The 230,686-nt window shown below is 61.3% G+C and carries 193 protein-coding genes (2 of these 193 running past the window's edge); 108 read left to right on the top strand and 85 right to left on the bottom strand.

Annotation, left to right across the window (positions count from 1 at the left end):
• On the top strand, nucleotides 1–416 hold the end of the coding sequence (locus NBH21_RS20510) for a glycerate kinase type-2 family protein (protein WP_250914476.1). The gene continues 847 nt to the left of window position 1, outside the view; the window shows 416 of its 1,263 coding nt (coding positions 848–1,263); the start codon falls outside the window, past its left edge; its stop codon occupies nucleotides 414–416.
• Nucleotides 417–476: 60 nt separating this feature from the next.
• Here NBH21_RS20510 and NBH21_RS20505 read toward each other — a convergent pair whose 3' ends face one another.
• From NBH21_RS20505 to NBH21_RS20495, 3 genes are all read right to left on the bottom strand, one after another.
• A complete protein-coding gene (locus NBH21_RS20505; protein ID WP_250914477.1) occupies nucleotides 477–3,686 on the bottom strand; it encodes an efflux RND transporter permease subunit in 3,210 nt (1,069 codons plus the stop codon).
• Nucleotides 3,687–3,800: 114 nt separating this feature from the next.
• A complete protein-coding gene (locus NBH21_RS20500) occupies nucleotides 3,801–4,988 on the bottom strand; it encodes an efflux RND transporter periplasmic adaptor subunit (RefSeq protein ID WP_250914478.1) in 1,188 nt (395 codons plus the stop codon).
• A 54-nt stretch (nucleotides 4,989–5,042) separates the two neighbouring features.
• Nucleotides 5,043–5,840: an alpha/beta hydrolase gene (locus NBH21_RS20495; RefSeq protein WP_250914479.1), complete on the bottom strand. Its 798-nt coding sequence runs from the start codon at nucleotides 5,838–5,840 to the stop codon at nucleotides 5,043–5,045.
• Between the two features lie 155 nt (nucleotides 5,841–5,995).
• Here NBH21_RS20495 and NBH21_RS20490 point away from each other — a divergent pair, with 155 nt between their 5' ends.
• Entirely contained in the window at nucleotides 5,996–6,955 is a 960-nt protein-coding gene (locus NBH21_RS20490; protein ID WP_250914480.1) for a LysR family transcriptional regulator, read from the top strand.
• Here NBH21_RS20490 and NBH21_RS20485 read toward each other — a convergent pair.
• The 4 genes from NBH21_RS20485 to NBH21_RS20470 form a co-directional block, all read right to left on the bottom strand.
• The gene (locus tag NBH21_RS20485; protein ID WP_250914481.1) at nucleotides 6,945–9,221 is read right to left on the bottom strand and encodes a copper-transporting P-type ATPase; all 2,277 of its coding nucleotides are present in this window, start codon (nucleotides 9,219–9,221) and stop codon (nucleotides 6,945–6,947) included. The two genes, NBH21_RS20490 and NBH21_RS20485, sit on opposite strands and share 11 nt — an antisense overlap.
• A gap of 44 nt (nucleotides 9,222–9,265) precedes the next feature.
• The gene (locus tag NBH21_RS20480) at nucleotides 9,266–10,738 is read right to left on the bottom strand and encodes a multicopper oxidase family protein (protein WP_250914482.1); all 1,473 of its coding nucleotides are present in this window, start codon (nucleotides 10,736–10,738) and stop codon (nucleotides 9,266–9,268) included.
• 90 nt (nucleotides 10,739–10,828) lie between these two features.
• Complete coding sequence (locus NBH21_RS20475) at nucleotides 10,829–11,185, bottom strand: hypothetical protein (protein ID WP_250914483.1); 357 nt, start codon at nucleotides 11,183–11,185, stop codon at nucleotides 10,829–10,831.
• Nucleotides 11,186–11,288: 103 nt separating this feature from the next.
• Nucleotides 11,289–12,551, bottom strand: a complete 1,263-nt coding sequence (locus NBH21_RS20470; protein ID WP_250914484.1) for a D-amino acid dehydrogenase — start codon at nucleotides 12,549–12,551, stop codon at nucleotides 11,289–11,291.
• Nucleotides 12,552–12,662: 111 nt separating this feature from the next.
• Here NBH21_RS20470 and NBH21_RS20465 point away from each other — a divergent pair, with 111 nt between their 5' ends.
• Complete coding sequence (locus NBH21_RS20465) at nucleotides 12,663–13,556, top strand: LysR family transcriptional regulator (RefSeq protein ID WP_250914485.1); 894 nt, start codon at nucleotides 12,663–12,665, stop codon at nucleotides 13,554–13,556.
• On the opposite strand, the gene NBH21_RS20460 is transcribed toward NBH21_RS20465, so the two are convergent.
• Entirely contained in the window at nucleotides 13,544–14,449 is a 906-nt protein-coding gene (locus tag NBH21_RS20460) for a LysR family transcriptional regulator (RefSeq protein WP_250914486.1), read from the bottom strand. The genes NBH21_RS20465 and NBH21_RS20460 overlap by 13 nt on opposite strands.
• 138 nt (nucleotides 14,450–14,587) lie before the next feature.
• Between NBH21_RS20460 and NBH21_RS20455 the strand changes: the two genes are divergently transcribed.
• The 6 genes from NBH21_RS20455 (at nucleotide 14,588) to NBH21_RS20430 (ending at nucleotide 21,991) form a co-directional block, all read left to right on the top strand.
• Nucleotides 14,588–15,514 (top strand): serine hydrolase, encoded by a 927-nt coding sequence (locus tag NBH21_RS20455; protein ID WP_250914487.1) that lies wholly within the window; start codon nucleotides 14,588–14,590, stop codon nucleotides 15,512–15,514.
• Nucleotides 15,511–16,479, top strand: a complete 969-nt coding sequence (gene pip, locus NBH21_RS20450) for a prolyl aminopeptidase (RefSeq protein WP_250914488.1) — start codon at nucleotides 15,511–15,513, stop codon at nucleotides 16,477–16,479. Before NBH21_RS20455 ends, pip begins: the two co-directional genes overlap by 4 nt.
• Nucleotides 16,480–16,640: 161 nt before the next feature.
• On the top strand, nucleotides 16,641–18,239 hold the full coding sequence (locus NBH21_RS20445; RefSeq protein ID WP_250914489.1) for a peptide ABC transporter substrate-binding protein: 1,599 nt from the start codon (nucleotides 16,641–16,643) through the stop codon (nucleotides 18,237–18,239).
• Nucleotides 18,240–18,350: 111 nt separating this feature from the next.
• The gene (locus NBH21_RS20440) at nucleotides 18,351–19,274 is read left to right on the top strand and encodes an ABC transporter permease subunit (RefSeq protein ID WP_250914490.1); all 924 of its coding nucleotides are present in this window, start codon (nucleotides 18,351–18,353) and stop codon (nucleotides 19,272–19,274) included.
• Nucleotides 19,267–20,391 (top strand): ABC transporter permease subunit, encoded by a 1,125-nt coding sequence (locus tag NBH21_RS20435; protein WP_250914491.1) that lies wholly within the window; start codon nucleotides 19,267–19,269, stop codon nucleotides 20,389–20,391. The genes NBH21_RS20440 and NBH21_RS20435 overlap by 8 nt, the downstream gene beginning before the upstream one ends.
• Before the next feature lies 1 nt (nucleotide 20,392).
• Nucleotides 20,393–21,991, top strand: coding sequence for an ABC transporter ATP-binding protein (locus NBH21_RS20430; RefSeq protein ID WP_250914492.1), 1,599 nt, complete (start codon nucleotides 20,393–20,395; stop codon nucleotides 21,989–21,991).
• Between the two features lie 58 nt (nucleotides 21,992–22,049).
• Here NBH21_RS20430 and NBH21_RS20425 read toward each other — a convergent pair whose 3' ends face one another.
• Together NBH21_RS20425 and NBH21_RS20420 are read right to left on the bottom strand one after the other, a co-directional pair.
• A complete protein-coding gene (locus NBH21_RS20425) occupies nucleotides 22,050–23,096 on the bottom strand; it encodes an NAD(P)-dependent alcohol dehydrogenase (RefSeq protein ID WP_250914493.1) in 1,047 nt (348 codons plus the stop codon).
• Nucleotides 23,097–23,130: 34 nt separating this feature from the next.
• A complete protein-coding gene (locus NBH21_RS20420; protein WP_250914494.1) occupies nucleotides 23,131–23,529 on the bottom strand; it encodes a (R)-mandelonitrile lyase in 399 nt (132 codons plus the stop codon).
• Between the two features lie 128 nt (nucleotides 23,530–23,657).
• Here NBH21_RS20420 and NBH21_RS20415 point away from each other — a divergent pair, with 128 nt between their 5' ends.
• The 4 genes from NBH21_RS20415 to repC all read left to right on the top strand — a co-directional run bounded on the left by NBH21_RS20415 (nucleotide 23,658) and on the right by repC (nucleotide 27,731).
• Complete coding sequence (locus NBH21_RS20415) at nucleotides 23,658–23,849, top strand: hypothetical protein (RefSeq protein ID WP_250914495.1); 192 nt, start codon at nucleotides 23,658–23,660, stop codon at nucleotides 23,847–23,849.
• A gap of 255 nt (nucleotides 23,850–24,104) precedes the next feature.
• A complete protein-coding gene (repA, locus tag NBH21_RS20410) occupies nucleotides 24,105–25,325 on the top strand; it encodes a plasmid partitioning protein RepA (RefSeq protein ID WP_250914496.1) in 1,221 nt (406 codons plus the stop codon).
• 56 nt (nucleotides 25,326–25,381) lie between these two features.
• Nucleotides 25,382–26,362: a plasmid partitioning protein RepB gene (gene repB, locus NBH21_RS20405; protein ID WP_250946269.1), complete on the top strand. Its 981-nt coding sequence runs from the start codon at nucleotides 25,382–25,384 to the stop codon at nucleotides 26,360–26,362.
• A 154-nt stretch (nucleotides 26,363–26,516) separates the two neighbouring features.
• Nucleotides 26,517–27,731 (top strand): plasmid replication protein RepC, encoded by a 1,215-nt coding sequence (gene repC / locus NBH21_RS20400; protein WP_250914267.1) that lies wholly within the window; start codon nucleotides 26,517–26,519, stop codon nucleotides 27,729–27,731.
• A 121-nt stretch (nucleotides 27,732–27,852) separates the two neighbouring features.
• Here the strand turns inward: repC and NBH21_RS20395 are convergent, their stop codons facing one another.
• Both NBH21_RS20395 and NBH21_RS20390 read right to left on the bottom strand, forming a co-directional pair.
• The gene (locus NBH21_RS20395) at nucleotides 27,853–28,956 is read right to left on the bottom strand and encodes a site-specific integrase (protein WP_425340455.1); all 1,104 of its coding nucleotides are present in this window, start codon (nucleotides 28,954–28,956) and stop codon (nucleotides 27,853–27,855) included.
• A gap of 195 nt (nucleotides 28,957–29,151) precedes the next feature.
• The gene (locus NBH21_RS20390) at nucleotides 29,152–29,943 is read right to left on the bottom strand and encodes a sterol desaturase family protein (RefSeq protein ID WP_250914269.1); all 792 of its coding nucleotides are present in this window, start codon (nucleotides 29,941–29,943) and stop codon (nucleotides 29,152–29,154) included.
• 368 nt (nucleotides 29,944–30,311) lie between these two features.
• On the opposite strand from NBH21_RS20390, the gene NBH21_RS20385 reads away from it, so the two are divergent.
• The 7 genes from NBH21_RS20385 to NBH21_RS20355 all read left to right on the top strand — a co-directional run bounded on the left by NBH21_RS20385 (nucleotide 30,312) and on the right by NBH21_RS20355 (nucleotide 39,426).
• Nucleotides 30,312–31,265, top strand: a complete 954-nt coding sequence (locus tag NBH21_RS20385) for a DUF1403 family protein (RefSeq protein WP_250914270.1) — start codon at nucleotides 30,312–30,314, stop codon at nucleotides 31,263–31,265.
• A 2-nt stretch (nucleotides 31,266–31,267) separates the two neighbouring features.
• Nucleotides 31,268–31,984 (top strand): SMC-Scp complex subunit ScpB, encoded by a 717-nt coding sequence (scpB, locus tag NBH21_RS20380; RefSeq protein ID WP_250914271.1) that lies wholly within the window; start codon nucleotides 31,268–31,270, stop codon nucleotides 31,982–31,984.
• A 598-nt stretch (nucleotides 31,985–32,582) separates the two neighbouring features.
• Nucleotides 32,583–33,734: an efflux RND transporter periplasmic adaptor subunit gene (locus tag NBH21_RS20375; protein WP_250914272.1), complete on the top strand. Its 1,152-nt coding sequence runs from the start codon at nucleotides 32,583–32,585 to the stop codon at nucleotides 33,732–33,734.
• A 2-nt stretch (nucleotides 33,735–33,736) separates the two neighbouring features.
• Complete coding sequence (locus NBH21_RS20370) at nucleotides 33,737–36,877, top strand: efflux RND transporter permease subunit (protein WP_250914273.1); 3,141 nt, start codon at nucleotides 33,737–33,739, stop codon at nucleotides 36,875–36,877.
• A 423-nt stretch (nucleotides 36,878–37,300) separates the two neighbouring features.
• Nucleotides 37,301–37,906 carry a TetR/AcrR family transcriptional regulator gene (locus NBH21_RS20365; protein ID WP_250914274.1) on the top strand — a complete coding sequence of 202 codons (606 nt, stop codon included), beginning with the start codon at nucleotides 37,301–37,303 and terminating at the stop codon, nucleotides 37,904–37,906.
• Between the two features lie 513 nt (nucleotides 37,907–38,419).
• A complete protein-coding gene (locus NBH21_RS20360) occupies nucleotides 38,420–39,082 on the top strand; it encodes a hypothetical protein (protein WP_250914275.1) in 663 nt (220 codons plus the stop codon).
• 71 nt (nucleotides 39,083–39,153) lie between these two features.
• Entirely contained in the window at nucleotides 39,154–39,426 is a 273-nt protein-coding gene (locus NBH21_RS20355) for a PLDc N-terminal domain-containing protein (RefSeq protein WP_250914276.1), read from the top strand.
• Between the two features lie 20 nt (nucleotides 39,427–39,446).
• Here NBH21_RS20355 and NBH21_RS20350 read toward each other — a convergent pair whose 3' ends face one another.
• From NBH21_RS20350 to NBH21_RS20340, 3 genes are read right to left on the bottom strand one after another with little or no spacing between them, the layout of a single operon-like run.
• Nucleotides 39,447–40,928, bottom strand: a complete 1,482-nt coding sequence (locus tag NBH21_RS20350; protein WP_250914277.1) for an aldehyde dehydrogenase family protein — start codon at nucleotides 40,926–40,928, stop codon at nucleotides 39,447–39,449.
• Nucleotides 40,929–40,947: 19 nt separating this feature from the next.
• Nucleotides 40,948–42,246 carry a glycosyltransferase gene (locus tag NBH21_RS20345; protein WP_250914278.1) on the bottom strand — a complete coding sequence of 433 codons (1,299 nt, stop codon included), beginning with the start codon at nucleotides 42,244–42,246 and terminating at the stop codon, nucleotides 40,948–40,950.
• Between the two features lie 6 nt (nucleotides 42,247–42,252).
• Entirely contained in the window at nucleotides 42,253–43,185 is a 933-nt protein-coding gene (locus NBH21_RS20340) for a GntR family transcriptional regulator (RefSeq protein WP_250914279.1), read from the bottom strand.
• Between the two features lie 214 nt (nucleotides 43,186–43,399).
• Here NBH21_RS20340 and NBH21_RS20335 point away from each other — a divergent pair, with 214 nt between their 5' ends.
• The 9 genes from NBH21_RS20335 to NBH21_RS20295 all read left to right on the top strand — a co-directional run bounded on the left by NBH21_RS20335 (nucleotide 43,400) and on the right by NBH21_RS20295 (nucleotide 52,184).
• On the top strand, nucleotides 43,400–44,458 hold the full coding sequence (locus tag NBH21_RS20335; RefSeq protein WP_250914280.1) for a polyamine ABC transporter substrate-binding protein: 1,059 nt from the start codon (nucleotides 43,400–43,402) through the stop codon (nucleotides 44,456–44,458).
• A 103-nt stretch (nucleotides 44,459–44,561) separates the two neighbouring features.
• A complete protein-coding gene (locus NBH21_RS20330; protein WP_099061130.1) occupies nucleotides 44,562–45,434 on the top strand; it encodes an ABC transporter permease in 873 nt (290 codons plus the stop codon).
• Complete coding sequence (locus tag NBH21_RS20325) at nucleotides 45,431–46,222, top strand: ABC transporter permease (RefSeq protein ID WP_250914281.1); 792 nt, start codon at nucleotides 45,431–45,433, stop codon at nucleotides 46,220–46,222. Before NBH21_RS20330 ends, NBH21_RS20325 begins: the two co-directional genes overlap by 4 nt.
• Nucleotides 46,192–47,262 (top strand): ABC transporter ATP-binding protein, encoded by a 1,071-nt coding sequence (locus NBH21_RS20320; protein WP_425340454.1) that lies wholly within the window; start codon nucleotides 46,192–46,194, stop codon nucleotides 47,260–47,262. Before NBH21_RS20325 ends, NBH21_RS20320 begins: the two co-directional genes overlap by 31 nt.
• A gap of 19 nt (nucleotides 47,263–47,281) precedes the next feature.
• A complete protein-coding gene (locus NBH21_RS20315; protein WP_250914283.1) occupies nucleotides 47,282–48,574 on the top strand; it encodes a nucleotide disphospho-sugar-binding domain-containing protein in 1,293 nt (430 codons plus the stop codon).
• Complete coding sequence (locus NBH21_RS20310; protein WP_112829621.1) at nucleotides 48,567–48,929, top strand: cupin domain-containing protein; 363 nt, start codon at nucleotides 48,567–48,569, stop codon at nucleotides 48,927–48,929. The genes NBH21_RS20315 and NBH21_RS20310 overlap by 8 nt, the downstream gene beginning before the upstream one ends.
• Nucleotides 48,930–48,958: 29 nt before the next feature.
• Entirely contained in the window at nucleotides 48,959–49,306 is a 348-nt protein-coding gene (locus tag NBH21_RS20305) for a cupin domain-containing protein (protein WP_064333342.1), read from the top strand.
• Between the two features lie 151 nt (nucleotides 49,307–49,457).
• A complete protein-coding gene (locus tag NBH21_RS20300; protein WP_250914284.1) occupies nucleotides 49,458–50,972 on the top strand; it encodes an aldehyde dehydrogenase family protein in 1,515 nt (504 codons plus the stop codon).
• Nucleotides 50,973–50,996: 24 nt separating this feature from the next.
• A complete protein-coding gene (locus NBH21_RS20295) occupies nucleotides 50,997–52,184 on the top strand; it encodes a saccharopine dehydrogenase family protein (RefSeq protein ID WP_250914285.1) in 1,188 nt (395 codons plus the stop codon).
• 145 nt (nucleotides 52,185–52,329) lie between these two features.
• Here the strand turns inward: NBH21_RS20295 and NBH21_RS20290 are convergent, their stop codons facing one another.
• The 5 genes from NBH21_RS20290 to NBH21_RS20270 form a co-directional block, all read right to left on the bottom strand.
• Nucleotides 52,330–53,778, bottom strand: a complete 1,449-nt coding sequence (locus tag NBH21_RS20290) for an aldehyde dehydrogenase family protein (protein ID WP_250914286.1) — start codon at nucleotides 53,776–53,778, stop codon at nucleotides 52,330–52,332.
• A 47-nt stretch (nucleotides 53,779–53,825) separates the two neighbouring features.
• A complete protein-coding gene (locus NBH21_RS20285; protein WP_250914287.1) occupies nucleotides 53,826–54,779 on the bottom strand; it encodes an ornithine cyclodeaminase family protein in 954 nt (317 codons plus the stop codon).
• A gap of 38 nt (nucleotides 54,780–54,817) precedes the next feature.
• Entirely contained in the window at nucleotides 54,818–56,869 is a 2,052-nt protein-coding gene (locus tag NBH21_RS20280; RefSeq protein ID WP_250914288.1) for an NADH:flavin oxidoreductase, read from the bottom strand.
• Nucleotides 56,870–57,007: 138 nt separating this feature from the next.
• The gene (locus tag NBH21_RS20275; RefSeq protein WP_250914289.1) at nucleotides 57,008–58,411 is read right to left on the bottom strand and encodes an aminotransferase; all 1,404 of its coding nucleotides are present in this window, start codon (nucleotides 58,409–58,411) and stop codon (nucleotides 57,008–57,010) included.
• A gap of 55 nt (nucleotides 58,412–58,466) precedes the next feature.
• Nucleotides 58,467–59,108, bottom strand: a complete 642-nt coding sequence (locus NBH21_RS20270) for a TetR family transcriptional regulator C-terminal domain-containing protein (protein ID WP_250914290.1) — start codon at nucleotides 59,106–59,108, stop codon at nucleotides 58,467–58,469.
• A 298-nt stretch (nucleotides 59,109–59,406) separates the two neighbouring features.
• Here NBH21_RS20270 and NBH21_RS20265 point away from each other — a divergent pair, with 298 nt between their 5' ends.
• The 13 genes from NBH21_RS20265 (at nucleotide 59,407) to NBH21_RS20205 (ending at nucleotide 75,309) form a co-directional block, all read left to right on the top strand.
• Nucleotides 59,407–61,005, top strand: coding sequence for an ABC transporter substrate-binding protein (locus NBH21_RS20265; protein ID WP_250914291.1), 1,599 nt, complete (start codon nucleotides 59,407–59,409; stop codon nucleotides 61,003–61,005).
• 59 nt (nucleotides 61,006–61,064) lie between these two features.
• A complete protein-coding gene (locus NBH21_RS20260; RefSeq protein ID WP_250914292.1) occupies nucleotides 61,065–62,054 on the top strand; it encodes an ABC transporter permease in 990 nt (329 codons plus the stop codon).
• A gap of 6 nt (nucleotides 62,055–62,060) precedes the next feature.
• Nucleotides 62,061–62,942, top strand: coding sequence for an ABC transporter permease (locus tag NBH21_RS20255; RefSeq protein WP_250914293.1), 882 nt, complete (start codon nucleotides 62,061–62,063; stop codon nucleotides 62,940–62,942).
• Entirely contained in the window at nucleotides 62,932–64,602 is a 1,671-nt protein-coding gene (locus tag NBH21_RS20250; RefSeq protein WP_250914294.1) for an ABC transporter ATP-binding protein, read from the top strand. The genes NBH21_RS20255 and NBH21_RS20250 overlap by 11 nt, the downstream gene beginning before the upstream one ends.
• Nucleotides 64,603–64,644: 42 nt before the next feature.
• On the top strand, nucleotides 64,645–65,430 hold the full coding sequence (locus NBH21_RS20245; RefSeq protein WP_250914295.1) for a transporter substrate-binding domain-containing protein: 786 nt from the start codon (nucleotides 64,645–64,647) through the stop codon (nucleotides 65,428–65,430).
• Between the two features lie 545 nt (nucleotides 65,431–65,975).
• Nucleotides 65,976–67,682 carry a glycerol-3-phosphate dehydrogenase/oxidase gene (locus NBH21_RS20240; RefSeq protein ID WP_250914296.1) on the top strand — a complete coding sequence of 569 codons (1,707 nt, stop codon included), beginning with the start codon at nucleotides 65,976–65,978 and terminating at the stop codon, nucleotides 67,680–67,682.
• Nucleotides 67,675–69,144, top strand: coding sequence for an FGGY-family carbohydrate kinase (locus tag NBH21_RS20235; RefSeq protein ID WP_250914297.1), 1,470 nt, complete (start codon nucleotides 67,675–67,677; stop codon nucleotides 69,142–69,144). The genes NBH21_RS20240 and NBH21_RS20235 overlap by 8 nt, the downstream gene beginning before the upstream one ends.
• Before the next feature lie 43 nt (nucleotides 69,145–69,187).
• Nucleotides 69,188–70,465 carry an ABC transporter substrate-binding protein gene (locus tag NBH21_RS20230; RefSeq protein ID WP_250914298.1) on the top strand — a complete coding sequence of 426 codons (1,278 nt, stop codon included), beginning with the start codon at nucleotides 69,188–69,190 and terminating at the stop codon, nucleotides 70,463–70,465.
• Nucleotides 70,466–70,530: 65 nt separating this feature from the next.
• The gene (locus NBH21_RS20225) at nucleotides 70,531–71,403 is read left to right on the top strand and encodes a carbohydrate ABC transporter permease (RefSeq protein ID WP_250914299.1); all 873 of its coding nucleotides are present in this window, start codon (nucleotides 70,531–70,533) and stop codon (nucleotides 71,401–71,403) included.
• The gene (locus tag NBH21_RS20220) at nucleotides 71,391–72,206 is read left to right on the top strand and encodes a carbohydrate ABC transporter permease (protein ID WP_250914300.1); all 816 of its coding nucleotides are present in this window, start codon (nucleotides 71,391–71,393) and stop codon (nucleotides 72,204–72,206) included. The genes NBH21_RS20225 and NBH21_RS20220 overlap by 13 nt, the downstream gene beginning before the upstream one ends.
• 11 nt (nucleotides 72,207–72,217) lie before the next feature.
• Nucleotides 72,218–73,312 carry an ABC transporter ATP-binding protein gene (locus NBH21_RS20215; protein WP_250914301.1) on the top strand — a complete coding sequence of 365 codons (1,095 nt, stop codon included), beginning with the start codon at nucleotides 72,218–72,220 and terminating at the stop codon, nucleotides 73,310–73,312.
• A 30-nt stretch (nucleotides 73,313–73,342) separates the two neighbouring features.
• Nucleotides 73,343–74,341 carry a hypothetical protein gene (locus tag NBH21_RS20210; protein WP_250914302.1) on the top strand — a complete coding sequence of 333 codons (999 nt, stop codon included), beginning with the start codon at nucleotides 73,343–73,345 and terminating at the stop codon, nucleotides 74,339–74,341.
• 20 nt (nucleotides 74,342–74,361) lie between these two features.
• Nucleotides 74,362–75,309 (top strand): sugar-binding transcriptional regulator, encoded by a 948-nt coding sequence (locus NBH21_RS20205; protein WP_250914303.1) that lies wholly within the window; start codon nucleotides 74,362–74,364, stop codon nucleotides 75,307–75,309.
• A 27-nt stretch (nucleotides 75,310–75,336) separates the two neighbouring features.
• Here the strand turns inward: NBH21_RS20205 and NBH21_RS20200 are convergent, their stop codons facing one another.
• The 9 genes from NBH21_RS20200 to NBH21_RS20160 form a co-directional block, all read right to left on the bottom strand.
• On the bottom strand, nucleotides 75,337–76,158 hold the full coding sequence (locus tag NBH21_RS20200) for a DeoR/GlpR family DNA-binding transcription regulator (RefSeq protein WP_250914304.1): 822 nt from the start codon (nucleotides 76,156–76,158) through the stop codon (nucleotides 75,337–75,339).
• A 137-nt stretch (nucleotides 76,159–76,295) separates the two neighbouring features.
• Entirely contained in the window at nucleotides 76,296–76,721 is a 426-nt protein-coding gene (locus tag NBH21_RS20195) for a RidA family protein (RefSeq protein WP_250914305.1), read from the bottom strand.
• A 48-nt stretch (nucleotides 76,722–76,769) separates the two neighbouring features.
• Nucleotides 76,770–78,086, bottom strand: coding sequence for an NAD(P)/FAD-dependent oxidoreductase (locus NBH21_RS20190; protein WP_250914306.1), 1,317 nt, complete (start codon nucleotides 78,084–78,086; stop codon nucleotides 76,770–76,772).
• Between the two features lie 184 nt (nucleotides 78,087–78,270).
• A complete protein-coding gene (locus NBH21_RS20185) occupies nucleotides 78,271–79,719 on the bottom strand; it encodes an aspartate ammonia-lyase (protein WP_250914307.1) in 1,449 nt (482 codons plus the stop codon).
• A gap of 1 nt (nucleotide 79,720) precedes the next feature.
• Nucleotides 79,721–81,037, bottom strand: a complete 1,317-nt coding sequence (locus NBH21_RS20180) for an NAD(P)/FAD-dependent oxidoreductase (RefSeq protein WP_250914308.1) — start codon at nucleotides 81,035–81,037, stop codon at nucleotides 79,721–79,723.
• Nucleotides 81,038–81,163: 126 nt separating this feature from the next.
• Nucleotides 81,164–81,910, bottom strand: a complete 747-nt coding sequence (locus NBH21_RS20175; RefSeq protein ID WP_250914309.1) for an amino acid ABC transporter ATP-binding protein — start codon at nucleotides 81,908–81,910, stop codon at nucleotides 81,164–81,166.
• On the bottom strand, nucleotides 81,907–82,719 hold the full coding sequence (locus NBH21_RS20170) for an amino acid ABC transporter permease (protein WP_250914310.1): 813 nt from the start codon (nucleotides 82,717–82,719) through the stop codon (nucleotides 81,907–81,909). The genes NBH21_RS20175 and NBH21_RS20170 overlap by 4 nt, the downstream gene beginning before the upstream one ends.
• 2 nt (nucleotides 82,720–82,721) lie before the next feature.
• Nucleotides 82,722–83,438, bottom strand: a complete 717-nt coding sequence (locus NBH21_RS20165; protein WP_099061166.1) for an amino acid ABC transporter permease — start codon at nucleotides 83,436–83,438, stop codon at nucleotides 82,722–82,724.
• 17 nt (nucleotides 83,439–83,455) lie between these two features.
• On the bottom strand, nucleotides 83,456–84,283 hold the full coding sequence (locus NBH21_RS20160) for a transporter substrate-binding domain-containing protein (RefSeq protein ID WP_250914311.1): 828 nt from the start codon (nucleotides 84,281–84,283) through the stop codon (nucleotides 83,456–83,458).
• A gap of 201 nt (nucleotides 84,284–84,484) precedes the next feature.
• Here NBH21_RS20160 and NBH21_RS20155 point away from each other — a divergent pair, with 201 nt between their 5' ends.
• Nucleotides 84,485–85,255 carry an IclR family transcriptional regulator gene (locus NBH21_RS20155; RefSeq protein ID WP_250914312.1) on the top strand — a complete coding sequence of 257 codons (771 nt, stop codon included), beginning with the start codon at nucleotides 84,485–84,487 and terminating at the stop codon, nucleotides 85,253–85,255.
• Between the two features lie 57 nt (nucleotides 85,256–85,312).
• Here the strand turns inward: NBH21_RS20155 and NBH21_RS20150 are convergent, their stop codons facing one another.
• From NBH21_RS20150 to NBH21_RS20100, 11 genes are all read right to left on the bottom strand, one after another.
• Nucleotides 85,313–85,660 (bottom strand): cupin domain-containing protein, encoded by a 348-nt coding sequence (locus NBH21_RS20150; RefSeq protein ID WP_250914313.1) that lies wholly within the window; start codon nucleotides 85,658–85,660, stop codon nucleotides 85,313–85,315.
• An 82-nt stretch (nucleotides 85,661–85,742) separates the two neighbouring features.
• Nucleotides 85,743–87,068, bottom strand: a complete 1,326-nt coding sequence (locus tag NBH21_RS20145; protein WP_250914314.1) for an NAD(P)/FAD-dependent oxidoreductase — start codon at nucleotides 87,066–87,068, stop codon at nucleotides 85,743–85,745.
• 9 nt (nucleotides 87,069–87,077) lie between these two features.
• On the bottom strand, nucleotides 87,078–87,968 hold the full coding sequence (locus NBH21_RS20140) for an ABC transporter permease (RefSeq protein ID WP_250914315.1): 891 nt from the start codon (nucleotides 87,966–87,968) through the stop codon (nucleotides 87,078–87,080).
• A gap of 10 nt (nucleotides 87,969–87,978) precedes the next feature.
• The gene (locus NBH21_RS20135; RefSeq protein WP_250914316.1) at nucleotides 87,979–88,929 is read right to left on the bottom strand and encodes an ABC transporter permease; all 951 of its coding nucleotides are present in this window, start codon (nucleotides 88,927–88,929) and stop codon (nucleotides 87,979–87,981) included.
• Between the two features lie 108 nt (nucleotides 88,930–89,037).
• Nucleotides 89,038–90,702, bottom strand: coding sequence for a peptide ABC transporter substrate-binding protein (locus NBH21_RS20130; RefSeq protein WP_250914317.1), 1,665 nt, complete (start codon nucleotides 90,700–90,702; stop codon nucleotides 89,038–89,040).
• A 145-nt stretch (nucleotides 90,703–90,847) separates the two neighbouring features.
• Nucleotides 90,848–92,179 carry an NAD(P)/FAD-dependent oxidoreductase gene (locus tag NBH21_RS20125; protein ID WP_250914318.1) on the bottom strand — a complete coding sequence of 444 codons (1,332 nt, stop codon included), beginning with the start codon at nucleotides 92,177–92,179 and terminating at the stop codon, nucleotides 90,848–90,850.
• Nucleotide 92,180: 1 nt separating this feature from the next.
• Nucleotides 92,181–92,900: an SDR family NAD(P)-dependent oxidoreductase gene (locus NBH21_RS20120; protein WP_250914319.1), complete on the bottom strand. Its 720-nt coding sequence runs from the start codon at nucleotides 92,898–92,900 to the stop codon at nucleotides 92,181–92,183.
• Nucleotides 92,897–93,385, bottom strand: coding sequence for a MarR family winged helix-turn-helix transcriptional regulator (locus NBH21_RS20115; RefSeq protein ID WP_250914320.1), 489 nt, complete (start codon nucleotides 93,383–93,385; stop codon nucleotides 92,897–92,899). The genes NBH21_RS20120 and NBH21_RS20115 overlap by 4 nt, the downstream gene beginning before the upstream one ends.
• A gap of 326 nt (nucleotides 93,386–93,711) precedes the next feature.
• On the bottom strand, nucleotides 93,712–95,358 hold the full coding sequence (locus tag NBH21_RS20110; RefSeq protein ID WP_250914321.1) for an ABC transporter ATP-binding protein: 1,647 nt from the start codon (nucleotides 95,356–95,358) through the stop codon (nucleotides 93,712–93,714).
• 254 nt (nucleotides 95,359–95,612) lie between these two features.
• The gene (gene rhaI / locus NBH21_RS20105; protein WP_250914322.1) at nucleotides 95,613–96,905 is read right to left on the bottom strand and encodes an L-rhamnose catabolism isomerase; all 1,293 of its coding nucleotides are present in this window, start codon (nucleotides 96,903–96,905) and stop codon (nucleotides 95,613–95,615) included.
• A gap of 119 nt (nucleotides 96,906–97,024) precedes the next feature.
• The gene (locus NBH21_RS20100; RefSeq protein WP_250914323.1) at nucleotides 97,025–99,121 is read right to left on the bottom strand and encodes a bifunctional rhamnulose-1-phosphate aldolase/short-chain dehydrogenase; all 2,097 of its coding nucleotides are present in this window, start codon (nucleotides 99,119–99,121) and stop codon (nucleotides 97,025–97,027) included.
• Nucleotides 99,122–99,325: 204 nt separating this feature from the next.
• Between NBH21_RS20100 and NBH21_RS20095 the strand changes: the two genes are divergently transcribed.
• The 7 genes from NBH21_RS20095 (at nucleotide 99,326) to NBH21_RS20065 (ending at nucleotide 106,512) form a co-directional block, all read left to right on the top strand.
• Complete coding sequence (locus NBH21_RS20095; protein WP_250914324.1) at nucleotides 99,326–100,138, top strand: DeoR/GlpR family DNA-binding transcription regulator; 813 nt, start codon at nucleotides 99,326–99,328, stop codon at nucleotides 100,136–100,138.
• Nucleotides 100,139–100,193: 55 nt separating this feature from the next.
• Nucleotides 100,194–101,189, top strand: a complete 996-nt coding sequence (gene rhaS, locus NBH21_RS20090) for a rhamnose ABC transporter substrate-binding protein (RefSeq protein ID WP_112826960.1) — start codon at nucleotides 100,194–100,196, stop codon at nucleotides 101,187–101,189.
• A 66-nt stretch (nucleotides 101,190–101,255) separates the two neighbouring features.
• Nucleotides 101,256–102,791, top strand: coding sequence for a sugar ABC transporter ATP-binding protein (locus NBH21_RS20085; protein ID WP_250914325.1), 1,536 nt, complete (start codon nucleotides 101,256–101,258; stop codon nucleotides 102,789–102,791).
• A 10-nt stretch (nucleotides 102,792–102,801) separates the two neighbouring features.
• On the top strand, nucleotides 102,802–103,800 hold the full coding sequence (locus NBH21_RS20080; protein WP_250914326.1) for an ABC transporter permease: 999 nt from the start codon (nucleotides 102,802–102,804) through the stop codon (nucleotides 103,798–103,800).
• The gene (locus tag NBH21_RS20075) at nucleotides 103,797–104,813 is read left to right on the top strand and encodes an ABC transporter permease (RefSeq protein ID WP_250914327.1); all 1,017 of its coding nucleotides are present in this window, start codon (nucleotides 103,797–103,799) and stop codon (nucleotides 104,811–104,813) included. The genes NBH21_RS20080 and NBH21_RS20075 overlap by 4 nt, the downstream gene beginning before the upstream one ends.
• Nucleotides 104,813–105,136 carry an L-rhamnose mutarotase gene (gene rhaM / locus NBH21_RS20070; RefSeq protein WP_163898396.1) on the top strand — a complete coding sequence of 108 codons (324 nt, stop codon included), beginning with the start codon at nucleotides 104,813–104,815 and terminating at the stop codon, nucleotides 105,134–105,136. The genes NBH21_RS20075 and rhaM overlap by 1 nt, the downstream gene beginning before the upstream one ends.
• Nucleotides 105,133–106,512: an FGGY-family carbohydrate kinase gene (locus NBH21_RS20065; protein ID WP_250914328.1), complete on the top strand. Its 1,380-nt coding sequence runs from the start codon at nucleotides 105,133–105,135 to the stop codon at nucleotides 106,510–106,512. The genes rhaM and NBH21_RS20065 overlap by 4 nt, the downstream gene beginning before the upstream one ends.
• A gap of 120 nt (nucleotides 106,513–106,632) precedes the next feature.
• On the opposite strand, the gene aptA is transcribed toward NBH21_RS20065, so the two are convergent.
• Complete coding sequence (gene aptA, locus NBH21_RS20060; protein WP_250914329.1) at nucleotides 106,633–107,967, bottom strand: omega-aminotransferase AptA; 1,335 nt, start codon at nucleotides 107,965–107,967, stop codon at nucleotides 106,633–106,635.
• 144 nt (nucleotides 107,968–108,111) lie between these two features.
• On the opposite strand from aptA, the gene NBH21_RS20055 reads away from it, so the two are divergent.
• Nucleotides 108,112–108,660 (top strand): cupin domain-containing protein, encoded by a 549-nt coding sequence (locus NBH21_RS20055; RefSeq protein WP_099061186.1) that lies wholly within the window; start codon nucleotides 108,112–108,114, stop codon nucleotides 108,658–108,660.
• Between the two features lie 22 nt (nucleotides 108,661–108,682).
• Here the strand turns inward: NBH21_RS20055 and NBH21_RS20050 are convergent, their stop codons facing one another.
• Complete coding sequence (locus NBH21_RS20050) at nucleotides 108,683–109,678, bottom strand: LacI family DNA-binding transcriptional regulator (protein ID WP_250914330.1); 996 nt, start codon at nucleotides 109,676–109,678, stop codon at nucleotides 108,683–108,685.
• A 181-nt stretch (nucleotides 109,679–109,859) separates the two neighbouring features.
• On the opposite strand from NBH21_RS20050, the gene NBH21_RS20045 reads away from it, so the two are divergent.
• The 5 genes from NBH21_RS20045 to NBH21_RS20025 all read left to right on the top strand — a co-directional run bounded on the left by NBH21_RS20045 (nucleotide 109,860) and on the right by NBH21_RS20025 (nucleotide 116,102).
• Nucleotides 109,860–111,104 carry an ABC transporter substrate-binding protein gene (locus NBH21_RS20045; RefSeq protein WP_250914331.1) on the top strand — a complete coding sequence of 415 codons (1,245 nt, stop codon included), beginning with the start codon at nucleotides 109,860–109,862 and terminating at the stop codon, nucleotides 111,102–111,104.
• Nucleotides 111,105–111,224: 120 nt separating this feature from the next.
• Entirely contained in the window at nucleotides 111,225–112,157 is a 933-nt protein-coding gene (locus NBH21_RS20040; protein ID WP_425340453.1) for a carbohydrate ABC transporter permease, read from the top strand.
• Entirely contained in the window at nucleotides 112,154–113,020 is an 867-nt protein-coding gene (locus NBH21_RS20035; protein WP_250914333.1) for a carbohydrate ABC transporter permease, read from the top strand. Before NBH21_RS20040 ends, NBH21_RS20035 begins: the two co-directional genes overlap by 4 nt.
• A gap of 28 nt (nucleotides 113,021–113,048) precedes the next feature.
• Nucleotides 113,049–114,995, top strand: a complete 1,947-nt coding sequence (locus NBH21_RS20030; RefSeq protein WP_250914334.1) for a glycoside hydrolase family 127 protein — start codon at nucleotides 113,049–113,051, stop codon at nucleotides 114,993–114,995.
• Nucleotides 114,996–115,004: 9 nt separating this feature from the next.
• Nucleotides 115,005–116,102, top strand: a complete 1,098-nt coding sequence (locus NBH21_RS20025; protein ID WP_250914335.1) for an ABC transporter ATP-binding protein — start codon at nucleotides 115,005–115,007, stop codon at nucleotides 116,100–116,102.
• A gap of 115 nt (nucleotides 116,103–116,217) precedes the next feature.
• Here NBH21_RS20025 and NBH21_RS20020 read toward each other — a convergent pair whose 3' ends face one another.
• The 6 genes from NBH21_RS20020 to NBH21_RS19995 form a co-directional block, all read right to left on the bottom strand.
• Entirely contained in the window at nucleotides 116,218–117,138 is a 921-nt protein-coding gene (locus tag NBH21_RS20020) for a sugar kinase (RefSeq protein ID WP_250914336.1), read from the bottom strand.
• 169 nt (nucleotides 117,139–117,307) lie between these two features.
• The gene (locus NBH21_RS20015) at nucleotides 117,308–117,817 is read right to left on the bottom strand and encodes an RES family NAD+ phosphorylase (RefSeq protein WP_250914337.1); all 510 of its coding nucleotides are present in this window, start codon (nucleotides 117,815–117,817) and stop codon (nucleotides 117,308–117,310) included.
• A 2-nt stretch (nucleotides 117,818–117,819) separates the two neighbouring features.
• Nucleotides 117,820–118,170: an MbcA/ParS/Xre antitoxin family protein gene (locus NBH21_RS20010; RefSeq protein WP_163898366.1), complete on the bottom strand. Its 351-nt coding sequence runs from the start codon at nucleotides 118,168–118,170 to the stop codon at nucleotides 117,820–117,822.
• Nucleotides 118,171–118,276: 106 nt separating this feature from the next.
• Nucleotides 118,277–119,020 carry a fumarylacetoacetate hydrolase family protein gene (locus NBH21_RS20005; RefSeq protein WP_250914338.1) on the bottom strand — a complete coding sequence of 248 codons (744 nt, stop codon included), beginning with the start codon at nucleotides 119,018–119,020 and terminating at the stop codon, nucleotides 118,277–118,279.
• Nucleotides 119,021–119,173: 153 nt separating this feature from the next.
• Nucleotides 119,174–126,085: a hypothetical protein gene (locus tag NBH21_RS20000; RefSeq protein ID WP_250914339.1), complete on the bottom strand. Its 6,912-nt coding sequence runs from the start codon at nucleotides 126,083–126,085 to the stop codon at nucleotides 119,174–119,176.
• Between the two features lie 248 nt (nucleotides 126,086–126,333).
• Entirely contained in the window at nucleotides 126,334–128,373 is a 2,040-nt protein-coding gene (locus NBH21_RS19995; RefSeq protein WP_250914340.1) for an O-linked N-acetylglucosamine transferase, SPINDLY family protein, read from the bottom strand.
• 216 nt (nucleotides 128,374–128,589) lie between these two features.
• On the opposite strand from NBH21_RS19995, the gene NBH21_RS19990 reads away from it, so the two are divergent.
• The 6 genes from NBH21_RS19990 (at nucleotide 128,590) to NBH21_RS19965 (ending at nucleotide 136,287) form a co-directional block, all read left to right on the top strand.
• On the top strand, nucleotides 128,590–129,444 hold the full coding sequence (locus NBH21_RS19990) for a phosphate/phosphite/phosphonate ABC transporter substrate-binding protein (RefSeq protein ID WP_280924952.1): 855 nt from the start codon (nucleotides 128,590–128,592) through the stop codon (nucleotides 129,442–129,444).
• A gap of 90 nt (nucleotides 129,445–129,534) precedes the next feature.
• Nucleotides 129,535–130,461, top strand: coding sequence for a fatty acid desaturase (locus NBH21_RS19985; protein ID WP_250914341.1), 927 nt, complete (start codon nucleotides 129,535–129,537; stop codon nucleotides 130,459–130,461).
• Between the two features lie 71 nt (nucleotides 130,462–130,532).
• Nucleotides 130,533–132,029 carry an HAL/PAL/TAL family ammonia-lyase gene (locus NBH21_RS19980; RefSeq protein ID WP_250914342.1) on the top strand — a complete coding sequence of 499 codons (1,497 nt, stop codon included), beginning with the start codon at nucleotides 130,533–130,535 and terminating at the stop codon, nucleotides 132,027–132,029.
• 161 nt (nucleotides 132,030–132,190) lie between these two features.
• Nucleotides 132,191–133,489 (top strand): c-type cytochrome, encoded by a 1,299-nt coding sequence (locus tag NBH21_RS19975; protein ID WP_250914343.1) that lies wholly within the window; start codon nucleotides 132,191–132,193, stop codon nucleotides 133,487–133,489.
• A gap of 13 nt (nucleotides 133,490–133,502) precedes the next feature.
• Nucleotides 133,503–133,976: a (2Fe-2S)-binding protein gene (locus NBH21_RS19970; RefSeq protein ID WP_250914344.1), complete on the top strand. Its 474-nt coding sequence runs from the start codon at nucleotides 133,503–133,505 to the stop codon at nucleotides 133,974–133,976.
• Complete coding sequence (locus tag NBH21_RS19965) at nucleotides 133,969–136,287, top strand: xanthine dehydrogenase family protein molybdopterin-binding subunit (protein WP_250914345.1); 2,319 nt, start codon at nucleotides 133,969–133,971, stop codon at nucleotides 136,285–136,287. The genes NBH21_RS19970 and NBH21_RS19965 overlap by 8 nt, the downstream gene beginning before the upstream one ends.
• A 61-nt stretch (nucleotides 136,288–136,348) precedes the next feature.
• On the opposite strand, the gene NBH21_RS19960 is transcribed toward NBH21_RS19965, so the two are convergent.
• Genes NBH21_RS19960 through NBH21_RS19950 form a run of 3 tightly spaced genes read right to left on the bottom strand, consistent with a single transcriptional unit; the run spans nucleotide 136,349 to nucleotide 139,733 of the window.
• On the bottom strand, nucleotides 136,349–137,266 hold the full coding sequence (locus tag NBH21_RS19960) for an N-carbamoyl-D-amino-acid hydrolase (RefSeq protein ID WP_250914346.1): 918 nt from the start codon (nucleotides 137,264–137,266) through the stop codon (nucleotides 136,349–136,351).
• Nucleotides 137,266–138,516: a Zn-dependent hydrolase gene (locus NBH21_RS19955; protein ID WP_250914347.1), complete on the bottom strand. Its 1,251-nt coding sequence runs from the start codon at nucleotides 138,514–138,516 to the stop codon at nucleotides 137,266–137,268. The genes NBH21_RS19960 and NBH21_RS19955 overlap by 1 nt, the downstream gene beginning before the upstream one ends.
• Complete coding sequence (locus NBH21_RS19950) at nucleotides 138,513–139,733, bottom strand: diaminopropionate ammonia-lyase (RefSeq protein WP_250914348.1); 1,221 nt, start codon at nucleotides 139,731–139,733, stop codon at nucleotides 138,513–138,515. Before NBH21_RS19950 ends, NBH21_RS19955 begins: the two co-directional genes overlap by 4 nt.
• A 118-nt stretch (nucleotides 139,734–139,851) precedes the next feature.
• On the opposite strand from NBH21_RS19950, the gene NBH21_RS19945 reads away from it, so the two are divergent.
• The 10 genes from NBH21_RS19945 to NBH21_RS19900 all read left to right on the top strand — a co-directional run bounded on the left by NBH21_RS19945 (nucleotide 139,852) and on the right by NBH21_RS19900 (nucleotide 150,946).
• Complete coding sequence (locus tag NBH21_RS19945) at nucleotides 139,852–140,745, top strand: MurR/RpiR family transcriptional regulator (protein WP_250914349.1); 894 nt, start codon at nucleotides 139,852–139,854, stop codon at nucleotides 140,743–140,745.
• Between the two features lie 136 nt (nucleotides 140,746–140,881).
• Entirely contained in the window at nucleotides 140,882–141,961 is a 1,080-nt protein-coding gene (locus NBH21_RS19940) for an extracellular solute-binding protein (protein WP_250914350.1), read from the top strand.
• A gap of 2 nt (nucleotides 141,962–141,963) precedes the next feature.
• Nucleotides 141,964–143,067 carry an ABC transporter ATP-binding protein gene (locus NBH21_RS19935; protein ID WP_250914351.1) on the top strand — a complete coding sequence of 368 codons (1,104 nt, stop codon included), beginning with the start codon at nucleotides 141,964–141,966 and terminating at the stop codon, nucleotides 143,065–143,067.
• Nucleotides 143,068–143,071: 4 nt separating this feature from the next.
• Nucleotides 143,072–143,941, top strand: coding sequence for an ABC transporter permease (locus tag NBH21_RS19930; protein WP_250914352.1), 870 nt, complete (start codon nucleotides 143,072–143,074; stop codon nucleotides 143,939–143,941).
• Entirely contained in the window at nucleotides 143,938–144,717 is a 780-nt protein-coding gene (locus NBH21_RS19925) for an ABC transporter permease (protein ID WP_250914353.1), read from the top strand. The genes NBH21_RS19930 and NBH21_RS19925 overlap by 4 nt, the downstream gene beginning before the upstream one ends.
• A gap of 11 nt (nucleotides 144,718–144,728) precedes the next feature.
• Entirely contained in the window at nucleotides 144,729–146,135 is a 1,407-nt protein-coding gene (gene hydA / locus NBH21_RS19920) for a dihydropyrimidinase (protein WP_250914354.1), read from the top strand.
• Between the two features lie 325 nt (nucleotides 146,136–146,460).
• Nucleotides 146,461–147,390, top strand: a complete 930-nt coding sequence (locus tag NBH21_RS19915) for a sugar ABC transporter substrate-binding protein (RefSeq protein WP_250914499.1) — start codon at nucleotides 146,461–146,463, stop codon at nucleotides 147,388–147,390.
• Nucleotides 147,391–147,470: 80 nt separating this feature from the next.
• Nucleotides 147,471–149,009 carry a sugar ABC transporter ATP-binding protein gene (locus tag NBH21_RS19910; protein ID WP_250914355.1) on the top strand — a complete coding sequence of 513 codons (1,539 nt, stop codon included), beginning with the start codon at nucleotides 147,471–147,473 and terminating at the stop codon, nucleotides 149,007–149,009.
• Between the two features lie 31 nt (nucleotides 149,010–149,040).
• On the top strand, nucleotides 149,041–150,072 hold the full coding sequence (locus tag NBH21_RS19905; protein ID WP_250914356.1) for an ABC transporter permease: 1,032 nt from the start codon (nucleotides 149,041–149,043) through the stop codon (nucleotides 150,070–150,072).
• 61 nt (nucleotides 150,073–150,133) lie between these two features.
• The gene (locus NBH21_RS19900; RefSeq protein WP_250914357.1) at nucleotides 150,134–150,946 is read left to right on the top strand and encodes a TIM barrel protein; all 813 of its coding nucleotides are present in this window, start codon (nucleotides 150,134–150,136) and stop codon (nucleotides 150,944–150,946) included.
• A gap of 6 nt (nucleotides 150,947–150,952) precedes the next feature.
• On the opposite strand, the gene NBH21_RS19895 is transcribed toward NBH21_RS19900, so the two are convergent.
• The 8 genes from NBH21_RS19895 to NBH21_RS19860 form a co-directional block, all read right to left on the bottom strand.
• On the bottom strand, nucleotides 150,953–151,240 hold the full coding sequence (locus NBH21_RS19895) for a type II toxin-antitoxin system RelE/ParE family toxin (RefSeq protein ID WP_250914358.1): 288 nt from the start codon (nucleotides 151,238–151,240) through the stop codon (nucleotides 150,953–150,955).
• Nucleotides 151,227–151,523 (bottom strand): type II toxin-antitoxin system RelB/DinJ family antitoxin, encoded by a 297-nt coding sequence (locus tag NBH21_RS19890; RefSeq protein ID WP_280924953.1) that lies wholly within the window; start codon nucleotides 151,521–151,523, stop codon nucleotides 151,227–151,229. The genes NBH21_RS19895 and NBH21_RS19890 overlap by 14 nt, the downstream gene beginning before the upstream one ends.
• Before the next feature lie 95 nt (nucleotides 151,524–151,618).
• Complete coding sequence (locus NBH21_RS19885; protein WP_250914359.1) at nucleotides 151,619–152,740, bottom strand: Gfo/Idh/MocA family protein; 1,122 nt, start codon at nucleotides 152,738–152,740, stop codon at nucleotides 151,619–151,621.
• Between the two features lie 49 nt (nucleotides 152,741–152,789).
• Nucleotides 152,790–153,599 carry a 5-deoxy-glucuronate isomerase gene (gene iolB / locus NBH21_RS19880; RefSeq protein WP_250914360.1) on the bottom strand — a complete coding sequence of 270 codons (810 nt, stop codon included), beginning with the start codon at nucleotides 153,597–153,599 and terminating at the stop codon, nucleotides 152,790–152,792.
• Between the two features lie 71 nt (nucleotides 153,600–153,670).
• Nucleotides 153,671–154,579 carry a myo-inosose-2 dehydratase gene (iolE, locus tag NBH21_RS19875; protein ID WP_250914361.1) on the bottom strand — a complete coding sequence of 303 codons (909 nt, stop codon included), beginning with the start codon at nucleotides 154,577–154,579 and terminating at the stop codon, nucleotides 153,671–153,673.
• 2 nt (nucleotides 154,580–154,581) lie between these two features.
• On the bottom strand, nucleotides 154,582–156,402 hold the full coding sequence (iolD, locus tag NBH21_RS19870; protein ID WP_250914362.1) for a 3D-(3,5/4)-trihydroxycyclohexane-1,2-dione acylhydrolase (decyclizing): 1,821 nt from the start codon (nucleotides 156,400–156,402) through the stop codon (nucleotides 154,582–154,584).
• Between the two features lie 50 nt (nucleotides 156,403–156,452).
• Nucleotides 156,453–158,405, bottom strand: coding sequence for a bifunctional 5-dehydro-2-deoxygluconokinase/5-dehydro-2-deoxyphosphogluconate aldolase (locus tag NBH21_RS19865; RefSeq protein ID WP_425340452.1), 1,953 nt, complete (start codon nucleotides 158,403–158,405; stop codon nucleotides 156,453–156,455).
• A gap of 190 nt (nucleotides 158,406–158,595) precedes the next feature.
• A complete protein-coding gene (locus NBH21_RS19860; RefSeq protein ID WP_113337938.1) occupies nucleotides 158,596–159,408 on the bottom strand; it encodes a MurR/RpiR family transcriptional regulator in 813 nt (270 codons plus the stop codon).
• Between the two features lie 156 nt (nucleotides 159,409–159,564).
• Here NBH21_RS19860 and iolG point away from each other — a divergent pair, with 156 nt between their 5' ends.
• Nucleotides 159,565–160,557 (top strand): inositol 2-dehydrogenase, encoded by a 993-nt coding sequence (gene iolG, locus NBH21_RS19855; protein WP_250914364.1) that lies wholly within the window; start codon nucleotides 159,565–159,567, stop codon nucleotides 160,555–160,557.
• Between the two features lie 46 nt (nucleotides 160,558–160,603).
• Entirely contained in the window at nucleotides 160,604–161,362 is a 759-nt protein-coding gene (locus NBH21_RS19850) for a sulfite exporter TauE/SafE family protein (RefSeq protein WP_250914365.1), read from the top strand.
• A 31-nt stretch (nucleotides 161,363–161,393) separates the two neighbouring features.
• On the opposite strand, the gene NBH21_RS19845 is transcribed toward NBH21_RS19850, so the two are convergent.
• From NBH21_RS19845 to NBH21_RS19820, 6 genes are all read right to left on the bottom strand, one after another.
• Nucleotides 161,394–161,960 (bottom strand): NADPH-dependent FMN reductase, encoded by a 567-nt coding sequence (locus tag NBH21_RS19845; protein ID WP_250914366.1) that lies wholly within the window; start codon nucleotides 161,958–161,960, stop codon nucleotides 161,394–161,396.
• Between the two features lie 207 nt (nucleotides 161,961–162,167).
• Nucleotides 162,168–163,796: an ABC transporter ATP-binding protein gene (locus NBH21_RS19840; RefSeq protein WP_250914367.1), complete on the bottom strand. Its 1,629-nt coding sequence runs from the start codon at nucleotides 163,794–163,796 to the stop codon at nucleotides 162,168–162,170.
• Nucleotides 163,789–164,703 (bottom strand): ABC transporter permease, encoded by a 915-nt coding sequence (locus NBH21_RS19835; protein ID WP_250914368.1) that lies wholly within the window; start codon nucleotides 164,701–164,703, stop codon nucleotides 163,789–163,791. The genes NBH21_RS19840 and NBH21_RS19835 overlap by 8 nt, the downstream gene beginning before the upstream one ends.
• 7 nt (nucleotides 164,704–164,710) lie before the next feature.
• Nucleotides 164,711–165,625 carry an ABC transporter permease gene (locus tag NBH21_RS19830; RefSeq protein WP_099061219.1) on the bottom strand — a complete coding sequence of 305 codons (915 nt, stop codon included), beginning with the start codon at nucleotides 165,623–165,625 and terminating at the stop codon, nucleotides 164,711–164,713.
• Between the two features lie 59 nt (nucleotides 165,626–165,684).
• A complete protein-coding gene (locus NBH21_RS19825; RefSeq protein WP_280924954.1) occupies nucleotides 165,685–167,187 on the bottom strand; it encodes an ABC transporter substrate-binding protein in 1,503 nt (500 codons plus the stop codon).
• A 32-nt stretch (nucleotides 167,188–167,219) separates the two neighbouring features.
• Nucleotides 167,220–168,101 (bottom strand): DMT family transporter, encoded by an 882-nt coding sequence (locus tag NBH21_RS19820; protein ID WP_250914369.1) that lies wholly within the window; start codon nucleotides 168,099–168,101, stop codon nucleotides 167,220–167,222.
• A 240-nt stretch (nucleotides 168,102–168,341) separates the two neighbouring features.
• Between NBH21_RS19820 and NBH21_RS19815 the strand changes: the two genes are divergently transcribed.
• Genes NBH21_RS19815 through NBH21_RS19800 form a run of 4 tightly spaced genes read left to right on the top strand, consistent with a single transcriptional unit; the run spans nucleotide 168,342 to nucleotide 172,529 of the window.
• Nucleotides 168,342–169,535: a sialidase family protein gene (locus NBH21_RS19815; RefSeq protein ID WP_250914370.1), complete on the top strand. Its 1,194-nt coding sequence runs from the start codon at nucleotides 168,342–168,344 to the stop codon at nucleotides 169,533–169,535.
• 2 nt (nucleotides 169,536–169,537) lie between these two features.
• Entirely contained in the window at nucleotides 169,538–170,488 is a 951-nt protein-coding gene (gene pdxA / locus NBH21_RS19810; protein ID WP_250914371.1) for a 4-hydroxythreonine-4-phosphate dehydrogenase PdxA, read from the top strand.
• Complete coding sequence (locus NBH21_RS19805) at nucleotides 170,485–171,393, top strand: dihydrodipicolinate synthase family protein (RefSeq protein ID WP_250914372.1); 909 nt, start codon at nucleotides 170,485–170,487, stop codon at nucleotides 171,391–171,393. The genes pdxA and NBH21_RS19805 overlap by 4 nt, the downstream gene beginning before the upstream one ends.
• Nucleotides 171,394–171,407: 14 nt before the next feature.
• Nucleotides 171,408–172,529: an iron-containing alcohol dehydrogenase gene (locus NBH21_RS19800; protein WP_250914373.1), complete on the top strand. Its 1,122-nt coding sequence runs from the start codon at nucleotides 171,408–171,410 to the stop codon at nucleotides 172,527–172,529.
• Between the two features lie 80 nt (nucleotides 172,530–172,609).
• On the opposite strand, the gene NBH21_RS19795 is transcribed toward NBH21_RS19800, so the two are convergent.
• The 3 genes from NBH21_RS19795 to NBH21_RS19785 all read right to left on the bottom strand — a co-directional run bounded on the left by NBH21_RS19795 (nucleotide 172,610) and on the right by NBH21_RS19785 (nucleotide 176,613).
• On the bottom strand, nucleotides 172,610–173,326 hold the full coding sequence (locus tag NBH21_RS19795) for a FadR/GntR family transcriptional regulator (protein WP_250914374.1): 717 nt from the start codon (nucleotides 173,324–173,326) through the stop codon (nucleotides 172,610–172,612).
• 9 nt (nucleotides 173,327–173,335) lie between these two features.
• Nucleotides 173,336–174,382 carry a four-carbon acid sugar kinase family protein gene (locus NBH21_RS19790; RefSeq protein WP_250914375.1) on the bottom strand — a complete coding sequence of 349 codons (1,047 nt, stop codon included), beginning with the start codon at nucleotides 174,380–174,382 and terminating at the stop codon, nucleotides 173,336–173,338.
• A gap of 275 nt (nucleotides 174,383–174,657) precedes the next feature.
• Complete coding sequence (locus tag NBH21_RS19785) at nucleotides 174,658–176,613, bottom strand: PAS domain-containing sensor histidine kinase (protein WP_250914376.1); 1,956 nt, start codon at nucleotides 176,611–176,613, stop codon at nucleotides 174,658–174,660.
• Between the two features lie 351 nt (nucleotides 176,614–176,964).
• Here NBH21_RS19785 and NBH21_RS19780 point away from each other — a divergent pair, with 351 nt between their 5' ends.
• Both NBH21_RS19780 and NBH21_RS19775 read left to right on the top strand, forming a co-directional pair.
• A complete protein-coding gene (locus tag NBH21_RS19780) occupies nucleotides 176,965–177,873 on the top strand; it encodes a helix-turn-helix domain-containing protein (RefSeq protein ID WP_250914377.1) in 909 nt (302 codons plus the stop codon).
• Between the two features lie 92 nt (nucleotides 177,874–177,965).
• Nucleotides 177,966–178,871: a helix-turn-helix domain-containing protein gene (locus NBH21_RS19775; RefSeq protein ID WP_250914378.1), complete on the top strand. Its 906-nt coding sequence runs from the start codon at nucleotides 177,966–177,968 to the stop codon at nucleotides 178,869–178,871.
• Nucleotides 178,872–178,880: 9 nt separating this feature from the next.
• Here NBH21_RS19775 and NBH21_RS19770 read toward each other — a convergent pair whose 3' ends face one another.
• Nucleotides 178,881–179,801 carry a helix-turn-helix domain-containing protein gene (locus NBH21_RS19770; protein WP_250914379.1) on the bottom strand — a complete coding sequence of 307 codons (921 nt, stop codon included), beginning with the start codon at nucleotides 179,799–179,801 and terminating at the stop codon, nucleotides 178,881–178,883.
• A 236-nt stretch (nucleotides 179,802–180,037) separates the two neighbouring features.
• Between NBH21_RS19770 and NBH21_RS19765 the strand changes: the two genes are divergently transcribed.
• From NBH21_RS19765 to NBH21_RS19735, 7 genes are all read left to right on the top strand, one after another.
• Nucleotides 180,038–180,688 carry a hydrolase gene (locus tag NBH21_RS19765; RefSeq protein ID WP_250914502.1) on the top strand — a complete coding sequence of 217 codons (651 nt, stop codon included), beginning with the start codon at nucleotides 180,038–180,040 and terminating at the stop codon, nucleotides 180,686–180,688.
• Nucleotides 180,689–180,825: 137 nt separating this feature from the next.
• Nucleotides 180,826–181,533, top strand: coding sequence for an alpha/beta fold hydrolase (locus NBH21_RS19760; RefSeq protein WP_250914380.1), 708 nt, complete (start codon nucleotides 180,826–180,828; stop codon nucleotides 181,531–181,533).
• 31 nt (nucleotides 181,534–181,564) lie between these two features.
• Complete coding sequence (locus NBH21_RS19755; protein ID WP_250914381.1) at nucleotides 181,565–181,825, top strand: XapX domain-containing protein; 261 nt, start codon at nucleotides 181,565–181,567, stop codon at nucleotides 181,823–181,825.
• Between the two features lie 98 nt (nucleotides 181,826–181,923).
• Nucleotides 181,924–183,801, top strand: coding sequence for an amidohydrolase (locus NBH21_RS19750; protein ID WP_425340451.1), 1,878 nt, complete (start codon nucleotides 181,924–181,926; stop codon nucleotides 183,799–183,801).
• 14 nt (nucleotides 183,802–183,815) lie between these two features.
• Nucleotides 183,816–184,250 (top strand): DoxX family protein, encoded by a 435-nt coding sequence (locus NBH21_RS19745; RefSeq protein WP_250914383.1) that lies wholly within the window; start codon nucleotides 183,816–183,818, stop codon nucleotides 184,248–184,250.
• 39 nt (nucleotides 184,251–184,289) lie between these two features.
• On the top strand, nucleotides 184,290–185,117 hold the full coding sequence (locus NBH21_RS19740; protein WP_250914384.1) for an alpha/beta fold hydrolase: 828 nt from the start codon (nucleotides 184,290–184,292) through the stop codon (nucleotides 185,115–185,117).
• A gap of 20 nt (nucleotides 185,118–185,137) precedes the next feature.
• Nucleotides 185,138–186,784 (top strand): MFS transporter, encoded by a 1,647-nt coding sequence (locus NBH21_RS19735; protein ID WP_250914385.1) that lies wholly within the window; start codon nucleotides 185,138–185,140, stop codon nucleotides 186,782–186,784.
• A gap of 27 nt (nucleotides 186,785–186,811) precedes the next feature.
• Here the strand turns inward: NBH21_RS19735 and NBH21_RS19730 are convergent, their stop codons facing one another.
• On the bottom strand, nucleotides 186,812–187,726 hold the full coding sequence (locus tag NBH21_RS19730) for an AraC family transcriptional regulator (protein ID WP_250914386.1): 915 nt from the start codon (nucleotides 187,724–187,726) through the stop codon (nucleotides 186,812–186,814).
• A gap of 127 nt (nucleotides 187,727–187,853) precedes the next feature.
• Entirely contained in the window at nucleotides 187,854–188,489 is a 636-nt protein-coding gene (locus NBH21_RS19725) for a response regulator transcription factor (RefSeq protein ID WP_250914387.1), read from the bottom strand.
• A 242-nt stretch (nucleotides 188,490–188,731) separates the two neighbouring features.
• Between NBH21_RS19725 and NBH21_RS19720 the strand changes: the two genes are divergently transcribed.
• Nucleotides 188,732–189,307, top strand: a complete 576-nt coding sequence (locus NBH21_RS19720) for a helix-turn-helix domain-containing protein (protein ID WP_250914388.1) — start codon at nucleotides 188,732–188,734, stop codon at nucleotides 189,305–189,307.
• Between the two features lie 24 nt (nucleotides 189,308–189,331).
• Here NBH21_RS19720 and NBH21_RS19715 read toward each other — a convergent pair whose 3' ends face one another.
• Both NBH21_RS19715 and NBH21_RS19710 read right to left on the bottom strand, forming a co-directional pair.
• Nucleotides 189,332–189,811 (bottom strand): class I SAM-dependent methyltransferase, encoded by a 480-nt coding sequence (locus tag NBH21_RS19715; protein ID WP_250914389.1) that lies wholly within the window; start codon nucleotides 189,809–189,811, stop codon nucleotides 189,332–189,334.
• Nucleotides 189,812–189,813: 2 nt separating this feature from the next.
• Nucleotides 189,814–191,154 carry a nucleotide sugar dehydrogenase gene (locus tag NBH21_RS19710; RefSeq protein WP_250914390.1) on the bottom strand — a complete coding sequence of 447 codons (1,341 nt, stop codon included), beginning with the start codon at nucleotides 191,152–191,154 and terminating at the stop codon, nucleotides 189,814–189,816.
• Nucleotides 191,155–191,338: 184 nt separating this feature from the next.
• On the opposite strand from NBH21_RS19710, the gene NBH21_RS19705 reads away from it, so the two are divergent.
• Both NBH21_RS19705 and NBH21_RS19700 read left to right on the top strand, forming a co-directional pair.
• Complete coding sequence (locus NBH21_RS19705; RefSeq protein ID WP_250914503.1) at nucleotides 191,339–192,430, top strand: glycosyltransferase family 4 protein; 1,092 nt, start codon at nucleotides 191,339–191,341, stop codon at nucleotides 192,428–192,430.
• Complete coding sequence (locus NBH21_RS19700) at nucleotides 192,427–193,155, top strand: polysaccharide deacetylase family protein (RefSeq protein WP_250914391.1); 729 nt, start codon at nucleotides 192,427–192,429, stop codon at nucleotides 193,153–193,155. The genes NBH21_RS19705 and NBH21_RS19700 overlap by 4 nt, the downstream gene beginning before the upstream one ends.
• Nucleotides 193,156–193,158: 3 nt before the next feature.
• On the opposite strand, the gene NBH21_RS19695 is transcribed toward NBH21_RS19700, so the two are convergent.
• A complete protein-coding gene (locus tag NBH21_RS19695; RefSeq protein ID WP_250914392.1) occupies nucleotides 193,159–194,142 on the bottom strand; it encodes a glycosyltransferase family 32 protein in 984 nt (327 codons plus the stop codon).
• Nucleotides 194,143–194,334: 192 nt separating this feature from the next.
• Between NBH21_RS19695 and NBH21_RS19690 the strand changes: the two genes are divergently transcribed.
• The 7 genes from NBH21_RS19690 (at nucleotide 194,335) to NBH21_RS19660 (ending at nucleotide 203,983) form a co-directional block, all read left to right on the top strand.
• A complete protein-coding gene (locus tag NBH21_RS19690) occupies nucleotides 194,335–196,224 on the top strand; it encodes an ABC transporter ATP-binding protein (protein WP_250914504.1) in 1,890 nt (629 codons plus the stop codon).
• Nucleotides 196,221–198,128 carry an ABC transporter substrate-binding protein gene (locus tag NBH21_RS19685; protein WP_250914393.1) on the top strand — a complete coding sequence of 636 codons (1,908 nt, stop codon included), beginning with the start codon at nucleotides 196,221–196,223 and terminating at the stop codon, nucleotides 198,126–198,128. Before NBH21_RS19690 ends, NBH21_RS19685 begins: the two co-directional genes overlap by 4 nt.
• Nucleotide 198,129: 1 nt before the next feature.
• The gene (locus tag NBH21_RS19680) at nucleotides 198,130–199,128 is read left to right on the top strand and encodes an ABC transporter permease (protein ID WP_250914394.1); all 999 of its coding nucleotides are present in this window, start codon (nucleotides 198,130–198,132) and stop codon (nucleotides 199,126–199,128) included.
• A complete protein-coding gene (locus tag NBH21_RS19675; RefSeq protein ID WP_250914395.1) occupies nucleotides 199,125–200,291 on the top strand; it encodes an ABC transporter permease in 1,167 nt (388 codons plus the stop codon). Before NBH21_RS19680 ends, NBH21_RS19675 begins: the two co-directional genes overlap by 4 nt.
• A gap of 69 nt (nucleotides 200,292–200,360) precedes the next feature.
• A complete protein-coding gene (locus NBH21_RS19670; protein ID WP_250914396.1) occupies nucleotides 200,361–201,560 on the top strand; it encodes a glycosyltransferase family protein in 1,200 nt (399 codons plus the stop codon).
• A 3-nt stretch (nucleotides 201,561–201,563) separates the two neighbouring features.
• Nucleotides 201,564–202,814: a glycosyltransferase family 4 protein gene (locus NBH21_RS19665; RefSeq protein ID WP_250914397.1), complete on the top strand. Its 1,251-nt coding sequence runs from the start codon at nucleotides 201,564–201,566 to the stop codon at nucleotides 202,812–202,814.
• Nucleotides 202,811–203,983: a glycosyltransferase family protein gene (locus tag NBH21_RS19660; protein ID WP_250914398.1), complete on the top strand. Its 1,173-nt coding sequence runs from the start codon at nucleotides 202,811–202,813 to the stop codon at nucleotides 203,981–203,983. The genes NBH21_RS19665 and NBH21_RS19660 overlap by 4 nt, the downstream gene beginning before the upstream one ends.
• A 14-nt stretch (nucleotides 203,984–203,997) precedes the next feature.
• On the opposite strand, the gene NBH21_RS19655 is transcribed toward NBH21_RS19660, so the two are convergent.
• The 7 genes from NBH21_RS19655 to pdxR form a co-directional block, all read right to left on the bottom strand.
• Entirely contained in the window at nucleotides 203,998–204,966 is a 969-nt protein-coding gene (locus tag NBH21_RS19655; RefSeq protein ID WP_425340450.1) for a polysaccharide lyase family 20 protein, read from the bottom strand.
• 141 nt (nucleotides 204,967–205,107) lie between these two features.
• Nucleotides 205,108–206,808, bottom strand: coding sequence for an adenylate/guanylate cyclase domain-containing protein (locus tag NBH21_RS19650; protein WP_250914399.1), 1,701 nt, complete (start codon nucleotides 206,806–206,808; stop codon nucleotides 205,108–205,110).
• A 92-nt stretch (nucleotides 206,809–206,900) separates the two neighbouring features.
• Nucleotides 206,901–207,770: an MBL fold metallo-hydrolase gene (locus NBH21_RS19645; protein WP_342452021.1), complete on the bottom strand. Its 870-nt coding sequence runs from the start codon at nucleotides 207,768–207,770 to the stop codon at nucleotides 206,901–206,903.
• A gap of 51 nt (nucleotides 207,771–207,821) precedes the next feature.
• The gene (locus tag NBH21_RS19640; protein WP_250914400.1) at nucleotides 207,822–208,283 is read right to left on the bottom strand and encodes a cyclic nucleotide-binding domain-containing protein; all 462 of its coding nucleotides are present in this window, start codon (nucleotides 208,281–208,283) and stop codon (nucleotides 207,822–207,824) included.
• Nucleotides 208,284–208,324: 41 nt separating this feature from the next.
• Complete coding sequence (locus NBH21_RS19635; protein ID WP_250914401.1) at nucleotides 208,325–211,048, bottom strand: ABC transporter transmembrane domain-containing protein; 2,724 nt, start codon at nucleotides 211,046–211,048, stop codon at nucleotides 208,325–208,327.
• 105 nt (nucleotides 211,049–211,153) lie between these two features.
• Nucleotides 211,154–212,200, bottom strand: a complete 1,047-nt coding sequence (locus tag NBH21_RS19630) for an NAD-dependent epimerase (RefSeq protein ID WP_250914402.1) — start codon at nucleotides 212,198–212,200, stop codon at nucleotides 211,154–211,156.
• 217 nt (nucleotides 212,201–212,417) lie between these two features.
• Nucleotides 212,418–213,926 carry a MocR-like pyridoxine biosynthesis transcription factor PdxR gene (gene pdxR, locus NBH21_RS19625; RefSeq protein ID WP_250914403.1) on the bottom strand — a complete coding sequence of 503 codons (1,509 nt, stop codon included), beginning with the start codon at nucleotides 213,924–213,926 and terminating at the stop codon, nucleotides 212,418–212,420.
• Between the two features lie 284 nt (nucleotides 213,927–214,210).
• On the opposite strand from pdxR, the gene NBH21_RS19620 reads away from it, so the two are divergent.
• The 10 genes from NBH21_RS19620 to glyA all read left to right on the top strand — a co-directional run bounded on the left by NBH21_RS19620 (nucleotide 214,211) and on the right by glyA (nucleotide 225,346).
• Nucleotides 214,211–215,779, top strand: coding sequence for an extracellular solute-binding protein (locus tag NBH21_RS19620; RefSeq protein ID WP_250914404.1), 1,569 nt, complete (start codon nucleotides 214,211–214,213; stop codon nucleotides 215,777–215,779).
• Between the two features lie 112 nt (nucleotides 215,780–215,891).
• A complete protein-coding gene (locus NBH21_RS19615) occupies nucleotides 215,892–216,875 on the top strand; it encodes a carbohydrate ABC transporter permease (protein ID WP_250914405.1) in 984 nt (327 codons plus the stop codon).
• Complete coding sequence (locus NBH21_RS19610) at nucleotides 216,875–217,735, top strand: carbohydrate ABC transporter permease (RefSeq protein ID WP_250914406.1); 861 nt, start codon at nucleotides 216,875–216,877, stop codon at nucleotides 217,733–217,735. The genes NBH21_RS19615 and NBH21_RS19610 overlap by 1 nt, the downstream gene beginning before the upstream one ends.
• A complete protein-coding gene (locus NBH21_RS19605) occupies nucleotides 217,732–218,847 on the top strand; it encodes an ABC transporter ATP-binding protein (RefSeq protein WP_250914407.1) in 1,116 nt (371 codons plus the stop codon). The genes NBH21_RS19610 and NBH21_RS19605 overlap by 4 nt, the downstream gene beginning before the upstream one ends.
• Nucleotides 218,844–219,965, top strand: a complete 1,122-nt coding sequence (locus NBH21_RS19600; RefSeq protein WP_250914408.1) for an ABC transporter ATP-binding protein — start codon at nucleotides 218,844–218,846, stop codon at nucleotides 219,963–219,965. Before NBH21_RS19605 ends, NBH21_RS19600 begins: the two co-directional genes overlap by 4 nt.
• Before the next feature lie 69 nt (nucleotides 219,966–220,034).
• Complete coding sequence (locus NBH21_RS19595; protein WP_250914409.1) at nucleotides 220,035–220,772, top strand: type 1 glutamine amidotransferase; 738 nt, start codon at nucleotides 220,035–220,037, stop codon at nucleotides 220,770–220,772.
• A gap of 34 nt (nucleotides 220,773–220,806) precedes the next feature.
• On the top strand, nucleotides 220,807–222,192 hold the full coding sequence (locus NBH21_RS19590) for a glutamine synthetase family protein (protein ID WP_250914410.1): 1,386 nt from the start codon (nucleotides 220,807–220,809) through the stop codon (nucleotides 222,190–222,192).
• Complete coding sequence (locus NBH21_RS19585; RefSeq protein ID WP_250914411.1) at nucleotides 222,170–223,630, top strand: amidase family protein; 1,461 nt, start codon at nucleotides 222,170–222,172, stop codon at nucleotides 223,628–223,630. The genes NBH21_RS19590 and NBH21_RS19585 overlap by 23 nt, the downstream gene beginning before the upstream one ends.
• Before the next feature lie 90 nt (nucleotides 223,631–223,720).
• The gene (locus NBH21_RS19580) at nucleotides 223,721–224,029 is read left to right on the top strand and encodes a 2Fe-2S iron-sulfur cluster-binding protein (RefSeq protein WP_250914412.1); all 309 of its coding nucleotides are present in this window, start codon (nucleotides 223,721–223,723) and stop codon (nucleotides 224,027–224,029) included.
• Nucleotides 224,030–224,062: 33 nt separating this feature from the next.
• Nucleotides 224,063–225,346: a serine hydroxymethyltransferase gene (gene glyA / locus NBH21_RS19575; RefSeq protein WP_250914413.1), complete on the top strand. Its 1,284-nt coding sequence runs from the start codon at nucleotides 224,063–224,065 to the stop codon at nucleotides 225,344–225,346.
• A gap of 65 nt (nucleotides 225,347–225,411) precedes the next feature.
• Here glyA and NBH21_RS19570 read toward each other — a convergent pair whose 3' ends face one another.
• The 3 genes from NBH21_RS19570 to NBH21_RS19560 form a co-directional block, all read right to left on the bottom strand.
• On the bottom strand, nucleotides 225,412–226,185 hold the full coding sequence (locus NBH21_RS19570; protein WP_250914414.1) for a ferredoxin--NADP reductase: 774 nt from the start codon (nucleotides 226,183–226,185) through the stop codon (nucleotides 225,412–225,414).
• A 178-nt stretch (nucleotides 226,186–226,363) separates the two neighbouring features.
• Nucleotides 226,364–227,047 (bottom strand): pyridoxamine 5'-phosphate oxidase family protein, encoded by a 684-nt coding sequence (locus NBH21_RS19565; RefSeq protein WP_250914415.1) that lies wholly within the window; start codon nucleotides 227,045–227,047, stop codon nucleotides 226,364–226,366.
• A 131-nt stretch (nucleotides 227,048–227,178) separates the two neighbouring features.
• Entirely contained in the window at nucleotides 227,179–228,825 is a 1,647-nt protein-coding gene (locus NBH21_RS19560) for an isovaleryl-CoA dehydrogenase (RefSeq protein ID WP_250914416.1), read from the bottom strand.
• Nucleotides 228,826–228,906: 81 nt separating this feature from the next.
• On the opposite strand from NBH21_RS19560, the gene NBH21_RS19555 reads away from it, so the two are divergent.
• Nucleotides 228,907–229,692 carry a PaaX family transcriptional regulator C-terminal domain-containing protein gene (locus tag NBH21_RS19555; protein WP_250914417.1) on the top strand — a complete coding sequence of 262 codons (786 nt, stop codon included), beginning with the start codon at nucleotides 228,907–228,909 and terminating at the stop codon, nucleotides 229,690–229,692.
• Here the strand turns inward: NBH21_RS19555 and NBH21_RS19550 are convergent.
• Nucleotides 229,673–230,686: the 3' portion of an MFS transporter gene (locus NBH21_RS19550; RefSeq protein ID WP_250914418.1), read on the bottom strand. Its footprint extends 276 nt past the window's final position; the window shows 1,014 of its 1,290 coding nt (coding positions 277–1,290); its start codon lies beyond the right edge, outside the window; its stop codon occupies nucleotides 229,673–229,675. The genes NBH21_RS19555 and NBH21_RS19550 overlap by 20 nt on opposite strands.

Genomic DNA, 230,686 nt, shown 5'->3' with positions numbered 1-230,686 from the left:
ACATTGGGCGCATGCATGCCGCGCTGGCGCGGGAGTTCGCGGCCAATGCTCAAGGCCTGTCCAAACCGATGGTCCTCCTGTCCGGCGGTGAGACGACGGTGACGATTGGCGGCGGAAAGTATGGCAAAGGGGGCCGGAATTCGGAGCTGCTGCTATCGGCCGCCATCGATCTGCAGGGAGCAGAAGGAATTACGGCGCTTGCGGCCGATACAGACGGGATTGACGGTTCGGAAGACAATGCGGGTGCGTTCTGTGACGGGGGAACGGTATCAAGGATCAGGGCCGGTGGTGGTGATGCGCGAACCTATCTTGCCGGTCACGACGCATGGTCGGCCTTCGATCTCGCCGGAGACCTGTTCGTTCCCGGTCCGACGGGAACCAATGTGAATGATCTCAGGGCGTTCCTGATCGTCTGACAGAGCGAAGCTCAAAGAGAAAGGGCGGGATCCGAAGATCCCGCCCTTTTTGCTGTCCGATTATTCGGCTGCGATCTGGTGGGTATCGCCACCGGCGGCCTGACTGTTTGCGGCCTCCTGCCGTTCGTGGTGAATGAGCGGCCTGTTGCCCGTCAGCAGGCGCACCAGCACGTAGAAGACCGGTGTCATGAAGATGCCGAAGAATGTCACCCCGATCATGCCGGAGAACACCGCGACACCCATGGCGGCACGCATTTCCGCACCGGCGCCGGTGGAGACGACCAGCGGCACGACACCCATGATGAAGGCCATGGAGGTCATCAGGATCGGGCGCAGGCGAAGGCGACTTGCCTCGATTGCGGCCTGCACCGGCGTTCGTCCTTCGAACTCCAGCTCCCGCGCAAACTCGACGATCAGGATCGCGTTTTTCGCCGATAGTCCCACAAGCACCACGAGACCGATCTGGGTGAAGATGTTGTTGTCACCACCCGTGAGCCAGACCCCGGTCAAGGCGGCCAGCACACCCATCGGCACGATCATGATGATCGCAATCGGCAGGGTGAGGCTTTCATACTGCGCTGCAAGCACCAGATAGACGAGCAGCAGGGCGAGCGGGAAGACGACAATGCTCGAATTGCCGGCAAGGATCTGCTGGTAGGTCAGGTCGGTCCACTCGAAGTCGATGCCGGGGGGCAGTGTCTCGTTGAGGATCTTCTCGATCGCTGCCTGTGCCTGACCGGATGAAAATCCCGGTGCGGGTCCGCCGTTGATATCCGCAGCGAGGAAGCCGTTATAACGCGTGGTGCGTTCCGGTCCCGTCGTTGCATCCACCTTCAAGAGAGCCGAGAGCGGGATCATCTGGCCGGATTGCGAGCGAACTTTCAACTGGCCGATATCCTCGGCCTTGGCGCGGAACTGGGCGTCGGCCTGGACCCGGACGCTGTATGTGCGCCCGAATGCGTTGAAGTCGTTCACATAGAGCGAACCGAGATAGATCTGCAGCGTTTCGAAGACGTCGGTCACCGAGACGCCGAGCTGTTCGGCCTTGGCGCGGTCGAGATCGGCGTATAGCTGTGGCACGTTGATCTGGAAGCTCGAGAAGATGCCGGCAAGTTCGGGCGTTTGGTAGGCCTTTGCGATCACCGCCTTGGTGGCTTCGTCAAGGACCTTGTTGCCAAGGCCGGCGCGATCCTCGATCTGCAGCTTAAAGCCTCCCGTCGTGCCGAGACCGTTGACTGGCGGCGGCGGGAACATCGCGATGAACGCATCCTGAATGCCCGCATATTTCTGGTTCAGCGCCATGGCAATGGCGCCGCCCGAAAGTTCGGGCGACTTGCGGTTCTCGAAGTCGTCGAGAACGGCGAAGACGATGCCGGCATTCGAGCCGATGGTGAAACCGTTGATCGACAGGCCCGGGAAGGCGATCGCATGGCTGACGCCAGGATGTGCCAGGGCTATGTCGCTCATCTGCTTGATGACGCTTTCCGTGCGGTCGAGGGTCGCGCCGTCCGGAAGCTGGGCAAAGCCGATCAGGTACTGTTTGTCCTGCGCCGGCACGAAACCGCCCGGCACGGTACTGAACATGCTATAGGTGGCCCCGACCAGTGCGAGGTAGATGACCATCACAAGGCTCTTGCGCGACAGGAGTCCGCCTACCGTGCGGCCATAGCCGTTGGAGGCGGCCCCGAAGACGCGGTTGAAGCCGCGGAAGAACCAGCCGAAGATGGCATCCATGAAGCGCGTCAACCAGTCCTTCGGCGCATGGTGGTCCTTCAGCAGAAGTGCCGCAAGTGCCGGTGAAAGCGTCAGGGAGTTGATCGCCGAAATGACGGTCGAGATTGCGATCGTCAGCGCGAACTGACGATAGAACTGGCCTGAAAGACCGGTGATGAAGGCAAGCGGCACGAAAACCGCGACCAGAACAAGTGCGATGGCGATGATCGGGCCGGAAACTTCCCGCATGGCGCGATAGGTCGCATCGCGTGGACTTAAGCCGTTCTCGATATTGCGCTCGACGTTTTCCACCACGACGATCGCGTCATCGACCACGATGCCGATGGCGAGCACAAGCCCGAATAGCGTCAGCGCGTTGATCGAGAACCCGAACGCATACATCACCGCAAACGTACCGATGATCGAGACGGGAACCGCGATCAGTGGAATGATCGAGGCGCGCCACGTCTGCAGGAACAGGATGACGACGAGCACGACGAGCGCGATGGCCTCGAGCAGGGTATCGACAACCTTCTCGATCGACGAACGCACGAACTTGGTGGTGTCATAGGCGATTTCGAACTTCACGCCGGTCGGCATGGCGAGCTGCAGCTCGTCCATGGTCGCGCGGACATTGTCGGAAATCTCGATGGCGTTCGAACCCGGAGCCTGAAGGACGGCGACGGCGACGGCCGGCTTGCCGTCGAGCAGCGACCGAAGCGTGTAGTCGGCAGCGCCGAGTTCGATGCGGGCGACATCGCGCAGGCGCGTGATCTCGCCGTCTTCGCCGGTCTTGACGATGATGTTGCCGAATTCCTCGGGAGTCTGGAGACGGCCCTGGGCGTTGACGTTGAGCTGCAGGTTGACGCCTGGCAGGCTGGGCGATGCGCCGATAATACCGGCCGCGGCCTGGACGTTTTGTGAGCGGATGGCATTGGTGACATCGCTTGCCGCCAGTGAATGTTCGGCCGTCTTCTGCGGATCGATCCAGATGCGCATGGAATAGTCGCCGGCGCCGAAGACCTGAACCTGACCGACGCCCTCAATGCGGGCAAGACGGTCCTTGATATTGAGCGTCGCGTAGTTGCGCAGATAGGTGATGTCGTAGTCATCGACGGTCGAGACCAGATTCACCACCATGATGAAGTCCGGCGAGCTCTTGACCGTGGTGATACCCAGCGCGCGCACTTCGGATGGAAGGCGAGGCTCGGCCTGTGAAACGCGGTTCTGCACCAGCTGCTGTGCCTTGTCGGGGTCGGTGCCGAGCTTGAAGGTCACGGTGAGGGTCAGGACGCCGTCGGACGTCGCCTGACTGGACATATAGAGCATGTCCTCGACGCCATTGATCTGTTCTTCCAGCGGCGTTGCCACCGTCTCGGCGATAACCGTGGGATTGGCGCCCGGATAGCTGGCACGCACGACGACAGACGGCGGCACCACTTCGGGATATTCGGAAATCGGCAGCGAGCGCATGCCGATCAGGCCCGCCACCACGATGAGGATCGACAGCACGGCCGCGAAGACGGGTCTGTCGACGAAAAATCTGGAGATGTTCATGTCAAAGCCCTCTCCGGGTTGAACATAGGCAAAACGACCCCGCCGCCTGCGATCGGGTGATCACAAGCTTCAAAGCGGGTTGGAATGGGTGGCCGGCAAATAGCGCCGGCCGTATTACTGCTGGGCGATCGTGGCTTCCGCTTGAGGATCGACCACGGCACCGGGCCGGATGCGCTGCAGGCCATTGACGACGATCCTGTCGCCGGCATTCAGGCCTTCTTCCACGATCCGCTGGCCATCGACGCTGCTACCGAGCCTGACCTGGCGGATTGCGACCGTGTTGGATGTATCCACCACAAAGACGAACTTCTTGTCCTGATCCGTGCCGATCGCCCGTTCGCTAACGAGAAGATGCTCTTCAGCCTTGGGCTGGCCCATGCGAACTCGCACGAACTGGCCGGGGATCAGCCGTCCTTCCGGATTGTCGAAGATTGCCCGGACGCGGATGGTGCCGCTCGAAGCGTTCACCTCGTTGTCGATGAGCTGGAGCTTGCCGCGGATCGGGGTGCCGTTGTCGGAAAGCGTGCCGACCTCGACGGGGACCTGTTCGATTGCCGGAAGACCGTTTGCGGCGGGCAGTTCGGCAAGCGTGCGGGCCACCAGCTCTTCGCTGGCGTCGAAGCTCGCATAGATCGGATCGGTGGAAACCAGCGTCGTCAGCGGCGTCGAGGAGGAGCCGGCAGCAACGAGGTTCCCGACGGTGACTTCGATCCTGCCGACCCGGCCGGCGATCGGCGCGTGGATCTGGGTGTAATCCAGATCGAGTTGGGCCGATTTCAGGGCCGCCTTGGCGGACTGGAGGTTCGCCAGCGCCTCATTGCGGGCGCTCTGACGCTGGGTAAGATCGCTCTGGGAGATGGTGTTCTTGGATGCAAGGTTCTTGCCGCGTTCGAACTCCGTAGACGCCAGTTCGACGCGCGCCTGCGCCGAGGCGACCTGGCCTTCGGCCTGAGCGACTGCCGCCTGATAGGGTTCGGGATCGATCGTGACGAGCAGGTCGCCGGCCTTCACCAGACCGCCTTCGCGGAAATGGACCGACTGCACCATGCCTGCGACGCGCGGACGAACCTGCACCCGATCGACCGCTTCCAGTCGACCGGAGAATTCCTGCCATGTGCTGATACTGCGCGGCTCGACGGTCGCGACAGTCACGGGGATGGCCGGGGCGGGTGCGGCAGCAGCGGTTTCAGAGGCTGCATTGGCTCCTCTCGGCAGGTCCAGATACATTGTCGCACCTGCGATGGACGCAACGGTCCCTATACCGGCACCCCACAGGGCCCAGCGCTTGTTTTTCGCTGTCATGATATCTCCTTGCGGCCCGAAACCGGCCGCTTTCAGTTCTGAAATACTGTCCTGCTAAGCACTTAATTCCTGAACGAAACCGGTGAATTCGGCACCGAGCGCCTTCATCCATTCACCGCCATCGTCCCTGTAGATCCCGGTCCAGCCGCTGCCGGCCGGGAAAACATGTTGGCGCACCCTGACGCCGGAACCACGAAGCCTGTCACCGTAGCCGCGAACCTCGTCACGCAGCGGATCGTCTTCCGCTGTCACGATCAGAGCCGGTGCCAGACCGTTCAGCCGCGAACAAAGACATGGCGCCGCATAAGGGTGCTGCGAACCGAAATGCGAGCCGAGATAATGGCTCCACCCATCCGACCAGCGTTCCCTCATTCCGATCTTGTCAGCCTCCCGGAAGGATGCCGATGCCATCATCGGATCGATCATGGGCGACAGCAAAATCTGTCCGTCCAGTTCACCCTGCATCTGGTCGCGCGCCTTCAGCGCCACCCCGGCGGCGACGTTGCCCCCGGCTTCATCTCCGGCCACCAGCAGCAGCGACTTCGCAGTTCCGAATTGTTTCCGGCGACTGTTCAGACACAGCAAGGCAGCGAATGCGCATTCCATCGCCTGTGGAAACAGGTTATTCGAAACGCTGCTGTAGTCCGCTTCCAGAACCACGGCGCCTGCATCCGCAAGCGCTCGTGCGACCGGTTGCTCTTCCTCTTCGCGGTCATCGGCCAGAAAGGCTCCGCCGCGAAGATAAAGCACCAGGGGGGGCGTCTTGCACTTGCCCTTCCCTTCGTAGAGACGCATGGGAACCGGTGGCTTGGCCGACCTGTCGAAAGGTATGTTTCCCCACTGCGCTGTCATTGAAAAATCCTCGATCGATCCCAATTCAGGGATCTATATCCGCTGCCGGACACGCAGTAGATATTATTGTTCTTGTCGAATTGCGCAAGCTTGCTAAATTCGACTACACTATTCCAAATTTCGGGATAATGGCGCAACGCAACAAAGGCTGATGTATGGATCAGATTTCCGCAATGCGCGTTTTCGTGCGGGTGGTGGAGACCGGGAACTTCACCCGCGCTGCCAAGAGCCTCAACATGCCGAAGACATCTGTCACCAATCTGGTGCAGGGGCTGGAAGCTCACCTTAGCACGACGCTTCTCAATCGCACCACCCGCCGTGTCATGGTTACCACCGACGGTGCTCTTTATTACGAGCGGGCAACGGAAATTCTCTCGGAACTGGATGAACTCGACGGCAGCTTTTCAAATTCCCAGGCACTGCCCTCCGGCCGCCTGCGTGTTGAAATGGCGAGTATTTTCGCCGATTCCGTCGTGATCCCGGCGCTTTGCGATTTCTACATGCGCTATCCGCAGATCCAGCTCGATATCGGGGTTGGCGACCGGCTGGTCGATTATATCGCCGAAAACGTCGACTGCGCACTGCGAGCGGGCACATTGTCCGATCAGTCGCTGGTTGCCCGCAAGATCGGCGAACTGAACATGCAGACCTATGCTGCGCCGTTCTACATCGAAAATTTCGGCATGCCAGAGCATCCGACAGATCTGGAAGGCGACCATTTCTGCGTGGGCTACATGAAGGCTCAGGCCGGTCGAGTGCTGCCGATGGAGTTCCGCAGAGGCGACGAGTTTATCGAGGTGTCGCCCCGCTTCATACTGTCGGTGAATGACAGCCGGTCTTATCTTCGGGCTGCTGTTTCCGGTCTCGGGATCGTCATGTCTCCGTTGTTCGTAGTCAAGGAAGCGGTGGAGAAGGGAGAACTGGTGCCTGTGCTTCCTGAGTGGAACCGGGATCCGGTGCCCCTCTATGTCGTCTATCCCCAGACCCGGCACCTGAGTAACAGGGTGCGCGTGTTCGTGGACTGGCTGGCCAAGCAACTTCAGGTGATCACACGCGATCCGGCCGCCCGCACCGGCAGGGCGAAGACGGCCGAACTTGCCGCGGTCAGATCCTGATCTGCCGCAGGCGCAGCGAGTTGCCGATTACGCTGACGGATGAAAGCGCCATCGCCGCCGCCGCGATGATCGGCGAAAGCAGGATGCCGAAGCTCGGATAAAGTAGGCCTGCCGCCACCGGGACTCCTGCCGCATTGTAGATGAAGGCGAAGAACAGGTTCTGGCGAATGTTCTGCATGGTCGCGTGGCTGAGTTGCCTTGCCCGCACGATGCCCTGCAGGTCGCCCTTGAGAAGGGTGACGCCGGCGCTCTCGATGGCAACATCGGTTCCCGTTCCCATGGCGATGCCAACGTCCGCTGCCGCAAGCGCGGGTGCATCGTTGACGCCGTCGCCGGCCATGCCGACGATGCGGCCTTCGCCGCGCAGCCGGGTGACGATCTTGCTCTTGTCCTCGGGCAGAACCTCCGCTTCGACTTCGGAGATGCCGAGGCGTCTGCCGACCGCCTCCGCGGTCGTGCGGTTGTCGCCTGTCAGCATGACGACGCGGACCCCGGCATCGACAAGGCTCTTCAATGCGACCGGTGTCGTCATCTTGATCGGATCGGCGATGGCGAAAAGGCCGGCAACGGCGCCGTCAGCGGCCAGGAAGATGACGGTGGCACCGTCATTGCGAAGCTCTTCGGCTTTTGCCGTCATGGCGGATAGGTCGATGCTTGTTTCCTCCATGATGCGATGGCTGCCGATCACAAGGCGCTTTCCGTCGACCACGCCCGTCACCCCCTTGCCGACAGGGCTGTCGAATTCGGTCGCATCCGCGAGCGACAGACCGCGTTCCTCTGCGGCCGCCACGATGGCGATGGCAAGCGGATGTTCGCTGGAGCGTTCAAGCGTAGCGGCGAGGCGCAGCAGTTCCTGTTCATCCAGGCCTTGTACGGGAACGATGGCCGTGACCCTGGGCTTGCCCTCCGTCAGCGTACCGGTCTTGTCGACCACCAGCGTATCGACCTTTTCGAACCGTTCGAGCGCTTCGGCGTTCTTGATGAGAACGCCTAGATGGGCACCCCGCCCGACCCCCACCATGATCGACATCGGAGTGGCGAGGCCGAGTGCGCAAGGGCAGGCGATAATCAGCACGGCGACGGCTGCGACCAGTCCGTGCGCGAAACGCGGTTCAGGCCCGACCGTCATCCAGATGGCGAAGGCAATGGCTGCGATAGCAAGAACGATGGGTACGAACCATCCCGACACCTCGTCGGCAAGGCGCTGGATCGGGGCGCGGGAGCGTTGCGCCTCCGCCACCATATGAACGATGCGCGACAGCATGGTATCGCGACCGACCTTGGCGGCCTCCATGACGAAGCCGCCGGTCTGGTTCATGGTGCCGCCGATGAGCCTGGCTCCCGTCTCTTTGGTGACGGGCATGGACTCACCGGTGATCATCGATTCATCGACCGAGCTTCGTCCTTCGATCAGAACGCCATCGACCGGCACCTTCTCGCCGGGACGGACCCGAAGCTTGTCTCCGACAACGACCGCTTCCAGCGCGATGTCCTCGTCCGTACCGTCTTCGCGGACGCGTCGCGCCATCTTCGGGGCGAGATCTAGAAGCGCACGGATAGCGCCACCGGTCTGTTCCCTCGCGCGCAGTTCGAGAACCTGACCGAGCAGGACCAGAACCGTGATTACCGCTGCCGCCTCGAAATAGACGGCGACCGTTCCTTCGGCCTCGCGCAGGCTTGGCGGGAAAAGGCCCGGCGCGACCGTTGCGACGATGCTGAAGAGCCATGATGCCCCGGTGCCGATGGCGATCAGCGTGAACATGTTCAGGTGTCGGGTGACGATGGACTTCCAGCCGCGCTCGAAGAAGGGCCATCCGGCCCAGAGCACGACAGGCGTGGCGAGGATCAACTGGATCCAGTTGGACGCCTGAGCACCGATCAGCATGTGCAAATCAATGAGGTGTCCGCCCATTTCGAGGATCACGACCGGTATAGCCAGTGCGAGGCCGATCCAGAAGCGGCGCTTCATGTCGATCAGTTCGGGACTGGGGCCCGTGTCGGCGGTTGCCACTTCGGGCTCGAGTGTCATGCCGCATATGGGGCAGTTTCCGGGCTGTGTCTGCCGTATCTGGGGATGCATCGGGCAGGTGTAGATAGTCCCTTCCGGTGCCGGAGTTGCGCCCTTTGGTTTCTGGTCGGCGGGGTGGTCGTGGTGATGAGCATGATCGTGATGGGAGTGATCATGGTGCTCCTGCCCCTGACCTTTCTCCTGACTGTGCTCATGGCCGGCATGGTCGTTGTTTTCAGTATGATGTTCGTGCGTCATTGGGGTCTCCCTGAACGCGAAAATTGCTGCAATATGACCTTTGCTCAGCCGGCCTCGTCGTAAGACACGAAGGACATCATGCCGCTGGCCATGTGATACAGATGGTGGCAATGGAACGGCCACCGACCGGGATTGCTGGCATCGAACTCTAGCACGGCCTCTGCCATCGGCGGCAAGAGAACCGTGTCCCGGACTGCACCTGCGAAATCCCTGCCGTTCAGTCCGACGATCTGGAAATGATGACCATGCAGATGCATGGGATGCGCCATCATCGACATGTTGCGGATGACGAACCGGATCCGGTCGCCGGTCTTGACGTCGAGATGTTCACCGCCTTCGATCTGCCAGGTGTAGCCGGACATGTTGCCGCTCAGGACCATTTCGAATGTCCTGGCGGGCTCGGCATCCTTGAGAGGCTTGAGTGCACGAAGCCGTTGCTCGAGTTTGAGATCGAGAACCGGGCCGGTTTCGATCCCTTCGGTGGCGAACTTCTGAATGCTTGCCCCTGCAGTCGCGAGAACAATCCCGGTGCGATGCGGGGAACCTTCGCGCAGCGCGAATACAGGGAACGCTCCGCCTTCACCGGGTATGTCGAGCAGGATATCGACACGCTGGCCCATTGAGACGGGAACGCGTTGAACGGTAAGCGGCTGGACGGGAATGCCATCGACCGCGACGAGGATGCCTTTCAGCGCGCCGGTGTCGATGGTGAAGGCGGTTGCCGTGGCACCGTTGATGATCCTGAGTCTGACACGACCACCCTTCTCGACGGGGAAGGTTTCCGGATCATCAAGGGTGCGGTCGTTTGCCAGATAGGCATCATATTCGATGTCGTTCAGGTCCATGGACGGCATCCCTGCCATATCGGGCATGTTCATCCCCGGCATGGCCATGCCGTGGCCACCCATGTTGCCCGACATGTCATGCATCATGCTGCCGTGGTTCATGCCCATCGACATTCCGTGACCGCCGGCGCCCTTGAGTTCGGCAAGGAGTTCTTCCGGCGTCCTGAAGGAGAAATCGTGGAGCAGGACGACCACCTCCTGCACGTCGCTGTTTCGCTCCTCCACTGTGCGGACGATGAGAGGTGCGGCCAACAGGTTCTGTTCCTGCAAGGTGTGGGCGTGCATCCAATGGGTCCCGCCGGCACCGACCGGAAAATTGTAACGGCGCTCTTCGCCCGGCTGCAATAGGGCGGCCGGATTGTCCGGCACGCCATCCATGTTCCATGGCGGCGTCAGTCCGTGCCAGTGGATGAGCGTGCTTTCCCCGGTCTGGTTGGTGAGTTGGACATCGAATTGCGTTCCGGCGTCCAGTGTCAGTCCCGGCTTTCCATCAGGCTGAACAAGGCCGAAAACCCTGGCCGCCTTTCCGTTCACTTCGATTGTCCGGGTGGTGACGGCAAGGTTGAGCGACGACGGTGTCGTGGCGGCCCGGACGCTCCATGGCAGGCTTGCGCCCGATCCGATGGCTGCTGCGCCGAGCGCAAGATTCTGGAGGAATTGACGGCGATTCATGATCTTTCTCTCGATCCATAGGTCGGCAATGCCGACGGCTGCTGCGAATGATGTGTGTTGAGGTGCGGCCGGACTGGCGGCGCACTAGCATCAGGCAGCGTTGCGGGGAGGACCGAGAACAGGAGGCGTGCTGCGTCCCGTGGGAAATGAGGTTATGTCGATAAAACGGATATCGACGAACCTCGCCGGCATCGTCTCGAACTTGTCCGCGGCTTCGACCACACTGCAAAGCATGCAGACGGAACTGCAGCAGAGCATCTTGTTGCTTGCGGGTGACTTGCCGGGATGGCTGTGGGAGCCGGTGTCGGTGTGCATGGAAGTCTGCACCTGCTGCGACTGGCAGGGATGATCCGCCGCCATTGCCGCCGACGAACCCATCACCCCGGCAATGACTGCCGTGGCCAGAAAGGTCCGAATGACCAGCATGATGTAGCGCATCAGTTCCATCGGTCGCCTACGACATCCTGCAAAGTACTCTATAGCAGAAGTTGGGGGCGTCGTTGACCTTTGTCAAATGATTGTGCGCCGGAAGAGATGTCCCAAATTGTCCTCATTGAACAGCCCCGAGAGCAAAGGGCGTCGCATCCAGCGCGGCCGGCTTTTCATCGATGAAATCGCGGATCAGTCTGGCGCTGCCGCAGGCCAGCGTGAAGCCCAGCGCGCCATGACCGACATTGAGAGACAGGTTGCGATAGGGCGTCTTGCCGATGATCGGCTTTCCTTGCGCCGTGGCAGGACGAAGGCCCGCCCAGGATTGAGCGTTGTCGAGGTCAGCCAGCTTCGGAAACGTTGAGCGGACCTGCCTTTTCAGTGTGTCGAGCCGGCGCGGATTGACGGCGGCGTCAGACGTACCGATGTCGACCATGGCGGCAATGCGCAGGCTGTCGCCCAGTCTCGCATAGACGATCTTGTTCTGGCTGTCGGTGACGCTGATCTTCGGCGCGGCTGTTTCTGTGGCCTCCGGAACCGCGACCGTCAGGCTGTAGCCCTTGAGCGCGCAGAGCGGCAACGATACGCCGAGCGGGCGCATCAGTTCCCGGCTCGTCAATCCCGCCGTCATGACGAAATGGTCGGCTTCTACATCGCCGCGATCGGTGGAAACGGCGCGCACCCGCCCCTGATCGGCGCGCAGAGCGCCGATCTTGTGGTGGTAAAGCCTCGTTACCCCATACTGTTCCCCGAGCACCTTATCGAGGGCTTCGCAGAACTTGCGGCAGTCCCCTGCTTCCTCGGATGGGGTGAAGACCCCGCCGCTGAATTGGCCCTTGAGACTTGCAAGAGAGGGCTCAAGCGCAATGCAGGCCTCGTCGTCGAGTACGTCCTGCTCTGCTCCGAGTTCCTTTTGATAGGCCGCGAGGGCGACCGCGTTTTCGAAACTCTTCCGATCCCGATGGATGACCAGTTTACCGAAGCGGTTGAAGTCGAAGTCCAGTGATTCGGCCTGCATGAGATCGTGCATCGCCGTGCGACTGAAATCCGCAAGCATGGCGAGTTCAGCGGTGTGCTTCTGAAAGGTGCCGGGGCTGCACGCCCGAAGGAAATTCAGGAGCCAGCGCCATTGGCTCGGATCGGCGCGAAGCTGGAAACCGAGCGGCGACTGCCGGTCCAGAAGATATTTCGGAAGGCTTGGAAAGATCGAAGGTGCAGCAAGCGGCGCGACGTAGGAATAGCTGAGCTGGCCGCCATTGGCGAAGCTGGTTTCCTGCGCCGGCAGTCCGTTTCGGTCAACGATTGAGATCTCGTGACCGCTGCGCGCCAGAAAATAGGCGGTGGTCAGCCCGACGACACCCGCGCCCAGAATGCAAATCTTCATGGTGAAAATCCCTTGCCCGATGACGGGACTATGGCCAGAAGCCACGGCTTGAGCAATTTCCTTTGTTTCGTATATATATAAACAAAAGTTATGAGCTGATCGCGAGCCACCGTGCTTCAACTGCGTCACATAGAAGCCTGCCATGCCGTCTTCCAGACAGGCGCAATCACCCGTGCCGCAGGGCTTCTGGGCATCAGCCAGCCTGCCGTCAGCAAGCTGATCAAGCATGCCGAGCAGCAGCTCGGGTTCCGGCTTTTCGAGCGCATCAAGGGACGGCTGGTCCCCACCCGCGAGGCCGAGATGATGGCGCCGGAAATCGCCAAGGTCTTCGACCAACTGGGGCACTTGCGCCGGCTCGGACAGAATCTTGCGCCCCATGGACAGGGGCGCATCCGGGTCGGCTGCATTCCGAGCCTCGGCATGAGCGTCGTGCCGGACGCCATACAGCGCTTCCAGAAGGCGCATCCCGAAATTTCCTACGAAATTCGCACCCAGCATACGGCGCAGCTCATCCAGAGCCTTATGGCGCAGGATCTCGACATTGCCGTTACCTTCGATCCCGAGCCGCATGTCGGTATCAGGGCGGAAAAGCTCGGGCACTCCAATCTGCTGTATGTCGGACCTGCGGGTGACCGGAATGCGCAGAGGAAGGAGATCCGGCTCGCTGAAATCGATCCGCAACGATTGATCGGTCTGATGGACAGCGATCCCGTCGGTCGGTTGATCGATCGGGAAATGCGGTCGGCCGGCATGGCTGCTGCTCCCGCGATCCAGGTGCAGACCCATTCCATCGCCTGCAAGCTTGCGGAAAAGGGGTGTGGCGCGACGATTGTCGATGCCTACTCCGCTTCCTCGTTCAAAGACCGCGCTGTCGAGATATTGCGAATGAAGCCGGCCATCGGACTGAACACGGTCGTGCTTCACAGCGACCTCAGGGTGCTTTCACGCCACAGTGCGAGTTTCATTCGCTATCTGAAACAGGCCTGCAGCGCCTATTCCGAGTGAGCGCTCTTTTCCTTCCCTTTGCTTGCCGGGGGTGTCTTCAGAAGGGTCAGCAGCGAGAGAACTGCGCTGCGCAGGGGCTCTTTACGGCGGTGGAAAACGATCAGGGGAACAGTCGGGACATTCCCGAGCGGTTTCCAGACGAGGGCGGGACTCGTCAGCCGGCCGGCAGTCAGTGCATCGATGACACCCACCCCGCCGCACGCTTCCACCAGATGGCAGACAGTCGAGCAGAACGGCGCTTCGCAGGACAGATTGTATTTCAGTCCCTTGGCTCGAAAGGCCTGCTGGATGACTGCGCCCATGGGCGACCATGCCGGATCGTAGGAGACCAGCGGCTCGGCGGCGATATCCGTGATGCTCAGGCGATCTTTCGACGCCAGCGGATGATCGCGGCGCATCACGGCGCCGAGCGCCACCTCCATCAGCGTTTCCGCGTGGAAGTCCGCCTTGGCCGGTACCGCCATCTGCAGGCCGATATCGGCCCGGCCGCTTCTCACGTCCGTCTCAGGCTCTGTCACCCACAGGCGGAGATGTTTCCGCCAGTTGTCATAACCGGCGGTCGCCAGCCGCTCGGCAAGGAAGCCTTCGACGATTGCCGGCGTGGCGGAGATCGTCACCGGCGCGCGGGCAGCGCTCGCCAGCTCCTCGATCCGGGACCGGATTTCCGCCTGGGTGGTGAAGATCGGCGCGGCCTGCGCGAACAGGGCGTGCGCCTCGGCGGTTGGCTCCAGCCGGTTGCCGACGCGCTGAAACAAGGTGAGCCGCAGCCGGGCCTCGATGCGCTTGATCTGGGCGCTGACGCCTGGCTGCGAAATTCCAAGGACCGCTGCCGTTTCGATCGTGGTCCCGACCCGCATCAGCGTGCCGAAAAGCTCGAGTTCCCGGAGATTCATGAGGATCCTTTCCGTGGGAAGACTATTAGCTGGGTAATAGAAGATGCAGTTTTAATTATTTTACACAATCTCCGATGCGGGGCTAGCTTTGTCCTCAGACGCCCATGGCGAAATGAGAATGCAGACAAGGAAATGCCCATGTTCTTCACCCAGACCCCGGAATGGCAGCAGCGCGGAGACAGGCTTGTTGCGAAGCTGCTGGAGCAGCTTTCTTCCCGGGGATTGCGCGAGGAACGGTTGGGCCTCGTGATCGTGACGCCGGAAAATAGCCGCCCCGTCGGATATTCGTGGCGTGGAGACTGGGTGTGCTATCCGTGCAGCCTCGTGAAGGCGTTCCATCTGGTTCATGCGCTGGATTTGCTGGATCAGGGTGTTCTGACGCCGCATGAGGATCTCGACCGCGCCATGCGCGACATGATCCTGTGGTCCTCGAACACCGCGACCAACTACGTCATCGATCTGATTACCGGTACGACCGGCGACACGCTGCTATCCGGCTCTGAATTCGTCGAATGGCGTGAGCGCAGGGAGATGCTGAACCGCTATTTCCTGAGCCTCGGATGGAGCGAATTTGCCGGCTGCAACATCACCCAGAAGCTGATGGACGACACGCGTTACGGACGCGAGGCGCAATATGCGGGGCGCGACCGGTCCTATCTCAATGCGCTCACGCCGCTTTCGGCCGCGCGCCTGATGTGGGAACTGTTCGAAGGTGAGCTGCCGCTCTCCGATGCCTCGCGCGCGCGCGCGCAAAAGGAGCTGCGCCGGGATCTGGCAGGCCCCGAAGCCGGTAATTCCGGCTATCAGGTGACAGAGTTTCTCGGCGGCGGCCTGCCGACCCACCTGCCCTACTGGAGCAAGGCCGGCCACAACACCTGGACCGGCGATCCCCGCGCCTCCTATTTCAAGCACGACATGATCCGCTTCCAGCCTGACCAGCGGCCGGCGGTGATCGCCGTGGTGATGACGCAGGGCAAGGAACTCAGCGTCGATCACCCGCAGGCCTTCCATGATATCGGCCGCATTTTGGCTGAACATCTGGCCGAGGCGGAGGTTGCCGCATGACGGAAACAGCGGATACGACACGCCGCAGCCTGTATCCCGTCATCGAGCCTTATGACACTGGCTTTCTTCAAGTCAGCCCGGTGCACCGTATCTATTACGAGCAGTGCGGCAATCCGGATGGAAAACCGGCGCTCGTGCTGCATGGAGGCCCCGGGGGCGGGATATCACCGTTCCTGCGGCGCGGGCACGATCCGAAGCGCTATCGCATCATTCTCTTCGATCAGCGTGGCTGTGGCCAATCCACGCCCTATGCCGAACTGGCCGAAAATACCACCTGGGACCTAGTGGCCGACATCGAGACGCTGAGGCAGCATCTCGGCATCGATCGCTGGCAGGTCGTCGGGGGATCATGGGGCTCGACGCTGGCCCTTGCCTATGCCATCACCCATCGCTTGCACGTGACCGAACTGATCGTGCGGGGCATCTTCGCCGTGCGTACTGCGGAGGTGCGCTGGTTCTATCAATCCGGCGCAAGCTTTCTCTATCCCGATGCCTTTGACCGGTATCTGGCGCCAATTCCCGAAACCGAGCGCGACGACCTGCTCGCCGCTTATTACCAGCGGCTGACGAATGGCGATGCGGCGAACCAATTGGAGGCCGCCAAGGCTTGGAGCGCCTGGGAGGGCGCGGCGCTGAGCCTGATACCGGACCCGGAGCGCGAGGCGTCCTTCGCCGAGGAGGAAACCGCTGTCGCGCTTGCCCGGCTCGAATGCCATTATTTCATGAATGGCGGCTTCTTCGCCCATGACGGATGGCTGCTCGATCAGGCGGCCGCGCTCAAGGGCGTGCCGGGCGAGATCATCCAGGGCCGCTATGATCTGGTGACGCCGATGCAGACCGCCCATGACCTGGCGAAACGCTGGCCGGACGCGACTTTCACCATCGTTCCCGATGCCGGTCATTCCGGCGTGGAGCCCGGCATCGCCGATGCCACGGTTCGCGCAACCGACCGCTTCGCCTCATGAACACACGTCGCTGGAAAACCGAAGCGACGACCCGCCCTTGCGGTTACCGCAGTCCGACCAGACTGCTGGACCGCCAGCCGAACGCCGGTATTGCCGGCGCTGCCTCCCCTGCCGATCCGGAAAGATCAGCCACAAATATCACTAACAATGAGGGATCCTGCATGACATCACATCATAAATTCTCGTTGCGATCGCTGCTTCTCGGTTCGGCGCTGGCCTTGCTGCCGATAGCATTCGCACCGGCTGCGCTCGCCGAAACAGTTCTGGACCGCGGCAATGTCGACGATCCGGAATCCATGGACCCGCATCGCACCTCGACGATGGCCGAAGGCAATCTTATGCGGGATCTGTTTCTGGGACTGACCGCCCATGATGCCGCCGCTCGCACCATTCCGGGCGCTGCGGAAAGCTGGGAAGTTTCCGAAGACGGCAAGACCTACACCTTCCATCTGCGCGCCGACGGCCGCTGGTCCGATGGCAGCCCGGTGACGGCCGAGGACTTCGTCTATTCCTGGCGCCGTGTGGTCACGCCTGAAACGGCTGCCGAATACGCCTACATGCTGGCCCCGGTGGTCAACGCGGAAGACATTACCGCCGGCAAGAAGAAGCCTGAAGAACTTGGCATTTCGGCGAAGGATAAGCTGACTCTGGTCGTGACGCTGAATGCGCCCACGCCCTATTTCCTCGATATGCTGAGCCACCAGTCGACCTATCCGGTCAAGCGAGAGAATGTCGAAGCCTTCGGCGCCGATTTCACCAAGCCCGGTCATCTCGTTTCGAACGGCGCTTACAAGCTTGCCGGCTTCGTGCCGAACGATCACATCACACTTGAGAAGAATCCCGAGTTCTACGACGTCGCCAATGTCGCCATCGACAAGGTGAACTACTATCCGACGGCCGATAACGCCGCGGCCGTGAAGCGTTTCGAAGCGGGTGAACTCGACGTCAACCGTGACTTCCCAACCGAACAGACCGCTGACCTGAAGGCCAAGTTCGGCGATGAGGTGCGCGTCGGGCCGATCCTCGCTACCTACTACTACGGCTTCAAGACCGACAAGGCTCCGTGGGATAATCCGCGTCTGCGGCAGGCGATCTCGATGCTGATCGACCGCGACTTCCTCGCCAAGAAGGTCTGGCAGGACACGATGCTGCCCGCCTACTCTTTCGTGCCGCCGGGCATTGAGGGTTACACGGCTCGCGCCCCGGAATATGCCGAAAAAGCCCAGATCGACCGTGAAGATGAAGCCGAGAAGATCCTGACCGAGCTGGGCTATGGTCCGTCCTCGCCGTTGAAGATGGAAATCCGCTTCAACACCTCCGACAACAACTCGAACACTGCTGTCGCCATTCAAGAGATGTTGCGTCCGTTCGGGATCGAGGTTTCGCTGGTCAATGCCGACACCAAGTCGCATTACGGTCTGCTCGAAGCCAAGGGCAATTACGATGTGGCGCGCGCCGCATGGTATGCCGACTATGTCGACCCGGAAAACTTCCTGGCGCTTTGCAAGACCGGTACCGGCAACAACTACACGCAGTATTCCAATTCGGAGTATGACGGCCTGCTCTCCAAGGCCGCTGCTGTCGAACCTGCCGAACGCCTGAAGATCTTGTCGGATGCCGAGGAAATCGGCGTCGCGCGCGATCTCTGCGTCATGCCGCTGATGTATTACAGCTACCACAACCTCGTTTCTGCGAAGGTCGGCGGCTGGCAGGAAAACGTGATGGATATCCATCCCTCGCGCTTCCTGACGCTGAAATAACAAAAAACGAAGGGCTTGCCTCCGTCTGTTTGCGGGGGCAAGCATCCCGGCCTGTCGTCGCGGCCATCGCCGTGCTGATGACGTCCGCCTGTCTCCTCATGTGAGCCCACCATGATCCGTTATGTCCTGCGGCGGCTGCTGACCGCCATTCCGACGATCTTCGTGATCATCACGCTGTCGTTCTTCATGATGCGCGTCGCTCCGGGCGGGCCGTTCAATCAGGAACGAGGCCTGGATCCGGTGATCCGCGCCAATCTGGAACGCGCCTATCACCTCGACCTGCCGCTATGGCACCAATATCTCATCTATCTCGGCAATCTCGTGCGTGGTGATCTGGGACCGAGCTTCACCATGCCGGAATTCACTGTCGCCGAATTGTTCATGGCCGGGCTGCCGGTCTCCGTGCAGCTCGGTGGTCTCGCGCTCATTATTGCGCTCATCCTTGGCGGCGCGCTTGGCATTGTCGCGGCGTTGCGGCAGAACCGGGCTCCCGATGTTGCGGTGATTGCGGTTGCGACCGCCGGAAGCACGATCCCGACTTTCGTTATCGCGCCGCTCTTCCAGCTTTTCTTTGCGTTGACGCTGAAATGGCTACCGGTCGGCGGCTGGGGCGATGGTGCCCTCGTCAACAAGATCGGGCCTGTGGTGACGCTGATGCTGCCGCAGCTTGCCATCGTCGCGCGGTTGATGCGGGGGGCGATGATCGAGTCCCTTCATGCCCATCACATCCGCACCGCCCGCGCGATGGGTCTCTCGGATTTCTCCATCGTGCTGCGCCATGCCCTGCGCTCGGCATTGCTGCCGGTCGTTTCCTATGCGGGGCCTGCCGCTGCGGCTCTGCTCACCGGGTCGGTGGTGGTCGAGACGATCTTCTCCATCCCCGGCATTGGCCGCTATTTCGTCGATGCAGCACTCAACCGCGACTACACCGTCGTCATGGGCGGGGTCGTCATCGTCGCGGTCTTCACCATCCTCTTCAACCTCATCGTCGACATCCTCTATGCGGTGATCGATCCGAGGGTTCGCTATGAATGAGAATACCGCTTTGACGGGCGAGAGCCCTGCGGTCGTCGGCCGTTCGCTTTGGGGCTACGCTCGTTCGCGTTTCGCGCGCAATCGCGCGGCCATGGCAAGCGCCGTCTACCTGTTGCTGATGGCGGTCGTCTGTGTCTTCGGCCCGATGCTCCTGCCGAACAGCTACGAAGCCATCTACCAGAACTACACACGGGTGCCGCCAAGCCTTGCCCCCTACCCTACCGCCGACATGATCGGTCCGGCCATTGAGGAAGCAGTCGCCCGCGCTCGGTTGACTCTCGATGGGTGGGAGGAAAAGGACGAGCGCGTCGAGATACGTCTCTCTTCCAAGGGCGATATCGATCCGCGCGTGACCCGCTATATCGACCGTTCGGACCTTCTGGAGGACGCACAGGTAAAGACGAGCGCGTCCGGCTCCATGACGATCTCAGCCGCCCTTGAAAAGCGCTATTTTTTCTTCGGCACCGACAGCACCGGTCGCGATCTTCTGGCACGGACCCTGATGGCGGGTCGCGTGTCGTTGTCCATCGGGCTGCTCGCAGGCCTGATCGCGGTGGTGATCGGGGTCTTCTATGGTTCTACGGCCGGGTTCATCGGCGGCAGAACCGACCAGGTGATGATGCGCATCGTCGATGTCCTCTATTCGCTACCCTTCATATTCTTCGTCATCATGCTGGTCGTCTTTTTCGGGCGGAATTTCCTGCTGATGTTCGTGGCCGTCGGAGCGGTGCTGTGGCTGGACATGGCGCGCATCGTGCGCGGCCAGACACTCTCCCTGCGCCGTCAGGAGTTCGTGGAGGCCGCAGAGGCGCTGGGTGTTTCCCGCGCCCGTATCCTGCTGCGCCATATCGTGCCCAATCTGCTCGGTCCCGTGGTGATCTACATGACCCTGCTCGTGCCGCAGGTCATCATTCTCGAAAGCTTCCTCTCCTATCTGGGCTTCGGAGTGCAGGAACCGATGTCGAGTTGGGGCGTGCTGATCGCACAGGGCGCCCGTTCGATGCCATCGGCCAACTGGCTGCTGGTCTTCCCGTCGGTTTTCCTCATCACCACGCTCTTTGCGCTGAATTTCATCGGCGACGGCTTGCGCGATGCTCTCGATCCCAAGGACCACTGACATGACCCCTGACGCCAATGACAAGCCCGTCCTTCTCGCGGTCGAGGATCTGCGGGTCGGGTTCCAGACCGACGAAGGTTCGGTGGAAGCCGTTCATGGCATCTCTCTCCATGTTCGTTCCGGAGAGACCATTGCCATCGTCGGCGAGAGCGGATCGGGCAAGAGCCAGTCGATGATGGCCGCAATGGGCCTGTTGCCGAAGAATGGACGCGCGACAGGTCGCATTCTGTTCCACGGCGAGAACCTCGTCGGGATGAACAAGACGGCGCTGAACCGCATCCGTGGCGACCGGATCGGCATGGTTTTCCAGGAGCCGATGACTTCGCTCGACCCACTCTATACGATCGGCAGTCAGCTCGTTGAGCCAATCATGCGCCATCAGCGCATCGGCAGGAAGACTGCCAGGGAGCGGGCGCTGGAGATGCTTCGCCTTGTCCGCATCCCGGATCCGGAGAGACGGATGGATGCCTATCCGAACGAGATGTCGGGCGGGCAGCGTCAGCGCGTGATGATTGCCATGGCGCTTGCCAACAATCCGGAACTCCTGATCGCCGACGAGCCGACGACGGCTCTCGACGTGACCATTCAGGCGGAGATTCTCGACCTGATCGCCGACCTGCAGGCGCGGCTCGGCATGGGGGTGATCTTCATCTCGCATGACCTTGGCGTGGTGCGGCGCATCGCGCAGAGGGTCTATGTGATGTGCCGGGGCGATGTCGTCGAATCCGGGCCGACGGCGGAGGTGTTCGACAATCCGCAGCATGACTATACCCGTGCGCTGATAGCGGCGGGGCCTTCGGGATTGAAGCAGCCTCCTGTCCCGGATGCGCCCGAGGTCATGTCGGCTTCAAATCTCGATGTGTTCTATGGACGCGGAGCCTATCGGCGGCAGGCAGTCTCGGACGCGGGGCTGACCCTGCATCAGGGCGAGACCATCGGCATCGTCGGTGAAAGCGGTTCGGGCAAGTCGACGCTGGCAAGAGCTTTGCTGAGGCTGTTGCCCTCGTCCGGCCGGATACGCCTCGACGATAGGGATATCTCGGGCTATGACCGAGCGCAAATGCGTCCGCTGCGCCGGCAGTTGCAGGTGGTGTTTCAGGATCCCTTCGGATCGCTCAGTCCCCGAATGACCGTCGGGCAGATCGTCACAGAGGGGCTGACCGTTCACGAACCGGGCCTCAGCGCCCGTGAGCGGGACATGCGCGCCATCAGGGCATTGGAGGAAGTTCACCTCGACCCGGTGATGCGCAACCGCTATCCGCACGAGTTTTCCGGCGGGCAACGCCAGCGGATCGCCATCGCCCGAGCGATCATCCTGAAACCCCGTGTCCTGCTGCTCGACGAGCCGACTTCGGCGCTGGACCGGCAGGTGCAGAAACAAATCGTCGATCTGCTGCGCGACCTGCAGGCCGCACATGCGCTTTCCTATCTCTTCATCAGTCATGATCTTGCCGTGGTTCGCGCCATGGCGGACAGAATTCTGGTGATGAAGAACGGTCGGGTCATCGAGGATGGCCCTGCCCTGTCGGTCCTCGACAGCCCGCGGGAGGATTATACCCGGACGCTGATCGCTGCCGCCTTTCCCGCAGACGGAGCATAGGCAATTTCACAGACACTGGATCACGGCCCCGATATCAAGGCCGTGATCGCTCGGAAACTTAAAGCGTCGCGTTGTCTATGACGAAGCGATATTTGACATCGCTCTTCTGCATGCGGTCGTAGGCCTCATCGATCTTTTGGATCGGGATCATTTCGATGTCCGAAACAATGCCCTTCTCGGCGCAGAAATCCAGCATCTCCTGTGTCTCCGCAATGCCGCCGATAAGCGATCCCGCGATCGAGCGTCGCTTGAAGATCAGCGGGAAGATGTTCGGCGACGGATGCGGATGTTCCGGAACGCCGACCAGCGTTAGGGTCCCATCCCTCTTCAGGAGATTGGTGAAGGCATCGAGATTGTGGCTGGCGGCAACAGTGTTCAGGATGAAATCGAAGCTGGTGGCGTGCTTCGCCATTTCGTCCGTATCCTTTGAGATCACGACCTCGTCTGCGCCGAGATCATGCGCTGCCTGTCGTTTGCTTTCCGATGTTGTGAAGGCGACCGTATGCGCGCCCATGGCATGGGCAAGCTTGATGCCCATGTGTCCGAGACCACCGATGCCAACGATGCCGACTTTCTGGCCCGGTCCCACCTTCCAGTGCCTGAGCGGCGAGTAGGTGGTGATGCCGGCGCAGAGGAGTGGTGCGACGGCTGCAAGCTGATCCTCCGGATGGCGGATCTTCAGGATGAATTTGTCCTTGACCACTATGGTGTCGGAATAGCCGCCAAGGGTGTGCCCCGGCTCGTCACTGGTCGCGCCATTATAGGTGCCGGTGAAGCCGTGTTCGCAATATTGCTCGAGACCGTCGTCGCAGGCATAGCAGTGCTGGCAGCTATCGACCATGCAGCCGACCCCGACCGTCTCTCCGACCTTGAATTTCGTGACGTTGCTGCCAATGGCGGTTACGTGCCCGACGATTTCATGGCCGGGCACGCATGGGTAGATCGTGCCTCCCCACTCCGAGCGGACTGTGTGCAGGTCGGAATGGCAGACGCCGCAGTAGGCGATCTTGATCTGCACGTCGCTTGGACCAGGCTCGCGCCGGAAGATGTTCATGGCCTCGAGCGGTTTGTTGGCTGCATAGGCGCCGAATGCTTTCGTATGCATGGGTAGGCTCCTGTCGTTGGGATTGTCAGTTTGATCAGCGAGCGGCGTATTGTTCGTCGCTGACATGCTCCATCCAGTCCACGACCTTGCCGTCCAGGGCCTCCTGAATGGCGATATGGGTCATCGCAACGGTCGCAGACGCTCCGTGCCAATGCTTTTCCCCGGGCGGAAACCAGATAACGTCGCCCGGCCGGATTTCCTCGACCGCTCCCCCTTCCCGCTGCACAAGTCCAAGCCCGGAAACGACGATCAAGGTCTGACCGAGCGGGTGCGTGTGCCAGGCGGTTCTGGCGCCGGGTTCGAATGTCACCGATGCCCCGGCAACGCGAGCGGGTTCCTGCGCCTGGAACAGCGGGTCTATCCGTACCGTGCCGGTAAACCAGTCGGCGGGTCCCTTGCCCGAAGGCCGCGTTCCAACTCTCATGATATCCATCAGACCACTCCTGCAGGGTCGGTTGCCACACGGAATGCCGAAAACGGCGTCACCGGAGGACTATAGGACCCGATCTCTGTTTCGATTAGTCAACGCACCGAGATTGGGCTTATATCGGAGTTCAATAAATGCGCGACGTGCAACCCGACGATGCGCCGGTCCCGATAACGGTAATGGATGAGGCGAGTTTTACCAAGGGTCGTGACAGACCTTCTGGCGGGCTTTCATCAGCGAGACGACTCGATGTGTTTTGCTTGCAAGACGGTGAGTCGCGCGATTTTATGTTTCTCGATCGATTTTCAGGTGAGGAACAGGCGTGATTAGTTGTCAAAAGGCGGTCTCGGCCTGTGGCTGTTTCCGGTAAAATCCGTCCGCGAGGTCGCGCATGCGACTCAGCTTAACATTCTGAATCTCAATCAGAATATCGAGCGCGGCGTGCGGCCCGCAGCGACCACCGTGGGACTTTGTTAGGAATGTATTAACTCTATTTCCCTTGTTTGGGTTCGAGAATCGCAGATAATAACGATTAACTGCGGGCATAGGCCTGAATATCGTTATTTGAGAGCGACCACCCCATGAACGCGAAACCGTCAATGGCTGCGAGCCAGCCTGCTCACTTTGAAGATGAGATCCTCGAACAGGGCGATCTGATTTCAAAGAAGCTGCATCTGCTCAGCATGCAGCGCTTTCCGCCGAACGCGAAGAAGACCCTTCGCCAGTTCACCATGGCGGAGGTGGCGAATTATATCGGGGTTTCCCAGAGCACGCTCAAGAAGCTTCATCTTGAGGGCAAAGGGCCTCTCCCCGACACGTCGTCGTCGGGCCGGCGGTTCTACACGGCCGACCAGATGCTTGAGCTTCGGCGTTATCTCGATGAGCACGGCCGTTCGGAAAGCCGCAACTATGTTCCCCATCGGCGAGCGAACGAGAAACTGCAGGTCATCGCGGTCGTGAACTTCAAGGGCGGCTCCGGCAAGACGACCACGGCTGCCCATCTTGCCCAGTACCTCGCGCTGACGGGGCACCGCGTGCTGGCGGTCGATCTCGACCCGCAGGCCTCCCTGTCTTCGCTGCATGGGTTCCAGCCGGAGCTGGACCAGACGCCGTCGCTCTACGAAGCAATCCGCTACGACGATGGAAAACGTTCGATCCGGGACATCATTCAGCCGACGAATTTCCCCGGGCTCGATATCGTGCCGGCCAATCTCGAGCTTCAGGAGTTCGAATACGATACGCCGCTCGCGATGTCGAATAAGTCGACCAATGAGGGCAAGACCTTCTTCACGCGCATTTCACGGGCACTGGCCGATGTTGATGATCGGTACGATGTCGTCGTGATCGACTGCCCTCCACAACTCGGCTACCTCACCATCACCGCGCTCACGGCTGCGACCAGCGTGCTAATTACAATCCATCCGCAGATGCTGGATGTGATGTCGATGGGTCAGTTCCTGCTCATGCTCGGCGGGATCCTGAAGCCGATCCGGGAGGCTGGCGCTGAGGTCAATCTCTCCTGGTATCGCTACCTGATTACCCGGTACGAGCCGACGGATGTGCCGCAGGCGCAAATGGTGGGCTTTATGCAGACGCTCTTCCATCAATACGTTTTGAAGAACCCGATGCTGAAGTCGACGGCGATATCGGACGCAGGAATTACCAAGCAGACCCTTTACGAGGTCGACAAGAGCCAGATGACCCGCTCGACCTATGACCGGGCGCTGGAGTCTTTGGATTCCGTCAATGAGGAAATCGCCCAACTCATACATGCGGCCTGGGGAAGGCCGGTTGTCGGCTGACAAAAACGGAGATTTCGCTTTTGTTTTCAGTTATCTACCTTGAATTGGAGTAGTGGATGGCGCGTAAAAACCTCTTGGCGGGCCTGACCGACGCCGACGAGCCGGAAGCTTCGCCGGCCGCTGGCAATTATCCGATGCGCGGCGCATCCAAGAATATGATCCGTTCGTTGGATGAACTGGCCAAGCAGGCCGAGAAATTCCTGGAAGGCGATGCTGTCGTCGAACTCGACCCGGAAACCGTGGATGGGTCCTTCGTGTCTGATCGGTTGGAGGATGGCAGCGAACAGTTCGAAGAACTGAAAGCGGCGATCGAAGAGCGGGGGCAGGACACACCGATCCTGGTGCGCCCTCACCCGACAGCGACAGGCCGTTACCAGGTGGTTTTCGGCCACCGGCGTCTTCGTGTCGCCCGCGAGTTAGGCCGCAAGGTCAAGGCCGTCGTCAAGCCGCTGGATGACCGCACGCATGTCATCGCTCAGGGGCAGGAAAACTCGGCACGTGCCAATCTCTCCTTCATCGAGCGGGCTGCATTTGCGCGACGCCTTATCGAGCTTGGATATGACCGTGCGGTGATTTCGTCGGCACTCGCCGCGAATGCTGCTGCCGTCTCGAAGATGGCGTCGGTCACCGAGCGCATTCCGGAAAGCTTGATCGTCCATATCGGAGCTGCTCCGTCCATTGGACGCGAGCGTTGGGTGGAATTGTCTTTACTGATCGGCAAGGCCGGTGCCCAGGAGAAGATAGATGGTCTGGTCGAGAGTGAGGACTTTGCCGCACTCGGATCCGATGACCGCTTCAATGCGCTTGTCGCAACCCTGAACAAGGCCGGAAAACCGGTGAAGAAGGTTGTGCCAGCCCTCAAGCAGTCGTGGCAGGCGAAGGACCAGCGGCTCTCGGCCGAGATTATCAATACCGGGAGAACATGCACCGTGTCGCTCAAGGCAAAAGCTGCGGGAGATTTCGGGCGGTTTCTCTCGAATAATCTGGATCGGCTTTATGCCGAATTCCAGGAGCAGAGCTTCCACGAAGGAGATTGACCAGCAAAAGAAAAAAGGCCCCCGAACGTTGCCGTAGCGGAAGCCCTTCTCTTGTGTAGCAACCTGAGAATCTCATTTCCGCGAATCATAGTCAAGAGTCTTGGCGCCGTTCAGGTGAACTAATTTCTTTTGCCTGCAAGAAGGTGAAGAGAAGATGCCAGGTCAGACTATAACGACGCCGTTTGGGCGGCGAACTATGACGCTTGCCTTGATCAAGGGGCAGTTGGAAAGTGCAGATGTACCCGCGGGAAAGACCGTCGATAAATGGCGCGTCTATCGCGATGCATGCGATGCCCGTACCCTGCTCGGTCTCAGGGACCGTGCGCTTGCAGTACTTAACGCGCTCCTTTCGTTCTATCCGGAGGGCCATCTGTCTGCGGATGATAATCTCATCGTCTTTCCATCGAATGCGCAGTTGACTGCTCGTGCAAACGGAATTGCCGGCACAACGCTCAGGGAAAATCTGGCTCTGCTCGTCAAGGCGGGTCTCGTTCATCGTAAGGATAGCCCGAACGGTAAGCGTTATGCGCGCAAGTCCGATGGCGGAGCGATCGAGGACGCCTATGGCTTCAGCTTGGCGCCGCTACTGGCTCGTTCCGAAGAACTGGCGCTGCTCGCCCAGCAGGTTGTCGCCGAACGGCGCAGCATTCAACGGCATAGGGAAAAGATCACGATTTTGCGGCGGGATATCCGCAAGCTGATCACGGTAGCGATGGAAGAAGGGGCTGCGGGGGATTGGGCGATGGTTGAAGCCCGATACATAGGGATGGTCGGAGGCATAGGTAGGGCGAAGAACCTCGAGGAACTGGCTGCCATAAGGGAAGATTTGGAACTCCTGCACCAGGAAGTCGTCAACATTCTGGAAACGCAGCTTAAAACACAAAAAAACGTCGCCAATGGTGACGAATATCGTCAGCACATACAGAATTCAAACACCGAATCCATCCATGAACTTGAACCTCGCTCAGACAATGAGCAGGACGAGCCGCCGGCGGAAAAACCGGTACGTTTGCGCGAGCCGGTAAAGGCATTTCCCTTGGGCATGGTGCTTAGGGCATGCCCTGAAGCTGTTGCCTATGGTCCAGGCGGCGGGGTGACGAACTGGCGCGACCTGATGTCGGCGGCGGTCGTGGTTCGATCCATGCTCGGGGTAAGCCCGTCGGCCTTTCAGGAAGCCTGCGAGGTCATGGGGCCTGAAAACGCTGCCGTCGCCGTGGCCTGCATTCTGGAAAGGGCGGGGCATATCAATTCCCCGGGCGGCTATTTGCGGGATCTGACTCGAAAGGCCGCGCGCGGCGAGTTTTCTCTGGGACCGATGATCATGGCGCTCGCCAGAGCAAATCCGGCCCCGGCGACAAGGGCTTCCTAGGCATGGGAAGACATATCGCGTCGCGTGGAGCCAAGCCGTTGATCTGCGTGACATGCGTTCGCAGGGGGGCTGAGATATAGCGATGCGCCAGGAACGCCTGCGAGAAAGCCGCCGAAGCGGATCAGAGCCCCGCGGCTTTCGTGAGGTTGATGCGGAAGCGATCACGGCGACGCTGATAGCGCCGGGTCATTTCCGCGGAAGCATGGCCGAGCTGTTTCTGGACGTAGCGCTCATCGACTTCCGCAGAGGAGGCGAGACCGGCACGGAGGGAATGGCCGGCAAACTTCTGCTGGCGTTCGGCCTCGGAAAGATCGCCGCGGACGCCGGCGGCCATAGCCGTTCTCTTCACCAGCCGGGCAACTTCCTGATCGTTGAGGCGATCGGCACCAACGGATTTTCCCTGTCCGGTTACCCGACGGAAGAGGGGGCCTTTTGCCAGCCGCGCAAACTTGACCCAGGTCTCTATCGCCGCGATGGGGCAGGTGGTATCTGCGGATCCTCGGCCGACTTCGACCTCCCGCCAGCCGGTCTTGCCGCGCAGGGTGACGAGCATGCCCTTGTCGAGAATTTCGATCCAGCCCTTGCCGTCTTCCGTCTGGTCGCGGCCGAGATCGAGGCCGACAATTTCGGAACGGCGCAAGCCGCCGGCAAAGCCAAGCAGCAGCATGGCGCGGTCGCGCAAGCCTCTCAGGGTACCGCGGTCGAGGGTCTCCAGCATGGCGATGATGTCCTCTGGCAGGATCGCTTCCTTCTGCCGTGGTGGAGCCGCGTGGGTGTTGCGGATACCGGCGAGAACCGTGGCGATGTGTCGGTCTCTGCGGTCGAGAGAGAGACCACGCTGCGCGTAGTTCCAGGAAAGGGAGGAAAGCCGTCTTTCGATCGTCGAGACAGAATTGGGCTTTACCCCGCGTTCGACCGTACCGGATGCACAGGCGGTGATGTAGAGACCCACGACCTGAGGACTGGGCGGCAGAAGAGCGAGCCCTTGCCTTCGGCACCATGCCGAAAAATGCTTCCAGTCCGAGGCATAGGCGCGGCGGGTATTCGCTGAACTCGCCGCATCGACATAGGTGCGGGCGCGTTCCGTCAACTGCTCAAGGTGCGATGAGAGAACGACCGGCGGGGTCACCTCTTCCGCCGCGGGCTGCTCCTGAGCGGACACTGCTTCAGCTCCTGCCAATGGAGCCGGGGAGGGGAGGAGATGGTCTTTGTTCGAGTTTTCCATTCGGACCATTTTGTATGGGTTGCTGCGCGTCTCAAAACCGCGGACGCTTATGCCCTGCGTGTTGGCAGGTGATTTGCTCCAGATTAAGGGTTGACGGAGAGAGTGACAAGTTGATTGGCGCTCGGGTTATATTGTCCGACGCGATGACGACTGATGAACCAGAATGGCAAGCCGGATTAGCGCAGTTCGTTGGTATCACTTGGTCGCGGGGAGGACCTTGGTGCCTGGTTCGAAACTGGCGAGTGTTTCGTCATATGTCGGATGGATTGTTCCGATCAATCGGTCCCACCATGAGAAGGTGAAGCCATAATTGTATCTGAAATGTCGGTGGTGCCGATTGTGGAACACTTTGCTCGCTAGAGGAAAAGGCGAACGCCCGGCTAGGGAGGCGAAATGATCGAACCCGGCGTGGCCGAGCATGCCGCTAACCTGATCATAAAGCTTCTGTACCAACATTATCTGCCAGGGAATTGGAGGGATGAACGGAACGATGATGTAGAAGGCCTGATTCAGGAACGCCTCAGTGAGCGATTCATAATGATTGGTCCACACTGAAGGGGCGACGCTTTTGTGGTTCAGCGCGTGAAAACGATACATCGGCCGCCAATGCAGAAGCCTGTGGATCCGATAAAACCACGCATCATAAAGAACGATCGAAATTCCGGGTGACAGCGGCACGCTCCAACAGCTCAACGTCAAAGGCGTGATCGTCCATCCCTGCAACTGGGCGAAAATACCTCGGGAGACGCAGAACGCGATAACGGCGATCGGCCCCGGAGCATGGGTCAGTTCTTTCCATTTGCGACGGTTGCGGCGGTCCTTCTGTATCCAGCGTTCAGGACGGCGGCTGTTCATTATTTCGAAAAACAGCCCGACAATCACAAGTACAATGATTAGGACGGTGACAACTGCGCCGTAGATCAATGCAAACGCAGTGATACTAGCCTTCCAGCCCTCAGCTTCAGAGAGCGAAGTCAGAATATCCATCGAAGTCCCTAATCCGCTGGTCTCATCCACACTACAAGCGTGTAGTGAGCTCTATGTAATGGTTCCGTCGAGGCGGCGTCAGATAAACGAGGCGTGAGCAAGTTTGAGGACGGATGTCGAGGCCTGGATTTGGAAAACTGCTCGATGACGTGACTGCTTGTCCTCGTATGCGTCTATGCCGGGAATTGAAGCAAGAGACGTCTGGGAGCGATTTTCGCCCTTCTGCTCGATGATCCGGGCGTTTCCCTATATAAAGAGGACGAGGATCGATAATGCAACATTATCGATCATTATGCGATGAGTACAAACTGTGCGGTTTTGTCTGAAAACATTGGTATTAACCGCGCGTTCGGTGTAGCCTCTCCGACATGGATTCGTTGCCGGCTTTACCCAGTTCTGTCCCCTCCCTGTCATTCCATCTTCCTGGGTGGGGGGGCTCGCGCGGGCGTGAAACGATTGAAGCGGATGCGGCGTTTTCGGCTGGTATCGCCTTGAAAACAATTGATGATCTCGTTCGGTCAGAACCTGCATGGGCGGGGTGCTGGCGTAGCCGTCAGGCGCTGGCTTGTGCAGCGGAAGCGGTAAGGCTGATGGGTCGCAGGGAGGCTGAAAGTGAACTGCGCGATGCAGTGCTGCTGACTTCAGCAGGCGACGATCCGGGGCCGGCGGGAAAGGTGTTTCTCGCCTTCAAAAGGTTGGCCGGACAGAAAGGCATGGTCTCATCGAAGGTTATTGCCGAAATTGTGGGACAGCTTGGTCTTTCCGTGGATGAGCGGCTGATCCGTTGTGTCGACCATCTCGATGATGGGCTGCAATCCGGCCGGGCCGTTCCCTTCGCCGTGGCCGAGCTGGTGACGGCAATCTGCGCTGAACGTCCTGATGCGGAAACACTCGCCTGGTGGCTGGCGGACTGGCTGTTGGCGGCAAGATTGAAATGGGAGCGTCCCGTGCCTTTGTTGATGGCCGAGCGTTATGGTCCGGCTTTCCGGACGATAGGGGGCAGGGGGCGTGTTCGTCCTGGTGAGGACGCTTTTGGTCGTGCGGTCTGCCTTGCTCTTGTCGAAGGCGTGGGCAGGTCTTTGAGGACTGCGGGCGACATCGCCCGCCGAGCCGAACGGCTTCTTGCTGTTGCCGCGAAAGTTCGGACAAAAGGCGGTGACGCCGTCATCAGGAAGTTGCTCGAGGAGGACGCTGTTGCCGCTTCCTCGTCCGGTACGAACCTGTCGCGCTGGGCGAGTACCAGACTGTTCGAACGCCTTGAGAGTTTCGAGGCCGTTCGAGAGCTCTCAGGTCGATCCTCATTTCGTATTTACGGGTTGTGACCATGGCTGGATCGAACCTAGCCAAGTCCGCGCAGGGGCGGGGCAGGCCGAAGGCAAGGGACGAGGTGCTGCTCGACCGGGAGCTGGAGGATCTTCCGCCGGATCTACGCTGGCGCGAATGGATGTTGCGAATCGAGGCGGTTATTTTCGCATCCGCCGAACCGGTGACGCGCGAGACGCTGGCAAGAGTGGTGGGGAGAGATTGCAGTATCGATCTTCTAATCGACGACTTGCAGGAGGAGTTGCGCAGCCGTCCTTACGAACTCGTCGCTGTTGCGGGCGGCTGGCAGCATCGCACGCGGTCGCGCTATGCCGATTCAATTCGCGCTTCGTCGGTACCTGCCCGGTCGGGCACCCCAACGCTTTCGGAATTCGAGGCGATGGTGTTGATGGCGGTTGGCTATTTCCAGCCGGTCACGCGCGCGGAACTCGGCAAGATTTTCGGCAAGGAAATCTCACGCGACACGATCGGTGCCTTGCGTGCCGCCGGCTTCGTCGCTTCCGGACCGCGTAGCCCGGCACCGGGTGCACCCTATACTTATGTTACCACCAAGCACTTTCTCTCCGCCTATGGTTTCGAGACCCTTCGTGACCTGCCGGATATCGAGGCGCTCGAGGATGCGGGCTTGCTTAGTCGGCGTGTTGATGATGTGGACGATGAGCCCGAAGAGCAGGCTGAAGAGCCGCAGGATGAACAGATTGAGCCGGACATCACCTGACCTACCCTATGAAGAAGGGAATATCGCGCTGTCAGCGAAGTAGCGGTGCTGTCTCTGCAGATCGCGCAATCGTGAGAAAAATCCACCTTTACAGACGCTACGTATGTATACTATTAAGTTCGATACCGGACATAAGCGGGAGTCTGTGAACGATTGCCGTTTATGTCCGGTGCTTGTTATTGCGCCGCTCCATTCGCATCCGGGCATCCCTTGGCAGGGACGCCCGCCAGACTTCGGGGGTGGAAAAGGATGTCTCGATGGCGAAGCACTTCGATGGTGAAAGCGAGTTCTCGCCATGCGCAGCGTGGCCGCCGTCGAGGCTTGCCCGAGAGCAGTTCCCCTGGGGGAGGATCTCTCTTCCGGAGAGGCGAGCCGGTCGGAGAAATCCGGGTGGGGACGGTTCGTCTGTGCGCTCTCGCCTGATTACACGGAAATGCCTGCCCATGGCCGCGCCGACACGCAGCCCTTTTACATGCAGGATCATCTATGTCGGGGTGAACCAGACTTTGCCGAAAAGGTGTTCATGACTGGCCGGTCAAGAGACGAGCCCAGGATGCAACGCCACCCCGCGAATAAATTCCCTACAGAAAGGTTAGATATGTCTAGCAATGCCATATGGACGATCGGACGATGCGTCACGCTTGCTGCTCTGATCGGCACTCTTCCTGTTGCCGGCCACGCCCAGCAGCAGCCCTTGCCTTCGGTCACGGTCGAAAAGGTGAAGGTTGAGGATTTCACGCTGACTGCCCGCTTGCCCGGACGCGTCAAGGCTTCCACGGTCGCCGAGGTTCGACCGCAGGTTTCGGGCATCATCCGTGACCGGCAGTTCGAGGAAGGCGTCCGTGTCGAGGCAGGCGAGCCGCTTTACAAGATCGAAGACGAGACCTATGTCGCCGCCGTCGCATCGGCCAAGGCGGCAGTAGCGCAGGCGCAGGCAAACTATGATCTCGCCGTGATCGAGGCCCGCCGCGCGGAAGAGCTTTTCGCCAACAAGAGTGGTACCGCATCGAACCGTGACACCAAGGTTGCGGAGCGAAGCAAGGCCGATGCGGCGCTTCAGGTCGCGCGCGCGGAACTCACGACGGCGGAAATCGATCTCGACCGGACCATCGTCCGCGCTCCGATCACCGGGGCGATCGGCTTCTCCCAGACGACGCCCGGTGCGCTGGTCGCTGCTCAGCAGACAACGGCACTGACCACGATCCGCGCGCTCGACCCGATCTATGTCGACGTCACGCAGTCGGCGACCGACCTCCTGCGCTGGAACTCCCTGAACAAGTCCGGCTCCGCACGCGCTTCCGGCGTCGCCACGATGATCCTTCCGAACGGAGAGGCCTATCCGCTGAAGGGTGATCTCAAGGCCGCCGAACCGCAGGTCGAGCCGACCACCGGCATGGTCACGCTGCGCATCACCTTCGCCAATCCCGACCAGTTGTTGCTGCCTGGCCTCTATGTCGAGGTCGAACTGCCGCAGGATACCGCAAAGGATGCCGTGCTGGTTCCGCAAAGCGCGGTGATGCGCAACGCCAAGGGCGAGGCCTTCGCCTGGATCGTCGAAGACGGCAAGGTTGCGGTGCGACCGCTGACCATTCTGACCGGATCCGGCAATTTCTGGGTAACCAGCAGCGGACTGAAGGCAGGTGATGCGCTGATCACCTCGGGTTTCCAGAAGATCGCACCCGGTGCAACGGTTCAGATAGCCGCTGAGCCTGCGGGCAAGCCGCAGGCTGCTGCAAGCGGGAGCAACTGAGCATGGCGCGCTTCTTCATCGACCGCCCGATCTTTGCCTGGGTGATCGCAATCATCATCATGGGCCTCGGGATACTTTCCATCCTTCGGCTGCCCATCTCGCAGTATCCCTCGATTGCCGGACCATCCATCGTCATCGGCGCGACCTATCCCGGAGCCTCGGCAGAGACCGTAGCCGATACCGTCGTTCAGATCATCGAAAAGGACATGACCGGCCTCGACGGACTGCGCTACATCAACTCCTCGACCACATCGACTGGCCGGGCGACGATCACACTGACCTTTACGCTGGGGACCGATCCCGACATCGCCCAGGTGCAGGTGCAGAACAAGCTTAGCCAGGCCGAGGCAAACCTGCCGGAAGCGGTTACCCGCCAGGGCGTCACCGTCGAAAAATCGGCAACCGGCTATCTCATGGTTGTCGGCCTGATTTCGGAAGATGGTTCGCGCACTGCAATCGATCTGGCGGACTATCTGAACTCCTATATGGTAGAACCCATCTCGCGCCTGTCGGGCGTGGGCAAGGTCGAGGTGTTCGGTTCCGAATATGCGATGCGGATCTGGCTCGACCCGCAGAAGCTGAAATATTACGACCTGTCCCCCGATACGGTCGTCTCGGCGATCAGCGCCCAGAACGCGCAGATTTCCGCAGGCAGTTTCGGTGCAATGCCCGCGCCGGAAGGTCAGCAGCTGAATGCGACCGTAACCGCCCAGTCGCTGCTCAAGACGCCGGAGGATTTCGAGCGGATCGTGCTGCGCGCCGACACGGACGGCGGGCTTGTCCTGCTGCGGGACGTCGCCCGTGCCGAGCTTGGCTCCGAGAACTATGAAATTTCCAGCTTCTATAACGGCAAGCCCGCGGCGGGCATGGCGATCCAGCTCGCTTCGGGCGCGAACGCGCTCGAAACGGCCGAACTCATCAAGGCAAAGGTGGCGGATCTCGCCGAATTCCTGCCGGCCGGCGTCAGCTATGTCATCCCCTATGACACGACGCCCTTCGTTTCCCTCTCCATCGAAGCGGTGATCCACACGCTCATCGAGGCGATCGTCCTTGTCGTCCTGGTGATGCTGCTGTTCCTGCATAACTTCCGGGCGACGCTCATTCCGACGCTCGCGGTTCCGGTGGTTCTTCTCGGAACCTTCGGTATCATGGCGGCGCTTGGTTTCACCATCAACACGCTGACCATGCTTGCCATGGTGCTCGCGATCGGGCTTCTGGTCGATGACGCCATCGTGGTGGTGGAAAACGTCGAACGCATCATGCGTGACGAACATCTCGATCCCGTCGCCGCGACGAAGAAGTCGATGGGCGAGATTTCGGGAGCGCTCGTCGGTATCGCCATGGTCGTTTCCGCGGTTTTCGTGCCGATGGCCTTCTTCGGCGGCTCGACGGGGGAAATGTACAAGCAGTTCTCCGTCACCATCGTTTCGGCAATGGCGCTCTCGGTTCTCGTCGCGCTGATCTTCACTCCGGCGCTCTGCGCAACCCTGCTCAAGGCGCATTCGCATGACAGCAGCAAGGGGCTGGGAAAACGGTTTGGCAATTGGTTCGAGCGCTATTTCTCCCGACTGACGGCGATTTATGGCAGCATCGTTGGGGTCACGGCCCGGCGTCCGCTGCGGATGTTCGTCGTCTACCTGGTTCTGGTGGCGGGAATGGTCGGCCTCTACCTGCGCACGCCGACCTCGTTCCTTCCGGATGAAGATCAGGGCACGCTGTTTACGATCGTCCAGGCCCCCTCCGGTGGCACGGCGGAGAATACAGAGAAACTCCTGCGTCAGGTCGAAGGCTACTTCATGAATGCCGAAGGCAAGAATGTGGATGCCGTCTTCTCCGTAAACGGCTTCTCCTTCGCCGGTCAGGGCCAGAACATGGGCATGATGTTCATCAAGCTGAAGGATTGGGAAGAGCGCAAGGGGCCGGAAAACTCGGCTCAGGCCATCGCAGGCCGTGCTTTCGGTCCGCTGATGGGCGGCATCCGCGAAGCAATTGTCGTGCCGATCGTACCGCCGGCGGTAATGGAACTCGGCACGTCCAACGGCTTCTCGGGCTACATTCAGGCACGCTCCGGCCAAAGTCATGAAGAGCTGCTGGAGGCACGCAACGCCTTGCTCGGCATGGCGGCGCAAAGCAACAAGCTGATGGCTGTCCGTCCGAACGGGGTTGAGGACGCATCGCAGTTCGAACTCAACATCGACTGGGGCAAGGCAGGCGCTGTGGGCTTGAGTGCGTCGGATGTCGGTTCATTTCTCACCACGATATGGTCGAGTTCCTACGTCAACGACTTCCTCTATGAAGGCCGTATGAAGCGGGTTTACGTTCAGGGCGAGCCCTGGGCTCGTACGGGACCGGAAGATCTGGCGCTCTGGCGCGTGCCGAACTCGAACGGGGATTTCGTCGACTTCTCCACGTTCGCCACGCAGGACTGGGTCTTCGGCCCGCAGCAGGTCAGCCGTTACGACGCCTTGCCGGCGATGCAGATCGACGGCTCGTCGGCGCCGGGCTTTTCTTCCGGTGATGCGCTTGTCGAGATGGAAAGTCTCGCTGCCAAGCTCCCGCCGGGCTTCAGCCTGCAGTGGACGGGCCTTTCGCTGGAGGAAAAGGATGCCGGAGCGGGAGCGCTTCCGCTCTACGCTCTCGCGCTGGCGACCATGTTCCTGTGCCTTGCCGCACTTTATGAAAGCTGGACGATCCCGATCGCCGTGCTGCTTGCGATGCCGGTCGGTATCCTGGGTGCGCTGATCGGTGCTCAGATCGGCGGACAGTCGAACGGCGTGTACTTCCAGGTTGGCTTGCTGACCGTGGTCGGCCTTACCGGCAAGAACGGAATCATGATCGTGGAGTTCGCTCGCGAGCGGATGTTGCAGCTCGGAGAGTCGGCGTTCGAAGCGGTTTGCGAGGCGGCGAAGCTTCGCTTCCGTCCAATCCTGATGACGTCGCTTGCCTTTGGTCTCGGCGTCGTTCCGCTGGTTCTCTCAAGTGGCGCAGGTGCCGGCGCGCGTCAGGCGATCGGGTTTGCCACGTTCTTCGGTACGGTTACCGGAACGCTGCTCGCCATCGTCTTCGTGCCGGTATTCTTCGTGCTGGTGAATCGGCTTTTCACCCGAAGCAAGCCGACGAAGACGGAAGAGGCGACGGCCTGAGATCTTTGCCAATCGCAGCCCCGGACACGTTTTCGTCCGGGGTTGCTATAACCGCCCACTTCGTCATCGATGAGTGGATCCGGTTTTCAGTCCCGATGGACCAGATCGGGGACGGACGCTTCCATCAGCCGCAATCAGAAACGGGAAGCCTGCATTTGCGCTCAAGCCACTGCTTCGGGCATGGGGCACTTTTAAACACGGCAGAAACATTCTCAGTGAGGTGATGTGTTTCGATTTCGGGCACTACCCGGATTTGGATTGCAAGATTGGCAAAGCTTGACAGCATGTTCGGGAAAGGTATGCCGCACTGGCGTTTCGTCAATGATAACTGCGGTCTATCTGCTATCGATGGGACGTATTGGTCCGGTCCCCGATATCCGGCCTTCCTCTTGCTGAATAATAAAACGAGAATGGAGAAACACCGTGAGGAGAACGAAAGAGCAGGCAGCGGAGACAGGTCGGCAGATATTGCAGGCGGCCGAGGATCTTTTTCTCGAAAAGGGCTACGAGGACGTAACGCTAGAGGAGATCGCCGCGCTCGCCGGAGTGACACGCGGGGCGGTGCATTGGCACTTCAAGAACAAGCAGGGTCTTCTGCTCGCATTGCGCGATGCCGCGCAGGAGCCGTTTCGTATACTGGCTGACGAACTTGCGCCGAATAACGGTGCGGCTTCCTTGAAGAAGCTCGGAGATATTATCGCCGATCTGTTCGACCAGATGGAGAACGACCCGCGTCAGCAGGGACTGCTCCGGGGCATGATACGGTTGGACATCGCACTTTCCGAAAAGGACGAACCCGGCGGGTCCACGTTTCGCGAGGAGATCAACAGCATCTTCGTCCGGATCTTTCAGGCGGTGGAGCGCGACACCGGTATGCCGCCGCCATGGACGCCCCAGAAGGCGGCTTCTATGGTCAGTGCGACCATCAGCGGCCTCGTCATCGAATGGGCCTTGGGGAAGGGCGGCTTCAACATTTCCCCGGATGGTAGCCTGTATATCAGGACGATCCTCGCCAGCCTGACGAAATGAACTGACAGCGCCGCGCTGGTAAAGGCGATCCTGCACTTCAGCCCCTGAAGCAGGTCACTGTGTTCCTTCCTGAACGTGGAACGGGCGAGTTTTCAAAATCCAGCCTGCCGGTCTCCATCTCTTTCCTGTTTCCAGCCCTTCGTTCCCAAGGGTCTCCGCACCCGCTTGAGCCGTTTTCACAAGGCGACACGCGCACTGTCGTGTGGAAAATTTGCGTTCTGCAAATTTACAAACGTTTCGTTTGTATATATAAAGGTGATGTTGGCAAATGATCTGGTCTCTGGCGGCTGCCAGCCGGTTCCGTTCCAGCGCCATCGGATGGGGGAGCCAGATTGAAATGGTGGAGTGGAGTAAGGCCGGTGATGATGATTTGACCGCCGCGATGGCTGGTCCTCGACGTCGATACGCTGCTCGCAGCGCCGCTCACGACGAACTGAAAATGGGGAGAGGCCGCACTCCAGGAGTTCTTCGTATACCGACTCTCGTTCGGAGCCCCGCGGTCGAGGGTTGGTGATGTCCGTAAGATTCCCCTATCTCGGACATCAACCGGGACGCGCGCTATCCGCCGCGCGCGTCCCGGCTGTTTTCGATGTGATCCATCAGGCGGTATCGAGCAGGCGCAGGATCATCGTCAATCGCTTCCGGCAGCCCTCGGATTGGATACGGATTGTTGCATTGGGGATTCTTCTCGTCGATCTCGCGGTGCTGTCCTTCATGAACACGCTGACCCGTTGGGGCATGAACGGCTATTGGCCGGGCATGGGGGCCATGTTCGGGGGATTGCTCACCGGGATCATCATCATCCGCCTGTCGCGGCCGGAACTCTATCTGGACTGGATTGCCGCTGGCATTCTGCAGATCAGTTTGGGGCTCATGCTTTCAAGGGATGCGCAACTGGTGGCCCCATCGGAGTTCGCGCTTTTCTGTCTCGTCTTCGTTGCACTTGGAACGTTGAGGCTATGGATTGGAGCGACCCTCGAACCCGGCAAGGGAACCGCCTCTCTAATGGCGGGCGGGCTGACCAGCCTTTTCTGCGTCGGCTGGGCTATTCTCGAGCGGTTCGCGGCAATCGGAGTGGCGTGGGATGTAATTGTCGCGACCGACCTTCTGCTCACCGGGTCTTCCATCGTCGGTTTCGGCCTCGCCCTGCGGCATCCGCCCTCGACGATGCTTTGATGATCTGCGCCGGGGCAATCACATGAATGGTTTATCGCCCTTCATTCCGGGCAATTGTAAAGGATAAGATCATGCTCACGAAGGATATGGAGAACAGCGCCATATACGTTTTCGCGGCTCTCGCTCTGGTGGCCTGCCTTGTCATCGTGGTGGTTGCCATCAGGGATCTGGCGCGTGACAGGCAATTGAGCGGGCGAGCGAAAGTCATATGGTACCTGTCGCTGGTATTCGTTCCGGTCCTGAGTGCGCTGGTCTATATCGTCGTGCGCAGCGACAGCATGGTGGAACGGATCGCTGAACAAACCGCGCGAAAAAGGGACCTGACGGACGAATGGCTGCGGTAGATCGCGTCTGGCGCCCACTCTTACGCGGGCTTGATGTACCAGCCCCACGGTTCCTCGCTGTTGAATGAGGTGATCTGCTTGGTCTCCAGATAATTCGAGAGACCCCAGCGGCCGAGTTCGCGGCCGATGCCTGACTGCTTGTAGCCGCCCCACGGCGCTTCGGTGAAGGTGGGCTGCGAGCAGTTGATCCATACGATCCCGGCGCGGAAGGCCCTGGCGACCCGTTCGCAGCGGGCCTTGTCCTTCGACATGACGGCTGCGGCGAGGCCGAAGCGGCTGTCGTTCGCCATGCGGATCGCATCCGCTTCGTCCCTGAACGGTCTGACGCAGACGACGGGGCCAAAGATTTCCTCGGTCCAGACGAAACTGTCCTCTGCCATGTCGGTGAGGATGGTCGGCTCGAGGAAATACCCCTTGTCGAGACCGGCGGGCCGCTTGCCGCCGCCGGCGACGACAGCACCTTCGGCCTTGCCGCGCTCGATGGCGGCCAGAACCTTGTCATACTGACCCTTCGAGACGAGCGGGCCGAGCAGCGTTCCATCCTCAAGCCCGTTGCCGATGCGGATTTTCGCGGATTCGGCGACAAGCCGCTCCATGAGAGCTGGATAAAGGCTGTCCTCCACCAGAACCCGCGAGGTTGCCGAGCAGACCTGCCCCTGGTTCCAGAAGATGCCGAACATGATCCATTCGACAGCCTTTTCGATGTCGCTGTCGGCGAAGACGACGAAAGGCGACTTGCCGCCGAGTTCCAGGCTGACATTCTTGATGTCGCGCGCTGCCGCCGCCATGATCTTCGCACCCGTGGGAACCGAGCCGGTGAAGGCGAGCTTGTCGACACCGGGATGTTCCGAAAGCGGTTGACCGGCATCTGCGCCGAGGCCTGTCACGATGTTCAGCACGCCGGCCGGGAGCCCTGCTTCCTCCACGATCGCACCCAGTTCCAGCGCGGTGAGCGGCGTCAGTTCGGAAGGTTTCAGCACCATGGTGCAGCCGGCGGCAAGTGCCGGTGCCACCTTCCATGATGCCATCAGCAGCGGATAGTTCCAGGGGATGATCGCGCCGGCGACGCCGATCGGTTCCCGTACGACCTTCGAGGAGAAACGGGGCTCTGCGAGCGTGATCGCTTCTTCCGGGTTGTCGTCCATCTCTTCGGCGAGGCCGGCATAGAAGGCGAAGCAGCCTGCCGTATCTTCCATGTCCCAGACGGCTTCCGGCATGGGCTTGCCGTTGTCGATCACTTCGAGCCGGGCAAGATCATGCTTGCGGGCGAGGATGATCTCCGAAATGCGACGCAGGACCGCCCCGCGCTCCTTGCCGGAAAGTCTCGGCCACGGTCCCTGGTCGAAGGCAAGGCGCGCGGCTTTCACGGCAGCGTCGATATCTTCCTTCGTGCCTGCGGGCGCCCGATGCACCACCTCTTCGGTTGCCGGATCGATGACCGGGAAGGTGCCGCCCTTCGCCGGGGCCTGCCACTTGCCGTCGATGAAGAGCCTGTCACGCATTCGATGTCTCCCGCTAGGTTTAGATGGAAGCCCGCGCGGCGCTCTTGGCGCCCGTCGCGACCCTGACGATTTCTTCCGCTGCCCGCGTCACGCCGGCCGCCTTGCGCATGCCTGCCGCATTGGCCTTCAGCCGCGCATGCATGTCCCTGTCGCCGAGTAGTTCCTTGATCGCTCTGGCGAGCTCCGCCTCGCTCCAGCCGTAGCGGTCGAGTTTTCGGCCGACGCCAGTTTCGGCGGCGCGCGTCGCATTGTCGTGGCCGTCCCAGCAATAGGGCATGACGAGCGATGGAACACCGTAATAGAGCGCCTCGCAGAAGGAATTATTGCCACCGTGATGGATGAAGAGGCTTGCCTGTTCGACTACGGAGGGCTGTGGGAACCAGCTGTCGATGAAGACATTGTCCGGCACCTCGCGATATTCCTCCCGCCAGTTGCCCGCATTGACGAGGAAGCGGAATGGCAGGGTGGCAAAGACGGAAATCATCCGCTTCGTCATGTCCACGTCCATGGCCCCGAGCGAGCCGAAGCTCGTCAGCACCAGCGGTGCTTCGTTGTGGCTCGCAAAACGCGGCGGGGTGTAGGGCGCTTCATGGCGAACGCAGCCATCGAGAAAGATGAACTGCGCGGGATCGAGAGGCTCGCGGCGGCGATGTCGGATGATCTCGGGCGCAAGCAGCAGGTTCAACCAGGGCGAGGCATCGAGAAAAATCGGCGCCGACGGAGCTTTCAACCCGCAATCCGCGAGAAAGGCGGAAAAACGCTTGTGCGCGGGAGCGACGGTTCTCTCGTAGCGCTCGGAATAAACCGCCCATGCGGCGCGGTCATCTTCCCCGCAGCCGGAGAGATGGGGCGGCATGTCCTCGTCCGGTATCTCCGTTTCGGCGCAGGAGACGACGCGAATCCATGGTACACCCGCATTCGCGATTGCCGGAAACATGACGACGTTGTCGAGCACGATCGCATCCGGTTTCAGCCGCCCGAGAAGCTGGCGCAGCGGCTCCTCGACCCGCATGGCCGTGTCGACGATCGCATCCCAGGTCGGGCCGACATAGCTTTCGACCTGTTCCAGCGGCGTTTGCCGGAAGGCATCCTGATGACGCTCGATGAAGTCGTTCCAGTCAGTCTGAGTTCCGGCTTCGGCCTCGGCGAGTTGATATTCCGGGAAACCGTATTCCGCGAAAACGCCGCTGAAACCGGGATGACAGAGAAAGACCGGGCGATGACCCATGCGCCGCAGTTCCTGGGCGATGCCGACGCAGTTCAGCGCCGCGCCGTAGCTCGCTTCAGGAAAGAGGGCGATGGTTTTGACTGGCGCCATGGAGGATTAACGCGCGACGAGCTTGAAGGCGGGAGGGACGCCGCGTCCGGCAAGCCGGGGACGCTGGGTCTGGGAAAGCTGTATATGCACACGCATGAGATCGGCGGCAAGCTCCATCTGGCCACGCTCGATCTGCTCGAGGATCTGGATGTGTTCGAGGTTGGACTGCATGAGGCGGAAGGCGTTGACGTGCGCGGCTGGAGGCGTCGCGCGCCGGCGCCGGTGGTGATTGGTCAGCGCTTCCGCCATGAAGGGGTTGCCGCAGGAGCGGGCGATCAATAGATGGAAATCGAAATCCGTGCGGTCGAAGAGTTTCCGGTCGAAGGTCGTCTCGTTCATGCCGCGCAGGATCAGCATGGACTGGCGAAGCGCCGTCATGGCTGGGATATCGCGCTTGAAGTCGGGCAGCGTCAGCGCCAGCGGTTCGGTCGCCAGACGGAACTCATAGCTCTTGGCGGTGGCATCGCCGCTGATGGCGAATTGCTTCAGCACCCATTGTTGGCCGGAACCACGCTCCGCGAGGCTTTCCTCTGCCAGTTTCATCAGCGCATTTTGTACCGTCTGCCGGGAGACTTCATAGCGGCGCTGCAGGGCGGCAATCGTCTGGCTTTCGCCGATGCGACCAGCTGAAAGATCACGCAGGATCGCGGCGTAGATTTCGTTTTCACCTTCGCCTTCCGACGTATCCTCAAGACGCCCCGTGGCGACGGGATCGACCGCCAGGAAATAGCCGCCATCGGTGTCCGCCGCCACCAGTTCGCGCTCGGCAAGTATCTGCAAAGCCTTGCGTATCGGGGTTCTAGACACATTGCAAAGGGAGGCCAGTGCCTGTTCGGCAAGCCGTTCGCCGGGAAGCATTCCGCGCTCGCCGGCGACATCCAGTATTTTTTGCGCCAGTTCGACATGGCGGAAATTGGTACGTTTCGGTTCCTGGCTCATCGGCGGCAACTACTCTCCATGACCGTGCATGCTGCCCTTTGCGTCGCAGTTTAGCAAGTGCGTCAAAACCGGTTTTCGTTTCCGCACACAAAAATGCACGACCCCTATTGACGTATTTTTTTTCTAAATAATACTGCAACTCGACTGGGAATGAGACCGGAGAACCGGCGTGCCCATCAAAGAGGCTGGAACAATCGAAACAAGGGAGTCTTCCGTGAAAGCGAAGAACGGACTGACTGCGACCTCTGCGGCCGCGGTGCTTCTTGCTGCAAGCCTTGCGGCTGGCGCGGCATCCGCCGCCGATCTCGTCATCTCGAACTGGGATGGCTACATGGCTCCGGATATCGCCGATGCCTTCAAGGCCGCGACCGGGCTGGAGATCGAGGTGGTCAACCACGCCACCAATGAAGAGATCATGGGCAAGCTGATGGCGAGCGGCGGCAAGGGTTATGACGTCGTCTTCGTCTCCTCGCCTTTTGCAGAAATCCTGAACGGGCAGGGGCTGGCGGAGCCGATCGACAAGGCGGCTGTGCCGAACCTTGCCAATCTCTATCCGGAAGCGACCACGCTCGCCTATGATCCGGGCAACGCCTTCTCCGTTCCCTATACCTGGGGCACGACCGGTCTCTGCTACCGGTCCGACCTCGTTCAGGGCACGCCGGACAGCTGGCTGAACCTGCTCCAGCCGACAGACGCCCTGAAGGGCAAGACCACGATGCTCGCGACCGACCGCTGGCTGATGGCGGCGGGCGAACTCGCCAAGGGATATTCCGTCAACGAAAAGGACCCGGCCAAGCTGGAGGAGGTGAAGAACCTCCTGATCGAGGCGAAGAAGACGCTTCTCGCCTATGACGACACGACCTTCTATTCGAAGCTCGTGTCCGGCGAGGCTTCGCTCGTGCATGCCTGGGACGGCTGGTGCAATTACGGCATCACCGAGAACAAGGAGATTAAGTTCGTCGTGCCGAAGGAAGGCTCCGACCTCTGGATCGACACCATCGTCGTGATGAAGAGTTCCGAGCACAAGGATGCCGCGATGAAGTTCATCAACTTCATCCTCGACGCCAAGAACCACGCCTGGGCTGCTCAGAACATCCTCTACAAGGTGCCGAACAAGGCTGCCATGGAAAGCCTCGACAAGGCGCTTGCCGAGCAATATTCGAACATGGCCATGGCGCCTGCCGATCTCGTCAAATACGAGCTTCTTCGCGATCTCGGTTCCGCGCAGAAGGACTATTCCCGCATCGTGAGCGAGATCAAGGCCGCGAACTGACCGGTTGATCCTTCCATGGCGGCGGATGGTTTCCGGCCGCCATGGGCGGTCATTCATTCATGAACCATCGATGAGCGAAAGCCGGGCCTGGCTTCGCCGGAGTATGCCTTTGTCTTTCAACGCCGCCAGACCGAACCTGCTCGCCGCGCCCGGCGTCGCCTGGCTCGTCGCCTTCATGGTGGTGCCATGCGTGCTCGTCCTGAGCTATGCCTTCTTCGAACGCGGCGTCTGGGGTGGCGTGGAATACACGTTCACGCTGGAGAATTTCGCCCGCGTCGTCGATCCGCTCTACGCGAAGATCTTTCTCAATTCCGCCCGCATCGCCCTGACGGCGACGGTCGTTGCGATTCTCATTGCCTATCCAGCGGCGTATGCGATCAGCCGCGCACCGCGCATGACCCAGCCGATCCTGCTGTTCTTCGCGGTGCTGCCCTTCTGGAGCAATTACCTGATCCGCACCTATGCCTGGATCGTGCTGCTCAACCGCGAGGGCCTCATCAACAATCTGCTGCGTTCGCTCGGTTATACCGGGGAGCCGTTGTCGATGCTTTATACGGAAGCCGCCGTCATCACCGGTCTCGTCTACAACTACCTGCCCTTCGTCATCCTCGCGATCTATTCGACGCTGTCGCGGCTGAACCCGGAGCTGATGGAGGCCTCGCGCGATCTCGGGGCCGGGCCGGTACGCACCTTCCTGCGCGTGACCCTGCCTTTGACCATGCCGGGTGTCGCGGCCGGCGGTGTCTTCGTCTTCGTGCTGTCGATCGGCAATTTCGTCACGCCGGCGCTTCTCGGCGGCGGCCGTTTCCAGATGGTCGGCAATCTCGTTTACGACCAGTTCCTGACGGCCAATGACTGGCCCTTCGGCGCGGCTCTCGGTGCGGCCCTGATCGCCACGATGATCGTGCTGCTGCTGGTTCAGGCGCGTGCCACCGCTCACGCTTCGGGTGAGCGGAGAGGGGAGGCGGCGCAATGAACGCCACATTTTCCGGTAAGCTGCCGGGCCGCATCGTCCTGTTGCTGGTGTTCGGCTTCCTCTATCTGCCGATTGCTGTTCTGGTGCTGCTCTCCTTCAACGACAGCGGCCTGCCGACGTCCTGGTCCGGTTTTTCGACCCGCTGGTACGGGGCGCTTCTTTCCAACACCGATATTCTGCGCGCCGCCTGGAATACGTTGATCGTCGCCGTCTTCGCCACAGTGGTCTCGACGGTGCTCGGCACCCTGCTGGCGCTTGGCATGGAAACGCGGCGGCGCAAGAGCAGCGGGCTGGAGGCGCTCGCGTTTGCGCCGATGGTCATCCCCGATATCGTGCTTGCCGTGGCTCTTCTCACATTCTTCTCCCGGCTTGGCCTGACGATGGGCCTGCACACCATCGTCATCAGCCATGTGATCTTCGACCTTGCCTTCGTCTGCTCGGTCGTGCGCGCCCGGCTCAAGCATTTCGATTTTTCCATCGTCGAGGCATCGCGCGATCTCGGCGCTTCCGGCTGGACGACCTTCTGGCGCGTGACCTTTCCGGTTCTCCTGCCCTCGATCGTCGCCGGCGCGCTGCTCGCTTTCACGCTTTCGGTCGATGAGTTCATCATCGCCTTCTTCACGGCGGGCGCCGGCCGCTCGTCCATCACCCTCCCCATGCAGATCTATTCGATGATCCGTTTCGGCATCACGCCGGAGGTCAACGCGCTCGCCACCATCGTCATGGCGGTCAGCGCGACGGTTCTCCTGATCTCGCAATGGCTGAACAGAGAACAGCAGGTCCCATGAGCAGTTCACCGATCCTGCGCATCGAGAGTGTCGCCAAGACCTTCGGGCCGATCACCGCCGTCGACAGCATTTCGCTCGATATCCGCGAGAATGAATTCTTCGCGCTGCTCGGTCCCTCGGGCTGCGGCAAGACCACGCTCCTGCGCATGCTCGCCGGCTTCGAGACGCCGAGTGCGGGCCGCATCCTACTCGATGGCAAGGACATCTCGCCGCTGCCGCCGGAGAAGCGGCCGCTCAACCTGATGTTCCAGTCCTATGCGCTTTTCCCCCACATGACGGTGCGGCAGAACCTTTCCTACGGGCTCGAAATGGAGCGGCTGGACAAGGCTGAGATCCGCCGGCGGGTCGACGAGACACTGGCGATGACGGACCTGACGCAGTTTTCCGAGCGCAAGCCGGAACAGCTTTCCGGCGGCCAGAAGCAGCGCGTGGCGCTCGCCCGCGCCCTGGTGAAGCGGCCCAAGGTGCTGCTTCTCGACGAACCGCTCGGCGCGCTCGACAAGAAGCTTCGGGAAAAGATGCAGCTCGAATTGAAGCGCATGCAGCATGAGGCCGGCATCACCTTCATCATCGTGACCCACGATCAGGAAGAGGCGCTGGTCATGGCCGACCGTATGGTGATCCTGAAGGATGGCCGCCTTCTGCAGGTCGGGGCACCGGAAGAAGTCTACGAGCGGCCGGCCGACCGCTTCGTCGCAAACTTCATCGGCGTGATGAATTTCATCGACGGCAAGGTCGGCACGGATGGCCTCTTCGAGGCCGATGGCCTGCGGCTTGCGATGGCTGATGCCGGGCCCGGTGCGGCGACGCTTGCCGTCCGGCCCGAGAATATCGCGGTTGCGGCCTCCGGCAGCCTGCCGGTCGCCGGCGTAATCGCGGAGATCGCCTATCACGGCCTCGACCGCGTGCTGCACGTCAAGACCGCCGCCGCGGAGACACCGCTTCAGGTTCGCGTGCCGGCCAGCGGCGCGGGTGCCTGGCGGATCGGCGACACGCTGAGCCTCGGCATCGACCCGGTGAAATGCCGGCTCTTCCAATAAACGAGAACAGGGGAACACCATGTCCAAGACAATTGCATTCTTTCCGGAGGCGGCCTTCGGCCCGGCGCTGAACTCGGTCGGCATTGCCCAGGCGGTCGAGGCGCTCGGCCACAAGGCCGTCTTCCTCTCCGATCCCGGTTTCGTCTCGGTCTATGAGGGATACGGCTTCGAGGCCCATCCGGTGAACCTTTCCGAGCCGATGCCGCCCGAGCAGATGGCGAAGTTCTGGGAGGACTTCATCAATGGCCACATCCCGAATTTCCGCAAATCCCCCTACGACCAGATCGACAACTACGTGAAGGATTGCTGGACGGCGATCGTCGATAGCGCCAAATGGGCGCAGAAGGACCTGCCGGGCGTGCTGGCGAAGATCAAGCCGGACCTCATCTGCGTCGACAACGTCATTCTCTTCCCCGCGATCAAGCAGTTCGGCAAGCCCTGGGTACGCATCATCTCCTGCTCGGAAAACGAGATCGAGGACCCGAAGATCCCGCCCCATCTTTCCGGCTGCGGCGAGAAGGACTTTGCCTGCCATGCGGCCTATCGCGATCATTTCAACGCGGTCATCAAGCCGATCCACGACGACTTCAACGGCTTCCTTGCCGAGAGCGGAGAGGCGGCCTATCCGATCGGCCAGTTCTTCGAGGCCTCGCCCTTCATGAACCTCTTGCTCTACCCTGAGTCGGTGAAATTCGACCGCGAGCATCCGCTCGATCCGAACCGGTTCCAGTATCTCGAGGGCTGTGTCCGCAAGGAAAAATCCTACGAGGTTCCGACATTCGCTGAAAACAACGACAAGCCGCTCCTCTATATTTCCTTCGGCTCGCTCGGTGCCGGCGATACGGACCTCCTGAAACGCCTGATCGCGACCATCGGCAAGCTGCCCTACCGGGCGCTCGTCAATGTCGGCGATTACAAGGACCAGTATGACAATCTGCCGGGCAATGTCGTCGTCGACAGCTGGTTTCCGCAGCCCTCCGTCATTCCGCAGGTCGACGCCGTCATCCATCACGGCGGCAACAACTCCTTCACCGAATGCCTTTATTTCGGCAAGCCGGCGATCATCATGCCCTATGTATGGGACGGCCACGACAACGCCACGCGCGTCGACGAGACCGGCCACGGTTTCAAGATGCCGCGTTACGACTGGACGGATGCGGATCTCGCGGAAAAGCTCGATGCCTGCATCAACAGCCCTGCGATGAAGGCGAAGCTTGCGGCGACCAGCGCCCACATGCAGGCATGGAACGGCCCGCAGAAGGCGGCCGGCATCCTCGATGAACTCGTGAAGACCGGTGCCTATAATGGTTGATACCACCCAATCCTCGGCGCCGCATATCCATAACGCGACGACCTTTTCCGATCTCGTGGACTGGGGCGACCAGCCGGACAGCCTGGAGGGTCGGTCTCATTCCTCCGGCCGGCTGGTGTTCAAGGGGCCGAACAACCAGCCGGAGTCCGGCATCTGGGTCTGCACGCCGGGCCGCTGGCGGCTTTCCATTCCGCGTGACGAGTTCTGCCATTTCGTCGCGGGCCGCGCGGTCTACCGCTCGGATGCCGGCGAGGTGATCGAGGTGGAGCCGGGCACCGTCGTCATGTTCCCCGGCGGCTGGACGGGCGAATGCACCGTGATCGAGACCATGCGCAACATCTACATGCTGGTCTGACCGACCGATAAAACGAAAGGAAACATCCCATGACTGCGACACCCCTGATGCGCAAGCCGCTCGAGGAAACCGACCTCAAGGACTGGGGCGTGATCCCCACCATGATCGAGGGCGAAAGCCGCACCTCCGGCAAGGTCATCTACAAGGGACCGAACGGAGAATCCGAAAGTGGGCTATGGATCTGTACGCCCGGCAAGTGGTTCTGCCATGTCACGAGCGACGAGTTCTGCCACTTCCTCGAGGGTCGCTGCACCTATGTGCATGAGAGCGGTGAGGTGATCGAGATCACGCCCGATACCGCAGCCTTCTTCCCGAAGGACTGGAAGGGCGAATGCACCGTCCATGAGACGGTGAAGAAGGTCTACATGATCCGCTAAACGAGAATTGGCCCCTCACCCTGCCCTCTCCCCGCAGACGGGGAGAGCGGGATGAAATGCTGCGGCTTTGTTCCTGCGCCCCGCTTGCGGGGAGAAGGTGCCGGCAGGCGGATGAGGGGCAAAACAAGCTTGTTCGCAGAATGCCAAGGAAATGACTGATATGTTCAATCCAGCCGAACCCGTTTTCTACCGGCACCCCGCCTATGTTCAGAGCGAGGGCGAGCGCCATGTGGTGATCGACCCGGCGACGCTTGCGACCGTCGGCAGCTTTGCCGAGACGACGGCCGCCGAGATGGAAACCGTGCTTGCCGCCGCAACGGCGGCGCAGCGTGACTGGAAGCGACTAGACGCGAAGACGCGAGCCACCATCCTTCACCGCATTGCTAACCGCATCGAGGCAACCGACATGCGGCGTTGCGCGGAGTTGATGTCGCGCGAGATGGGCAAGCCCTATCCCGAGGCGATCGGCGAGGTGGCGAATTGTGCCGGCGCTTTCCGTTATTTCGCCGAGATGGCGCGTGATGAGGCGGGCAAGGTTGCGGGCACGACGCAGGCGGGGTCGTTCCAGCATGCGCGCTACGAGGCGCTCGGCGTCAGCGTGCATATCATGCCGTTCAACTTCCCGATCCTGCTGATGTGCTGGACGGTTGCGGCCTCGCTTGCCTCGGGTAATGCCTGCATCATCAAGCCTGCTCCCGCAACGACGCTTTCCACGCTCGAATTCATGACCGTGTTCGAAGCTTTGCCGGAGGGGCTGATCGCCTGCCTTCCGGGAGGCGCCGAGCTTGCCGCCGCGCTGATCGCTTCGCCGAAAACCCATGCCGTCGCCTTCACGGGTTCGGTTGCAGCCGGTAAGGCGGTGGCCATGGCCGCGGCAGCCCAGATGAAGCCGGCGGTGATCGAGGCGGGTGGTTCCGACCCGATGATCATCACCGCGAACGCGCCGCTTGATGTCGCCGCGCCCGGTGCCGTCACTGCCGCCTTTCATATGTCCGGGCAGGTCTGCACGTCGGCCGAACGCTTTTTCGTCGTCGATGCCGTGCATGACGAATTCGTCGGGAAATTCGTCGCCGAGACGAAGCGGCTGCGGATCGGCAACGGGCTCACCCGCGCCGAGATTGGCCCGCTGGTGAGCGAGGCGGCGCGGGCCAAGGTCATCCGGCTGGTGGAAGACGCCAGGGCCAAGGGGGCCAAGGTTGCGATCGGCGGGAAGATTCCCGAGAGCGAACCGACCGGCTGGTTCTATGAGCCGACCATTCTCACCGGGTGCACGCCCGATATGGCGATCATGCGGGAGGAGTGCTTCGGTCCCGTTGCCGCCGTCATGCGGGTCAGGGATTTCGACGAGGCGATCGAACGCGCCAATCACAGCGAGTTCGGCCTCGGGGCTTCCGTCTTCACCACCTCGCTGGAGGAGGCCATGGAGGCTGCCGACCGGCTGGAGGCGGGCATGGTCTGGGTCAACAATCCGTTGATCGACAACGACGCCCTGCCTTTCGGCGGCTGGAAGAAATCCGGCCTCGGGCGGGAGCTGTCGAAGCTTGGCCTCGATGCCTTCAGGCGCTCCAAGATGGTCATCATCGACCACAAGCCGGCGGTACAGGGCTGGTGGTATCCCTATCCGGACGACTGGTTCTACGAAGAGGGCGGGCGCAAGCACGTCTGAAACATGCATGCAAAGGAAAGATCAATGATTATCACCCTTCTCGGCGGCGCAGGCTTCATGGGCGCAGGCATCGTGCGCGACCTCGTTTCGGACCGCACCATCATCGACATCGGGACTATCCACCTCTGCGACGCCTCGCGGGAGAAGATGGAAGCGCTGGCGAACGATCTCGGCGACCCGCGCATCGCGCTGGTCGATCTCGACGTGACCGATGCCGAAGCGTTGAAAGCGGCGATTGCCGGTGCCGATCTCTGCATCAACTGCGTGCCGACCCTGCTCGGTTTCCAGATGACGATTTTCGAGGCGGCCCTCGCACTCAAGGTTCCCTACATGGACCTTGGCGGTCTCGGAACCTACACCGTCAAACAGCTTGCCGAAGACGATCGCTTCAAGGCGGCCGGCGTGCCCGCCGTCATCGGCTGCGGTGCCGATCCCGGCATGTCGAACGTCATCTGCCGGGCCGTGGCCGATGAACTGGACGAGATCGACCGGATCAACCTCTATTGGGCCGCAGAACTGGTCGGCGACGAGAACCCCGTGCTGGTGCCGCCTTACAGTGTCTCGACGGTGCTGGCCGAATACGCCCATCCGAGCACCCAGTTCTACGACGGAAAGCATGTGGAATGCCCGCCGATGAGCGGCAGCGAATTCCTCGATCTGCCGGAGCCGTGGGGACGTTGCGAATTCATGCATTCGCCCCACTCCGAACAGCTTACCGTTCCGCTCGCCGACGGCATCCGGGAAAAAGGCATCCGGGAATTTTCCTGGAAGCTGCATCTGCCGCATCGGGAGCACGAGGCCTGGGTCGGGCTGGTCAAGGCGGGCTTCGGCGATTTCGACGAACCGGTCGAGATCGGCGGCGTCAAGGTGAAGCCGCTCGACGTTCTCAACAAGGTGATCGAACGCAATATCCGGAAGAACGCCGGCAAGATCCCGGCGCAGGACAGCCACGAAATCCATTTCGCCATCGGCCGGGGCCGCAAGGGCGGCGTCGAACGCACCGTTCGCGTCGAAGTCACGGTTTCGCCCGATGACATGTATGGTCCCTATGTCGACGCCTGCACCTCGATGAATGGCTCGATCGCGGCGCAGCTCATCCTTGCCTTGCCGAAAAAGCCGGGGGTTCATGCGCCGGAAAGCTATTTCGACGTGGCCACCTATTTCCCCGAGCTGGAAAAGCGGAAGTTTCGCATCGCCAAATTCGTGGAATGACGAGGCAGGACTGACAGCAGGCCCGTGACGTGAAGGTCCGATCTACTTCGGCCAAGGAGCAATAAAAAAGACCCGGGCTTCATGCCCGGGTCTATATGTTTTATCGCTGACGCAGCGATCTTTGGACCGCTGCCGGATGCTGGCCTCAGCCGGCGATCAGCTTGACTTCCATGAAGTCTTCGAGACCCCACTTGCCGCCCTCACGACCGATGCCCGACTGCTTGTAGCCGCCGAAAGGCATGCCCGGAGCGCGCGAGGTTCCGTTGATCTGCACCATTCCGGCGCGCAGCTTGCGGGCGACGCGCTGGGCGCGTTCCGGCGAACCGGTCTGGATGTAGGCGGCAAGACCATATTCGGTGTCGTTGGCGATGTGGATCGCATCTTCTTCCGTGTCGAAGGGGATCATGACCAGTACCGGTCCGAAAACCTCCTCGCGGGCAATCGCCATGTCGTTGTTGACGCCGGCGAAGATTGTCGGGCGGACGAAATAGCCACGGTTGAAGCCTTCGGGACGACCGAGGCCGCCGAGTACCGGCTTTGCGCCTTCGGCAATGCCCTTTTCGATCATGCCCTGTACCTTCTCGAACTGCGCGCCGGAAGAAAGCGGGCCGATGTGATCGCCGTCCTTGGCCGGATCGTCGACGACGACCTTTGCACCTGCCTTGGCGGCAATCTCGACCGCCGCGTCATAGACGGACCGCTCGATCAGCATGCGGGTCGGCGCGTTGCAGGACTGCCCGGTGTTTTCGAAGCAATGCTTGACGCCGCGCTCGATGGCTGCGGCGAGGTCAACGTCGGCGAAGACGATGTTTGGCGACTTGCCGCCGAGTTCGAGCGATACCCGCTTCACGGTGGATGCGGAAGCACGGGAGACGGCAGCACCAGCGCGGGTGGAGCCGGTGAACGACATCATGTCCACGTCCGGATGGTTGGAGAGGGCTTCACCGACGACGGCACCCTCACCGTTGACGAGGTTGAAGACACCAGCGGGGAACCCGGCTTCGTCCATGAACTCGGCAAACAGCATCGCGGACATTGGAGCGATCTCGGACGGCTTCAGGATCACGGTGCAGCCGACGGCAATTGCCGGGATGACCTTCAGCGCAATCTGGTTCATCGGCCAGTTCCACGGCGTGATCAGGCCGCAGACGCCGATGGCTTCATGCACGATCCGCTGGTTCGGGCGGGTTTCGTCCGGCAGGTATTCCCATTCATAGGACTTGAATGCTTTGATGAAGGCCTTCAGGTGGGAAACGCCGGAGACCGCCTGGGACTCGCGGGAAAGCTTGATCGGCGCGCCCATTTCGGCGGTAATTGCCTCTGCCATGTCCTCCATGCGGCGCTCATAGATGGTCACGAGCTTTTCCAGGTAGGCGAGCCGTTCGTCGCGGCTCGTGGTGCTCCAGCTGTCGAATGCCTTGCGTGCGGCTGCAACTGCCCGGTCGATATCGCCTGCGGTGCCGCCGGAAATGACGGCATAGGCTTCTTCGTTCGCCGGATTGATGACGTCGATCCGCGTTCCTCCAGCCGGAGCGACCCAAGCGCCATCGATATAGAAGTTGAGCTTTTCGATCAGTGTCTTGTTCTGCAGCATGGGGGCATCCTGACTGGTGGTAGATTGGAAAGGTGGGTGGGCATTCCTTACAGGCCCGCGGAGTGTCGGGCCAGCAATTCTTGCGCCGTGAAGAGATCGAGATGCGCGCCGCCGGCATTCTTGAACAGCGTTACGCCATCTCCGGATAAATAGGATGTCGCATCGCCTCTGCAAAGGTCGAAAAGATCCGCCTTTATGTCGTCCCAGGACATCAGCCCTTTCTCGATCGACTGGAAGAACTCCCCGCAATCCCTGCAGGCCTCCCGGCTGTCGGTGTAGAGTTCAGCCCGGCGGATGGTGTCGTCGTCGCATTCGCGCATGTCTGGCCGCCAACTGCCGATCAGGTTGACGTGGCTGCCCGGTTTCAACAGCGCGCCGCGAACAAGCGGTTCAGTCGCCATGGTGGCGCTGACGACGATATCGGCGATTGGCAGTGCATCGGCCAGGTCGGCGGCGGCGGTGATGGACACACCATCGAATGTGAGCGATGCGGCGAGCCTTTCGGCTTTTTCCAGGGTGCGGTTCCAGATCTGTACCCGCACAAGACCGGGGCGGACCGCAAGTGCAGCCTCGATCACATGCGGCGCAAGAGCGCCGGCACCCAGTACGAGAAGCGTGCGTGCGTCCGGCGATGCGAGGAAGTCGATGCCGAGTGCGGTATCCGCGGCCGTCTTGCGCAGCGTCAGCGCAGTACCGTCAGCGACCAGCGTCGGCGTCCCGTTGGTGGGGTCGAAACAGACGTAGAGCCCCTGATTGGCGGGGCGGGCGGAATGTTCCGAGGGGTTTCCCGGAAAGACGGTGACCAGCTTCACGCCGATCAGCCCGTCCTTCTGCCAGGCGGGCAGGGTAATGAAGGCGCGTTCCGGATCGCCGTCGGCAGGCTCGGAAAGGATGGCCTCTCCGGCGGAATAGACCGGGTTCCGGTGTGCCGTCTTCAAGGCGGCGACCAGCGAGGGATAGCCGAGCAGGCGATGGACGTCTTCGCCGGAAATCATCTGCATGTTCGCGCTCCCATGTTTTCCGGATCAGGTCCCTGATGTCAGAATGCGATGCAGAGGCGGAAGGCCTCGAACATGGCCGCGTGCACGTTGCGGCTCGCGACGGCATCGCCTATCCGGTAGAGTTCGTAACCGGAACCGGCAGCATCGTATGGCTGGCGTTTTGCCGCCATCAGCGCCGCGTTATCCGTTACGCCGGAATTGCGTGAACCTTCGACAAGAGCCTGGAACACTTCGTCGAGCGGCGCGGTACCGTGATCCACCACCACGGCGGCGGCCTCGATTTCCAGCGGTTCATCCGTCAACTCGTGATGGAAGAGCGCTCTCAGCCGGTTGTTGCCGCCGCGGGTGACGGCGACGAGACGGTGGTCGAAGGTGATGTCTATCCCGGCCTGTTTGAACTGCTTGCGATAGACGGCGCGTGTCGAATATTCGACCTCCTGCGCCAGCACTTCATCCACGGTCACGTACCGCACCGCCGCGCCGTTCTCCGAAAGCTGCAGTGCCGTTGCAGCGCTTTCGTGGCGGCCGGTGCCGTCGTAGAAAAGCACGTCGCCGGTCATCGGGGTCGAGCTGCCGAGCACGTCCCAGACGTTCAGACAGTGTTCGCCGCCATCGAGCCAGTCGAGATCGGGCAGTCCGCCGGTTGCCACCAGAACGATATCGGGGTTTTCCGCCTCGACCTCTTCGGCCCCGGCATAGACGTTGAAGCGGACGTCTACGCCGAGACGGGCAAGCTCCTGCTCGCGCCAGCCGACGATGGCCAGAAGATCGCGGCGCCAGATGGCACGGGCTGCCAGCAGCAGCTGCCCGCCAAGCTGGCCGGACGCTTCGAACAGCACGACCGAATGGCCTCGTTCTGCGCAGATCCGTGCAGCTTCGAGACCGGCCGGCCCGCCGCCGACGATGACGACCTTCTTTTTTTCACCTGTGGTCGGCTCGATGACCTGCGGTAGCAGCGTCTCGCGGCCCGAAGCCGGGTTGTGGATGCAGTTCGCCTTTTTGTGCATGCAATAGGACGCGCCGACGCAAGGCCGGATGCGGTCTTCTTCTCCCCGCATCAGCTTGTTGACGATCTGCGGATCGGCCATATGCGCCCGCGTCATCGCCACCATGTCAACAAGGCCTTCGCGGACGGCATGGCGGGCGGTCGCGAGATCAGCGATGCGTGCGGCATGGAACACCGGCAGCTTGGTCTGCCGGCGGAAGGCGCCGACCCGTTCGAGGAACGGTCCGAGCGGAACCGACATGCCGGGCATGTTCTGTTCCGCGAGCGCGATCACCGTATCCATGCGTCCGAAGATGCAGTTGAAGTAATCGACGAGGCCTTCCCGTTCGAAGATTTCCGCGATCCGCAGGCAGTCCTCGAAATTCAGCCCGTCCTCGATGTCTTCGTCGATGACGAAGCGGATGCCGAGCAACATGTGATCAGGCAGGTTGCGGCGGATTTCCTCATGCACCATGAGGCCGAAGCGAACCCGGTTTTCCAGCGAGCCGCCGAAACGATCGCTGCGGAAATTGGTGCGGGGCGAGAAAAACTGGCCGATCAGATGGCCGCCGGTCAGGGTTTCCAGGCCGTCGAGACCACCTTCGCGACAACGCCGGGCAGCCTCGCCATAGGCCTTCACCACGCGGGCGATATCGTGTTCGTCCATTTCGCGGGAAAACGCCCGGTGCTGGGTTTCGCGCGATCGGGAGGGCGCCATTGCCGGAAGCCAGTTGAGCACGGTCGCATCGGCGCGGCGGCCGAGATGCGAGATCTGGCACATGATCGCGGCGCCCTGCGCATGGATGCGCTCGGAAAACTGCTGCAGATGGGGAATGATGTCGTCGGTCGCCATGTTGAGCTGTCCGGCGCCGCCCCAGCTCGAGTCATTGTCGACCATGGAGGAGCCGCCGAACATGGTCAGCGCCAGTCCGCCCTTTGCCTTTTCCTCATGGTAGCGCTGGTAGCGTTCCAGCGGCATGCCGCCCTCTTCCAGAAACGGCGCATGGCTGGTGCTCATGACGCGGTTCTTCAGAACCAGCGACTTGATGGTTAGCGGCTGCAGCAGGGGATCGAGGCGGCGGCCTTCGGTGATGGTTCTGGACATTGCGGCATCGGCATTCATGGCTTGCGAACCTCACCGTTTGACCTTGCTTGCTGCTCCGCGGGCATTTTATGCACTGCGGCAGCCTTGAAAGCGGGAAAGGCGCGGGACATTGATGCCCGCGCCTTTCTCATTGTGGTGTCAGCCCCATAGGCCCTCGGCCTTCAGCTCGTTCTGTACCTTGACGATGCTGTCGCGCAGGATGCGGACCATCTCGTCGATCTGCTCCTTGGTGATGATCAGCGCCGGCGAGAGAACGCACATGCTGCCGATCGGACGCACGATCAGGCCGCCTTCGTAGCAGTAGCGGTCGACGCGGAGCGCGACCTGCTTGTCGAAATCCGAGGCTTCCGTGTCTTCCGGATTGGTGACACATTCGACGCAACCGAGAAGGCCGGTGCCGCGTACGTCGCCGACCAGCGGAAGCGCCGTCAGTTCCTGCAGCTTTTCCTGGAAATAGGGGGCGATATCGCGAACGTGCTCGAGGATGTTGTCCTTCTCGAACACCTCGATATTGGCGAGTGCCGCGGCGCAGCTTACCGGGTGACCGCTATAGGTGTAGCCGTTGGTGTAGTAGCTGCCCTTGGCGTTCTCGCCGCTGACGCGAGACAGGACCTTGTCGGAAATCACGAAGCCGCCGAGCGGAACGTAGCCTGACGTCACGCCCTTGGCGAAGGTGATGATGTCGGGAACGATATCGAAGACTTCCTCCGACGCGAACCAGTGACCGCAGCGGCCGAAGCCGGTCACGACCTCGTCGGAAATGTAGAGGATGTCGTGCTTGCGGCAGATTTCCAGAATGCGAGCGTGATAGCCCTTCGGCGGAATGAGAATGCCGCCGGAAGCAAGCAGCGGTTCGGCAAGGAATGCGCCGACATTGTCCGGGCCGAGCGTGTTCACCCGTTCCTCGAATTCGGCGATCAGGTGATCGAGGAACTGGGCCTCCGTCATGCCCTTCGGACGACGGAAGACGTTCGGAGCGGAGATGAAGGATACATTCTCAAGCGCCAGATCGAAATTCGGACGGTTGCCCGCGCGACCGGAGCAGGCGGCCGTCAGGTGCGTGCTGCCATGATAGCCGTCGATGCGGCAGATGATGGCCTTCTTGGTCGGACGGCCAAGGACGTTGTTGTAGAACTGCACGAAGCGCAGGGCGGAATCGACGGCAGACGAGCCGCCGGTGGTGAAGAACACGTGATTGAGATCGCCCGGCGCGAAATCGGAGATGTGCTTGGAAAGCTCGGCCGCCGGTCCGCTGAGCGAATACCAGGGTGAGTTGTAGCAGAGGCGCAATGCCTGTGCGGAAATGGCGTCGGCGATCGGCTTCGAATTGTAACCGACCTGGGTGCACCACATGCCGCCCGGGCCGTCCAGCAGCTTGTGGCCGCGATTGTCCCAGATGTAGACGCCATCAGCGGAGGCGAACATCGGCCGTCCGCCGGATGTTCCGAGCTTCGCCATTTCTTCGGCGGGGCTGATCAGGTGTTCATGCGCGGCAGTCTCAAGTTCGGCAGCGTTCCACTGCGATCCCTTTTCGATATACATTCCCTGTCTCCAGATCGTTGGCGGCCGGCCGGGCAGGGCGTGCCCGGAAGGCGCTTCAGGCTTTCTGCTCCTCCACGGAAAAATCCGAGGGGAAATAGGATGCGAGGTAGGCAAGGCAGACGCGACGGGAATTCTCCCGGTCGTTAGGCCCGTTCTGTCCCGTGACGTGGCTGAATACCCAGCGCCCGTCGGTGATGGCGTAGAGCCCCTGCGCTACCAGATCGGGGTCGAGTTTCACCGCGCGCAACGCGGCAAGTTCGGCCACCAGTTCGGTTATGACTGCGAGCGAACGCAGCTTGAGTTCGTTGCAGCGCTTGCGGTAGGCGGGCACCCGGCTCGCCTCGGCCCAGAAGGCCATCCACACGGCCAGGTATTTCGATTTCGCGACGCGGGCGTCGAAGTCCAGATCGACCAGCTTGCGCAGCTGTTCCGCCGGCGAGCTGACCGAGGCGCTGATCGTGCTGCGCCAGATTTCCTCATAGCTTTCGGCCAGGAAATCGAGCACGGCGAGCAGCATCTTTTCTTTCGTCTTGAAGTGAAAAGCGATGACGCCATAGCTGCAGCCGGCCTCATCGGCGATGTCGTTGATCGTGATTCCGGACAGTCCCCGGCGCGCCACGACATCCAGCGCGGCCTTCAGCAATTGCTGCTGCCGCGCCGCACTTTGGCTTGAAATCTTTTTATTTTTTTCCGTCATATAAAAACGATATCCACGTAACTCATTGGTGTCAATTATCTTTTTTTATAAGAATTTTGATCAATCAATCAGATTCTTATTGACGGATCAATTAAACTGAATTGTTATCTGCCCCATCGGCAGCGATCCCGAAGATAACGGAGACGCTGCAGGCTCCTCGTGTGAGCGAACCCGGGACGGCGTGGCCGCCCGGCAAGCGAGCACTCGACATCGGCGGCTGGGAGGGTCGCGGATGCTGCATGCCAGCGCGTGCCTGCCGGACGGCGGGACGCTTAAAGAGAACAAGGGGAACGAATTCATGAGTGACAATGAAAACAACACGACGACGGATCGCCGCATCGCGGTTCTGTCGGCCTCCAGGCGAGCCTTCCTCTCGGGCGCTGCAACCGCCGCTGTCGGGCTTGCGATCCTGCCGTCGTTCCCGTCAATGGTTTTCGCCGAAGCCAAGTCCGGCGGTCATGCCCGTTTTGCCATCAATGATGGCGCCCAGACGGACTCCCTCGATCCCGCGACCTGGCAGAGTTCGTTCACGCAGGTCGTCTTCGGCGGAACGCTCTGCAATGCGCTGACCGAACTCGGCGTCGATGGCTCGGCCGAGCCGGATCTGGCCGAGAGCTTCTCCAGCTCCGACGACATGAAGACCTGGACCTTCAAGCTCAGGAGCGGTCTCAAGTTCCACGATGGCAGGGACGTGACCTCGGCTGACGTCGTCGCCTCGTTCAAGCATCACATGGGTTCGGAATCGAGCTCTGCCGCCAAGGCGATCGTCGATGCCATCACGGACATCAAGGCGACCGATGATCTGACCGTCGTTTTCACGCTTGCCGGCGGCAATGCCGACTTCCCCTATATCGTCTCGGATTGCCATCTCGCCGTCTTCCCGGCCAAGCCGGACGGCACGATCGAATGGGGCAAGGGTATCGCGACCGGTCCCTACATCATCGACGACCTGCAGCCGGGCGTTTCGGTGAAGATGAAAAAGAACCCCGCCTATCACAAGCCGGGCAAGCCCTATTTCGACAGCGTCGAATTCGTCAACATTATCGATGTCGCTGCCCGCACCAACGCATTGATGACCGGCGAGATCGACTACATGGTCGATGCCGACATCAAGACGCTGACGCTGCTGGAGCGCAATCCGGAGGTCGAAATCTCCAAGGTCGCAGGCCTTCGTCACTTCACCTTCAGCATGAACACCGAAGTGGCGCCGTTCAACGATCCGAACGTGCGGCAGGCGCTGAAATACGCCATCGACCGCGAGGACGTCGTCGCCAAGGCCTTCCTCGGCAATGCCAAGGCTGCTAACGACAACCCGATTGCCCAGCAGATCGCCTTCGCCACCAATCCGGAGCCGGTGCACAGCTATAACATCGAGAAGGCCAAGGAATATCTGGCAAAGGCTGGCCTCGAAAGCCTGAAGGTCGATCTCTCCGTCGCCGAAACCGCTTTCCCGAACGCCATCGACGCCGCTCTTCTCTTCAAGGAACACGCCGCCAAGGCGGGCATCGAGATCAACGTGGTTCGCGAGCCCGATGACGGCTACTGGGACAATGTCTGGATGCAGAAGCCCTTCGTCGGCGTCGACTGGCTCGGCAAGCCGACCTGCGACAGCCTGTTCACCACGGTCTATGCCAGCGATGGCCCGTGGAACGATACTCACTGGAAGAATGCGCGTTTCGACGAGCTGCTGATTGCCGGCCGCGCCGAGGCCGATCCGGCCAAGCGCAAGGAGATCTATGCGGAGATGCAGCAGTTGCTGCATGACGACGGTGGTGCGCTGGTCATTGCCTATGCCCTCTTCATCGATGCCATGTCGAAGAAGATCGGCCACGGCCCGATCGGCAATATGCTCCAGTGCGATAACTTCCGTATGGCCGAACGTTGGTGGATGGCCTGAAGCCAGCCGCTTGAAAGCCGGCCGGACTCTTCCGGCCGGCCGAAACACAGGAAACAGCCGTGTTCGTTCGCCTCGTGCCCAACATCATTGCCCGGACCGTCATCGTTCGCCTTCTCCTTGGATTGGCGACGCTCTTCGGTGTGTCCATCATCATTTTCGCGGCGATTGCCGTTCTTCCCGGCGATTTCGCCAAGGTCGCCCTCGGTCGCTCGGCCACGCCGGAAACGGTCGCGAATTTCCGCCATCTGCTCGGCCTCGATCAACCCGCGTTACTGCGCTACCTGCACTGGATCGGAGGCGTCGCCCGTGGCGATTTCGGCCTGTCCTTTTCCTCCGGGACCGGCACGCCGCGAACCGTGGCGAGCATCATCGGCCCTCGCATCGCCAATACCCTGACGCTGGCAGCCGTCACGGCCTGCGTTGCGGTTCCGCTGGCGCTGGGGCTTGGCCTTCTGGCCGCGATGTACCGCAACAGCCTGCTCGACAGGGTTCTCAACACGGCGACGCTCATCTGCATCTCCTTCCCGGAATTCTTCGTCGCCTATGTGCTGATGCTGTTTTTTGCCGTGAAGATCCCGCTGTTCTACTCGCTGGCGCGCATCAGCCCGGACATGAGTTCGATGGAAATGCTCGCACGCATGGCCCTGCCGATCGTGACGCTCTGTTTCGGCATCGTGGCGCATATGATGCGCATGACCCGGGCGACGATCATCGGCCTGATGGCCAGCCCCTACATCGAGATGGCGCGCCTCAAGGGTGTCGCTCCCTGGAAAATCATCCTCCGGCACGCCCTGCCCAATGCCTGGGCGCCCATCGTCGCCGTCATCGCCTTCAACCTCGCCTATCTCATCGTCGGCGTCGTGGTGGTGGAAGTGGTGTTCGTCTATCCGGGCATCGGCCAGTCGATGGTGGACGCGGTGAAATCGCGCGACATTCCCGTCGTGCAGGCCTGCGCCCTGATCTTCGCCGCCACCTTCGTCATTCTCAATCTCCTGGCGGATGTGCTCGCAGTCGCCTCCAATCCGCGCCTGCGGCAACCGGCTTCGTGAGGTTCCATGACCGTGTTTGACACCGACCCCTCCGATCTCATCCCCGCGCGAAGGCATCTGGTGATCGCAAGGCTCCGCCGGATCCCCGGCGTGACGGCGTTGGCGCTCCTCATCATCCTCGTCTATGCGGCCGTTGCCCTGCTTGCGCCCTTTCTTGCCCCGCATGGTGAGGCGGAAGTCGTCTCGGCACAGCCTTTCCTCCCCTGGAGCGCCGAATTTCCCTTCGGAACGGATCAGCTCGGTCGCGACGTGCTGAGCCGGTTGCTCTATGGCGCGCGCAACTCGACCGGCATCGCCTTCATTACCACGGCGCTTGCCTTCGTCACGGGGGCGAGCCTCGGCCTCGTCTCGGCAATCGCCCCGCGCTGGGTCGACCACACGCTTTCGACCGTGGCCGACATGCTGATGTCGATACCGCAGCTCATTTTCGCGCTGATCCTGCTGGCCCTGTTCGGCTCCTCGATCCCGAGCATCATCCTGATCATCGCCTTGCTCAACGCCACCCAGATCTACCGTCTCTCGCGCTCTTCCGCGCGAAACACGGCGGCGCTGGATTTCGTGGAATTCGCGCGGCTGCGTGGTGAGGGCATAGGCTGGATCGCCTCGCGGGAGATCCTGCCCAACGTGTTGCCGACCCTGATTGCGGAATTTGGCCTGCGTTTCTGCTTCGTCTTCCTGACGATCTCGGCCCTGTCGTTCCTTGGCCTCGGCATCCAGCCGCCGTCCGCAGACTGGGGCACGATGGTCCGCGAAGGCGCGACCTTCATCAGCTATGGCGACATCACGCCCCTGGTGCCGGCAGCCGCCATCGCAGTGCTGACCGTCAGCGTCAATTTCGTCGTGGACTGGTTCCTCGACATAGCAAGCGGGCTGAAAGATGAACGATAGGACCGGTTCGAACGCGATGTCTTCTCCCGAGACAAACCTTCTCGAGATCCGCAATCTGAGGATGGAGGCCCGCACGCTGCACGGCTGGCATGGCATCGTGCATGATGTCAGCCTTTCCGTGAAGCGTGGCGAGGTCGTCGGACTGATCGGCGAATCCGGAGCGGGAAAATCGACCATCGGTCTTTCCGCGCTCGGTTTTGCGCGCGGCGGCTGCCGTTTCGCCGGCGGCGAGGTGGTCTTTGACGGCACTGACCTTCTGCGACAGCCGGAGCGCAAACTCCGCGCCCTTCGCGGCAAGCGCATTGCCTATGTGGCTCAGAGTGCTGCTGCGAGCTTCAATCCGGCCCGCAAGCTGATCGACCAGACAGTGGAATGCGCCCTGCAAAGGGGCGACATTTCCCGAGAAGAGGCCGTTGCCGAGGCAAAGGCGCTTTACCGCGAGTTGATGCTGCCGAACCCCGAGACCATCGGTGACCGTTATCCCCATCAGGTATCCGGTGGTCAGCTTCAGCGGGTGATGACGGCGATGGCGATGATCTGCCGTCCCGATCTCATTGTGTTCGACGAGCCGACCACGGCGCTCGACGTCACCACCCAGGTCGAGGTGCTGGCTGCGATCCGCCGCGCGGTCGAGGAACACGATACTGCAGCGCTCTATGTCAGCCACGACCTCGCGGTGGTGGCGCAGATGGCCCATCGTATCGTTGTGCTGAAGCATGGCCGGGTGGTGGAGGAAGCCGAGACGGCAACCATGCTGACGGCGCCGAAGGAGGCTTACACCCGTTCGCTCTGGGCCGTGCGCGACATGGCCAAGGATGAGAAGGCGCCGGCCGCTTCCATCCTCAGGGTTGCCGATGTCGATGCCTATTACGGCACGTTCAAGGTGCTCGACGGCATCAATCTCGATGTGCCGCTCGGCGGCACGGTGGCGATCGTCGGCGAGTCCGGTTCCGGCAAGTCCACGCTTTCGCGGGTGATCGCCGGTCTCCTGCCGGCAGCGAGAGGCTCCGTATCGCTTGCCGGTCGGGAACTTGCCTCCAATTCGGATGCGCGCAGCCGTGACGAATTGCGGCGCATTCAGCTGATCTATCAGTCCGCCGATACGGCGCTCAATCCGCGCCAGACGGTGGCGGAACTGATCGGCCGGCCGTTGTCGTTCTATTTCGGCATCGACGGTCGCGAGCGGACGAGGCGGGTTGTGGAACTGCTCGATCTCGTGGAAATGGGCGGTCAGTTCGCCTCGCGGCTGCCCTCGGAACTATCCGGCGGGCAAAAGCAGCGCGTCGCCATTGCCCGTGCCATGGCAGCCGATCCCGACATTTTCATCTGCGACGAGATAACCTCGGCGCTCGACCGGCTGGTTCAGGAGCAGATCCTGAAACTGCTGCTCGATCTGCAGACAAGGATGGGAAAGACCTATCTTTTCATCACCCACGACATCGCGACCGTCAACGCCATGGCGGACAAGGTCGTGGTTATGCAGCGCGGGCGTCTGGTCGAGGAGGGAACCCGCCGGGCGGTGATCGAGGAGGCGCAACATCCCTATACGCAATTGCTGCTGGCATCGGTGCCGCAGATGGATTCCGGCTGGCTCGACGATGCTGTCGCCCGTAATCGCCGGCTGAGACAGGGGCTTGAAACCATGAACGTCGCGTCGTGATGCCCCTGCGGCTACGGACGTTCGACAAAAAAAGGGTGAACCATGACGACAACTGGAAAGAAACTGGGACTGGCCCTTGCGGCAGGGATCTTCTCGCTTTGCGCTGCCGCCGCGGCACACGCAGCCGGACCGGAGTGGAACGAGATCGTGATCGGGACGGAAGGCGCCTATCCACCGTTCAACTTCGTCGATAGCGCCGGCATCGTCGGCGGTCTCGACGTGGATATCGCCAAGGCTCTCTGCGACGAGATGAAGGCGAAGTGCACCTTCGTAACCCAGGAATGGGATGGGATCATTCCCGCCCTGCAGGGCGGGAAGTTCGATGCCATCGTCGCGTCCATGTCTATCACGCCGGAGCGCGAGCAGCAGATCGCCTTCTCCGATCCGTATTACACCTCGCGCCTTGCCTTCGTCGGCCGCAAGGACGGCGCGCCTGCCAGCATCAAGGCGGAAGATCTCGCCGGCAAGACGCTCGGCGCACAGTCCTCCACGCCGCAAGCCGATTTCCTGAACGACCTTTACGGCGCCCATGGCGCGACGGTGAAGCTTTATCCGACGCAGGACGAGGCCGACATGGACCTCGCCAACGGTCGTCTGGATGGTGTCGTTGCCGACAAGTTCTATCTGGATTCCTGGCTCAAGGAAGCCGGCAAGGATTGCTGCAAGCTGATCGGCGACCTGACGGAAGGCGAAACCAAGATCGCCATCGGCCTGCGCAAGGACGATACGGCGCTGAAGGACAAGCTCAACGCCGCCATGAAGGCGATCGTTGCCAACGGCACCTACAAGACCGTCGTTTCGAAGTATTTCGACTTTGACATCTATTGATGCAATCAAGGGCGTCCGGCAAATGCGGGCGCCCTGTTCTTTCCTGGGAGGCCTTTTCTTTCCGGGAAGGAATGCCTCAGGGCTTCCAGCGGCGGGCGGCGTTTGCCGGATCGAATAGATATCGTCGCCGTATTTTTCCTTGACCATCTCGATGCCAAGCGCCGGCGTCTGTGCGCTATCCGTTCCCCTTTGCAGGCTGCCATCCACAAGATCGCGCGCGAGGCCGTAACGACTTTTATCGCGTCTGGCAGAGCATCGATCGTTACCGGCAGTCTACCTCGTGCCCTTCGCTGTTGTTGGAAACGACAATACGGGAAACGCCTCAGGTTTTCCGAGCATTGTGTCTCACGGTTGAGACACCGATGCTGCCCCTATGGCTGCCCGATTTTTCAAAAACATCATATTTTCAATCGGTTGATATTTATGCGACGCTAATGTTTACAAACATAAAGGTTGATTGACTTTTATAAAATATACTGCGAAGTTTCGCTTGCCTCATCGAACGGGAGCTGGCGGAGGCCACCTGAGGGGCACTGGGAGAGAGAATGAATATCCGGGAGGAAAGCCTGGCGCGCGTCGCGTCCGGCGCGGGCTTTGACGTGCTTGTTATCGGAGGCGGCGTGAACGGCGTCGCCGTTCTGCGCGAACTGGCCCTGAATGGCGTTTCGGCGCTTCTCATCGACCGCGCGGATTTCTGCAAGGGTGCAACGAGTGCTTCCTCGCGCATGGCCCATGGCGGTCTTCGTTATCTGGAGAACCGCGAATTCAAGCTGGTTGCCGAATCCGCCCGCGAACGCAATCTCCTCCTCAAATACGCCCCTCACTTCACCTTGCCGCTGGAAGTGGTTGTGCCGCTTTCCCATTATCTGCGCGGATTGGCGGGTTCGATCCTGCGCTTTCTCGGTCTGAGTAGCCGCAGCGGTCCGCTGAGCACGGCAGGCCTCAAGGGCGCGCTTTATCTCTACGAATTCCTGGGACGTGTGGACAAGGTTCTGCCGTCCCATCGCACGGCGCTGCGCCGTGCATCCTTTCCGAAAGCCCTCTCGTCGCGCTACCGCGCCGTCATCAGTTATTTCGACGCCCGCATCCGCAATCCGGAGGCGCTGGTCATGGAAATGATCGAGGACGCGTTGCAGGCAAGCGAAAACGTCGCCTGCCTCAACCATGTCGACTGGAAGCAGGACGGCAATGGTGTCGTGATCTCGGACCGTATCTCCGGCCAGACGGTACACCTGCGTCCGAAACTCGTCGTCAATGCCGCAGGCGCCTGGGTGGATCGGGTGAACGGGGTGCTCGGCCTGAAGACGAGCTATATCCGGCCGGTCAAGGGCGCGCATGTGCTCCTGCGGCACGACGAATTGCAGAAACGCATGGACGGCCGCGCTTTCTACTTCGACGATGGCACGGGCCGCATGGTGATCTGTTATCCGCTCGATCACACCATTCTGCTGGGCACCACGGAAATTCAGGTCGACAGTCCTGACGACGATACGGTGGCCGCTTCCGAAATCAAATATCTCACGGGCGCTCTCTCAAGTCTCTTCGACGACATCGACGTTACCGAGCGCAATATCGTGGCGGTGACGACCGGCATTCGTCCGCTGCAGGCTGGCGGTGGCGCAAGCGTCAACCGGGCGAACCGCGACCATCTGATCGCCGAGGACCGGCTCGGTTCCGGCCAGCCGCTTCTCTCGCTGGTCGGGGGCAAGTGGACCACCTTCCGGGCCTTCGGCGAGCAGGCATCTGACCGCATTTTTCAGCTCCTTTCCGTCAAGCGCAGGGTGGACACCCGCCGGCGGCAATACCGGGGCGCGGTGGGCATGGGACCGGGCGGCAGAGGGCTGCAGGAACTGGTGAGCCGGCTTTGCAGCGGACTTTCGCTTGCCCCGACAAGGGCGTCCGATCTGGTTTTCCGGTATGGTGCGGTGGCGCAGGAGGTGGCGACCTTCTGCAACGCGTCTGCCGATACGCCGATTGCCAGCCTTCCGGATTTCACCGAACGGGAACTGCGCTGGCTGATCGAGAAGCGGGCGGCTGTTTTCCTCGATGACCTGCTCTTGCGGCGCACGCAGATCGTTCTCGACGGTCGCTGTACCGAGGCCGTCGTGCGTGATTTTGGACTGCACCTGGCGAAGGTACGTGGGCTCGATGCCGCATGGGCCGAGAAGGAAATCGCCCGCTGCCTCGCCATGCCGACCGTTCTGCCGCAGGGTGCTGCTCGGGCCGAAACGCTGGAGGTTCGCCATGGGTGACCTGTTTCTGGCAATCGACGCCGGCGGCACGGCGGTCAAGGCCGCGATATTCGATGGAAACGGCCGGCTGGTGACATCGCGCGCCGTTGACGTTTCCACGATCCACCGCGACAACGGCTGGGTGGAGCGCGAGCCGGAAGCTTTCTGGCGCAACACGGCGCTCGCCATTCGCGAACTGACGTCCACGCAGGTCGATCCCGGTCGCATCGCCGCCATCGCCTGCACGGGCTTCGGCAATGGCGTATTTCTGGTCGATGAGAACGGTCGCGGTACGCGCGACGGTATCGTCTCCGTCGATCACCGGGCGCAGTCGATCGTCGAGGAGTTTCATCGCGACGGCACGGCCGAGGTGATGGAGGAACTGTCCGGCCACAGGATCTGGGGTGGCCAGACCATCATGCAGTTAATCTGGCTGGCACGGAACGAACCCGACGTGGTCGCGAAAACCCGCTGGGCGCTGGCGTGCAAAGATTATATCCGCATGCGGCTGACAGGCGTTGCTGCGTCGGATCCGACCGATGCAAGCGGCGGTGGCCTGCTGGATCTGGAGCGCGGCGACTACGATGCCGCCTATTTCGATCGGCTGGGTATCGGCACTTTCGTAAGCCGCATGCCGCCACTCGTGGAAAACACCGGCATCGCCGGGCGGATCTCACAGGCCGCGGCCGAGGAGACCGGCCTGCTTGTGGGGACACCAGTCGTCGCGGCGATGATGGATGTGAGTGCCTGCGTCACCGGTTCCGGTGTTATCGGCGGCGATGCGCTGACCATGATTGCCGGAACGTGGTCGATCAATGCGATCGAGACGGACAGGAAGGTGCGCAAGCAGCCGCCTATTCTCAACATGCTGCACCGGGATCGTGCCTGCCGTCTTCTGGCGGAAGGAAGCCCGACATCGGCGGCCAATCTCAACTGGTATCTCGCCCGTGCCGCCGGTGGCCAGATCGACGTGGCGACGGCCAATGAACTGGTTGCCGCAAGCCCGGTTTCTGGTCGGCGCTGCCACTTCATGCCCTTCGTCAATGGCCCGGCACCGAGGCGTGGTGCCTTCGTCGGCATCGTCAATTCCGACGACCGCGGCTCGATGCTGCGCGCCCTCTACGAAGGAGTTGCCTTTCAGCATCGCTGGCATGGCGAGAGTGTCGCGGAATATGTCGCGCCGCTCAGGCCTTCGACCGTCCGCCTCGCAGGCGGTGCGTCCAAGAGCGAGGTCTGGTCGCAGATCTTCGCCGATATCTGCGGCCTGCCGGTCGAGGTTTCCGAGGGCGAGGAACTTGGCGCGCTCGGTGCCGCGATGTGCGCGGCTGTTGCAACAGGCCATTACAGCGATCTTGCGGCGGCGTCGCGCGGCATGTGCCGCGTGACCCGGACGGCCCTGCCCAATGCGGCGGTGCGCCAGTTCTATGAGGAACGCTATCAGCAATTTCTGACACTCGATCAGAAACTCGCCGATCTCTTCTAGCGATCGGCACCCCGAAAATCAGTTCTTTGGAGGAGGAATGATGATGAAATTGAAGACAGCCTTTTTATGCTCCGTATGCATGCTGGCGGTGCCGGCTGCCGTCCGGGCGCAGGAAGATGCCTGCGTCGGCAAGGTGCCGACGCTGAACGTGATCGGCCAGGGCATGCCGTCCGTCACCGAACTCGACAAGTATGTCGGCGAGTTCAACAAGAAGTGGCAGACGACCGTGAAGATCAATCTTCTCGGCGAAAACGAGCGCCGCGCCAAGGCGCGCCTCGATGCCTCCACCGGCGCCGGTGCCTATCAGGTTCTTTATGTCGACGAGGCGAACACGCCCGAATATGCGACGGCCGGATGGATCTATCCACTGGCTGATGTTCTACCTGCCGAATACGACATTGCCGACTTCCGCGTCGACCTCGCCAATGTCGCAAGCTATCAGGGCAAGCAGTATTTCGCGCCCTTCGTCGGCGGCGGTGATATCCTGATCTACCGCAAGGATGTACTTGAAAAGGCTGGCCTTGCCGTGCCGAAGACGCTGGACGAGATGGTCGCCGGCATCAAGGCGGTCAACGATCCCGCCAACAAGCTCTACGGATGGGCGGCCCGCGGCCAGCGCGGTTCCGGCATGAACGTATGGCGCTGGACGCCGTTCTTCCGCGGTCTTGGCGGCGAATGGATGAATGGCGACCAGCCGGCCTTCAACTCCGACAAGGGCGTTCAGGCGACCGAACTCTATATCGACCTGATGAAATACGCGCCGCCCGGCGTCGGCACGTTCAACTGGTCGGACTCGGTTGAAGCCTTCCGGGGTGGCCAGGTCGCTTACCTGATCGAGTCCGATGTGTTCGGTCCGTGGATGGAAGATCCGGAAAAGTCGGTGGTCCAGGGCAAGGTCGGTTATGCCCCGCCGCCCGAGCCGCTCGGCTCTGCCGGCTGGGCACATGGCTTCGCCGTCTCGACGGTCGGCGCCAAGGACGAGTGCACGAAGAAGGTTGCCGGCGATTTCGTCGGCTGGGCAACCTCCAAGGAGATGGAAGCCCATCGTCTTGCCGATGGCATCGCTTCGGATATCGGCCGCCAGTCCACGCTGAAGAGCGAGGCCTTCGCCAAGGCCGTGCCGGCCGAATATATCCAGGCACTGTTGGCGACCGGTTCGCGCACGCAGCTTCTGATCATGGCAAGCCCCGTGTGGCCGGAGATCGGCGACAATCTCGGCCTTGCACTGGAAGAACTCTTCACCGGTACGAAGACGGATATTCAGGCAACACTCGACGAGGCAGCCTTCGCCGCCGAGGACACGCTTCGGCACGCAAAATAACGGCAGAGGCCGCGGCCGGGCGAACATGCGCCCGGCCAGGCCCGCAACTTTCAAAGAGCAACGGAATGCAAAAACAGAGATTCGTCTTCTGGACGCTTGCGCCCGCCTTTACCATTCTCGCGATCCTGGCATTGGTTTCCGTTGCCGGAGCGCTGTACTTCTCGGTGATGGACCGGTCGTTGCGCTATCCCGATTATGATTTTGTCGGGTTGTACAACTACCAGCGTCTTCTCGGCGACCGCCGCTTCCTCAATGCCCTCAAGATTTCCGCGATCTGGGAAGTGGTGACCGTTGCGGGATCGCTGCTGGTGGCAATGTTCCTGTCGGTCTATATTTTCGAGAACACCCGCTCGGCTCGCGCACGCAACCTGATCTGCCTGGCTTTCCTCGCGCCGGTCCTGCTTCCCCGCGTCGCGGCCGCCTTCATCTGGCGCTTCCTGTATTCGCCGTCGCTTGGCCTCATCAACTACCTTACAGGCCTGTTTGGTTTCGGTCCGATCGAGTTTCTGGCCAACCCCAAGCTCGCGCTGTTTTCGGTCGCGGTCGTCGACATCTGGCAGTGGGGCCTGTTCTTCACCGTCATCATGCTGAAGCTGCTGGAAACCCTGCCCAAGGATCCCATCGAAGCCGCCCAGCTCGACAATGCCAAGACCTGGGAAATCCATGCCTATGTGACCATGCCGATGCTGAAGGCGCCAATCATCAGCCTTGCCCTCGTCAAGGCGGTGGAATCGCTGCGGTCCTTCGATCTGATCTTCGTCATGACCGGCGGTGGACCGGGAACGGCGACCGAGACACTCGATCTCTATGCCTATCAGGCCGGCATCAATCTCGGCGGTCGCGTTTCCTATGCCTCCGCCATGTCCATTCTCCTTCTTCTCATAACCACGGTCGTCTTTACGCTCGTCTGGCGAGGTATCCGCAAATGGTCAGCCTGATCCGCCGCACCTTTTCCCGGGGCTTCCTGGCCCTCATGATCCTGATCGCGCTGTTGCCGATCGTCTGGACCATCCTCGGTTCGTTCAAGAAGCTGAAGGATATCGTGACGCCGGTCCCGACGCTCATCTTCACGCCGACGCTGGAGAATTTCGCGACCATCCTGCAGAACCCGTCCATCCGCGATGGTCTCGGCAATTCGATGGTGGTCGTGGGTGTCTCGGTCCTGCTCGGAGCGCTGTTCGGCATTCCCGCCGCCTACAGCCTCGCGCGGCATGTGGAGAAGAAGAAGGACGACCTGCAGTTCTTCGTTCTTTCCCTGCGCTTCATGCCGCCGGTGGCAATCGCGATCCCGTTCATCATCATCTATCTCGACAGCGGCATCTACGACACGCTGACCGGCCTGATCCTGGTCTACCTCATTTCCACCATCTCGACGGTCATCTGGCTTTCCGTGCCGGCCTTCGAGCGGGTACCGAAGGAGATCGAGGAAGCGGCGGCGATGGAAGGCTGCTCACAGACCGAGATCTTCCTCAAGTTTGCACTTCCTATCGCCGCACCCTCGCTGTTCGGCTCCCTCGTCTTCACCTTCGTGCTGGTCTGGAACGAACTGCTGCTGGCGCTCACGCTCGCTGCCGAAAACTCTACGCTACCCGTCGTGGCCGCCTCCATCACGTCGCTCGGCAAGGAAGTTCCATGGGGCGTCATCAATGCCTCGACCGTCATCCTCGTACTGCCGCCGCTGGTCTTCATCGGTCTTCTGATGAGCTTCATCAACCGCATGGTCGCCACGGGCCGCAAATAGGAAAAATCGACATGGCCAACATCAAATGCACCAAGATCCGCAAGTCCTATGGCAGCCATACGGTCATCTCGGATCTCAACCTCGACATCGCCGACCATGAATTCGTGGTCTTTCTCGGACCTTCCGGCTGCGGCAAGTCCACCATGCTGCGCATGATCGCCGGTCTCGAGGAGATTTCGGACGGCACGGTCAGCATCGGCGGCCGCGACGTGACGCATCTGCCGCCGGGCGAGCGCGGCGTGGCGATGGTCTTTCAGTCCTACGCGCTCTATCCGCATATGTCCGTGTTCGACAACATCGCCTTCGGCCTGCGCCGGCAAAAGGTGCCGGCCGAGGAAATCCGCCGGCGCGTCGAGCATGTGTCGAATATGCTCGGTCTCGCCCAGTTTCTGGAGCGCAAGCCGAAGAACCTTTCGGGCGGCCAGCAGCAGCGCGTTGCCATGGCCCGCGCCATGATCAAGACGCCGAAGCTCTTCCTGTTCGACGAACCCCTGTCGAACCTGGACGCCAAGCTGCGCGAGAAGCTGCGGACCGAAATCCGCCGCATGCATCTCGATCTGAAGACCACCACCATTTTCGTCACGCACGACCAGCTCGAAGCGATGACGATTGCCGACCGCATCGTGCTGATGCGGGCAGGCGCGATCGAACAGCAGGGCACGCCGTCGGAAATCTTCGACCGGCCGGCCACCCGCTTCGTCGCCGACTTCATCGGCTCGCCGGCGATGAATTTCCGCGATTGCAGTGTCGCTATCGACGGCGAACAGGCGGAGCTGACCTCGGGGTCGATCCGGCTGAAGGTGCTGGCGAAGGATTATCGGGACCTCGGTCAGGGGGCGAAGGTCGAAGTGGGCCTGCGTCCTTCCAAGATGGACATTGCCGCAGAGGGTGATGTCAACGTCATCAGCGGAACGGTGGTGCTCGTCGAAAACATGGGCAGCGAGGGACAGGTGATCGTCGATGTCGATGGCCGGGAGATGTCCTTCGTCACCAAGGCATTCCGGACACTCGAGGCCGGACAGCGGATCGATTTCTCCATCGACCCGGACAGCATTCACATTTTCTCGAAGGAAGACGGCCGCTCGCTCCTGCGCGCCGCGGCTTGAGGCATCTTCGACAGCACGATGGATCATGACATGACGAAAACCCGTTACGAAGAAAAGATGGAACGTATCCGTACCGGCCGGTACGCGAAGGGAGATTTCATCATCGCCGATGCCAAGGACGCCGATCTCTCGGGCGGCATCCTCACTGTTGGCCGCCGCAGGGATGCCGGGGGTCGGGTGACCGGCAACCGCACCCGCGCCGAATTTCTCGCCGAGATCGAGGCACTGGTGAAGCAGGATGTCGTCGACATCATGCTGGCCTCCACGTCCAACATCGAGAACCTGCAGTCGCGCGGCGTCTTCTCCGGCTCGCGCATCATGCCGGCCTTCCGCGCTAACGACACGACGGATGTCTGGGGTGTCATTCGCGGCGGCAACTACCGCGCGACGCAGTCGCTGCCCTATAGCGGCACGGACCTGACGCGCGCGCAGGCGGAGCTTTGCCTCTATTCGATGACCTTCAACAACAACACCGAGGCCGATACCGCGACGCTTGAAGCCTATCGCGACTTCCGTCCGAAGGCGCGGGCTGCCGACAAGCGGCATTTCCTTGAAGTGTTCAATCCCAACATGCCGACCGGCTTTAGCGCTGCGGAAACGGGCATGTATGTCAACGATTGCATCGCCCGCGCGCTTGCGAGCCTGACGGTGGAAGAGCGTCCGGAGTTCCTGAAGGTCGCCTATAACGGTCCCGCTGCCCTTGAGGAGCTCGTGGCCCACGACAGTTCCGTCGTGATCGGCGTGCTTGGCGGTGGCACCGGCACGCATCGCGACACTTTCGAACTCGTCTGGCAGGCGGAAAAGTTCGGCGCCCGTCTTGCGCTTTTCGGCCGCAAGATCAACATGGCGGAGCATCAGCCTACCTTCATCAAATGGATGCGCGCCGTGGCGGATGGCGACGCCACGCCCGTTCAGGCCACTCGCGGCTATCATGGCGACCTCGGCAATCTCGACCTTGCGGCGGACCGCTCTGTTGACGACGATCTGCTGATCACCGAAGAGGTGCTGATGGCCGCCGCAGAGCGGTGAAAGGGAATCGGGAAACATTCATGTACCGACCGCAACATCCGTCCAACAAGATCGTCGCCGAGGTGGCGTGGATGTACTACGTCAAGAACCTCAATCAGGGAGAGATTGCCGACGCGCTCTCCCTGTCGAGGCCGACCGTCATCAGCTATCTGAAGCTGGCCAAGGAGCGGAACATCGTCTGCATCCAGGTCGCGCCGGAGCATTACCGCGTCAATGCCATGGCGGATGCGCTGACCGAGAAATACGGCCTGAAGAGCGTGCATGTCGTTCCCGATGACGGGATGCAGGGCGAAATGCTGACGCGGGCGGTCTGTGAGGTGGCAGCGCACCACCTGCCGAACTTCCTCCAGAAGGGCGATGTGCTTGGCGTTTCCTGGGGGCAGACAGTGTCCTTTGTTTCGGAATATGTGCCACACTGGCCGATCGAGGAGCTGACGGTACGCCAGCTTCTCGGGTCCATCGCCAATCCGCTGCTCAGCACATCGGAGAGCTGTACCACCGAAATCGCCCGGCGCCTTGATGCCTACTGCATCAATTTCAATGCGCCGGCCGTTTGTTCCAGCGCAGCACTGGCAACAGCGCTGAAGGCGGAGCCGATCATCCGGGAGCAGCTAGAAAACCTGTACAAGTGCAACAAGTCGATCTTTTCGCTCAGCCCCTGCACGCCGGATACCCATGTGGTGCAGTTCAAGATCGCGACCGTCGAGGAAATCGATGAATACCGGAACCGGGGCGCAGTCGGTATCATCGCCGGCCGGTTCATCGACGAGGCGGGGCAGGCGGTTCTCGGTGATCTCGACAAGCGCATCATCGGCGCCGACCACGATCTCTTGCGCAAGATGGAAGGGCTGCTCGTGGTGAGCGGGGTCTTCAAGCTCGATGCGGCAAGGGCCGCGCTCCGTGGCGGTTTCGTCGATCATCTGGTCACGGATACGAAGATGGCGGAACTCCTCGCGTCTTCCGATTAGTCGCCTGATGCTTGTCCCCTGAGAGGGTCAGGCTTCCTGCGATGAAACCGGCACGATGACCAGATTGGCGCCGCTGTCATGGAAGCGCTGGCGCTCCTCCATGTCCAGCCCGTCATCCGTGAGGATGGTTCCGACGCGGTCCATCGCGGTGATGCGGTAGAGGGCGCGAGCGCCGAACCGGCTGGAATCGGCCATCAGCACCGTCGATGCCGCAGCATCCATCATGGCGCGTTTCGCCTGCACCAGATCCCATGAGGTATCGGAGGCGCATTCGCTGTCGATGGCCTGCGAGCAGAGGAAGAGCCGGTCGCAGCGCAGGTCGCGAAGGAAGGAAAGTCCCGGTTCTCCAAGCAGGGTAAAGGCGCCGGGGCGGCAATGGCCCCCGGGCACGATCAGCCGGATGTGGTTCTTGTTGGCGAGCGTGCCGGCGACGAAGAGATCGCTGGTGACGACGGTCAGCGGTATGGAGAGGCCGGCGACGACCTGCGCGAATTGGTGCAGGGTGGAACCGGTGTCGATGAGGATGCTCATATCCGGTTCGAGAAGACCGGCCGCCGCTTCCGCAATCGCGCGCTTTTCCTCGACCGCGGTCTGGCGGGCCTGATCGGTGGTCGGTTCGAAGGCCGCATTACGGCGGATGCGGACCGCGCCGCCATGGGTGCGCCGGACAAGTCCCTGGTTGTCGAGCTGGTCGAGATCGCGGCGGATGGTCGAGACGGAAGCGCCCACCAGTTTGGCAAGCTCCTGATTGCTTGCGGCCACGTTGTGTTCGAACCAGTCGAGAATCTTCTGCCGCCGCTCGGCGGGCAGCATGTCTTCAGCGCTCTGGAATTCGGCCTCGTCAGTCATGGCATGTCTCCCCGCTGCGGTCATGCCACCGTCCGGTGCGGATAGCAATGCGCCTGAAAAAGGGAAACGGGCGAAGCCTCGGCTTCGCCCGTTTGATATGGCCCGGAGAATTGGGGGAACCGGGCCATTGATTGCGATCAGATGTCGATCTTGACGTATTTCGCCTGGGCCTTGCCGACGCCGCGATAGGCCGTGACTTCGATTTCGACGCGATATTCGCCGGCGAGCGGCGTTGCGGTGATCGTCGATGCCGGGTCGATGCCGCGGAACTTCTCACCGAGAACGGCCATGACGGCTTCCTTGTCTTCCGCATGGGGGATGGCGACGCGCGAACGCACGACATCGGCAAGGCTTGCATCGACGGAAGCGAGTGCGGCTTCGATGTTCTTGAAGCACTGCAGGGTCTGCTCGCGGGCATCGGAGGACATGACGCGGGTCTTGTAGTCGATGCCGGCGGTGTTGGCCACGAAGATCATGTCCCCGACCATGGTGATGCGGGAGTAGCTGGCCTTCTCCTCGTAAAGGCTGCTGGTCTTGATCTTGACGACCTCGAGTTCACTCATGCTCATTCCTCTTGTTTGCCGGCCTGTTGTCTTGTCGGGTAGTGAAAGTCAGGCGGCCTTGCGCAGGCGCTTGAAGCGCTCCATGCGGAAGGGTGCGGGATCGACACAGGGCTTGGCGCCGGTCACGATGTCGGCCATCAGCGCGCCGGCACCCGGGCCGATGCCGAAGCCGTGGCCGGAAAAACCGCTCGCGAGATAGAAACCGGGAACGGAACCGACCGGCGCGATGACCGGGACGGCGTCCGGGGTGACGTCCATGAGGCCGGCCCACATCTGCATGATCTTGGCGCCGCGGAAGGCGGGGAAGGCATCGCGCAAATGATTGACGCCGCCGTTGACGAACCGCATCGACGGGTCCGGATCGAGAATGCGGACCTGTTCGAAAGGCGTTACCTCGTCGCTTTTCCAGCTGCGGGCCATCGTCGCCTCGCGGATGAACTGGCCGCCGACGCGAAGCGTCAGCTCCCTCCACGTCTTGATGAGGCTCGGAATGTAATCACAGAACAGGCGGAAGCTGTCCGGCGTCAGCGGGGCAATGTTTGCGTTGCGCTGGGCAACCGTGAAACCGCCATCCATCCGCTTGCGGAAGGAGAAATTGGCAGCACCCACGGGCATGTCCGAAACACCTTCAATGGAGGAGACACGCGCCACGCTACCGAGGATCTTCAGGACCGGAAGGTCGATGCCCATGTTGCCGGCAAAGAGTCGCGACCATGCGCCGCCCGCCAGGACGACAGATGAACAGCGGATCTCGCCGCGTTCGGTCACGACGCCGCTGACCCGGCCGGCCGACCGCTCGATGGAGCGAACGGCGCAGTTGGTGAGGATGTGCGCGCCCTTGGCTGCGGCTCCCCGCGCCATGGCCGGCACGGCGATGAATGGTTCCGCCTTGGCGTCGCTCGGGGTGTGAAGTGCTGCGCGGAATGGCTTCGCCATGCCGGGGATCAGCGTCTTCAGCGCCTCGCCGGTCACAAGCCGGGAATCGAGGCCAAGAGGCGTTGCGTGCTTCAGCCAGTCTTCATAGGCTGCGACATCGGCGTCCGTATCACAGAGATAGGCGATGCCTTGCTGACGGAAGCCGGTTTCGCCGCCCACGCGTTCGTTCATGCCGCGCCAAAGGCGCAGGCTTTCGATGGCGAGCGGCAGTTCCGCCGGGTCACGGCCCATCTGGCGTACCCAGCCCCAGTTGCGCGAGGACTGCTCGGCCCCGATCAGCCCTTTTTCGCAAAGGGCGACGCTGACGCCTCGCTCGACCAGCGAAAGCGCCGTCGCAACACCGATGATGCCGCCGCCGATAACCACGACATCCACCTGCGCAGGCAGTTCCTGCGGTGTGACAACAACATCGGGAATAATTCTGGACACGTCGTGCTCCTGAAATCAAGCGCGTGGGAGTTTTACGCGTTGTTGGGATTTTATGGTCGTTTATGATGCTAATTGCAAGTCAATAAGTGATTATATGGCATCATTTGGAATATTTTGAACTCTAATTGATTTTTTTCGTAGCAGAAACGATCAGGCGCCGGACTTGATGCCGGCGCCCGACCGGTCAGGAGCGCCGCATCTCCCGGAAACGTGCAATCAGCTGTTCGGTCCGCTTCGGATCGGTGAACGCCGAGATATCGCCGAACAGAAGGTCTGCCTCCTCGGCATTCATCAGTCCGTGCGCCACCGAAGCGTCCCGGATGGAAAGACCGTGGGCCGCCGCATGCTTGGCGACCGCGGACGCTGTCGGGTAATCGTAGATCGATGCCAGCGCGGTGGAGAGTGCCAACGAGCCGGAGGCATCGGTCAGGCAGCGAGCGACATTGACTTCGATGCCCGCCAGGCAGCCCTGGACGAAGAGCGGAATGGCGCGGCGCATCAGGCGGATGGATTCGCTCACTGCCTCGAGAATGATCGATTCCCAGACGTTGAGGTCCAGTTCGCCTTCCGCTGCCCGTGTTACCGTCGCGTCGTTACCGATTACACGGAATGCGACCTGTATCATCATTTCCGGCATGACCGGATTGACCTTGCCGGGCATGATCGAGGATCCGGGCTGCACGGCCGGGAGCACGATCTCGGCAAAGCCGGCCCGTGGGCCGGAAGACATCAGGCGCAGGTCGGCGGAAAATTTCGACAGCGTGACGGCGGTGGCCTTCAGCGCGGAGGAAACGTGGATCCAGTGATCGGCGTTCTGCAGCGCGTCGAAAAGGTTGTGCTCGGCGCGATAGGACTTGCCGGTCACACCCGAGAGTTCCTGGAAGACGGCCGTGCGATATTCCGCCGAAGCTCCGAAACAGGTTCCGACGGCCGTCGCTCCAAGCGGCAGGGCAAGGCAGGATTCTTCCAGCATGCGGATGTCGGCGATCTGGCGTTCGAAGGCCGCGCTGTATCCGGAAAACTGCTGGCCGAGCGTGATCGGCAGGGCATCCTGCAAACAGGTGCGCGCCAGCTTGACGATGTTGGAGAAGGCTTTTTCCTTGACGAGCAGGGCGTCGACCAAGCCATTCATCTCGGCCCTAAGCGCTGCAAGCTGGCCACCGACCGCCATCTTCATGGCGGAGGGGATCACGTCATTGGTGGACTGTCCCATGTTCACATGGGTGTTGGGGTGAACAGGATCGGCGCCCTTGCGGCCGGTGAGGATCTCGCTTGCCCGGTTTGCCAGCACTTCGTTGACGTTCATGTTGGCGGCGGTGCCGCCGCCGCCGTGGTAGATATCGACTGGGAAATCCGCACGGCGGATTTTTGCCGAATACTCCGCTGCTGCCTTTTCGATCGCTTCGGCAATCGCAGGTTCCAGCCCGCCTGTGCGCAGATTGGCGCGCGCCGCCGCCTGCTTGATGGTGACGATCGCCGGGACGAAGCCCTCGATGTCTGCGATGGTTCGCCCTGAAATCGAGAAATTGTCGACGGCGCGCGCCGTCTGGATCCCATAGGCGAGGTTATCGGGAAGAAGGCGCGTGCCGAGCGAGTCTTCTTCCATGCGGGGGGCGATGGCGGGCCGGTCCATGTCAGCGGCCCGGACGGTCGATGAAGTCGCGCAGACGATACCAGCCGGTAAAGACCGGCAGGAACCACGGCTTGCCCGAATAGAAGGGAATGGGCGTGAACTTCTTGCGGTCGAAGGCCGACGGCATGTTCTGCTCGCCGAGGATCTTGCGGGCGGTCTGATAGCCGAGATAGGTCATCAGGGCGACGCCGTTGCCGTTGCAGCCCACCGCGAAATCCGTGCCGTCACGCTCGCCGATATGGGCAAGCTTGTCGACGGTCATGGCGACGCTGCCGACCCATGCGTGGGTGACCTTGACGCCGGCAAGCTGTGGCCAGATCGTCAGCATGCGGGCGTAAAGACGCTTTGCGGCCTGCTTTTCCGACATTTCGAAAACACCCGGGCGCGAGCCGAACAGTAGGCGCGTGCCGTCCGGGGAGGGACGGGTGTAGATGAGGTCGCGGCGGGTATCGGAAACCATGCGCGCCTGCGGGATCAACTCGGCCAGAAGATCGGCGGGAAGCGGTTCGGTCGCGATCTGGTAGCTCTTCACGGGAACGAGCCTCCGGGCGAGTTCCGGCGAAGCGTCGGCGGAGGTGTAGCCGTTGGTGGCGACGATCACGTTGGTCGCACGAATGGTTCCGCGCGCCGTCGGCACGATCTTCTCGCCGTTGGAGCCGTCCTTCACGATACCGGCGCGGGCATGCGAACGCAGTTGAACACCGGCGGCTTTTGCCCGTTCGCGCAGCGACTGGTGATAGAGGCCGGGATGCAGCCCGCCGTAATCGTCGATCACCATGCCGCCGTGATAATAGTCGGAGCCGATGGCGGCGCGCTGATGCTCACGATCATAGAAGTGCACCTTGACGCCGGTCTTTTCGGCAAGAAGCGCACCGTGGCGCTGCAACGTTTCGTAATCCTTGGCGGCATGAGCGCCGAAGAACCGGCCGGTGAGCTTCAGCCCGGCATCCAGCTTCTCCGTCTCGACCAGCATTTTCAGGTATTCGAAGCTTTCATTGCTCTCGCCGATGAGGCGGGAGACGAGTGCGGGATCGATGCCCTTGATGGCACCGCCGACCACGAGTTTCTGTCCGCTCGAAACCATGCCGCCTGAGCGCGTCGAGCAGCCGGAGCCGATGCGGTCGCTATCCAGAACGACGACGGAGCGACCGGCGCGTGCCATGTGGGTCGCGGCGTTCATTCCGGCGTAACCGGATCCGATCACCACGACGTCTGCGCGTTCGGGCAGCGGATCGAGATTGGTCTCCGGCTCAGCGCCTTCCCACCAGTAGGGCGCTTCCTTGAAGTCCTCTGCATAGATATTGTCAAAACGGGACATGATGCATCGAGCCGGAAGGCTCGCCTTTCATAGAACGCGGGAAGACTTGCGCCGCGCAGCGCACGGACCGCCCCTTAAAGTCGAATGCGCCGGGCCGATGCTTTAAGCGCCGGCCCGGTGGCGCGATCAGAGAACCTGGCCGAGGAATTCGCGGGTGCGCGGATCCTGAGGATTGTCGAAGAGTTCGGCCGGCGGCGCGCTTTCAACGATCAGGCCGTGATCGGTGAAGCAGACACGGTGCGAAACCTCGCGGGCGAACTTCATCTCGTGGGTCACGAGAATGCAGGTGAGACCGTCGTCCACCAGTTCGCGGATGGTGAAAAGCACTTCCTTGACCGTTTCCGGATCGAGCGCCGCCGTCACCTCGTCGAAGAGAATGACTTCGGGCTGCATGGCGAGCGCGCGGGCGATCGCCACGCGCTGCTGCTGGCCGCCGGAAAGCTGGCCCGGATAGTTGTTCGCCTTTTCGGAGAGGCGAACCTTCTTAAGGAGCTTGCGGGCGCGGTCTTCCACTTCGGCGCGGTCATGGCCGAGCACCTGGATCGGCGCCATCATGATGTTTTCAAGCGCGGTGCGGTGCGGGAAGAGATTGTACTGCTGGAAAACCATCGCCACCTGGTGGCGCAGCGGCCGCATGGCCTTTTCCGTCTTCATCTCGTGGACGCGGTGCTCGCCCACGCGGATGAAGCCTTCGTCGACGGGGATCAGCCCGTTGATGCAGCGCAGGATGGTCGACTTGCCGGAGCCGGAGGGGCCGATGATGCACACGGCCTCGCCCTTCTGCACGGTCAGCGAGATGCCCTTCAGAACCTGAAAGTCGCCGAAGGATTTGCGGATGTTGTCGATCTCGATCAGAGCGCCGGAACGGTTCATAGATTGTCTCCTTTGACTGCACGTTCCAGCCGGCGCGCGAAGACTGCGATCGGGTAGCAGTAGGCGAAGAACAGGAAGAGGATGGTGAGGTAGAAGTAGACGATGACCCGTTCGCTCTCCATGGCGAGTGACGTGCTCAGGATGGTCAGTACATCCTGGATACCGGTTACCGTTGCGAGCGCGGTTGCGATCATCAGAAGTGCGTAAAGGTTCATCCAGCCGGGGATCATGCGGCGCAGTGCCTGCGGCATGATCACGTAGCGATAGATCTGGCCGGTGGTATAGCCGAGCGAACGCGCCGCCTCCCACTGGCCGCTATGGATGGACTGCACCGCGCCGCGGATGACTTCCGAGAGGTTTGCGCCCGTCGGCAGTGCCAGACCGATCACGGCCTTGATGAAAGGCGGGAAGGGGATGGACAAGCCGAAAATGCGCATCTCGAAGGGCAGGATGTAAAGCATCGCGAACAGCAGCACGAGCCAGGGCGAGTTACGCAGGAAGTTCATCACTGCGAGCGCCGGAAGCCGAATGATCGCAGACCGGGCAAGCGTCGAAAGACCGAGGATCAGGCCGATGAGCGTCGCCAGAGCCATGGAGGCAATGGACAAGAGGATGTTGAGCGCGAAGCCGCCCTCGACCGGCCAACCCGAACCGGAGCCGGTGAGCAGCAGCGGAAGACGGGCGATTACCCGTTGCCAGTGCTCGGCGCCGCCGGACGCCGCGTCAATGCCGACCCAGGCCACGACTACAGCGACGATCACCAGCAGGACCGCGCGTTTCTTGTCTTCGTAGGAAAGCGAGAAGCTCATGTTCAATGCCCCTTTCCGTAGCCGGGGAAGGCCATGAAGGCTTCGAGCCTTGCCATCGCGAAGGTGATGATGGACACCAGCACCACGTAGATGAAGAGCAGGAGGATCATCATCTCAAGCGTGCGGAAGGTGTCGTTGTAGATCTGTCCGGCGTAGTACATCAGTTCCGGTACGGTGATGACGGATGCCTGTGACGTCGTCTTGAACAGGTTCGTCAGGATGTTTGTCAGGCCGGGCAGGCAGATGCGGGTGGCGATTGGAGCTTCGATACGCCAGAACCGGGCCCAGCGGCCATAGCCGAGGGACCGGGCCGCCTCGATGATCGACCGGGGCATGCTTTCGATGCCCGAGCGGAAGGTTTCGATGGCCAGCGCTCCGCCAAACAGGCTGAGCGAGATCGAGGCGCAGGCGAAAGCACTGAGCAACGGAACCGACAGACCCGTCGACGGATCGGTTACCTTGAGGCCGAGCGTCGAGAGGGTGAAGTAGGCAAACAGCATTTGCAGAAGCGGCGGGGTGTTACGAAACACCTCGACGAAGAGCTCGATCAATGCGTCGAGCCAGAAGATCCGCAGCGTCAGGCCAAGGGCGCCGAGCAAGCCGATCAGGATCGCGGCGCTCGATGAGAGCGCCGCCAGTTTCAGTGTGTTGATGACACCGGTAAGCAGCCATTGCTGGTAGGCTGGGTCCGCGAGCCAGGAATAATCGAGACCAAACAAGGGCCGCTCCGTGTCCGTCAGTTCTTCTTTGCCGCGGCGGCCTTGGCGCGCTCGGCAATATAGTCGGAGTGCGGCATGCCGAATTCGGTTTCCCACTCGATGAGCTTGCCTTCGCCTTCGGCCTTTTCGATAGCCTTGTTGACGGCAGCCTGAAATTCGGCGTCGCCTTCGCGGATGCCGCCGGCCATCGGCAGGAATTCATAGGGAGCAACGGCGATCTTGTAGTTCGACCAGTCGGCTTCCTTGAGCTTCTGCTGGAGGGTCATGTCGTCGAAGACGAAACCGATGCAGCGGTTGTCCTTCAACGCGCGATAGGCTTCCGGCTGACCCTTGAAGGCGACGAGGTTGATGCCGAATTCCTCGGTCATCTTCTTGTTGTAGTAGGAACCCTGGATGCCACAGACCGGCTTACCCTTGAGTTCTTCCCACTTGGAAATCGTGGCTTCCTTGGCCATCAGGACCGAGGGGCCGGCAGCGGATACGTATTCCGTCGTGAAGTCGATGACCTTGTCGCGGTCGGCGGTCACGCCGAGGGTGGCGAAGATGGCGTCGACGCGGCCGGCAGTCAGGAATTCGATGCGGTTGGCGGCGACGACCGGGACGAGTTCGATCTTGTCCTCGGAACCGAGCAGTTCCTTGGCGACATACTTGGCAAGGGAAACTTCGAAGCCGACGATCTCGCCCTTGTCGTTGAGGAAGCCGTAGGGCGGATAGTCGTTCTTCACACCGACGATCAGCTTGTCGCGGGACTTCACATCCTCAAGCGTGCCGGCGACGGCAGCGCCGCTGGCGAACATGGCGGCGAGCGCCACAGCCGAAACAGTCAGTTTCTTGATTTTTGTCATTTAGTTCCCCTGGATAAATATGCGCCTTCCGGCGCTGTTGCTAGAAGCAGCGCCGCTTCAGCCCTCGGCTTTCGCGGATGCGGAGATTGGGTCGCCTAGAAATTGTGCATTTCCATGTAGCGATCCAATTTTCATCATTGAAGACGTATTTTTCTCATTATACAAGTTATCCATTATTCTTTTTTCATAATGTGAGATTTCATGTCCGAGATCGTCGTATCCCCCACAGGAGGAGCCCAGCTGCTCGACCGTGCCGTTATCCTCCTCGATCTCGTCGCCGACGGCGGTGTCGAGGGCATATCCCTGAAGGAACTGACAGCCCGTTCCGGGCTCAATACGGCGACCTGTCACCGTATCCTTAACACATTGGTCGGACACAAACTTTTGGCGCGGGACGACAAGAAGCGGCGCTATCGATTAGGCGCCCGAATGGCCATTTACGGGGTGCGCGCAGCCCGCGGTCCGGGCATCATCAGCCGGTGCGAAGTGGCGTTGTCGAGACTGCGCCGTCGCACCGGTGATACCACTCACCTGATGGCCCGATTCAACCACGATCTGGTCTGTCTGGACAGGCGCGATGGGGAATGCATCGTGCCGACTCTGACGGGTTCCATCGGTGGTTTCGTGCCGCTCGGGGCCGGGCCGGGCTCGATTTCGATGCTCGCCTTCCTTGATGAAGACGAGCAGGATTATATCATCCGCGCCAATATCGAGCGTTACGGAGCCTATCGCAACCTGACGGAAGAGAAGGTTCGCCAGCTGATCGCCGATACACGTACGCGCGGATATGCGGTGGATATCGGTGAACTCATCCCCGGAATCGCCGGGGTGGCGATGCCGATCATGCTTCCAGGAGAAAAACCGGGTGCGGCTCTCAGCTTTACGCTGCTCTGTGCAAAGTTGACGCCGGGCGTGATCGAGCACTATGCCGCTCTCCTCAAGGAGGAAATCGACGCGATCGTCGGTCAGTAGAAGCGGGGGAGTTCGGCCTGACCGGTGCTAAAAAGTCCGGTCAGGCTGTGTTGCCCGTCAGGGCTTGGGCACGACGGTCGCGAGCTTGCGGAAGGTCGAGAGGATCTCCAGCCGGCTCGCAACACCCTTGGCGACGCGCACGATGGAGCCGGGTCCGATCTTCACCGGTTCCGAGCCTTCCTGTGAATAGAACGCCTCGCCTTCCACAACGACGAAGGTCTCCTCAAGGTCACGGCCCGGATAGCTGTAAGTCCCGGGTGCTGCCTTCCAGACGGCGACGATGGTGCCGTTTTCGACGTCATCCTGCCAGATGGAACGCCTGTAGGAACCGCCGTCACGGCCATCTGCCGGCAGTCCGGGCGTCAGGTCTATGTCGTCGGAAATGTTGAAAATCTGCATGGTCATTGCGGGTTTCCTATTTCGGTGCAATCGGTATAGCAAGCGGAAGTTGAGCTCCCGCCGCCATGGCGCATGGTGATGAAAACGCTCAGGCGTGTGGCGGTAGCGGTGCGCCGGAAAGCTTCGCTGCGATATTGTCCCTGATCCGGTAGTAGCGCAGCGTCATGGCCGGGCCGAAGCTCATGTAGAAGGGCGCTTCCGTCAGTGGTTCGAGTTTCAGGGCCAGTTCGTTTTCCGGCTTGCCGAGCGCCCATTCCGACAGGATGGAGCCGAGCATGGAGCCGGTCGGAACCCCGCGTCCAGACAGACCCGTCAGCGCCACCACGCCAGGGGCGAGGGAATAGAAGCGCGGGACCGTGCGGTACTGCATGTCGAGTTCGCCGAACCAGAAGTAGTCCCAGCGGATCTCTCCCCTGATTTGCGGATGCAGCCATTTCAGTCGGTCGCTCATGACCTGCCGCGTATAGGCCATGTCTCGTCCGCGCCGACCCATCGGGAACATCGAGGCGACGATACGTCCCTCGGCATTGTACTTGTAGACGTAGATGTCGCCGCGTCCGTCGTGGATCGTGGTGTTTTTCGGCAGCACTGATTTGCGTGTCTCCTCGTCCAGCGGCTGGGTCGCCGCGACGAAGACCTTCTGGATCTTGAAAGTGCGGTCGAGCTTCTGCCATCCGCCCACGGTGTAGGCGCCGGTGGAGAAGATCACCTTGTCAGCAATCACCTCACCCCTGTCCGTCTTCACGGACCAGCCGCCCGTCGGACTACGGTCGCAGGCGATGACCGCAGAGCCGGTGTGGATGACGCCGCCTTCCTGCATGACGGCGCGTGCGAGGCCGCGCGCATAGCCGAGCGGATTGAGATGCCCGCCTTCTTCGTGCAGCCAGCCTCCATAAAATCGCGGACTGCCGGTCATGGCTTCGACCTCGTCCCGGTCGAGGACCCGGGTGCGGGCACCGACGGCATTGTAGGTCTCGACCTTCTTGTCGAGGCCGGCAAGCGCTCCCTTGTAGGGCGCGCCCATGACATAGCCGTTCTGCACCCATTCGCAGTCGATCTGGTAGTCGCGGATCATGCTGGAAACGCGGTCGTTTGCCCGCGTCTGGCGCTCGATCAGACGTTCCGCCCAGGGTTCGCCCAGCATGGTGCGCAATTCCGGCAGGCTGTAATGGGTGAAGGTGGGGGTGCAGTGGCCGGCATTGCGGCCGGAACCGCCGAAGCCAGCTTCCGCGCGCTCCAGCAGCACGACCCTGACGCCGGCCCGGGCGAGCTCAAGAGCGGTCGTCAGGCCGGTATAGCCGGCTCCGACGATGCAGACATCTGCCTGCACGCGGCCTTCCAGCGGTTCGGTTTTTGGTGCGGCGGCAGCCGTTGCATACCACAGCGTCACGTCGAAGGGAGAAAACGTGGTCATCGGAACCCCTCAGTTCAGGTCGCTGCGGGCGTCGAGGGCATCGCGCAGCCCGTCGCCGATGAAGTTGAAACTGGTCACCGCAAGCGTGATTGCGATGCCGGGAACGATGGCGAGCCAAGGGGCGCTGTCGAGATATTGCTGGGCGCCATTCAGCATGTTGCCCCAGCTTGGCAGAGGCGGCTGAATGCCGTAGCCGAGGAAGCTGACATAGGCTTCGAGCAGGATGGCGCGGGCGACGGTCAGCGTCGCGGCAACGATGATCGGGCCTATGGCGTTGGGCAGCAGTTCGCGGAACATGATCCAGGTGTTGGAAAGGCCGAGCATGCGGGCGGCGAGCACGAAGTCGCGTTCGCGCAGCGAGCGGACCTCCGCTTCCACCAGACGGGCAATTTCCATCCAGCTTGTCACCGCGATGATGACGGTGATCATGAAGGGGCTCGGCTTGATGAAGGCCGCAAGCGCGAGCAGCAGGAAGATGCTGGGGAAGGAGAGGAAGGCATCGACGAGGCGCATCAGTATCGCGCCGAGACGGCCGCCATAATATCCCGCGATGATGCCGATCACGGTTCCCAGCGCCGTGGACAGCACCATGGCGAAGAAGCCGACCAGCAGCGAGATGCGACCGGCGTTGAAGAGCCTTGCTGCGAGGTCGCGGCCGAGAGGATCGGTGCCGAAGATGTGGTAGCCGGTGAACGGTGGCGCAAAACGGGCTCTGAGGTCGATATAGAGTTCGTCATAGGGCAGGAGGTAAGGCCCGGCCACGCAGGCGATGATGAGCACCGTGATCATCAAGAGGCCGATGACGGCCAGTCTGTGGCGGGCGAAACGGCGGACGGTGCGGTTGTTCCACCAGCGGGAACGCGGCGCGAGGTCCGGGGAGGGAAGCGTCGTAGCGGACATGGTGCGTCTCCTATCCGAGGCGGATGCGCGGATCGACAAAGGCGACCAGCAGGTCGGCGATCAGGCTGCCGAGCAGAACGAGAATGGCGGAAAACATCAGGAGCCCCATCACGACCGGGTAGTCGTGGTACCCGAGGCTGTCGAGGAACAGGCGCCCCATGCCGGGCCAGGTGAACACCGTTTCGGTGACCAGCGCGCCGCCGAGGATGGTCGGAAGCTGCAGGCCGGCGAGGGTGATCATCGGAAGCAGGGCGTTGCCCACCACATGCTTCATCAGCACCCTGTTGGGTTTCAGCCCCTTGGCGCGGGCCGTCCGCACGAAGTCCTGGTTGATGACGTCCAGGGTGGCCGTTCGCATGTAGCGGCTCCACACCGCGATGTTGACCAGCGCCAGCACCAGGCTCGGCATCACGAGATGGATCGCGTAGTCATAGAACGAGCCGTTGCCGATCGTGTACATGTTGCCGGCGGGCAGCCATCTCAGCTTCAGCGAGAAGACGTATATGGCGACGAGGCCGAACCAGAAGGTCGGGATCGAAAGGGCGATCATCGCGCCGACGGTCGCCGCATAATCGAAGATCGAATAGCGACTGGTTGCGCCCTTTATGCCGATCCATGTTCCGATCAGGATCGAGATCACCGTCGAGGAGACCATCAGCAGCAGGGTGGCGAACAGGTGGCCGGAGATGATCTCCAGAACCGGTCTCTGGTCGCGATAGGATTTGCCCCAGTCGCCCTGCAGCAGCCTCCAGATCCAGTCGAGGTACTGTATGGGCAAGGGACGGTCGAGGCCCATCTGGTGGGCGATGCGGTCGAGCGCCTCGCGGGTCATGCCGGGGGTCAGCGCATATTGCGACAACGGCCCGCCGGGTGCGAGGTTGAGGATGGCAAATCCGATGACCGAGACGAGCAGCAAGAGCACAAAGCTCTGCCACAGCCGGTGAAGAAGGTAGGACAGCATGTGCGGGCTCCGGGTCACGCCGAGGGACACGTCAGGCCGGCCGCGTGTCGTGCGGCCGGTCGATGTTCCGTGGCCGGTGCCAATGCGGCGCCGGCCGTGTCTTCAGCCTCAGGCCCAGCGCCAGGTCGCGACGTTCCAGGTGTCGATGCGAACGTTGACGTTGGGGACGACGTTCTCGACGCCCTGCTTGTGGCCGCGAACGGTCGCATACTGGAAGAGCGGCAGGAACGGCAGTTCCTTGCGCATGATTTCCTGGATCTTCAGATAGACCGCCTTGCGTTCCTCCGGCACGAAGATCTCTCCGCCCTTGGTCAGCAGGTCGTCCACTTCCGTATTGGCAAACTGCCACGTGTTCTGGCCGGCGCCGCCCTTGGCAGGGCTTGAATTGGAGCGGAAGTAATCGGAGGTATCCGGGTCCGATCCGGTCAGGAAGTCGAGGCCGACGATGACGGTGTCGAATTTCGACAACATCCAGTAATCGCCCCACATGACGGCCGGCGGCAGGTTGGAGATGGTCATCTCGACGCCGAGGTCCTTGAACGACTGCTGCATGTATTGCTGCACCTGTTCGCGGATATGGTTGCCGGCGGTCGTGGAGCAGGTGAAGGAAAGCTTCACGCCGTCCTTTGCGCGGATGCCGTCGGCGCCAGGAGCCCAGCCGGCATCATCGAGAAGCTTCTTGGCCTTCTCGATATCGTATTCGTGTTTCGGCAGGTCCGGATTGAAGTAGAAGGACTGCTGCGGCACGTAGCTTTCGGTCGGCGAGGGCAGGCCATAATAGAGCGCGTCGATGATCGATTGCTTGTCGATGGCGTGGTAGAGCGCCTCGCGCACGGCCGGATCCTTGAACTGCGGGCGTTCCATGTTGAAGGTGAAGGATTCGATCGTCGAGCCCGGCACGACGTTGACCGCTTTCCCTTCGAGCGCCTTCGCCTCGTCGTAATGATCAGGCGTGATCCACTGCAGGCCGACGACGTCGATATCGCCGGTCTTGAACTGGGTGTACATGACGTTGAGGTCGGGGACGTATTTGTAGATCAGCTTTTCGACATAGGGGCCATCGCCGAAATAGTCGGCATTGGCTTCAAGCAGGATATGGTCGCCGGCAACGCGCTCGGACCATTTGAACGGACCGGTGCCGACGGGGGCGTTGTTGAAGGCGGCCGTGTTCTTGTCGGCTTCCGCGCCAAGAATGTGCTTTGGTGTGATGAAGGTCGAGGCGAGAATGGACGGATAGGGCGCGAAGGGCTTTTCCATGCGCCAGGTGATCTCGGTCGGCGACACGACGGTCAGGTCGCGCACCAGTTCGTGGCCGGTCTTGCGCCAGCTGCGGAAATTGGGATCGACCAAGAGCTCGATGGTGAACTTGACGTCCTCGGCCGTAAACGGCTTGCCGTCGTGCCATTTGACGTCGTCGCGCAGCTTGACCTTCCAGCTCAGGCCGTCGGCGGAAATTCCACCATTCTCGACGGTTGGCACCTCGGCCGCCAGGGCGGCGACAAATTTGCCCTCGGGATCGACGGAAAACAGCGTGTCGAAAATGCTGAAATGGATGCCCTCATCCACCTCGATATGCGGCATATGCGGGTTGAAGACGGTCGGTTCCTGCGAGAAGCCGACGGTAAGCTGGCCCTTGATGGTTTTCGGCTGGGCGGCGAGAGCCTTGCCCATGCCGGGCATGCCGGAAAGAACGAGCCCCGAGGCTCCCAGAGCCATCAGGCCAAGCGCCTGCCGGCGGGTCGGTTTCATGAATGGGTTGTTTTGGTCAGACATGTCAGTTCCCCTTGTTCTTGGATTGGATGAAACGTCAGTTTGCATTTCTGCGCTGCCTCTCCGGGCAGTTTTCGCAGCAAGGCGGTGAACCCTCTTCACCGCCTGTTCCGGTGCCGGCGACATCGATGCCGCCGGCCAAAACCTGTCAGAAGCCGCTGATCAGCTCGATCTTCGATCCGTCCGAAAACCGCTTGAAGCGGAAGTTTTCACGTTCGACGAGCGGCGGACGTCCGGTCACGATGTCTGCCATCAATCGACCGGCCGCCGGGCCGATGCCGAAACCGTGACCGGAAAAGCCGGTAGCGACATGGAAACCGGGAATGGCGTCGATAGCGTCGATCACCGGGATCGCATCCGGTGTGACATCGATCATGCCCGCCCAGCGCTGCGCGATCTCCGCCTTTTCGAATACAGGGAAGGCCTTCGCCAGCTTGGCGAGCGCGCTGTCGGTCATTGCCTTCGAGGGGATCGGATCGAGAACGCGATTGTATTCGAAGGGGGAGGGCTCATCGAGAGCCCAATGGCGGGGCATGCGGAACTCGTCATAGAACCTTCCACCGAAACGGAAGCGGAGCGAACGCCATTCATGTCCCAGTGCGGGCAGGAATTTCGTGGCATAGCGGAAGGAGGCGGGCACGATGTCAACGATGTTCTGGAAGCCGTCGGCGATGGTGTAGCCGCCGTCCAGCCGCTTGCGGATGGCAAATCCGTTCGACCAGAGCGCTTCCTCCGGTCCGCCCTCCAGCGGTTTAGTCCTGAGCACCGAGTTCATCACCTTGAGCTGCGGTAGGTCGAGGCCGTTATTGCCGAGGAAGAGGCTGGACCATGCGCCGCCGGCGAGAACCACGGCCTTGCAGGCGATTTCCCCGCGTTCGGTCACGACACCGGAGACCCGGCCTGCGGAAAGCTGCAGGCCGCGCACTGCGCATTCGGTGAGGATATGGGCACCTCTGTCGCGGGCTGCCTCGGCAATCGCCGGTGCCGCCCGCTGCGGCTCGGCGCGGCAGTCGCCGGCGGTATAGAGAGCGCCGGCAATGTTCATGTTGGAGTCTGGATACTTTGCCTTGAACTCCGCAGCACTCAGCATGCGGGATTCGATCTGGTAACCCTCCAGATTGCGGTTCCAGCTGGCATGCTCCTCGAACTGCTTTTCGTCGGCGCAGGTGAAGACGATGCCGGATCGCTTGAAGCCTGTTTCGCGGCCGGTGCGGCGATTGAGATCGGCCCAGATCCTGAGCGATTCCGCCATCAGCGGCACTTCGCGCGGGTCACGGCGGGAAATACGCACCCAGCCCCAGTTGCGACTCGACTGCTCGTGGCCGATGCCGCCCTTTTCGCAGAGCGCGACGCGCAGACCGCTATCGACCAGTTCCAGCGCCGTCGACGTTCCGATGATCCCGCCGCCGATCACGACGACATCCACCTCCTTCGGCAGTTCATCATCGCCATGGACGGGAACGACATAGGGACCGGGCATCTCAGAAAGACTCCTCAAGCTGGCAGTTTATGGCGAATTCGGCGACCGAGGCCTCGTTCGGAAGGGAGACGAGCAGGGCGATGATGCGGGCGAGATCGGCAGGCTGCGTCAGCAGTTCGGCCGGGCGGGCGGTCAGCCCAGCCGCCATGTCGGTGGCTACGAAGCCGGGGCAGACCGCAGTGGCGCGCACGCCCTTTTCAAAACCGGCCTGACGGATCGCATGGGAAAGCGCCACGGCTGCGAACTTGGAGACGGCGTAGCTGCCCGACCCCGCCGACTTGACGCGCTTGCCGGAAAGCGATGCGAGGATGATGACACGTCCCTGACCGCTTTCGCAGAGCGGCTCCCAGGCGGCCTTTGCAAGACGCCGCGGCGCCTTGACGTTGACGGCGAGCATCGCATCGATGTCCTCGTCTTCCGCCTCGATCACCGTCTTGGGGATCATGATGCCGGCATTGGCGATGATCGCATCGACCCGATCGAAGCACTGCATTGCGTCTTCGACCCAGCGGGCTTCCGCCCCGGTGTCGTTGGCGTCGTATTCCGCAAGATGCACGAAATCTGCCGCATCGCCGGAACCGGCCCAGGCTGGCATGGCGGGGTTGCGCATGCCGAGCGATACCGCCCATCCCTGCCGGAACAGTTCGGCTGCCACATGGTCGCCGATGCCCCTGCTGGCGCCCGATATCAGCGCGACGCGCCTTTCGATCTTGTTTGTCATTCGCTAAGCCCCACTATGCGGCGGTAGGCGCGCCGCAATATGTCCATAAGTTGCTGTTGTTCGTTTTCCGGGATGAAGTCGAAGAACTCGCGCGACTGTTTCGGAACGAGTTCGCGGATCTTCACGGCGAGTGCTGCACCGGTCTCGGTGATGTAGAGTTCCTGGGCACGGTTGTCCTCGGAGGACGTTTCGCGTCGGAGAAGATGATGGGCTTCCATTTGATCGATGATCCGCCCCATTGCCGACCGGTCCTTCATGGTGAGGTGGGCGATTACGGAGGGCCTGATGCCCGGATGGCTGTCGACGAGAAGGAGCGTTGTGATCTTCCCCGTGCCCTTGGCCACGTCGAGACCGTTCAGACATTCGTCGAGATCCCGGGAAACTGCCAGACTGAGCGCTCGGATGTAGAAGCTCAGCGTATCTCCTAGGACATCGAGATCGATCTCCTTGACGGTGGTTGGCGGCTTTACAGGTGGTTTCGGCATTATGTTCCTGTTTTCTCATGAACGAGAAAACCCATCGGCAACCCGTGTTTACGTCGGGTTGCCGGGGAAATCCGTCCGGCCATGTCATGTGTCACTGTGATGAATAGGAAAGGGCAAATAGTGGATGAATGCAACTATATTATTCCGACTGACAGGAAATTTTTTCACCTGTTTGGAAAGTCTTGAATGCAACCGCTAACCCGCCGGATTCCTTGATGATCCAGCCGGTTCTTTCGCGTTTTTCTATCGTGGCCAAGGCTAAACCGCTTCCCTTGCTGAGAGCGGAAACGGTGTGTCTCGGGTGAATGCCCTTGGGGATCAACCCGTCAGGCTTCGGCCATCTTCGCGGCCGGTTCCCAGTCTGCTCCTGGGATGGCTGAAACCAGCCGCTGCGTATACTCGTGCTCGGGTGCCCGGAATATCTTCGAGGGCGGGCCGTGCTCCACCACGCTTCCCTTGTACATCACGATCACGTTGTCGCAGATCTGGCTTGCCACGCGCAGGTCGTGGGTAATGAAGATCATCGCGACCTTCATTTCCTTCTGCACGCGGGCCAGCAATTCGAGGATCTGGGCCTGGATGGACACGTCGAGCGCCGAGACGGCTTCATCCGCGACAAGCAGGACAGGATCGAACATCAACGCGCGTGCGATGCCTATCCTCTGGCGCTGGCCGCCGGAGAATTCGTGCGGAAAACGGTCGAAGGCCGCTTCGTCGAGACCGACCAGCTTCAGCAGGCGGAAGGCTTTGGTCTTCGCTTCGTGGACGGCGAGGCCATGGGCAATCGGTCCGACCGTCAGTATACGTCCGATCGTGTGACGCGGGTTGAGCGACGCGAAGGGGTCCTGAAAGATCATCTGGATATAGGGCCTGAGAAGCCGGAAGCTCTCTTCCGGCATGCTCGCGACATCGCGTCCGTCGAAGAGGATACGCCCGGCGTCCGGTTCCAGCAGCTTGAGCAGGACGCGTCCGAGGGACGACTTGCCCGAGCCGCTTTCGCCGACCACGCCGAGCGTCTGGCCCTTGTGAATGACGAAGCTCACGTCATTGACGGCTTTCACGGTGCGGCCCTTGCTGAGGAACGTTCCGGTGGTGCGGTATTCCTTCTTCAGGTTTTCCACCTGCAGCACGACAGGCGCTTCCTCTGCGATGGAGCGGTCATCGCTACGCATGCGCGGAACCGCGGCCACGAGGCGCTGGGTATAGGGATGCGACGGGCGGGTCAGCACGTCGTCGGCCTTGCCCTGTTCGACCAGTATCCCCTTTTCCATCACCACCACGCGGTCGGCGATCTCCGCCACCACTCCGAAATCATGGGTGATGAACATCACGCTCATGTTCTTGCGCTGCTGGATCTTGCGGATGAGCTCCAGAATCTGCGCCTGCGTTGTGACGTCGAGTGCGGTTGTCGGTTCGTCGGCGATCAGGACATCGGGATCGAGCGCCAGTGCCATGGCGATCATCACGCGCTGCCGCTGGCCGCCGGAAAGACGGAAGGGATATTGCAGGCGCATCAGCGCCGGATCGGGAAGGCCGACCTCTTCGAGCAATTCAAGCACCCGGGCGGTACGTGTTTCGGGCGTGCCGACGCCATGGGCCTGCATCACCTCGGCGATCTGGTCGCCGATGGTCATCAGCGGGTTGAGGGCGGAGAGAGGGTCCTGGAAGATGATGGACACGGCCTGTCCGCGCAAGGGGCGGATCTTTTCTTCGGGCGTGGCGATGATATCCATGCCCTTGAACAGGATTTGCCCGCCGGTCACTTTGATGGAGGGCGCGAGCAGGCCCATGATGGCATTGGCGGTAACTGACTTGCCTGAGCCGGATTCACCGATGATGCAGAGGATTTCACCGGCATTGAGATCGAAGGAAATATCGTGGACTGCGTGGGCGCGTTCCATCTTGGGAGGCAGACTGACCGTCAGATGACGCACCGATAGCACCACGTTGGGAGGCATAGAGGCTTGCGACATAGGTTCCCCTTGTTTTCTGGTATCGTCGCTATCTGCCGCGCGGCCTTTTGACCGTCGCCGGCACCAAGATAGTGGATGACATCCACTATCTTGTCCAGAGACCAATGCGGCTTCTGTCACAGAAGAGTAACACTTTCGCAGCCGCCTGCAGGAACCCATGAGAAAGCCCCTAAACGCAAGACGCCGGCAACAGGGCTACCGGCGTCTGTTCTTGCTTGCCTGCGCAGGCAGATCTTCGGGAGATGAGAAAAGCCTCAGACGATGCCGCCCGAACCACCCTTGACCGCCGGCCGTTCCGCGGCGACCTGCGCGCGGTAGCCGCTGGCGCGATAGGTGGCGACCGGATCGATGGCGCCGCCGGCGCGGCGACGAGCTTCGGCCAGGATCGCCTCGACATCCGTGCGATAGGCGCGCTTCAGCGTTTCCGTCGCCATCAGCGCATCGTTATCGCTCTGGAAGCCCTCCAGTGCCGTTCGGTCGACCAGAAGCGCCTGGGCATAGGCGCGGCGGATCTCGTTGGCGCTGGAAATAAGGCTCTCGATCGGATCCGTGACATTGTGGCTCTGGTCGATCATGTGGGCCGGGTGGAAGCCCTTGACGCCACGATGCTCGGCATCAACGAGTTCGTTGAAGACGAGGAAGAGGCGGTAAGGTTCGACCGAGCCGGCGTCGAGGTCGTCATCACCGTATTTCGAATCGTTGAAATGGAAGCCGCCGAGCTTGCCGAACTGGATCAGGCGGGCGACGATCATCTCGATATTGGTGTTCGGGGCGTGATGACCGAGGTCTACGAGGCAGAAGGCTTTCGGGCCGAGCGTCTGGGCGATCAGGAAGTTGGTGCCCCAGTCCTGCACGACCGTCGAATAGAAGGCCGGTTCGTACATCTTGTGCTCGGAGAACAGCCGCCAGTCTTCCGGCAGAGCCTTGTAGATGTCGGCCATGGAGGCGAGGTAGCGCTCGAACTGTCGGGTGAAGTTCGACTGCCCCGGGAAGTTCGAACCATCGCCGATCCAGACGGTGAGCGCCTTCGAGCCGATGGCATTGCCAAGCTCGATGCATTCGATGTTGTGCTCGACGGCCTGCGCGCGGGTTGCCGCATCCACATGGCTGAGTGAGCCATACTTGTAGGAATGAGTCTGATCCGGCGCGTCGGAGAAGGTGTTGGAGTTCATGGCGTCGAAGCTTAAGCCGAGCGCATCGCCCTTTGCCTTCAGGTCCTTCGGGTCCGCTTTGTCCCACGGAATATGCAGCGAAACCGTCGGCGTGGCGCGGGTCAGTTCGTTGATAACCGAGCAGTCTTCGAGCTTGTCGAAGATATTGCACGGCTCGCCGAGGCCGGGAAAACGGGCAAAGCGCGTACCGCCGGTGCCCACACCCCAGGAGGGAACGGCGACGAAGAACTCGGCGACCTGCTTCGTGACGGCGTCGATGTCGATATTGTTGCGGGCGAGCTTTTCGCCAAGGGCTGCATAGTCGGACTTGAGCGCGCCGGCGCGCTTTTCGTTCTCGGCCGAAATCACGTCGGCGGCGATCTTCTGTTCTGTCATATCATCCTCCCTGCAACGTCGCGCAACCATGAGGCGGCGTCAAAGACGTTGCAACTCTCCAAACCGCGAGGGGCCCGCCGCCGGCCTTGGGAGCGCCGGCAGCAGGCAATGGCTGTCGATCAGCGCGTAAAGCTCTGGGCGTTACCGGCATCGACGTTGATGATGTTGCCGGTCGACTTGGCCGAGAGATCGGACGCGAGGAAGTAGATCGCTTCCGCAATGTCTTCCGGGAAGACATTGAGCTTCAGCATCGAACGCTTGCGGTAGTGCTCCTCGAGATCGGTGACCTCGATCTTCGAGGAAGCCGCACGCTGTTCGCGCCACTCGCCGTTCCAGATCTTGGAGCCGCGCAGGACGGCGTCAGGATTGACGGTGTTGACGCGGATACCGGCGTCTGCCCCTTCCAGCGCAAGGCAACGGGCGAGATGGATCTCGGCCGCCTTGGCGGTGCAATAGGCCGAGGCGTTCGGCGAGGAGGCGAGGCCGTTCTTCGAAGCGACGAAGACGATATTGCCGCCGATCGCCTGACGGCGGAACAGGCGGAACGCTTCGCGGGAGACGAGGAAGTAACCGGTCGCCAGAATGTCGATATTCTTGTTCCACATCGCGAGCGTGGTGTCCTCGACCGGTGCCGAGGAGGCAATTCCGGCATTCGAAACGAGGATGTCGACACCGCCGAATTCGACGCAGGCTTCAGCGAAGGTCGAAGCGACGGCCTCTTCCTTCGTCACGTCGAGAGTGACGGAGCGAACGGCATCCGCGCCGTAGCGCTTGGAGAAATCGGCAAGCGTGTCGGACAGTGCGTTGGCGTCGATGTCGGCGAGCACCACGCAGGCGCCCTCGGACATCAGCCGTTCAGCCGTTGCCCGGCCGATGCCGCCGGCGCCGCCGGTGACGAAGGCTACGCGGCCGGCAAGCGACTTCGGCTTCGGCATGCGCTGGAGCTTGGCTTCCTCAAGCAACCAGTATTCGATGTCGAAGGCTTCCTGTTCCGGCAGGCCCTGATACTCGGAGACCGTCGAGGCGCCACGCATCACGTTGATGGCGTTGACATAGAATTCGCCGGCGATGCGGGCGGTCGCCTTGTCCTTGGCGAAGGACAGCATGCCGACGCCCGGAACCAGGAAGATGACCGGGTTCGGATCGCGCATGGCAGGCGAATTGTCGTGTTTGCAGGTCTCGTAATAGCGCGTGTAGTCGGCGCGGTAATCTTCGAGAGCCTTGTCGAGCCCGGCGATGATGGCATCGACATCCGGCTTGGCCGGGTCGAAATCGACGATCAGCGGGCGGATCTTGGTGCGCAGGAAGTGGTCGGGGCAGGATGTGCCGAGGCTGCCCAGCGGCTTCAGGTCCTTCGAATTGACGAATTCGAGAACCGCCGGCTGGTCGTCGAAATGACCGAGCTTGCGCTCAGCTTTGCCGATGCGGCCGCGGATTTCCGGCATCAGCCGTGCACCGATGGCGCGACGTTCTGCTTCCGGCAGGCTCTTGGCGACTGCGCCGCCGAAGATCGTCTTGCCGTCCGTCTCCCTGGCGAACCATTCGATCGCCTTGTTGATAATTTCGAGCGTCAGCAGGTAGCATTCCTTGGCGTCGTTCGCCCAGGTAAACAGGCCGTGGCTTTCGAGCACAACGCCCTTTGCCTTCGGATTGGCTTTGACGAAGGCTTCGAGGTCGAGACCGAGTTGGAAGCCCGGGCGGCGCCAGGGCAGCCAGCCGATTTCCTCACCGAAGATCTTTTGGGTCAGTTCCTTCGAGTTTTTCGAAGCGGCGATCGCGATGATCGCGTCCGGATGCATGTGGTCGACATGCGTGAACGGCACGAAACCGTGCAGCGGCGTGTCGATCGAGGCTGCGCGTGGGTTGAGGTTGAAGGTGCAATGGGGCAGGAAGCCCACCATGCGGTCTTCGTCGTGAACGCCCTTGTAGATGCTCTTCAGCGCTTCGAGCTTTTCCATGTAGAGGGTGGCAAAGCCGTCGAGTTTGATGGTGCCGACGTCGCCGCCGGAGCCCTTCACCCACATGACGCTGACCTGATTGCCCGTGAGCGGATCGGTTTCGAGCACCTTCGCGGAGGTGTTGCCGCCGCCGTAATTGGTGATGCGCTTGTCTGCGCCAAGCAGATTGGAGCGATAGAGCAGCTTGCCCGGTTCATCGAGCTTTGCAGCGTGAGCGTCGTCCCAACGGTTTTCGAGAAGGCGGGTTTGGCCCGTCATTGCTTCCTCCCTTGCGTGTCGATTCATGGACCGCTTCACTGAGCGGCCCATCTCCTTCTGGTCGACGGTATCGCGCATCGATCCGATAGTTGTCAATCAATTTCGATCATAAATGTTCATTGTGCGGTGCAATATTATCTTTTTTGATCGTTTTTGATTGACAACATAAAAGCAATGCGAATAAATTAAGCTCAGGAGGAGCCCATGCACGAACGCGAACGACATCGTATTATCTTAAGCGCGATCCAGGAAAAGCCGGTCATCACCGTGCAGGATATCGCTGAGCTGACGGAGGCTTCCGAGGCCACGATCCGTAGGGATATCGCGTCGCTTCATGTGCAGGGCAAGCTGCGCCGGGTGCGCGGTGGCGCCGAGGCGGTGCATCCTCCGCAGCTTGGAAATCTCGCGGCGCGGCCGTTCAGGGTGTCGGAATCAGTCAACATCGATAAGAAACGCGCAATTGCGCGCGCAGCCGTCGATCTCTGCGAAGAAGGCGATTCGATCATCATCAATGGTGGCACGACCACCTTCCAGATGGTGCACTTCATGTCTGCCCGCCGTCTGCAGGTCATGACCAATTCGTTCGCCATCGCCGAGCATCTGGTGAAAAATTCGAAATGCACGGTTTCGGTTCCCGGCGGCGCGATCTATCGCGACCAGAGTCTGATCCTTTCGCCTTTCGACAACGACGCGATCCGCAATTTCTACGCTCGCCGCATATTCATCGGCGCGCAGGGCATCAACGCGCTCGGCGTTATGGAATCGGATGCGCTGGTGATCCAGAGCGAGCAGAAGCTGGTCCGGCAGGCCGAAGAGCTGATCGTCATGGTCGATTCCAGCAAGTTTTCACGGCGTTCAAGCCTGATCCTGTGTTCGCTCGAGAATGTCTCGACGATCATCACGGATGACAAGATTCCGGAGGAGGCGGCCGCGATGGTCACCAATTCAGGCATAAAGCTCATAACGGTCAAGCCGATGGCCTCGACCGAGAAGGAGGATACCACGTCGGTCGCATGAGAGGCGCGGCTGCGTGGGGAGTTCAAGCAGTCCATCAACCTGGGAGGAATATCAAATGAAACTAGCCAAGACACTGCTCGCAGGCGTCGCCCTTGCCGCCATGGCCATGGGTTCAGCCGCAAGTGCCGCCGATATGAAGATCGCGCTCGTGGTCAAGTCGCTCGGCAACGGCTTCTTCGAGGCGGCCAACAAGGGTGCGCAGGAAGCCGCCAAGGAACTCGGCGGCGTCGAGATCATCTATACCGGCCCGACGTCCACGACTGCCGAAGGCCAGATCGAAGTCATCAACTCGCTGATCGCGCAGGGCGTTGATGCCATCGCGATTTCCGCCAACGACCCGGATGCGGTCGTTCCGGCGCTGAAGAAGGCTGCCCAGCGCGGCATCAAGGTCATCTCGTGGGACTCCGGCGTTGCTCCGGAAGGCCGCATCATGCACCTGAACCCGTCTTCCAACGAGCTGATCGGCAAGATGTGCCTCAAGCTTGCCGCCGACCACCTGCCGGAAGGCAAGGGTGACTTCGCCATTCTGTCGGCCACCACGACCTCGACCAACCAGAACATCTGGATCGAGGAAATGAAGAAGCAGCTGAAGGACTTCCCCGGCCTCAACTTGGTGACCACGGTCTACGGCGATGACCTCGCCGACAAGAGCTACCGCGAAGCCAACGGCCTGCTGTCGTCCTCGCCGAACGTGAAGGTCATCGTTGCTCCGACCACCGTCGGCGTTCTCGCGGCCTCCCAGGCTGTAAAGGATGCGGGCAAGATCGGTGACGTCTACGTGACGGGCCTCGGCCTTCCCTCGGAAATGGCCGGCGCCATCAAGTCCGGCGCGACCAAGGAATTCGCCATCTGGAACCCGATCGACCTCGGTTATTCGGCAACCCAGATCGCCTATCACCTGGTCAAGGGCGACACCGACGGTGCTCCGGGTTCGGAAATCGAAGCCGGCCGCATGGGCAAGATCAAGATCGGCGATACCGGGGAAGCCGCAATGGCGGATCCCTTCGTCTACGACGCATCGAACATCGATCAGTTCTCGAAGATCTTCTGATCCTCGGACACCAAAACACCCGGCGGCATTGGCCGCCGGGCCCTTTTCCATTTTCGGATGCACGGGATGATGACCGTTCAAGCTTCAAAAATCGGCGCGGGCGCTGAACCCGCTGACACGCCCATCCTCGAGATGCGTGGCATTTCCCAGATCTTTCCCGGAGTGAAGGCGCTCGATGGCGTGAACATCGCGCTCTATCCCGGCAAGGTGACGGCGTTGATCGGCGAGAACGGCGCGGGTAAGTCGACACTCGTGAAGATCCTGACCGGTATCTATCGCCCGAACGAGGGCGAAATCCTGATCGATGGTCAGGCGATGACCTTTGCCAGCGCGCAGGCCGCGATCGATGCAGGTGTCACCGCGATCCATCAGGAGACCGTGCTTTTCGACGAGCTGACGGTCGGCGAGAACATTTTCCTCGGCCATGCGCCCCGCACGCGTTTCGGCCTGATCGACTGGAAAACCATCAACCAGCGTGCGCGCGAGCTTATGGCGGAGCTTGAAAGCAATATCGATCCGACGATCCGTCTGAAGGATCTTTCGATCGCGCAGCGCCATCTTGTGGCGATCGCCCGCGCTCTTTCGGTCGAAGCGCGCATCGTCATCATGGACGAGCCGACCGCCGCTCTTTCACGCAAGGAAATCGATGATCTCTTCCGCATCGTCGAAGGCCTGAAACGTCAGGGCAAGGCGATCCTGTTCATCAGCCACAAGTTCGACGAGGTCTACGAGATTGCCGAGAACTATGCCGTTTTCCGCGACGGCAAGATGGTCGGCGCCGGCGTTCTGAAGGACACGCCGCAGGATGAAATCGTCCGCCTGATGGTCGGTCGCGACGTGCATGACGTTTTCCCCAAGGTGGAGGTCGCCATCGGCGGCACGGTGCTTGCCGTCGAGCGCTACTGCCATGAAACGGAATTCCGCGACATTTCCTTCGAGCTGAAGAAGGGCGAAATCCTCGGCGTCTACGGCCTGATCGGCGCTGGCCGCTCGGAGCTTTGTCAGTCGTTGTTCGGCATCACCGTGCCGGCGTCCGGGGCGTTGAAACTCGAGGGACGAGACGTGGTGATCCGCTCCCCTGCGGACGCCATTGCCGCCGGCATCGTCTATGTGCCGGAAGAGCGTGGCCGCCATGGTCTGGCGCTCGAAATGCCGATCTACCAGAACATGTCGCTGCCGTCGCTGGCCCGCACGTCGGCAAGAGGCTTCCTGAAGGCGATCAACGAGTTCTCGCTCGCCCGCAAATATGCCGAACGGCTGGATCTTCGCGCCGCAGCCCTTTCCGTGCCGGTCGGAACGCTTTCGGGCGGCAACCAGCAGAAGGTGGTCATCGGCAAGTGGCTCGCCACCCAGCCGAAGGTCATCATCCTCGACGAGCCGACCAAGGGCATTGACATCGGCTCCAAGGCCGCCGTCCACGGCTTCATCTCCGAACTCGCGAACGAAGGCCTCTCGATCATCATGATCTCCTCCGAACTGCCCGAGATCCTCGGCATGTCGGACCGCGTCATGGTGATGCGCGAAGGTCTTCAGGCCGGCATCTACCCGCGTCAGGGCCTCACCGCCGAGACGCTGGTGCGCGCCGCGACCGGCAATGCGTAAGGACATTTCAATGCAACGTCTCCTGAAAAACCGCGAATTGTTGCTCGGGCTGATCATCATCGTGATGATCGCCGGCTTCTCGACCCGGGCATCCAATTTCGCCACGCCCGGAAACCTCGCCAACATCTTCAACGACACGTCGATCCTGATCATTCTGGCGCTTGGCCAGATGACGGTCATCCTGACCAAGTCGATCGACCTCTCGGTTGCCGCCAATCTCGCGTTTACCGGCATGGCGGTCGCGATGCTCGACGCGGCCTATCCGGGCCTGCCGCTGGCGCTGCTGATCGTTCTCGCCGTCGTGATCGGTGCAGCCCTTGGCGCAATCAACGGCTTTCTCGTCTGGCTCCTGCAGATCCCGCCGATCGTGGTGACGCTCGGCACGCTGACGATCTATCGCGGCATGGCCTTCGTGCTTTCCGGTGGCAGCTGGGTCAATGCGCACCAGATGACCCCGGATTTCCTCAATCTGCCGCGTCTCGTGGTGCTCGGGATGCCGATCCTGTCCTGGGTGGCAATCGCTATTGTTTTCCTGATCTGGTTCGTCCTGACCCGCACGCCCTTCGGTCGCTCGACCTATGCCGCCGGCGGCAACCCGACGGCTGCCGTCTATGCCGGCATCGATATCGGCCGGGCGCGCTTTCTCGCTTTCGTGGTGTCGGGTGCGCTTGCGGGGCTTGCCGGCTATCTCTGGGTTTCCCGCTATGCGGTTGCCTATGTCGATATCGCAGCCGGTTTCGAACTCGATAGCGTCGCGGCCAATGTGATCGGCGGCGTATCGATTGCCGGTGGTATCGGGACCGTTGTCGGAACCGTTCTCGGCGCGCTTTTCCTCGGCGTCATCAAGAATGCGCTGCCGGTAATCGGTATCTCGCCGTTTGCCCAGATGGCCATTTCCGGCATCGTCATCGTGCTGGCCGTCGTCTTCAATGCCCGCGCCGAGCGCAAGAAGGGCCGCATCATCCTGCGCGACCGCGCAGCCAAGGATACCCATGAGGTGACCGCATGACCGTTGCAGCTTCGGAAAACGTCGTGACACGCCGCCAGATTCCGGATCGGCTGGGCACACCCTTCAAGCGGTTGATGGGAAGCTGGGAGGTGCTGCTGTTCGGCGTCGCCGTGGTGATCTTCATCGCCAATTCGCTGGCTTCGCCCTACTTCCTCGATGCCTGGAACCTGTCGGACGCGACCTTCAACTTCACTGAGAAGGCGATGATCGCCTTCGCCATGGCGCTGCTGATCATCGCCGGTGAGATCGATCTTTCGGTCGCCGCCATCATCGCGCTTGCATCGACAGCCATGGGCGCCGCCGTTCAGATGGGTGTCGGCACGCCCGGCCTCGTCGCCATCGGCATCGGCGTCGGTCTTGCCTGTGGCGCGTTCAACGGGCTGATGGTTGCTGGGCTGAAACTGCCGTCCATCGTCGTCACCATCGGCACGATGAGCCTCTTCCGCGGCATTTCCTATATCGTGCTCGGCGATCAGGCTTATGGCAAGTATCCTGCAGATTTCGGCTATTTCGGCCAGGGCTATGTCTTATGGGTCTTCTCCTTCGAATTTGTGCTCTTCCTCGTTCTCGCCGGTGTCTTCGCCGTTCTTCTGCACGCGACAAATTTCGGGCGGCAGGTCTATGTGATCGGCAACAATCCGCTTGCGGCACGTTTCTCCGGCATTCCGGTCGAGCGGGTGAAGTTCATCCTGTTTGTGCTCACCGGCCTGATGAGCGGTATCGCGGCCGTCTGCCTCACCTCTCGCCTCGGCTCAACCCGTCCTTCGATCGCTCAAGGCTGGGAGCTTGAGGTCGTGACCATGGTGGTTCTCGGCGGGGTCTCGATCCTCGGCGGTGCAGGCACCATCGCGGGCGTCGTCATCGCCGCCTTCGTCATGGGCCTCGTCACCTTCGGCCTCGGCCTTCTCAACGTTCCGGGCATCGTCATGTCGATCTTCATCGGCCTGCTTCTGATCGTCACCATCGCACTGCCCATCATCGGCCGCCGCATTCGCAACGCGAGGAAGAGCTGATGTCCGAGCTGGAAAAGCACGCCTTCAAGATGAAGCTCAATCCCGGCATGGAGGCCGAATACAGGAAACGTCATGACGAGATCTGGCCGGATCTCGTCGACCTCCTGCATGAGGCCGGCGTCAGCGATTATTCGATCCATCTGGACCGCGAGACCAACACGTTGTTCGGTGTCCTGACGCGCCCGAAGACCCATGGCATGGCGAGCCTTCCTGAACATCCGGTGATGAAGCGTTGGTGGGCTCACATGGCCGATATCATGGCAAGCAATCCGGACAATTCGCCGGTTGCTACCGATCTCGTCACGGTGTTCCACTTGCCATGACGGATACGAAATACGAGCGGGTCGCCGTCATCGATATCGGCAAGACCAATGCCAAGGTGGTCTTGCTGGATGGGAAAAGCGGCGCCGAAATCGCTGTGCGCAAGACGCCCAACACCGTCATCGCCGCGCCGCCCTATCCGCATTATGACATAGAGGCACTCTGGTCCTTCATCCAGGCAACGCTTGCGGAGTTCGCCCGGGCTCCGGGTTTCGATGTGATTTCCATCACCACCCACGGTGCGAGCGCGGTGCTGCTGGGCAAGGACGGAGAACTGGCGCTGCCGGTGCTGGATTACGAGTTCGAATACCCGCAGGCGATCCGCGATGCCTATGCAAAGCTCCGGCCGGAATTCTCCGAGACATGCTCGCCCGCCCTTTCCTCGGGCCTTAATCTCGGTGCCCAACTGCATTTCCAGAAGAGCGCCTTTCCGGAGGCGTTCGAACGCGTCTGGGCCATTCTCACCTACCCGCAATACTGGGCGTGGCGGCTGAGCGGGGTGGTGGCCAACGAGGCGACGTCGCTCGGCTGTCACACGGATCTCTGGAACCCCGCGAAGGGCGAGTTCTCATCACTGGTGGACCGTCTCGGCATCCGAGACCGCTTGGCTCCGATCCGTTCGGCCTTCGATGCTCTGGGACCTGTACGGCCCGAGCTTTGCGCGGCACTGGGGCTGGAACGTCCGGTACCTGTCTATTGTGGCATCCACGATTCCAACGCGTCGCTGCTGCCGCATCTTGTTTCCTGCGAGACGCCCTTCTCCGTGGTCTCGACGGGAACCTGGGTGGTGTGTTTCGCGACGCCGGGTAATCTCGATGCGTTGACGCCGGAACGGGATAGCCTCGCCAACGTCAATGCCTTCGGCAAGGCCACGCCTTCGGCACGCTTCATGGGTGGCCGTGAGTTCGAGGTTCTGACGCAGGGCCTCACCGTGTCGGACGGCGATCTGGATGAGGTTGTCGATACGGTCATCGGCAAGTCGCTGATGATCCTACCGAATGTCGTCGAGGGTTCCGGGCCCTTTCAGGGGCGCAGAATGCAATGGATCGGCTCGCCGGCTTCTGACGCTGAAAAGGTCGTTGCGGCCTCGCTCTACATGGCGCTGATGACGGAAGTCTGCCTCGATCTAATCGGCGCTGAAGGACAGATCGTCGTCGAGGGGCCGATGAGCCGGAACGCGGTCTATCTGAAGGCGCTGGCGTCTGCGACGGGCAGGGAGGTCGCCATACAGGCCGGCGATTCACTGAGCGGTACGGCGCTCGGGGCGGCCATGCTGACCGGAATGAGGCCGGAGGTCTCTGGAGCGATACGGCACAAGCCGTCACTTGACCTTGGTGGCTATCGGGAGCAGTGGCGCCGGGCGGTGGAGATCGGCTGAGTTTCGTTTGAGGAACTCAGAGGCCTAATGATCTCTGCCCATCGGCTCGAAGACCCGCTGGAAACAATATGTGGTTTTAAACAGCCAGCCCGAAGAACCGGGCTGGCTGTTTCCTTGTTATCAGGCCGCGCGCTTCAGGGCGTCGGCAATCGTCGAAACGATCGTGTCGATCTGTTCTTTCTCGACGATGAGCGGCGGGGAAAGCGCGATGATGTCGCCGGTAACGCGGATCAGGGTGCCCTTCTTGAAGCAATCGACGAAGACATCATAGGCGCGGGTGCCCGGAGCGCCGTCGCGCGGCGCGAGTTCGATTGCGCCGACGAGACCAATGTTGCGGATGTCGATGATGTGCGGCTGGCCCTTCAGCGAGTGCAGGGCTTCCTGCCAGTATTCCTCGAGACTGGCGGCGCGCGTCAGCAGGCCTTCTTCCTCGTAGATTTCCATGGTGGCGAGACCGGCTGCGCAAGCGACCGGATGGCCGGAATAGGTGTAGCCATGGAACAGTTCGATGGCATTTTCCGGACCGACCATCAAGCCGTCATAGACCTTGCGGCTGGCGAAGACGGCGCCCATCGGGATCGTACCGTTGGTGATGCCCTTCGCCGTGGTGACGAGATCCGGCGTTACGCCGAAGTAATCAGCAGCGAACGGCGTGCCGAGGCGACCGAAGCCGGTGATGACTTCGTCGAAGATTACCAGGATGCCGTATTTGTCGGCAATGGCGCGGATGCGCTCCAGATAGCCCTTCGGCGGCAGGATGACGCCGGCCGAGCCGGACATCGGCTCGACGATGACGGCAGCGATCGTTTCGGCGCCGTGAAGCGCGACCAGCCGTTCCAGATCTTCCGCCAGTTCGATGCCGTGCTGCGGCAGGCCCTTGGAGAAGGCGTTGCGCTCGAGGTCCAGCGTATGGCGCATGTGGTCGGCAGGGATCTGCGGGAACATGCGACGGTTGTTGACGAGGCCGCCGACGGAAATACCGCCGAAGCCTACGCCATGATAGCCCTTTTCACGGCCGATGATGCGGGTGCGGGTGCCCTGGCCGATTGCACGCTGGTAAGCGATGGCGATCTTGAGGGCGGTATCGACGGATTCGGAGCCGGAGCCGGTGAAGAACACGCGGTCGAGCTGGGCGGCAGCGCCGCCCGGTGCATGGGCTGCGAGCTTGGCGGCGAAATCGAAAGCGGCCGGATGGCCCATCTGGAAGGTCGGGGCGAAATCCAGCGTGCGGATCTGGCGCTCCACGGCCTCTACGATCTTCTTGCGGCCATGGCCGGCGTTGCAACACCACAGGCCGGCGGTGCCGTCGAGCACCTTGTTGCCGTCGATGTCGGTGTAATACATGCCCTCCGCTTCAGCCAGCAACCGCGGCGTGGCCTTGAACTGCCGGTTTGCGGTGAAAGGCATCCAGAAATTGTCGAGGACGGGGGCGTTGGCTTTGCTGCGGTGGTCCATGCGGGTCTCCTTTAAGATGCGTTGAGTTCAGCGATTTTTGACCACCGAACAAGTCCTTTTCTCGGCTTTTTTAAGTTGTTGATATTTAACATTTCGGTATCGTGTGTTTCGATATTTCGAACACCTTGAACACCAGAGTGCCCCATGACGGTCGATATCGGCAACAGGCTTCGCCATTTGCGCATGGCGCATAATCTCTCGCAGCGCGAACTTGCCAAGCGGGCAGGGGTGACCAACTCGACGATTTCACTGATCGAGTCGAATGCGTCTAACCCTTCCGTCGGCGCATTAAAGCGTATTCTGGACGGTATTCCGATCGGTCTTGCGGAGTTTTTCGCTTTCGAGCCGGAAAAGCCGCGCAAGGCATTTTATGCGGCAGAGGAACTGGTGGAGATCGGCAAGGGCGCGATTTCCTATCGCCAGATCGGCGAGAGCCTTTTCGGTCGAAGCCTTCAGATCCTGAAGGAGTGCTATCAGCCGGGCGCCGATACCGGCAAGGTGCCGCTGGTGCATGAGGGGGAAGAGGGCGGCATCGTGCTCTCCGGTCGGCTGGAAGTGACCGTGGACGACGAGCGGCGCATTCTCGGCGCGGGTGACGCCTATTACTTCGAAAGCCGCCGGCCGCATCGGTTCCGCTGTGTCGGACCGGTTCCCTGTGAGGTCATCAGCGCCTGCACGCCGCCGACCTTCTGAGTAGAGGACTCCGCGCCTTGGCCTAGCTCGATTGGCGCACCACGAGGCTGCAAGGCAGCTTGCGCGTACCGCCGCTCATGGACTGCCCCTTGGAAAGGGTAAGCACGGCGAGCCCTGCCTGACGTCCCAGTTCCTTCATCCCCATGTCGATCGTCGTCAATGACGGTCGGGTTTGTTCGGCGACGATCTCCCAGTTGTCGAAGCCGACGACGGAAACATCTTCGGGAATTGCGATGTTGCGATCGCGTAGCGCATCGATCGCGCCGCGCGCGATCTGGTCGTTGCCGCAGAAGAGGGCGTCCGGCGGTGCCTGGTCGCGCGACCATAGAAGGTCCACGGCCTGATGGCCCCAGCTTTCCTCCCATTCCCCGAACAGGACCGGTTCGTCTCCGCCGCAGAGATCGCGATAGGCCTCTGCGCGCACCCTGACGGCGCGGTAATCGTCGGGTCCAGTGATATGGGCGATCCGCTTGCGGCCCTTGTCGATCAGATGCTGAACGGCAATTCGCGCGCCCTGATAGTCGTCGGGGATGATGACCACGCTGCCGGGCGGTCCCTCCGCAAAGACATAGACCACCGGGATCGGCAGGCTCGACAGATCCATGTGGGGGCGTCGGTCGAGGCGCGTCGCTGAAAAGACGATACCATCGACCTGCTTGTCGAGCAGGGCCTCGATGTGCAGGTGCGTCAGGGCCGGGTCGTCATTCGTGGCGCACAGGAAGACGGAAACGCCGTGGTCTACAAGGGCTTCCGAAACACCGGCCATCATCGGCAACGAGAAACGGCCATAGGTGTCGTTGGTGAGAAGGCCGACGGTGAAGCTACGCTTGCTGAGCAGGCCGCGCGCCAGCGCATTCGGCCGGAAACCCAGTTCGGCCGCCGCACGCTTGATGCGATCCCGGGTTTCCGGCTGCATCCTGCCGTTGTTGTTTAGCGCCTTCGAGACGGTGGCGATGCTGACGCCGGCGGCTTTCGCCACGTCATGGATGGTCGTTCGCCGCGGCTGCTCGTTTTTCATGCACTTACGCTCCGAAATTTTGAGAAAACCTTTTATCAAATGATTTCAATAAAGAGAAAAGCTTTTCTCAATTTTCCCAGTTTTCTCTGCCCACACACTGTCGACAATGGATTTTTTCTCGCCTACCGTAATTTTCAGGTCGCCCGTATTGCCGAGTGACTGCAATCAAAAGGGGAATTCGATGTACAAGGCGAAAATCATCCTCGCTACCCTGGCTCTTGCAGGGTCGACGTCCATTGCTAATGCCGAGGAGGTCAATCTCTGGGTCCGCACGTCTTCCGGCGCCGTTCTTCAGGCACTTGCGGAACAATACAATGCCAAGCACGAGGACAAGGTCACAGTCACCCAGATCACGGCCGAGCAGATGGTTCCGAAGCTCGGCGCGGCGATTGCCGGCGGCTCCCCGCCGGAAGGTGCGGTTCTCGACCTGATCTATCTTCCGACCTTCGCTGCCAATGACAGCCTGGAAGACATTACCGATTTTGTGAAGGGACTGCCCTACACTGATGCGCTGAGCCCGTCGCATATCCGTCTCGCCACCTATGACGGCAAAATCTATGGCGTGCCCGCCCTGCCGGATGCCTCGATCATCGCCTACAACACCGACCTCTTCGAAAAGGCCGGCCTCGATCCGAAGAAGGCTCCGGCCTCGCTGGAGGAAATCGCCGAGGACGCCAAGAAGATCCATGCGCTCGGTGACGACACCTACGGCTTCTATTTCGTCGCCAATTCGGGAAGCTGGCTGATCTACGACTTCCTGCCGCACATCTGGGCCGCCGGCGCCGACATCCTCAGCGAGGATGGCCGTGAGGCAACCGTGGATACCCCGGCGCTGAAGGATACCTTCGCGGCCTATCGTGACATGTGGTCCGCCGGTGCGATCCATCCGACCTCGCGTTCGGGCAACGGCAACAATGCCGTCGAAGCCTTCGCCTCGGGCAAGGTCGGCGTGTTGATGACCGGCTCCTACATCGTCAATCTTCTGACCAGCAAATATCCGGACGTAAAATTCGACGTTGCCCCGATCCCGGGTCCGAAGGGCGGTGCATCCAGCTTCGCCGGCGGTGACTCGCTTGCCCTGATCAAGGGCGTCAGCGAAGAGAAGAAGAAGGTCCTTCTCGACTTCGTAGACTTCTACATGCAACCGGAACAGCAGGTGTTCATCACCAAGGAATCCGGCATGCCGTCGCGCACCGACCTTGCCGATCAGGCCTATGCCCAGTTCGACAAGCGCAACCTCGTTGCCTACGACATCCTTGCCAAGGCGCGCACGCCCTACACCTTCTCCTCCGATGAGCTGTTCGTCAGCCGCACCGGTCCGTTCCTGAACCTCATCCAGGGCGCGATCTTCGGTGACGACGTCGATGGTGCTGTTAAGAAGGCGCAGGACGAGTTCACCAAGATCCTCGACCGTACCAACCCTTGAGTTTGTCCCGAGGGGCGGCATGTGCTGCCCCTCGGTCACACTGCCTGACGCGGTCTTGCCGCAAGGGCTGAAGGAATGCCGCAAGGCGGCCGATGTTCACACTGAAAGAAGGACTGTACTTTGGTGTCCACACCCAAGACAGGAGAGGTGCGCGAAGCCTCCGCCCCTGCCACGGCCCGAGAGCCGCATGGCTGGCTCGGCCTCGCCTTCATCGCGCCGAGCATGGTTTTCATCATCGGATTGTTCGTCATTCCGCTGGCGATGACCATCTGGATGAGTTTCTATCACTGGCCACTGCTTGGTCGCAGGAAGTTCATCGGTCTCGAGAACTACGTAGAACTGCTGGGCGACACCCAGCTCTGGCATTCGCTCGGTTTTACGCTGCTCTATACGGTGCTGGTAACGGCCGCCATTCTTGCCGTCGCGTTTCCGCTGGCGCTTCTCGTAGACCGTCCCTTGAAAAGCGCCGGTTTCTTCCGCACCGTTTTTTTCATGCCGGTGGTGATCGGTTTCGGCGCGGCGTCCACGCTGTGGATGTGGCTGCTCAATCCCGATAGCGGTGTTTTCTCCCGGCTGCTGCAGGGCCTTGGCCTCGTCGATGCCGCTCCCCGGCCGCTTGAAAGCTTCTGGCCGGCGCTCGCCGTCATCATCCTGATGGTGGTCTGGAAGACGGCCGGATTTACCATGGTGATCCTGCTCACCGGCTTGCAGAGCATCCCCGCGGAAGTCGTGGAAGCCGCAAAGATCGACGGTGCCGGTGTCTTCTCCCGCTTCCGCCGCATCACCCTGCCGTTGATGCGCAATTCGCTGCTGCTGGCGATGGTTCTCAACATCACCTCGTCGATGCTCGCCTTCGACCAGTTCTTCATCATCACCCAGGGCGGACCGGAAAACAGCACGATCTCGGCGGTGTTCTCCATCTATCTCGCCTCCTTCTCGTCCTATCGCCTGGGCTATGGCTCCGCGCTTTCCTTCGCCCTCCTGGTCGTGCTGGTCGCCATCAGCTCCATCCAGCTCAGCTTCATGCGCGAACGTCCGGAGGAAGGTCGATGAGCAGTTTCAATCAAACATCTGAACGGACTGCCGGAGAGCGGCTCGGCCACACTACCTTCATTCTGGTGTCGTTGCTCTTCGCTATCTTCTTCCTGATGCCGATCGTCTGGTCGGTCGCCAATTCCTTCAAGCCGGCGGCCGAGGCGCTTGCCAATCCGGTTGCCCTGTTCTCCAAGGCGTTTTCACTGGAAAACTACCGGCGGCTGGAGGATGTCGGTGCCGGCTGGTACGTCTATGCCTCGAACTCGGTGCTGATCGCGCTCGGTACCATTGCCATTACGGTTCTGGTTTCGGTGCCGGCAGGCTATGGTTTCTCCAAGTTCCGCTTCCCCGGTCAATCGCTGATCTTCGTGATCGTCATGGCGACGATGATGATCCCGTTCCAGTCGATCCTGACGCCGCTTTTCCTGATCCTGAAGTTCCTCGGGCTGCAGAACAACCTGTTCGGGCTGGTGCTGGTCTACACGACCTTCCAGCTTCCCTTCTCGATATTCATGATGCGCAACGCCTTCGACGCCATCCCCGGCGCGCTGATCGAGGCTGCCCGCATCGACGGGGCCTCGCAGTGGACGCTGATGCGACGCATCATGATGCCGCTGGCGCTGCCCGGTGTGGCGACGGTCGCGATGTTCGCCTTCCTCAATTCCTGGAACGAGTTCCTGGCCGCGCTGATTTTCCTGTCGGACCAGAACAAGTTCACGCTTCCGATCATGCTGGTGAACGTGTCCTCGGGCATCTACGGCATCATCGACTGGGGCGCTCTCCAGGCCGGGATCACGGTCACCATGGTGCCCTGCATCCTGCTTTTCCTTGCTCTTCAACGCTATTACGTGCGCGGCCTCACCGCCGGCGCCGTGAAATGACCCGCAGACATCTGCAGAAGGAGTTTTCATGTCTTCGTCCCTGAAGAAGGCGGCCGGCAGCGCGCCGCGTCTTTTCGAACGCTACGTTCCCGCCGACCACACCCGCGTTTCCTTCGATGCCGGCTTCTGGAAGAGCTGGTCGGACACCGTGCGTGACGTCACCATTCCGACCCAGCACATGCGTCTCGACGAGGAAGGCTTCCTCGAAGTGCTCGACTTCAACAAGCCGGCCGGCCCGCTGGCGCGGCCGATCCAGCCGAGTGGCCTGTCGATGCAGCATTTCTTCGATTCCGACTTCGGCAAGTGGATCGAGGCTGCCAGCTATACGCTGAAGAACAATCCCAATCCGGATATCGAGGCGAAGATCGACGCGATTGTCGAAAAACTCGAGCACGGGCAGATGGAGGACGGCTACCTCCACAGCTGGTTCATCCGTCGCGAGCCGGAAAAGCGCTGGACCAACCTGCGCGACCTGCACGAGATGTACTCCATGGGCCATCTATTGGAAGGCGCCATTGCCTATTATCAGGCTACCGGCAAGCGCCGTTTCCTCGATGTAATGATCCGTGCCATCGACCATATCATCGACACCTTCGGTACCGAGCCAGGCAAACTGCGCGGCTACGACGCCCATGAGGAGATCGAACTCGCTCTCGTGAAACTCTACCGCGTTACCGGCGATCCGCGTCACCTGAAGCTCGCCACCTATTTTGTCGATGAGCGCGGCCGCATGCCGTCCTACTTTGATGAGGAAGCCCGCCGTCGCGGCGAGGATCCGGCCGACTATGTCTACAAGACCTATGCCTACAGCCAGGCGCACGTGCCGGTGCGGGAGCAGACGCAGGTGGTCGGCCATGCCGTCCGCGCCATGTATCTCTTCTCGGCCATGGCCGACCTCGCCTATGAGAACGACGATCCGACGCTGAAATCGGCCTGCGACCAGCTGTTCGACAATCTTACCGGTCGCCAGCTTTATGTGACCGGCGGTCTTGGTCCCTCTGCTTCCAACGAAGGCTTCACCCGCGAATTCGACCTGCCGAACGAGACGGCCTATGCAGAGACCTGCGCCGCCGTTGCGCTCGGGTTCTGGAGCCATCGCATGGCCCAGATCGACCTCGACGGCAAGTTCACCGATGCACTGGAAACCGTTCTGTTCAACGGCGCTCTCTCGGGCATTTCCCGCGACGGGGAGCACTATTTCTATGAAAACGTGCTCGAAAGCCACGGCCAGAACCGCCGCTGGAAGTGGCATTACTGCCCCTGCTGCCCGACCAACATTGCCCGCTTCATTACCTCGCTCGGCCAGTACTTCTACTCGGTGAAGGATGGTGAGGTCGCAGTGCACCTCTATGGCGCCAACACGGCCGAACTCGACGTTGACGGCACGTTCTTACGTTTGAAGCAGGATACCGCCTATCCGTGGGATGGCGATGTCCGGCTTGCCGTCGGTCTCTCCGCTCCGGCCTCGCTGACCTTCCGGCTGCATATTCCCGGCTGGTGCGGCAAGGCGCGGATCTCGGTGAATGGTCAGGAGATCGATTTCGCCGCTTCCATGGAAAAGGGCTACGCCGCCATCACGCGGGACTGGAAGGATGGCGACGAGATCCGCCTCTCCTTCGACATGCCGGTGGAGCGCGTCTACGCCCATCCCGCGGTAGGCGAGGATGCCAATCGCGTTGCCTTCAAGCGCGGGCCGGTGGTCTATTGCGTCGAGCAGGCGGATATCGGCACGGAGCCGCAGCGTCTGCGCATCATCCGTGATGCGGCGCTCAAGCCGCGTTTCGATGCGGACCTGCTTGGCGGCGCTGTGGTGTTGGAAGGCGATGCGCTGGAAGCTGTCGCCGACGATTGGACCGGCAAGCTCTACCGCACGTCGCCGCCCTCGCTGAAGCCCAAGGCCTTCAAGGCCATTCCTTATCACCTCTGGGCCAATCGCGACGAAGGCGCGATGCAGGTCTGGCTGACGGAAGAATAGGAGGCGGGCATGGCTCGACTGGAACTCAGGAATGTCGTCAAGTCCTACGGTATCTATGAGGCCGTGCGCGGTGTCAGTCTCGATATCGAGGACAAGGAGTTCGTCGTCTTCGTTGGCCCTTCGGGCTGCGGCAAGTCGACAACGCTCCGGATGATCGCCGGCCTTGAGCATATCTCTGGCGGCGAGATCATTATCGGCGATCAGGTGGTCAACCGTCTCGGTCCCGGCAAACGTGATATCGCCATGGTGTTCCAGAACTATGCGCTTTATCCGCATATGACGGTACGCGAGAACATCGCCTTCTGCCTCGAGCAGCAAAGCCTGCCGAAGGCGGAGATCGACAAGCGGATATCAACGGCCGCGGAAACGCTGCACATCACCGAGCTGCTGGACCGTCGTCCGGGTCAGCTTTCCGGCGGCCAGCGCCAGCGTGTCGCGATGGGGCGCGCGATCGTCCGCAATCCGAAGGTCTTCCTCTTCGACGAGCCACTGTCGAACCTCGACGCCAAGCTGCGCGTGAAGATGCGGACCGAAATCAAGCGTCTTCATCAGTTGCTGCCGACGACGACGGTCTACGTCACGCACGATCAGGTGGAAGCCATGACCATGGCGGATCGGGTGGTGGTGATGAACCAGGGCATCGTTGAGCAGATGGGCGAACCGCAGGAACTTTACCTCAATCCCGCAAGCAAGTTCGTCGCGGGCTTCATCGGCTCCCCGTCGATGAATTTCCTGCCGGCGCGGCTGGAGGCGGAAGGCGACGGTCTTGCCGTCGTTCTCGAGGATGGCGTGCGTCTTGCGGTACCGTCGGAAAAGGCGGATGTCTTCCGCAGCCACGCGGGCAAGGCTGTCACTTTCGGCATTCGCCCGGAGTCGATTTCCGCCCGGCAGGAACGTCAGGGCTGGGTTCCCTTCGACGCTCCGGTCGATCTGGTGGAGCCACTCGGCGCGACCACGATGATCTATTTTAACATCGCGGGCACCGGTATCTGCGCCAGTATCGAGCCGGATGCAGGGCCGAAGGCGGGGACGAAGGTACCCTTGTCCATTAACATGAACCAGATGCACCTGTTCGACGTCGACACGGAACGGTCTCTGGCGACCTGAGATCGGGCTTCATGGCTTCGGGGTACCGGTACGCTGGCGGTGCCGGATGGAGCCATCCAGCCGGACGCCGGTCCCGATCGTCCTGAAGGTCAGGATGATGGCAAGAAGCCGAGCCTTATGCCGTGATGGGAAGTGCTTCCCGCGGAACCAGTGCCCCATGGTGCCCGATAACGGCGGCCGCTACGCTTGCCGCGGCAATTGTGGCTGCCAACGCATCACCGTCCTGAACGTATCGGGCAAGGAAGGTACCGTTGAAGCTGTCGCCGGCGCTGGTGGTGTCGACAACTTTCTCGATACGGGTGGCGGCAATGAACTCGACTGGCGTGCCGGCAAAACTGAGGGTAATGCCGTTGGCGCCGTCCTTGACCACGACGCTCTCGGTGCCGAGCGCCTTGTAACGTGCGATGGTTGCGGTTGGATCGGCATCGCCGAAATGGGTGGCTTCATCGTCGAAGCTTGGCATCACCAGATTCGCCACGGAAGCACCGGCGCTGATGGTGTCGAGCATGACCGTCCTGTCCTGCCACAGCTGCGGGCGGATGTTGGGATCGAAAACCACGGTCTTGCCTGTCGTCTTTGCGCGGCGCAGTTCCGAAAGCAGGGTTTCGACGGCGTCGGCGCTCAGGATTGCCAGCGTGATACCCGAGAAGAAGATCACGTCTGATTGTTCGATCGCAGCCCGCAGATGAGCCGGATCGTCGGCGAGCGTCTTTGCCGCGGATGCCGAACGCCAGTAGGAGAAGCTGCGTTCGCCGTTGTCGAGATGGATCATGTAGAGGCCGGGTGTGCGTCCCTCGACGCGCCGCACGAAGCCGGTTTCTACGCCGGTGCTCTCGATGAAGCCGAGCATTTCCTCGGAGACCTTGTCGGTGCCGACGGCGCTCAGATAGCTCACGGCCCAGTCATTGGGTGCGGCGTGACGGGCGTAATAGGCGGTATTGAACGTGTCTCCCGCATATCCCTTGCGCAGAAGGCCTTCCTCCGCCTGCCGCAACTCCACCATGCACTCGCCTATCGACAGTATTCGTTTCATCATATTGCCGGCCCGTCTTATTCGAATGTGTTCCTCTATCGGACAACGGATGATCGCCGCCGGCCAAAGAGGCAGCGATGAATATCCCGACATGCCGATCCATGTCGAGTTCCGTGAAACTGGTTATGGAAGGCAACATAGGGAGATGGGCCGGTCGGTGCAGGTCTGCTGATCACGGGGACCGGGACAGCCGATGCTCGTCGTCGATCAGGATCAGTTTCGCCGGCGCGACGCCAGCCCATTGCCATAGCACCAGATTGAAATCGTCATCGCTCGCGCCGGCGGCGAAGCTGCGGACGAGCAGGGCATGATAGCCGTCGGCCATTGCCTGCCGGGCGAATTCCTGGGTTCTGGCTATGCCACGCGTCTTCATTTCGTCGCGCCAGGTGGCGGCGGCAAGCGCTGCGGTATCCATCCCATACGTCGCCAGTTCGCCAGCATCGCGGCTATCAAGAACCCGCTCGATCTCGGCGTCATAGGAAACGAGCGTTGTCGGCTGGAGATTGCCGACCTGGTTCGCCTCCCGCAGCGCCGTCATCACGGATAAAGATGCGTAGAGCGCAGGAACACCTTTCGGATTGAACCGCCCGCCATAAAGTTCTGCGCCGCGGCCGGAGAGCGGTTCGCGGGCGTAAATGGGATTGAGCGCCCGGTAGAGCTTGCCTCGAAAGGAAACCGCCATGGTCAGGCGTGAACGCCGGCGTCGACCGCGTCGATATAGTCGAGCACGTCCTCGGCCCGGCCGCTGCGGACGAGCTGCATGGCGGTCTGGCCGGAAAAGCCGGGGAGCGGTTCGGAGCGATACCAGGCATATGCCATCAGGGCCGAGCCGAATCGCGGCTCGACCTTGTTGAGGATCTCGACCATCTCGCGAAGACGCCGTTGCGTTCTGTCTGAACGCACCCGGTCCTTACGCTGTACGGCATCCTTGCCGAGCCCGGCGGTACGGGCGACTTCCTCGCTGGTGGTACGGAGCGTGTCGGCGATCTTGCGCGGAGCGAACATTCCGTCATCCGAATACTGGGCAAGTCCCATGATATTCACCTCGATAGCCTGCGCCTCTCATTCTGACGCAATATAGCGTCAGAATGAGAGGATTGCAATGATCAAGGAACGACAAGACTCCGGCTATATTGTGCCCTTAACCAGCAAAATTCGCGGTCAGCTGGTGGTCCGTGCCAAGCGTGATCGTCAGCAGGCCTGACGTGGCAAGGGGAACTGCGCCGCAGAGGCTGCCGGTCGTGATAATCTCTCCCGCGGCAAGCGAACCTTCCGGTCTGTCTTCGCGGTTGGCCCAATCCACGAGCCATGCAAGCACATCACCTGCCGGATGCTTGGCCGCGTCGGCAAAGATGATCGCGTCGCCCAGCGTGACTTCAAGGGGCGTGCCTGCGACATCGTCGACGAGGGCGGATGGCACTTCCGGCCCGAGCAGATAGCCGGCGTTGCCGAGACGGTCGGAAAGGAAAAGCAGGTAGGGAGACTTGCTGCCCTCGACGAGGCGGCTGTCCAGGACTTCAAGGCCAAGATGCACGCTGCCGACGGCCTTCTTGACCTCGTCGCGGGTATAGCCACCGGCACGGGGCGGCAATGCCGTCGCAAGCCGAACCGCGATTTCCGCTTCGATGGCGACGCCCGCCCGCCAGGGAAATGTCGCGTCACCTACTATGTGGAGCGGCAGCAGCCGTCCCGTCACGGCAATGCCGTCAGGAGAACGGGCGACCTTGTAGCCGACCGGTTCCGCAGGCGCATCTGCCATGGTGATTGTCTGTACGGCGAAGGCTTCCGCAATCGTCGAAGGAGCAACAAGGGTGTTCGCGGGAATACGCGCCTTGGCCTGCATCAGCGAGGTGGCAAGGAGTGTCGGGTCGAAAGTGGGGGACATGGGCATTATCCGGAATTGAAGGGGAATATCAGGTATCCCGTCGCACCGCCGCTGTCGAGCCATGCGGCATCAGCTCACGATGCCGCATCGTATCTCGCCCAATCCGTCCGAATGTCAAGGCAGGGCGAAAAGCCCTGCCTTGTAGCGCTGCGGTTACGTCTTGAGATAGGCGGAGATGACGGCTGCCACCTGGTCCGAATTGAGATTTCCCATATGCGAAGACATGAGCGCATCCAGTTGGGCGTTCGACAGACCCGAGATGTCCTGGGTGGAAAGGCCACCAACACCTGTGGAACTGAAGGAGGCAATGTCCTCGGTGGAGAAGGTGGCGAGATCCTCCATCTCCAGAGCCGCGACCTGTGTCGAGGTCAGGGAGCCGACCTGGCCCGAAGTCAGAGCCTCGGCCTGTGCCGTCGTCAGGGCGGCGATGACCCCGGTGCTCAGTCCGGTGACTGCACTGGAACTCAGTGCCGCGATCTCGTCGGTCGAGAACAGGGCGATGTCATCCGTACCAAGGGCGGCGGTCTGTACGGCGGTCAGGGCGGCAATCTGCGTGATCGACAGGGCGTCGATCTGGGCGGTACTCATTGCTGCGACCTGATTATAACCCAGCGATGCGACCTGCCCCGTCGTCAGGACGGCGATCTGGCTCGAGGAAAGCCCGGCGATGATGGCCGTGGACAGACCCTTGATCGCCGAGGAGCTGATCGCGGCCAGTTCCGCGGTCGAGAAGGTCTCCATGTCCTCCGTGGTCAGGCCCGCAAGCCCGTCCGAGCTCAGCGCCGCTATCTGGTCGGTGGTGAGCGAGTCGAGCTGTTCCCTGCTGAGGGCATCAACCTGGGCGCTGCTCAGGCCGTGGATGCCGGTGGTGCCGAGGGCCGCGATCTCGCCGGTGGAGAGCGACGCGATGATGGCTGTCGACAGACCCTTGATCGCTGACGAGCTGATGGCCGCCAGTTCCGCGGTCGAGAAGGTCTCGATATCCTCGACCGTCAGACCGGCAAGCGCATCCGAGCTGAGGGCGGCGATCTGGGCGGTCGAAAGGGCTTCGATCTGGTCAGCCGTGAGCGTTGCAACCTGACCGCTGGTCAGGCCGGCAATGCCTGCGGCGCTGAGGGCGGCGATCTGGCTCGTGGAGAGCGAGGCTATGTCGTCCGTTTCGAGAGCTGCAACCTGCTTCGATGTCAGAGCCGCAAGCTGAGCCGTCGAGAGCGCGGCGATCTGGTCGGAACTCAGCATACTGATCTGGGTGGTGGACAGCCCGGGGATCCCGGCGGCACCGAGGGCTGCGATCTGATCCGGCGTGAAAGCGGCGAGCGCCGCTGCCGACAGGCCGGATATGGCCGTCGAGCTGATGGCGGCGATATCTGCCGTCGAGAACATATCGAGGTCATCCGTGCCGAGCGCCGCGATCTGCTTTGATGTCAGGGCGGCGACCTGCGTGGAGGAAAGCGCCTCGACCTGTTCGGGGCTCAGAGCCACGATCTGGCTGGTCGAAAGCCCGGCAATGCCGGCAGTGCTCAGCGCCGCGATCTGATCGGTGGAAAGCGCTGCAATCGTCGCGGTCGAGAGCCCGGCAATGGCGGTCGAACTGATCGCCGCAATGTCAGCGGTCGAGAACATGTCCAGATCGTCGACGGTGAGGACGGCGATCTGTGCGGAATTGAGTGCCGCAACCTGCGCCGACGTCAGTGCCGCGACCTGGGCGCCGCTCAGCACGTCGATCTGGGCAGTCGTGAGACCGGCGATGCCAGCCGTACCGAGCGCTGCAATCTGGGCGGTGGTTAGCGATGCTATGCCATCAGTGCCCAGCGCGGCAACCTGCTTCGACGTCAATGCCGCCAGTTGGGCGGTCGTCAATGCGTCGATCTGCATGGCGTTGAGGGCGGCGATCTGGCTTGAGGAAAGCCCTGCGATGCCCGCGGCGCTCAGCGCTTCGACCTGATCGGGCGACAGCGATGCCAGAAGTTCCGTTGACAGGCCGACAATGGCGCTGGAACTGATCGCGGCGATTTCCGCGGTCGAGAAGGTATCGAGGTCATCCGTGCCGAAGGCCGCGATCTGCGTCGAACTCAGCACCGCGATTTGGGTCGCAGTCAGGGCCTCGACCTGTTCGGGGCTCAGCGCCACGATATCGTCGGTGGTCAATCCCTTGATGCCTGCGGTGCTCAAGGCCGCGACCTGCCCGGTGGAGAGTGCCGCGATGTCGTCGGTTGCAAGCGCCGCAACCTGTTTGGAACTCAGGGTGGCGATCTGCGCGGCGGTGAGGGCCTTGACCTGTGTGAGGCTCAGGATCGCGATCTGGTCGGTTGAGAACCCGGCGATTCCTGCCGTGCTCAGCGCTTCGATCTGATCTGCCGAGAGGGACTCCAGAAGGGTGGAGGTCAGGCCTGCAACGGCGTTGGAACTGATGGCGGCGATGTCGGCGGTCGAAAACACATCGAGGTCGTCGGTGCCGAGGGCCGCAATCTGTGCCGAGCTGAGAGCCGCGACCTGGGTAGACGTCAGTGCCTCGACCTGATCGGTGCCGAGGGCTGCGATCTGGCCGGTGGAAAGACCAGCGATGCCAGCGGTGCTGAGTGCTGCAATCTGGATGGTCGAAAGAGCAGCCAGAAGCGTGGTCGACATTCCCGAAATCGTGCTCGATGCGAGTGCTGCAATGTCCTTGGTGGAGAACATCGCGATGTCATCCGTTCCAAGCGCGGCAATCTGCGTCGAGGTCAGGGCGGCGACCTGGACACTCGTCAGAGCCTCGACCTGATCGGGGCTCATGGCCTCGATATCGTCAGTACCCAGAGCCTTGATGCCGGCGGTGCTGAGTGCGGCGATCTGGTCGGTCGAAAGAGCGGCGATGTCGTCGGTCCCGAGAGCCGCGACCTGACGCGAGGTCAGGGCTGCGATCTGCGCGGTCGACAGTGCCCGGATGCCGGCAGTTGTGAGTGCGGCAATCTGGTCGGTCGAGAGACCGGAGACGCTGGTGGCGTTGAAGGCCGCGACCTGATCGCTGGAGAGCGTCGCGATGAGCTCTGACGACAGGCCGGCGATCGCGGTCGAGCTGATCGCGGCGATATCCTTGGTGGAGAAGGTCGCGAGGTCTTCCGATCCGAAAGCGGCGATCTGAGCCGAGCTGAGCGCATTGATCTGCTTGGTGGAGAGCGCATCGACCTGAGCCGTGGTCAATGCGTCGATCTGGGCGGAGGTGAGGCCGGCGATTCCGGCAACACCGATGGCTGCAATCTGCGTCGTCGAAAGCCCGGCGATATCGTCGGAGCCCAGCGCTGCCACCTGTCTCGACGTCAGCGCGCCGATCTGGGCCGTGGTCATGGCCTTGACCTGATCGTTGCTGAGCGCATCCATTTGCTTTGTGGACAGGGTGGCGATGCTGGCGGTGTTGAGCGCCGCGATCTGTGCGGTCGAAAGTGACGCCAGCACGGAGGTTTGCAGGCCCGCGATTGCAGTCGAACTGATGGCGGCGATATCGGCCGTGGAGAAGGTGGCGATGTCCGCCGCTGTGAGTGCCGCGATCTGCGCGGAGTTGAGCGCGCCGACCTGAGAGGAACTCAGGGCTTCAGCCTGGCTGGTGCTCAGGGCGGCAATCTGCCTGGTGGAGAGCGCGGCAATACCGGCCGTGCTCAGGGCGTCGATCTGGACGGTCGAGAGTGCCGCGATCGCGTCGGTAGACAGCCCCGCAATGGCGGCCGAACTGATGGCGGCGATATCCTTGGTTGAGAAGGTTGCGATATCCTCGGCTTCGAGAGCTGCAAGCTGAGCTGAACTGAAGACGCCGACCTGTGCGGAGGTCAGCGCCTCGGCCTGAGCGGTGCTCAGGGCGACGACCTGCTTGGTCGAAAGTCCGGTGATGGCCGCGGTTGCGAGCGCTGCGACCTGCGCAGTCGAAAGCACCGCGATCTCGTCCGTGCTGAACGTAGCGATCTGGGCGGAGCTCAGGGCTGCGATCTGTTTGGTGGAAAGGGTTGCAATCTGTGACGCGTTCAGGGCGTCAACCTGCTTGGTGGTCAGCCCGGCGATACCTGCCGTGCTGAGCGCGGCAATCTGTTCCGACGAAAGCGACGACAGGATGGTGGTGGACAATCCCGAAATGGCACTTGCGCTGATGGCGGCGATGCCGGCCGTCGAGAAGGACTGAATATCGCCTGCATCGAGCGCAGCGATCTGGTCGGAGCTAAGGGCCGCGATCTGCTTGGTCGAAAGCGCTGCAATCTGATCGCTGCTGAGTGCGTCGATCTGCTTGGTGGTCAGGCCCGTAATACCGGATGCGCTCAGCGCCGCGATCTGCGCAGTCGTCAGTACCGCAAGATCGTCAGTGTCGAGGGCTGCGATCTGGGTGGAGGTCAGTGCGGCAAGCTGGGCCGTGCTCAGGATGGCAATCTGCTCCGGCTCCAGAGCCGCGATCTGGCGGGTGCTCAATCCGGCGATGCCTGCGGTTCCAAGAGCGGCAAGCTGCTCGGTAGTCAATGCCGTGACATTGCCCGTGTTCAGCGAGGCGACCTGCGCAGAGCTGAGGGCTGCAAGCTGTTTGATCGAAAGGACTGCGACCTGGCTCGAGCTCAAGGCGTCGATCTGCAGGGTGCTCAGACCCTTGATGCTGGTCGTGCTGAGGGCGGCGATCTGCTCGCTGGAAAGCGCCGCAATGATGCTCGTCGACAATCCCGAGATCGCCGTCGAGGTGATCGCCGCGATATCGGCGGTCGAGAATGTCGCGATGTCTGCCGTTTCCAGCGCTGCGAGTTGCAGCGAGGTGAGGGCGGCGACCTGGGTTGAGGTCAGAGCCTCGACCTGTGCGGTCGACAGCATGTTGACCTGATCGCTGCTGAGACCCTTGATCGCTGTCGTACTGAGCGCGGCAATCTGCTGAGTGGAAAGCGCTTCGATCAGTTCCGACGAGAGGCCTGAAATGGCGGACGAGGTGAGCGCCGCGATGTCGGCGGTCGAGAATGTCGCGATGTCGCCTGTCTCCAGAGCTGCGAGCTGCAGCGAGGTCAGGGCGGCGATCTGGGTCGGGGAAAGGGTCTCGATCTGGTTGGTGGACAGTACCTGAATCTGATCGGAGCTGAGACCTGTGACGGCCCTGGCGCTGAGCGCCGCGATCTGGCTGGTGGACAGGGACGCAATTCCGTCAGTTCCCAGGGCGGCGATCTGCTTCGAATTCAGCGTTGCGATCTGCGCTGCCGTCAGTGCCGCCAGCTGTGCGGTGGACAGGGCGTCGATCTGGTCTGTCGTGAGGTTCGCGATCGTCGTCGTGCTCAGAGCGGCGATCTGGCTGGAAGTCAGTGCCGAAATGGCATCCGTTACCAGACCTGCGGCAGACTTGTAGCTGATGGCGGCGATTTCTGCGGACGTGAACGTCGCGAGATCGTCGGCGCCCAGCGCTGCGATCTGCAAGGAACTCAACACACCCACCTGGGCTACAGTGAGCGCTTCGGCCTGTGCAGTGGTCAGGGCCGTCATCTGGTCCGTCGAAAGGCCGGTAATCGCGCTGGTGCTCAGCACGGCGATCTGGTTGGTGGAAAGCGAAGCCAGCACCTCGGTCGAGAGACCGGAGAGCGCCTTGCTCGTGAGCGCTGCAATCTCCGCGAGCGAGAACGTCGCGATGTCGTCGGCCCCCAGTGCGGAAAGCTGGATCGAACCCAGCGCTTTCACCTGATTGATCGTAAGGACTTCGACCTGGGCCGTGGAGAGCGCGGCAACTTGATCGGTGGTCAGGTTCGCAACCGCGCTGGTGCTGAGCGCTGCAATCTGCGCGGTGGTCATTGCGGCGATGTCGTCCGAATCGAGCGCCTGCATCTGCGACGCCTTGAGGACGCTGACCTGCGTCGCCGTGAGGGCGGCCAACTGGCCCGTGGAGAGGGCCGCGATCTGCGTCACTTTCAGGCTCGCGACGGCGCTCGTGCTCAGCGCTGTGATCTGGCCGGAAGTGAGGGATGCAATGGCATCTTCCGAGAGACCCGTTATGCCCTTGTTGGTGATTGCCGCCATTTCGGCGGTCGAGAATGTCGCGAGATCGTCGGCTCCGAGTGCGGCGATCTGCGCCGAACTCAACACCTTCACCTGCGTGGCCGTGAGGGCTTCAACCTGCGCGGTCGAAAGCGCCGCCATCTGGTCGGCGGTCAGGCCCGTGACCCCGCTGGTGCTCAGGGCGGCAATCTGGCTGGTGGACAGGGACGCGATCTGGTCGGTCGTCAGACCGGCCAGGGACTTGCTGGTGATGGCTGCCATGTCGTCAGCAGAGAATGTCGCCAGATCTTCCGTCCCCAGCCCCGCGAGCTGGGTGGACGTCAGCGTCTTGACCTGCGCGGCAGTAAGGGCCTCGACCTGCGCAGTGGACATCGCTTCGATCTGGTCGATGAACAGGGCCGGGACGGCCTTGGTGCTCATTGCTGCGATCTGGGCAGTCGAAAGGGTGGCGATGTCGTTCGTGCCGAGGGCCTGGACGTGTGCGGCCTTGAGGACGCTGATCTGGGCAGTCGTCAGGGCTGTCACCTGCTTCGTGGACAGGGCCGCGATCTGGTCGGTCGTCAGGCTCGCGACGGCCTTCGTGCTCAACGCCGCGATCTGGTCGGTCGTCAGCGATGCCAGCACGTCGGTGGAAAGGCCGGAAATCGCCTTCTGGCTGATGGCGGCGATGTCAGCGGTCGAAAATTTCGCAAGATCCTCCACGCCGAGCGCCGCGATCTGCAACGAGCTGAGCGCGGAAACCTGCAGCGAGGTCAGCGCCTCCGCCTGCGCGGTCGTGAAGGCACCGAGCTGGGCGGTGGTGAGGGCTGCGACCTGCTTCGAAGTCAGGCTTTCGACATCGTACTTGTCCAGCACGGCCAGCTGTTCGAAGGTCAACCCGACAATGGCGCTTTGCGAGATCGCGCTCAATTGCTGGGAATTCAGGACATCGACGTCCTCGGTATCCAGCGCCGCGATCTGATCGGAGGACAGGGCGCCGAGCTGTCGTGTGGACAGCATTGACACGTCTTCCGTGCTCCATGCCGCGACTGCGGCGGTCGAAAGAGATCTGATCTGAGTGACGCTGAGCGAGGGTATGGTCGAGGTCATACGAGAAAACCTTTGGCGTTAGCCGATTGTCGAAATCAATAAAGTTTACGAACAGTCGTCCCGGAAGGGCCGCGGCCGGCGTCGCCGGTCCGGCTCGCGGCAAATGCCGCTGGCCGGACAAGACTCTACCTAGCTAAAGGGAATTATAGGCAACAGGCTTGCCTGAACCTGTAGTTGGTCCGTCGTTGCGCTTCTACGCAACTTCCATGTGGCCTGCATGCTGAGTGGCGCATGCAGGCCGAAGCAATTCAGGCGTCTGGGGCGGTCCAGAGGCGGTTGTCGTGCGGGATGGCGGAGAAATCGTGCCATTCCGACAGCTTCTCGCGATAGCGCTGCCTGTAGGCGGCATCATCCCTGAAGGTCGTGTTTTCCAGAACGAGTTCGGCGCCGATATCGTAGTAGACATCGAGATTGCGCAGGTCCGGCACCGGCGTTTCGCCGCGCTCGCATTCCTCCTGCATCTGCCAGAGCAGCTCTTCCAGGCGGCGGGCGAGGCCCGGAATATCGCGCAATACGCTGGTTTCGCGTGCATCCTTCAGGGCCTGTTTGACTCGGCCGAGGCTTGCAGGATCCTTTGCGAATCCGATTGCCTTCTCGACGTAGTCCTCCGGGTCGGTGCAGATCAGGTCCGGAATGCCGGCTGCCGCAACGATGCTGTGGCAGAAGCGCGCCGCAAAGCTCTTGCCGGGGAAGGTAAGTACCGGCAGGCCAACGGTCAGCGCGTCGGCTGCGGTCGAATGAGCGCCATAAGGGAAGGTGTCAAGGAAAAGATCGGCCACCGCAATGCGGGCGAGGTGTCGGGCGTTCGGTGCCTTGGGCGCGAAGATCAGGCGTTCGGGTGCGACACCTGCACTCTCCGCAATCTTCCGCAGGCGCTGGTCGGCGCTGTCGTTGCCGCTCAGGAGCCAGAGCACGCTGCCGGGCGCGGCGACAAGGATCTTCATCCACTGGGCGAAGGTGTCCTCGGTGATCTTCTGCGTACCGTTGAAGCAGGCGAAGACGAAGGCGTCCTCCGGAAGGCCCGCTTCGGCGCGCGATGGCGTGTCCGCAATCACCCTCTTGCGGTCGATGGGCTGGCAGCAGGCGATGCGCAGCACTTTTTCCGAGTAATAGACTTCGTTTTCCGGCGGCACGATGTGGCCGTCGGTAATCATGTACTGGTGGAACGGGCTGCCCATGGAGCCCGGATAGCCGCAGAAATTGACGATGACCGGTGCCGGGCGGTATGCGAAGATCTTTGTTCTCGCACTCTTGGTGTAACCGTTGACGTCGATGAGGATGTCGATGTCGTCGCCGGCGATCTGTCGCGCCGCTTCCGCATCGTTGAGCGTGGCGATATCGCGCCAGCAGTCGACCGCTTTCTTCATGCGGGCCTGCGTTGCGTCGTTCGGCGCGGGATCGCCGCAATAATAGGCGTAGATTTCAACGCTTTCCTTGTCGTGCAATTCCAGCACTTCGCGAAGCGCGAAGCCGACTGCGTGGTCCCGGAGATCGGACGATACGTAGCCGACGCGAAGACGCTGGCCGGTGCCGACCTTCCGCTTCGGCGCCTTGCGCGGGAAGCTGCTGATATCGGGGCGTCCGACGAAGGACTTATTGTAACGGTATGCACGCGCAAGCTGGAACAGCGGATCGTCAGAGAAGCAGGCAAGCGCCAGCGGCGACATGGAATCGATCTGCTGCCGCTTGGAAACATGGTCCGAGGAAGCGAGTATCGGCCACGTGCACAGGCGCTGCCTGACGGCGCTCCAGTGCTGGCCGGCTTCGGTCTTGTCGGGCCGCAGCTCCATGGCCTGCCAGAGGGCCGTTTCCGCTTCTTCCAGCAGGCCGGCATTTTCCATGACGCGGCCGATATGCTGGAGCGCCATGAGGCGATGAGAGATCCGGTCCGCCGTGCTCTCGGAGGTGAGTTCCACCAGCGTGCGCCACTGCTGGATAGCCTGGGTGGCGATGCCCGCGTCCTCGAAGGCGCGCCCGAGGTTGATATGCGCCGGTCCGAACTTCGGATCGAGCTTCAGGCAGGCCCTGAGCGCATGGATGGAGCCCGCGATATCCCCGAGCTGTCGGAGCGTTACAGAGTAGTTGAAGTAAATGAGATGGAGGAAGGGATGGCCCTCGTTGAAAGCGATCCAGCTCTTGTAGATCTCGGCTGCCTCGGCTTTCAGCCCGGCCGCACTTCTGCTTTCGGCAAACTGGAAGAGATCGTTGAACGGCAGTTTCTGGGTGCGGGCAAGCTCCAGCATGCCGGCGAGGGCGGAAATGGATTTCGAGGCCGATAGATCATTCATGATCCTGAACATCCCGTATATGACCGGCTGTGATGGCCGGCGTTGCCAACGACTCGATAAAAACTCCCCATCGTTAACCGACGAAGCTTGCCCTAGGCATGTCATGAGGCTTGGAAAACATCTTGGAAACCGGAAAATCCGACTTCCCGGCAGAATGAACTTATGTCATTTGTATAGACATATTCAAGGTGGCAAGCTGCGGGGTGGCGTCAGGGCATGCAGGTCGAGCGGTATTCTCCGCGGATCGAGGCGGATGGCGGTGTGCGGAGCGCAAGCCTTGCCATGTATGCCAGTCCCGAACCGATAGCCGCCGCGAACGGCGCACTCTGGAGCTTCCTTCGTGACGGACTTCGGCAGGAGCGGATCCATGGCGTTCCCGACAATCTGAACGTCGATCTCGCCTACAACGAAGTCTGGTTTCATCCTGACCTCCTGTTCGCCCAGACCTGCGGCTATCCCTACATGCACAGCCTGCGGGGCCATGTGCGTCTCGTTGCCACCCCGTGTTATGCCCTTCCCGGCTGTGATGGTCCGAATGCCTGCAGTTTCATCGTCGTTCGCAAGGGCGATCCTTTCGCTTCTCTGGAAGACCTCCGTGGTGCCACTGCCGCGATCAACAGCCGTGACAGCAACTCCGGCATGAACCTGTTTCGCCGGGCGCTCGCGCCCTTCGCTCGCGACGAGCGCTTTTTCTCTGCCGTGGTCGAAACTGGCGGGCATGTCGCCAGCGTTGCGGCCGTTACGGCTGGTGCCGCCGATGTCGCGGCGATCGACTGCGTCACCTACGGGAATCTCCAGAGGTTCGCTCCGGACCGGCTCGCGGGTGTTCGTGTTTTGGCACGCACCTCATCTGGGCCGGGCCTGCCGTTCATCACCAGGGCAAGCGCTTCGGACGGCGAGGTGGAAGCCATGCGCCAAGTGTTGCGCGCCGCCCTTGTCGACCCTGCCATGGAGGAGGTCCGCCAGACGCTTGCCTTGCGCGATATCGTCACCCTCTCCGATGCCGATTATGGCCGGGTGCTGGTGTTGGAAGAGGAGGCCCGCTCGATGGGATATCCGCAGCTTGCCTGACAGGCTTCACTTACGGAATGCTATATTTTCTGCAGAATATATATAAAATATCTTTTCGCCCGCCGCCTCGGCACATTTCTGGAGTTCTCCATGCCGGAAAATCGAACTGCGACCGTTCAGTCCCCGCCGCCGGTCTCCCGCATCGAATGGCCTACGGTCATTCTGGCAGTCGTCATCTATGGCGGGTTTCTGGCCGTGACATGGTGGTGGCAGTCGCTGCCAGTCCTGCTGGTTGTCGTCATCGGCGCCTGGCTGATCGCCTGGCAGGGATCGTTGCAGCATGAAGTGATCCACGGGCACCCGACACGCAATCAGTGGACCAACGACGCGATCGGCTGGCCGCCCATTTCGCTATGGCTTCCCTATACGATCTACAAGGAAAGCCATCTCGTGCATCATCGCGACGAGTACCTGACGGATCCAATCGAAGACCCTGAATCCTACTATCTCACTCAGGTCGCATGGAACGCGATGGGCTCGGTCGGCCAGATGCTTTCGCGCTGGAACACGACCCTTCTCGGTCGCCTGACCATTGGTCCCGCGGTCATGCTTTTCGTCTTCCTGACGCAGGAGGCATTGATGATCCTTCGCGGCGACCGGCAGCGCGGAATGATCTGGCTTCGTCACGGTCTTGGCGTGGCGGCGGTGCTCTATTGGGTGCTCTACATCTGCGGCATGCCGTTCTGGCTCTATCTTTTCGGCTTCGTGTATGCCGGTGCGGCCTTGAGCCGACTGCGCTCCTATGCCGAGCATCGCTACGCCGACAGCTACGAAGAGCGTACCGCAATCGTCGAAAACAGCCCGTTGTTCGGCCTGCTTTTCCTCTACAACAACCTGCATGTTCTGCATCATGAACGTCCCGGCGTTCCGTGGTATCACATTCCGGCTCTCTATCGTCGCGACCGCGAGGCGCTGGTCGCGCTGAATGGCGGGCTGCTTTATGATGGTTATCTCGACGTCGCCCGCCGTTACCTGCTGACACCGCATCATGATCCGCGACATCCGCACCATCCCTGAAGGCCTGACACGCCGGGTTCCTCCGGCAGTCGATCACCTGCGGATTCCCTGCCTGCAAAAGGAACTCCCTTATGAGTGAGACCGTCATTCTCGATGGCCCCCTGACATGGCGGGAAATTGCGACCGTTGCCGGGGGTACCAATTTGCGGCTGTCCGATGCCGCATGGCGCCGCATCGAGCATGCGCGCGAGATTACCGACGCTCTGGTTGCAAACGGCATTCGCGGCTATGGCATCAATACGGGTGTGGGCGCCCTGTGCGATGTCGTCATCGATGAGAGCCAACAGAAGGCGCTGTCACGAAACATCCTCCTCAGCCATGCCTGCGGCGTCGGCGATCCGCTTGGCAAGGCCGAAACCCGTGCCGTCATGGCGGCACAGATCGCCAATTTTGCCCACGGATATTCCGGCGTTCGCCGGGAGACCGTCGAGGCCTTGCTGACCCTGCTGAACGGTGACATCCTGCCCGTCATTCCCGCTCGGGGTTCGGTCGGCTATCTCACCCACGCCGCCGCCATAGGCACGGTGCTGATCGGTGAAGGGGACGCGCGGCATGGCGGTGTCACCATGACCGGGAGGGAGGCTCTCGCCCGCGCCGGACTGCCTCCACTTGTGCCGCTCGCCAAGGAAGGGCTGAGCCTCGTCAACGGTACGCCTTGCGCGACCGGCCTTGCCTCGCTGGCGCTCGCCCGTGTGGAAAGGCTCCTGGATTGGGCGGATGCGGCGGCGGCGCTGACCTATGAAAACCTCGGCGCGCAGGCGGACCCATTCGCGGCCATGCCCCTTGCCCTTCGCAAGTCTCCCGGATTGCAGACGGTTGGCGATAATTTGCGGCGTTGGCTCGACGGTAGTGAACGGTTGAAACAATCTGCCGGCCGCCGCACGCAGGATCCGTTGAGCCTGCGTGCCGTCCCGCAGATACACGGTGCGGTGCGAGATGCCTTCGCGCAGGTTGCCGAAGTCGTGGACCGCGAGCTTTCCAGCGTCACGGACAATCCGGTGGTCGCCGGAAGCGCTTCCGCGCCAGAGGTGCATTCGCAGGCCCATGCGGTGGGGGCCGCCCTCGGCCTTGCTATGGATGGGCTCGCCGTCGCGGCGGCGGAACTCGCGGCGATCTCGGAGCGACGGATCGACCGGCTGGTCAACCCGCTGGTCAGCGGCTTGCCGGCCTTCCTTGCCGCGGATAACGGTGTCTGCTCCGGTTTCATGATCATGCAGTACACGGCGGCGGCGCTCGTGGCGGAAAACCGGCGGCTGGCCGCACCGGCAAGCCTCGATGGCGGCATCACGTCTGCGCTGCAGGAAGATATCCTGACCCACGCGACACCGGCCGCCGACAAGGCTCTCGCCATTATCGACAATCTCGAAACGGTGATCGCCATCGAGCTTCTTGCCGCTGCGCAGGCCTTCGATCTGCAGCCGCAAACACCTTCCGCAGCACTGGCGACGACCGTTCTTCACGGTAGGATACGCGCTCGCGCGCCTTATTATCAGGACGATCGTCCCCTGAACGGTCTCGTGCGAGAAGTGCGGCGGTTTATCGGGGCGGCGTTCCCGACGCTGGGCTGAGGACATCGATCCTCGCCGTTCATCTTCTAGCGTTCATTTTTTGAAGACAGAATGGTTCTTGGTGACAACTTGACGCAGGGTAAGGGCGCTATATTTTAGAGCGTGCGAGAGTGCGGAAATGCGCTGCTCGTTCCTCCCAAAAAATAAGGATTGATGCACCCATGCTCAAATCCGTCCTTTCCGTAATCGTTACCTTCGCCATCGTCGTTCTGATCGGGTTCGGCATTTATGCCTACCACTCGCCGATCGCCGCGATGTCCGCGGACGAACGCCCTAAGTTCGATGCCGCAACGATCGAAAAGGGACGTGTTCTCGCTGCCGCGGGATACTGTTCCACCTGTCACACCGCACAGGGCGGTGAGCCCTATGCCGGCAATTATCCGATCGAGACCGAGTTCGGCACGATCTATGCCTCCAACATCACGCCCGATCCGGAGACCGGCATCGGTACATGGTCGCCCGAGGCTTTCCGCCGCGCCATGCATGACGGCGTCAATCGCCAGGGTAGCCATCTCCTCCCGGCCTTCCCCTTCGACCACTTCACCAAGATGACCGATGAGGATGTCGATGCGATCTATGCCTACATCATGACCAACATTGCGCCGGTGAAGGAAGAGACCAAGGAAAGCTCCATTCCCTTCCCGCTCAACCAGCGCATCCTGCAGGCCGGCTGGAAACTGCTATTCGTCAACTTCGGCCGCTATGAGCCGGATCCCTCCAAATCGGACCAGTGGAACCGCGGCGCCTATCTTGCCGAGGGTGTTTCTCACTGTGGAGCCTGTCATACGCCCCGCAACGCGGTGGGCGCTGAAATGAAGACGGCCGAATACGCCGGTGCCTCGATCGACAAATGGATCGCACCGGCGCTTACGGCCGCAAACCCGTCCGCCGTGCCGTGGAGTGCTGCCGAATTCACGCAGTATCTCGAAACCGGTTCCGGCACCTATCACGGCATTGCCGCCGGTCCGATGGGTCCCGTGGTGCATGCCGGTCTGAGGGAATTGCCGAAAAGCGATCTCGAGGCGATCGGTGCGTATCTTGGCGACGTTGTCGGCGCACCGGATAGCGATCCGGCCCAGAACCCCATCGTTCAGGCAAGCCTCGAGGCGGGGCGGCCCGATCCGACCTATCGCAAGGATCTCGGCGAACGCCTTTATGCAACCGCTTGTGCCTCCTGTCATTACAACGCCGCCAGCGTGATCGAGGGCCGCCCCGATCTGGCGATCAATTCGGCCACCCGGCTCGGCGATCCAACCAACCTCATCCATGTTATCCTCGACGGCGTGAATGCCGTGAACGGGACCAAGGGTGTGGTGATGCCTGCCTTCCGCAATGCGCTCTCCGACGAGGAAATCGCGGCCATTGCCGGCTATCTGCGTGACAAGCGCACCGATCTCGCCCCGTGGCCGGATCTCGCGCGCAAGGTCGCCGATATCCGCGCCGATGCTGTCACGAATTGACGAGGACATGACTATGATCGAGTTCACCATCAACGGCCGCGCCGTCAAGATCGACGTGGAACCTGATACTCCGCTGCTATGGGTCATTCGCGACGAAGCTGGCCTCACCGGCACCAAATACGGCTGCGGCATCGGCATGTGCGGTGCCTGTACCGTCCATGTCGGCGGGCGGGCCACGCGCTCCTGCATCACCGCCGTCCAGGACGTCGCCGGTGCCGATATCACCACTATCGAAGGCCTCGATAGCGAGGGCAATCACCCCGTTCAGCAGGCCTGGCGTCACCTGCGGGTGCCGCAATGCGGATACTGCCAGTCCGGCCAGATCATGCAGGCGGCGGCTTTCCTGAAGGATATTCCCAACCCCACCGACGATGACATCGATGCCGTCATGACCGGCAATCTCTGTCGTTGCATGACCTATGGCCGCATCCGCGAGGCCGTGCGTGAAGCCGCCGCCGCAATGAGAGGGGAAACCGTCAATGGCTGATACCGTTTGTTTCTCCCTTCCCAAGGGCCGGGGGCCTCAACTCAACCGCCGTGGCTTCCTGATTTCCATGTGCGCGGCCGGCGCCGTGTTCGGCTTCCCGCGTGGCGGTCTTGCGGCCATGAGCCCGCAGGCCGTGGATGGCCTGCCGGTTGAGGCGGCTGGGGCACGCTACGAACCTTCGATCTGGTACTGGATCGATGCCGAGGGCAAGGTCAACGTCAATATTATCCGTGCCGAGATGGGCCAGCATGTCGGCACGGCAATTGCCCGCATTCTTGCCGATGAACTCGGTGCAAAATGGGAAGACGTGCATATCGAGCATGTCGATACCGATGCCAAATGGGGCCTCATGGTCACAGGCGGCAGCTGGTCCGTCTGGCAGAGTTGGCCGGTCTATCGACAGGCCGGTGCTGCGGGGCGCGTGGCGCTCGCCGAAAGGGCGGCGGAACTCTGGGGTATTCCCGTAGCGGATATCAAGGTGGCCGATGGCGTGGTTTCCGGCGGTGGCAATACCGCCACGTTCGGCGAACTGGTGGCGCAGGGCCTAACCCGCAGCTTCACCGAGGATGAACTCAAGGCGCTGCCGCTCAAGCCCCATTCCGAGCTGACCATGGTCGGCAAGGATGTGACCGCGCTCGACATCGCTGGCAAGACGACGGGCAAGGCGATCTTCGGCATCGACGCCAAGGTCGAGGGCATGGTCTATGCCGTGCCGCTCATGCCGCCGACGCGCTACGGTTCCGAGGTCGTCAGCATCGACGACAGCGCTGCGAAATCCGTCAAGGGCTACCAGCAGACGATCAGGCTCGACGATCCCTCGGGAACCGTTCCGGGCTGGGCCATGGTGATTGCGGCCAGCTATTGGGCTGCCTGCAAGGCGTCCGAACTTGTAAAGGTCGAGTGGAAGGCCGGCGAGACCGCCAAGGTGAGCGAAGCCGATATTCAGGACCACGCCCGCAAGCTGATCGCGGACGAAAGCAAGGGAGCGGTCCTCGATACCGGCGACACCGATGTCGATCCGGTCTTCGCAAAGGCTGCCGCCACGATCGAGGCCGAATACACCACGGCCACGGTGCTGCACTTCCAGCTCGAACCGCTCAACGCGCTGGCCTTCCAGAATCCGGAGGGTGTGTGGGAAATCCACACCGGCAACCAGTGGCAGTCGCTTGCGCTGCCCTGGCTGCAGAAGGCTCTCGGCGTGGACGAAAACGGTGTCATCATGCGCAGCTATCTGCTCGGCGGCGGCTTCGGTCGGCGGCTGAACGGCGACTATGCGGTGCCCGTAGCGCTTGCCTCCAAGGCGCTCGGCGGCAAACCGGTGAAGATGGTGATGATGCGGCCTCAGGACGTGTTGTTCGACAGCCCTCGTTCGCCGTCGGTGCAGAAACTGCGAATGGCATTCGACGAAAACAAGAATGTCATTGCCATGGATACGGCAGTCGCGGCGGGATGGCCGACTAAGGTGATGATCCCGGTGTTCATGCCGAAGGGTGTCAATGGAGAAGCCTACGATCCCTTCTCCAGCGATGGCGGCGACCATTGGTATTCGGTGGGCGCGCAGCGGCTGCGGGCGATCTCCAACGATCTGGCGGAAAGCACTTTCCGTCCAGGCTGGTTGCGTTCGGTCTCCCCGGGCTGGATCAACTGGTCGGTGGAAAGCTTCATGCACGAGGCTGCGGTAAAGGCCGGCAAGGACTCGCTGCAGTTCCGCCTCGACCTCCTGAAGGCCGAGGGACGCAACGCCGGCACCGCGCCGGATTCCGTCGGCGGCGCTTCACGACAGGCGCATGTGCTTTCCCGCGTCGCCGAACTCTCGGGCTATGGCAAGACCACGCTTCCGGCCGACACCGCAATCGGGCTTGCCACGACTTATGGACAGGCACGCACGATGCCGACATGGGTTGGCGGGGCGGTGCAGGTGCATGTCGACCGCAAGACCGGTCACGTTGACGTGCAGAAGATCTGGCTGGTGGTGGATTGCGGCGTTGCCGTCGATCCCGATGGCGCGCGCGCCCAGTGCGAAGGCTCGGCCCTCTGGGGCCTGTCCATGGCGCTCTACGAGGGCACGGAGTTCGAGAACGGGCAGGTGCGTGACAGCAATCTCGACACCTACACGCCGCTTCGTATGATCGATACGCCGGAACTGGTGGTGGAGATCGTCGAAAGTACCGAGGTGCCGGTTGGTCTTGGAGAGCCGGGAACGACGGTCGTTGCACCTGCGATCGGCAATGCGATCTTCGAAGCGGTCGGCGTACGCCTGCGCCATCTTCCCATCACCCCCGAGGCGGTGCTCGCGGCGTTGAAGGGTTAATGCAAGACGCCGCCGGATTTCTGGTCCGGCGGCGTCCTGATCCTGTCGGCTGTTCCCGGTTTCAGTCCTGCGCAGTCAGTGCGGTGTAGATTTCCGGGCGGCGATGAAGCCTGAAATTGAAGATGTTGGCGCGGATTTCGGTGCAGCGGTCGAGATCGCAATCATGCACGACCAGTTCGTCGCCGAGCGTGCTTGCCATGGCGACGATCTCGCCGGTGGGGGCAATGATGCAGCTCTGGCCGATGAGGTCGCAATCTTCCTCCTTGCCCGCCTTGGCGACGCCGACCACCCACATGCCATTCTGATAGGCTCCTGCCTGCATGCAGAGATGGTTGTGGAAGCACTGGAGATGGTCGTGCTCCGGCGCAAGCGGGTAATGAACCGGGGTGTTGTAGCCGATCAAGGCCATCTCGGCGCCGCGCAGTGCCAGTTCGCGATAGGTCTCCGGCCAGCGCCGGTCGTTGCAGATCGCCTGACCGATCTTGCCATCGAAGACATCAGCCGCCGAGAAGGGCTCCATGCCCGGCTCGAAGTAGCGCTTTTCCAGATGCTGGAAAGCGCGCCATGGTTCGTTTTCCTTGTGGCCCGGCAGGTGGATCTTGCGGTAGCGGTGCACGATCTCGCCGGTTTTGTCGACGATAACAGACGTATTGTAGTGTCGCGTGCGGCCGTCTTCTTCCGTCAGCTCTGCATAACCGAAGGAAAAGCCGATGCCGAGCGCCTTTGCCTTGGCGAAGAGGGGTGCAACCGCCTCGTTCGGCATGGAGCGCTCGAAGAAGAAATCGATGTCAGTTTGATCTTCCAAGAACCAGCGCGGGAAGAAGGTGGTCAGCGCCAGTTCCGGATAGACGACCAGATCGCATCCGCGTGCGGCTGCCTTCTCCATCAGCGCGATCATGCGGGCGACCACGCTGTCGCGGCTTTCCGAACGGGCAATCGGTCCGAGCTGGGCCGCGCCGGTGACAACTATTCTAGCCATCAGGCTTCTTCTCCATTCGTGGGCAGGGCTTGCTTCAGCGTGACCTGAAGCAGCACGTTCGCGCCGTTGGCGAGGTCTGCCGGTTCTGTGTATTCGGTGATGTTGTGGCTGATGCCGTTGACGCTCGGCACGAAGATCATCGCGGCCGGCGCGATGCGGGCGAGCATCTGCGCGTCATGGCCGGCGCCCGAAAAGAGTCGGCGGGTGGAAAGGCCAAGTGCCTTTGCGGTGCCGTCGATGTTCTCGATCAGCGCAGGGGTGAAGTCGACCGGCTCGAAACGGGCGAGGCCGCGCCGCTCGATTGTCACGTCTTCCTCACCGGCGATCTGTTCGATCAGCGCGGCAAGCTTTGCTTCCGCTGCCTGTAGCAAGGCTTCGTCGGGATTGCGCAGGTCAACCGTCATCACGGCCTTTTCGGCGACGACATTGACGAGGTTGGGTGTCAGCGTGATCGCGCCGACAGTGCCGACCTGATCGCCGCCCAGGGCGCGAACAAAGGCTCCAACGCCCGCTGCAATCCGCGCGGCCGCGAGACCGGCATCGCGACGCAGGCGGATCGGTGTCGTGCCCGCATGGGCGGAACGCCCGCGGATCGTCAGTTCGGTCCAGGAGATGCCCTGAACGCCGAGCACCACGCCGATCTCGATCTTCTCATCCTCAAGGACCGGACCCTGTTCGATATGCAACTCGAAATAGGCCGCGACTTCCTCCGGGCCCTGATCGGTGCCGGCATAGCCGATGGCCTCGAGTTCGTCGCCCAGCCTTTTGCCATCGATGGAGACGATGTCGAGAGCGTCCGCAAGCGGCAGCCCGCCGACGAAGACGAGGCTGCCCAGCATGTCGGGAGCAAAGCGTGCGCCTTCCTCATTGGTAAAGGCTGCAACAACGACCGGCAGATCGGTCTCGATGTTTCCGTCGTTCAATGTGGCGATGACTTCCAGTCCCGCCAGAACGCCGAGTGCCCCGTCATAAAGGCCGCCGGTTGCGACGGTGTCGATGTGTGAGCCGAGCATGACGGCGGGACCCTCGCGGCGGCCCTTGCGGGTGCCGAAGATATTGCCGATCGGATCGATCGCGACCTTGAGCCCGAGCGCCTTCATTTCGGCGACCAGATGATCGCGTCCAAGCTTCTCCGAAGGGGTCAGGGCAAGGCGGCAGACGCCGCCGCCTTCCAGTGCGCCGATCTTTCCGAGCCGTTCGACACCGGAAACCAGCCGCGCCGGATCGATGCGAAGTTCCTGGAGTATCATTCGCCTGCCTCCACGTCCTTGCCGCTCTTGCCGACGATGGACTGGTAAAGCTCGGGATCCGTATCGCCCTCGCTGCCGAAGAAGAGCACTACCGAGTTTTCATCGAGCCCCACTTCCTTGCGCCATTCTGGCTTGGCGGACGCAACGAGATAGCCGGCAAGGCCTGCAACGCCGCTTTCCCCGCCGACGAGCCGCGCTCCGGCTTCACCAGAGGCAAGCAGGCGCATTGTGTCCGCCACCGCATCGTCGGGGATTGCCATGAAAGCGCTGACGCCACCGTCTAGGATCGGCCAGGCGATAATCGAGGGTTCGCCGCAGGCAAGGCCGGCCATGATGGTTTCGAGATCGCCGCCGACAGTTGTCGGCTTGCCGGCCACTGCGCTTTCGAGGAGGCATGCCGCCGTTTCCGGTTCGACGACGGTGACAACAGGTGCGTCAACCCCAAGCACTTCCCAGAAATGGGCGGTGACAGCCGCGGCAAGACCGCCGACGCCGCCCTGTATGAAGATGTGCGTGGGGCGGAGGTTGCCAAGCTGTCGCTCGGCTTCGTCTGCCATCACGCTGTAGCCCTGCATGACGTTGCGCGGCACGTCGGTATAGCCGGGATAGGAGGTGTCTGAGACGACGTGCCAGCCGTTTTCAGCCGCCATTCGGGCGGCCTCGCGCACGCTGTCGTCGTAGTTTCCTGCGGTGCGGATGACCTTCGCTCCATAGGAGGCGATGGCCTGCTCCCGCGCTTGGGAAACAGTGGCGTGAATGAAGATTACAGCCTTGCAGCCGAACATGCGGGCACCCCAGGCGACGGAGCGTCCGTGATTGCCATCCGTCGCGCAAGTAACGGTCACGTCGGAAACGATGCCGGCGTAACGACCGTCGAGAATGTCCTGCGGCGCTGGTTTCGTGCCGGTCTCTTTCTCGATAAATGCTGCCAGCAGCCGATAGACGGCATAGGCGCCGCCGAGCGCCTTGAAGGAGCCAAGGCCGAAACGGCCGGCCTCCTGCTTGTAGAAGATGCGGGAAACGCCGGTTGCCTTCGCGAGCGCATCGAGGCTGACGAGCGGTGTTTCGGCATAACCGCGCCATGCGGAAATGGTCGACAGCGCCTCCTTCCCGGCGTCGCGCGACAGGACCGGCTTGAAGGTGTCGGGATAGGGGCCTTTCGGCGCGGGATGTCCTGCCTCGAAACGGGCTTTGACAGAAGCGAAATCGGAGACCATCGTTGGGAGATTCCAAAACCGGGAAAACTATGCGAAAGGATAGCCGGGGATTGCAGTCAGTCAACACAAAATGAAAAAGATTTTTCGTTATTGTTGATTTTTGAAAATGGAGCCGGGAATGAACGAGCACGAAGACAGTCGTCCGATCGACGTCAGGATCATGGGAATCTACGACGAATTGACGGCGAGCGAGAGGCGTCTGGCGGCGGTCGTCATGGAAGCGCAAACCAATCTCGCGAGCTTCACGGCAGGCGAACTGGCGGCGAAGGCGGATATTTCGAACGCCACTGCAGCCCGCTTTTTCAAGCGTCTCGGCTATGCCAGCTATAACGATGCCCGCATGCATGCCCGGCAGGCGGAGGACTGGGGGTCGCCGCTCTACGAACTGACCGGTACGGGGCGAAAGCGCCTGGCTCCCGGCGATTTCGGGCTGCATATCGCGCAGGACCTGCAGAACCTTACGCGCACGGCCGAGATGCTGAGCGAGGCCGATCTCGATCAGGCGGTCCGCATCATTGCCGAGGCGTCGCGGGTCTTCGTGGTAGGCTTTCGCAACTCCATGGCCCTGGCGAATTATGCCCGCGGCCTGCTGACCAACATCAAGCCGGATGTGCATCTTCTGCCGCTTGCAGGCGTTTCTATGGGCGAAGAACTGGCCGGCATTGGCGAGCGCGATGTCTTCCTGGTGCTTGGTTTTCGCCGCCGCCCCGCGCTTTTGCGGGAAATCATGGCGGTGGTAAAGGAATCCGGTGCTCCCTCGGTGTTGATTGCCGACATGACGGCGGCGCGGACCGCGCAGCTTGCGTCGGTAACACTGCGCTGCCACAACCGGGGACACTCCATGTTCGACAGCTATGCTGCGCCCATGAGCGTTATCAACTATGTCTGCTCCTCGGTCAGCCAGCAGCTCGGCGACTCGGCGGTCGAGCGTCTGGCCGAGATCGAGCGCCTTCATGAGCGGCTGGATCAGCTGGCTGGTCCAGTGCAGGGCAGAAAAATGCTCAAGGATTAGTCATTTGCCGAAAAATGAAACGTGATTTTCATATTGCATAAATTCTGAAAATGTTTTTTTATTTTGCTCGGACCGGAGAAAAGACCGGCCGCCTGTTTAACGGTCTCTCAGAGGGGACCCCATAAGGACCGAGCCCATGGAATTTCGCATCAACCGTCGTGGACTTCTGAAAACCGCAGCCGGCGCTGCAGCGCTTGGCGCGCTGCAGCCCTTCAACCGGGCGTTCGCAGCCACCGATATCGTCTGGATGACCTGGGAAAACCTTGCGAAGGACGATTACCTCGCCGCTTTCCTGAAGGATGGCGACGTTTCCATCACCAAGAACTTCATCGGTACCGATGACGAGCAGTTCGCCAAGCTGCGCGCTGGCGGCGCTTCCTCGGTCGATCTGATCACGCCCGGTCTCGACAAGGTGGAATACTATGTCGCTTCCGATCTGCTGCAGCCGATCGATTTCGCCAAGGTTCCGAACGCCTCCCTGCTGTACGACACCTTCAAGAAGACAGATCTCGGCAAGAAGGATGGCAAGACCTACGGCATTCCGTTCTATTGGGGCATCAACCCGATCGTCTATCGCGCCGACCTGATGGATGCCGAGCCGGATTGGTCCGTCTTCTTCGAGGGCGACAAGTATGCCGGCAAGCTCGCCATGCGCGACTACGCGCTGGAAGGCATCATGATCGCGGCTCTCTACCTCGGCATCCCCAAGGACAAGATGTTCGATCTTGACGACAAGGAACTGGCCGAGGTCAAGAAGGCATTGATGGCGCAGAAGAAGCTGCTGCGCACCTACTGGAACTCCATCGGCGACCTGACCAACCTCTTCGCATCCGGCGAAGTCGTCTGCGCCTTCTCCTGGGTCCCGCCCTATTACGATCTGTCCGCCCGCGGCCTGAAGATGGGCATGGCGAAGCCGAAGGCCGGCGTTATCGGCTGGTGCGATACCATTGCAGTGCCGGCTGCCGTCGAGGGCGAGAAGCTCGACAAGGTATTCAGCTTCGTCAACTATCTGCTCGGCCCGGAATACGGCGAAAAGCTCGCCTTCGGCGGCCCCTACGCACAGGGCACCTCCGCGGCCCTCGACAAGCTGCCGGACGACCAGAAGGACAAGATCTTCGTCAAGGATCTCTCCATCATGGACAGCTTCGTGTGGAAGAAGAACCCGGCCCGTTATAATGACTGGGTTGCCCTCTGGAACGAAGTGAAGGCCAGCTGATCATGAACGCCGCAGACCGGGTCGTGGACGAGACGGAAGAGCGACAGGGCCGTTCTCTTCTGCGCGGCATCGCCGTGCACAAGGAATATGGCGGTGTTCACGCCGTCCGTGGAGTGGATTTCCGCATCGCCCCCAACAGCTATGTGACCCTTCTCGGCCCGTCCGGCTGCGGCAAGACCTCCCTGCTGAGGATGATCGGTGGTTTCGAGGAGATTTCCTCGGGGATCATCGAACTGGACGGACGGTCGCTAGCGGGCATTTCGGCCAGTCGCCGGCCCGTCAACACCGTGTTCCAGAACTACGCGCTCTTCCCGCATCTTTCTGTCGAGGAAAATGTCGGCTTTGGTCTTGCCTATCGCGGGCTTTCGAAACCGGAGATCGCGTCCAAGGTGGAGGCGGCGCTCGCCATGGTGCAGATGACACCGATGGCGAAACGACGGCCGCGCCAGCTTTCCGGTGGCCAGCAGCAGCGCGTGGCACTCGCCCGCGCCATCATCAACGAGCCGCGGCTTCTGCTGCTCGACGAGCCGCTTTCGGCGCTTGACCGGCGGATGCGCAAGGACATGCAGATCGAGCTGAAAGATCTTCAGCGGCGGCTCGGCATGACCTTCCTCCATGTCACCCATGATCAGGAAGAAGCCTTCGCCCTGTCTGACGAGATCATCGTCATGAACAATGGCCGGATCGAACAGCAGAGCTCGCCGGCCGAGATCTACCGACGGCCGGCGAGCGCCTATGTGGCGGATTTCATCGGCGGTGCCAATCTCGTGCCGGGCAAGATCCACGGCGTCTCCGATGCCGCGACGGCGATCGAGACGCCACTTGGCATATTCGCAAGCCCCGGCGTTTCAGGGCTGCGCATGGGCTCGCCGGCGGTACTCTGCCTGCGGCCGGAACTTTTGCGGCTGGGTACGGACGAGGGGTTCGAGGCAACCGTCACGCACACGGTTTTCAAGGGAGCGGAATGGCTGGTGGAAGCACGCGCCCTTGGCAATCTCGCTCTTTCTCTCATCGTCCATGATGCGGAGCCGCCCGCGATCGGCAGCACGGTCAGTCTCTCTTTCGATCCCGCGCGCGCCTGGATCGCCGCTGCCGGCGGGAATTGAGCCGATGGAAACCTCCCGCACCGGTTTCTGGCTTTCGTTTCCGGTTTATGCCGCGGTTGCCGCCCTTTGCATTGCGCCGCTGCTGATCCTGCTCGTCTATTCCTTCTTTCAGGTGAGCTTCGTCGCGATCCTCAAGGAGCCGACGCTGAAGAATTATGTCCGTATCGCCGGTTCCGACACCTATCGCTGGCTGATCCTGAAGGCGTTCGGTTCCGGTCTTGGCATTGCGGCGATCACTGCCGTCATCGGCTATCCCGTTGCATGGTTCATCGCCAAGCGCGTGAAGGTGATGAAATCCGCCATGCTCACGCTGCTGCTCGTGCCGCTTTACACCGGTGACCTCGTGCGGATCTTCGCATGGCGCATGCTGCTCGGCGCGGAAGGCGTGCTCAATACCTTCCTGATGTGGACTGGCGTGATCCGGGAGCCGATCGGGGCGCTGCTCTTCTCGTCGCTCGCCACTCATATCGTGCTCACCTATAATTACCTGCCTTTCATGGTGCTCGGCCTTTGGCTCGCCTTCGAGGCGCTGGACGACCGGCTGCTGGAGGCGGCGTCCGATCTTGGCGCCGGCACGCTCTCAGCCTTCCGCCGGGTGACGCTTCCGCTCACCGTGCCCGGTCTCATTGCCGGCGGCGTGATGGTTTTTGTGATGGTGGCCGGTGACTATCTCACACCGCAACTCGTCGGCGGCGCCTCCGGTGTCACCATCATCAGTGCCATTAACGACCTGTTCGGCACGGCCTTCGACTGGCCGCTCGGCTCGGCCATTGCCTGGACCATGCTGGCCATCCTGATGCTTCTCTTTGCAGCCGCTGCGATCACCGTCAGCCGCTCAACGCTCGGCAAGGCACTGACGGGAGGTGAGGCATGACGGTGCGGCGTAGTCTTCCCCTGCTGTGGGTCTGGCTGGTCTATGGCTTCATGTACCTTCCGATCGCGGTCATTGCGCTTTTCTCCTTCAATGCGTCGGAGATCATCGCCTTTCCGCTTCAGGGCTTCACCCTGCACTGGTTCGGTCAGGTACTGGCTGACAAGCGTCTGACCGGCGGCCTCGGTCTCTCCTTTCTCGTCTCCGTGCCGGTTGCAGCCCTTGCGACACTTTTCGGCGGCATGGCGGCTCTTGCGCTCACGCGCTACCGGTTGCGCTATCGCGGATTGCTGTTCGCCATCATTCTTCTGCCCTTCCTTATTCCGAAGGTCATTCTTGCGGTGGCGCAGCTCATCCTGTTGTCGGAACTCGGGATCGGGCGCAGCCTGCTGACGATCATTGCGGGGCAGGCGATCATCATCCTGCCGTTCACGACGCTGGTCATCGCCTCGGTTCTGATGCGCATCGACAGGCGGCTGGAAGAGGCGGCCGCCGATCTCGGCGCAAGCGCCTGGAGCGCCTTCCGCCGGGTAACCTTGCCGCTGATGAAGAATGGGCTTCTGGCGGCGTGGTTCATCGCCTTTGTGCTCTCGTCTTCCGAATATGTGCTGACCTCGTTTCTCAGCGGTCGCAGCCAGCCGCTTTCGATTCTTGTCGCTTCGGACTTCCGTTTCAACATTTCGCCGGCATTGAACGCGCTGGCGCTGATGATCGTGGTTGCCAATCTCGTGCTGATCGCCATTGGCGAATTCGCCCGGCTGCGGTCGAAAGAGCAGTAAAGGAAATTGTCATGGCCGATTTCGACCTTCTCATCCGCGGCGGCACCTGTGTCACCGCCGCCGATACCTTTCACGCTGATGTGGCGATCCGGGGAGGGCGGATCGTCGCCACCGGAGAAAATCTCGGAAGCGCGGAAAAAGTGATCGATGCGTCCGGCCTGCTGGTCATGCCGGGTGGTATCGACAGCCACGTGCACCTCGCCCAGCATTCCGCGCCGGGCACGCCGCAGATGGCGGACGGTTTCGAGACAGGCACGCGTTCGGCAATCGCCGGCGGCACGACGACGGTGCTCTCGTTTGCGGTGCAGCCGCGCGGCGCCGGGCTTCGCGAGAGCGTCATGGCCTATCACGAGAAGGCCGAGGGGCAATCGTTCTGCGATTACGGCTTCCATCTCATCATCACCGACCCCACCCCGAACGTGCTCGGCCAGGAACTGCCATCGCTGGTTGGGGATGGCTACACGTCTTTCAAGGTCTTCATGACCTATGACGACATGGTCCTGAACGACCGCCAGCTTCTCGACGTCTTCGACTGTGCCCGCGGCTGCGGTGCGCTCGTCATGGTTCATTGCGAGGGCTACGACGCCATTCGCTACATGACAGAAAAGCTGGAGCGCGCCGGCAAGACTGCTCCCTATTATCATGGAGAGTCGCGTCCGCAGGTGGTCGAGCGCGAAGCGGCCCACCGGGCGATCAGCCATGCCGAACTGGTCGATGTACCGATCATGATCGTCCATGTTTCCGGCCGCGAGGCGATGGAGCAGATCCGCTGGGCGCAGCAGAAAGGCCTGAAGGTCTACGGCGAGACCTGCACGCAATATATCGCGCTGACCGCCGAGGACATGAAGGGCTTCAACATGGACGAGACCGGCGGCAAATATGTCTGCTCGCCGCCGCCGCGCGATCGTGCAAGCTGGGACGCCATCTGGGAAGGTATCCGTGGCGGCGTATTCCAGACATTTTCTTCCGATCATTGCCCCTTCCTCTGGGAAGGGACGGAGGGCAAGCAGAACCCGAAGGCGAAGACCTCCTTCCGCTGGGTGCCGAACGGCATTCCCGGCGTCGAGAACCGCATGCAGGTCTTTTTCTCCAAGGGGGTAAGCGAAGGCCGTATTTCGCTCAATGAATTCGTGGCGCTTACGTCGACCAATCACGCGAAGATGTACGGGCTCTATCCGCGCAAGGGTTCCATTGCTCCGGGTTTCGATGCGGATATCGTCCTGTGGGACGCCAATCGCGAGGAAACGATCAGCCAGTCGCTGATGCATCACGCGGCGGACTACACGCCCTACGAGGGGCTACGGGTCAAGGGATGGCCGGTGATGACGCTCCTTGGCGGCAAGGTCGTGTGCGAGGAAGGCCGCATTCTGGGGCAGCCCGGCGATGGCCGTTTCCTGCCGCGGGCGCTTTCGCCATAAGCGGCGACTTGATCACTCCCGTTCTATCGCATCGTGTTCTCCGCCATGAACGCCCGGTCCGGTTTCGGCACGGGCGTTCACGCATTTTCGGGCTGATTGCGCCGAGGCTGGCAGGCAACTCACAAAGCGTCGTTCCGCCCGGTCAATTTCCATCCGGGTGATTGACGCGCATTCCAAAAAATGGAATAAATAGTTTGCGAGATGACAAATACGGTTTCTTTATTCCGTTTTTCTCATCGAGCACAGGAGGATACGCAACCGGTCGGGGAGGCTGGTTTCCGGCTTGAACGAGTGGCGCCGGACACACTGGGAGGAGAAGATCATGATGAAGAAGCTCGTACTGGGCGCGGCTGTTTCCGTGCTCCTGAGCACCGCTGCGCATGCGGAAACCGTAGGCGTTTCCATGGCGTTGTTCGACGATAACTTTCTGACCGTTCTGCGCAACGGCATGCAGGACTATGCCAAGGGCATGAGCGGCGTTTCGCTGCAGGTCGAGGATGCGCAGAACGACGTTGCCAAGCAGCAGAGCCAGATCCAGAACTTCATTGCTGCAGGCGTAGATGCCATCATCGTCAATCCGGTTGATACCGATGCGACGGTTGCCATGTCGAAGCTCGCAGCCGACGCCGGCATTCCGCTTGTTTACGTTAACCGCGAACCCGTCAACGTCAACGAACTGCCGGACAAGCAATCCTTCGTCGCATCGGAAGAAATCGTTGCCGGCACTCTGGAAACCAAGGAAGTGTGCCGTCTTCTCGGCGGCAAGGGCAAGGCCGTCGTCATGATGGGCGAACTCTCCAACCAGGGCGCTCGCATGCGCACCCAGGCCGTTCGTGATGTTGTCGCGACCGACGAATGCAAGGGCATCGAGATCGTAGAAGAGCAGACTGCCAACTGGCAGCGTACGCAAGGTTCCGACCTCGTGACCAACTGGCTGTCGAGTGGTCTCGAATTCAACGCTGTCATCGCCAACAACGATGAAATGGCAATCGGTGCAATCCAGGCTCTCAAGGCTGCCGGCAAGGACATGAAGGAATATGTCGTCGCCGGTGTCGACGCGACCCAGGACGCACTGGCTGCCATGGAAGCCGGCGACCTCGATGTCACCGTGTTCCAGAACGCTGCCGGACAGGGCAAGGGCGCTCTCGATGCGGCCCTGAAGCTCGCCAAGGGCGAAGCCGTCGACAAGAAGGTCTATATTCCCTTCGAACTCGTGACGCCGGAAAACCTCAAGGACTACCAGGCTAAGAACTGATCTTTCTCTCAGGAAAGACCGAAAGGAGTGCGGGCTATCGCCCGCATTCCACCCCGGATGATGAGCGAGGAGACTTTGCTATGGTCAGCCCGACAACGATGGCTGCTGTCCGCAAGAGCGGCGCAATCCCGAATGCCGAATTTCTTCTGGCCGCAGAAGGCATCCGCAAGGAGTTCCCCGGTGTGGTGGCGCTCGACGATGTCAGCTTCCATCTGAAGCGTGGCAGCGTGCACGCCCTGATGGGAGAAAACGGCGCCGGCAAATCCACGCTGATGAAGATCCTTGCCGGCATCTACCAGCCAGATCAGGGCAGCGTGCTCATGAAGGGCGTCGAGATCCAGCTTCAATCGCCCCTCGATGCGCTCGAAAACGGCATTGCCATGATCCATCAGGAACTCAACCTGATGTCCTACATGACTGTCGCGGAAAACATCTGGATCCGCCGCGAGCCGCTGAACCGCTTTGGCCTTGTCGACCACAAGGAGATGAACCGGAAGACGGCCGCTCTCTTCAACCGCCTCAACATCGCGATCCATCCGGAAACCAAGGTCGGCGACCTCTCGGTTGCCAACCGGCAGATGGTCGAGATCGCCAAGGCGGTGTCATACGAGTCCGATGTCCTGATCATGGATGAGCCGACCTCCGCGCTGACCGAGCGCGAGGTGGAGCATCTGTTCCGGATCATTCGCGATCTTCGCGAACAGGGTATCGGCATCGTCTACATCACCCACAAAATGAACGAGCTTTTCGAGATCGCCGACGAATTCTCGGTGTTCCGCGACGGCAAGTATATCGGCACCCATGCGTCGAGCGATGTCACTCGGGACGACATCATCCGCATGATGGTCGGCCGCGAGATCACCCAGATGTTTCCGAAGGAAGATGTCCCGCTCGGAGATGTCATTCTCTCCGTGAAGAACCTGACGCTCGACGGCGTTTTCCGCGATGTTTCCTTCGATGTGCGCGCCGGCGAAATCCTCGGCGTGGCCGGCCTTGTCGGGTCGGGCCGTTCGAATGTCGCGGAAACCATCTTCGGCGTCACGCCGGCCTCTTCCGGCTCCATCGAGATCGACGGCAAGCCCGTTGCAATCGACAGCCCGACCGAGGCGATCCGCAACCGCATGGCGTTTCTTACCGAAGACCGGAAGGATACCGGCTGCCTGCTGATCCTCTCGGTGCTGGAAAACATGCAGCTCGCCGTGCTGCAGGATCGTTATGTCGACAAGGGTTTCGTCGAGCAGAAGAGCCTCAATACGGCCTGCGAGGAAATGTGTCGCAAGCTGCGCGTGAAAACGCCGAACCTCAATGAGCGCATCGAAAATCTTTCCGGCGGCAACCAGCAGAAGGTGCTGATCGGTCGCTGGATGCTGACCAATCCGAGGATCCTCATTCTCGACGAACCGACCCGCGGCATCGATGTCGGCGCCAAGGCGGAAATCCATCGGCTGGTCACCGAAATGACCAGGAACGGCGTCGCCGTCATCATGATCTCGTCCGAGATGCCGGAAGTTCTCGGCATGAGCGACCGCGTCATGGTCATGCACGAGGGACGCGTTACCGGCTTCCTCGACCGTTCGGAAGCCACACAGATCAAGGTCATGGACCTCGCGTCGCGCTGACGCCGTCCCGATGACCGAAAGGGAGGAGATGATGAACCATCCAACTGCCACGAAGGCCGATGTCGATCTGAAGACAGGCCGGCCCAACAGCCACCGCATTCCGCCGGAAGCCAATATCCTGCTGGTGCTTATCGGCATTGCCCTGATTTTCGAACTGCTCGGCTGGGTGTTCGTCGGCCAGAGCTTCCTCATGAACCCGCAGCGTCTGACGATCATGATCCTGCAGGTCGCGGTGATCGGCATCATTTCGGTCGGGGTGACGCAGGTCATCATCACCGGCGGCATCGATCTGTCTTCCGGCTCCGTCGTTGGCATGACGGCAATGATTTCGGCGAGTTTCGCCCAGTCCTCGACCTGGGCGCGCGCGCTTTACCCGGGCCTGACGGACATGCCGTTCTTCGTCCCGATTGCCGTCGGCATTCTGATCGGCCTGCTTGCCGGCTATATCAACGGCCAGTTGATCGCCAGAACCAAGATCCCGCCCTTCATCGCCACACTGGGCATGATGGTGACGGCGCGCGGTATCTCCAAGTGGTACACCAAGGGACAGCCGGTCTCTGGTTTGACCGAGCAGTTCACCTTCATCGGTACCGGCATCTGGCCTGTGGTGGTGTTCCTCCTCGTCGCAATCATCTTCCACATCGCACTGCGATACACCCGCTACGGCAAGTTCACCTATGCGATCGGCGCCAACGTTCAGGCGGCCCGGGTTTCCGGTATCAATGTCGAAAAGCATCTGATCAAGGTCTATGCCATCGCCGGCATGCTTGCCGGTCTTGCAGGCATCGTCACGGCAGCTCGAGCACAGACCGCGCAGGCCGGCATGGGCGTGATGTATGAACTCGATGCCATCGCTGCAGCTGTCATTGGCGGGACGTCGCTTGCGGGAGGTGCCGGCCGTATCACCGGCACGGTGATCGGCACGATCATCCTCGGCGTCATGACCTCAGGCTTCACCTTCCTGCGCGTCGATGCCTACTACCAGGAAATCATCAAGGGCATGATTATCGTGGCGGCCGTTGTTGCGGATGTCTACCGCCAGAAGAAGCGCGCGAAACGCTGATCTCCTCCTCAACCTCAGGGCCGGCTTTGCCGGCCCTTTTTCTATCCGGAGCAGGAATTCCATGACTGATATTTCTTTCGCGCTGAACCACATGTCGGCGCCGCAACTGCCGCTGCCGGCTTTCTTCGATCTTGCGCAGAAGCTCGGAACAAGGGCTGTCGAGATCCGCAACGATCTTGCAGGCAATGCCATCCTCGACGGAACGCCCGCGGCCGAAATCAGGACGCTGGCAGAAGACCGGCAGCTCACGATCCTCTCGATCAACGCGCTGCAGCGGTTCAACGAATGGACACCGGAACGCGAGGAAGAAGCGAAGGCGCTTGCCGGCTACGCTCGCGATTGCGGCGCGCGTACCCTGGTTCTGGTGCCGGTCAATGACGGCAGCGGTCGAGCCGATGGCGAACGGCAGGCGAATTTGCGCAAGGCCCTGAAAGGCCTGAAGCCCATTCTCGCAGATGCCGGGATCGGTGGTCTGGTCGAGCCGCTGGGCTTTCCGATCTGCTCGCTCCGCTCCAAGAGGGAAGCCGTCGAAGCCATCAACGAACTCGGCTTTGGCGCGAGCTTCCGCCTCGTCCACGATACCTTCCATCATCATCTCGCCGGCGAGCCAGAGCTTTATCCGGCCCAGACAGGGCTCGTGCATATTTCCGGTGTCACCGACAAGGCCGTTGGTGTAGATGACATGCTCGACGCCCATCGCGTGCTGGTCGATGGCGAAGATCGGCTCGGCAACATCGGCCAGATCCGGACACTGCGCGAGCAAGGCTATTCCGGCTTCTTCTCGTTCGAGCCTTTTGCGTCTTCCGTACATGAAGCGTCGGACCCGGCTGAGGCCTTGGCGCAGTCGATCGCGTTCATTAGAAATGGAATTTAGGGGACATTACGTATTGTGCGGCGGCCACTGCTGGGCGCCGTGCAACACGCGTAGAATTGAGATGGTTGTATCGTTTTCGGTGTAGATAACGATGTAGTTGGCGTGAACGACCATTTCTCGCGTTCCGGAGACCCGTCCCGTCCGATGCAGTTGTGGATATTCCGTCAGTCTCAACACCTTGGAAAGGATCTCGTCCTTGAGCCGTTGAGCGGTGCCGGGATTGTGATCCGTAATGAAGCCGATGATGGCAAGAAGGTCCTCGCGGGCCGTTTGGCGCCACTCAATCTTGAGCACGGCGCCTCCTGTCGATCAGTGCCTGAACTTCATCCATGACGACATCGTGTGAGACCGGCGGGCGGTCGTCAGCCAAGGCTTCGCGTACCTTTTCACGAAACCAGGCATCGTGGGTCGCGGGATCGACAGTGAGGCCGGCTGGAAGCCCGCCTTCACGTGTAATGCGAGTCAGAAGAATTCTCACGGCGTCGGAGACCGTCAGGCCGACCGTGGCAAGGGTCTCGGAGGCTTCGCTTTTCAGCTTTTCATCGATACGGATATGAAGCATCGAGGTCTTGGACATAATTCGCTCCTGAGTACTCAAGTGCGAATTATGTCTCTCAATTGAGATGCAGGCAAGGGAATTAGTCCCAAGCTCTGTCTAATCGGCTCGACAGTTTACGCTTCGCCGGTACCTACCCACCGCTTCTCGGCGAAAGCCCGGGCCATGGCGTGCACGGAGCGCTCGATCTTCAGCCCCTCCTCGAAATCGATGACATGGGCCTTCTCGCCGCCGATTGCGGCGATCAGTTCGCGGGATTCGATGATTTTCAGGTCGTTGAAGCCGAGGCCGTGGCCTGGGGCGGGAATGAAGTGGTCGTAAGGCTTGTGATGCGGTGCGGCGAGGATCGTGCGGAAGCCCTGTTCCTCCGGCCGGCCGGAGGCCTGATAGAGCTGGAACTCGTTCATCCGCTCCTGATCGTAGAGAATGGAGCCTTGCGAGCCGAAGATCTGTACGGCGATGCGGCCCTTGCGTCCCCAGGCGGAGCGGTTTGCCAGCAGCACTGCGGAGATCCCGCCCTCCAGCTTCATCAGCACGCTTGCGATGTCGTGGTTCTCGACCTCGCGGTCGCCGCCATCCTTCAGCGGTCTCGTCGGGTAGGGTTTCACCATATCGGCGACCACGCTTTCCACATGACCGACAAGCGTGAAGAGCAGCGACAGCGGATGAACGGCGAAGTCGTCGAGCGCGCCATAGCCTGAGTTAATCTCGCTCTTCCAGTAGAAGGGCGTTTCGGGGTCGGCCATGAAGTCCTCGTCCATCTCGACGCGGACGTGGTTGACGCTCCCGATCGCGCCTTCGTCAATCAGACGACGGATATGGCGGATCATCGGATTCTGGATGTAGTTGTAGCCCATCACGGCGGCGCGGCCGGATTTCTTCGCCGCATCGCGCATGCGAATTGCATCCTGCAGGGCCGGCGCCATCGGTTTCTCGCACCAGACATGCTTGCCTGCCTCAAGGGCGGCGATTGCCATTTCGGGATGGACGGCATTGGGTGTCGTCACCGAGATGACGTCGACTTCCGGATCGGAAAGCAGATCACGCCAGTTGCCGGTTGAACGGGCGAACCCGAGTTCCGCCGCCTTCTTCGATGCCAGGTCAGCATTCACTTCCGCCACCGTCACAAGGCGGGGCCGGGCAACGTCGCCGAAGACGCTGGCGACACTGTTCCATGCCAGCGCATGGCATTTTCCCATATAACCCGTGCCGATCAGGCCGATACCGAGACCGCTCATGTTCTCCTCCCGGGAGCTTCGTTAAAATGAGGATGCGAGGGAAGGCGCGTCAGGGATTGTCGCGCCGGAAGATCCAATCGTGGTCCGGATGGTTCTTGAAGCGCCACTTGCGCAGCGGACCAGCCATGACGTTGAGGTAATACATTTCGTAGCCGTAGGGCGCGCCGCAGGGGTGGTGCCCCCTGGGTACGAGCACGACATCGCCATCGGAAACGGCCATCGTCTCGTCCAGCGACCCGTCCTCGGTGAAGACGCGCTGGAAGCCGAAACCCTGTGCCGGGTTCAGCCGATGGTAATAGGTCTCCTCAAGATAGGTCATGTCAGGATAATTGTCCTGGTCATGCCGGTGCGGCGGGTAGGATGACCAGTTGCCCTGGGGCGTGAAGACCTCGGTCACCAACAATGCGTCCGCGACGTCGCGATCCTCCATGGCGATGGCATAGACGTAACGCGTATTGGCGCCCTTGCCGCGTTCGCTGAGGGAAATGCCTGCAGGTCCGATCACCTGAGCCTCGCGACCCGCCGTCGCGGGAGCAGTGCAGACGGCGAGCGTGCAGTCCGTCGTGGCGACCGCCGACCATTGGTTCTCGGCCGGAACGTAGACGCAGTGCGGCGGAGTGCGCTCGAACACACTCATACGGTCTCCGAGTTCCCCGAAGGCCTTGCCGCCGCTGGTGATTTCCGCCTTGCCTTCGACAAGCACGAGAATGACTTCCGTATCGCCGGTCTGTTCGGCGGCCCTTTCGCCGGCCTTCAGCCGATAGAGGCCGAAGCCGACATAGCCCCAGCCGGCGCTGGCCGGGGTGATGTCATGAACCTTGCCGGACGTTCCCGACGGCTTGCGCAAGAGCGAACTCATCTGTCATCTCCTTGCCGATCCATGGCTTTCGGGATCGGACGTATCGAAGGGTTCATAAGGGCGCGGGTCAATCAGGCCGCCGCTGCCTTGTCCAGTCCGGCCTCCCGGGCCATGGCCTTCAGTGATTTCAGGCCGAGGCTCTGGTACTGGAAGGGGTTGCGGACATCGGGATCCTGTTCGGCCTCGATGACCAGCCAGCCCTGATAACCGTGCCCTGCCGCAACCTTCAGGACCGACGGGAAGTCGACGCCGCCTTCGGTATCGCCCGGCACGGTGAAGACGCCACGACGCACGCCTTCGAGAAAGGAGAGGTTCTCCTCACGCACCTGTTTGGCGATGACCGGGCGGACGTTCTTTGCATGGATATGGCCGACCCGGTTCATGTACTTGCGGGCGACGCGTTCCGGATCGCCGCCGCCGAACAGGCAATGGCCGGTATCGAGCAGCAGCTTGGCATGCGGTCCGGTGTTTTGCATCAGCTGGTCGATCTCCTCCTCGCTCTCGACGATCGTCCCCATGTGATGATGATAGACAAGGGCAATTCCCTGGGCTGCGGCATATTCGGCGAGCGCTTCCACGCCCGCGCCGAACTTCACCCAGTCCCCTGCGGAGAGCTTCGGGCGGGCGTTGACCGCGACGGCATCATTGCCGTGAATGGCGTTGGAGGTTTCGCAGACGATGATGACCCTGGAGCCCATGGCCTTCAAAAGGTCGAGCGCCGGCTGCATGGCCTTCTTCTCATCCTCGATCGAATGGGTGAGCAGGTTCAGCGAATGCCAGCCGGATACATAACGCAGGCCGCGGGGTTCCAGAACGGCCTTGAGATCGGCCGGAGTTTCCGGGAACTTGTGGCCCTTCTCGATGCCGTCAAAGCCGATCTTCGACGTTTCGTCGAGGCACTGGTCAAGGCTGATATGGGCGCCGAGCGTGCGGTCGTCGTCGTTGGACCAGGCAATCGGATTTGTGCCGTAGAGGATCATGGTCAGTGTCTTTCCTTGAGTGCGGCCTCGTAACGGGCGCGGGCTTGATTGACTTCGGCGCGGGGCGAAACTTCGGGAACCGCAACGTCCCAGAAATGACCGCCGGCATCGGGCGTGGGATAAGGATCGGTGTCGATCACGATCACCGTCGTCACTGTCGATTCACGGGCGGCAGCGAGCGCCGTTTCCAGTTCCGCGATGCTGGCGACCTTGCTGGCGACCGCGCCCATCGAGGCGGCATGGGCGGCAAAATCGATGGCGATCGGATTGACGTTGGTGTGGGTGTAGAGATTGTTGAACTCGGCTCCGCCGGTGCCCATCTGCAACCGGTTGATGCAGCCGTAGCCGCGATTGTCCGTGATCACGAGGGTGATCTTCACGCCCATGCCGACCGCGGTTGCGAGCTCCGAATTCATCATCATGTAGGAGCCGTCGCCGACCATCACGATGACGTCGCGGTCGGGTTCCGCCATCTTGATGCCGAGACCGCCCGCGACCTCGTAGCCCATGCAGGAAAAGCCGTATTCCATGTGATAGGAGAGTGGCAGTTTGGCCTTCCAGAGTTGGTGCAGTTCGCCCGGCATGGTGCCGGCGGCGCACATGACGACGGTGTTGTCGCGCGAGGACCGCTGTACGGCGCCGATCACCTGCATGTCGGTCGGCAGGCTGTTGCTGTCCTTGGGTGCGTTCGTCACCGCATCCGCCTTGGCGAACCAGCCGTTCTTGATTGCCGGATCGGGCGCCTCGAATGTCTTGTCGCCGAGAGCGGCGGAGAGCTGTTCAAGTCCGATCTTCGCATCCGCCGTCAGCGGGATCGCGTCGTGCTTGGCGCTGTCATAGGCCTGAACGTTGAGCGCGAGGATCTTGCGGGTCGGGTTCTTGAACAAAGCCCAGGAACCGGTGGTGAAATCCTGGAAGCGCGTGCCGACTCCGAATACGAGATCCGCCTTTTCGGAAACGATATTCGCGCATTCCGTTCCGGTGACGCCGACCGCGCCGAAATTCAGCGGGTGATCCCAGGCCATGACGGACTTGCCGGCCTGCGTTTCGACAACGGGTATCTTGTGCTTTTCGGCGAAGGCCTTGAGCGTTTCGGTGGCGCCTGAGAAATGCACGCCGCCGCCGGCGACGATGACCGGGTTCTTCGCGGACTTCAGCGCTGCAACAGCAGCTTCGAATTCGGCCCTGTCCGGCTCGGGACGGCGCATGCGCCAGACGCGTTTTTCGAAGAAGCTTTCCGGATAGTCAAAGGCTTCGGCCTGTACATCCTGGCAGAAGGCGAGGGTAACGGGTCCGCAGTCGGCGGGGTCCGTCATGGTGCGCATGGCGCGGGGCAGGGCCGTCAGCAGTTGTTCCGGCCGCATGATCCGGTCGAAATAGCGGCTGACCGGGCGGAAGCAGTCGTTGACCGAAACCGTGCCGTCGCCGAAATCCTCGATCTGCTGTAAAACCGGGTCGGGGCCGCGATTGGCAAAGACATCGCCGGGGATAAAGAGCACCGGCAGGCGGTTCACATGGGCAAGGGCTGCCGCCGTCACCATGTTGAGCGCGCCGGGACCGATCGACGAGGTCACCGCCATCGCGCGGCGGCGACGAAGCTGCTTGGTATAGGCAATCGCGGCATGGGCCATCGATTGCTCGTTCTGTCCGCGCAGTGTCGGCAGTTCATCGCGAATGCCATGCAGGGCTTCGCCGATGCCGGCCACGTTGCCGTGGCCGAAAATTGCCCAGACGCCGGCGATATAGGGTTCGCCGTGCTCGTTCATCTGGTTTGCCAGATAGCGCACCATTGCCTGGGCGGCTGTCAGTCTGATCGTTTTCACGCCGCTTCTCCTCCCGGTCGGTTCGATCTCGTTGTGGTGGATGAACCGCCTTACCTTGCCTGTGTTGCCGCAATTGCGGGTGAACCCTGCGCGACGGCCGTACTGGACGCGCGCGCATCATCCCAGATGCGGCAGAGATTGCTGAAGCGCTGCGTCATGTCCTCCACCGCCTCGCTGTCGCTGATCGTGCCGGCAAGCCATTTGCGGGCCGCTTCTCCGAAGATGGTTCTGCCCACGGCAAAGCCCTTGACCAGATCGAAGCCGGCCGCAAGCCGGAAGCTTTCGGCAAGCTCCGCCTCCGGTGCATCGAGGCCCAGCACGACGATGCCGCGGGTATAGGGATCGTGGCGGGATACGACCTCGCAGGCATTCTTCCAGGATGCATGGGTCCGCATCGGTTCCAGTTTCCACCAGTCGGGATAGACGCCGATCTCGTAGAAGCGGTCGATGATCCGAGCAGCCGTCAGGTCGTCCGTCGGGGCGACCTTGGAGGGAATGACCTCCAGCAGCATTTCGAGACGGTTGCGGCGGGCGGCATGGAAGAGACGGATGACGGTCGCTTCCTGTTCGGCCCGCATCTCCGGCGGGTCGTCAGGATGATAGAAGCAGAGGACCTTCACCACGTTTTCTAGTGGCCATTCGCCAAGCCCGCCGTAATCGGGGCCGATCTCCGCTTCCAGCGTCAACGGACGGGAGCCCGGCCATTCGACCGGCCGGCCGATCCAGAGACCGGAACCGCTGGCCGCATAGAGTGCATCGCGCCCCAGCCGTCCGTCACAGAGAATGCCATAACCGGAGTTCTCACCGGCAACATCGAGGGCGGCTTTCAGGCAAAGCTGCTTGAAAGCGCCGATCTTGCCGGGATCGGTTCCGGTTTCCTTCACCATCGCTTCAAGCTGCATGCGATGGTCGAAAGCGAAGACCCGCATGGTCGACCGGTCGATCTTGCGGTTGGTCGACCAATGCACCTGTTCCAGTGCCTCGTCCTTGCGCAGCGCCTTGTCGCGAATGCCGGTGCGGAAGAAATATTGCAGTTCTTCCCAGCTCGGATAGGCCGGCGTGCAGCCATGCCGCGACACCGCGAAGGCACCGCAGGCATTGGCAAATTTGAGCGATGTCGGCCAGTCCTCTCCGGTCAGCCAGCCTTTAAGCAGGCCGGACATGAAGCCGTCGCCCGCACCCAGCACGTTGAAGACCTCGATCGGGAAGCCCTGGCCCGTTTGGCCCTCGTCCAGACTTTCGGGAATGTCTCCGGCGAAGACGACCGCGCCAAGCGGTCCGCGCTTGCACACGAGTGCTGCCTTCGAGATGCGGCGAACCGCCTTCAGCGCCTCGATCGTATCGGTGGAACCGCCCGCGATATGGAATTCTTCTTCCGTTCCGACGATGAGATCGAACAGATGCAGCGTCGATTGCAGCTTGGCCGTCACGGCATCGGAGCCGATATAGCGGCTTTCGCCGGCGCCGTGGCCTGCGAGGCCCCAGAGGTTCGGGCGGTAATCGATATCGAGCGCTGTTCTGGCACCGCTTTCGCGAGCGAGTTTCAGCGCCTTGAGGACTGCCGCTTCGGTCCGCGGATGGGAAAGATGCGTTCCAGTCGCGCAGACGCAGGCCGCTTCCGCGATGAAGGCTGGATCGATATCCTCTTCCGACAGAGCCATGTCGGCGCAGTTTTCCCGATAGAAGATCAGCGGGAACTGGTGCTCGTCGCGGATGCCCAGCAGCACAAGCGCGGTCAGTCTCTCCGGATCGGTTTTCACGCCGCGCACATCGACGCCCTCGCGCTCCAGCTGCTCGCGGATGAAGCGGCCCATATGCTCGTCGCCGACGCGGGTAATCAGCGCCGACTTCAGTCCCAGGCGGGCGGTGCCAGCTGCGATGTTTGTCGGGGAACCGCCGATATACTTGTTGAAGGAGGCCATGTCTTCGAGCCGGCCTCCGATCTGTACGCCGTAGAGGTCGACAGACGATCGGCCGATCGTAATGAGATCGAGTGTTTTCACGAGCCTCCTCCCTGGCTGCATGCCCTTATCCGCAAGGCGGCGGGCCTTTGTTCGTGTCGCTTGCCGGCGAACCGAAACCCTCCTCGGGTCTCGTGATGCATCCGACATTTCCGGGCAAGCGTACTCCCTAGCGTCGCCCATTCTCATTTTGGATTTTAAATTCCATTTTTTGGAATTTCAACAAAAATATTCAGTCTCGTTGCGTTCCGACCGCGACAGCCAGCGTGATCGCCACGCAAAGCGTTGCGGATAGAGAACGAAAGGCCCCGAAATCGACTTCCGTGACGGAGATCAGCTTTGCGCCGGATTTTCGAAGCGAACTGACGGCGGTGTCGGTGAGGGCGACAACCGGGATGTCACGGCTTCGCGCGGCGGTAACGAGATCGACCGTTTCGGTTGTGTAGGGGGAAAAGGTGATGGCGAGCACGGCATCGCCGGGCCTGATGGCGCTCTGGTTATCGAGCTTACCCACGGCGCTGTGCAGCATTGCCGGGACCTTCATCTTCTCAAAGGCATAGGCGAGGTAGCTCGCGACCGGAAAGGAGCGCCGCAGGCCGATGATGTGGATGATATCGGCCTTGGCGAGAATGGAGACGGCTTCGTCGAGATCGTGAGGATCGACGGTTTTCAGCAGGCTTTCCAGGGATGCACGGCCGGCTTCGACGAATTCGGCAAGCAGGCCGCCGCCGCTTTCCTTGCCCTTTTCGCGCAGGTGGTCGAGGCGGGTCGCATAGTCTGGCCAGCCGCCGACATAGGAATCGCGAAACAGCCGCTGCATCTCGGAAAAGCCGGAGAAGCCCATGATCTGACAGAAGCGCATGAAGGCCGAAGGCTGCACGCCGGCCCCTTCCGCCATCTCGGCAACGGTGGAGACGGCGATGCGGTCCTGATTGGCCGCGACATAGTCGGCGCATTGCCGAAGCCGCTTGGGCAGGCTGGCGGAAACTTCCAGCAGGCGCTCCTCGAAGGCCTTCACCGTGGCGGGCACTGCGCTTTCATTCATGCGGTTTCCTTTCCTGCTTGACAGTCATCTGTCCACACTCTAGCAAAATAGAATATATATTCCAAACGCGTTTTGCGCCGATATTTATGCTCACCCGGATCGAGGAATGAGGGGGAAGCTCGGCGCAAGGCGGCTACACCCAAGGGAGGAGATATCATGGTAACGAAGCTTGCGCTTCTGGGCGCCGGTCGCATCGGCAAGGTTCATGCACAGGCAATCGCCAGCGACAGTCGCGCCAAACTCGTGGCGGTGGTGGACGCCGTGGCCGAGGCGGCCCAGGCCATTGCCGATCAGGCCGGCTGCAAGGTCAGCACGATCGACGCGGTTCTCGCCGATCCCGAGGTCGATGCCGTCGTCATCTGCACGCCGACGAATACCCATGCCGATCTGATCGAGCGCTTTGCCAAAGCCGGCAAGGCCATTTTCTGCGAGAAGCCGATCGACCTTGACGTGGCACGTGCGAAAGCCTGCCTCGAGGTCGTTCGCCAGACCGGTGCGCGCGTCATGCTCGGCTTCAATCGTCGTTTCGACCCGCATTTTCGCGCGGTACGCAAGGCCATCGAAGACGGCACGATCGGCAAGGTGGAAATGGTGACGATCACCAGCCGCGACCCCGGCCCGCCGCCGGCCTCCTACATCAAGGTTTCGGGGGGCATTTTCCGCGACATGACCATCCATGACTTCGACATGGCCCGCTTCCTCCTCGGCGAGGAAATCGTCAGCGTCACAGCATTCGGCTCGGTGCTGGTCGATCCGGAAATCGGCAAGCTCGGCGACTATGACAGCGCCAGCATCATCCTGACGACGGCAAGCGGCCGGCAGGCGATGATTTCCAATTCACGCCGCGCCTCCTATGGCTACGACCAGCGTATCGAGGTTCATGGATCGCTTGGTGCCGTCTCGGCCGAGAACCAGCGGCAGGTGTCTATCGAGATCGCAACCGGAAACGGCTATACCCGCCCGCCATTGCACGACTTCTTCATGACGCGCTATACGGCTGCCTATGCGGCGGAAATCTCTGCCTTCATCGATTCGATCGTGGAGGGAACCCCGCCGTCGCCTTCGGCGGAGGATGGGCTGATTGCCCTTCAGCTTGCCGATGCGGCGCTCAGATCCACCTCTGAGCATGTGACGATCTCACTTGTTTGAGGCAGTGAGATGATAGCAGGCTGATTGTGAACGAAGGGCAGGGCCGTTGATCGAACATACGCCACTCATCCTGGCGATCGCTGTCGTCTCTGCCTTTGTGGTCGGCCTTTCCAAGGGCGGATTGCCTTCGGTCGGCACGCTGGCGGTGCCGCTACTTGCCCTCGTCATTTCACCGGTAACGGCAGCGGCGCTGCTGCTGCCGATCTTCGTTGCCAGCGATATGGTCGGTCTCTACCTCTACCGGCGCGATTATTCCGCCCGCAATCTCGCAATCCTGACGCCCGCCGCGATCGCGGGCGTTGCAATCGGCTGGTATTTCAGCGCCTCGCTTTCGAGCGTATTCATCGGCATGCTGGTCGGCGCCGTTGGTGTGCTTTTCTGCCTGAACGCCTGGTTCGGCGAGCGTTACCGCGCAGCGCGCGTGCGCTCCGCCGATATTCCGGGCGGTGTCTTCTGGGGCGTGTTGATGGGGCTCACGAGCTTCGTTTCCCATTCCGGCGCGCCGCCGTTCCAGATGTACGTGCTGCCGCAACGTCTGGAAAAGATGACCTTCGCAGGGACATCTACGATCCTCTTTGCCATCGTCAATGCGGTGAAGCTCGTTCCCTACTGGCAGCTCAACCAGTTCTCGCATTTCGACGTGCCGCTCGTTCTCGGCCTCGCCGTGCCCGCGATCATCGGCACCATCGCCGGGCGGCAGCTCACCCGGATGATTCCGGATGGGCTGTTCTTCAGATTGATCCAGATAACCCTGCTCCTGCTTTCGCTGAAGCTCATCTGGGATTACGTTGCATCGCTGTTCTGACCAGCAGGCCTTCTACGATGCACGGAATTCGTTATCGGCCGTTGCGGGCGGACGTGGCGAACTCGGCAAAGCCCGCAAGGAAACCTTTCAACTGTTCCTCGATCTTGGCGTCCGCAAGATTGCCATCGGCATCGAAGACGCCCGAAGCGCGCGACACCAGAAGACGGCCTTCCGACCAGAAATCCACCCCGAGCGTGCGGAGGATCGGAAGCCACGCATTCTGCGAAAGGATCGTGCCGAAACCGCCCGGCGAGGCCCCCATCAGCGCGACGGGCTTGCTGCCGAAGACGCGCTTGATGTCGTTCGAAGGGCGTGAAAGCCAGTCGATGACATTCTTGAATACGCCTGGAATGGAGTTGTTGTATTCCGGCGTCACAAGGATCAGGCCATCGGCCGCCGCAATCGCGTCTTTCAGCGTCTGCACCGCTTCCGGAATGCCCTGTTCCGCTTCGAGATCGCCGTCATAGAGCGGGATGCCGTGAATTGTCCCGATGGAAAGCTCCGATCCCGTCGGTGCAAGTTTCGCGGCGGCGTGCAGCAAGGCGCTGTTGTAGGAGCCGCGTCTCAGGCTTCCCGAGATACCGATCAGTTTCGCCATATCCTCATTCCTCTTGGTTCGGGCTTCATGGTTCCAGATTGCCAACGCGGCAATCAGGATAAGGACAAGAGAGGCAGCGTGTCCCGACGTCAAGCTGTTATCAGCTGGCGGTAGGATAGGCGGGAAGGTGTCCGATGCTGGAGGGTGAAAACATTCAGGCGACCGAAGCCGCCTGATATCCGTATTCTTTTGCGTGTGTTGATGGGCTCAGCCTGAGGCCCGCGCCAGCTTGAGCCGTGCCTCGCGGCGTTCTGCCTGCACATCCGGATCGGGGTCGAGGCCAGCGGCCAGCAGCGCTTGGGTATAGGGCATCTTCGGGGCCTCGAAGATCTGGCGAACCGTGCCGAGTTCCACCACCTTGCCCTTCTGCATCACCATCACGTGATCCGCAAAATCACGCACAACAGGCAGGTCGTGGGCGATGAAGATGAAGGCGATGCCCATTTCCTTTCGCAGCTTGTCGAGAAGGTCGATCACCTGCGCCTGAACCGAGACGTCGAGAGCTGACACGGCCTCGTCGCAGACGATCAGTTGCGGTTCGAGCGCAAGTGCCCGGGCAATGGCGATACGCTGGCGCTGCCCGCCGGAAAACTGATGCGGGTAACGTACCGCATGCTCTGGCCGCAGACCGACCTGCACCAGCAGTTCGGCGACGCGGCTGCGCCACTGTTTCTTCGGCAGGATCTCGGGGTGGATGACCCATGCCTCGGACACGAGATCGTACACTGTCATGCGCGGATTGAGCGACTGGGTCGGATCCTGGAAGACCATTTGCAGGTCGCGGCGAAGCTTGAAGAGTTCGGCCGGAGAAAGGGTAAAAAGATCCCGTCCTTTCCAGAAGGCCTGCCCGCCGCTCGGCTCGTCTAGGCGAAGCAGGATGCGGGCGAGCGTCGACTTGCCGGAGCCGCTTTCACCGACCACAGCCAGCGTCTCGCCCGGCATGAGATCAAAGGAAACGCCGTCCAGCGCGTGGAAGGCGCTGTAGTATTTCTGCAGGTCCCGGACCTTCAAGACAGGCTCGCGGGCTTCCAACGGCGGATGCATCTCGCCGCGTCCGGGGGCAGCGCCGATCAGCTTGCGCGTATAGGGATGTCGCGGGTTCTTGTAGACCTCGCGCGTGCTGCCGGTCTCCACGATTTCGCCGGCATTCATCACCACGACCCGGTCGGCGATCTCGGCGACAACTCCCAGGTCGTGGGTGATGATCAGCACACCCATGCCGGTTTCCTGCTGCAACTCGTCGAGCAGACGCAGCACTTCGGCCTGCACGGTCACGTCGAGCGCCGTCGTCGGTTCGTCGGCGATGATGACGTCAGGTTTCATGGCAAGCGCCATTGCGATCATCAGGCGCTGGCGCTGGCCGCCGGAGAACTGGTGCGGATATTTCTTCAGCGCGTTTTCAGGCTCGGGAATACCCACGCGGGTCACAAGCCTGAGTGCTTCGGCATGGGCCGCCGCCCGGTCGACGCCATGGGTGGTGAGCGCCTCGACGATCTGCCAGCCGACCGGATAGACCGGGTTGAGATGGCTGAGCGGATCCTGGAAGATCATGGCGATCTTCCGGCCGTTGATATCCCGGCGCTGGGAAGCGGAAAGCTTCAGCAGATCCTTGCCGTCGAACCGGATCTCGCCGCTGGTGATGCGGCCGGGCGGCATGTCGATCAGGTCGAGGATCGCCGAGGCGGAGACCGACTTGCCCGATCCCGATTCACCGAGGATGGCGAGCGTTTCGCCGCGGTCGAGATACCAGGAGATACCCTTGACCGCCTTGACCACACCGGCTGCTGTATGGAACTCGACCGAGAGGTTCCTGACTTCGAGAAGATGCTCAGCCATTCTTGTGACCTCTCATTTCCAGGCGCCAGCGCTGCACGGGATCGAGTGCGATGCGCAGCCAGTTCGACAGAAGGTTCAGGGACAGGGTGGTGAGAATGATGGCGAGGCCCGGCCAGAAGGAGAGCCACCATGCATTCGTAAGGTACTGCCGGCCCTGTGCGATCATCAGCCCCCAGGTGATTTCCGGCGGCTGGATACCGATGCCGAGGAAGGAAAGCGAGCTTTCCGCCAGCATGACATAGGCGAAGTCGAGGGTTGCGATGGTGGTTAGCGTCGGCAGGACGACCGGCAGGATATGACGGAAGATGATCCGCTTCTGCGAGGCGCCCATCACCCGTGCCGCCGAGACGAACATGCGTTCGCGGATTTCCAGCACTTCGGCGCGCGTCGTGCGCAGATAGACGGGAATGCGGGTGATCGAGAGGATGATGATCAGGTTGGTGACCGACGGGCCGAACACGTAGAGCACGATGACGGCGATCAGCAGCGACGGGAAGGACATGATCACGTCGGCGATCCGCATAATGATTTGGCTCACCTTGTTGCCGGCATAGCCTGCGATCAGGCCGAGCATCGAGCCGGCAATGGCCGAGAACAGCACGGCGCCGGCGGCCACCATCATGGTGTTCTGTGTCGCGACGATGATGCGGGCGAGAAGCGGCCGACCGAGCGCGTCGGCGCCGAGGAACCACAGCCAGCCGAGATCGAGATGGAAGGGCGGCGCATTGCGCCCACGCAGGTTCTGCTTCTGCGCGGCGGCGTCCAGCCAGGCGGGGCCGATCAGGGCCATCACCAGCACGATGAGAAGGAAGATCGCAGCGGTCAGCGCGAACTTGTCCGCCCACAGCATGCGGGTGAAGCGGGCGATTGGTCCGGGCGTTTCGGGCATGGCTTCGGTGTGTGTCATGATGCCCTCAGTAGCGGATACGGGGGTCGAGTACGGCATAGGCGAGATCGATCAGCAGGTTCATGAGGAAGATGGCGAGCGCGGTCACGAGGATCGCGGCCAGCACTACGTTGAAGTCGCGCTGCAGGATCGAGTCGATCATCAGCTTGCCCACGCCGGGGAAGCCGAAGATGGTCTCGATCACGACCGCGCCGTTCAGCAGGGACGCGGCCTGGTCGCCGATGACGGTGATCACGGGCAGCATGGCGTTGCGAAGGGCATGTACGAAGATGATCGGGCGGGCGCGGACGCCCTTGGCGCGCGCCGTCTTCACATAGGCGGAAGAGAGCGCCGAGATCATCGAGCCGCGCACCACCTGAACGATCAGGCCGAAGGGGCGGATGAAGAGAACGCCGATCGGCAGGATCCAGTGCAGGATAGTGCCCGTGCCGGATGTCGGCACCCAGCCGAGGCTGATCGAGAAGACGACGATCGCGACGATGGCGATCCAGAAGTCGGGCGCGGAAGCGCCGATCAGCGAAACGAGCGAGGCGATGCGGTCGAAGAAACCGCCGGCGCGGAATGCGGCGAGCGAGCCGACGACGATCGCTGCGGCGGTGACCAGCACCATGGTGATGATGGCAAGCTGCAGCGTCCAGGTGAAGGCTTCTAGCACGACATCGATTGCGGGACGGGCCTTGCGGATCGAGTCACCGAAATCGAGATGGAAAAGGTCCCAGACATAGCGGCCGAACTGCACGAGCACCGGATCGTTCAGGCCGTGAAGTTCACGGAACTGCACCCGCATCGCCTCGGTCGCATCTTCCGGCAGGAAAAGAGCCGCCGGGTCACCGGTCAGGCGCGACAGGAAGAAGACCAGCACGACGAGGCCGACCAGCGATATCAGCGAGGCAAGCGCGCGTTTGCGGATAAAGGTTAGCATGGCAGTTCGCTTTCATTGCGAGGGGGTAAGGGCGGGGTGTTCTCCCCGCCCGCCCGGTTTCACTTGAAGCCGATTTCAGAGAGTTGGAGCTGCGAGTTTGTCGCCATGGTCGGCTTGAAGTCGACCCGCTCGGAAACGCGGCTGTAACCGACCATATGGAACAGCAGGATATCGGCGGCCAGATCGTCATGAAGATAGGCGACGGTTTCAGACCAGAGCTTTGCGCGTTCCTCGCCGGTTGCTGCGGATGCACGCTTGATCAGGTCATCGACCTTGGGATCGCTGATGCCGGACTGGCGGCCGTCGCTTGCATATTTGAAGAACATCGAGAAGACGGGGTCGCCCTTCGAGTTGTCATGCATGGCCGTAACCAGCATCGGGCCGCGATCCGTCGGATAGGGCTTGGAGTAGAGCTTCTCGAATTCCGCGACTTCGTAGAACTTCAGGTCGACGTTGAAGCCGACTTCCTGCAACTGCTGCTGGATCGCTTCCATGATCTCGGTGATGTTCGGGAAGTTTGCCGTACGGGCGACGAGCGTGAGCTTGGTGTCGACCGGAACGCCATCAGCCTTGGCTTCCTCGAGCAGCTTCTTGGCGCCGTCCGGATCGTAAGCCGGGACTTTCACGTCCTTATTCCAGCCGAGCGTCGGCGGCGGGAAGACGGAGGTCGCGAGCAGCGTACCCTTCGGCACCAGCGTACCGACGAAGGCTTCGCGGTCGATCGCCATGTTCAGCGCCTTGCGGACGCGCAGATCGTTGATCGGAGCCATGGAGTGGTCGAGGCGGATATAGACCGTCTCGGAGTCGAGATAGGAGAAGTCGGTCGCCGGATTGGTTGCGTCGAGCTGAGAGATCGACGGAGCGATGTCAGCTTCGCCCGTCTGCACCATGGCGGCACGCACGGCCGGATCTGCGCGGAAGAGGTAGGTGGCCTTGGTGACGGCCGGCTTGTTGCCCCAGTAATCGCTGCGCTCTTCGAGAACGATCTGCTGGCCGGGTGTCCATTCCGTAAGCTTGTAAGGACCGGTGCCGATCGGTTCGCGGATAAAGGAGATCGGCGTACCTTCCGGCACGATGGTTACCAGCGAGAGCAGAAGCGGCAGGATCGGTTGGACCGGATCGGCGGAGAAGTCGACGGTCTGGTCGTCGACCACCTTTGCCGTCACCGTCATGCCGCCGAAATAGCGCGGCGTTTCGCAGGTGATCGACTTGTCCATGGCGCGGTTGAAGGAGAATTTCACATCCTTGGCATCGAAATCCGAGCCGTCAGAGAACTTCACGCCCTTGCGAAGTGTGAAGCGCCAGCTGCCGTCAGGCTGCTGTGCCCAGCTTTCGGCGAGACGCGGCTGCAGGCCCTTGCCGCCGCGAACGTCCAGTTCCGTCAGCGTTTCGCTGATGTTTCCGAGAATGATGCGGCCGATGTTGGAGCGCGTCGCCATGCAGGGTTCGAGCAGGTCGGCTTCCTCGTTGAGCACGATCTTCACGCCGGTGTCGGCAGCGAGGACCGGTGCGACGCTGGCGGCAAGCAGAAGCCCGCCGGCAAGCAATGTCTTTCTGATCATTTTCTTCCTCCCAGAATACGGCCACGAACCATTCATGGCTGCTTAGTTGTCCGCCGGAGCGGACGTGCGGCGAGTAGCACCGCGAAACAGATCATCTCGCCGCCGATCCAGGTGGCAGCACCTGCCACTTCCCCGAACAGCACATAGGCGAAGGCTGCGACCATCGGCAGCCGGGCAAAGTCGACGGGTGCCACGACGGAGGCATCCGCGAGGCTGAAGGCGTGGGTCATGGCCGACATGCAGATGGCGCCAAGCACGCCCTGAAGTGCCAAAAGGCCGAACTGGTGCCAGGTTGGCGTCGTCCAAACGAGCGCCGCGAGTACGGCGGCCATTGGCACGGTCAAGAGCAGGTTGAGGCAGACCAGCGTATCGGTGCGGTCGCCTGATGACATCGATTTCAGCATGAGCTGGATCAGCGCCTGCAGCAGCGCGCCGGCAAAGGCGAAGCCGATCGCAAGCGTCAGGCCGGAACCAACGGGGCTCACGACCAGCATGGCTCCGCCGAAGCCGAATAGCAGCGCCGCGATGCGCGTCGGCCCGAGCTTTTCGCCGAACGCCAGTGCGGCGCCGATCAACACGAAGATCGGCGAAGTGAAGGCAACCGCGGTGACATCCGTCAGCGGACCTCTGGAGAAGGCTGCGAAAAAAGCTACCAGCGTCAGGAGCTTGAGGCCCGCCCGCACCGTGTGCTGACGCAGCGGGTAGACCGAAATCATCACCCGAGGATTTCTCGCCACGATAGGCAAAATGGCGAGTGCCCCGAATACCGCACGGAAGAAGGCGATGATAAAAGGATGAACCTCGCCATTGAGGCTACGCACCAGCACGGCGTCAGCGGCCGACAGGCATGCGCCTGTTGCGGCAAGGGCCACAGCAAGGCCTGTGGACCGTTTTCTGGCGACGTGGCCGGTCATTCTCTCCTCCGTTGCAGACATCCTCCATGTCGTGCCTAAACCATGATGGGGGATATCATTTTTGTCAACATTTCTCGTAAACCTCAGCGAAAGAATTTTTTTACGAATTCATATCTAAATGATTTTATTGATATAATTGTTTATATTTGCATCGATTTTGCCAATGAACAAATTTCAATCAACTTGACAACAGATGATTTGAGGTCGATTTTCACGGCAGTTTCGATCCGGGAGGAGACCATGCATCCGGAAACTATTGCCGCCGCCATGACGGGCGCGCTGTCACAGGCAGCGCCCGGTCGGGAGGAGGCGTTTCTGCCATCGCCGAAAATCCAGAACCATGCCGCCTTTCTTTCAAGGCTGCCGGATGGCGCGCTGATTTGCGCGTGGTTTGGCGGCACTCTGGAAGGTAAGTCGGACATTTCCATTCACGCCTCTATCCTGCTGCCGGGTGCTTCCGTATGGGGACCTGCGCGAGCGCTGAGCGGCGATCCTGCCCATTCGGAACAGAACCCGGTGATCTTCACCGCGCCGGATGGGCAGCTCTGGCTGTTTCATACGGCGCAGCCATCCGCCAATCAGGACGAGTGCCGGATCCGTATGGCGCCTCTCTCCCGGGATGCGGCCGATCCGACGATGATCTCGAGCGGCGAAGGGCGGTTTCTCGATCTGCCGCGCGGCTGCTTCATCCGCGCACCCCTTGTCGTTCGTGACGATGGCGCCTGGGTTCTGCCGATCTTTCGTTGCGTTCAGCGGCCAGGCCAGAAGTGGAACGGCAGCCATGACGTCGCGGCAATCGGTGTCTCGTCGGATGCCGGCGCGACATGGCGGCTTGAAGAAGTGCCGGGTTCCATCGGATCGGTGCATATGAGCCCGGTTGCGCTGGGCGACAACCGTTTCGCGGCCTTCTATCGCCGTCGCCAGGCCGATTTCGTCCATCGTTCGGAAAGCACGGATGGCGGACACTCATGGTCGGCACCGCAACCGACCGATGTTCCCAACAACAACTCCTCGATTGCGGCTATCCGCCTTGTCGATGGTCGGGTGGCGGTGATCGGCAATCCGGTGAATGCCGCTATGTCCAGCGACCGGCGTGCATCCCTTTATGACGAACTTGGCGAGGACGATGCCCGTCCCGATGCCGACCCATCCGGTGGTTGCGTGCCTGTCTGGGGCGTCCCGCGGGCGCCTGTCGCCGTCTGCTTCTCCGAGGATGGCGGCTTGACCTTCCCAAGGCGGATCGTCATCGAGGATGGCCCCGGTACCTGCACGTCGAACGATTCTACCGACGGTCGCAACAAGGAAATGTCCTATCCCTGGATCCTTCAGGATCCGGATGGAACCCTGCATATCGCCTACACCTATTATCGCCGGGCGATCAAATATGTCCGGCTTGCCCCCGAGGCGCTGGCGAAACTCGAAGCGGAGAATTGAGGATGAGCGACATCATCGGCATTACCATGGGCGACCCGGCAGGCGTTGGTCCGGAGATCAGCCTCAAGGCGCTGGCGGAGATGAGCGAGGCTGACCGTAACCGCACGCTGATCTACGGCAACCTTGCGACGCTGGAGGCGGCAAAGGCCGCCATCGGTATCGACGTGGACCTCACGGACCGCGTCGTCGATCTCCCGATCGAGGGCGCTCCGCTTCCCTTCGGCAAGCTTTCAGCGGTCGCCGGCGATGCGGCGTTCCGCTTCATCGAAAAGGCCGTTCTTGACGCCGAAGCCGGCAAGATCGGCTGCATCGTCACCGCGCCGATCAACAAGGAAGCCCTGAACGCCGCCGGTCATCATTATGACGGCCACACCGGCATGCTGCGGCATCTCACCGGCTCTAAGGCCGCCTACATGCTGCTCGCTTCCGACCGGTTGAAGGTCATCCATGTCTCGACCCATGTCGCGCTGCAGGAGGCGATCCGCCGTTCCACCACGGAACGCGTTCTTGCAACCATCCGCGCCGGCGACGCCCATCTGAAACGCATCGGCATCGAGAAGCCGCGCATTGCCGTGGCTGGCCTCAACCCCCATTGCGGTGAAAACGGCCTGTTCGGCACCGAGGACGACGAGCAGATCGCACCGGCTGTCGCTGCCGCTCGCGCCGAGGGCATCGATGCCTACGGCCCGATCTCGGCCGATACAGTGTTTTACCGGGCCTATAGCGGCGCCTTCGATCTGGTGGTCGCCCAGTATCATGACCAGGGCCACATCCCGATCAAGCTGGTGGCCTTCGACACGGCAGTCAACGTTTCCGTCGAACTGCCGATCGACCGCACATCGGTCGACCACGGAACGGCTTTCGACATCGCCGGCAAGGGTATCGCCAATCACGGCAACATGAATGCGGCCATCGCCTATGCGCGCAAGCTGGTCGCGGGAGGACGCAAATGAGTTTTGCTATCGAGGGTGTCTATTGTGCTGCGGCGACCCCGCTGAAATCCGACGGAACGCCCAATCTCGAACTGTTCGGTGCGCATGCCCGCGCGCTGCTCGATGAAGGTTGCCATGGCGTCGCCATGCTGGGTTCCACCGGCGAGGCAAACAGCTTCGGGGTGCGCGAGCGCATGGATCTGGTCGAAGCCGCCCTGAAGGCAGGCGTGCCTGCCGATGGCCTGCTTCCCGGCACGTCGTCCTGCGCGGTGACGGATGCCGTGGAAATGACGCGCCATGCAGTTCAGGCCGGGGTGCGCGGCGTCGTCCTGCTTCCGCCCTTCTACTACACAGCGTTTTCCGACGAGAGCCTGTTCCGCTTCTACGCCAGCATCATCGAACGGGTGGCCGACGACCGGTTGAAGGTCATCCTCTACCACATTCCCATGCTGACGGGCGTTCCGATCTCCCACACGCTGATCGCCATGCTGCGCGACGCGTTCCCGGATACCGTCGTTGGTATCAAGGACAGCGACGGCAAGATCGAGAACATGCATGCGATCTCGGAGAAATTCCCCGGTTTCTGCGTGCTGGCGGGTGCGGACCCGTTGCTGTTGCCGGTTCTGCAGGGCGGCGGCGCGGGCTGCATCACCGCGTCCTCCAACCTGGTCGCGAAGGAATTGCGTATCGTCTACGACCACTGGAACGATCCCGCCAATGCTGACGAGGTGAAGGCAGCGCAGGACGTCATCGTCGCCTGGCGCACGCTCACCAATGCCTATGTCCAGCTTCCCACGGTGAAGACCATGATCGCCCGTCGGCGCAACGACCTTGGCTGGCTGAATGTCCATCCGCCCTTCTCGCCGCTCTCCGAAGACGAGCAGCAGAAGGTCTGGGCCGAAATGGCTCGCCTCGAAGCATTCTGAGAGAGGAGTTCGCCATGACGGAAAACCGGATCATTACACTGCATCAGCCGCGCCGGATGGAAATCGGCGCGGGATCTGTTGCCCGCGTCGGCACCTGGGCGAACGATGCTGCCCGCATCTTCGTGCTTGCGACGCCGCATACGGCAGGTTTCGTCAATCGTCTCGGCCTCAATGGCACGATCACCGTTTTCGACGCCATTCCCGGCGAGCCCGACACCGCGACCTTCGATGCGGCGATGGAAGCGGCTCGCCGCGCCAGCCCCGATCTGGTCATCGGTCTTGGTGGCGGTTCTGTCATGGATGTGGCCAAGCTGGTGGCTGCGCTTTGGGATGGAAGCCGGTCACTTACCGATGTCGCCGGACCGGACAAGGTCGAGGGGCGGCGCACCCGCCTCGTGCAGATCGCCACGACTGCCGGAACCGGCTCGGAGGCGGGCATCCGCGCATTGATCACCGATCCGGGCAAGGGCAACAAGATCGCGGTCGAAAGCCCGCACCTGATCGCCGATCTTGCCGTCCTCGATCCGGAGCTCACCTACAGCGTGCCGGCGGCGGTTACGGCTGCGACCGGTGTCGATGCCATGGCCCATTGCGTCGAGGCCTTCACCAACCGTAAGGCCCATCCGGTGATCGACTATTACGCAAGGATCGGCATCGATCTCGTCGGCCGCTATCTGGCCCGCGCCGTCAAGGACGGTTCGGATACCGAAGCGCGGGAAGGCATGATGATCGCTTCCTTCTACGGAGGTATCTGCCTCGGGCCGGTGAACACCGCAGCTGGCCATGCGCTCGCCTATCCGCTCGGCACGCTGCTGCATCTGCCGCACGGACTCGCCAACGCCATCATCTTCCCGCATGTGCTGGCCTATAACGAGCAGGTGGCCCCGGAAAAGACGGCTGAAGTCGTGACGGCGCTCGGTATTGCAGAGCAGGCGAAGGCGGAAGGTCTTCTGGCTGCTGCGCACGGCTTCTGTGCCGGCCTCGGCCTGGAGATGCAGCTTTCCCGTCACGGTGCTCGTGAAGAGGATCTGCAGCGCTTTGCCGAGGATGCCCATGCCATCCGTCGCCTGATGGATAACAATCCGCGCGACATAAGTGTCGAAGACGTGCTCGGGATCTATCGCGCCGCTTTTTGACGCAACTGGCTTCCTCTCCACCCCAGCCTCCGGCGTTCTGAACAGGACGCCGGTTTTTTCATTTCGGAGAGGTTGGCGAGTCAGGCCACGCTTTCCTGATCGGGGCGGCGGCGTTCGAACAAACGTTCGCGGGAGCCGAGAAGGTGATGACGCATCAGGTTGCGCGCCTTGTCTGTGTCGCGATTTCGGATCGCCTCGAAGATGTCGGCATGCTCGCCAAAGACCCGGGTGAGGCCGGAGGCCTCCCGCTTCACCGAAACGCCGTGGAAGCGCATTCCTGCTGCGATGTGATCCTTGAGTGCTTCCATCGCGGTGGAAAAATATGGGTTCTCGGAAGCCTTGGCGATTGCCAGGTGAAACTGAAAGTCTGCGTCTTCGCGGTGCGACAGGCGATTGGTCGCGTCCCGCATCAATTCCAGCGCGTTGGCAATCGAGGCAAGTGTTTCCGGTCCGTGACGCTCGGCAGCGCAGGCGGCGGCCTCTGGTTCCATCGTCAGTCGGAATTCGTAGCAGTTGAGCAGATCCGATACGTTCTGCAGTTGGCCGAAGCCAAGCGGTTCCTTCAGTCCGATTGAGCGAACGAAACTACCGGCGCCCTGACGGGAATAGATCAACCCCTGGTCACGCAGACGCTTGAGCGCTTCGCGAACCACGGGGCGCGACACTTCGAATTCGGCGGCGAGATCATGTTCCGTCGGCAGGCGCTCGTCAGATCGATAGGCACCTGATTTGATCGCCTTCTGCATTCGCTCGAAGACAACATCGGCAAGGCTTTTACGTCCCGTTTCTCCCGCCATCCGCTTTCCTCAACTTGCCTTTTTCTCGCTGAGTCCCGCCAGGACCGCAAGCGTATTGCTGTCACCAAATCCGCCCGATTTGGCGATGATCGTCAAGTGCCCTGCCCGCGCGAGTGGCAGGCCTGACAGGCATTCCCCCAGAAGTATTGCTGAACGGATGCCCATTTGCCTCAGAATGGCTTCAGCCGTCGCGCCGCCGGTCATGAATAGCAGGTCACAGCCGGCAGTCAGGCCGGGATGGATGCTGCGGGCAAGATTTGCCGACACGTCCGCGCCGGAAATCTCAGTTTCTCCCGGCAGCGCCTGCACCAGCGTCAGTCCGGCGCTTGTGCCGGTCTCGGAGAGAATGCCGTTCGGAGCGCCGTAACACAGAGCGTCCTTCGTTCGCTTCAACGTGTCGACCTGCGCCAGTGTGATCGGATCGCGGGAGCCTACGACAAAGAGTGCGCGGCCGGCGGGTGGCTTCGGGGCATCCGCTTCCGCGCGTCCGGTCATCATTTCGGCCATGGCCTCGGCCAGTCCGCGCGCGCCGACCGGCAGGGCGTCGGGAGCGGTCTTGAGCGCTTGCCTCAGGTCGTCAAGGCTGTCCGTATCGGGAATGACGGCGCGGTCGGCAAGTGCGCCAAGACGGGGCCGGACTGCGATCGGTTCCGCCACGCCGAAGCCGGTCACTGCACCTGCCCGCACGTTGCGGCGGAATTCGGGAATGGCCGGAGCGACCAGCATCACCGAAGGGTTCAGGGCAGAGAGTTCCTCGGCGATATGCCCCTTCAGCCGGGAATCGATCTTCTTGAAGAGGCGTGTTCCGTGGGGCAGCTGCCTCAGCACCGCACGGACTGCGGCCGCAGCCTTTTCAGGCTCGATCTCGCGCGAGCGGGTGCTGACAGCGATGATTTCGGCACCCGTTACCAGCGCTTCGCCAACAGCCTCCGGCTCGAAGGCCACAGCCGTCGACATTCCTCGACCGGCAAAGGGAGCGGCACTGTCGAGAGCCCCCGTCAGGTCATCGGCGATGATACAGAGCTTCGGCTTTCCCGCAGGCACGAAGGAAGGCATGTCGTAAACTTATTCTCCTATATATTGGCTTATTCTGAATGATGTATTTTGAGTTGGCAAACAAATTTTATAGCGGATTGACATGTTGGGAGAACATAAGGTTTCCTCACCTGCTCCGACCAGCGGCGTTAATCGGGACAGCGTCCGGATGATCCTGTGATCGCAAACAGCAAGACGCAGTGCACTGTCGGCTGCGAACGCGCGATTGATGAGCGGATGTGGGGCGGAATTGGTTGATTGCTTGTCGGGGATCGGTGCCCGAAGTTCCAGTGAAGCTAGGCTTCGACCGTTTCCCTGACCCGTTGTGCAACGGCTTCGGGAAGGCTGATTTCGACCCGGGCGCCTCGTCTGTCGTCGCGATTGCTGATCGAGATGGAGCCGTTATGCGCTGTCACGATCGATCTGCACATGGCAAGACCAAGCCCCATGCCATTCGGCTTGGTGGTTGCGAAGGCCTTGAAAAGGGCTTCCTCCGTCTGTTTCAGGCCATGGCCGGTGTCGCTGAAACTGATAGTGAGGTTGTCGCCATCGCTTCTCGTGTCGATAACAAGCATGCGCTCGCAGGGCTGTGTTTCGTCCATCGCCTGCATGGCGTTGACGATGATGTTGACGAAGGCCTGCTGCAGCAGGATGCGGTCTCCGTGGACGGTTCGTGAGCCTGCGTCAAGGCTGAGCGACACACGGATGTCCTGCCCGGAAAGTTCTTTTTGCTTTAGGCGGATGACGTTTGTGATCAGCGCATCGACGGCAACGTCGCCGCTGTCCGATTTTGCCTTGCCGAGCAGCATGCGCACGCGCTTCACAACGGCGGCAGCCTGTTCCGTGGAGGTGATCGCGTCATCGAGCGCAAACCGTGCCTCTTCAAGGTCCGGCTTGGGTCGATCCAGCCATCTCTGGGCTGCCTGGACGAAGGCCATGATGGCCGAAAGCGGCTGGTTTACCTCATGGGCGATGGAGGCGGAGATTTCGCCGATCATGGCCGCCTGGGCTGTGTGTTCCAATTCCCTGCGGGATTTCTCCAGTGCTTCCTGAAAGGCCAGCCGCTCCGTGATATCGACGATACTGGCCTGGATGCGGTCCAGCCCCTCGCCATTCGGCGGGAAACTCAGGACTACAATGATCGGGATGAGGCGGCCGGTGCGGCTGCGCACCACCGTCTCCTCCTGAAAGACCGGATGCCCCTCGGCAATCGCGATCAGGCAATGGGCGAAACTCGCATCGTTTTCGGGAAGGAAGCCGTCGAGGTGGCTGAAAAACTCCTCCTTCGTCGGGACTTCCATGAGGCGGAGAGCGGTCTGGTTGACATCGGTGATGCGCACGAGCCTGCGCATCCTGATCACGAAATCGGGGTGTTCGGCGATGTGGCGCCGGATGTCGGTGACGCCCCGCGCGCGCAATGCGTCGAGTTCCCTCTTCACGTCTTGGAAATCATGTTCCCAGATCGCCACCGCCAATGTCTCGAAAATCGTCCGGTAGCGGTGTTCGCTCGCCCTGAGGGCTGCTTCCGCCTCCTTCTGCTGCGAGATGTCGATCCCGGTTTCCATGACGGTGCGCACCGTGCCTTGCCGGTCTTGCTCGACTCGCCATTGGCTGAAGACGGCAATCTCTCGCCCCCCTCTGGTTTTCGCGGTCGTCTCGCCGCTCCAGTAGCCGGTTTCGGCAAGCTGTTGTTCGGCGATGGCGCGGGAATGCCGCAGGTCGCAGCCGAGGAGTTCGTGCACCAGGCGGCCACGCGCCTCGGCGCTCGTCCAGCCGTAAAGGGCTTCGGCCCCCTTGTTCCAGTAGGTGATGCGGCCGTTGCGGTCACGCAGCAGGATGGCGTCGCTGGTCAGTTCCAGCAGCCGGGCCTGCGCCTCCAGCACCTGCCTGTCATTGCTGCGGCGGAGCAGAAGAGCACATGTCACTAGGTTTGCGGCGAGGGAGAAAAGGAGGCGGAAGACAGTCTGAAACTCCGCCGAAATGCCGTGAACGTAGAAAAAGCTTGCAAGAGTCAGGGCGGCACAAACGAGTGAAGTGGTCCAGATTGCCTGCCTGTTGCCGCTCTCGCCCGTGAGCGTCTGGACCAGTACGTAAAGCACGGCAATCGCACTGCCGATCGAGGTGAAGGTATCGACGAGGAAGATGCCGCAGGCGAGAACGGCAGCACCGGCCCATCGGTACCCACCCGATGTCCCTCCGGGCAGGGCGCTCGTTCTCGCGCCTTCCAGCCGCCTTGCCAACTCGATGTTCACGCGTCGCTCCTTGCCAACGTTGCGGGTATCGGGACCTTTGCATCGTTCAGCCGGATACTGGCGGAGTTCTCCGGCCAGTTATAGAAAGTTGGGATCGTCTTTTGCACATTTCTGACTGTTGAATGATCGGACTGTCTCCCCGCGCGAATGAGGGTTGGATCGTACAATAACCTTGTCGGGACAACTGCTAGTTCTATTGCCGTCAACATGGTTTCAGGGGCGCGGTTTTCCGTGCCCGATGGCAAGAAGCGCGTTGCACCTGCTTTTCGGCTCGGCTACCGTTTTGGTCCGGTCTGGCCGGGAATTATGATTGCAGCGGCACAAGCGACGCGCCAGCCGGGGGAAAGGGCCTTGAATTTGAGCGGCCGGGAAATGGCAAGCGTCGGTATCTGCTTCGGTATTCCCGATGCGCCATGCCTCGTCACCGTTCCCGTGAAATTCGCACCCTTCTCCGTCACCCGGATCGACCGGGATTTGGTCGAGGGTGATGCGAGGCGGATCAGGCTTCCCGCAGATGACGCCTATTTCCTGATGCTCTATCTGGATGACGCCCTGCATTGCGACGTCCTGCCGGATGGCTCGTGCTCCGCCCTTTGCCGCTACGAGCGCGGTTCGCTTTGTCTGGTGGACCTGCGCAATGGCGCGTCGATCGAGCTGCATAGCGGGCTTCACGCGCTGGCTTTCATGTTACCGCAGAGCCTGTTTGACGAGATTGCCGATAATTCCCCGACCACCCGGCGCCGGCGGTTGCGTTGCCGGCGCGGCGAGCAGGATGCCGTCATCAGCAATCTGGGCGTTGCCCTGCTGGCGATGTTTGAAGGCGGAGCGGCTTCGCCACCGGCCTTGCTGCAGCATCTGGCGACGGCAATCTGCGCCCATCTGCTGCAGGACTACAGCGATGCAGCGCTTCGCAACGGTATGTCGGAAAGTGCCCTTTCGCTTTGGCAGGAAAAGGCCGCGAAGGATCTGATGCTCGAAAACCTTGCCGAGGATCTTCCCCTTTCCGCGATCGCAGAGGCGACGGGCCTGTCGACGGGGCATTTCGCCCAGGAGTTCAAGAAGGCAACCGGTTCCACGCCGCATCAGTGGCTTACCCTGCAGAGGGTGGAGCGGGCCAAGGATCTACTCCGTCAGGACGGTTTTTCGTTGAAGGACATCGCCGGGCACTGTGGATTCACCGATCAGAGCCACTTTACCAAGGTCTTCTCGCGCTTAACCGGCATGACGCCGGCCGTCTGGCGAAAGGCCCTCTTTCATTAGAAGAGAGTTTGAGAACTTTTGTAAAAAACCCAGATGTTTTTTACCATGGTGATGATATCGTATCATAAAATCGGGCGCTTCGGGAGACAGGTTTGCAGGGGCAATTGGACGACGAGACGGGCAATCCGGCTGCCTCCGCCGTTCGCAGTGCGACGGTCAGGATTGCGGAGATGCCCGTGGCGCGCTTCCGTGGAACCGGGAGCGATCCGGCGCCGGTATCGCTCGGCAAACGGGCGGATGCCTTCTGCGTCATCGTGCAGAGGCTTGGGGCCGACCGGTCTATTCTCCGGAAAGACGATGAAGTTTTTTTCGAAGGTCCCACGCCGCGGGGGCATCTCGGTATTTTCGACATGCGGGAAGACTGGCGCTGCCACCATCTTTCTGACTTCGACAGCGTATGTTTCCAGATTCCCTTCGCCCGCCTTCGCGTTTTCGCGGAAAAGGCCGGGCGGCCGGAATTGACCGGGCTTTCCTGCGCCGAGGGCACGACGGATGACGTTGTTCTGGGACTTGCCCAGGCCCTGCTTCCCGCGCTTGACGACCCGAAACAGGCAAGTCAGCTCTTTCTCGACCAGATCGGGCTGGCGCTTCTGGCCCACCTCACCCAGGCCTATGGCGGCCTGCACTTTCCTGTCCGCAGGAAGGGAACGCTTGCGCCATGGCAGGAGAAGAGAGCGACAGAGTTCCTCTCCGCCCATGTCAGCGCGTCGTTCTCTATTGCGGATCTGGCCGAGGCCTGTAACCTCTCGCGCAGCTATTTCATCAAGGCTTTCAAGGAAACATTCGGCAAGACGCCGTATCGCTGGCTGATGGATTTCCGCCTTTCCAAGGCCAAGGAAATGCTGCGTTCGGATGCCCCTATCGCCGATATCGCGGTTGCCTGCGGCTTTTCCGACCAGAGCCATTTCACCAGGGTCTTCTGCGAATCGACCGGCAATCCGCCGGGAAACTGGCGCCGTCACAATCGGTCGGGCTATGAACCGGCATCCCGGATTTGAACTCGAGCCCTACAGATGGACCCGACGTTTCCACTGTCCGGGTGCAAGCCCCGTGATCCCCGAAAACACGCGGGTAAAGTGGGCCTGGTCGGAAAAGCCGCAGGTATAGGCGATCTCACCGAGTGAAAACGTCGTGTTGCGCATGAGGGCCATTGCCTTGTCGATGCGCCGCCGCGTCATCCAGCGATAGGGTGGGAAGCCGGTCGATTGTTTGAACGCACGGGTGAAATAGGCAGGTGAGAGGCCGCAAGCCTGTGCGATAGCCGCAACGGGCAGGTCGCCACTTAGATGCGCGTCCATCATCTCCATTGCCCGGTTCAACTGCCACGGAGCAAGACCTCCGGTATGTACCGGCGCCAGCGCCTTTGCGCCTCCATAGGTGACTGCAAGGTGTACCGACAACGCAAGGCAGACATGGTCGACAAAGATGCCGCTGGCGTTCTCGGGGGCATTGACTGCGGGCAACAGCGCTTCCGCGATGCCGCGGACCGTCGCATCGTCCATGTCCGCTCCCGGCAGGATGTCGAGCGTTTCGATCCGACCGGGTCCGAGATCGGCTTCCAGCGAGGTGATGGCGGCGCGCGGAATGTGGAAGTTGAGGCAGTCAAAGGCCGATTTCATGTCGGCCTGCCAGATGCGGTTATAGTCGTAGAAGGTGAAGTTGCCCCGGCGGCTGGTCGGAAACACCACGTTACGTCCGTCGACCCAGAGATCGCCGTGATAATCCTTCAACTGCACGGAAAGCAGGAATGCATCTTCCGTGACATGCTGGTCGACATAGCCATGGTTCGGCGCGTCCTTTGAAAGGTGCGTCGCGGTGATCACGCTCTTGGAGAGCGTCGAGGTTTTGACTGCCTTTGCCGACTCCACGCGCAGATAGTCCATGTATTGGTTACTGGCGGTGCTTCGTTCCGGCATGGCTTGCTGCATTCAGCCTCCCTTTTCCTATCATAATAGGACGCGGCATCCCCGCATGATTGAAGGATAGTCGGCAGTCTCGCGCTTTCCGGGCGACGCATGTTCAAGGCAGCGAGCCGTTCCGACATGGCACCGTCGGAATATCCAAATTTCCGCCGTTCGAAACAAGAAAGCTACGGACGGTTCGGCCATGCTGCCATCGCAAGTCCCAATCGGACACCCCCATCTCAAGGAAAACGACCATGACCGTGAACGCCACGCCCACGCCCGGCAGCCTTCTCATCTCGCCCAAGGATCACACGCTGATCATGATCGACTTCCAGTCGCAGATGTCCTTTGCGACGAAGTCCATCGATGCCGTCCTCCTGCGCAACAACGCGGCGCTCGTCGCCAATGCGGCCAAGGGATTCGGCGTTTCGACGATCCTCACCACCGTGGCCGAGAAGACCTTCTCCGGCCCGATGTTCTCCGAAATCACCGATGCCTTCCCGGGCCAGCCGCTGCTCGACCGCACCTCGATGAACACCTGGGAAGACGCGGCCGTCATCGACGAGGTCAACCGCATCGGCAAGAAGCGGTTGGTATTCTGCGGCCTCTGGACCAGCGTCTGCATCGTTGGCCCGACCCTTTCGGCGCTCGATCAGGGCTTCGACGTCTATGTCATTGCTGACGCCTGTGGTGACGTATCGGACGAAGCCCATGAGCGCGCAATGGAGCGCATGATCCAGGTGGGCGTGCGCCCGATGACCTCGCTGCAATACATGCTCGAACTGCAGCGCGACTGGGCGCGTACGGAAACCTACGACATGACCACCGGCATCGCGAAGAAGTTTGGCGGTTCCTATGGTCTCGGCATCATCTACGCCAAGTCGATGTTCGGTGCTTCCGAGGGCCATTGAGTAAAACATCGGCTGCGGCATGCCCAATTGCGCTGCCGCGGCCGAGCCTTTTTACCTTGCCTGGTTGCGGAATTCTTCCCCGCGCAACCGGCTGTCCCACAGCAGATCCATTCTGACTCAAACGCAGGGAGTGCGTCATGATCGCTTCACCGTCAAATCGCGCCACCGTTGTCCTTGTGCATGGCGCATGGGCAGACGCATCCAGTTGGCGCTTAGTCATTTCCCGTCTTCAGAAACAGGGCATCTCCGTCGTGGCCGTGCAAAATCCGACAACGTCTCTTGCGGCTGATGTCGAAGCCACTCGCCATGCGCTCAAGGAGATTGACGGGCCTATCGTCCTCGCGGGCCATAGCTGGGGAGGGACCGTAATTACGGAAGCGGGCGACGATCCGAATGTCAAGGCTCTGGTTTTTGTTGCGGCGTTCGCACCGGACGCCGGCCAATCGACCGGAGACCAAGTTGCCGCCCATCCCGCACCTCCCGGTCTCGGCGAGGTCAGCCCTGACCGCAGCGGTAGCTACATGATGGGCGTAAACGGCTGGATCAACGCGGTGGCGCAGGATCTGCCGGAAGAAGAAGCGCGGATCCTTGCTGCCATCCAGCCGCCACTTGGTGCCGCCACTTTCTCCGACAAGGTGTGCAAGGCTGCCTGGATAGGCCGCAAAAACTGGTACGTGATTTCAACCGAAGATCGCGCGGTCAGCGTGGAGCTTCAGCGGGAGCTCGCCAGAAAGCTGAACGCCCGCACGACCGAACTCAAAGCCAGCCACATGTCATTGCTTTCTCAGCCGGAAGCCGTTGCCTCCGTTATCCTGGAGGCGGTTGCCAGCGTGGACGCACTCTAATGGTCGAGATGAGTCGAAACGGAGAATTTCCATGAAAATCTACCTCTATTCCCTGGCGGCTGGCCTGCTCGTTGGCGTCATCTACAGCCTCGTTAATGTCCGTTCGCCGGCGCCGCCGGTGGTGGCGCTGGTCGGTCTTTTGGGCATTCTGGTGGGTGAACAGCTCATTCCGCTTGCCAGATCGCTCTGGTCGCGGGAACCGGCCGCGCATTCATGGCTTCATCAGGTCAAGCCGCATGTGTTCGGCCATCTGCCGAAGGGTGAAAAACCCTCCGACCGGACGCCGGTGTGATGCCGACGCGCCGCAATTTTCTCGGTGGAACGGCTGCTGCCCTGGCGCTGGCCGGCGCAACCGCTGCACAAGCCCAACAGAATACGGAGTCTCGTCCGATGACTGTCGATCTCATCCTTCACAATGGGCGTTTCACCACGCTCGACCGCAGCAATCCGTCCGCGACCGCCGTCGCCATTCAGGGTGGCACCTTCGTAGCCGTGGGCGATGATCGCGAGGTTCTTGCCCTTGCCGGACCGAACACCCGGATCGTCGATCTCAAGGGGCGCCGCGTATTGCCGGGCCTGATCGATAACCACACGCATGTCGTACGCGGCGGACTGAACTTCAACATGGAACTGCGCTGGGACGGCGTACGCTCGCTTGCCGACGCTATGGACATGCTGAAGCGGCAGGTGGCGGTTACACCCGCGCCCCAATGGGTGCGCGTCGTCGGTGGCTTTACCGAGCACCAGTTTGCTGAAAAGCGTCTGCCGACACTGGACGAGATCAATGCCATTGCCCCTGATACCCCGGTCTTCCTGCTGCACCTCTATGATCGCGCGCTCCTGAACGGCGCCGCACTTCGCGCAGTCGGCTATACGAAGGACACACCGAACCCGCCGGGCGGAGAGATCTTCCGTGATGCCAACGGCAACCCGACCGGCCTGCTGCTCGCCAAGCCGAACGCCGGTATCCTCTATGCGACGCTCGCCAAGGGGCCGAAGCTGCCCTTCGACTATCAGGTCAATTCGACCCGCCATTTCATGCGAGAGTTGAACCGCCTCGGCGTCACCGGCGTGATCGATGCAGGCGGTGGTTTCCAGAACTATCCCGACGATTACGAGGTCATTCAGAAGCTTTCCGACGAAGGCAACATGAACGTTCGTCTCGCCTACAATCTCTTCACGCAAAAGCCGAAGCAGGAGAAGGACGACTTCCTTAAATGGACGTCCTCAGTGAAATATAAGCAGGGCGACGACTACTTCCGGCATAACGGCGCTGGCGAAATGCTGGTTTTCTCTGCGGCCGATTTCGAGGATTTCCGCGAGCCGCGTCCTGACATGCCGCCGGAGATGGAAGGCGAACTCGAAGAGGTCGTGCGCATTCTGGCCCAGAACCGTTGGCCCTGGCGTCTGCATGCCACCTATGACGAGACGATTTCCCGCGCGCTCGATGTTTTCGAGAAAGTCAACAAGGATGTGCCGCTTGAGGGCCTCAACTGGTTCTTCGACCACGCCGAGACGATTTCCGAGCGTTCGATCGATCGTATCGCGGCCCTTGGCGGTGGTGTCGCCGTCCAGCATCGCATGGCCTATCAGGGCGAATATTTCGTGGAGCGCTATGGCAACCGCGCGGCGGAGGCAACGCCGCCGGTCGCCCGCATGCTGGAGAAGGGGCTGAAGGTTTCCGCCGGAACGGATGCAACCCGCGTCGCCTCCTACAATCCCTGGGTCTCGCTCTCCTGGATGGTGACCGGCAAGACGGTGGGCGGCCTGCAACTCTATCCGCGCGCCAACTGCCTCGACCGCGAAACGGCGCTGCGCATGTGGACGGAAAACGTCACATGGTTTTCCAACGAGGAAGGCAAGAAGGGCCGTATCGAGAAGGGGCAGTTCGCCGATCTCGTGGTGCCGGACAAGGACTTCTTCTCCTGTGCGGAAGACGAGATTTCTTTCCTTACTTCGGATCTCACCATGGTTGGCGGCAGGATCGTCTACGGCGCCGGCGATTTCGCCGATCTCGACGAGAACGATGTGCCGCCGGCAATGCCCGACTGGTCGCCGGTCCGCAGCTTCAAGGGCTACGCCGCCTGGGGCGAGCCGGAAGGTGCCGGGAAAAACTCCCTGCGGCGCATGGCCATCTCGACCTGCGGTTGCGCCAACAGCTGCAACGTCCACGGCCATGACCACGCGCGCGCCTGGGCATCGAACTCGCCGGCATCCGATCTTCGCGGCTTCTTCGGCGCGCTCGGTTGCGCCTGCTGGGCCGTATGACGGGAGGGTAGATCATGGACTTTCCACGTTCTAGACCCGGGGTCACCAGCAAGGCGCGGTCCATCATCGCCACGGCGCCGGTCGAGTTTCTGGCTCTGCTGGCGCTCTGCTCGGCCTATATTCAGGGGCCGCTCGTGAAGATCTTCGATTTTCCGGGCGCCCTGGCCGAGATGGAGCATTTCGGGCTTCTGCCCGCACCTCTCTTCGCCGTCGGTGTGATTGTTTTCGAACTGGCCATGTCCGCGCTTGTCCTCTCCGGCTTCTTTCGCTGGACGGCAGCACTGGCGCTTGCGATCTTTACCGTGATGGCCACGTTCCTCGCCTTCCGTTTCTGGGAGTTGCCGCCGGGTATGGAGCGTTCGATGGCGATGAACGGTTTCTTCGAGCATCTCGGTCTTGCCGGAGCCTTCGTGCTGGTTGCCTGGCACGATCTGGCCCGTCGCAAATAACCGATCAACACGGCTTTCCCGCCCCAAGGATATTGCGCGATGACGCATGATTTCATTGAAACGAAAGACGGCACCCGGATCTTCTACAAGGATTGGGGTTCAGGCCGGCCCATCGTGTTTTCCCATGGATGGCCGCAATCCTCGGATGCCTGGGATGCGCAGATGCTGTTCTTCGGACAGCAGGGTTTCCGCGTTATCGCCCATGACCGGCGTGGCCACGGCCGTTCCGCCCAGCCATGGGACGGCAACAATATCGACCGCTTCGCCGACGATCTGGCCGACCTGCTGGAGACGCTCGGGCTGGAAAATGTCATCCTCGTGGGGCATTCGATCGGCGGGGCGGAAATCGCCCGCTATATCGGCCGCCACGGTAATGGACGAGTGGCGAAGGCCGTGCTCGTAGGCGCTCCCCTACCGCTGATGGCTCGCACGGCGGACAATCCGGATGGGGTGCCGCTGGAGGTGTTCGACGGCATCCGCAAGGGCGTGGCGGAAAACCGGCTTCAGTACTTCAAGGATGTCGCGATCCCGTTTTACGGGTTCAATCGCGATGGGATCGTGCTGAACGAAGGCATCCGGGATGCCTTCTGGCTGCAGAGCACGTTTGCCGGCATCCGCAGCCTCTACGACAGCGTGCGGGAATTTTCCGAGGTCGACTATACGGAAGACCTGAAGAAGATAGAGGTCCCGACGCTCATCATCCATGGCGATGACGACCAGATGGTTCCGGCAGCGCTTTCGGCAGAACGGGCCGTGAAGATCATCAGGAACGCCACGCTCAATATCTATCAGGGCGGCGGCCACGGCCTGCCCCTGACTGAGGCGGGGAAGTTCAACGCCGACGTTCTGGCCTTCATCACGTCCTGATTTCGAAGGAGAAGCAATTCATGACCGGGCACCCGACGCCTCATGCCGAACAGGGCGGCAGTTTCGCACCACTACGGCAGACCGTCTTTGCCGTCCTCTGGGGAGCCACGGTTCTCGGCAATACCGGCAGCTTCATGCGCGATGTGGCGAGCGGTTGGCTGGTCACGGACCTTTCCGCCGCACCCGCCGCTGTAGCCATGATCCAGGCGGCGGGAACGCTGCCGATCTTCCTGCTGGCGATCCCCGCCGGTGTGCTGTCCGATATCCTCGATCGGCGTAAACTGCTGATCTCGGTTCAGCTTTTGCTTGCCGCCGTCAGTACGACGCTGATGGTGCTTTCCCACTTCAAGCTTTTAACTATCGAGGCTCTGGTCGGCCTGACCTTTCTCGGCGGCGTGGGTGCAGCTCTCGTTGCCCCCGTCTGGCAGGCGGTCGTGCCCGAACTCGTGGATCGCAAGGATCTGAAGAGCGCGATTGCGCTCAACTCACTTGGCATCAATATCGCACGCGCTATCGGTCCCGCCGCAGGCGGCCTTCTGCTGGCCGCGGTCGGTGCGGCCTTCACCTATGGCGCGGATGTCCTCAGCTATGTCTTCGTCATAGCAGCGCTTGTCTGGTGGAAACGCCCGGCGCAGAACCGCGACGAGCTGTCGGAACATTTTGCAGGCGCCTTCCGCGCCGGGCTGCGTTATGCGCGGGCGAGCCGCGATCTGCATGTGGTGCTCTTGCGGGCGGCGATCTTCTTTGCCTTCGCAAGTGCTGTCTGGGCGCTCCTGCCTCTCGTGGCGAGGAACATGCTGAACGGGACTGCCGGCTTCTATGGAGTGATGCTCGGAGCTGTGGGTGCGGGCGCAATCTGCGGTGCCTTCCTGCTGCCGCGTCTGCGCCAGCGCCTCGATTCCGACGGGCTGATCCTTCTTTCGGTGCTGGTGACGGCAGCCGTCATGACGGCGCTTTTCTTCGCTCCGCCGAAATGGCTTGCGATCGTTCTCCTGCTGCTGCTCGGCAGCGCCTGGATCGTTGCGCTGACGACGCTGAACGGTGTTGCGCAATCGATCCTGCCGAACTGGGTTCGTGGTCGCGCTCTGGCCATTTATCTGACGGTATTCAACGGGGCGATGGCTGCCGGCAGCCTGCTATGGGGCCTCGTCGCCGAAGCAATCGGCGTTCCGCAGACCCTGCTTGTGGCCGCCGTGGCACTGGTCGTTGCCGGCGTCGTCATGCACCGGGTCAAGCTGCCGCGCGGCGAAGCCGATCTCGTGCCGTCTAATCATTGGCCGGAACCGCTGATCGCTGCTCCCGTCGAGCAGGATCGCGGACCGGTTCTGATCCTCATTGAATACCGTATCGATCCCGCTGAGCGAGAGCCGTTCCTGCATGCGCTGACCCGCTTCTCCCACCAGCGGCGACGGGACGGGGCCTATAACTGGGGTATCACCGAGGACGTGGCCGATCCCACGGCGATCATCGAGTGGTTCTTCGTGGAATCCTGGGCCGAGCATCTGCGACAGCACAAGCGGGTTTCTCACAGCGATGCCGACCTGCAGAGCAAGGTGGTCCGCTATCATGTCGGCCCCGACAAGCCGCAGGTCAGGCATTTGCTCGCAGCAAGGCCGATGGTGCATGGCGCACAACGCGAAGATGACGCGGTGAGCCCCGAGATCTGACGAACGGGCGCGCTCGCGCCATCGCTCTCAGGAGCGGGTGGCGCGACGCCATGCGGCAGGCGATGTGCCTTTCGCGGCGGTAAAGACACGCATAAAATGCGTCAGATCCGCAAACCCGCAGGCGACGGAAATCTCGATCAGCGACAGGGACGACGATCGGAGCAGATCGCAGGCCTTGATGAGGCGCTGTTCGGCAAGCCACTCACTGGGCGTTGTCCCGGTCGTTTCCCGGAAGGCGCGGATGAAGGCGACGCGGGAGAGATGGCATCGGGCCGCCACATCGTCGAGAGAAATATCGCCGTCGAGCCGGCTGAGCATCATGTCCTTCGCCTGCGTTGCTGCTGTCCCTGAGAGTGCCTCGCGCTTGTCCGTCCGGCGGATACGGCCGTTGCCGTAACGGGTGATCAGGTGCAGGCCGATGGCGGAAGAGATCTGCTCCACGAAGAGCGGGCTCGGATGCGGCTGGGTATCGGCGAAGGAAAACAGCGCCTGTGTCATGCCGCCGAGAATGGGGTCGTGTTCTGCGACAACTTGCGAGAGTTCCGACACGCCGCTGGCATCGGCTCCGTCGGCCAACATTTCCAGATCGCCCTTCGACAGCTCCATCAGGATGAAACCGAATGCGCCGGAAAGGTCGGCCTTGTAGGAGTCGGCGAAATTGCGGAGATAGATCGAATTCTGGCTGAACTCGTAAAGTGTCGAGTGATGCTCGCTGAAAATGCGACGCCGGTGTCCGGTCTTCAGTGAAATTCCGATGAGATAGCCGCGATCGCTGGCGGGGGTCGTCACCTGGCCGGGTGCGGCGCTGATCGAGGACTTGCGATAATAGGCGAGATTGCCGCCGATGATCTGCCGGTCATCCTCAAGCTTGCCCAGCTGACAGCCAAACGTGTCCACTTTTCCGGGGCGAGGCGAACCGGCGCCGTGTGATCCGAGGTCCATCGTTTTGTCTTTCGAAGGGGGACAGCAATGTTCATGCGTGATGGTGCGTATTAAATTCACACCGGGACGGAATTGTCAAAACGCAAGCCCGCTGCTTTGTCGATGCGCGTCTGTTCGGCCGCCGCAGTCACTGGGGTTTCGGGCCGTCGGGCGAGGATATGCCAAGGCTTTCGGCCATCTTCACCAGATCCGCAAAGGTCTTGGCCACCATCTTGCGGGTGATCTTTCCACGATGGATCTTCACCGTGATTTCGCTCAGGCCGAGCTGTCCCGCGATCTGCTTGTTCATCAGGCCCGCCGTCGCCATCGCCATGATTTCCTTTTCGCGGGCGGAAAGGGCATTGTAGCGGTTGCGCAGTTCGAGTTCCGAGCGGTTAAGGTCGCGTGACTGGCGGCTTTTCTCGACCGCCGCGCCGACTGAATCGAGCAGATCCTGATCGCGAAACGGCTTGGCGAGGAAATCTGCCGCACCAGCCTTCATCGCACGCACCGTCATCGGAATATCGCCATGACCGGTGACGAAGATGACCGGAATGTCGACACCTTTTTCGGCGAGCTTCTGCTGAAAGTCGAGGCCGCTGGTGAAGGGAAGCCGTACGTCGAGGATGAGGCAGTCGGCTTCGGAAAGGCTCGCGTCTTCGTAGAGTTCCTGCGTTGTGGCGAAGGTCCTCACGGAATATCCGACCGAGCGCAGGAGCGTATCCAGCGCCTGACGCACCAGTTTCTCATCGTCAACGACAAGCACGAGGGGACCCTCGGACATGATTTTCTTTTCAACTCGTTTCAGTGTGACGAAAATTTCAAACACAACTGATGGAAATAGCAATGCATGGCTGCGCAGATTCGCAGCCTAGGCGGTTCGATCCGGCGACGGCAATCATACCGAGGTATGTCCCGGTAAGACCGACGTGTATCGTCACGGACCGACAGTAGGGTTTCGAAAGGGGCATCTCTGATTCAGAATGCAACCCGTAAATATGGACCGGTAATCCAAGGAGACGGATGATGAACGCCAACGCTGTGCTTCTGGATCGAGAGTTTTCCGCAATCGGCATCGAGCTGTGTGAGGCCGCCGGCTCCAGTGCTGCATCGGGCCTTCTGCTGCGCGCAATCACCTGGATGGAACGTGACGAGGCGGTCGCGACCGACCTCGTGAAGAAGGCGCTGACCGTTCTGGAAACGCCTGCGCCGGGTGAGCGCGCCTTCGGCGAAAAGGCCGTTTCCGGAGGCCTCGCCCCCTGGCAGGTCAGCCGTCTCAAAACCCATATCGATGCGCGCATCGCATATTCGATCTCGTTGGAGGAACTCGCCCGGCTGGTGAAGCTGTCGACGAGCCATTTTTCCGCGGCCTTCAAGGTGAGCTTCGGCACTTCCCCGCACAATTACGTTCTCTCGCGCCGCGTCGATCACGCCAAAACCCGCATGCTGAGCAGCGATGCGCCGCTTTGCGAAATCGCGCTGGATTGCGGGTTGGCCGATCAGGCGCATCTTTCCCGGGTTTTTCGGCGGATGACGGGCACGACGCCCAGCATGTGGCGCCGCGAACAGTTCCTGCCGGAAGACGCCGCTTCGGCGGCGTGACCCGGCAGGCGTCCTCCTCGGGTTTCAGATCTTCCGGTACAAGTAATAGCGCCCCGGTTCGAGATGATCCGGTATCGGCTGCATTTCGAGCTGCGGGTGATCGAGCGCAAGTCCGCTGACGGCATAACCGCCGGAGCGCAGCATGCCGGCAGCCAGTCCAGGCAGCCAGGACATCACGATCGCATCCTTTTCCGGATAACCGGTGCCGATATCGGCGTGCACAAGGGCCGCTTCGCTGCCTATGTAATTCTGTGCCGTTTCGCGGATCTCACCGATAACGAGGTCCTCCTCCGGCGGAATGGATGTCTTGTGGGCGGCGACGTGCCGGTCGAACACGATGAAGCGCCGGCCCGGAAAGGTTTCGATCATGTGGCTGTAGGTGCGGCCGTTGCCGAGACCAACTTCCATGATGGGGCCTTCCGGCAGAAGGTTCTGGTCGCGGAGAAGATTAAGCAGATCGCGCTGGGCGGTCATGCGATTGATGAAAATGTCGAGACGGGTCATGCTCAGGCCTTTACGATGACGCTGCCTTCCACCTTTCGGCGGGCAAGCGCGTTGCGGGTATCGACGATCAGCGGGCACCAGTCGGCCAGCGCCTGATAGTCGATGGAATCGTGATCGGTGGAAATCAGGACCACGTCGAAGCCTTCGATAGTCTCCCGGTTCCAGCCGACGCTGCGGCGGCCCATCAGGTCGGCATATTCGCGCGTTTTCGGCACTTCCGGGATGAAGGGGTCGTGATAGGCGACATCGGCGCCGCGTTCGACCAGCAGTTCCATCAACCGAAGCGAAGGGCTTTCGCGAATATCGGGCACGTTCTTCTTGTAGGCGAGACCGATGACGAGAACACGCGAACGGCTGAGCGCCTTGCCGGCCTTGCGGTCGAGGGCTTCTGCCACCTTTTCCACGACGTGATGGGGCATGGCCGTATTGACCTCGCCGGCAAGCTCGATGAAGCGTGTCGGCGTGTCGTATTCCCGCGACTTCCATGTGAGGTAGAAGGGGTCGATGGGGATACAGTGGCCTCCAAGTCCCGGACCCGGATAGAAGGGCATGTAGCCGAAGGGCTTCGTCTTCGCAGCGTCGATGACCTCCCAGACGTCGATGCCCATGGCGTCGTAGACCAACTTCAGCTCGTTGACGAGGGCGATGTTGACGGCCCGGAAGATGTTTTCGGTGAGCTTCACTGCCTCGGCCGTTGCCGTCGTAGACACTGGTACGATTGTCTTGACCACTGCGCCGTAAAAAGCCGTCATCAGTTCGCGTGCGTCTTCACCGTCGCCGGCGACCACCTTGGGAATGGTCGTTGTCTCGAAGTCGCGATTGCCCGGGTCTTCCCGCTCGGGTGAAAAGCCGAGGAAGAAATCCGTGCCTGCCTTGAGGCCGGTTGTTTCGAGAATGGGTTTCACGACCTCCTCGGTGGTGCCGGGATAGGTGGTCGATTCCAGCGAGATCAGCTGGCCGGGCCTGAGTGCGGCGGCGATCTGCCGGCAGGTGTTTTCGATGAAGGAGAGATCGGGGTCGCGATGACGCGTAAGCGGCGTTGGCACGCAGATCGCGATAACGTCGCATTCGGCAAGGCGGGAGAACTCGCAGGTCGCGGTGAACCGGCCTTCGGCGCATTCCTTCTGGAGGATATGGTCCGGCACGGCCTCGATATAGCTTTTCCCGGCTTCGATTGCCGTCATCTTGCCCGGATCGATGTCGAAGCCCGTGACTGAAAAGCCCGCTCGCGCCATGCTCATGGCCAGCGGCAGGCCGACATAGCCGAGACCGATGACGGCGGCCCTTGCGCGTCTCGACTGGATGGCCTGGAGGAGTTCGGTCGCAACGGGAGAGGTGGACATCGGTGGGAGATCTCCGTGGGAGGAATGTCAGCCAGTCACTTGCGTTTCCGCTGCCCCCCTGTCAAGGGCGCGCTTTTCTCTCCGGCAGTCGCAATCGCGTGATGCGGCGGTCTGACGCTGGAAAGCGTGCGGGTTCTCGTTGTCGCCTCTTGCATCGGGCGTTCGGTCGGGCTCTATGGCAGGCATGAGGATTGCCTTCTATGCCCCCCTGAAATCGCCCGACCATCCCGTTCCCTCGGGTGATCGACTGATGGCACGCCAACTCGTGCGCGCGCTGGAGGAGGGGGGGAACAGGGTCACGCTGGCCTCCAGTCTGCGTACCTTCCATGCCACGCCGGAAACGGTACTCCCGGGGCTGGAGGAAGCAGTGCAGGCGGAAAGGGAGCGGCTTTCAAGGCTGTGGGAACAGAACGGACCGCCTGACCTGTGGTTCTGTTACCATTCCTATTACAAGGCGCCGGATCTCATTGGTCCCGATCTCTGCCGACGCTTCTGTCTGCCCTATGCCACTGCCGAGGCCTCCTATTCCCATCGCCGGAACCTTGGTTGCTGGGCACGGCATCAGGAGATGTTGAAGGAGATGGTCGGTTTGGCCGGGGTCAACCTCTGTTTCACCGAGCGCGACCGCTCGGGGTTAGCGCAGGCGGTGCCGGGTGCCAGGCTGGCGCGTATCGCTCCCTTTATCGATGCTTCGCCCTTTCTTGCGCGACCTTCCGTTCCAGGGTCCGGCCGTCTGGTAACCGTTGCGATGATGCGTCCCGGCGACAAGATGAGCAGTTACACGGCGCTCGCCGAAGCGCTGACCCTGATCGCTGACCTCGATTGGAGCCTCGCCATCATTGGCGACGGTCCTGAACGGGCCGCAGTGGAAGCTCTGTTCTCGGGGTTAGCGCCCGGGCGGATCGAATGGCTTGGTGAGCTTTCGCGTGGAGAGGTGGCCGAGGTCCTGTCGGGCGGTTCTGTTTTTGTCTGGCCGGGGCACGGCGAGGCCTACGGGCTTGCTTATCTCGAAGCGCAGGCGGCGGGTCTTCCGGTGGTCGCGGAGCAGGTTGCTGGTGTGCCGGAGGTCGTGGAGCACGGCCGTACCGGTCTGCTCGTGGCCCCCGGCGATCCGCGCGCTTTCGCCGATGCGATCGCCTCCCTTCTTGCCGATGAACCTCGACGCCTGCTTTTGTCCGAGGCCGCCCGCCGTTTCGTGTCTGAGGAACGTTCCCTGCCGGTCATGGCCCGCCGTCTGTCGGAAGTGCTGGTTCCAGCTCTGGAGTATCCGTTATGACGAAAGCCCGCTTGCTTGAAGCACTGGACAGGGCCGCGACCGAAGGAGACCGTATGCAGCTCTGGCTGCGCGACGACGATGCCGTCGAGCCGACACCGGCGCTCGATCGACTGCTTGCCCTGACGAAGGCATACTCCGTGCCGGTGACGCTTGCCGTCATTCCGGAGGACACCGGAACCTCGCTATCCGAACGGCTTGCAGACGAGCCGCATGCCCGGGTCGCGGTTCATGGCTGGTCGCATCGCAACTACGCTCCGGCGGGGGAGAAGAAGCAGGAACTTGGGCGTCATCGTCCCGCCGAGACGGTGCTCGGTGAGTTGCGGGCTGGTTTCGCCAAGCTGTCCCGGCTGCACGGGCCGCGCTTCAGGCCGATGCTCGTGCCGCCGTGGAATCGCATCAGCGATGACCTCTTGCCCTCCCTCGCGTCCCTCGGCTTTGCATCGCTGTCGGTCTTCGGCAAGGAGCGTTCGTCGTCTCCGATCCCTCTGGTCAACACGCATGTCGATGTCATGGACTGGCGCGGGACGCGCGGTGGCCGGCCGGCCGAGGTTCTGTTCGGAGAGCTTGCCGACTGGATCGTCCGGGGCGATCGACCGCTGGTCATCGGGGTTCTCACCCACCATCTCGTGCATGACGAAACCGTGTGGTCGTTTCTCGAAGAGCTTTTCGAGGCAACGAGCCGGCATCCGGGCTGCATCTGGACCGAGCCCGCAGCTGTCAGGTAATTCCTACCAGGACTTCCAGGCAATCAGCAGGCCGCCATCCCGGTCCGATGCGCTTCGACGGGCTGCCTCTACTGCTTCGAAAGGCGCCTGCCGCGAAAGGCTCTCCGCCACGAAACCCGCTTCGGCGACGCAGACGCTCGTGCCGCGGCAGGCCAGCGTAAAAATCAAGGGTCCCGTCGACCACCAGGCCGGCGCCTTGGGAAGCAGTTCCATGACGCGCGGCATGGTCTTGACGATCCGTGAGAAAACCGGGTGCCCTGCAGGTGCTGCGATGAAGGAATTGGCCAGAAGCAGGCTGCCTGTGCTGGTCTTGCGAGGGATATCCTCGGCCAGCACGGAGATGCCGACAAGCGGCAGGTAATCGGTAAAGCTCAGATCGTCACGGGCGGGATACCAGTCGCAGTCGAGATAGATGCCGCCGAATTTTTCGAGGATGATGTAACGTGCAACGTCGACGGCGCCGGGATAGTCGCCTCGTGCCAGCATGTCGTGAAAGCTCGGATGTTCATCGAAGCCTGCTTCCACAAGATCGGCTTCCCGCCACAGGCGATATTCCACGCCATGGCTCTTGCAGTGCTGCCGCCATGCGTCCGTTGCCGGTGGCACGGGCAGGGTGCCGAGCCATATCTGGTGCAGCACGAGCGGCGTCTTCTCACCGCTCAGCCGGGTCATCTGGCGGCGCTGGTTGCCGTCGAAAGCGAAGAGGTCGGCAAGCAGGTCTGTCGGCGGCGCGAGCGTCGACTGCAGGCCGGCTATCCGCACGGGGTCCTTTGCGATCTTGGCAAGCCTTAGATAGGCCGAATGCAGCTTTCGCGGCAGGCCGAGCATGGTGGAGGGACCGAGTTCGGCAGCCTCCAGAAGCAGATGGTTGCCGGCAAGAGCATCGAGCCCGAGTCGTGCACGTTCCAACTCACCGCTGCGCGCCAGTTCCAGGCTCTCGGCGATGGTCTCGCGGGCAAGGCTTCTGGCGTCGCGTTTGCTGCTCACTGATTGTCTCCGACGATCTTCTCCGCCGCTGGTCTATCGGGAAAACAGATGAAGCTGCAAGCCTTTCAAAGCGGTTGCTGCGCCGTATCTTCGTGATGGACAGGGGGGCGGCGCGTGGGCTACGGTAAACTCAATAATATCAATCTGCATCAGCTTTTGATGGATAGCGTATCCGGGGGCTCTATAAATCGCATGGTCGTCGGCGCTGATCTGCTTTCGGTGGAAAAGCTCAGTGTGTCCTTTCCGCTGCTGCATGGCAGTGTCGAGGCCGTCCGCTCGTTTTCTATGTCCATCCGGCCGGGCCGGGTGACGGCGCTTGTCGGCGAGTCCGGTTCCGGAAAGTCTGCGCTTGGCCGCGCCATCATGGGTATCGAGGCGCCCAGCGCGCGCATCTCGGGGCGGGCCGTCTTCAACGATCCGGAAGGTGACGGGCCGGTAGACCTTCTCGGCCTGCCGCGTGACGGTCGCCAGATTCGCAACATTCGCGGCAATCGCATCGGCATGATTTTTCAGGAGCCGATGACCTCCTTTTCCGCTGTGCACACCATCGGCAACCAGATCGAGGAAGTGCTGCGCATCCATACCGTGCTATCGCCGAAGGAACGGCGCGAGCGCTCGGAGGAAATGCTCGGTCTCGTAGGATTCGACAAGCCGGATCACGTTTTCGACATGTATCCTTTCGAGTTGTCGGGAGGCATGCGCCAGCGCGCGATGATTGCCATGGCGCTGGTGGGGCGTCCGTCGCTTCTCATTGCCGACGAACCGACGACGGCGCTCGATGTCACGATCCAGGCGCAGATCCTCAGACTGCTGAAGGACATGCAGGTCCGGCTCGGCATGGCGGTTCTGCTGATTACCCACGATCTCGGCGTCGTCGCGAGCATGGCGGACGAGGTGGTGGTGATGTATCGCGGCGAGGTGATGGAGGCGGGAAGCGTTGGCGATATCTTCCTCAATCCGCAACACCCCTATACAAAGGGGCTGATGGCTGCGGTACCGACCTTCGAGATGGCGCGCGAGGAACGGCTGAAACCCTTGCGGGAAATCCGTGTCGATACGGCAGGCCTCCTCGGCAGTTGCGCGCTTCCGACCACGGATGAGGATGACGTCCTCCTTTCCGTGAGCAATGTCAGCAAGGCCTTCCGGGCGAAGCGTTCCTCCGGCTTCTTTGCCAAGCCCGAGCCGCCGATACGCGCGGTGACCGATGTGTCCTTCGACATAAAGCGAGGGGAGACGCTGGGACTGGTCGGCGAAAGCGGCTGTGGCAAGACCACGCTCAGCAAGATCCTGATGCGCGGCCTGCGGGCAGATAACGGCACGGTCGTCTACAACGGTGCTGACGAGCCGATCGATGTGCTCTCGGCGGAGGGTGAGGAGCTCCGGATTCTCAGATCCTCCATACAGATGGTCTTTCAGGATCCCGTATCATCGCTTTCTCCGCGTATGACGGTGCGCGGCATCATCAGCGAACCCTTGGAAATTCACGACAAGGGTGACGCTGCCAGCCGGATCGAGCTGGTCAAGCGTCTCCTCCACGCCGTCGGACTGCCCTCATCGGCCGGTGGGCGTTATCCGCACAGCTTTTCGGGCGGGCAGCGGCAGCGTATCGGCATTGCGCGCGCGCTCGCGCTCGGCCCTGGTCTCGTCATCTGCGACGAACCTGTGTCCGCTCTGGATGTCTCGGTTCAGGCGCAGGTCCTGAACCTGATGAAGGACCTGAAGGCAGAGCTCTGTCTCACCTATCTCTTCATTTCCCACAATCTCGCCGTGGTGAACTACATGGCCGATCGTGTGGCGGTGATGTATGCGGGCCGGATCGTGGAAATCGCCCCGTGCGAAATCATCATGAACCAGCCGGTTCATCCCTATACGCGCAAGCTGATTGCCGCCGTTCCCGCTCCTGATCTCGATTGCCGCATCGATCTAAGTCAGGCGGGTGAATCTTCTCTCGTTGCCCGGCGGGCATGGAAGAAGCATTTTCTCGATGAGGGCGATCCGGACAATCTCGCGCATGTCGATCTCGGCAACGGCCATTGGGTGCTGGCGCGGCGTGGCGTCGATGCGAGGGATCTGAGGTCATGATCACCCGGCGCGCCATCCTGGCCTTGATGGGCTCCACCATGTTGCCGCGGATTTCGGCGGCGGCGGAAGTCGTCGATCCGGATCCGTTGAAGGCCAGAGTGGCCGAAGGTGTCTTGTCTCCTCTGGCCGATCGCCTGCCGAAAGTGCCGCGTGTGGTGCCGCTCGACGGTACGGATGGCGGTGTCGCGGGGCGCCATGGCGGCACGATCAAGATGCTGATCGCCAGCCAGCGCGATATCCGCTACATGCCGATCAACGGTTACAGCCGTCTCATCGGCTTCGACCGGCATTTCAATTTCCATCCCGATATTCTCGAACGCTACGAGGTCGAGGGAGAGCGGGTCTTCACCTTTCATCTGCGCCCCGGCCATCGCTGGTCTGACGGCAGCCCCTTCACGACGGAGGATTTCCGTTATGTTTGGGAAGACATGTTCCATGACAAGGAACTCCACAAGGGCGGCATTCCGACCGTTCTGAGGGTGCAGGACAAGGAACCCGTCTTCGAGGTGATCGATGAATTAACGGTACGCTACAGCTGGGAGGATCCGAATCCAGATTTTCTGGCGGAACTGGCCTCGCCGGTTGCGACCCGCCTGATGTTGCCGGCGGCTTACCTCAAGCAGTTTCATCACAAGTACCAGACGCCGGAGCGGATTGCCGAACTGGTCGAGCAGCAGCGCGTCGATGACTGGGTCTCCCTGCATCAGAAGATGTCGCGCACGGCCCGCCCTGAAAACCCGGACCTGCCGACGCTCGATCCATGGTGCGCCACGACCGTTCCGCCCGCAGGCCAGTTCGTCTTCGAACGGAATGCCTATTTCCACCGTGTGGACCGTAACGGACTGCAACTGCCCTATATTGACCGCGTAGTCCTCAATGTCGGCTCCGGTGATCTGGTGGCGGCAAAGGCGGCATCGGGTGAAAGTGATCTGCAGGTCACCAATATCGATTTTGCCGACTATACCTTCCTGAAGAGCGCGGAAAAACGCGGTGCGATCAAGGTCTGCCTGTGGAAGCGTATCCAGGGTTCGCGGGTCGCGCTTATTCCCAACCTCAATTGCACTGACCTGATCTGGCGACAGACGATGCGGGATGTGCGGGTTCGCCGCGCGCTCTCGCTTGCGATCAATCGCGACGAGGTCAACAAGGCGGTATTCTTCGGTCTCGGTAGTCCCAGCGCGAACAGCGTCCTGCCGGATAGTCCGCTTTTTCGTCCCGAATATCGCGATGCGTGGGCTGAGTTCGATCCCGACAGGGCCAACGCCCTGCTCGACGAGGCGGGGCTTGTAAGGGATGGCGAGCATGGCATCCGCTATCTGCCCGACGGGCGGCCTTGCAAGCTCATCATCGAGACGACCGCAGAAACCACGTTCGATACCGACGTTCTGGAACTGGTGGCGGATCATTGGCGGCGCATTGGCTTCCGGATCTTCACGCACGTATCACACCGCGAGCTTTTCCGTCAGCGTATCACCAGCGGTGAGACGATCCTGGCGCTTTCGCCGGGCCTCGACAACGGCGTGCCGACGGCCGACATGTCGCCGCGCGAGCTGGCACCGACCAACAACGACCAGATCCAGTGGCCGCTCTGGGGGCTGCATCAGCTCTCCGGAGGAGGCGAGGGACGTCCTCCGGAAATCCCGGAGGCACAGGAATTGCTCGACCTCTTCCACGAGTGGCGGGAGGCCGATGCGCTCGGCGAGCGTGAGGAAATCTGGCACCGCATGCTGTCGATTTTCACCCAGCAGGTTTTCACCATCGGTATCGTCAATGCCGTGCCCCAGCCGATCGTTCGCGCGAGCCGGTTGCGCAACCTGCCGAACGAAGGCCTCTATGGTTTCGATCCAACCTCTTATCTCGGGGTCTATATGCCCGATACCTTCTGGCTAGAGGGAGGCGCATGAGATGATCCGCTATATTCTCTGGCGTGTCGCGATGATGATCCCGACGCTGATCATGATCTCCATGCTGGTCTTCACCATCATCGAACTGCCGCCCGGCGACTTCTTCGAAAGCTATGTCGAGGAACTGCGCGCCATGGGCGAAAAGGCTGATATGCAGGAGATCGAGGATCTCAAGGCGCGTTACGGCTTCGACAAACCGGCCCCCTTGCGCTATTTCGACTGGGTGGTCGGCTTCGCGCAGGGCGACTTCGGTTATTCCTTCGAATACCGCATGCCGGTGGCCGATGTTGTCGGCGACAGGGTGTGGCTGACCGTTCTCGTGTCGACCGTTACCATCGCAGTGACGTGGCTGATCGCCTTTCCGATCGGCATATACTCTGCCACGCACAAGTATAGCTGGGGCGATTATGGTTTGACCCTCGTCGGTCTGATCGGCATTGCGGTGCCAAACTTCATTCTTGCACTGATCATGATGTATTTCGCCAATATCTGGTTCGGTATTTCGATCGGTCACCTGATGGATCAGGATTTCCTCGGCCAGCCGATGAGTTGGGCCAAGGCGAAATCCATTCTCGAGCATATCTGGATTCCGGTCATCATCATCGGGACGGCCGGGACGGCAGGCATGGTCCGTCGCGTCAGGGCAAACCTGCTCGACGAACTGCACAAGCAATATGTCATGACAGCGAGGGCCAAGGGGCTTCATCCCTTCCGGCTGCTCATCAAGTATCCGCTGCGCATGTCGCTCAACTTCTTCATCTCAGACATCGGCTCCATCCTGCCGACGATCATTTCCGGCGCCGAAATCACCGCCGTCGTCTTGTCGCTGGAAACGACCGGGCCGATGCTGATACGGGCCCTGCAGAACCAGGACATGTATCTGGCCGGTTCCTTCCTGATGTTTCTCGCCGTCCTGACGGTGATCGGCGTTCTGGTGTCCGACATCGCGCTCGCCATCCTCGATCCACGGATCCGGCTGCAGGGAGGGCGCACGAAATGAGTGAGGATGTAGCACGCCTGCCGGTGCCGGAACATTATGTGTCCAAGGCTCCCTTCGATCCCTATGCCGTGGAAGCGGATGCGGATTCGGCGGTCGGCCATGCGTCCCAACTGAAGCTCACATGGTGGCGCTTCCGCCGCCACCGCCTTGCACTGATTTCCGGCATTCTGTTGCTGATCGCCTATTTCACGATTGCTATCGTGGAGTTCCTGGCGCCCTACAACGTGCATACGCGAAACGTTGACCGCATCTATGCCCCGCCGCAGCAGGTGCATTTCTTCCATGACGGTTCGTTCGTCGGTCCCTTCGTCTATGGCCGGACCATGGAACTGGACATGGAGACACTGCGCCGGGTCTATGGCGAGAACACAAACGAGGTACAGCCGCTACGCTTTTTCTGCCGGGGTGACAGCTATCGGTTCTGGGGCTTCATCGATGGCAACGTACATCTGGTCTGCCCGGCCGAGGGCGGTGACATGTTTCTGCTCGGCACGGACCGTCTTGGCCGGGATGTGCTGTCGCGCATTCTCTACGGCGCGCGGGTGTCGCTTACGATCGGTCTCCTCGGCGTGATGACGAGTTTCGTGCTCGGCATCGTCATCGGCGGTCTCGCGGGATATTGGGGAGGCTGGTTCGACCTTGCAGTCCAGCGCGTCACGGAAGTCCTCCATTCGATCCCCAGCATACCGCTGTGGCTTGCCATGGCGGCCATCATGCCTGCGGACTGGTCGCCGCTTTTCGTCTATCTGGGGATTACCTTCATTCTCGGGCTTCTGGATTGGACGGGGCTTGCTCGTGCCGTCCGCTCCAAGCTTCTTGCGCTTCGCGAGGAGGATTACGTGCTTGCCGCGCAGATGATGGGCGCGGGCAGCGCCAGGATCATCGGGCGGCATCTCATCCCCGGTTTCATGTCGCATCTAATCGCCAGCGCAACGCTGACCATCCCCGGCATGATCCTCGGCGAGACGACGCTGAGCTTCCTTGGCCTCGGGCTTCGTCCGCCGATCACGAGCTGGGGGGTGTTGTTGACCGAAGCACGAACTGTCAACGTGATCGCCCTCTATCCGTGGCTTCTTTTCCCGGTCGTTCCGGTTATTGTGATCATTCTTGCTTTCAATTTCCTCGGTGATGGTCTTAGAGATGCCGCCGACCCCTACAACTGATCCCCTCAAGATGAAGAAGATACGACCAGCCGCGGCATCTATGCTTCGGACCTATAGGAGAATAACTGCATGACTGGACAGTCGCGCAAGGCACGAATCCTCATGTATAGTCATGATACATTCGGTCTTGGGCACTTGCGGCGTTGCCGCACGATTGCCCATTCGCTGGTCGAGGATTATCGCGGCCTGCAGGTGCTGATCATTTCCGGCGCGACGATCGCCGGCGCCTTCGACTATCGGGCGCGCGTGGACTTCATGAAGATCCCAAGCGTGATCAAGCTGCGCAATGGCGAATACACATCAATGGACCAGCACATCGACGTAAAGGCGACCATCAGGATGCGCCAGTCGATCATCCTGCACACGGCCGAGACGTTTCAGCCGGACATCTTCATCATCGACAAGGAGCCTCTGGGGCTGCGCGGCGAGGTGGAGGAAACGCTACGCTTCCTGAAAGCGCGCGGCACCACCCTGATCCTCGGTCTGCGCGAGGTTATGGATGCTCCGCATCTCTTGGATGCCGAATGGAAGCGCAACGACGTGCTGCACAAGATCGGTTCGCTCTACGACAACATATGGGTCTACGGGCCACCGGATTTCTACGATCCGCTCACGGGACTGGACGTGCCTGACAGTATTCGCGAAAAGATGAACTTCGTCGGGTTTCTCCAGCGCAAGGCTTCGGTCGAACGGCCGCAGCCGCCGGAGGATTATCTGCTCGTCACGACGGGTGGCGGTGGAGACGGGGCCGATCTGGTACGTGACGTCATCGCCGCCTATCAGGCCGACCCGACGCTGACCCACAAGGCGGTCATCGTGCTTGGCCCCTATATGCCGGCCGAACAGCGCCAGAATTTCGTCGAGCAGGCGGGAAACAATCCGCATCTGGAGATGATCGAGTTCGACAACCGCATGGAAGACCGGATTGCGGGCGCGAAGGCGGTTGTCGCCATGGGTGGATACAACACCTATTGCGAGATCCTGTCTTTCGACAAGCCGGCCCTGATCGTTCCGCGCACGCAGCCGCGGCTGGAGCAGCTGATCCGCGCCCGCAGAGCCTCCGAACTCGGCCTCGTCAGCATGCTTTCAGGTCAGGAAGCCTCCGACAGCCTGCGTTTTGCACAGGCGATCAAGGATGTGTTGAAACGCGATCCTCCCTCGGCCAGCGCTGCCGGCCTACACCTCGAGGGACTGCAAACCATCTCGCAGATCGTCGGCGGGTATCTGAACGAAGACGCCAGATCGCCGCGTTTTGCCGCCCAGGGATAATTGATGAACAGAACTGGAAAGATTGTCGTCCTCCTGAAGGGCTATCCGCGCCTTTCGGAGACTTTCATCGCGCAGGAACTGCTGGGTCTGGAACGTGCCGGCTTCGAGCTTGAAATCGTCGCCATGCGCCGCCCCACGGACAAGAAACGTCACCCGGTGCATGGCGAGATCCGCGCCCGCGTCAGCTATCTGCCGGAATACCTGCATGAGGAGCCGCTTCGCGTCCTGAAGGCGCTGTGGACGACCTGCCGCCGGCCGGGGTTCGGCAAGGCGCTTTCTTCCTTCTGGAAGGACTTGAGACGGGATTTTTCGCGCAACCGTTTTCGCCGCTTCGGCCAGGCTGCCGTGCTCGTCGCGGAATGGCCGGAGGGGGGCAAGTGGCTGCATGCCCATTTCATTCACACCCCGGCTTCGGTCGCACGCTATGCCAGCGAGATCAGCGGTATACCGTGGTCGATTTCCGCTCACGCCAAGGACATCTGGACCTCGAAGGACTGGGATCTGGCCGAAAAGCTGCAGAGCGCCGATTGGGGCGTGACCTGCACGCGGGTTGGCTATGAAAAGCTGTCATCGCTTTCCGGCGGACGCGAGGTCATGCACCTCAGCTATCACGGTCTCGACCTCGATCGGTTCCCGCATTTCGATGGCCAGCGCCCCCGCCGCGATGGTTCAGATCCGGCTGATCCCGTCCGTGTCCTGAGCGTCGGTCGCGCCGTCAAGAAAAAGGGCTATGACGTGTTGCTCAAGGCGTTCGCTCGGCTTCCGGCGAGCCTTCACTGGCAGTTCACCCATATCGGCGGCGGCGACGAGCTTGCGAGCCTGAAGGCGCTTGCCGGCGAACTCGGTATTTCCGACCAGATCACCTGGAAGGGCTCGATGGACCAGCGTGATGTACTTGCCCATTATCACGAGAGCGATCTCTTCGCGCTCGCCTGCCGGATCACGGCGGATGGTGACCGCGATGGACTGCCGAACGTTCTGGTCGAGGCGGCAAGCCAAAGGCTCGTGGCTGTTTCCACGACCGTTTCTGGTATTTCCGAACTGTTTGTCGACGGCGAAAACGCATTGCTGGTCGAGTCGGAAGACCCCGAGGCTCTGGCGGGCGCCCTGCAACGCGTGATGACCGATCCCGACCTGCGGGAGAGGCTCGGAGCTGCGGCGGAGGCGCGGGTGCGGAAGGACTTCGATCACCACAACAGCATCCATGATCTCGACCGGCTCTTTACGGGAGCATGGGCGAGGAGAGGGATATGAGCGTGCAGCATCCCTCCTCTTCAAAGAAGCGGGTTCTATTCTATGTCCAGCACCTGCTCGGCATCGGCCATCTGGCACGTGCCAGCCGGATCGCCGAGGCTTTGGCAGAAGCCGGATTTTCGGTGACGCTGGTAACGGGTGGAGCGCCCGTCAACGGTTTTCCCGGAAAGGGCGTCGAACATGTCCAGTTACCGGCCGTCGTTGCGGCGAAAAGCGGTTTTTCCAGCCTTGCCGATCTTGAGGGTAATCCTGTCGATGCGGACTTCGAGCAGAAGCGGACGGCTCTCCTGCTGGAGACTTTTGCGAACGTCGGACCGCATGTCGTCATCATAGAGGCTTTTCCCTTCGGTCGGCGGCAGATGCGATTCGAGCTTCTGCCCTTGCTGGCCGCCATCGAGAATTCCGAGCGCCGGCCTCTGCTGTTCAGCTCGGTCCGGGATATCCTGCAGGAAAACCGAAAACCCGGCCGGGATCGTGAGACTGCCGACCTCGTTGCCCGTTACTTCGATGGCGTTCTCGTGCACGGCGATCCGCATTTTGTGCGACTGGAGGAGACTTTTCCGCTGGCCGGTGAGCTTGCGGAAAAGATCCATTACACCGGACTTGTCGCGCCGGCGGAGGCTTCTCCATCAGTAGACCAGTTCGGCGTTGTGATTTCCGCCGGCGGTGGCGCCGTGGGGACGGCGTTGATCGAGGCCGCACTCGATGCCCGCGATATTCTCGATGATCGTGAGGAATGGTGTGTGATCACCGGCCCCAACCTGCCGCAGGAGGATTACGATCGCTTCGCGGCCCGCGTTTCGGGTGGCGTCTCTCTTTTCCGGTTTCGTCCGGATTTCCCGAGCCTGTTGCCGCAGGCCGGTCTCTCGATTTCACAGGCGGGCTACAACACGGTCTGTGATCTTCTGCGGGCGCGTTGCCGTTCCCTGCTCGTGCCCTTTGCCGCGGGTGGCGAGACGGAGCAATCCGTCCGGGCCGAAAAGCTGGTCGCACTGGGACTGGCGAAGGTCGTCGCCGAGGATGGCCTGAGCGGGGCGGCGATGGCCGAAGCAATCACCGCTGCACGCGCACTCTCGTTCCCGCCGGAGCTACCGGTTTCGCTTGACGGCGCCGCCGGAACGGCCCGCTTGATCGGGGGAATGCTTGATGCTCAGCCCCACCGGGGCTGAGGGAGCCATCCCCGTTACTGAACGACGGAGCAGGCCTCCGCGTCTTCCAGCACGTCGATACAATCGGGCGAGCGACGGAAATCGTCATAGTAGACGGTCCAGATATCCGCAGCTCCGGCCCGGTAAGGGCCGAACTTGAAATACTGGTTTTTTCCGAGGCCGGCATCGCCATGGCCCACATATCCCTTCACGGTAGCGACCCAGACGCGGTCGGCGAAGATTTCGATCCGACCGTCGCCATTGGGGTCCGGATGGGAGAAAATCGCGAAATCAATCCATTCGGTGGATGCCTTGGGCAGAGGATTGTGCTGCACGACGGAAATCTTGTCGGTGCAGGACGGGAAGGTTGCCTCATCTTCGGCGCTCCAGTCGGAGCCGGAGGCGGCAAGGGCGCGCATTTGGTTGACCTCGGGGCGGAACCAGACGGGTGTGCTGCCTTCCGGGCAACGGCCGGCAACACCTTCAATCGGCGTGGGGCCACCCTCGACATAATTGGTTTCGACCGAGAAGAACATCTTGCCGCGGTCGAGCCGGAGCGCGAGGAAGGGGCTGAAATCCCCTTCGGCATCGGGTCCGATCTCGCGCTTCCATTGCGCCATCAGATAACGGTGGTCGTCCTGGGGGACGGGATCGGCGAGCTTCATGGCGAAGCCGAACCAGACCGGCTCCTCGTAGGGAACGCGAAGCGAGGTCTTTTCCCAGATTTCCGCGCGCTCGCTACACAGGTCGTCCGTCGCGGCACACTGCGAGCGAACGCTCAGCTTTAGCGCGCCGGCGCCGGAACGTTTCACTTCGTTCTGGAAGACGTAGGTGCCGGCCTTCTGTTCATCGTTCATGCGATAATAGAGGCCGCCATCGGGCGAAAAATCCTGTCCGTCGAAACCGTCGAACAGTTTCTGGCTGGTTGGCCTGTTGCCGAGCGCCGGTGCTGCGGCAAAGCAGCCTGCAAGGAGCGCAATGCCCAGAAAACGATAGGGTTTCAACGATATCCTCCTCTTGTGATTGCGAATGGCGGGTGCCCGACGAACGACGGTTCTTCAGGAAACCCTTTTACATTCCTCAATCAGCGGAGGCTAGTGTGGGCGAAAGCCTTGCGGGTCAATTCGTCGCGAGTTGCCCCGGCCTCAGGCGTAGCGCTTCGCATCCTCGGCGGAAAGCAGATAGACCCGCATGTTGGTTTTTCGCCCTTTAAGTGAGACGGAGCGACTGGAGAGCCCGTCATAGGGCACGTGGGCGAGCAGCATGATCGGCTCGGAAGCCGCGACCGCAACGTTGAACTGTTTGGCGACGGCTTCCAGGCGGCTGCCAACATTGACGGTGTCGCCGATCGCGGTCAGGCCGGCTACCTTGCCATAGCCGATCATGCCGACGATCGCGGGACCGAAGTGAATGCCGATGGCAATCCTGAGATCGACGCCGAACTCCTGCATCATTTCCTGATTGAGTTTCTCGGTTTCCGCGACGATCGTTGCAGCCGCCTTCAACGCCTGCCGACAGGCCTCGCTGGGCTCCGTCGCATCGATGCCGAAAAGGGCCATTACCCCATCGCCGATAAACTTGTCGACCTGCCCCTTGGCTTCCTCGACAGCCCGTCCGACGACGGAGAAATAGCGGTTGAGCAGGAAGACGATGTCGTAGGGCAGCCGGCTTTCGGAAATCGTCGTGAAATTGCGGATATCGCAAAAGAGGACGACGATTTCCTTTTCGCGGCCCGCTTGTTTGATCTGTCTGCCGGAATAGAGATCGCCGCCCACCGGCGGCTCCAGCAACAAGGCAACGGTGACGTCATAGTCCGGCCGGGTCTGGCAACTCAGTCTCGTGTCCGGTGCGGCCCTGATACGCAACAGCGTGGCCTGCTCCATCGCGCTCGGGGGAGCTAGCGGACCATCGCTGTCGACGATGCGCACCCGACAGGTGGAGCAGCGCCCCTTGCCGCCGCACACGGAATAGTGATCGACGCGACCGAGTCGGCTCGCCTCAAGGATCGAGGTTCCCTGCGGGACTCGGATCTGGGGGCCGTGGGCATAGGTAATGCGAATCTCCGGTGCATTGCGCCGCATGGATCGCGCGGCGCGCAGCACGACGACGAGGCCCAGGCCCAGGCCGAAGAAGAGGTAGATGCGGCGCTCGATGGTGGCCAGATCCAGTTGGGGCCGGCTCGCCTGATGGCGGGCCACGTTGCCGTCGGCTGCCGTGAGGACCTGTCCTTTGGCCTCCGCGACCGCTTCCATCTGGCGACCATTGACCAGCACGCCGACCAGCGCGAGCGTGGGCAGCAGGATCGCCAGCGCAAACAGCCATGGCGCCCAGCGCGGAAACCAGTCCCTGAAACGCATGGCGGCGTAAAGGCCGATGCAGCCATGCACCCAGACGACGATGACGGCCAGAACCATCTTCAAGCCAAACAGCCCGTTACCGGTCCACATGCCGCGGATGACGATCCAATAGGTGCTGTCAAACTCGCCATAGAGGGCGGGGACGCGCGCAGAAACCACATGCTGCGCGATCAGGACCGGAATGGAGAGGCCGAAAAGAACCTGAATCATCATGCGTGGCGGCAGGCGCATGTGACGGCGCAGGTAAAGCGTGCGGAGCGCCAGCAGGAAATGGACGAGGAACGAGCCGTAGAGCAGGAGCGTCCCGAGCGGATTTCGCCATATGATCTTGAAGATTTTCAGAGCGTCGTCGGCGAAATTGACCGATATAAGTGTCAGGCTGTGGTTGAGAAGATGGGTCGATATGAATGCGAAGAGAATGATCCCGGATGCGATACCGAGTTGATGTGCAGCCTTGTCTGGCAGAAACGGACGAGCAGGCTGCAGCATGAAAAGCGACCTTGTGGAAATGGAGCGCGGCGCAGTGCGTCTGGGGGATGAAAGCGGCTAAAAAGAGGCTTCGGTATTCTCACCCATCCGGGTTAAATTTCCATGCTCTGGCCGTCGTTGAAGACGTGTGCCGACGGTAACATTTGTCGCGCTTGCGCTGAGATATCGTCGATATCGGCATCCGTGTGGGTAAACGCATGATGGATGAAGCCAACGCTTGCAGCGTTTGCGGCCTTGGCCAGCCTTATGGCCTGCTGCCAGGAAGAATGTCCGATGCCCCGCACATGCTCCATGTCCTCATCGCCGAAGGTGCTGTCGTAAAGGAAGAGGTCGGCATGGTCGATGAGCGACAGAACGTTCGGGTCCAGCATCCCGGGGATATGCTCGGTGTCGGTAATCAACGCGAATACCTTGCCCTGCCATTCGATACGGTAGCCGACGGCCCCGCCGGGATGGGTAAGCCTGGCGGTTCGCATCACGATGCCGGGTGCAGGTGTGAGAATATCGCCGGGCAGGAAATCCCTGAATGTCAGGGATGCCTTCATGATCTCCAGACCGACCGGAAAATAGGGAGGACGCAACAGGCCTTCCACGATCTGTCGCGTGGTCATCTTTCCTTCGAGATGACCTGACCAGACGGCGGCCCGTACGCCGGAACAGTGGAATGGGCCGAAGAACGGAAAGCCCATGATATGATCGTAGTGGCTGTGGGTAAGAAACAGATTGAGGTCTGTAACCCGCTCGGTCTTGAGACGTGCTCCGGCCGGGATGATACCTGTCCCGCAGTCGAAAATCAGGACCTCATTACCACAGCGTAGTTCGACACAGGTCGTATTACCGCCGTAGCGGGAGAAGTGAGCGCCCGATACCGGTATAGAGCCCCGCGTTCCCCATACGGTCACCTTCATCCTGTCGGTTACGGTGGCCGGTTGGCTTGGGAAATCCTGCGTTCTGCTATCCACCGGACAAAGCCTCAAGCGCGCCTGTGTGGCCGCCGGGCTTGTCCCGATCGGTCAGGCATATTCTTCTTCATGGCTTTTCTGGGCTGCCAGTTCGGACGTCGTCGTCTGAAGGCGGGTGGCAAGCACGCGCATGACGCCGAACATCATCGACGGGCAATCCGCCATCATTTTTCGGAAGGTCTCCTTGTCAATACGCAAGGTATCCATCGGGGTTATCGCCCTGACAGTTGCAGTACGGTAGCCATCACAGAGAATGGCGATCTCGCCGACGATGGAATTCTTTCCGGCTTCGGCGACCTTCACCTCACCGCTCGGAGTATCGACAGCGATTTCCGCAGTACCATTGAGGATAACGAAAGCGGAATCCCCGGTATCACCCTCGTGGAACAGTTCCTGGCCGGGCGCGAACTTCATGCGGTCGGAGGTAAAAGCCAAAAGCTTCAGCTTGGCCGGATCCGCAGACGCGAAGAACGGCAGGGCGCGCAAGCATTGAACCTCATCCATAAGGACCATCGCATACCTCCAAACTGAGCCTGGGAGAATTTCTCCTAAAGCTACCTTGTCACCAGCTCTTTCACTATACCGTTTTCTTCCACCAGAGTCTCGTAGGTTCCGTCGGCAACCAAGCCGCCTTTATCGAACACCATTATCCGTTCGAAAAGCTTGCAAAGCCGCGGATTTGATAGAACCCATACAATAGTGCACTTTTCAGACTTTTCACGCAAGAACGAGATCACATTATTCACCAACTGTGCCTGCAGGCGCGGGTTCAGGCCCGGTAGAGGCTGGTTGAGAATGCAGTATTCCGTCTGGCGTATCAGCGCTCTTGCAACGTTGAGCTTCTGTCTTTGCAACAACGTCAGGCGCTTTCCTCCCGGGCCGAGGTCATAGTCGAGGCCGATTGCCAGTATCCCGGTGTATATCCCTTCCTTTTCAGCAACTTGGCGGATCAGGGAAGCGATGCGATTCTGCGCGTCGGCATGGCCTCTGCTGATCTTTCCGAACAGGATATTCTCGATCAGCGACGCCGACGACTGGAATCCGTCTGCCTCATAACGCGCAATGAGGCCGCTAAGTTCCGGCGGCAGATTGGCGTGGAACTGCTGGCGTGCCTCAACGATCTTGCGCATGATCTCTTCGGTCATGAGGCCGAAGCGATAGCGGCTCTCTACGTAGGAGAAGGCTGTCAGGAAGATCGCCCGGCGCTGTTCCTCGTTCGCGTCCTCAGGGCCGCGTCCTTCGATTTCTTTCAGAATGCGCGCGTAATCGGGCAGTTCGCGCCCTTCCATGAAAGGAAGTTCCGGCAGCAGCGGATTGTTCTGCTGCATGTCCCCGAACAGTTCGACGATTGTTGCGGCAACCGAACGACCCATTTCGAACAGCAGAGACGAGAGGCCGCCATCCCTGACGATGGAGCGGAAATAATTGCTGGCGATGATCTGCTGGGCGGCGGCGTCGCCACCGATCAGGGAGCCGAACAACAGGTTCTCCGCGACTGTCGCTTCCGTGTTGTATGCTGCGAAATCGAAGGGGATCACCAGTTCCGGCATATCTGCCTTTACGAGTTCGTCGCGAAGCGTCTGCCGGGCGGAGACCGCGAAACGGGCGATTTCGGCGTTGGTGTCCGGATCGATGGAACTGCGTAGGGCGAGGTCGAGCACATCCTCCGTCAGTAGAACCGTGTCGAGTACGCCGAGCATCCACGTGTTGAGCGTATCCGTGTCCACAGCGCTATCCGCTGCTGCCATGGTGCTGATCCACTCTCCTTCGATGTCGAAATCGACGTTTCCGGCAAGCCGAGCTTCATTGACTTCCCAGCGCCTGCGCGTTGCCGCCTTGCCCTCACGTTCCCGCGGACGCAGGGGCGCGTGCTTCAGGCCGTAAAGCAGGTTGTCCTTCAGGCTTCCATGGAAGAAGTAGCTTTCTGCGGACACGTAGCTGATCCGGCGACCGGTCACGGATTCCGGCAGTTCGCGAAGGTCGATATCGCCTGCGGCGACCTTGCCGGTCGTCGGCCATACTGCGCGACCGATCGCGTCCGCTATCATGCTGCCTGCACTGCCGTTCGCATCAAGGAAGGCGATGGTCTGGCCGGAATCGACATGCAGCGAAACATGGTCGACTATGCGGCCGCCGCTGTCGTCGTCGATCGCCAGATTGATCGCGGCAATCGGGCCGGGCAGGGGCGAAGGAACCCCGGTGTAGATCTGCTGGATCTCGGGTTCGAGGATGCTATCCGACTGGAACTGCTCGACGACCTGCTCGAACTTGACCTGAACGTCCTGCCTTGCCTGATCCCAGTCGATCAGGTCCTTGAGCGGACTAGGAAGTTCCTTGTAGGCGTTGATGACGGCAACGAGCTGGCCGACGTCGAGATGGCCGCGTAGCGTCAGATAGCCGCCGATACTGTAGAACAGGAAAGGTGTGATCTGGGCCAGGAAGTTGTTGATGAACTTCACCATGAACTTCCACTGGTAGAGATCGTAGCGGATCGCGAAGATCTCTCCGAGGCGGCGAGCCATGTCGGCGCGCTCATAGTTCGAGGTATCGTAGGCGTGGATGGTCGGCATGCCGTCCACCATCTCGCTAACACGGCCTGCGAGACGGCGAGCGGTGATCTGACGTTCGCGACCGAGGCGGATCAGCCGCCGTCGCATGCGCGGAATGATGCCGATCTGCAGAAGCGCCATGAAGGCGGCGATAAGGCCGAGCCAGAGATTCTGCGCCAGAATGAAGGCGAGAGCCGCAATCACCTGGCCGCCCAGCAGAGCCGGCTGAACGAAGGCGTCGCCGGCGAAGCCGCCGAGCGGCTCCACCTCGTCCTTGATCATGCTGGCGACTTCAGCGCTCTTCGTCTTCTTGAAATAGATCGGCGGAAAACGGAGAAGCCGGTCGATGAGCTGGAAGCGGATCCGGCGCAGCAGGCGCTCGCCAAGGCGGCCCTTATAGGTGTTGATGACGTATTTGAAGGCGTTGTTGATGACGACGAGTACCAGAAACTCGACGCTGAGGGCCATCAGCATGGACAGGCGGTCGAGCGGATAGCCGGCGTAGAGCTCCACATAGCCCACGAGCGGCATGTCGAAGCCAAGCTCGAAGAAGGGCTGGATCGCATCCGGTGTCGAAAAACCTTCGCCCTGGATAGGACCGTTGATGATCTGCTTAGGCAGATCCAGCGATATGAAATAGGGGATCATCGACACTGCGACGATCAGAAGAATAATGACTTGCTGATGCCAAGTGTGCTTCCAGATGTATCGGGAAAGACTTTTTTCCATAGGGGCGGGGCTGGCCTGATCGAGCACAAATCGGATTTTTAATCCCGTACTTATGTATTGTCAAAAGCCCCCGCAAGACAGGCGTTCAGGCTTCGTTTGTGCGGCCTAGGACACTGTCTCCGGGAGTTGTTCGGCAACTGCGCTCTCTCGTTTCCATTCCCTGTACCAATGGACGAATTCCAGAACGCCTTTTTCGACGGGCGTATCGGGTTTGTAGCCGGTCAGGGCATGCAGGAGGTCGGGAAGGGCAAATGTACGGGGCACGTCGCCCTTCTGCATCGGCAGCATGCGGCGGAGGGCGGGTTCTCCGACGGCGGCTTCCACGGTCTCGACAAAACGGATCAGCTCTATCGGCTGGCCGCCTCCGATGTTGACGATGCGGTACGGTGCGTGCCGGGATAGCGTGTCTTCAACGCCGGGAACCGTCACGCGGTTCTCCTCGGCCGGTACGACGTCGACCAGCCGGACGATCGATTCCACGAGATCGTCGATATAGGTGAAATCACGGCTCATCTTGCCTTCGCCGTAGATCTCCAGCGGGCGGCCGTTGAGGATCGCATCGGTGAACTTGAACAGCGCCATGTCGGGCCGACCCCAGGGGCCGTAGACCGTGAAGAAACGGAAGGCCGTCGTCGGGATCTTGTAGAGGTGGGCGTAGGAATGGCCCATCGCCTCCATTGCCTTCTTGGTGGCGGCATAGAGCGTCAGGGGCTCGTCGGCATGATCGGTCTCGGCAAACGGCACCTTCTCGTTCGCGCCGTAGATTGAGGAGCTGGACGCAAGCAGCAGATGCTTCGGCTGAACCCGCTTGGCGAGTTCCAGCACGGTCCACGAGCCGGTGAGGTTGGAGGTAACGTAGGCCTGCGGGTTTTCGAGGCTGTAACGTACGCCCGCCTGTGCGGCGAGATGGATGATGGCGTCCGGCTGCTCCACTGCCGCGGCGCGGTCGAGAGCGGCCATGTCCTCCAGCGCTCCGATGACGGGATCGAAGTTCCTGTAGGTTTCCAGGATGCCGTGGCGCTTGCGCTTCAGCGAAACATCGTAATAGGGCGTCATGCCGTCGAAGCCGGTGACACTGTGGCCAGCCTCAAGTAGCCGTCGGGCCAGATGGAAGCCAATGAAGCCCGCCGTCCCGGTAATCAGATAACGCATGGTCTGCCTTCGTTCCGCGTCGCTACTTCGATGTCCGAAGTCTTTTGGGCGCGGCTCGAAACCGTCACCATATCGCGGTCCTAGAGCTTCCAGCGAAAGACGACAACCGGATTCTGTCATAAAACCCTTTCAATTCCGCGAGAACGGAGATGATATTTCGTGATCAGGAAGTGCTGCGCCAGCAATTCTTGGTTGCTGACAGCGGGTGAAGGCTGTTTCACATTCCAAGTTTCGGGACGATTTCACCGCGCAGAAGGTCGAGATTGCCAAGGCCTCGGCGGATTTCGTCCTCGTTGAAGGCGGAGAAACCGACAAGCAGGCCATTCCTGCGCTCTTCCGTCATGTAGTAGGGAGACAGCGGTCTCAAAACGAGGCCCTTTTCCAGAGCCCGGCTGGCAACGGCCCGATCGTCGGCTCCCTTGATCAGCGGCAGGATGACATGCGTGCCGCTGTCGGGCGCCGACATGTAACAGTCCTTCCCGAAGATATCTTCAAGGCCAGTCGTCAGTTGCTGGCGACGCGCCTGATAGAGATTGCGCATCCGGCGGATATGCGACACGAAAAGCCCGCGCAACATGAATTCCGACAGGACCATCTGCTCGATCAGCGAGGCGTGCCGGTCAACGACGGCGCGCGCCTTGGCGAAGTGCTCGCTCAGATCGAGGGGGACCACGATATAGCCGAGCCTGAAGGACGGCAGCAGGGTCTTCGAGAAGGTGCCCATGTAGATCGTGCGCTGTTCGCCATCCATGGCGAAGATCGAGCGCAGGCTGTTGCCGTTGTAGATGAACTCGTTGTCGTAGTCGTCCTCGACGATCCAGGTGCCGTTGCGCGCCGCGATCCGCACCAGTTCCTCGCGCCGCTCCTGATCGAGCTGGCCGCCAAGGGGGTAGTGGCGGGACGACGAGGTGAAGATCAGCCTGGGCACGGGATGGGTTTGCATGGCTTCGTCGAATTTCGCCCCGCTTTCGTCAACGGGGACCGGACAGACGAAACCGCCATTGGCGCGAATGATCGAGCGGGCGCCGACATAGCCCGGCTCCTCCAGCCAGACGGGATCTCCGGCGTCGAGCAACATACGACAGATAAGATCCAGGCCCTGCTGCGAACCGGTGGTGACGATGACCTGCTGGTAGTTGCAGTGCATGCCCCTCGATGCGTTCAGGTGCTGGGCGATGGCACGCCGCAGCGGTTCGTAGCCGGCGTTCGAGGATTCCGCGAGGATCTGTCCTGTCAGGCGGCCGGAGGTTTCGTTCAGCAGGCGCATCCACGTGCGGATCGGAAATTCGCGCAGGTCCGGCAGGTCCGGCATGAAGGGCGTCGGTCGTTCCGAAAACTCTCCCGTCGCCGAGACGACGAGGCTCTTGCCGCGCCGGGAAAGCGAGCGGAACGGGTAGCCTCCCGCGCGGCTCGCAGGTTCGATCGGCGTATCAGGCTCGATGATCGTCTGGTCCTGAATGATGTCGGAGACGAAGGTGCCGGCCCCCACCCGGCTCGAAAGCAGCCCTTCTTCCGTCAGCATCTCAAACACCTGCACGACGGTATTGCGGGAAACGCCAAGCTCGTCAGCCAGGATGCGCGTCGAGGGGAGTTTCGTTCCCGCAGCCAGTCGACCGCTTAGGATTGCGGTTTTCATCCACTCGGTGATCTGGCGATAGATGGGCATATCCGCCGACTTGTCGAATTCCACCGTCACCAGGGAACCGGTGATTGCTGTCTTGGGCATTTACGCTCCCTCATGGGGTTTGGTCGGCAGGAACAGGACTGGACCGGTACCGGGAATTGGTACCAGACAAATTTTCCAAAATGGCACTAACACCGCAATTGTCGCGCAGATATCGTGAAAATGCAAATACACCAAAAGAATGGTGCAGCGCACAACAAAGTATCTGTTGGTTGTAATTCGTGAATTCGAGCTATTCACGATAATATACTTCTTTGTTTATGCGTGTATAGTACCGGTAAATTCTTATGCTGAGTTCACCTTGGCAATATACTCCAGAGGGAAAAATGCAAAAGAACAAAGAACGGATTGAATCCACGCTTGATGGGTTCGACGCAGCTCAGATGAGCCGACGTGGCTTTCTGCAGCGGATGAGTGCTCTTGGTGTGTCTGCCATGGTGGCGAACACGGTCATGCTGTCGCCGCTCGGCGCCCGCAAGGCCTTTGCCGCCATCGGTGGTGCCGAGGAGCGTGCCTGGGCGCTCGCCAAGGAGGCCGCGGCAAAGGCGACCAAGAAGAGCCTGACGCTGCTCATTCCGACGGGATCCATCGGCAACATGACGCCCTATGTCGACAAGTGGAAAAGCGAACTCGGCATCGACCTTATCTTTATCGAAGAGCCGGACGAAGTGGTCCACACCAAGGGCATGCAGGAAGCCGTCGCCAAGACCGGCAGCTATGACGTGATGATGCCGACCGCCATGTCCTATCCGGACTGGATCGACAGTGGCGTCATCTACGACCTCACCGACTGGGTCGAAAAGCACGATCCGGAAATCTTCAATCCGGACTACGGAGTCGTCTTCCCCGCCAGCCACCATGCGCAGCTCTACAACGGCCGTGTGGCGGGCCTCCTGAACGATGGTGACCAGATCACGCTTCTCTGCCGCAGCGACTACATCGAGAATTCCGACAAGGCGAAGGCCTTCTCCGACAAGTTCGGCTACGCGCTCTCGACGCCGAAGACCTGGAGCGAGTACCACGACATCGCTTCGTTCATGCACGATCCGGCCAACAACTTTTACGGAAGCCTCGAATACCGCTCGCGCTACTATGTGAAGTGGATGTTCATGCAGCGCCTGATTTCGAAGGGACGTCTCTACTTCGACAACGAGATGAACCCGACCTTCAATTCCGAAGAAGGTCTGGCGGCGCTTGAAGACATGCTGAAGATGAACGAGTTCCTGCATCCCGACGCCTTCAGCTTCACCTGGTCCTCCAACTACAACGCTTTCGGCCGCGGCGAGGGCTTCATGAATATCTGCTGGCCCTCGGGCTTCAAGTATTCGAAAGCCCCGTCCACCGGACCGGCGACGTCCGGCAAGATCGCCGCAACCGTCATGCCCGCCGACAAGCTGAAGGACGGCACGCTGCTTTATGCCGGCATGTTCTGCTGGGGGTACGGTTATGCCGTGTCGAAATATTCGGCCAATCCGGAACTGGCTTATGCCTATGCCCAGTGGATGACGTCGCCGACGATCTCGATGGACGCCATTCCCTATCTCGGCGGCTATTCGGATCCCTACCGCGTCAACCACATGAAGCAGCCTTCGGAACGGATGCTGGACACCTACACGGCACCCTATCTCGATACGCTGTACAACAACATGGTTAACACGGTTCCGGACTTCTGCCTGCCGGGGGGCTTCGAATACCAGGATGCCCTCGACAAGGAGATCCATGCCTGCATGACCGGCGAGAAAAAGCCGCAGCAGGCCCTCGACGACGCCTCGCGCTCCTTCGAACGCATCACCCGCCGCGTCGGCAAGGAAAAGGTCCAGAAATCCTGGCTTGCCCTCACCAAGAACCTCGCCGAGCCGATCAAGAAGGCCAGCGGCGCCGACAAGTGGGGCTGATCTCTCGGCTTGCCCATCCCGGCGGCATCTCGCTGCCGCCGGGTCTCTCCCCGAATGGCGGGGTTCTGGACTGCTCCGGCGACTGGATCGTCGGACCAAGAAGAGGTCAGGGATGAATCTTCACGTAACCCCGAATACGGACGGGGCGGATATGGCGACGGTGGGCAATGAGGCCAGGCCTGTCGCAGCAGCACCGCCGGCGAAGGCGGTCGGCAATCTCGGGCCGGCCCGTTTCTTCGCCGTGCCCGGCCAGATCGTCTCGCTGGTCGTTCTGGTCATGCCATTGCTCGTCGCGCTCTACATGAGCTTCACCGACTGGTCGCCCACACGCGGCTCGCTGGCGGAGGCTTATTTCGTCGGGCTGGAGAACTATTATGAGCTGCTGGTCTACGACAGCCGCTTCATCGAGGCGGTCATCCGCACGGTGTTGCTTTCGGCAGTCTGTCTGATGCTGGAGTTCACGCTCGGCCTTGGGCTCGCGGTTCTCTTCTTGCGAGAGTTTCGCGGCAAGGCGGTGCTTTTTTCCGCCTTTCTGACGCCGATGATGATCCTGCCCGTCGTGGTAGGCTATACCTTCTGGATGCTGTTCCAGTCGAATGGCCCGATCAATCAGGTCATCGCCCTGATCGCCGGTCCGGGCGCCATGCCGGAATGGTTTCGCAGCGCGCCGTTCGCGATTGCGACCGTCATCATCACCGAAGTCTGGCACTGGACGCCGCTTTTCTTCCTGATCCTGCTCTCGGGCCTCAACGCCGTTCCGGAAAATCCCGTGCGCGCCGCCGTCATTCTCGGCGCCTCGCCCCGGCAGGTATTCTGGCAGGTGGTTCTGCCGATGCTCAAGCCGGTGATCATTGTCGCTTTCGTGATCCGGGCGATGGAGGTCATCAAGTTGTTCGACGAGGTATTCATGCTGACGCGTGGCGGACCGGGTTCGGCGACAGAGACGATCAGCCTCTACATCTACAAGCTCGCCTTCAATGACTTCCAGCTCGCCTATGGCGCTGCCGCCGCCTTCCTGGTGCTGATCGGCACGCTCGTCATCATCAATCTCATGCTCCTTCCCGTGCGTGACCAGCTTCTGGAGGCTCGGCGCTGATGCTTTCCCGTCCGCTTACCCTGCCGCTCGCGATCGTTCTCGGCCTCGCGCTCGTCATCACGCTGTTTCCGGTATTCTGGATCGTGATGACCGCGATCAAGCCGCCGACCGACTGGAACGCGGCTCCCGCCATCTGGATCCCGGAACAGCCGACGCTCGTCAACTTCCGCACCCTGTTCGACCCGGATGCGATCCGCGAATACGGTGTCGGCGGCGTCAGCCAGCCTGCCACCGCGTCGGTTCTCGGCTCCATCTTCGCCTCGGTCATCGCGACCTTCTTCTCGATCCTGATCGGCCTGTTTTCGGCCATCGGACTATCGCGCTACTCGACCATCACAAAGGCGACGCCGCTGGTCATTCTGTCGGGACGCATGTTTCCGCCTGCTGCGATCGCCGTGCCGTTCGTCATCATCTTCTCGGTCACCAATGTCATCGACACCTATAGCGGGCTGATTGTCATCTATGTCGCGGTGACACTGCCTTTCTCGACCTGGATGCTGAAGAGCTTCATCGACGACCTGCCGCGCGAGATCGAGGAGGCGGCCATGCTCGACGGCCGTTCCCGGCTGATGGCGCACCTGACGGTCACGATCCCGCTGGTGAGAGGCGGTCTGTTCGCCACCACCATGTTCATCTTCATTCTCAACTGGTCGGAATTCATGTTCGCGCTGGTGCTGTCCTATACCAATGTCACCACCATTCCCGTCCAGCTCGCGAAGTACGTCACCGCGACGGCCGGCACGCTCTACGGCGTTCAGGCGGCCCTTGCCGTGCTCGCCATGCTGCCGCTCGTCATCGGCGGCTTCATGATCCAGTCCCATCTTGCCCGCGGCATGACCTTTGGAGCGGTGAAACGATGAGCGTGCCCAAGCTTCAGATCGTCAATCTCCGCAAGGAGTTCTCCGATGGCTCCGTCGCTGCCGTGGATGGTATCGACCTCGAGGTTGCCGCCGGTGAAACCGTCGCGCTGCTCGGTTCATCGGGTTGCGGCAAGTCCACGACGCTCAACATGGTCGTCGGACTGGAGAACCCGACCTCCGGCGATATCCTGATCGACGGCAAGTCCGTCATCGGGCTGCCGCCCGGCAAGCGCAATGTCGGCCTCGTGTTTCAGGACTATGCCGTCTTCACCTCCATGTCCGTCCGTCAGAACCTTGCTTTCGGGCTGAAGGTGAGGGGAGTGGCGAAGGCCGAGATTGCCCGCGCGGTGGATGAAGTGGCGGAACTGCTCGGCATGACCGGCAAGCTCGACGCTCGTGCAAGGGATCTTGGCGGCTCGGAACTTCAGCGTGTCGCCATCGGCCGCACGCTGGTGACCAAGCCGGATATTCTCCTGCTCGATGAGCCGCTTTCCAACCTCGAAGCGGCTGCGCGTCTTGCCATGCGCAAGGAGCTGAGACGGCTGCAGAAAGAAGCGGGCCTGACGATCATCTATGTGACGCACGACCAGATCGAGGCGTTGTCGCTCGCCGACCGTATCGCGGTCATGAGCGCCGGCAAGATCAAGCAGGTGGAGAAGGCCTCCCTCATCTGTCAGGAACCGGGCCATCTCTTCGTTGCCAATTTCATGGGCTCGCCGCCGATGAACCTGATCCGCGGATGGCTTTCGCGTGATGCAGGGCAGATTTCGTTCATGCGCGACGACTTCTCTGTCTCTTTGCCTGCGGAAACCGTGCTGCCGGAGAAGGAGCGAAACGGCCCTGTCGTTCTTGGCATTCGTCCCGAAACGGTCCGGCTTGCGAGGCCGGGGCCGGATACGTTCGAGGTCGCCGTTCGCGCAGTCGAACCCCGCGGTGCCGAGGCGGTACTGACGCTGGAACATGCCAGCCAGACGCTCAAGGCGGTCGTGCCAGCGCAGGAACGCCCGCTGGAGGGGGCTGTCGTCAACGTCGCGGTCGATCCGCAAACCTTTGTCTTGTTCAGCGGCGAGACCGATCTCAGGTTACCGCTTCGCGCAGGAGACGCAGCATGAACGCTTTTTCTCCCGCCCACGCCCTTGCCCAGGCCCAGCAGGTTCCGGCTCTCGTTGTCGATCGGCTGGCGAAATCCTATCGCAGTAACAAGGCGCTTGATGATGTCAGCTTCACCGTGCCGAAGGGCGCGCTGACGGTCGTGCTCGGTGCTGCCGGTGCCGGAAAGACCACGCTTCTGCGGTCGCTCGCCGGGCTTGAGGTGCCAGATCACGGCAGCATCCATCTTGGCGGCCGGGACAGTGCCGGGCTGGAACCCAAGGACAGAGATCTGGCGATGATCTTCGACAACCTGGCGCTCTATCCGGACAAGTCGGGTTACGACAACATCGCCAATCCCCTTCGCATTCGCGGTCAGAGCAAGGCGGAGATCGAGGAGGCGGTCAAGGAGGTCGCCGCGCGGCTGAAGATCGCGCATATCCTCGGGCGCAAGCCGAAAACGATGAGTGGGGGCGAACGCCAGCGTGTCGCTCTCGGTCGCGCGCTCGTCCGCTCGCCGTCTCTCTTCCTGCTCGACGAGCCGCTATCGAGTCTCGACGCGATGCTGCGCATAGAACTACGTGCGGAACTGCGCCGCATGCAGCGCGAGCTGGGGTACAGCTTCGTCATGGCCACGCCCGACTTTACGGAGGCGATGGCGATTGCCGATACCGTTATCATGCTTCGGCAGGGCCGCATCGTGCAGATCGCCGATCCGCAGACGCTTTATGATGCGCCTGTGGATCGCGAGGTGGCCCGCTTCGTGGGCGCTCCGGAAATCAACCTGCTGCCGGCGCAGATATCGACGGATGGCCTGAGATTTGCCGGCGCAATCCGGCCGCTGCCGGGCAAGATGAAGCACCTTGCGACGACCGATCCGGTGCAGGTCGAGGCGGGGATCCGTCCGGAAGATATCCGTCTGGTCCCGACCGGTGACGCGTCGATTGTTGGCAAGGTCACCGATATCGAGGCGCTCGGTACCAATGCCGCCGTTACGGTGGAGACCAGCGATATCGAGCTGAGGCTCGTGGCGCTGGCCTCCTCGCTGCTTTCCGTCGTGCCCGGAGCCGAAGTCGGCCTGTCGGTGGCGATGGAACGCGTCCACCTTTTCGATACCGGCACGGGAATGCGGCTTGTCTGAGGATAGCGGCAGGCACGCGACGGACATCCATAAGAACACATCCCCATAAGAATACACCAAGGAGAATACATGCGCATTCTGGTATTTCAGCATCTCGACGTCGAGCATCCCGGCATTTTCCGTGATTTCTGGAAGGACGATGGCCATCAGTGGGATGCCGTCGAACTCGATGCCGGCGAGGCAATTCCGCCGCTCGAAGACTATGATCTGCTGGTGGTCATGGGCGGTCCCCAGGATGTCTGGCAGGAGGATATCCATCCGTGGTTCATCCCGGAGAAGGCCGCGATCCGGCGCTGGGTCATGGAACTGAAGCGCCCCTATCTGGGCGTCTGCCTCGGGCACCAGTTGCTCGCTGAGGCGCTCGGCGGCAAGGTAACGCCGATGCAGATGCCCGAGGTCGGGCTCGCCGATGTGGTCTTTACCTCGGAAGGCAAGGCCGATCCGCTGCTGGCCGGGTTGGGCGAGGGCATGCTGACCTTCCAGTGGCATGGCGCCGAAATTTCGACGATGCCGGAAGGAGCTGTGATCCTCGCGGAAAACCCCGCTTGCGCCACGCAGGCGATCCGTTGGGGCGACCATGCCTATGGTCTGCAATATCACGTCGAAATCACGCCGACGACGGTGCCGGACTGGGAGAGTGTTCCCGCCTATGCCGAGAGCCTGCAGGTGGCTCTGGGGCCGGAAAAGGCCGCCCGTCTTCAGGAAACCGTGGCGCCCAGGCTTGCCGATTTCGGGCAGGCCGCCCGCACTCTCTATGACAATTTCTCACGAATTCTTGCCGCCACCGCCGACCGCAAGGTCGCCTGACGCGCAAGCTCTAACGATAAAAAGGGGTTCCCACATGCTGAAAGTGATTGATGAAGGTACGCAGGGTCGCCATGTGCCGCCGCTGGCGTTGGCAACGCGCGATGAAGCGGATGCCTTCGTCGAAAAGGTGAAGGCCGCAGGCTACGATTTCCTGCGCTTCGAACTGCCGGATATGGCCGGCATGAGCCGCGGCAAGACCATCCCGATCAATCATGTCGCCGGCTACATGCGCTCCGGCCTCAATCTCTATGGCGGCACCGTCGCGCTCGACAGCTACTCGATCCCGGTCCGCAATTCCGGCTACAACGAGGAAATGAACTATCAGGACTGCGTGATGGTCGTCGACCAGGATACGCTGTCTCCCGTTCCGTGGCTCGAAAAGACCGGCCGCGTGATCTGTGACACCATGTGGTATGACGGCACGGTGCAGCTCGCCTCGCCGCGCATGCTGCTGAAGAAGATGCTGTCGGTTGCAGACAGCCTCGGCTTCAGGGTGATGATGGGCCACGAATACGAGTTCTACGTGGTCGATGCGGAAACCCGCCAGCCGATCTTCGGGGGGCAGCCGATTTTCGCGACCGCACGCACGCACCAGCATCCGGCGATCGACGATCTCATCAAGGTTCTGCAGGCGCAAGGCATCGATATCATCACCTACAATGTCGAGCACGGCCCGGGTCAGGTCGAGATCAACTATTCAGCCGAAGTCGGGGTCGCGGCCGCCGATACCGCCTTCGTGTTCAAGAGCACGGTGAAGGAATATCTGGCGAAACACGGCCTGCTCGCCACCTTCATGACCAAGCCTTACAAGGGTCTCTCGGGCAGCTGCTCGCACTATCACATCTCGCTTCTGGACAAGGAGACCGGCAACAACGCTTTCCTCGATATCGCCGATCCGGATGGCATGTCGGCCATCTTCAAGAGCTTTATCCAGGGCGTGCTCGACCACGCACGCGGCGCGATGGCGATCTGGAGCCCGACGCCGAACTGCTATCGCCGCATTCGCCCGCGCACCTACGCACCCTCGAATATTTCATGGGGCATCCAGGACCGTTCGGCTTCGGTGCGCGTCAAGGCCAGCCGGGACAAGTCGACCCACATGGAAGTGCGCGTTCCCGCGGCCATGTCCAATCCCTACCTCGTCGCCGCTTCGGTGATCGGTTCCGGCCTGCTCGGGCTGATGCAGGAGCGGGAACTCATGCCCTCCGGCAACGGTCCGAAGGAGGACGATGCCAGCTATGCGAAGCTCCCGACCGAGATCGATGATGCGCTCGACGCCTTCGAAGCGGATACGGCGCTGCGCGATCTGCTTGGCGAGGAATTCGTGAAGGTCTACCTTGCCATGAAACGGCAGGAAACGGCGCGTCTACGCGATGAAATCCCGGCAGCGGAAATCAATGAATACTTCGAAGCCTATTGATGCCCCGATCGTTTCCTCGTCCGCCTTGCCGGGCGAGGACGTATGCTGGCTGACCATCACCGAACTGACGAACGGCTATCGTGCGGGCACGCTGTCGCCCGTCGCTGTCGCCAAAGCCCTGATCGATCGCATTCGTGCGCTCGATCCCGTCGTCAATTCGGTCGTCCATCTCGATGAGACCTACACGCTTGCGATGGCGGAGCAGTCACTGGCGCGCTGGCGCGCGGGCACGCCGCTTTCCGCCATGGATGGCGTGCCGGTGACGATCAAGGATCTCTCCGCCGTTGCCGGCATGCCGAAGCGGCGCGGCTCGCTCCTTTTCGGCACGGACCCGGTGCAGGAGGATACGCCCTGCGTGGCGCGTTTGCGCGAGGCGGGGGCGGTGTTTCTCGCCAAGACGGCAACGCCGGAGGCCGGCTGCAAGGTCGTGACCCGCAGTCAGGTGCATGGCGCGACCGCCAATCCCTATGACCTTACAAAAACGCCGGGCGGCTCCTCGGGTGGCGCTGCGGCGGCTCTGGCGCTCGGTTTCGGGCCGGTGGCGCTCGGCAGCGATGGAGCGGGTTCGATCCGCATTCCCGCCGCCTACACCAACCTCTTCGGCATAAAGCCAGGCTTCGGCCGTGTCCCGGCCTTTCCGCCGGATATCGACATGCCGCATTCGGTGGTCGGTCCTCTCGCGCGAACCGTGGAGGATGCGGCGATCATGCTGGACGTGATCAGCCGCCCCGAACCGCGTGATCCCTACATCTGGCCGGTGCCGTTCTCCGCGCCCGATGATCTTGGGAACCCGTCGCTGGCCGGCATGCAGATCGCCTTTTCCGCCCGGCTCGGATGCCATGCCCCGCTGGTGGATGCCGAGACCGACAGGCTTGTGGCGGAAGCCGCTCCGCTGCTTGCGGAGGCGGGGGCGTCTGTTTCCGAAGAAGATCCGGTCTGGCCGGTCGATCCGTTCGAGCCCTTCAAGGTGTTCTGGGAAACGGCCTGCCTTTCCTGTGTCGAAGGGGCAGCACCGGACAAGCGCCACCTGCTGGATCCGCTGATCCTGAGCGTCGGCGCTTCGGGAGCGAATGTCTCGCTCTCCGGATACATGAAGGCGGTGGAGCAGCGCATGACGATTGCCGCGGCGTCCAAGGCCTTTTTCCAGCGATACGACCTGCTTGTTGGTCCTGTCATGCCCGTGCCGCCCTATTCGGTCGAGCGTGATGTGCCGGTCGGCTATGCCAGCGAAGACTGGGACTGGTGTCCCTACACCTATCCCTGGAACATGACCGGCCAGCCGGCCGCTTCGGTGCCGATCGGGTTCACCGAAGGCGGTTTGCCGGTGGGTGTGCAGATCATCGGACGGATGGGCGGCGAGGCGGATATCCTGCGCGCCGCCCGTGCCATCGAGGCCCGCCGTCCTCTTTACCGAAGAAGACCGGCGATGCTGGGCTGACGCGGATATCATAGACCGCAGAAGCGGTCTGTCGCCCGGAACGGCTGAGTGCGTTCCGGGCCATTTCCCCAGAGAACAGGAAGACCAGACATGACGAAGATTTTCGTAACGAACCCGGCTGGCCGGGAGACGGCGCTCGAAGCCGAAAACGGCGAGCCGCTGATGAAGGTGCTGCGCGCGGCAGGCCTCGGTATCAAGGGATCGTGCGAGGGCGCCCTGTCCTGCGGCTCATGCCACGTGCACATCGATCCGGCGACCAGCGGCTTGCTGGAGCCGCCGGCCGAAGACGAGATCGACATGATCGACCTTGCCGATGGCGCCATTCCGACCTCGCGGTTCAGCTGTCAGATCCGCATCTCGCCTGCGCTGGACGGCTTACGTCTTTCCGTTCCGGCCTAAAGGCACGGACTCTCAAGCAAGGATGATCCCCAAATGAAAACCAATCTGAAACCTGCCTCCTCACCATTGTATCCGTTGACCGACCTAGATCCCGACATCGCGTCCTTCATCGCAGCAGAGCGCGAGCGGCAGATCAATTCCATCGAGCTGATCGCTTCCGAAAACTTCGCAAGCCCGGCCGTCATGGCGGCTCAGGGCAGCGTGCTCACCAACAAATATGCGGAGGGCTATCCCGGCCGCCGCTATTATGGGGGCTGCGTCAACGCCGACGGCGTCGAGCGTCTCGCGATCGAAAGGGCGAAAGCGCTGTTCGGGTGCGAATTCGCCAATGTCCAGCCGCATTCCGGCAGCCAGGCCAATCAGGCAGTCTATCTTGCCCTGCTTTCGCCCGGTGACCGTATCCTTGGTCTGGATCTCAAGGCGGGTGGTCACCTTACGCATGGCGCGTCCATGAACATTTCCGGCCGCTGGTTCAATGCGGTCGGTTATGGCGTCGATCCCACAACGCATCTGATCGACATGGAGGAGGTCGAGCGGCTTGCTCTGGAACATCGGCCACGGCTCATCATTGCCGGCGGCTCGGCCTATTCCCGCATGCCGGATTTCGAGGCCTTCCGGCGGATTGCGGACAAGGTCGATGCGATCTTCATGGTCGACATGGCCCATTTCGCCGGGCTTGTTGCAGGGCGGGCCGTTTCCTCGCCTTTCCCGCATGCGCATGTCGTCACCTCCACCACCCACAAGACGTTGAGGGGGCCGCGTGGCGGCATCATCCTGACCAACGATGCGGAGATCTCCAGGAAGATCAATTCGGCGATCTTTCCCGGCCTTCAGGGGGGACCGCTGATGCATGTGATCGCCGCCAAGGCCGTCGCTTTCGGCGAGGCGCTGCAACCCGCTTTCAGGCAATACGCCATCGATGTCATCGGCAATTGCCAGATACTGGCCGATACGCTCAAGGCGGGCGGATTGCCGATCGTCTCCGGCGGCACGGATACGCATCTCGCCGTTGTCGATCTTCGGCCGTTCGGCGTGACAGGGGCTGACGCGGAAGCAATGCTGGAACGCTGCGGCATCACTCTCAACAAGAATGCTATACCGGGTGACGAGGCGAAGGCGATGGTGACATCCGGTATTCGCGTCGGCAGTGCGGCGGGAACGACGCGCGGCTTTGGTCCGATGGAATATCGCGCAATCGGTGAAATGATCCTCGAGGCGCTGACCGTTCTGCAGACGGGGGTCGGCGTCGAGGTTGCCGAAACCGCCATCAGAAAGCGCGTTCTGGCGCTGACGGCACTGTTCCCCCTGCCTTACTGATCAACCCCAAAAAAAACGCCGCCTCCAATCGGAGGCGGCCAGTCGGGGGGACTAAATTGCTGCGGCTATTTCTCGGCAAAGGCCCGTTCGATGACGAAATGTCCGGGGGTCGAGGTGTTGCCTTCGTGAAAGCCGCGCTCTTCCAGCATGGTCTTCAGATCGGCCAGCATGGCCGGAGAACCGCACAGCATGACCCGGTCGTGTTCGGGGTCCAGTGGCGGAAGGCCGAGATCGGAGAACAGCCGGCCTTCTTCGATCAGCGTCGTTATGCGTCCCTGGTTCTGGAACGGCTCGCGGGTCACGGTGGGGTAGTAGAGGAGCTGCGCCGAGATCAATTCGCCGATCGCCTCGTCACGCGGCAATTCCTCGCTGAGATAGCTTTGGTAGGCAAGCTCGCTCACCTCGCGCACGCCATGCACCAGCACCACCTGTTCGAATTTCTCGTAGGTTTCCGGATCGCGGACGATCGACAGGAATGGCGCAAGGCCGGTACCGGTGCCTAGAAGATAGAGCCGCTTTCCCGGCAGCAGGTAACCGATGAGTAGCGTGCCGGTTGGCTTCTTGCCGATGATGAGGGAATCTCCGGGCTGGATGTGCTGGAGACGCGAGGTCAGCGGCCCGTCCTCGACCTTGATGCTGAGGAATTCCAGATGTTCCTCGTAATTCGCGCTTGCAATTGAATAGGCGCGCATCAGCGGGCGGCCCTCCACCTGGAGGCCGATCATGGTGAAATGGCCGTTGGAGAAGCGAAGGGCGCTGTCGCGCGTGGTCTTGAAGCTGAAGAGACGGTCGGTCCAGTGGTGGACCGAAAGCACCGTTTCCTGATGAAAGCCCGCCATGGGAATATCCTCTGTGGGCGCGCGACCCGAAAAGGGGTTGCGGCTGCAAATGAAACCTTGAGCCCGGCAGAAGTTCCAGCCGTTGGGCCTGATGTCCGGGCAGTGAAGTGGAGTTCTGATATCGTGTGGCCAGACCTCAAGGATCTGCATTTGTGCAGACCCTTGAAAGCGGCGGCGGTTACTTCACTCCGACGTAGCGGAAGTTCTTGACGAAGGCCGGCATTTCGATGCCTTCGCGCAGCTTCGGATCGGCAACGGGATCAAGCTGTACAGTCCTGAGCGCGATGGAGCCTGCCCAATTGTCGGTTGCGTAGTCTTCGTCATCTTCGCTGGGGAGACCGTCGGCCACTTTGGCGGAGACTTCGTCCAGCTTCATGCGAATGACCTTGGTCGCCTTCCATTCCTGCTCCGCCGGCGGTCGGGCATAGGCCCAGAGACCGGGGGCGAGGCGGTCGGTGAAGGTCTCGAGCGCCTTGCGCTTGACGTCTTCCTCACAAAGCTCCGCTTCGCCGAAGGCCATGACCGAACGGTACTGGATATTGTGGTTGAAGGCTGCACGGGAAAAGACGATGCCGTCGAGATGGGTGACGGTGAAGCAGACCGGGATACCCTTCTGCTGCGCCTTCAGCATGCGGCTGGCCGATGAGCCGTGCCAATAGATGTGGTCATCGATGCGCCAGTGGTTGGTCGGCGTGACATAAGGCATGCCGTCGATCACGTAGCCCACCTGACAGACAATGCCTGCGTCGATGATATCGTTGATCGTGTCGCGGTCGTATTTGGCCAGCCAGTTGTATCGGCGAAGGCGCGTCTTGTCGCTCGGAGGGGCGGCTGTTTCGGTGTTGACGTCGGGGGCGCTCATGGTCTTTTACTCTTCCATTACAATGGCTAACATGGACCATCGAAATAGCGTCCCGATATCGGCTTCCCTAAGAGCCATTTTGCAAAAGAGTATGGGACCACTGGGTAGGCGGGGCTGCCGACCGGCTTGCCTCAGATCGTGACCGTGGCCCTCTCTATGAGCAAAGCGACCGGTGCATCAGGCCCCAGTGTTCCAAAGGCGAGGCCGTGTTCTTTTCCGAGCCGGGAACGGCAGAAGGATGCAGCAATGGCAGGGTCGGCGGATTTCAAGAGAATGGAGGCCTGCAGCAGGAGTGCGGCGCGCTCGACGATGGAGCGGCTGCGATATTCGAGGGTTTCCACATCGCCGAGAGAGCTGGTGAATGCCTTCAATTCCGCATCATAGGCCGGGTCGAGACCTCCGGCGGCGGCGAGTTCGTCGAACAGCGCATCGCGTGAAGTGGGCTCCTTGCGCAAGGCTCTCAGCACATCGAGGCACTGGACGTTGCCGCTTCCTTCCCAGATCGAGTTGAGCGGGGCCTGCCGGTAGAGACGGGGCATCATCGTCTCTTCCACATATCCGATACCGCCAAGGCATTCCTGCGCTTCATTGATGTGCGGGGGCGCGCGCTTGCAGATCCAGTATTTGCCCATCGCCGTGGCGATGCGGGCAAAGGCGGCCTCGCGCTGGTCGTGCCCGGCGGCATCTATCGCGCGGGCGACACGCATTGTCAAAGCGAGCGCCGCCTCGCTTTCGAGCGCGAGGTCGGCCAGCACGTTGCGCATCAGCGGTTGATCGACGAGATAGGCGCCGAAGGCCTTACGCTGTCGGGTATGGTGCAGGGCCTGCACCGTCGCCTGCCGCATCTGGCTGGCCGAACCGATCATGCAGTCGAGGCGGGTGAGCGCCACCATGTCGAGGATCGTCACGATGCCGCGGCCTTCCTCGCCGACGAGTTCTCCTGACGCGCCCTGAAACTCAACTTCCGAGGAGGCATTCGACCAGTCGCCGAGCTTGTCCTTCAAACGCTGGATCTCGACCGCGTTGCGGCTGCCGTCCGGGCGAAAGCGCGGCACGAGGAAGCAGCTCAGGCCACCCTCCGCCTGCGCGAGCACCAGATGGGCGTCGCACATGGGCGCGGAGAAGAACCATTTGTGCCCGATCAGTTCGTAGGTGCCGTCAGGCTGGCGGATTGCCCTTGTCGTGTTGGAACGGACGTCGGAGCCTCCCTGCTTTTCCGTCATGCCCATGCCGATGGTGCAGCCGGTTTTCTGTTCCATCGGGAGGCTGCGCGGGTCGTATTCCGTGGAGATAAGCTTCGGGATCCATTTCTCGGCAAGCGCGGGTGCGCGCCTGAGGGCCGGGATGGCCGCGTGGGTCATCGACATCGGGCAGCCGATGCCGGCATCTGCCTGCGAGCCGATATACATCACCGCGGCGCGCGCCACATGCGCGCCGGTCCGGTTGGCATTGCGCCACGCAAAGCCGTTCATGCCGTGCCTCATCGCTTCCGCCATCAGCCGATGATAGGCGGGGTGGAATTCCACCTCGTCGATGCGCCGGCCATATCTGTCGAACGACCGCAGCCGTGGGCGGTTTTCATTCGCTTCGTAACCCGCCCGGACAAGCTCGCCGCCGGCGAGCGAGCCGTATTCGCTCAGGTGTTCATGTGCCCAGTCCCCGCCGTTGTGCTCGACAGCCTCTCGGAGCGCAATGTCTGTCTCCCAGACATTGTATTCCTTCAGCTCTTCCGGCTGATTTTGTACTTCGTGCGTCTGGAATTGGCTGGTAAGTGACATGTTTTCCTCCTCGTGCGCTCCAGCACGCATGAAAGAAAATTACGCTTGATGTCGAATAGTGTCAAACATAGTAACTTTGAGGTGCCGAATGCACGGCGTCTGATCCTCAATCTGCTGGGTGTGGCTGAGGGTGGCGTATTGAGCGTTGCCGATGCCCTGAGAGCCTGTGCACTCTTCGACATTTCCGAAAACAGCGTGCGGGTGACGCTCGCGCGTCTTGCCCAGTCGGGTCTGGTCGAGCTTGTCGAGCGCGGCGTCTATCGGCTGGGGTCGGAGAGGCGAAGGATCCGTGACGATGTCGCCGGCTGGCGGACGGTCGAGGAGCGTCTTGTCCGATGGAACGGCGACTGGATCGCGGCATCGACCGGAGGGCTTTCCCGCAGCGACCGTAAGGTGCTGAGGGCACGGGAGCGGGCACTCTCCATGCTGGGTATGCGGGAGCTCGACAACGGTCTCTTTATTCGTCCCGATAATCTGGCGGGCGGAGCGGGAACGGCGCGTCAGCGCCTGATTGCGTTGGGCCTGGGAGAAGAGGCTGCCGTATTCCGGGCCGCGGATTTCGATCCGAACCGGCAGAAGCAGGCTCTTGGTCTTTGGGAATGTGACACGCCGGTCATGGCCTACAGGGAAGGCGTGCAGCGTCTGGAGGCATGGCTGGAGGACATGGCAAACTTGCAGCCCGAAATCGCTGCGCGCGAAAGCTTTCTACTGGGCGATGATGCCATCCGCCAGATCGTCTTCGATCCCATGCTGCCCGCGCCTTTGGCGGACGAAGCCGCCCGCCACGATTTCATCGAGGCGGTGAAACGGTTCGACGATCAGGGCAGGCGGATCTGGATGGAATTCTTCAGCGCATCCGTTTCATGAGCGATCGAGCCAGCCCCTTTGCTGTCTTTGCGGGGGGAATGGTCAGCGTCATGGCTGCGCCGGTCAGGGCGCAAAGACCTGCAAGTATTGCGACCCATGGCCAGCCGCCATGCTGCCAGAACCAGCCGCCGATCGATCCCGTGATGCTCGATCCCATGTAATAGAACAGCAGGTAAAGGGAAGAGGCATGGCTCTTGGCCGAGCCTGCATTCGCCCCGATCGCGCCGCTGGCCGCCGAGTGGCCGATGAAAAAGCCGGTGGTAATCAGCGCGATACCCGCGATGATCAGCGGCATGACGTCGAACAGCGTCAGCATGATACCGAAAAACACGGTCAGGAAACCGATGAGCAGCATGGTGCGCCGACCGAAGCGGTCGGCGAGCGCGCCTCCGACGGAGGAGGAGACGATGCCGAAGCCAAAGGTCAGGAAGATCATGCTGATGGCGGTCTGACCGAGGCCGTAAGGCTCTCCGACAAGGCGGAAGGTGGTGTAGTTGAACACGGTGACGAAGATGCTGGTCAGCAGGAAGCCGATGAAGAACAGCTGGGCCAGCACGGGCTTGCGCAAATGGGCGGCCCAAGTCTCGATATGCCGGATGAAGGGTGTGCCGCGTGTGACGGTGAAGTTCCGGGATGCCGGCAGCAGCCAGAGAAAGCCGAGTGCTGCGGCAATGCCCGTGAGGCCCATGACCGCAAGCGCCATGCGCCACGAAGCGAATTCGGTGATGACGCCCATGCCGACGCGGCCCATCATTGCGCCGAAGGCGGTGCCGCCGACATAAAGGCCCATCGCCCTGCCGAGATGGGCGGGTTCGATCTCTTCCGCGAGATAGGCCATGGCAATGGCCGGCACCCCACCAAGTACGAGGCCTTCCAACGTACGCGCAGCAAGCAGCCAGTACCAGCCCGGGGCCACGGCTGCCGCGAGGTTGCAGAGTGCTGCCAGCGCCATGGAGGCGAACATCAGCCGGCCGCGGCTGAAAAGCTGCGAGAA

Source organism: Ciceribacter sichuanensis (assembly GCF_024055605.1).
Classification (GTDB): Bacteria; Pseudomonadota; Alphaproteobacteria; order Rhizobiales; family Rhizobiaceae; genus Allorhizobium; species Allorhizobium sichuanense.
Note: the sequence above shows the minus strand (reverse complement) of the source record. Positions and strands in the feature narration are given on the sequence as shown.

Bases quoted from the DNA above. Each gene is read 5' to 3' on its own strand.
- NBH21_RS20505 (WP_250914477.1), bottom strand. From the start codon at position 3,686: ATGAACATCTCCAGATTTTTCGTCGACAGACCCGTCTTCGCGGCCGTG.
- NBH21_RS20500 (WP_250914478.1), bottom strand. From the start codon at position 4,988: ATGACAGCGAAAAACAAGCGCTGGGCCCTGTGGGGTGCCGGTATAGGG.
- NBH21_RS20495 (WP_250914479.1), bottom strand. From the start codon at position 5,840: ATGACAGCGCAGTGGGGAAACATACCTTTCGACAGGTCGGCCAAGCCA.
- NBH21_RS20490 (WP_250914480.1), top strand. From the start codon at position 5,996: ATGGATCAGATTTCCGCAATGCGCGTTTTCGTGCGGGTGGTGGAGACC.
- NBH21_RS20485 (WP_250914481.1), bottom strand. From the start codon at position 9,221: ATGACGCACGAACATCATACTGAAAACAACGACCATGCCGGCCATGAG.
- NBH21_RS20480 (WP_250914482.1), bottom strand. From the start codon at position 10,738: ATGAATCGCCGTCAATTCCTCCAGAATCTTGCGCTCGGCGCAGCAGCC.
- NBH21_RS20475 (WP_250914483.1), bottom strand. From the start codon at position 11,185: ATGGAACTGATGCGCTACATCATGCTGGTCATTCGGACCTTTCTGGCC.
- NBH21_RS20470 (WP_250914484.1), bottom strand. From the start codon at position 12,551: ATGAAGATTTGCATTCTGGGCGCGGGTGTCGTCGGGCTGACCACCGCC.
- NBH21_RS20460 (WP_250914486.1), bottom strand. From the start codon at position 14,449: ATGAATCTCCGGGAACTCGAGCTTTTCGGCACGCTGATGCGGGTCGGG.
- NBH21_RS20455 (WP_250914487.1), top strand. From the start codon at position 14,588: ATGTTCTTCACCCAGACCCCGGAATGGCAGCAGCGCGGAGACAGGCTT.
- pip (WP_250914488.1), top strand. From the start codon at position 15,511: ATGACGGAAACAGCGGATACGACACGCCGCAGCCTGTATCCCGTCATC.
- NBH21_RS20445 (WP_250914489.1), top strand. From the start codon at position 16,641: ATGACATCACATCATAAATTCTCGTTGCGATCGCTGCTTCTCGGTTCG.
- NBH21_RS20440 (WP_250914490.1), top strand. From the start codon at position 18,351: ATGATCCGTTATGTCCTGCGGCGGCTGCTGACCGCCATTCCGACGATC.
- NBH21_RS20435 (WP_250914491.1), top strand. From the start codon at position 19,267: ATGAATGAGAATACCGCTTTGACGGGCGAGAGCCCTGCGGTCGTCGGC.
- NBH21_RS20430 (WP_250914492.1), top strand. From the start codon at position 20,393: ATGACCCCTGACGCCAATGACAAGCCCGTCCTTCTCGCGGTCGAGGAT.
- NBH21_RS20425 (WP_250914493.1), bottom strand. From the start codon at position 23,096: ATGCATACGAAAGCATTCGGCGCCTATGCAGCCAACAAACCGCTCGAG.
- NBH21_RS20420 (WP_250914494.1), bottom strand. From the start codon at position 23,529: ATGGATATCATGAGAGTTGGAACGCGGCCTTCGGGCAAGGGACCCGCC.
- NBH21_RS20415 (WP_250914495.1), top strand. From the start codon at position 23,658: ATGCGCGACGTGCAACCCGACGATGCGCCGGTCCCGATAACGGTAATG.
- repA (WP_250914496.1), top strand. From the start codon at position 24,105: ATGAACGCGAAACCGTCAATGGCTGCGAGCCAGCCTGCTCACTTTGAA.
- repB (WP_250946269.1), top strand. From the start codon at position 25,382: ATGGCGCGTAAAAACCTCTTGGCGGGCCTGACCGACGCCGACGAGCCG.
- repC (WP_250914267.1), top strand. From the start codon at position 26,517: ATGCCAGGTCAGACTATAACGACGCCGTTTGGGCGGCGAACTATGACG.
- NBH21_RS20395 (WP_425340455.1), bottom strand. From the start codon at position 28,956: ATGGAAAACTCGAACAAAGACCATCTCCTCCCCTCCCCGGCTCCATTG.
- NBH21_RS20390 (WP_250914269.1), bottom strand. From the start codon at position 29,943: ATGGATATTCTGACTTCGCTCTCTGAAGCTGAGGGCTGGAAGGCTAGT.
- NBH21_RS20385 (WP_250914270.1), top strand. From the start codon at position 30,312: ATGGATTCGTTGCCGGCTTTACCCAGTTCTGTCCCCTCCCTGTCATTC.
- scpB (WP_250914271.1), top strand. From the start codon at position 31,268: ATGGCTGGATCGAACCTAGCCAAGTCCGCGCAGGGGCGGGGCAGGCCG.
- NBH21_RS20375 (WP_250914272.1), top strand. From the start codon at position 32,583: ATGTCTAGCAATGCCATATGGACGATCGGACGATGCGTCACGCTTGCT.
- NBH21_RS20370 (WP_250914273.1), top strand. From the start codon at position 33,737: ATGGCGCGCTTCTTCATCGACCGCCCGATCTTTGCCTGGGTGATCGCA.
- NBH21_RS20360 (WP_250914275.1), top strand. From the start codon at position 38,420: ATGTCCGTAAGATTCCCCTATCTCGGACATCAACCGGGACGCGCGCTA.
- NBH21_RS20355 (WP_250914276.1), top strand. From the start codon at position 39,154: ATGCTCACGAAGGATATGGAGAACAGCGCCATATACGTTTTCGCGGCT.
- NBH21_RS20350 (WP_250914277.1), bottom strand. From the start codon at position 40,928: ATGCGTGACAGGCTCTTCATCGACGGCAAGTGGCAGGCCCCGGCGAAG.
- NBH21_RS20345 (WP_250914278.1), bottom strand. From the start codon at position 42,246: ATGGCGCCAGTCAAAACCATCGCCCTCTTTCCTGAAGCGAGCTACGGC.
- NBH21_RS20340 (WP_250914279.1), bottom strand. From the start codon at position 43,185: ATGAGCCAGGAACCGAAACGTACCAATTTCCGCCATGTCGAACTGGCG.
- NBH21_RS20330 (WP_099061130.1), top strand. From the start codon at position 44,562: ATGCCTTTGTCTTTCAACGCCGCCAGACCGAACCTGCTCGCCGCGCCC.
- NBH21_RS20325 (WP_250914281.1), top strand. From the start codon at position 45,431: ATGAACGCCACATTTTCCGGTAAGCTGCCGGGCCGCATCGTCCTGTTG.
- NBH21_RS20320 (WP_425340454.1), top strand. From the start codon at position 46,192: ATGGCTGAACAGAGAACAGCAGGTCCCATGAGCAGTTCACCGATCCTG.
- NBH21_RS20315 (WP_250914283.1), top strand. From the start codon at position 47,282: ATGTCCAAGACAATTGCATTCTTTCCGGAGGCGGCCTTCGGCCCGGCG.
- NBH21_RS20310 (WP_112829621.1), top strand. From the start codon at position 48,567: ATGGTTGATACCACCCAATCCTCGGCGCCGCATATCCATAACGCGACG.
- NBH21_RS20305 (WP_064333342.1), top strand. From the start codon at position 48,959: ATGACTGCGACACCCCTGATGCGCAAGCCGCTCGAGGAAACCGACCTC.
- NBH21_RS20300 (WP_250914284.1), top strand. From the start codon at position 49,458: ATGACTGATATGTTCAATCCAGCCGAACCCGTTTTCTACCGGCACCCC.
- NBH21_RS20295 (WP_250914285.1), top strand. From the start codon at position 50,997: ATGATTATCACCCTTCTCGGCGGCGCAGGCTTCATGGGCGCAGGCATC.
- NBH21_RS20290 (WP_250914286.1), bottom strand. From the start codon at position 53,778: ATGCTGCAGAACAAGACACTGATCGAAAAGCTCAACTTCTATATCGAT.
- NBH21_RS20285 (WP_250914287.1), bottom strand. From the start codon at position 54,779: ATGCAGATGATTTCCGGCGAAGACGTCCATCGCCTGCTCGGCTATCCC.
- NBH21_RS20280 (WP_250914288.1), bottom strand. From the start codon at position 56,869: ATGTCCAGAACCATCACCGAAGGCCGCCGCCTCGATCCCCTGCTGCAG.
- NBH21_RS20275 (WP_250914289.1), bottom strand. From the start codon at position 58,411: ATGTATATCGAAAAGGGATCGCAGTGGAACGCTGCCGAACTTGAGACT.
- NBH21_RS20270 (WP_250914290.1), bottom strand. From the start codon at position 59,108: ATGACGGAAAAAAATAAAAAGATTTCAAGCCAAAGTGCGGCGCGGCAG.
- NBH21_RS20265 (WP_250914291.1), top strand. From the start codon at position 59,407: ATGAGTGACAATGAAAACAACACGACGACGGATCGCCGCATCGCGGTT.
- NBH21_RS20255 (WP_250914293.1), top strand. From the start codon at position 62,061: ATGACCGTGTTTGACACCGACCCCTCCGATCTCATCCCCGCGCGAAGG.
- NBH21_RS20250 (WP_250914294.1), top strand. From the start codon at position 62,932: ATGAACGATAGGACCGGTTCGAACGCGATGTCTTCTCCCGAGACAAAC.
- NBH21_RS20245 (WP_250914295.1), top strand. From the start codon at position 64,645: ATGACGACAACTGGAAAGAAACTGGGACTGGCCCTTGCGGCAGGGATC.
- NBH21_RS20240 (WP_250914296.1), top strand. From the start codon at position 65,976: ATGAATATCCGGGAGGAAAGCCTGGCGCGCGTCGCGTCCGGCGCGGGC.
- NBH21_RS20235 (WP_250914297.1), top strand. From the start codon at position 67,675: ATGGGTGACCTGTTTCTGGCAATCGACGCCGGCGGCACGGCGGTCAAG.
- NBH21_RS20230 (WP_250914298.1), top strand. From the start codon at position 69,188: ATGAAATTGAAGACAGCCTTTTTATGCTCCGTATGCATGCTGGCGGTG.
- NBH21_RS20225 (WP_250914299.1), top strand. From the start codon at position 70,531: ATGCAAAAACAGAGATTCGTCTTCTGGACGCTTGCGCCCGCCTTTACC.
- NBH21_RS20220 (WP_250914300.1), top strand. From the start codon at position 71,391: ATGGTCAGCCTGATCCGCCGCACCTTTTCCCGGGGCTTCCTGGCCCTC.
- NBH21_RS20215 (WP_250914301.1), top strand. From the start codon at position 72,218: ATGGCCAACATCAAATGCACCAAGATCCGCAAGTCCTATGGCAGCCAT.
- NBH21_RS20210 (WP_250914302.1), top strand. From the start codon at position 73,343: ATGACGAAAACCCGTTACGAAGAAAAGATGGAACGTATCCGTACCGGC.
- NBH21_RS20205 (WP_250914303.1), top strand. From the start codon at position 74,362: ATGTACCGACCGCAACATCCGTCCAACAAGATCGTCGCCGAGGTGGCG.
- NBH21_RS20200 (WP_250914304.1), bottom strand. From the start codon at position 76,158: ATGACTGACGAGGCCGAATTCCAGAGCGCTGAAGACATGCTGCCCGCC.
- NBH21_RS20195 (WP_250914305.1), bottom strand. From the start codon at position 76,721: ATGAGTGAACTCGAGGTCGTCAAGATCAAGACCAGCAGCCTTTACGAG.
- NBH21_RS20185 (WP_250914307.1), bottom strand. From the start codon at position 79,719: ATGGACCGGCCCGCCATCGCCCCCCGCATGGAAGAAGACTCGCTCGGC.
- NBH21_RS20180 (WP_250914308.1), bottom strand. From the start codon at position 81,037: ATGTCCCGTTTTGACAATATCTATGCAGAGGACTTCAAGGAAGCGCCC.
- NBH21_RS20175 (WP_250914309.1), bottom strand. From the start codon at position 81,910: ATGAACCGTTCCGGCGCTCTGATCGAGATCGACAACATCCGCAAATCC.
- NBH21_RS20170 (WP_250914310.1), bottom strand. From the start codon at position 82,719: ATGAGCTTCTCGCTTTCCTACGAAGACAAGAAACGCGCGGTCCTGCTG.
- NBH21_RS20160 (WP_250914311.1), bottom strand. From the start codon at position 84,283: ATGACAAAAATCAAGAAACTGACTGTTTCGGCTGTGGCGCTCGCCGCC.
- NBH21_RS20155 (WP_250914312.1), top strand. From the start codon at position 84,485: ATGTCCGAGATCGTCGTATCCCCCACAGGAGGAGCCCAGCTGCTCGAC.
- NBH21_RS20150 (WP_250914313.1), bottom strand. From the start codon at position 85,660: ATGACCATGCAGATTTTCAACATTTCCGACGACATAGACCTGACGCCC.
- NBH21_RS20145 (WP_250914314.1), bottom strand. From the start codon at position 87,068: ATGACCACGTTTTCTCCCTTCGACGTGACGCTGTGGTATGCAACGGCT.
- NBH21_RS20140 (WP_250914315.1), bottom strand. From the start codon at position 87,968: ATGTCCGCTACGACGCTTCCCTCCCCGGACCTCGCGCCGCGTTCCCGC.
- NBH21_RS20135 (WP_250914316.1), bottom strand. From the start codon at position 88,929: ATGCTGTCCTACCTTCTTCACCGGCTGTGGCAGAGCTTTGTGCTCTTG.
- NBH21_RS20130 (WP_250914317.1), bottom strand. From the start codon at position 90,702: ATGTCTGACCAAAACAACCCATTCATGAAACCGACCCGCCGGCAGGCG.
- NBH21_RS20125 (WP_250914318.1), bottom strand. From the start codon at position 92,179: ATGCCCGGTCCCTATGTCGTTCCCGTCCATGGCGATGATGAACTGCCG.
- NBH21_RS20120 (WP_250914319.1), bottom strand. From the start codon at position 92,900: ATGACAAACAAGATCGAAAGGCGCGTCGCGCTGATATCGGGCGCCAGC.
- NBH21_RS20115 (WP_250914320.1), bottom strand. From the start codon at position 93,385: ATGCCGAAACCACCTGTAAAGCCGCCAACCACCGTCAAGGAGATCGAT.
- NBH21_RS20110 (WP_250914321.1), bottom strand. From the start codon at position 95,358: ATGTCGCAAGCCTCTATGCCTCCCAACGTGGTGCTATCGGTGCGTCAT.
- rhaI (WP_250914322.1), bottom strand. From the start codon at position 96,905: ATGACAGAACAGAAGATCGCCGCCGACGTGATTTCGGCCGAGAACGAA.
- NBH21_RS20100 (WP_250914323.1), bottom strand. From the start codon at position 99,121: ATGACGGGCCAAACCCGCCTTCTCGAAAACCGTTGGGACGACGCTCAC.
- NBH21_RS20095 (WP_250914324.1), top strand. From the start codon at position 99,326: ATGCACGAACGCGAACGACATCGTATTATCTTAAGCGCGATCCAGGAA.
- rhaS (WP_112826960.1), top strand. From the start codon at position 100,194: ATGAAACTAGCCAAGACACTGCTCGCAGGCGTCGCCCTTGCCGCCATG.
- NBH21_RS20085 (WP_250914325.1), top strand. From the start codon at position 101,256: ATGATGACCGTTCAAGCTTCAAAAATCGGCGCGGGCGCTGAACCCGCT.
- NBH21_RS20080 (WP_250914326.1), top strand. From the start codon at position 102,802: ATGCAACGTCTCCTGAAAAACCGCGAATTGTTGCTCGGGCTGATCATC.
- NBH21_RS20075 (WP_250914327.1), top strand. From the start codon at position 103,797: ATGACCGTTGCAGCTTCGGAAAACGTCGTGACACGCCGCCAGATTCCG.
- rhaM (WP_163898396.1), top strand. From the start codon at position 104,813: ATGTCCGAGCTGGAAAAGCACGCCTTCAAGATGAAGCTCAATCCCGGC.
- NBH21_RS20065 (WP_250914328.1), top strand. From the start codon at position 105,133: ATGACGGATACGAAATACGAGCGGGTCGCCGTCATCGATATCGGCAAG.
- aptA (WP_250914329.1), bottom strand. From the start codon at position 107,967: ATGGACCACCGCAGCAAAGCCAACGCCCCCGTCCTCGACAATTTCTGG.
- NBH21_RS20055 (WP_099061186.1), top strand. From the start codon at position 108,112: ATGACGGTCGATATCGGCAACAGGCTTCGCCATTTGCGCATGGCGCAT.
- NBH21_RS20050 (WP_250914330.1), bottom strand. From the start codon at position 109,678: ATGAAAAACGAGCAGCCGCGGCGAACGACCATCCATGACGTGGCGAAA.
- NBH21_RS20045 (WP_250914331.1), top strand. From the start codon at position 109,860: ATGTACAAGGCGAAAATCATCCTCGCTACCCTGGCTCTTGCAGGGTCG.
- NBH21_RS20035 (WP_250914333.1), top strand. From the start codon at position 112,154: ATGAGCAGTTTCAATCAAACATCTGAACGGACTGCCGGAGAGCGGCTC.
- NBH21_RS20030 (WP_250914334.1), top strand. From the start codon at position 113,049: ATGTCTTCGTCCCTGAAGAAGGCGGCCGGCAGCGCGCCGCGTCTTTTC.
- NBH21_RS20025 (WP_250914335.1), top strand. From the start codon at position 115,005: ATGGCTCGACTGGAACTCAGGAATGTCGTCAAGTCCTACGGTATCTAT.
- NBH21_RS20020 (WP_250914336.1), bottom strand. From the start codon at position 117,138: ATGATGAAACGAATACTGTCGATAGGCGAGTGCATGGTGGAGTTGCGG.
- NBH21_RS20015 (WP_250914337.1), bottom strand. From the start codon at position 117,817: ATGGCGGTTTCCTTTCGAGGCAAGCTCTACCGGGCGCTCAATCCCATT.
- NBH21_RS20010 (WP_163898366.1), bottom strand. From the start codon at position 118,170: ATGGGACTTGCCCAGTATTCGGATGACGGAATGTTCGCTCCGCGCAAG.
- NBH21_RS20005 (WP_250914338.1), bottom strand. From the start codon at position 119,020: ATGTCCCCCACTTTCGACCCGACACTCCTTGCCACCTCGCTGATGCAG.
- NBH21_RS20000 (WP_250914339.1), bottom strand. From the start codon at position 126,085: ATGACCTCGACCATACCCTCGCTCAGCGTCACTCAGATCAGATCTCTT.
- NBH21_RS19995 (WP_250914340.1), bottom strand. From the start codon at position 128,373: ATGAATGATCTATCGGCCTCGAAATCCATTTCCGCCCTCGCCGGCATG.
- NBH21_RS19990 (WP_280924952.1), top strand. From the start codon at position 128,590: ATGCAGGTCGAGCGGTATTCTCCGCGGATCGAGGCGGATGGCGGTGTG.
- NBH21_RS19985 (WP_250914341.1), top strand. From the start codon at position 129,535: ATGCCGGAAAATCGAACTGCGACCGTTCAGTCCCCGCCGCCGGTCTCC.
- NBH21_RS19980 (WP_250914342.1), top strand. From the start codon at position 130,533: ATGAGTGAGACCGTCATTCTCGATGGCCCCCTGACATGGCGGGAAATT.
- NBH21_RS19975 (WP_250914343.1), top strand. From the start codon at position 132,191: ATGCTCAAATCCGTCCTTTCCGTAATCGTTACCTTCGCCATCGTCGTT.
- NBH21_RS19970 (WP_250914344.1), top strand. From the start codon at position 133,503: ATGATCGAGTTCACCATCAACGGCCGCGCCGTCAAGATCGACGTGGAA.
- NBH21_RS19965 (WP_250914345.1), top strand. From the start codon at position 133,969: ATGGCTGATACCGTTTGTTTCTCCCTTCCCAAGGGCCGGGGGCCTCAA.
- NBH21_RS19960 (WP_250914346.1), bottom strand. From the start codon at position 137,266: ATGGCTAGAATAGTTGTCACCGGCGCGGCCCAGCTCGGACCGATTGCC.
- NBH21_RS19955 (WP_250914347.1), bottom strand. From the start codon at position 138,516: ATGATACTCCAGGAACTTCGCATCGATCCGGCGCGGCTGGTTTCCGGT.
- NBH21_RS19950 (WP_250914348.1), bottom strand. From the start codon at position 139,733: ATGGTCTCCGATTTCGCTTCTGTCAAAGCCCGTTTCGAGGCAGGACAT.
- NBH21_RS19945 (WP_250914349.1), top strand. From the start codon at position 139,852: ATGAACGAGCACGAAGACAGTCGTCCGATCGACGTCAGGATCATGGGA.
- NBH21_RS19940 (WP_250914350.1), top strand. From the start codon at position 140,882: ATGGAATTTCGCATCAACCGTCGTGGACTTCTGAAAACCGCAGCCGGC.
- NBH21_RS19935 (WP_250914351.1), top strand. From the start codon at position 141,964: ATGAACGCCGCAGACCGGGTCGTGGACGAGACGGAAGAGCGACAGGGC.
- NBH21_RS19930 (WP_250914352.1), top strand. From the start codon at position 143,072: ATGGAAACCTCCCGCACCGGTTTCTGGCTTTCGTTTCCGGTTTATGCC.
- NBH21_RS19925 (WP_250914353.1), top strand. From the start codon at position 143,938: ATGACGGTGCGGCGTAGTCTTCCCCTGCTGTGGGTCTGGCTGGTCTAT.
- hydA (WP_250914354.1), top strand. From the start codon at position 144,729: ATGGCCGATTTCGACCTTCTCATCCGCGGCGGCACCTGTGTCACCGCC.
- NBH21_RS19915 (WP_250914499.1), top strand. From the start codon at position 146,461: ATGAAGAAGCTCGTACTGGGCGCGGCTGTTTCCGTGCTCCTGAGCACC.
- NBH21_RS19910 (WP_250914355.1), top strand. From the start codon at position 147,471: ATGGTCAGCCCGACAACGATGGCTGCTGTCCGCAAGAGCGGCGCAATC.
- NBH21_RS19905 (WP_250914356.1), top strand. From the start codon at position 149,041: ATGAACCATCCAACTGCCACGAAGGCCGATGTCGATCTGAAGACAGGC.
- NBH21_RS19900 (WP_250914357.1), top strand. From the start codon at position 150,134: ATGACTGATATTTCTTTCGCGCTGAACCACATGTCGGCGCCGCAACTG.
- NBH21_RS19890 (WP_280924953.1), bottom strand. From the start codon at position 151,523: ATGTCCAAGACCTCGATGCTTCATATCCGTATCGATGAAAAGCTGAAA.
- NBH21_RS19885 (WP_250914359.1), bottom strand. From the start codon at position 152,740: ATGAGCGGTCTCGGTATCGGCCTGATCGGCACGGGTTATATGGGAAAA.
- iolB (WP_250914360.1), bottom strand. From the start codon at position 153,599: ATGAGTTCGCTCTTGCGCAAGCCGTCGGGAACGTCCGGCAAGGTTCAT.
- iolE (WP_250914361.1), bottom strand. From the start codon at position 154,579: ATGATCCTCTACGGCACAAATCCGATTGCCTGGTCCAACGACGACGAC.
- NBH21_RS19860 (WP_113337938.1), bottom strand. From the start codon at position 159,408: ATGAATGAAAGCGCAGTGCCCGCCACGGTGAAGGCCTTCGAGGAGCGC.
- iolG (WP_250914364.1), top strand. From the start codon at position 159,565: ATGGTAACGAAGCTTGCGCTTCTGGGCGCCGGTCGCATCGGCAAGGTT.
- NBH21_RS19845 (WP_250914366.1), bottom strand. From the start codon at position 161,960: ATGGCGAAACTGATCGGTATCTCGGGAAGCCTGAGACGCGGCTCCTAC.
- NBH21_RS19840 (WP_250914367.1), bottom strand. From the start codon at position 163,796: ATGGCTGAGCATCTTCTCGAAGTCAGGAACCTCTCGGTCGAGTTCCAT.
- NBH21_RS19835 (WP_250914368.1), bottom strand. From the start codon at position 164,703: ATGACACACACCGAAGCCATGCCCGAAACGCCCGGACCAATCGCCCGC.
- NBH21_RS19830 (WP_099061219.1), bottom strand. From the start codon at position 165,625: ATGCTAACCTTTATCCGCAAACGCGCGCTTGCCTCGCTGATATCGCTG.
- NBH21_RS19825 (WP_280924954.1), bottom strand. From the start codon at position 167,187: ATGATCAGAAAGACATTGCTTGCCGGCGGGCTTCTGCTTGCCGCCAGC.
- NBH21_RS19820 (WP_250914369.1), bottom strand. From the start codon at position 168,101: ATGACCGGCCACGTCGCCAGAAAACGGTCCACAGGCCTTGCTGTGGCC.
- NBH21_RS19815 (WP_250914370.1), top strand. From the start codon at position 168,342: ATGCATCCGGAAACTATTGCCGCCGCCATGACGGGCGCGCTGTCACAG.
- pdxA (WP_250914371.1), top strand. From the start codon at position 169,538: ATGAGCGACATCATCGGCATTACCATGGGCGACCCGGCAGGCGTTGGT.
- NBH21_RS19805 (WP_250914372.1), top strand. From the start codon at position 170,485: ATGAGTTTTGCTATCGAGGGTGTCTATTGTGCTGCGGCGACCCCGCTG.
- NBH21_RS19800 (WP_250914373.1), top strand. From the start codon at position 171,408: ATGACGGAAAACCGGATCATTACACTGCATCAGCCGCGCCGGATGGAA.
- NBH21_RS19795 (WP_250914374.1), bottom strand. From the start codon at position 173,326: ATGGCGGGAGAAACGGGACGTAAAAGCCTTGCCGATGTTGTCTTCGAG.
- NBH21_RS19790 (WP_250914375.1), bottom strand. From the start codon at position 174,382: ATGCCTTCCTTCGTGCCTGCGGGAAAGCCGAAGCTCTGTATCATCGCC.
- NBH21_RS19770 (WP_250914379.1), bottom strand. From the start codon at position 179,801: ATGCAGCAAGCCATGCCGGAACGAAGCACCGCCAGTAACCAATACATG.
- NBH21_RS19760 (WP_250914380.1), top strand. From the start codon at position 180,826: ATGATCGCTTCACCGTCAAATCGCGCCACCGTTGTCCTTGTGCATGGC.
- NBH21_RS19755 (WP_250914381.1), top strand. From the start codon at position 181,565: ATGAAAATCTACCTCTATTCCCTGGCGGCTGGCCTGCTCGTTGGCGTC.
- NBH21_RS19750 (WP_425340451.1), top strand. From the start codon at position 181,924: ATGACTGTCGATCTCATCCTTCACAATGGGCGTTTCACCACGCTCGAC.
- NBH21_RS19745 (WP_250914383.1), top strand. From the start codon at position 183,816: ATGGACTTTCCACGTTCTAGACCCGGGGTCACCAGCAAGGCGCGGTCC.
- NBH21_RS19740 (WP_250914384.1), top strand. From the start codon at position 184,290: ATGACGCATGATTTCATTGAAACGAAAGACGGCACCCGGATCTTCTAC.
- NBH21_RS19735 (WP_250914385.1), top strand. From the start codon at position 185,138: ATGACCGGGCACCCGACGCCTCATGCCGAACAGGGCGGCAGTTTCGCA.
- NBH21_RS19730 (WP_250914386.1), bottom strand. From the start codon at position 187,726: ATGGACCTCGGATCACACGGCGCCGGTTCGCCTCGCCCCGGAAAAGTG.
- NBH21_RS19725 (WP_250914387.1), bottom strand. From the start codon at position 188,489: ATGTCCGAGGGTCCCCTCGTGCTTGTCGTTGACGATGAGAAACTGGTG.
- NBH21_RS19720 (WP_250914388.1), top strand. From the start codon at position 188,732: ATGAACGCCAACGCTGTGCTTCTGGATCGAGAGTTTTCCGCAATCGGC.
- NBH21_RS19715 (WP_250914389.1), bottom strand. From the start codon at position 189,811: ATGACCCGTCTCGACATTTTCATCAATCGCATGACCGCCCAGCGCGAT.
- NBH21_RS19710 (WP_250914390.1), bottom strand. From the start codon at position 191,154: ATGTCCACCTCTCCCGTTGCGACCGAACTCCTCCAGGCCATCCAGTCG.
- NBH21_RS19705 (WP_250914503.1), top strand. From the start codon at position 191,339: ATGAGGATTGCCTTCTATGCCCCCCTGAAATCGCCCGACCATCCCGTT.
- NBH21_RS19700 (WP_250914391.1), top strand. From the start codon at position 192,427: ATGACGAAAGCCCGCTTGCTTGAAGCACTGGACAGGGCCGCGACCGAA.
- NBH21_RS19690 (WP_250914504.1), top strand. From the start codon at position 194,335: ATGGTCGTCGGCGCTGATCTGCTTTCGGTGGAAAAGCTCAGTGTGTCC.
- NBH21_RS19685 (WP_250914393.1), top strand. From the start codon at position 196,221: ATGATCACCCGGCGCGCCATCCTGGCCTTGATGGGCTCCACCATGTTG.
- NBH21_RS19680 (WP_250914394.1), top strand. From the start codon at position 198,130: ATGATCCGCTATATTCTCTGGCGTGTCGCGATGATGATCCCGACGCTG.
- NBH21_RS19675 (WP_250914395.1), top strand. From the start codon at position 199,125: ATGAGTGAGGATGTAGCACGCCTGCCGGTGCCGGAACATTATGTGTCC.
- NBH21_RS19670 (WP_250914396.1), top strand. From the start codon at position 200,361: ATGACTGGACAGTCGCGCAAGGCACGAATCCTCATGTATAGTCATGAT.
- NBH21_RS19665 (WP_250914397.1), top strand. From the start codon at position 201,564: ATGAACAGAACTGGAAAGATTGTCGTCCTCCTGAAGGGCTATCCGCGC.
- NBH21_RS19660 (WP_250914398.1), top strand. From the start codon at position 202,811: ATGAGCGTGCAGCATCCCTCCTCTTCAAAGAAGCGGGTTCTATTCTAT.
- NBH21_RS19650 (WP_250914399.1), bottom strand. From the start codon at position 206,808: ATGCTGCAGCCTGCTCGTCCGTTTCTGCCAGACAAGGCTGCACATCAA.
- NBH21_RS19640 (WP_250914400.1), bottom strand. From the start codon at position 208,283: ATGGTCCTTATGGATGAGGTTCAATGCTTGCGCGCCCTGCCGTTCTTC.
- NBH21_RS19635 (WP_250914401.1), bottom strand. From the start codon at position 211,048: ATGGAAAAAAGTCTTTCCCGATACATCTGGAAGCACACTTGGCATCAG.
- NBH21_RS19630 (WP_250914402.1), bottom strand. From the start codon at position 212,200: ATGCGTTATCTGATTACCGGGACGGCGGGCTTCATTGGCTTCCATCTG.
- pdxR (WP_250914403.1), bottom strand. From the start codon at position 213,926: ATGCCCAAGACAGCAATCACCGGTTCCCTGGTGACGGTGGAATTCGAC.
- NBH21_RS19620 (WP_250914404.1), top strand. From the start codon at position 214,211: ATGCAAAAGAACAAAGAACGGATTGAATCCACGCTTGATGGGTTCGAC.
- NBH21_RS19615 (WP_250914405.1), top strand. From the start codon at position 215,892: ATGAATCTTCACGTAACCCCGAATACGGACGGGGCGGATATGGCGACG.
- NBH21_RS19610 (WP_250914406.1), top strand. From the start codon at position 216,875: ATGCTTTCCCGTCCGCTTACCCTGCCGCTCGCGATCGTTCTCGGCCTC.
- NBH21_RS19605 (WP_250914407.1), top strand. From the start codon at position 217,732: ATGAGCGTGCCCAAGCTTCAGATCGTCAATCTCCGCAAGGAGTTCTCC.
- NBH21_RS19600 (WP_250914408.1), top strand. From the start codon at position 218,844: ATGAACGCTTTTTCTCCCGCCCACGCCCTTGCCCAGGCCCAGCAGGTT.
- NBH21_RS19595 (WP_250914409.1), top strand. From the start codon at position 220,035: ATGCGCATTCTGGTATTTCAGCATCTCGACGTCGAGCATCCCGGCATT.
- NBH21_RS19590 (WP_250914410.1), top strand. From the start codon at position 220,807: ATGCTGAAAGTGATTGATGAAGGTACGCAGGGTCGCCATGTGCCGCCG.
- NBH21_RS19585 (WP_250914411.1), top strand. From the start codon at position 222,170: ATGAATACTTCGAAGCCTATTGATGCCCCGATCGTTTCCTCGTCCGCC.
- NBH21_RS19580 (WP_250914412.1), top strand. From the start codon at position 223,721: ATGACGAAGATTTTCGTAACGAACCCGGCTGGCCGGGAGACGGCGCTC.
- glyA (WP_250914413.1), top strand. From the start codon at position 224,063: ATGAAAACCAATCTGAAACCTGCCTCCTCACCATTGTATCCGTTGACC.
- NBH21_RS19570 (WP_250914414.1), bottom strand. From the start codon at position 226,185: ATGGCGGGCTTTCATCAGGAAACGGTGCTTTCGGTCCACCACTGGACC.
- NBH21_RS19565 (WP_250914415.1), bottom strand. From the start codon at position 227,047: ATGAGCGCCCCCGACGTCAACACCGAAACAGCCGCCCCTCCGAGCGAC.
- NBH21_RS19560 (WP_250914416.1), bottom strand. From the start codon at position 228,825: ATGTCACTTACCAGCCAATTCCAGACGCACGAAGTACAAAATCAGCCG.